The sequence below is a fragment of the Streptomyces sp. V1I1 genome (assembly GCF_030817355.1).
Lineage (GTDB): Bacteria > Actinomycetota > Actinomycetes > Streptomycetales > Streptomycetaceae > Streptomyces.
In genome coordinates this window covers 2332092-2562777 of sequence record NZ_JAUSZH010000001.1, presented here as the reverse complement: position 1 = coordinate 2562777, position 230686 = coordinate 2332092, and the positions used below count along the sequence as shown (strand labels likewise).

At 69.5% G+C, this 230686-nt stretch carries 194 protein-coding genes, 1 tRNA gene, 12 pseudogenes and 1 riboswitch (1 of these 208 running past the window's edge); of the genes and pseudogenes, 134 read left to right on the top strand and 73 right to left on the bottom strand.

What is annotated here, in order from left to right:
- Positions 1-36: 36 nt before the first annotated feature.
- The gene (locus tag QFZ67_RS12130) at positions 37-507 is read right to left on the bottom strand and encodes an NUDIX hydrolase (protein ID WP_307661092.1); all 471 of its coding nucleotides are present in this window, start codon (positions 505-507) and stop codon (positions 37-39) included.
- A gap of 34 nt (positions 508-541) precedes the next feature.
- Positions 542-1273 carry an XRE family transcriptional regulator gene (locus tag QFZ67_RS12125; protein ID WP_307661091.1) on the bottom strand — a complete coding sequence of 244 codons (732 nt, stop codon included), beginning with the start codon at positions 1271-1273 and terminating at the stop codon, positions 542-544.
- A gap of 162 nt (positions 1274-1435) precedes the next feature.
- Here QFZ67_RS12125 and QFZ67_RS12120 point away from each other — a divergent pair, with 162 nt between their 5' ends.
- The 10 genes and pseudogenes from QFZ67_RS12120 to QFZ67_RS12075 all read left to right on the top strand — a co-directional run.
- Complete coding sequence (locus QFZ67_RS12120) at positions 1436-1780, top strand: hypothetical protein (RefSeq protein WP_307661090.1); 345 nt, start codon at positions 1436-1438, stop codon at positions 1778-1780.
- A 5-nt stretch (positions 1781-1785) separates the two neighbouring features.
- Positions 1786-3144, top strand: a complete 1359-nt coding sequence (locus tag QFZ67_RS12115) for an FtsK/SpoIIIE domain-containing protein (protein WP_307661089.1) — start codon at positions 1786-1788, stop codon at positions 3142-3144.
- A gap of 77 nt (positions 3145-3221) precedes the next feature.
- Positions 3222-3401 (top strand): hypothetical protein, encoded by a 180-nt coding sequence (locus QFZ67_RS12110; protein WP_307661088.1) that lies wholly within the window; start codon positions 3222-3224, stop codon positions 3399-3401.
- Positions 3402-3485: 84 nt separating this feature from the next.
- Positions 3486-4139, top strand: coding sequence for a DUF2637 domain-containing protein (locus QFZ67_RS12105; protein ID WP_307661087.1), 654 nt, complete (start codon positions 3486-3488; stop codon positions 4137-4139).
- 6 nt (positions 4140-4145) lie between these two features.
- Entirely contained in the window at positions 4146-4340 is a 195-nt protein-coding gene (locus QFZ67_RS12100) for a hypothetical protein (RefSeq protein WP_307661086.1), read from the top strand.
- 23 nt (positions 4341-4363) lie between these two features.
- Positions 4364-4672: a hypothetical protein gene (locus QFZ67_RS12095; RefSeq protein WP_307661085.1), complete on the top strand. Its 309-nt coding sequence runs from the start codon at positions 4364-4366 to the stop codon at positions 4670-4672.
- A gap of 88 nt (positions 4673-4760) precedes the next feature.
- Entirely contained in the window at positions 4761-4967 is a 207-nt protein-coding gene (locus QFZ67_RS12090; RefSeq protein WP_373429991.1) for a hypothetical protein, read from the top strand.
- On the top strand, positions 4964-5281 hold the full coding sequence (locus QFZ67_RS12085) for a hypothetical protein (RefSeq protein WP_307661084.1): 318 nt from the start codon (positions 4964-4966) through the stop codon (positions 5279-5281). Before QFZ67_RS12090 ends, QFZ67_RS12085 begins: the two co-directional genes overlap by 4 nt.
- On the top strand, positions 5278-5709 hold the full coding sequence (locus tag QFZ67_RS12080) for an ASCH domain-containing protein (RefSeq protein WP_307661083.1): 432 nt from the start codon (positions 5278-5280) through the stop codon (positions 5707-5709). Before QFZ67_RS12085 ends, QFZ67_RS12080 begins: the two co-directional genes overlap by 4 nt.
- Positions 5684-6694, top strand: a pseudogene (locus tag QFZ67_RS12075) (replication initiator); the annotation flags it as partial. The gene QFZ67_RS12080 and the pseudogene QFZ67_RS12075, both read left to right, overlap by 26 nt.
- A 26-nt stretch (positions 6695-6720) precedes the next feature.
- Here QFZ67_RS12075 and QFZ67_RS12070 read toward each other — a convergent pair.
- Positions 6721-7967 (bottom strand): IS3 family transposase gene (locus QFZ67_RS12070; RefSeq protein ID WP_307659156.1). Its coding sequence is split into 2 segments (ribosomal slippage): positions 6721-7685 and positions 7685-7967, totalling 1248 coding nucleotides; the frame shifts between segments, so codons are not numbered across the junction.
- Between the two features lie 51 nt (positions 7968-8018).
- Here QFZ67_RS12070 and QFZ67_RS12065 point away from each other — a divergent pair.
- The 3 genes and pseudogenes from QFZ67_RS12065 to QFZ67_RS12055 all read left to right on the top strand — a co-directional run.
- Positions 8019-8396, top strand: a pseudogene (locus QFZ67_RS12065) (replication initiator); the annotation flags it as partial.
- 11 nt (positions 8397-8407) lie between these two features.
- Complete coding sequence (locus QFZ67_RS12060; RefSeq protein WP_307665817.1) at positions 8408-8578, top strand: AlpA family transcriptional regulator; 171 nt, start codon at positions 8408-8410, stop codon at positions 8576-8578.
- Positions 8575-9948: a tyrosine-type recombinase/integrase gene (locus tag QFZ67_RS12055; protein ID WP_307661082.1), complete on the top strand. Its 1374-nt coding sequence runs from the start codon at positions 8575-8577 to the stop codon at positions 9946-9948. The genes QFZ67_RS12060 and QFZ67_RS12055 overlap by 4 nt, the downstream gene beginning before the upstream one ends.
- Before the next feature lie 99 nt (positions 9949-10047).
- Here the strand turns inward: QFZ67_RS12055 and QFZ67_RS12050 are convergent, their stop codons facing one another.
- Both QFZ67_RS12050 and QFZ67_RS12045 read right to left on the bottom strand, forming a co-directional pair.
- Positions 10048-10518, bottom strand: a complete 471-nt coding sequence (locus QFZ67_RS12050; RefSeq protein ID WP_251017293.1) for a GNAT family N-acetyltransferase — start codon at positions 10516-10518, stop codon at positions 10048-10050.
- Positions 10519-10894: 376 nt separating this feature from the next.
- Positions 10895-10966, bottom strand: a tRNA-Arg gene (locus tag QFZ67_RS12045).
- 173 nt (positions 10967-11139) lie between these two features.
- Between QFZ67_RS12045 and QFZ67_RS12040 the strand changes: the two genes are divergently transcribed.
- The 25 genes from QFZ67_RS12040 to QFZ67_RS11920 all read left to right on the top strand — a co-directional run bounded on the left by QFZ67_RS12040 (position 11140) and on the right by QFZ67_RS11920 (position 37120).
- Complete coding sequence (locus tag QFZ67_RS12040; protein ID WP_373429990.1) at positions 11140-11622, top strand: response regulator; 483 nt, start codon at positions 11140-11142, stop codon at positions 11620-11622.
- A 55-nt stretch (positions 11623-11677) separates the two neighbouring features.
- A complete protein-coding gene (gene nrtL / locus QFZ67_RS12035; RefSeq protein WP_307661080.1) occupies positions 11678-12661 on the top strand; it encodes an ArgS-related anticodon-binding protein NrtL in 984 nt (327 codons plus the stop codon).
- Positions 12662-12668: 7 nt separating this feature from the next.
- Positions 12669-14060, top strand: coding sequence for a diaminopimelate decarboxylase (lysA, locus tag QFZ67_RS12030; protein WP_307661079.1), 1392 nt, complete (start codon positions 12669-12671; stop codon positions 14058-14060).
- 108 nt (positions 14061-14168) lie between these two features.
- The gene (locus QFZ67_RS12025) at positions 14169-15458 is read left to right on the top strand and encodes a homoserine dehydrogenase (RefSeq protein WP_307665816.1); all 1290 of its coding nucleotides are present in this window, start codon (positions 14169-14171) and stop codon (positions 15456-15458) included.
- A gap of 7 nt (positions 15459-15465) precedes the next feature.
- Entirely contained in the window at positions 15466-16536 is a 1071-nt protein-coding gene (gene thrC, locus QFZ67_RS12020) for a threonine synthase (protein ID WP_307661078.1), read from the top strand.
- A gap of 270 nt (positions 16537-16806) precedes the next feature.
- Positions 16807-17724, top strand: a complete 918-nt coding sequence (gene thrB / locus QFZ67_RS12015) for a homoserine kinase (RefSeq protein ID WP_307661077.1) — start codon at positions 16807-16809, stop codon at positions 17722-17724.
- A gap of 383 nt (positions 17725-18107) precedes the next feature.
- Entirely contained in the window at positions 18108-20153 is a 2046-nt protein-coding gene (rho, locus tag QFZ67_RS12010) for a transcription termination factor Rho (protein WP_307661076.1), read from the top strand.
- A gap of 289 nt (positions 20154-20442) precedes the next feature.
- Positions 20443-21549 (top strand): LCP family protein, encoded by a 1107-nt coding sequence (locus tag QFZ67_RS12005; protein ID WP_307661075.1) that lies wholly within the window; start codon positions 20443-20445, stop codon positions 21547-21549.
- Positions 21550-21697: 148 nt separating this feature from the next.
- The gene (gene rpmE, locus QFZ67_RS12000) at positions 21698-21922 is read left to right on the top strand and encodes a 50S ribosomal protein L31 (protein WP_307661074.1); all 225 of its coding nucleotides are present in this window, start codon (positions 21698-21700) and stop codon (positions 21920-21922) included.
- A gap of 107 nt (positions 21923-22029) precedes the next feature.
- Positions 22030-23109, top strand: a complete 1080-nt coding sequence (gene prfA / locus QFZ67_RS11995; protein ID WP_307661073.1) for a peptide chain release factor 1 — start codon at positions 22030-22032, stop codon at positions 23107-23109.
- 54 nt (positions 23110-23163) lie between these two features.
- Positions 23164-24009: a peptide chain release factor N(5)-glutamine methyltransferase gene (gene prmC, locus QFZ67_RS11990; RefSeq protein ID WP_307661072.1), complete on the top strand. Its 846-nt coding sequence runs from the start codon at positions 23164-23166 to the stop codon at positions 24007-24009.
- A 40-nt stretch (positions 24010-24049) separates the two neighbouring features.
- Positions 24050-24697 (top strand): L-threonylcarbamoyladenylate synthase, encoded by a 648-nt coding sequence (locus tag QFZ67_RS11985; RefSeq protein ID WP_307661071.1) that lies wholly within the window; start codon positions 24050-24052, stop codon positions 24695-24697.
- Positions 24694-25368 carry a protein-tyrosine-phosphatase gene (locus QFZ67_RS11980; RefSeq protein WP_373429989.1) on the top strand — a complete coding sequence of 225 codons (675 nt, stop codon included), beginning with the start codon at positions 24694-24696 and terminating at the stop codon, positions 25366-25368. The genes QFZ67_RS11985 and QFZ67_RS11980 overlap by 4 nt, the downstream gene beginning before the upstream one ends.
- A 375-nt stretch (positions 25369-25743) precedes the next feature.
- Positions 25744-27009, top strand: coding sequence for a serine hydroxymethyltransferase (gene glyA, locus QFZ67_RS11975; protein ID WP_307661070.1), 1266 nt, complete (start codon positions 25744-25746; stop codon positions 27007-27009).
- Positions 27010-27115: 106 nt separating this feature from the next.
- Positions 27116-28447 carry an MraY family glycosyltransferase gene (locus tag QFZ67_RS11970; protein WP_307661069.1) on the top strand — a complete coding sequence of 444 codons (1332 nt, stop codon included), beginning with the start codon at positions 27116-27118 and terminating at the stop codon, positions 28445-28447.
- A gap of 263 nt (positions 28448-28710) precedes the next feature.
- Positions 28711-29148: a hypothetical protein gene (locus tag QFZ67_RS11965; RefSeq protein WP_307661068.1), complete on the top strand. Its 438-nt coding sequence runs from the start codon at positions 28711-28713 to the stop codon at positions 29146-29148.
- 210 nt (positions 29149-29358) lie between these two features.
- Positions 29359-30198: a F0F1 ATP synthase subunit A gene (gene atpB / locus QFZ67_RS11960; protein ID WP_307665814.1), complete on the top strand. Its 840-nt coding sequence runs from the start codon at positions 29359-29361 to the stop codon at positions 30196-30198.
- A 73-nt stretch (positions 30199-30271) separates the two neighbouring features.
- Positions 30272-30496 (top strand): F0F1 ATP synthase subunit C, encoded by a 225-nt coding sequence (locus QFZ67_RS11955; protein ID WP_307661067.1) that lies wholly within the window; start codon positions 30272-30274, stop codon positions 30494-30496.
- A 55-nt stretch (positions 30497-30551) separates the two neighbouring features.
- On the top strand, positions 30552-31097 hold the full coding sequence (locus QFZ67_RS11950) for a F0F1 ATP synthase subunit B (RefSeq protein WP_307665813.1): 546 nt from the start codon (positions 30552-30554) through the stop codon (positions 31095-31097).
- Positions 31094-31909, top strand: a complete 816-nt coding sequence (locus QFZ67_RS11945; protein ID WP_307661066.1) for a F0F1 ATP synthase subunit delta — start codon at positions 31094-31096, stop codon at positions 31907-31909. The genes QFZ67_RS11950 and QFZ67_RS11945 overlap by 4 nt, the downstream gene beginning before the upstream one ends.
- 131 nt (positions 31910-32040) lie before the next feature.
- Positions 32041-33633, top strand: coding sequence for a F0F1 ATP synthase subunit alpha (atpA, locus tag QFZ67_RS11940; protein ID WP_307661065.1), 1593 nt, complete (start codon positions 32041-32043; stop codon positions 33631-33633).
- A 20-nt stretch (positions 33634-33653) separates the two neighbouring features.
- Positions 33654-34571, top strand: coding sequence for a F0F1 ATP synthase subunit gamma (locus QFZ67_RS11935; protein ID WP_307661064.1), 918 nt, complete (start codon positions 33654-33656; stop codon positions 34569-34571).
- Complete coding sequence (atpD, locus tag QFZ67_RS11930; protein ID WP_307661063.1) at positions 34571-36013, top strand: F0F1 ATP synthase subunit beta; 1443 nt, start codon at positions 34571-34573, stop codon at positions 36011-36013. The genes QFZ67_RS11935 and atpD overlap by 1 nt, the downstream gene beginning before the upstream one ends.
- Positions 36014-36123: 110 nt before the next feature.
- Positions 36124-36498, top strand: coding sequence for a F0F1 ATP synthase subunit epsilon (locus QFZ67_RS11925; RefSeq protein WP_307661062.1), 375 nt, complete (start codon positions 36124-36126; stop codon positions 36496-36498).
- A 172-nt stretch (positions 36499-36670) separates the two neighbouring features.
- Positions 36671-37120 carry a DUF2550 domain-containing protein gene (locus QFZ67_RS11920; RefSeq protein WP_307661061.1) on the top strand — a complete coding sequence of 150 codons (450 nt, stop codon included), beginning with the start codon at positions 36671-36673 and terminating at the stop codon, positions 37118-37120.
- A 67-nt stretch (positions 37121-37187) separates the two neighbouring features.
- Here the strand turns inward: QFZ67_RS11920 and QFZ67_RS11915 are convergent, their stop codons facing one another.
- The 3 genes from QFZ67_RS11915 to QFZ67_RS11905 form a co-directional block, all read right to left on the bottom strand.
- The gene (locus tag QFZ67_RS11915) at positions 37188-39035 is read right to left on the bottom strand and encodes a glycosyl hydrolase family 18 protein (RefSeq protein WP_373429988.1); all 1848 of its coding nucleotides are present in this window, start codon (positions 39033-39035) and stop codon (positions 37188-37190) included.
- A gap of 158 nt (positions 39036-39193) precedes the next feature.
- The gene (locus QFZ67_RS11910; protein WP_307661060.1) at positions 39194-39844 is read right to left on the bottom strand and encodes a response regulator transcription factor; all 651 of its coding nucleotides are present in this window, start codon (positions 39842-39844) and stop codon (positions 39194-39196) included.
- A complete protein-coding gene (locus tag QFZ67_RS11905; RefSeq protein WP_307661059.1) occupies positions 39841-41037 on the bottom strand; it encodes a sensor histidine kinase in 1197 nt (398 codons plus the stop codon). Before QFZ67_RS11905 ends, QFZ67_RS11910 begins: the two co-directional genes overlap by 4 nt.
- Before the next feature lie 162 nt (positions 41038-41199).
- Between QFZ67_RS11905 and QFZ67_RS11900 the strand changes: the two genes are divergently transcribed.
- Positions 41200-41766, top strand: a complete 567-nt coding sequence (locus tag QFZ67_RS11900) for a hypothetical protein (protein ID WP_307661058.1) — start codon at positions 41200-41202, stop codon at positions 41764-41766.
- On the opposite strand, the gene QFZ67_RS11895 is transcribed toward QFZ67_RS11900, so the two are convergent.
- On the bottom strand, positions 41763-42335 hold the full coding sequence (locus QFZ67_RS11895; RefSeq protein WP_307661057.1) for a cob(I)yrinic acid a,c-diamide adenosyltransferase: 573 nt from the start codon (positions 42333-42335) through the stop codon (positions 41763-41765). The two genes, QFZ67_RS11900 and QFZ67_RS11895, sit on opposite strands and share 4 nt — an antisense overlap.
- 236 nt (positions 42336-42571) lie before the next feature.
- Between QFZ67_RS11895 and QFZ67_RS11890 the strand changes: the two genes are divergently transcribed.
- From QFZ67_RS11890 to QFZ67_RS11880, 3 genes and pseudogenes are all read left to right on the top strand, one after another.
- Complete coding sequence (locus QFZ67_RS11890) at positions 42572-43420, top strand: 3-hydroxyacyl-CoA dehydrogenase family protein (RefSeq protein WP_307661056.1); 849 nt, start codon at positions 42572-42574, stop codon at positions 43418-43420.
- A gap of 148 nt (positions 43421-43568) precedes the next feature.
- A complete protein-coding gene (locus QFZ67_RS11885; protein ID WP_100109176.1) occupies positions 43569-43892 on the top strand; it encodes an STAS domain-containing protein in 324 nt (107 codons plus the stop codon).
- A gap of 156 nt (positions 43893-44048) precedes the next feature.
- Positions 44049-46491: pseudogene (locus tag QFZ67_RS11880) on the top strand (ATP-binding protein).
- Between the two features lie 76 nt (positions 46492-46567).
- Here the strand turns inward: QFZ67_RS11880 and nucS are convergent.
- Positions 46568-47230 carry an endonuclease NucS gene (nucS, locus tag QFZ67_RS11875; protein WP_307661055.1) on the bottom strand — a complete coding sequence of 221 codons (663 nt, stop codon included), beginning with the start codon at positions 47228-47230 and terminating at the stop codon, positions 46568-46570.
- 240 nt (positions 47231-47470) lie between these two features.
- Here nucS and QFZ67_RS11870 point away from each other — a divergent pair, with 240 nt between their 5' ends.
- Complete coding sequence (locus tag QFZ67_RS11870) at positions 47471-47863, top strand: SCO5389 family protein (protein WP_307661054.1); 393 nt, start codon at positions 47471-47473, stop codon at positions 47861-47863.
- A 92-nt stretch (positions 47864-47955) separates the two neighbouring features.
- Here QFZ67_RS11870 and QFZ67_RS11865 read toward each other — a convergent pair whose 3' ends face one another.
- Positions 47956-48987 carry an LLM class flavin-dependent oxidoreductase gene (locus QFZ67_RS11865; protein WP_307661053.1) on the bottom strand — a complete coding sequence of 344 codons (1032 nt, stop codon included), beginning with the start codon at positions 48985-48987 and terminating at the stop codon, positions 47956-47958.
- A gap of 212 nt (positions 48988-49199) precedes the next feature.
- Between QFZ67_RS11865 and QFZ67_RS11860 the strand changes: the two genes are divergently transcribed.
- Positions 49200-49529 (top strand): ATP/GTP-binding protein, encoded by a 330-nt coding sequence (locus QFZ67_RS11860; RefSeq protein ID WP_307661052.1) that lies wholly within the window; start codon positions 49200-49202, stop codon positions 49527-49529.
- A gap of 40 nt (positions 49530-49569) precedes the next feature.
- On the opposite strand, the gene QFZ67_RS11855 is transcribed toward QFZ67_RS11860, so the two are convergent.
- From QFZ67_RS11855 to mce, 7 genes are all read right to left on the bottom strand, one after another.
- Positions 49570-50418: an ABC transporter permease subunit gene (locus tag QFZ67_RS11855; protein WP_307661051.1), complete on the bottom strand. Its 849-nt coding sequence runs from the start codon at positions 50416-50418 to the stop codon at positions 49570-49572.
- Entirely contained in the window at positions 50415-51545 is a 1131-nt protein-coding gene (locus QFZ67_RS11850) for an ABC transporter ATP-binding protein (RefSeq protein WP_307661050.1), read from the bottom strand. Before QFZ67_RS11850 ends, QFZ67_RS11855 begins: the two co-directional genes overlap by 4 nt.
- Positions 51546-51690: 145 nt before the next feature.
- Positions 51691-52470 carry an ABC transporter permease gene (locus QFZ67_RS11845; protein WP_307661049.1) on the bottom strand — a complete coding sequence of 260 codons (780 nt, stop codon included), beginning with the start codon at positions 52468-52470 and terminating at the stop codon, positions 51691-51693.
- Between the two features lie 3 nt (positions 52471-52473).
- A complete protein-coding gene (locus QFZ67_RS11840) occupies positions 52474-53469 on the bottom strand; it encodes an ABC transporter ATP-binding protein (protein ID WP_307661047.1) in 996 nt (331 codons plus the stop codon).
- Positions 53470-53569: 100 nt separating this feature from the next.
- Positions 53570-54505 carry a cellulose-binding protein gene (locus QFZ67_RS11835; protein ID WP_307661046.1) on the bottom strand — a complete coding sequence of 312 codons (936 nt, stop codon included), beginning with the start codon at positions 54503-54505 and terminating at the stop codon, positions 53570-53572.
- A gap of 114 nt (positions 54506-54619) precedes the next feature.
- Entirely contained in the window at positions 54620-58567 is a 3948-nt protein-coding gene (scy, locus tag QFZ67_RS11830; RefSeq protein ID WP_307661045.1) for a polarized growth protein Scy, read from the bottom strand.
- Between the two features lie 167 nt (positions 58568-58734).
- On the bottom strand, positions 58735-59163 hold the full coding sequence (gene mce, locus QFZ67_RS11825) for a methylmalonyl-CoA epimerase (protein ID WP_215092821.1): 429 nt from the start codon (positions 59161-59163) through the stop codon (positions 58735-58737).
- Positions 59164-59310: 147 nt separating this feature from the next.
- Between mce and QFZ67_RS11820 the strand changes: the two genes are divergently transcribed.
- The 3 genes and pseudogenes from QFZ67_RS11820 to QFZ67_RS11810 all read left to right on the top strand — a co-directional run.
- Entirely contained in the window at positions 59311-60519 is a 1209-nt protein-coding gene (locus QFZ67_RS11820; protein WP_307661044.1) for an acetyl-CoA C-acetyltransferase, read from the top strand.
- 10 nt (positions 60520-60529) lie between these two features.
- Complete coding sequence (gene meaB / locus QFZ67_RS11815) at positions 60530-61486, top strand: methylmalonyl Co-A mutase-associated GTPase MeaB (protein WP_307661043.1); 957 nt, start codon at positions 60530-60532, stop codon at positions 61484-61486.
- A 109-nt stretch (positions 61487-61595) separates the two neighbouring features.
- Positions 61596-62421, top strand: a pseudogene (locus QFZ67_RS11810) (sensor histidine kinase); the annotation flags it as partial.
- 87 nt (positions 62422-62508) lie between these two features.
- On the opposite strand, the gene QFZ67_RS11805 reads toward QFZ67_RS11810, so the two are convergent.
- The 4 genes from QFZ67_RS11805 to QFZ67_RS11790 all read right to left on the bottom strand — a co-directional run bounded on the left by QFZ67_RS11805 (position 62509) and on the right by QFZ67_RS11790 (position 65194).
- The gene (locus QFZ67_RS11805) at positions 62509-62985 is read right to left on the bottom strand and encodes a MarR family winged helix-turn-helix transcriptional regulator (RefSeq protein ID WP_307661042.1); all 477 of its coding nucleotides are present in this window, start codon (positions 62983-62985) and stop codon (positions 62509-62511) included.
- A 141-nt stretch (positions 62986-63126) separates the two neighbouring features.
- Positions 63127-63909: an AIM24 family protein gene (locus QFZ67_RS11800; RefSeq protein ID WP_307661041.1), complete on the bottom strand. Its 783-nt coding sequence runs from the start codon at positions 63907-63909 to the stop codon at positions 63127-63129.
- On the bottom strand, positions 63906-64556 hold the full coding sequence (locus QFZ67_RS11795; RefSeq protein WP_307661040.1) for an AIM24 family protein: 651 nt from the start codon (positions 64554-64556) through the stop codon (positions 63906-63908). Before QFZ67_RS11795 ends, QFZ67_RS11800 begins: the two co-directional genes overlap by 4 nt.
- Positions 64556-65194 (bottom strand): AIM24 family protein, encoded by a 639-nt coding sequence (locus QFZ67_RS11790; protein WP_307661039.1) that lies wholly within the window; start codon positions 65192-65194, stop codon positions 64556-64558. The genes QFZ67_RS11795 and QFZ67_RS11790 overlap by 1 nt, the downstream gene beginning before the upstream one ends.
- A gap of 191 nt (positions 65195-65385) precedes the next feature.
- Here QFZ67_RS11790 and QFZ67_RS11785 point away from each other — a divergent pair, with 191 nt between their 5' ends.
- Positions 65386-65730 carry a DUF3817 domain-containing protein gene (locus tag QFZ67_RS11785; RefSeq protein ID WP_307661038.1) on the top strand — a complete coding sequence of 115 codons (345 nt, stop codon included), beginning with the start codon at positions 65386-65388 and terminating at the stop codon, positions 65728-65730.
- Positions 65727-66020, top strand: coding sequence for an MTH1187 family thiamine-binding protein (locus QFZ67_RS11780; protein ID WP_307661037.1), 294 nt, complete (start codon positions 65727-65729; stop codon positions 66018-66020). Before QFZ67_RS11785 ends, QFZ67_RS11780 begins: the two co-directional genes overlap by 4 nt.
- Here QFZ67_RS11780 and QFZ67_RS11775 read toward each other — a convergent pair.
- Positions 66017-67012, bottom strand: coding sequence for a DUF5937 family protein (locus tag QFZ67_RS11775; protein WP_307661036.1), 996 nt, complete (start codon positions 67010-67012; stop codon positions 66017-66019). The genes QFZ67_RS11780 and QFZ67_RS11775 overlap by 4 nt on opposite strands.
- A gap of 430 nt (positions 67013-67442) precedes the next feature.
- Here QFZ67_RS11775 and QFZ67_RS11770 point away from each other — a divergent pair.
- The 4 genes and pseudogenes from QFZ67_RS11770 to QFZ67_RS11755 all read left to right on the top strand — a co-directional run bounded on the left by QFZ67_RS11770 (position 67443) and on the right by QFZ67_RS11755 (position 71358).
- Positions 67443-68634 (top strand): annotated as a pseudogene (locus QFZ67_RS11770) (MFS transporter).
- Positions 68635-68644: 10 nt separating this feature from the next.
- The gene (locus QFZ67_RS11765; RefSeq protein WP_307661035.1) at positions 68645-69157 is read left to right on the top strand and encodes a MarR family winged helix-turn-helix transcriptional regulator; all 513 of its coding nucleotides are present in this window, start codon (positions 68645-68647) and stop codon (positions 69155-69157) included.
- 88 nt (positions 69158-69245) lie between these two features.
- Positions 69246-69572, top strand: coding sequence for a DUF3817 domain-containing protein (locus QFZ67_RS11760; RefSeq protein ID WP_307661034.1), 327 nt, complete (start codon positions 69246-69248; stop codon positions 69570-69572).
- 85 nt (positions 69573-69657) lie between these two features.
- Positions 69658-71358: a methylmalonyl-CoA mutase gene (locus QFZ67_RS11755; protein WP_307661033.1), complete on the top strand. Its 1701-nt coding sequence runs from the start codon at positions 69658-69660 to the stop codon at positions 71356-71358.
- A 91-nt stretch (positions 71359-71449) separates the two neighbouring features.
- On the opposite strand, the gene QFZ67_RS11750 is transcribed toward QFZ67_RS11755, so the two are convergent.
- Entirely contained in the window at positions 71450-72097 is a 648-nt protein-coding gene (locus tag QFZ67_RS11750) for a TetR/AcrR family transcriptional regulator (protein WP_373430216.1), read from the bottom strand.
- Between the two features lie 218 nt (positions 72098-72315).
- On the opposite strand from QFZ67_RS11750, the gene QFZ67_RS11745 reads away from it, so the two are divergent.
- From QFZ67_RS11745 to QFZ67_RS11730, 4 genes are all read left to right on the top strand, one after another.
- Complete coding sequence (locus QFZ67_RS11745) at positions 72316-73290, top strand: tetratricopeptide repeat protein (RefSeq protein ID WP_307661031.1); 975 nt, start codon at positions 72316-72318, stop codon at positions 73288-73290.
- A 652-nt stretch (positions 73291-73942) separates the two neighbouring features.
- Positions 73943-74575 carry a DUF6230 family protein gene (locus QFZ67_RS11740; protein WP_307661030.1) on the top strand — a complete coding sequence of 211 codons (633 nt, stop codon included), beginning with the start codon at positions 73943-73945 and terminating at the stop codon, positions 74573-74575.
- Positions 74576-74688: 113 nt separating this feature from the next.
- Entirely contained in the window at positions 74689-75243 is a 555-nt protein-coding gene (locus QFZ67_RS11735; RefSeq protein WP_307661029.1) for a DUF6114 domain-containing protein, read from the top strand.
- Positions 75233-76543 carry a hypothetical protein gene (locus tag QFZ67_RS11730; protein ID WP_307661028.1) on the top strand — a complete coding sequence of 437 codons (1311 nt, stop codon included), beginning with the start codon at positions 75233-75235 and terminating at the stop codon, positions 76541-76543. Before QFZ67_RS11735 ends, QFZ67_RS11730 begins: the two co-directional genes overlap by 11 nt.
- Positions 76544-76695: 152 nt before the next feature.
- Here the strand turns inward: QFZ67_RS11730 and pyk are convergent, their stop codons facing one another.
- The 3 genes from pyk to pta all read right to left on the bottom strand — a co-directional run bounded on the left by pyk (position 76696) and on the right by pta (position 81594).
- On the bottom strand, positions 76696-78126 hold the full coding sequence (pyk, locus tag QFZ67_RS11725; RefSeq protein WP_307661027.1) for a pyruvate kinase: 1431 nt from the start codon (positions 78124-78126) through the stop codon (positions 76696-76698).
- 100 nt (positions 78127-78226) lie between these two features.
- Positions 78227-79477, bottom strand: coding sequence for an acetate kinase (locus QFZ67_RS11720; protein ID WP_307661026.1), 1251 nt, complete (start codon positions 79475-79477; stop codon positions 78227-78229).
- Positions 79474-81594 carry a phosphate acetyltransferase gene (pta, locus tag QFZ67_RS11715; protein WP_307661025.1) on the bottom strand — a complete coding sequence of 707 codons (2121 nt, stop codon included), beginning with the start codon at positions 81592-81594 and terminating at the stop codon, positions 79474-79476. Before pta ends, QFZ67_RS11720 begins: the two co-directional genes overlap by 4 nt.
- Before the next feature lie 300 nt (positions 81595-81894).
- On the opposite strand from pta, the gene QFZ67_RS11710 reads away from it, so the two are divergent.
- Complete coding sequence (locus QFZ67_RS11710; RefSeq protein WP_307661024.1) at positions 81895-82920, top strand: ATP-dependent 6-phosphofructokinase; 1026 nt, start codon at positions 81895-81897, stop codon at positions 82918-82920.
- 197 nt (positions 82921-83117) lie between these two features.
- On the top strand, positions 83118-84209 hold the full coding sequence (locus QFZ67_RS11705) for a hypothetical protein (protein ID WP_307661023.1): 1092 nt from the start codon (positions 83118-83120) through the stop codon (positions 84207-84209).
- On the opposite strand, the gene QFZ67_RS11700 is transcribed toward QFZ67_RS11705, so the two are convergent.
- From QFZ67_RS11700 to QFZ67_RS11675, 6 genes and pseudogenes are all read right to left on the bottom strand, one after another.
- Positions 84206-84889 (bottom strand): helix-turn-helix transcriptional regulator, encoded by a 684-nt coding sequence (locus QFZ67_RS11700; RefSeq protein WP_307661022.1) that lies wholly within the window; start codon positions 84887-84889, stop codon positions 84206-84208. The two genes, QFZ67_RS11705 and QFZ67_RS11700, sit on opposite strands and share 4 nt — an antisense overlap.
- A gap of 120 nt (positions 84890-85009) precedes the next feature.
- Positions 85010-85834 carry a carbohydrate ABC transporter permease gene (locus QFZ67_RS11695; protein ID WP_307661021.1) on the bottom strand — a complete coding sequence of 275 codons (825 nt, stop codon included), beginning with the start codon at positions 85832-85834 and terminating at the stop codon, positions 85010-85012.
- Positions 85834-86700: a carbohydrate ABC transporter permease gene (locus QFZ67_RS11690; RefSeq protein ID WP_307661020.1), complete on the bottom strand. Its 867-nt coding sequence runs from the start codon at positions 86698-86700 to the stop codon at positions 85834-85836. Before QFZ67_RS11690 ends, QFZ67_RS11695 begins: the two co-directional genes overlap by 1 nt.
- Positions 86697-88064 (bottom strand): extracellular solute-binding protein, encoded by a 1368-nt coding sequence (locus tag QFZ67_RS11685; protein WP_373429985.1) that lies wholly within the window; start codon positions 88062-88064, stop codon positions 86697-86699. The genes QFZ67_RS11690 and QFZ67_RS11685 overlap by 4 nt, the downstream gene beginning before the upstream one ends.
- Before the next feature lie 125 nt (positions 88065-88189).
- Positions 88190-88877: pseudogene (locus QFZ67_RS11680) on the bottom strand (response regulator).
- 76 nt (positions 88878-88953) lie between these two features.
- Complete coding sequence (locus QFZ67_RS11675) at positions 88954-90600, bottom strand: sensor histidine kinase (protein ID WP_307661018.1); 1647 nt, start codon at positions 90598-90600, stop codon at positions 88954-88956.
- Between the two features lie 127 nt (positions 90601-90727).
- On the opposite strand from QFZ67_RS11675, the gene QFZ67_RS11670 reads away from it, so the two are divergent.
- A complete protein-coding gene (locus QFZ67_RS11670) occupies positions 90728-92125 on the top strand; it encodes a cation:dicarboxylate symporter family transporter (protein ID WP_307661017.1) in 1398 nt (465 codons plus the stop codon).
- 135 nt (positions 92126-92260) lie between these two features.
- On the opposite strand, the gene QFZ67_RS11665 is transcribed toward QFZ67_RS11670, so the two are convergent.
- Positions 92261-93211, bottom strand: coding sequence for a DUF1996 domain-containing protein (locus tag QFZ67_RS11665; protein WP_307661016.1), 951 nt, complete (start codon positions 93209-93211; stop codon positions 92261-92263).
- A 17-nt stretch (positions 93212-93228) separates the two neighbouring features.
- Entirely contained in the window at positions 93229-94701 is a 1473-nt protein-coding gene (locus QFZ67_RS11660) for a glycoside hydrolase family 16 protein (protein WP_307661015.1), read from the bottom strand.
- A gap of 355 nt (positions 94702-95056) precedes the next feature.
- Here QFZ67_RS11660 and QFZ67_RS11655 point away from each other — a divergent pair, with 355 nt between their 5' ends.
- From QFZ67_RS11655 to trxA, 3 genes are read left to right on the top strand one after another with little or no spacing between them, the layout of a single operon-like run.
- Positions 95057-95959, top strand: coding sequence for an NAD(P)-dependent oxidoreductase (locus tag QFZ67_RS11655; RefSeq protein WP_307661014.1), 903 nt, complete (start codon positions 95057-95059; stop codon positions 95957-95959).
- Between the two features lie 43 nt (positions 95960-96002).
- The gene (locus QFZ67_RS11650; RefSeq protein ID WP_307661013.1) at positions 96003-96395 is read left to right on the top strand and encodes a MerR family transcriptional regulator; all 393 of its coding nucleotides are present in this window, start codon (positions 96003-96005) and stop codon (positions 96393-96395) included.
- Positions 96396-96398: 3 nt separating this feature from the next.
- Positions 96399-96731: a thioredoxin gene (gene trxA, locus QFZ67_RS11645; RefSeq protein WP_307661012.1), complete on the top strand. Its 333-nt coding sequence runs from the start codon at positions 96399-96401 to the stop codon at positions 96729-96731.
- Between the two features lie 325 nt (positions 96732-97056).
- Here the strand turns inward: trxA and QFZ67_RS11640 are convergent.
- Positions 97057-97347 (bottom strand): annotated as a pseudogene (locus QFZ67_RS11640) (Rrf2 family transcriptional regulator); the annotation flags it as partial.
- 153 nt (positions 97348-97500) lie between these two features.
- Here QFZ67_RS11640 and QFZ67_RS11635 point away from each other — a divergent pair.
- Positions 97501-98229: an SDR family oxidoreductase gene (locus QFZ67_RS11635; RefSeq protein WP_307665810.1), complete on the top strand. Its 729-nt coding sequence runs from the start codon at positions 97501-97503 to the stop codon at positions 98227-98229.
- A 30-nt stretch (positions 98230-98259) separates the two neighbouring features.
- Here the strand turns inward: QFZ67_RS11635 and QFZ67_RS11630 are convergent.
- Positions 98260-98574, bottom strand: a pseudogene (locus QFZ67_RS11630) (transposase); the annotation flags it as partial.
- Positions 98575-99758: 1184 nt separating this feature from the next.
- Here QFZ67_RS11630 and QFZ67_RS11620 point away from each other — a divergent pair.
- Entirely contained in the window at positions 99759-102044 is a 2286-nt protein-coding gene (locus QFZ67_RS11620) for an ATP-binding domain-containing protein (RefSeq protein WP_307661011.1), read from the top strand.
- A 38-nt stretch (positions 102045-102082) separates the two neighbouring features.
- Here the strand turns inward: QFZ67_RS11620 and glgB are convergent, their stop codons facing one another.
- The 5 genes from glgB to QFZ67_RS11595 form a co-directional block, all read right to left on the bottom strand.
- Positions 102083-104347 (bottom strand): 1,4-alpha-glucan branching enzyme, encoded by a 2265-nt coding sequence (gene glgB / locus QFZ67_RS11615; protein WP_307665809.1) that lies wholly within the window; start codon positions 104345-104347, stop codon positions 102083-102085.
- Between the two features lie 101 nt (positions 104348-104448).
- Positions 104449-105837: a maltokinase gene (locus tag QFZ67_RS11610; RefSeq protein WP_307661010.1), complete on the bottom strand. Its 1389-nt coding sequence runs from the start codon at positions 105835-105837 to the stop codon at positions 104449-104451.
- A 164-nt stretch (positions 105838-106001) separates the two neighbouring features.
- The gene (treS, locus tag QFZ67_RS11605) at positions 106002-107708 is read right to left on the bottom strand and encodes a maltose alpha-D-glucosyltransferase (RefSeq protein ID WP_307661009.1); all 1707 of its coding nucleotides are present in this window, start codon (positions 107706-107708) and stop codon (positions 106002-106004) included.
- Entirely contained in the window at positions 107705-109714 is a 2010-nt protein-coding gene (locus QFZ67_RS11600) for an alpha-1,4-glucan--maltose-1-phosphate maltosyltransferase (protein WP_307661008.1), read from the bottom strand. Before QFZ67_RS11600 ends, treS begins: the two co-directional genes overlap by 4 nt.
- A 417-nt stretch (positions 109715-110131) precedes the next feature.
- Positions 110132-111061, bottom strand: coding sequence for an SDR family oxidoreductase (locus QFZ67_RS11595; RefSeq protein WP_307661007.1), 930 nt, complete (start codon positions 111059-111061; stop codon positions 110132-110134).
- A 120-nt stretch (positions 111062-111181) separates the two neighbouring features.
- Between QFZ67_RS11595 and QFZ67_RS11590 the strand changes: the two genes are divergently transcribed.
- The 7 genes from QFZ67_RS11590 (at position 111182) to QFZ67_RS11560 (ending at position 121904) form a co-directional block, all read left to right on the top strand.
- A complete protein-coding gene (locus QFZ67_RS11590) occupies positions 111182-112150 on the top strand; it encodes an AraC family transcriptional regulator (RefSeq protein WP_307661006.1) in 969 nt (322 codons plus the stop codon).
- Between the two features lie 97 nt (positions 112151-112247).
- Positions 112248-113696: a 4-hydroxyphenylacetate 3-hydroxylase family protein gene (locus QFZ67_RS11585; protein WP_307661005.1), complete on the top strand. Its 1449-nt coding sequence runs from the start codon at positions 112248-112250 to the stop codon at positions 113694-113696.
- The gene (locus QFZ67_RS11580; RefSeq protein ID WP_307661004.1) at positions 113693-115108 is read left to right on the top strand and encodes an MFS transporter; all 1416 of its coding nucleotides are present in this window, start codon (positions 113693-113695) and stop codon (positions 115106-115108) included. The genes QFZ67_RS11585 and QFZ67_RS11580 overlap by 4 nt, the downstream gene beginning before the upstream one ends.
- Positions 115109-115231: 123 nt before the next feature.
- Positions 115232-116353 (top strand): monodechloroaminopyrrolnitrin synthase PrnB family protein, encoded by a 1122-nt coding sequence (locus QFZ67_RS11575; protein WP_307661003.1) that lies wholly within the window; start codon positions 115232-115234, stop codon positions 116351-116353.
- A 23-nt stretch (positions 116354-116376) separates the two neighbouring features.
- Complete coding sequence (locus QFZ67_RS11570; protein ID WP_307661002.1) at positions 116377-117663, top strand: flavin-dependent oxidoreductase; 1287 nt, start codon at positions 116377-116379, stop codon at positions 117661-117663.
- Positions 117664-117803: 140 nt separating this feature from the next.
- Positions 117804-120479, top strand: coding sequence for an alpha-glucan family phosphorylase (glgP, locus tag QFZ67_RS11565; protein ID WP_307661001.1), 2676 nt, complete (start codon positions 117804-117806; stop codon positions 120477-120479).
- A 201-nt stretch (positions 120480-120680) separates the two neighbouring features.
- On the top strand, positions 120681-121904 hold the full coding sequence (locus QFZ67_RS11560) for an alginate lyase family protein (protein ID WP_307661000.1): 1224 nt from the start codon (positions 120681-120683) through the stop codon (positions 121902-121904).
- Between the two features lie 51 nt (positions 121905-121955).
- Here the strand turns inward: QFZ67_RS11560 and QFZ67_RS11555 are convergent, their stop codons facing one another.
- From QFZ67_RS11555 to QFZ67_RS11540, 4 genes are all read right to left on the bottom strand, one after another.
- Positions 121956-123992, bottom strand: coding sequence for a M4 family metallopeptidase (locus QFZ67_RS11555; protein WP_307660999.1), 2037 nt, complete (start codon positions 123990-123992; stop codon positions 121956-121958).
- A gap of 401 nt (positions 123993-124393) precedes the next feature.
- Positions 124394-125125 (bottom strand): PaaI family thioesterase, encoded by a 732-nt coding sequence (locus QFZ67_RS11550; protein ID WP_307660998.1) that lies wholly within the window; start codon positions 125123-125125, stop codon positions 124394-124396.
- A gap of 39 nt (positions 125126-125164) precedes the next feature.
- Positions 125165-126229 (bottom strand): LLM class flavin-dependent oxidoreductase, encoded by a 1065-nt coding sequence (locus QFZ67_RS11545; protein WP_307660997.1) that lies wholly within the window; start codon positions 126227-126229, stop codon positions 125165-125167.
- Complete coding sequence (locus QFZ67_RS11540; protein WP_307660996.1) at positions 126226-126717, bottom strand: MarR family winged helix-turn-helix transcriptional regulator; 492 nt, start codon at positions 126715-126717, stop codon at positions 126226-126228. The genes QFZ67_RS11545 and QFZ67_RS11540 overlap by 4 nt, the downstream gene beginning before the upstream one ends.
- A 100-nt stretch (positions 126718-126817) precedes the next feature.
- On the opposite strand from QFZ67_RS11540, the gene QFZ67_RS11535 reads away from it, so the two are divergent.
- The gene (locus QFZ67_RS11535; RefSeq protein ID WP_307660995.1) at positions 126818-127378 is read left to right on the top strand and encodes an NADPH-dependent FMN reductase; all 561 of its coding nucleotides are present in this window, start codon (positions 126818-126820) and stop codon (positions 127376-127378) included.
- 212 nt (positions 127379-127590) lie between these two features.
- Positions 127591-129420: a glycoside hydrolase family 15 protein gene (locus QFZ67_RS11530; protein ID WP_307660994.1), complete on the top strand. Its 1830-nt coding sequence runs from the start codon at positions 127591-127593 to the stop codon at positions 129418-129420.
- A 9-nt stretch (positions 129421-129429) separates the two neighbouring features.
- Here QFZ67_RS11530 and QFZ67_RS11525 read toward each other — a convergent pair whose 3' ends face one another.
- The 3 genes from QFZ67_RS11525 to glgX all read right to left on the bottom strand — a co-directional run bounded on the left by QFZ67_RS11525 (position 129430) and on the right by glgX (position 135681).
- Positions 129430-131268: an ABC transporter ATP-binding protein gene (locus QFZ67_RS11525; RefSeq protein ID WP_307660993.1), complete on the bottom strand. Its 1839-nt coding sequence runs from the start codon at positions 131266-131268 to the stop codon at positions 129430-129432.
- The gene (locus QFZ67_RS11520; RefSeq protein WP_307660992.1) at positions 131265-133310 is read right to left on the bottom strand and encodes an ABC transporter ATP-binding protein; all 2046 of its coding nucleotides are present in this window, start codon (positions 133308-133310) and stop codon (positions 131265-131267) included. The genes QFZ67_RS11525 and QFZ67_RS11520 overlap by 4 nt, the downstream gene beginning before the upstream one ends.
- Positions 133311-133413: 103 nt before the next feature.
- Positions 133414-135681 (bottom strand): glycogen debranching protein GlgX, encoded by a 2268-nt coding sequence (gene glgX, locus QFZ67_RS11515; RefSeq protein WP_307660991.1) that lies wholly within the window; start codon positions 135679-135681, stop codon positions 133414-133416.
- Positions 135682-135884: 203 nt separating this feature from the next.
- Here glgX and QFZ67_RS11510 point away from each other — a divergent pair, with 203 nt between their 5' ends.
- The 6 genes from QFZ67_RS11510 (at position 135885) to QFZ67_RS11485 (ending at position 142501) form a co-directional block, all read left to right on the top strand.
- A complete protein-coding gene (locus tag QFZ67_RS11510; RefSeq protein ID WP_307660990.1) occupies positions 135885-137111 on the top strand; it encodes an Ig-like domain-containing protein in 1227 nt (408 codons plus the stop codon).
- Between the two features lie 183 nt (positions 137112-137294).
- A complete protein-coding gene (locus QFZ67_RS11505) occupies positions 137295-138539 on the top strand; it encodes an Ig-like domain-containing protein (RefSeq protein WP_307660989.1) in 1245 nt (414 codons plus the stop codon).
- A gap of 81 nt (positions 138540-138620) precedes the next feature.
- Positions 138621-139388: an enoyl-CoA hydratase/isomerase family protein gene (locus tag QFZ67_RS11500; RefSeq protein WP_307660988.1), complete on the top strand. Its 768-nt coding sequence runs from the start codon at positions 138621-138623 to the stop codon at positions 139386-139388.
- Between the two features lie 262 nt (positions 139389-139650).
- The gene (locus tag QFZ67_RS11495; RefSeq protein WP_307660987.1) at positions 139651-140154 is read left to right on the top strand and encodes an ATP-binding protein; all 504 of its coding nucleotides are present in this window, start codon (positions 139651-139653) and stop codon (positions 140152-140154) included.
- A 398-nt stretch (positions 140155-140552) separates the two neighbouring features.
- Positions 140553-141311, top strand: a complete 759-nt coding sequence (locus QFZ67_RS11490; RefSeq protein WP_307660986.1) for a polysaccharide deacetylase family protein — start codon at positions 140553-140555, stop codon at positions 141309-141311.
- Positions 141311-142501 (top strand): YncE family protein, encoded by a 1191-nt coding sequence (locus QFZ67_RS11485; RefSeq protein ID WP_307660985.1) that lies wholly within the window; start codon positions 141311-141313, stop codon positions 142499-142501. Before QFZ67_RS11490 ends, QFZ67_RS11485 begins: the two co-directional genes overlap by 1 nt.
- Before the next feature lie 332 nt (positions 142502-142833).
- Here the strand turns inward: QFZ67_RS11485 and QFZ67_RS11480 are convergent, their stop codons facing one another.
- From QFZ67_RS11480 to QFZ67_RS11470, 3 genes are all read right to left on the bottom strand, one after another.
- Positions 142834-143565, bottom strand: coding sequence for a cytochrome P450 (locus QFZ67_RS11480; RefSeq protein ID WP_307660984.1), 732 nt, complete (start codon positions 143563-143565; stop codon positions 142834-142836).
- A gap of 5 nt (positions 143566-143570) precedes the next feature.
- Positions 143571-144737, bottom strand: a complete 1167-nt coding sequence (locus QFZ67_RS11475) for a tRNA-dependent cyclodipeptide synthase (RefSeq protein WP_307660983.1) — start codon at positions 144735-144737, stop codon at positions 143571-143573.
- A 194-nt stretch (positions 144738-144931) separates the two neighbouring features.
- Complete coding sequence (locus QFZ67_RS11470) at positions 144932-145570, bottom strand: GNAT family N-acetyltransferase (protein ID WP_307660982.1); 639 nt, start codon at positions 145568-145570, stop codon at positions 144932-144934.
- Positions 145571-145652: 82 nt separating this feature from the next.
- On the opposite strand from QFZ67_RS11470, the gene QFZ67_RS11465 reads away from it, so the two are divergent.
- Positions 145653-145868 (top strand): EF-hand domain-containing protein, encoded by a 216-nt coding sequence (locus QFZ67_RS11465; RefSeq protein ID WP_307660981.1) that lies wholly within the window; start codon positions 145653-145655, stop codon positions 145866-145868.
- Positions 145869-145981: 113 nt separating this feature from the next.
- On the opposite strand, the gene QFZ67_RS11460 is transcribed toward QFZ67_RS11465, so the two are convergent.
- The 5 genes from QFZ67_RS11460 to gcvT form a co-directional block, all read right to left on the bottom strand.
- The gene (locus QFZ67_RS11460; protein WP_307660980.1) at positions 145982-146374 is read right to left on the bottom strand and encodes an STAS domain-containing protein; all 393 of its coding nucleotides are present in this window, start codon (positions 146372-146374) and stop codon (positions 145982-145984) included.
- Positions 146375-146604: 230 nt separating this feature from the next.
- Positions 146605-147972, bottom strand: a complete 1368-nt coding sequence (locus tag QFZ67_RS11455) for an L-serine ammonia-lyase (protein WP_307660979.1) — start codon at positions 147970-147972, stop codon at positions 146605-146607.
- A gap of 162 nt (positions 147973-148134) precedes the next feature.
- Positions 148135-149397: a serine hydroxymethyltransferase gene (gene glyA, locus QFZ67_RS11450; protein ID WP_307660978.1), complete on the bottom strand. Its 1263-nt coding sequence runs from the start codon at positions 149395-149397 to the stop codon at positions 148135-148137.
- Between the two features lie 11 nt (positions 149398-149408).
- Complete coding sequence (gene gcvH / locus QFZ67_RS11445; protein WP_307660977.1) at positions 149409-149786, bottom strand: glycine cleavage system protein GcvH; 378 nt, start codon at positions 149784-149786, stop codon at positions 149409-149411.
- A 61-nt stretch (positions 149787-149847) separates the two neighbouring features.
- On the bottom strand, positions 149848-150972 hold the full coding sequence (gene gcvT, locus QFZ67_RS11440) for a glycine cleavage system aminomethyltransferase GcvT (protein ID WP_307660976.1): 1125 nt from the start codon (positions 150970-150972) through the stop codon (positions 149848-149850).
- Between the two features lie 148 nt (positions 150973-151120).
- A riboswitch (glycine riboswitch) is annotated at positions 151121-151218 on the bottom strand.
- 148 nt (positions 151219-151366) lie between these two features.
- On the opposite strand from gcvT, the gene QFZ67_RS11435 reads away from it, so the two are divergent.
- The 10 genes from QFZ67_RS11435 (at position 151367) to QFZ67_RS11390 (ending at position 162529) form a co-directional block, all read left to right on the top strand.
- Positions 151367-152059 (top strand): AAA family ATPase, encoded by a 693-nt coding sequence (locus tag QFZ67_RS11435; RefSeq protein ID WP_307660975.1) that lies wholly within the window; start codon positions 151367-151369, stop codon positions 152057-152059.
- Positions 152060-152164: 105 nt separating this feature from the next.
- The gene (locus tag QFZ67_RS11430) at positions 152165-152935 is read left to right on the top strand and encodes an enhanced serine sensitivity protein SseB (RefSeq protein ID WP_307660974.1); all 771 of its coding nucleotides are present in this window, start codon (positions 152165-152167) and stop codon (positions 152933-152935) included.
- Positions 152936-153037: 102 nt separating this feature from the next.
- Positions 153038-153850 carry an enhanced serine sensitivity protein SseB C-terminal domain-containing protein gene (locus QFZ67_RS11425; protein ID WP_307660973.1) on the top strand — a complete coding sequence of 271 codons (813 nt, stop codon included), beginning with the start codon at positions 153038-153040 and terminating at the stop codon, positions 153848-153850.
- Positions 153851-154298: 448 nt separating this feature from the next.
- On the top strand, positions 154299-155303 hold the full coding sequence (locus QFZ67_RS11420) for an ABC transporter permease (protein ID WP_307660972.1): 1005 nt from the start codon (positions 154299-154301) through the stop codon (positions 155301-155303).
- A gap of 128 nt (positions 155304-155431) precedes the next feature.
- Entirely contained in the window at positions 155432-157207 is a 1776-nt protein-coding gene (locus QFZ67_RS11415) for an ABC transporter substrate-binding protein (RefSeq protein WP_307660971.1), read from the top strand.
- A 130-nt stretch (positions 157208-157337) separates the two neighbouring features.
- On the top strand, positions 157338-158336 hold the full coding sequence (locus tag QFZ67_RS11410; RefSeq protein ID WP_307660970.1) for an ABC transporter permease: 999 nt from the start codon (positions 157338-157340) through the stop codon (positions 158334-158336).
- A 142-nt stretch (positions 158337-158478) separates the two neighbouring features.
- Positions 158479-159564, top strand: coding sequence for an ABC transporter ATP-binding protein (locus QFZ67_RS11405; RefSeq protein WP_307665808.1), 1086 nt, complete (start codon positions 158479-158481; stop codon positions 159562-159564).
- The gene (locus QFZ67_RS11400; RefSeq protein WP_307660969.1) at positions 159561-160913 is read left to right on the top strand and encodes an ABC transporter ATP-binding protein; all 1353 of its coding nucleotides are present in this window, start codon (positions 159561-159563) and stop codon (positions 160911-160913) included. The genes QFZ67_RS11405 and QFZ67_RS11400 overlap by 4 nt, the downstream gene beginning before the upstream one ends.
- Before the next feature lie 18 nt (positions 160914-160931).
- Positions 160932-161591, top strand: coding sequence for a trimeric intracellular cation channel family protein (locus QFZ67_RS11395; RefSeq protein ID WP_307660968.1), 660 nt, complete (start codon positions 160932-160934; stop codon positions 161589-161591).
- An 89-nt stretch (positions 161592-161680) separates the two neighbouring features.
- The gene (locus tag QFZ67_RS11390) at positions 161681-162529 is read left to right on the top strand and encodes a thioesterase family protein (protein WP_307660967.1); all 849 of its coding nucleotides are present in this window, start codon (positions 161681-161683) and stop codon (positions 162527-162529) included.
- 11 nt (positions 162530-162540) lie between these two features.
- On the opposite strand, the gene QFZ67_RS11385 is transcribed toward QFZ67_RS11390, so the two are convergent.
- Positions 162541-163407, bottom strand: a complete 867-nt coding sequence (locus tag QFZ67_RS11385) for a helix-turn-helix transcriptional regulator (protein WP_307660966.1) — start codon at positions 163405-163407, stop codon at positions 162541-162543.
- A gap of 435 nt (positions 163408-163842) precedes the next feature.
- Between QFZ67_RS11385 and QFZ67_RS11380 the strand changes: the two genes are divergently transcribed.
- A complete protein-coding gene (locus QFZ67_RS11380; RefSeq protein WP_307660965.1) occupies positions 163843-164706 on the top strand; it encodes a helix-turn-helix domain-containing protein in 864 nt (287 codons plus the stop codon).
- 129 nt (positions 164707-164835) lie between these two features.
- Here QFZ67_RS11380 and QFZ67_RS11375 read toward each other — a convergent pair whose 3' ends face one another.
- A complete protein-coding gene (locus tag QFZ67_RS11375) occupies positions 164836-167310 on the bottom strand; it encodes an alpha/beta fold hydrolase (RefSeq protein ID WP_307660964.1) in 2475 nt (824 codons plus the stop codon).
- 47 nt (positions 167311-167357) lie between these two features.
- Positions 167358-167759, bottom strand: coding sequence for a nuclear transport factor 2 family protein (locus tag QFZ67_RS11370; protein WP_307660963.1), 402 nt, complete (start codon positions 167757-167759; stop codon positions 167358-167360).
- Between the two features lie 150 nt (positions 167760-167909).
- On the opposite strand from QFZ67_RS11370, the gene QFZ67_RS11365 reads away from it, so the two are divergent.
- The 6 genes from QFZ67_RS11365 (at position 167910) to QFZ67_RS11340 (ending at position 175124) form a co-directional block, all read left to right on the top strand.
- Positions 167910-169376, top strand: coding sequence for an MFS transporter (locus QFZ67_RS11365; RefSeq protein ID WP_307660962.1), 1467 nt, complete (start codon positions 167910-167912; stop codon positions 169374-169376).
- A gap of 85 nt (positions 169377-169461) precedes the next feature.
- Positions 169462-171114 (top strand): FAD-dependent monooxygenase, encoded by a 1653-nt coding sequence (locus QFZ67_RS11360; RefSeq protein WP_307660961.1) that lies wholly within the window; start codon positions 169462-169464, stop codon positions 171112-171114.
- Complete coding sequence (locus tag QFZ67_RS11355; protein ID WP_307660960.1) at positions 171111-172130, top strand: ketoacyl-ACP synthase III family protein; 1020 nt, start codon at positions 171111-171113, stop codon at positions 172128-172130. The genes QFZ67_RS11360 and QFZ67_RS11355 overlap by 4 nt, the downstream gene beginning before the upstream one ends.
- A 98-nt stretch (positions 172131-172228) precedes the next feature.
- A complete protein-coding gene (locus QFZ67_RS11350) occupies positions 172229-173314 on the top strand; it encodes a ScbA/BarX family gamma-butyrolactone biosynthesis protein (protein WP_307660959.1) in 1086 nt (361 codons plus the stop codon).
- Complete coding sequence (locus QFZ67_RS11345) at positions 173311-174042, top strand: HAD family phosphatase (protein ID WP_307660958.1); 732 nt, start codon at positions 173311-173313, stop codon at positions 174040-174042. The genes QFZ67_RS11350 and QFZ67_RS11345 overlap by 4 nt, the downstream gene beginning before the upstream one ends.
- Positions 174039-175124: a 3-oxoacyl-ACP synthase III family protein gene (locus QFZ67_RS11340; protein ID WP_307660957.1), complete on the top strand. Its 1086-nt coding sequence runs from the start codon at positions 174039-174041 to the stop codon at positions 175122-175124. The genes QFZ67_RS11345 and QFZ67_RS11340 overlap by 4 nt, the downstream gene beginning before the upstream one ends.
- Positions 175125-175316: 192 nt before the next feature.
- Here the strand turns inward: QFZ67_RS11340 and QFZ67_RS11335 are convergent, their stop codons facing one another.
- Positions 175317-176246, bottom strand: coding sequence for a LysR substrate-binding domain-containing protein (locus tag QFZ67_RS11335; RefSeq protein WP_307660956.1), 930 nt, complete (start codon positions 176244-176246; stop codon positions 175317-175319).
- Between the two features lie 182 nt (positions 176247-176428).
- Between QFZ67_RS11335 and QFZ67_RS11330 the strand changes: the two genes are divergently transcribed.
- Genes QFZ67_RS11330 through QFZ67_RS11320 form a run of 3 tightly spaced genes read left to right on the top strand, consistent with a single transcriptional unit; the run spans position 176429 to position 179111 of the window.
- Positions 176429-177379 carry a zinc-binding dehydrogenase gene (locus tag QFZ67_RS11330; RefSeq protein ID WP_307660955.1) on the top strand — a complete coding sequence of 317 codons (951 nt, stop codon included), beginning with the start codon at positions 176429-176431 and terminating at the stop codon, positions 177377-177379.
- Between the two features lie 2 nt (positions 177380-177381).
- Positions 177382-178029, top strand: coding sequence for an NAD(P)H-binding protein (locus QFZ67_RS11325; RefSeq protein ID WP_307660954.1), 648 nt, complete (start codon positions 177382-177384; stop codon positions 178027-178029).
- A complete protein-coding gene (locus QFZ67_RS11320) occupies positions 178026-179111 on the top strand; it encodes a hypothetical protein (protein WP_307660953.1) in 1086 nt (361 codons plus the stop codon). The genes QFZ67_RS11325 and QFZ67_RS11320 overlap by 4 nt, the downstream gene beginning before the upstream one ends.
- 13 nt (positions 179112-179124) lie before the next feature.
- Here QFZ67_RS11320 and QFZ67_RS11315 read toward each other — a convergent pair whose 3' ends face one another.
- Positions 179125-179745: a TetR family transcriptional regulator gene (locus QFZ67_RS11315; RefSeq protein ID WP_307660952.1), complete on the bottom strand. Its 621-nt coding sequence runs from the start codon at positions 179743-179745 to the stop codon at positions 179125-179127.
- A gap of 111 nt (positions 179746-179856) precedes the next feature.
- Between QFZ67_RS11315 and QFZ67_RS11310 the strand changes: the two genes are divergently transcribed.
- The 3 genes from QFZ67_RS11310 to QFZ67_RS11300 all read left to right on the top strand — a co-directional run bounded on the left by QFZ67_RS11310 (position 179857) and on the right by QFZ67_RS11300 (position 181589).
- Positions 179857-180009 carry a hypothetical protein gene (locus QFZ67_RS11310; RefSeq protein WP_307660951.1) on the top strand — a complete coding sequence of 51 codons (153 nt, stop codon included), beginning with the start codon at positions 179857-179859 and terminating at the stop codon, positions 180007-180009.
- A gap of 14 nt (positions 180010-180023) precedes the next feature.
- Complete coding sequence (locus QFZ67_RS11305; protein WP_307660950.1) at positions 180024-180335, top strand: DUF4190 domain-containing protein; 312 nt, start codon at positions 180024-180026, stop codon at positions 180333-180335.
- Positions 180336-180425: 90 nt separating this feature from the next.
- The gene (locus QFZ67_RS11300; RefSeq protein WP_307660949.1) at positions 180426-181589 is read left to right on the top strand and encodes a cysteine desulfurase family protein; all 1164 of its coding nucleotides are present in this window, start codon (positions 180426-180428) and stop codon (positions 181587-181589) included.
- A gap of 13 nt (positions 181590-181602) precedes the next feature.
- Here the strand turns inward: QFZ67_RS11300 and QFZ67_RS11295 are convergent, their stop codons facing one another.
- Positions 181603-182292, bottom strand: a complete 690-nt coding sequence (locus QFZ67_RS11295; protein WP_307660948.1) for an N-acetylmuramoyl-L-alanine amidase — start codon at positions 182290-182292, stop codon at positions 181603-181605.
- Between the two features lie 61 nt (positions 182293-182353).
- Between QFZ67_RS11295 and mnmA the strand changes: the two genes are divergently transcribed.
- Positions 182354-183481 carry a tRNA 2-thiouridine(34) synthase MnmA gene (gene mnmA, locus QFZ67_RS11290; RefSeq protein WP_307660947.1) on the top strand — a complete coding sequence of 376 codons (1128 nt, stop codon included), beginning with the start codon at positions 182354-182356 and terminating at the stop codon, positions 183479-183481.
- A gap of 622 nt (positions 183482-184103) precedes the next feature.
- Here mnmA and QFZ67_RS11285 read toward each other — a convergent pair.
- Positions 184104-184433, bottom strand: a complete 330-nt coding sequence (locus QFZ67_RS11285) for a DUF427 domain-containing protein (protein WP_307665807.1) — start codon at positions 184431-184433, stop codon at positions 184104-184106.
- A gap of 109 nt (positions 184434-184542) precedes the next feature.
- Here QFZ67_RS11285 and QFZ67_RS11280 point away from each other — a divergent pair, with 109 nt between their 5' ends.
- From QFZ67_RS11280 to gatB, 8 genes are all read left to right on the top strand, one after another.
- Complete coding sequence (locus QFZ67_RS11280; protein WP_307660946.1) at positions 184543-185232, top strand: SDR family oxidoreductase; 690 nt, start codon at positions 184543-184545, stop codon at positions 185230-185232.
- Complete coding sequence (locus QFZ67_RS11275; RefSeq protein WP_307660945.1) at positions 185229-186224, top strand: methionine synthase; 996 nt, start codon at positions 185229-185231, stop codon at positions 186222-186224. The genes QFZ67_RS11280 and QFZ67_RS11275 overlap by 4 nt, the downstream gene beginning before the upstream one ends.
- 28 nt (positions 186225-186252) lie before the next feature.
- Positions 186253-188436 (top strand): NAD-dependent DNA ligase LigA, encoded by a 2184-nt coding sequence (gene ligA / locus QFZ67_RS11270; RefSeq protein WP_307660944.1) that lies wholly within the window; start codon positions 186253-186255, stop codon positions 188434-188436.
- Positions 188437-188751: 315 nt separating this feature from the next.
- On the top strand, positions 188752-190872 hold the full coding sequence (locus QFZ67_RS11265) for a bifunctional diguanylate cyclase/phosphodiesterase (protein WP_307660943.1): 2121 nt from the start codon (positions 188752-188754) through the stop codon (positions 190870-190872).
- A gap of 130 nt (positions 190873-191002) precedes the next feature.
- Positions 191003-191299 (top strand): Asp-tRNA(Asn)/Glu-tRNA(Gln) amidotransferase subunit GatC, encoded by a 297-nt coding sequence (gatC, locus tag QFZ67_RS11260; RefSeq protein WP_307660942.1) that lies wholly within the window; start codon positions 191003-191005, stop codon positions 191297-191299.
- A 5-nt stretch (positions 191300-191304) separates the two neighbouring features.
- The gene (gene gatA, locus QFZ67_RS11255) at positions 191305-192798 is read left to right on the top strand and encodes an Asp-tRNA(Asn)/Glu-tRNA(Gln) amidotransferase subunit GatA (RefSeq protein ID WP_307660941.1); all 1494 of its coding nucleotides are present in this window, start codon (positions 191305-191307) and stop codon (positions 192796-192798) included.
- Positions 192795-193034 (top strand): hypothetical protein, encoded by a 240-nt coding sequence (locus QFZ67_RS11250; RefSeq protein ID WP_307660940.1) that lies wholly within the window; start codon positions 192795-192797, stop codon positions 193032-193034. The genes gatA and QFZ67_RS11250 overlap by 4 nt, the downstream gene beginning before the upstream one ends.
- 15 nt (positions 193035-193049) lie before the next feature.
- Positions 193050-194558 carry an Asp-tRNA(Asn)/Glu-tRNA(Gln) amidotransferase subunit GatB gene (gene gatB, locus QFZ67_RS11245; protein WP_307660939.1) on the top strand — a complete coding sequence of 503 codons (1509 nt, stop codon included), beginning with the start codon at positions 193050-193052 and terminating at the stop codon, positions 194556-194558.
- 340 nt (positions 194559-194898) lie between these two features.
- On the opposite strand, the gene QFZ67_RS11240 is transcribed toward gatB, so the two are convergent.
- The gene (locus QFZ67_RS11240) at positions 194899-195807 is read right to left on the bottom strand and encodes a hypothetical protein (RefSeq protein WP_307665806.1); all 909 of its coding nucleotides are present in this window, start codon (positions 195805-195807) and stop codon (positions 194899-194901) included.
- Positions 195808-196159: 352 nt separating this feature from the next.
- Here QFZ67_RS11240 and QFZ67_RS11235 point away from each other — a divergent pair, with 352 nt between their 5' ends.
- The 7 genes and pseudogenes from QFZ67_RS11235 (at position 196160) to QFZ67_RS11205 (ending at position 206179) form a co-directional block, all read left to right on the top strand.
- Positions 196160-198253 carry a phosphocholine-specific phospholipase C gene (locus tag QFZ67_RS11235; RefSeq protein WP_307660938.1) on the top strand — a complete coding sequence of 698 codons (2094 nt, stop codon included), beginning with the start codon at positions 196160-196162 and terminating at the stop codon, positions 198251-198253.
- Positions 198254-198447: 194 nt separating this feature from the next.
- Positions 198448-200699 (top strand): annotated as a pseudogene (locus tag QFZ67_RS11230) (MMPL family transporter).
- Entirely contained in the window at positions 200677-201243 is a 567-nt protein-coding gene (locus QFZ67_RS11225; RefSeq protein ID WP_307660936.1) for a GNAT family N-acetyltransferase, read from the top strand. The pseudogene QFZ67_RS11230 and the gene QFZ67_RS11225 overlap by 23 nt, the downstream one beginning before the upstream one ends.
- 107 nt (positions 201244-201350) lie before the next feature.
- The gene (locus tag QFZ67_RS11220; RefSeq protein WP_307660935.1) at positions 201351-201899 is read left to right on the top strand and encodes a hypothetical protein; all 549 of its coding nucleotides are present in this window, start codon (positions 201351-201353) and stop codon (positions 201897-201899) included.
- 63 nt (positions 201900-201962) lie between these two features.
- Positions 201963-202727 carry a GNAT family N-acetyltransferase gene (locus QFZ67_RS11215; RefSeq protein ID WP_307660934.1) on the top strand — a complete coding sequence of 255 codons (765 nt, stop codon included), beginning with the start codon at positions 201963-201965 and terminating at the stop codon, positions 202725-202727.
- A 166-nt stretch (positions 202728-202893) separates the two neighbouring features.
- A complete protein-coding gene (locus QFZ67_RS11210; protein WP_307660933.1) occupies positions 202894-203064 on the top strand; it encodes a hypothetical protein in 171 nt (56 codons plus the stop codon).
- Between the two features lie 67 nt (positions 203065-203131).
- Positions 203132-206179: a helix-turn-helix transcriptional regulator gene (locus tag QFZ67_RS11205; protein ID WP_307665805.1), complete on the top strand. Its 3048-nt coding sequence runs from the start codon at positions 203132-203134 to the stop codon at positions 206177-206179.
- Positions 206180-206629: 450 nt separating this feature from the next.
- Here the strand turns inward: QFZ67_RS11205 and QFZ67_RS11200 are convergent, their stop codons facing one another.
- The 3 genes and pseudogenes from QFZ67_RS11200 to QFZ67_RS11190 all read right to left on the bottom strand — a co-directional run bounded on the left by QFZ67_RS11200 (position 206630) and on the right by QFZ67_RS11190 (position 209120).
- The gene (locus QFZ67_RS11200; protein WP_307660932.1) at positions 206630-206806 is read right to left on the bottom strand and encodes a DUF6191 domain-containing protein; all 177 of its coding nucleotides are present in this window, start codon (positions 206804-206806) and stop codon (positions 206630-206632) included.
- 38 nt (positions 206807-206844) lie between these two features.
- Positions 206845-207987, bottom strand: coding sequence for a sorbosone dehydrogenase family protein (locus QFZ67_RS11195; RefSeq protein WP_307665804.1), 1143 nt, complete (start codon positions 207985-207987; stop codon positions 206845-206847).
- A gap of 139 nt (positions 207988-208126) precedes the next feature.
- Positions 208127-209120: pseudogene (locus tag QFZ67_RS11190) on the bottom strand (aldo/keto reductase).
- Positions 209121-209195: 75 nt separating this feature from the next.
- Between QFZ67_RS11190 and QFZ67_RS11185 the strand changes: the two are divergent.
- The 7 genes and pseudogenes from QFZ67_RS11185 (at position 209196) to QFZ67_RS11155 (ending at position 219549) form a co-directional block, all read left to right on the top strand.
- Positions 209196-210149 (top strand): 2-hydroxyacid dehydrogenase, encoded by a 954-nt coding sequence (locus QFZ67_RS11185; RefSeq protein WP_307660931.1) that lies wholly within the window; start codon positions 209196-209198, stop codon positions 210147-210149.
- 334 nt (positions 210150-210483) lie between these two features.
- On the top strand, positions 210484-213309 hold the full coding sequence (locus tag QFZ67_RS11180; RefSeq protein WP_307660930.1) for a bifunctional diguanylate cyclase/phosphodiesterase: 2826 nt from the start codon (positions 210484-210486) through the stop codon (positions 213307-213309).
- A gap of 203 nt (positions 213310-213512) precedes the next feature.
- Entirely contained in the window at positions 213513-215396 is a 1884-nt protein-coding gene (locus QFZ67_RS11175) for an acetolactate synthase large subunit (RefSeq protein WP_307660929.1), read from the top strand.
- Between the two features lie 26 nt (positions 215397-215422).
- On the top strand, positions 215423-215947 hold the full coding sequence (gene ilvN / locus QFZ67_RS11170) for an acetolactate synthase small subunit (protein ID WP_005311534.1): 525 nt from the start codon (positions 215423-215425) through the stop codon (positions 215945-215947).
- Between the two features lie 76 nt (positions 215948-216023).
- Positions 216024-217040: pseudogene (gene ilvC / locus QFZ67_RS11165) on the top strand (ketol-acid reductoisomerase); the annotation flags it as partial.
- A gap of 260 nt (positions 217041-217300) precedes the next feature.
- Complete coding sequence (gene serA / locus QFZ67_RS11160) at positions 217301-218893, top strand: phosphoglycerate dehydrogenase (RefSeq protein WP_307660928.1); 1593 nt, start codon at positions 217301-217303, stop codon at positions 218891-218893.
- Positions 218894-218973: 80 nt separating this feature from the next.
- The gene (locus QFZ67_RS11155; protein ID WP_307660927.1) at positions 218974-219549 is read left to right on the top strand and encodes a TetR/AcrR family transcriptional regulator; all 576 of its coding nucleotides are present in this window, start codon (positions 218974-218976) and stop codon (positions 219547-219549) included.
- Positions 219550-219553: 4 nt separating this feature from the next.
- Here the strand turns inward: QFZ67_RS11155 and QFZ67_RS11150 are convergent, their stop codons facing one another.
- The gene (locus tag QFZ67_RS11150) at positions 219554-220897 is read right to left on the bottom strand and encodes a CdaR family transcriptional regulator (RefSeq protein ID WP_307660926.1); all 1344 of its coding nucleotides are present in this window, start codon (positions 220895-220897) and stop codon (positions 219554-219556) included.
- Positions 220898-221074: 177 nt separating this feature from the next.
- Between QFZ67_RS11150 and QFZ67_RS11145 the strand changes: the two genes are divergently transcribed.
- The 3 genes from QFZ67_RS11145 (at position 221075) to QFZ67_RS11135 (ending at position 224070) form a co-directional block, all read left to right on the top strand.
- Positions 221075-222055 carry a proline dehydrogenase family protein gene (locus tag QFZ67_RS11145; protein ID WP_307660925.1) on the top strand — a complete coding sequence of 327 codons (981 nt, stop codon included), beginning with the start codon at positions 221075-221077 and terminating at the stop codon, positions 222053-222055.
- A 35-nt stretch (positions 222056-222090) separates the two neighbouring features.
- Entirely contained in the window at positions 222091-223722 is a 1632-nt protein-coding gene (gene pruA / locus QFZ67_RS11140; RefSeq protein ID WP_307660924.1) for an L-glutamate gamma-semialdehyde dehydrogenase, read from the top strand.
- Positions 223723-223830: 108 nt separating this feature from the next.
- The gene (locus QFZ67_RS11135; protein ID WP_307660923.1) at positions 223831-224070 is read left to right on the top strand and encodes a hypothetical protein; all 240 of its coding nucleotides are present in this window, start codon (positions 223831-223833) and stop codon (positions 224068-224070) included.
- On the opposite strand, the gene QFZ67_RS11130 is transcribed toward QFZ67_RS11135, so the two are convergent.
- The 3 genes from QFZ67_RS11130 to QFZ67_RS11120 all read right to left on the bottom strand — a co-directional run bounded on the left by QFZ67_RS11130 (position 224015) and on the right by QFZ67_RS11120 (position 226906).
- On the bottom strand, positions 224015-224365 hold the full coding sequence (locus tag QFZ67_RS11130) for a helix-turn-helix transcriptional regulator (protein WP_307665803.1): 351 nt from the start codon (positions 224363-224365) through the stop codon (positions 224015-224017). The two genes, QFZ67_RS11135 and QFZ67_RS11130, sit on opposite strands and share 56 nt — an antisense overlap.
- Positions 224366-224463: 98 nt before the next feature.
- A complete protein-coding gene (locus QFZ67_RS11125) occupies positions 224464-224919 on the bottom strand; it encodes an SRPBCC family protein (protein WP_307660922.1) in 456 nt (151 codons plus the stop codon).
- 88 nt (positions 224920-225007) lie between these two features.
- Positions 225008-226906: a glycoside hydrolase family 97 catalytic domain-containing protein gene (locus tag QFZ67_RS11120; RefSeq protein ID WP_373429983.1), complete on the bottom strand. Its 1899-nt coding sequence runs from the start codon at positions 226904-226906 to the stop codon at positions 225008-225010.
- Positions 226907-227062: 156 nt separating this feature from the next.
- Between QFZ67_RS11120 and QFZ67_RS11115 the strand changes: the two genes are divergently transcribed.
- The 3 genes and pseudogenes from QFZ67_RS11115 to QFZ67_RS11105 all read left to right on the top strand — a co-directional run bounded on the left by QFZ67_RS11115 (position 227063) and on the right by QFZ67_RS11105 (position 228364).
- Positions 227063-227605, top strand: a complete 543-nt coding sequence (locus QFZ67_RS11115) for a GNAT family N-acetyltransferase (protein WP_307660920.1) — start codon at positions 227063-227065, stop codon at positions 227603-227605.
- A gap of 6 nt (positions 227606-227611) precedes the next feature.
- Positions 227612-228064 (top strand): annotated as a pseudogene (locus QFZ67_RS11110) (LysR substrate-binding domain-containing protein); the annotation flags it as partial.
- 171 nt (positions 228065-228235) lie between these two features.
- Positions 228236-228364, top strand: a complete 129-nt coding sequence (locus QFZ67_RS11105; RefSeq protein ID WP_307660919.1) for a hypothetical protein — start codon at positions 228236-228238, stop codon at positions 228362-228364.
- Positions 228365-228370: 6 nt separating this feature from the next.
- Here QFZ67_RS11105 and QFZ67_RS11100 read toward each other — a convergent pair whose 3' ends face one another.
- On the bottom strand, positions 228371-229969 hold the full coding sequence (locus tag QFZ67_RS11100) for a metallophosphoesterase family protein (protein ID WP_307660918.1): 1599 nt from the start codon (positions 229967-229969) through the stop codon (positions 228371-228373).
- Positions 229970-230109: 140 nt separating this feature from the next.
- Between QFZ67_RS11100 and QFZ67_RS11095 the strand changes: the two genes are divergently transcribed.
- Positions 230110-230686, top strand: partial view of a 3-isopropylmalate dehydrogenase gene (locus QFZ67_RS11095; protein ID WP_307660917.1) — the 5' portion only. Its footprint extends 467 nt past the window's final position; only the first 577 of its 1044 coding nucleotides appear in the window; it begins with the start codon at positions 230110-230112; its stop codon lies off the right edge, out of view.

Here is a 230686-nt window from a genome sequence, read left to right as displayed (position 1 = left end):
TCGGCCCTTCATGCTGTGCTGGGTCGCCATCACCGGCTAACCGATGTACGGCTTCGTCCTGCCGGCCAAGCCGTGGTCAATCCGCATCCGCATCGACGGATGGATGTTCAGTTCGTCGAGCCTGTCCGGTGACACAAAGGCAACTTCTTTACTCTCGCTGCTGGTGCGCAGCTCCCCGCCGGAGATCGTGGCCGTGAAGCAGATCGAGAACTGCTGCCGTACCTCGCCGTCGTCGTACGCCATCACATGCCCTGGATTCGTGTACAGGCCGACCAGTCCCGTCACCTCGATGTCGAACCCGGTCTCTTCCTTCGTCTCGCGTACTGCGGCGTCCGCGACGGACTCGCCGACGTCGACACCGCCGCCCGGCAACGCCCACAGATCATTGTCCGTCTTGTGGATCAGCAGCACCTCTCCCGCCTCATTGAGGGTCACGGCAGTGACGGATGGGACGATGCTGTTCGCCTTAGGGGCGTTCGGGTCGTTGACGTAGTCGATGCGGGCCATGACTCCAGCGTCGCACGGTGCCCGCCGAGCGGGGTCAGGACGGGGTGCCAAGTTCCCACGCATAGTCGAAGCTCTTCATGTAGTGCCGGAACGTCCGGGCGCCGGGGATGTACCGGAAGTGCAGAACGGGGTTCTGCCCGGCCGGTGCGCCGAGGACGTGCGGGTTCACGAGGATGTCGTCGTCGAACCGGTAGATGGAGTTGTAGAGGATCGTGCCGTGTAGCCGGACCTCGGCGCCCGGCGTCTTGGTGACCGGTTCGAGGTAGCGTCGTGTAATGCGCGCCCGTGCGGCAAGGTCGCCGCCAATACCCTCTTCCTCGCCGCGCTGGCGAACCATCTCCGAGTCCGGGTCACCGAGGAGTACCCGGATCTGAGCCCCCGCCTTGGCCTTGTCTACGAGTTGGTCTGGCAGGTCCGGGTGATTGTCGAACAGGAACAGCCCCGCGTACACCAGGATCTCGATGTGGTCGGCGACCTGGTCAATCAGCGACGCCAAGAGCGCGGACGGGACGGCCCCTCGGTGGGGGTAGTACGTCACCAGCTCCGAAGTGCTCGCAGTTTCGGCCTGCTTGGAAACCGTAGGCCAGAGGTACACCTCATCAATGCCGAGGAAGCTGCATGCCTTCCAACGGTGTCCGCGGTGCGGCGTTCGGTCTGTCGTGATCCAGCGCTCCACGCTCTTCGGGTCAACCCCGACATGCTGGGCTAGCGACTGGATCGTCTCGCCCTTCGCCGAAATCGCTGCGCGCAGACGTTCGTTCGCCATTTCGTACCGTCCTCCCTTGGACGTCAGGGACGTTTTGACGATAACTCAGACGTCCCCAAACGTCCATACGGACCGTGATGCGTCCATCACCTCCTGCGGTCTCCTGATCTCAGCCGCTAGATACGGCGGTTCCAATCGGCCCCAACCACAGGAGACAAGACGATGCGTCAGATCCCCGTAGATACCGCCGCCATGACGGTGATGCTCATTCAGGCCCCTGAGCCGAAGGTCAAGAACCGGGAGACCGGCGAGATCGCGACCGACCGGCAGTCCGGCAAGACGCTGTACAACGTGAACGTGGCTGTGATTGTGGACGGCCGGCCGGACGCGCTGACGATCGTGGTCGCCGAGGACGGCATTCAGCCGGACCTGTTCCCCGGAGTGCCGGTGGCTCTGCCCGGTCTGGTGGCCCGCCCGTGGGAGAACGACTTCGGGCACGGCATCAGCTACCGCGCCACCGCGGTCATGGCTCAGCAGGTTCCGGCCGCCGCCAACGGCCAGGGCTGACCGCCATGTCTGGTGGAACACTCTTGGTCCTGGTGGTGATAGTCACCGCCCTGCTCATGGTGGCCCGCATCAAGGCCCCGGCCGTGTACTGGACGCTGGTCGGTCTTCCGGCCGCCCTGTATCGGGTGTTCTCCTCCTACCGGGCGACGATGGAGGCGTGTGAGCTGACCGTGGCTCCGCCGTGGTGGAAGGTCTTCGCCAAGAAGCTGTCGGTCGGTGACACGGCGGCACGGCCCGGTATCCCGAAGGTTCGTGGGGTACGCCCCACTACTACCGGTCTCCGCCTTCGCCTGCGGCTTGCTGCGGGACTGGCTCCGGACGATGTGGTCAAGTCGGCCGAACGGCTGCGGCACGCCTGGGGCATCTACTCCGTGCATGTCTCCGAGATCAAACCCGGTGTGGTGGATCTGCGGCTGACCGGCTTCGACGTCCTCGACCGCGTGCGGATGCCGCGCCGGCTGCCTACCGGACCGCTCTCCGCGACGGTCGCCCTGCGGGAAGACGGCCTGCCCTACGTCCGCAACTACCAGGACATCCCGCACGCCCTCACGCTCGGTGCGAACAAGTCGGGCAAGTCGATGTACCAACGCTGCCTGATCAAAGGCCTGGCGCCGCTGGATGTCGCCCTGGTGGGCATCGACTGCAAACGGGGCGTGGAACAGAGTCCCTTCGCCCCTCGGCTGTCGGCACTCGCCATCACCCCGGATCAGGCCGACGGTCTGCTGGATGCCCTGGTCGTGGAGATGGAAGAGCGCTTCGACCTGCTGTGTCTGCACCAGGGCATCGCTCCGGGCACCCCGCTTCAGGACATCACCTCGGATATCTGGGGCCTGCCCAGGAAGCTGCGCCCGGTGCCGATCGTGGTGCTGATCGATGAGATCGCCGAACTGTTCCTGATCACCTCCAAGGCGGACACGGCCCGCCGGGACCGCATGGTCACGCAGCTGGTCCGCCTGGCGCAGCTGGCCCGCGCGGTCGGCATCTACCTGGAGGTGTGTGGGCAGCGCTTCGGCTCCGAACTCGGCAAGGGCGCAACCGCCCTGCGTGCCCAGCTCACCGGCCGCGTGGTGCACCGCTGCAACGACCAGCAGACCGCAGAAATGGGCCTGGGCGACATCAACGAACTCGCCGTCTTCGCCGCGACCAACATCGCCCCCGAACGGGCTGGAACCGCCATCGCCGGCGACTCCTCCGGCGGCTGGTCCCGCATCCGCACCCCCAAGACGACGCTCGGTGAAGTCGCCGCGGTATGCCGCGAGTTCGCCCACCTCACCCCGCACATCCCCGCCCTCGACGGGTTCCGTCCGCAGGTCGCGACCGTCGCACCGGCGGCCGTACCGGTGGCGGCTCCCAGCGGTCCGTAGTTCCTCGTTCCACACGGTCGGTGTGACCGCTTCGCGCCAGGTCCCTACCCCTGCCATGCCCGAAAGGAGAAAACCCCGTGACGGCACCCAAGCGCACCGCCCGCCGCCCGGCCAAGCCCAAGCCGTGTCCCGACTGCACCACCGGTCAGGTCTCCGAAGCCTTCAACGTCGGCACCCGCAGCAAGCGCGAGAGCAGCGACCGGCAGGAAGCCCTCTGCCTGACCTGCTTCGGCACCGGCCAAGCCCCGACCGACTAGATCCCCGCCGGTGGCCGGGCGGCAGGACCTGCGAGCCCCGCCCGGCCCCCGGCCCCAACCACCTTGTGAAGGAGGTGAAGACCCGTGACCCGCTCGATCCGACCCGACGCCGTACTAGTGCAAGCCGTGATCGCAGGGGCGCTGTCCTTCGCCCACCTGCACGACATCGCCGAAGCTGCCGGGCAGGACGGCTGGAAGGCCTGGGCCTATCCGATCAGCGTGGACCTGCTCCTGGTCGCTGCCTGGCGACGACTCCGCATTTTGCGCACCGATGGCGGCCCGACCCGTGCCGCGTGGACCTGGTTCACGGTCGCCCTGGCGGCATCCCTCGGAGCGAACGTGGCGACCGCGGGACTGCTCGACCTGCACGACGTGCCCGACTGGCTGCGCATCCTGGTGGCCGGCTGGCCCGCCCTCGCCTTCCTCGGCGGCACCCTCCTCGTCCACACACCCACGCAACCGCGCCCCGAAACAGCCCCCGTCGACGCACCGACCCCGGACATCGCCCTGACCCGCGACGAACCCGCCCCGGTCCCGGCTGACGAGCCCGATCCGGTTCCGGCTCTGCCGCCCGCCATCCCGGTGCCCGCTGCGCTGTTGGCGCACGCCCGCAAGGTCGCCGACGCGCACCAAACCGCCACCGGCTCCCCGATCGACCCCGCCACGCTGCGCGCCCGCCTGGGCGTCGCCCCGCAGCTGGCCGATGCCATCGCCCACCAGCTCACCGGAAAGGACTGACCAGCCGTGAACGTCGAACTGCCCCTGGTCCTCGTGGTCGCCCTCGTCGGCTACTTCGGGATCAAGCTCATGCGCCCGCCCACCTGGCTGATCGTCGTGCTTCTCCTCGGCGGCTTCCTCCTCGCCGACACCTTCCTCGCCCCGGCGATCGAGTCCGGCACCAAGACCGGTGTCGACGTCGTCAACGGCACCACCAAGTAACCAGCCCAGAAGGGAGAACCACCGTGATACGCCCCGACGCACAGCTCCGAAGCGGCCACATCCCGGCCGACCTGATCCCGCCGGGCACCGACCCGCGATCGGTCGTCATCGTCCACACCACGCCCCGCTCATGGACCGGTCCGGTGGTCTTGATCCTCGTGGCTGCCGTCGGCGTCTGCGGCCTGGTCTACATCGCCACCGTGGCCGTGCTGTCCCTGGTGAAGGTGGCCGCCACCACCGCAGTAGCGATCAAGACAGCGGTTCCCACCCTCATCGGCGGTGGCGGACTGATCACCCTCGCCCTGAAGGTGCCCAAAGCCCCGCGCAAATGACCGGCCCTCCGGGCGGCCTCTACCGCCAAGTATCCGCCGCCCGGACGGCCAAGCCCCTACCCGATCACTGAAACCGGAAGGAACTCCCATGATGCCCGACCGCGCTCTTCGCGCTGCCCGGATCTGCCCCGACTGCGACGGCTTCCCCGTCGTCGCCGTCACCACCGGCACCCGCAACCAGGACGGCACCCGCACCACCCTGCCCGTCGCCTGCCCGGCCTGCCACGGCACCGGCACCGCCCCCCACTGGCTCGTCACCACCCGCCGCCCGCTGCAGAGGCAGGTGTCGGCATGAACGAGATCGAAAGGGAAGCCCTCGGCGCTCAAGAGGTGTTGCTCGCAACGCTGGCCCGCTTCGCCCAGACGCACCCCGACCTGCCCGGCGGCTACATCACCACGAGCAGCATCACGCCCACCAAGGCACACGTTCTGCTCGACACCGCCAGCGACCTGGAAGCGTGGCGCGAAGCCCTCCACATCGACACCAACGACGTCACCCTCAGCGCGCTGAACCAGCGCACCAAGCTGGAGTTCACCACGCAACTGGGCCAGTCGACGGTCGGTATCTACGCGGTGTTCTCGCTCGCCACCGAGGCGGTGAGCGCATGAACACTCCCGCCCCCGCTTTTGAGGTCCTGGCGCTGACCGTGTGGCAGCCCTGGGCAAGCGCCATCGCCCACGGAACCAAGCGGATCGAGAACCGCACCTGGCCCACCGAGCACCGAGGTCTGCTGCTCATCCACGCCGGACGCACCACCGACCCGAACGCGAAGGACGCCCCGCTGGCACGCCCGTTCCTGCGCCGCCCCTTCCCTCGAGGCGCTGTGGTCGCCGTCGCCCGCCTGGACAACTGCCACGAAGACGACGGCTGGTGCACGCTCTGGTCCGCCCGCGGTAGTTGGCACTGGCGACTGTCCACCGTCGTCCCGCTCGCCGAGCCCCTGATGTGGCCCGGTGCCCGTGGCCTGTGGACCCCGCCCCCCGGTCTGCTCGCCTCCCCGCTCCTGACGGATGCGCTGGGGGCTGCCCGTGGCTGACACGCTCGATCCGACCACCCTGGGCGACCTGCTCAGGGTGGCTTCGGCCCCCGACTTCGACCGCTGGCAAGACCAGATCAAGAGGACCGGCGGCTGCGCACAACCCATCCACCTCACCGGCTGGAGCCTAACCCGCGACAAGGCTTCGGGCCAGGTCCTGCACACGTACTCGACGCAGGATGAGCCCGGTGGCCGGCTGCGCATCGCCTGCGGCAACCGCCGCGCCTCCCGCTGCCAGCCCTGCGCCTATCTCTACGCGGGCGACGCCTACCGCCTGGTGCGAGCGGGCCTGTCTGGCGACGACGCCATGAACATCCCCACCGGCGTCCGTGAGCGGCCCCGCGTCTTCGCCACCCTGACCGCCCCGTCCTTTGGCCGCGCGCACAACATTCCCGACACCGGCCGCTGCCGCTGCGGCGTGCGCCACCGTGAGGACGATCCCGCGCTCGGCACTCCGCTTGACCCGGCGACGTACGACTACGCGGGCGCAGTGCTGTTCAACAACCACGCAGGAGAGCTGTGGCATCGGTTCATCAACCGACTCCGCCGCGAACTCGCCGCCGCCGCAGGACTCACACAGAAAGCCTTCAAAGAAGCTGCCCGGCTGTCATTCAACAAGGTCGCGGAGTTCCAAAAGCGCGATGCCATCCACTTCCACGCCGTGATCCGCATCGACGGACCCGACGGCCCCGGCACCCTGCCACCGCGGTGGGCCACGCTCGACCTGCTCACCCAAGCGATCCGCGCAGCCAGGAAGCACCCCTACACCACGGTTACCGTGCCCGTTGTCGACGGGCAGCCCGCGCTCACGCTGTGCTGGGGCAAGAAACTCGACGTCCGGCCCATCACGGCGTTCGACAGCGACGACATCACCGAGCAGAAGGTGGCCGCCTACGTTGCCAAGTACGCCACCAAAGCAGCGGAGACCACCGGCGCTCTTGACCGCCGCATCGGCGAACTCGCCGAACTCGACCAACACCACGTTGAACCGTTCCGGGTTTGATCGAGACTCTATGGCGTGACTGTGACCTGGTGTTTTGTGGCTGTCAGGTAGTGGTGGGCTTCGTATTCGGCGGGTGGGACGTGGCCGATCTCACCGTGAAGTCGGCGGTGGTTGTACCAGTCGATCCATTCGGCGGTGGCCAACTCGACCTCGGACAGCGTCTTCCAGGGCCGCTGAGGCTTGATCAACTCGGTCTTGAAAAGACCGATCGTGGACTCCATCAGGGCATTGTCGTAGGCGTCGCCGACTGATCCGATGGACGCCGCTATGCCCTCGCCTTGGAGATGGGTGGCCAGCTTGAACGAGGTGTACTGACTGCCCGCGTCGCTGTGATGGATCAGCTGCCCGGGTTGGTGCGGACTGCCTTCCCGATCGCGCTGCCATAGGCCCATCTCCAGTGCGGCCAGGACCAGTTCGGTGTGTTTGGTCGTGGCCGCCGACCAGCCGACGATGCGGCGGGAGAAGGTGTCCACGACGAACGCGATGTAGACGACCCCGGCCCAGGTGGCGATGTGGGTGAAGTCCGCGACCCAGCAGCGGTTCGGCGCCTGGGCGACGAAGTCCCGGTCGACCAGGTCGGGGGCCCGGCCGGCGGCCGGGTCGGTGACCGTAGTGATGACCTTCTTGCCGCGGACGGCGCCGGCGAGGCCGAGCTCGCGCATCAGGCGCTCGACGGTGCACCGGGCCACCGCATGACCTTGTCGGTTCAGCTCGCGCCAGATCTTCCGGGCCCCGTAGACGCGGTAGTTGGCGTCGAACACCTGCTGGATCAGTGCCTTCAGTTCCGCGTCCCGGGTCGCCCGAAGCGACGGAGGCCGGGCCTTGGCTGCGTAGTAGGTGGAGGGGGAGATACCGACACCGTGCTCGTTGAGAACGGTGCAGATCGGCTCGACGCCGCCGAAGCGGTCCCGGTTCTCGTCGACGAAGGTCACGAGCGCAGATGTGGCCGGTCGAGCTCGGCCGCGAAGAAAGCCGAAGCGGCCTTGAGGATCTCATTCGCCCGCTTGAGCTCGGCGACTTCCTTCTTCAACGCTTTGACCTGGGCAGACTCATCGGTCGTGACGCCAGGCCGGGCCCCGTTGTCGATCTGGTCCTGGCGGACCCACTTGCGCAAAGTCTCGGTCGTCCCGATCCCCAGCTTGGCGGCGACCGCCTTCATCGCGGACCACTCGGTGTCGTACTCCGGCCGCACCTCGGCGACCATGCGGACCGCGCGCTTGCGCAGCTCAAGGGGGTAAGGGGAAGGACGTGCCATGACTCGATCCTCTCAAACGATCGAGTCCCTACCGAACCCGGAACGGTTCACGTACCCGACCACGCCCGACGGCTCATCCGCGCCTGCTGGGACCTTGATCCGCTCTACCCGGACCGCAAGCTCTGGGCCTGGGCACACATGCTCGGCTTCCGCGGCCACTTCCTGACCAAGTCCCGCCGCTACTCCTCGACCTTTGCCGAACGGCGTCAGGTCCGCGCCGACTACCGCGCCACCGAGCAACGCCAAGCCCTCGGCCTGCCCGAACCCGAGACCACGCTCGTGCTCGCCGACTGGCGATACGCCGGCCACGGCCACACCCCCGGCGAATCCGCCCTCGCCGCATCCATCGCCGAAGACATCCGACTCAACCGAGAAACCGCACGCGAAGCCATGCAAGACCAACGCACGCCGGAAGGAGCGATGACGTGAAAGACGAGCTGATGACCGTTCCACAGATCCTGGCCGAACTCGGTGACGTATCTCGACGGACCTTCTACCGGTGGCGCGAGCTCGGGCAGGGGCCGGCTGCTTTCAAGCTGCCCAACGGGGAACTTCGAGTTTGGCGGAGCGATTTTCGGACCTGGCTGCGGCAGTTGGAGGCTGCGGCGTGAAGTCTCTCGACGTGAAAGTCTGGAGCGTCCGTAAGCGAGACACCAAGACACCCTCGTACGGTGTCCGCTGGTCTGTGGCGGGCAATGTCTTCTCGGAGTCCTTTCGCACCAAGGCACTTGCCGACCATTACCGCACGAAGCTAATGCGTGCGATGCGCGACGGCGAGGAGTTCGACACAGAGTCGGGCTACCCGGCGTCGATGGAAGAGAAGAAGTCGGCCGTGTCGTGGTACGCCTTCGCTCTCAAGTACCTCGCCATGAAGTGGCCCCATGCCGCCCCCAATACGCGAGACGGCATCAACGAATCCCTCACCAGCGTGACGCTGGAACTCCTCGACGAGCGTGCCGGGCGGCCGTACGACGAGGCAATCCGCAAAGCACTGCGCAACTGGGCCTTCGTGCTACCGGGGCCTGACGATCGGGCAGTGCCGGACGACGTGCGGAACGTTCTTCACTGGGTATCCAAGGCGTCCCGACCGCTCGCCGATCTCGCTGAGCCCGCCATGGCTCGCGCGGTCCTCGACTCACTGAAACTCAAGCTCGACGGCACGGCAGCAGCGGCAGAGACCGTGAGGCGTAAGCGCCGGACGCTCGTCAACGCCGCGAATTACGCCGTCGACCTGGGGGAGCTGCGCGAGAACCCCATCACGGCTGTCCGCTGGCAGAAGCCGAAGGTGTCCAACCAGGTTGACCTCCGGGTTGTCGCCAACCCGGAGCAGGCGCGCAATCTCCTGGCGGCCGTTTCCTACGTGGGCGGTTACCGGCGTGCCCGTGGTCGTCGCCTTGTGGGTCTGTTTGCCGCCATGTACTTCGGTGGTCTTCGGCCGGCGGAAGGGGTCGGCCTCGTCGAGACGGACCTGAACCTTCCCGAACAAGGCTGGGGCTCGGCGCTGCTCCACCGGACCCGTCCGTCGGTCGGCAAGCAGTGGACCGACTCGGGGGAGACCCACGACGACCGCGGGCTGAAGAACCGTCCGACCGAGGACGTCAGGCGGGTGCCTATCCCGCCACACCTTGTCGCCGTGCTCCGCGAGCACCTGGTCACCTTCGGCACGGCGGACGACGGGCGGCTGTTCTTCAGCGAGAAGGGCTCGGTCGTCCCGTCCTCGACCTACTACCGCGTGTGGCAGGAGGCCCGGCTCCTCGCGCTTCCGCCTGCCGTCGCGGCCTCGCCGCTTGCGGGTCGGCCGTACGACCTCCGGCACTCGGCGTTGTCGACGTGGCTGAACGCGGGCGTCGACCCTACTGAGGTCGCCGAGCGTGCCGGCAACAGCGTTGAGGTCCTGCTGACGCGCTACGCGAAGTGCCTCGACGGACGGCAGGAGATCGCCAACCGCAAGATCGAAGAGTTGTTGCGCGAATACGAGTGATCACGCACGTAGGCCGTTAGCCCCCAGCCACAGGCCGGGGGCTTCGTCGTCTCTCGGCCGTGTGCCATCGGTTGTTTGTCCGCGGCTTCCCGTATGAGCTCACCGAGCGGGGAAGGTGAGCCGCAGAACGATCTCGCCGTCGTCGATCTCCCCGGTGGGCTCGAACCCGAACTTCTGGTAGAAGGGCCACGGTTCGCCGTCGCCGGGCTCGTAGCTGGTCAGCAGCTCGGTGGCGCCGTCCGCGCGAACCAGGGCGGCGATCTGCGTGAGCGCCTCTCGGCCGATCCCTCGCCTCTGGTACCGCTTGTCGATGAGGAGGCGCCAGAGGAAGTGCCGCCCTTTGAAAGGACCAGCCGGCGGTTTCCACGACAGCATCACGAAGCCGACTGGCTCGTCGCCACGGTACAGGGCGCGGTACCAGGGGTTGGCCTCCGGCGTCTTCGCCGCCTTCTTGAGCGACTTGGACACGGAGGCGACGAACTGCTTCTGGTCACGTCGGACGCGGAGGGCACGAACGGCATCCCGGTTGTCGTCGGTGATCTCCCGTAGGTGCACGCCTGGGGACCTCATGCCACACCCCTTCAGGCATCCGGCAGCTGCGCCATCCGGGCCGACGTGAAGAGCCGCCACCGGGCCGCATTCCCTTGTGTACGCGTTATCCAGGACGCCAGGCTGGACGTCTTCGCAGCGTATTCGACACAGACGATCTAGAGCGGCACTGGCACGCCAGCCTGTGACCGCATCCGAGGCAGCTCCTGGTGAAGGGCAACTCGGCTTGACGTGGCGATGCTCGGCTGACCTGGGCAGATGCTCGAAGATCCCGTCCACGCCTCGTCCACGGACCCCGACATACGGCCGCTCCGAGCCGCATACAGCTGCACATACGCCAAGACCCCGTCCTCAGCGAAAGCGCTGATGGCGGGGTCTTTGGGCACCTCATACAGGGTGCCCCCGGCAGGATTCGAACCTGCGCACACGGCTCCGGAGGCCGTTGCTCTATCCCCTGAGCTACGGGGGCGTACGCCCCGCTACTGCGTGGCGACGGGTAGAACCCTACCAGCTCCCACACGGTCCCCGTGAACAGGTATTTCCGCCTCCCAAGCCCTACCTCGAGCGCCTCCCCAAGCCCCCGCCCCGCGCCCCGCCCCGCGCCCGCCAACGGCCAGCTCAGGTCGCCCGCACAGGGTGGAAGTGGGCAAAACCCGGACGCAGCCCTGCCCGCCGACCTACTCTCGAGTTGTGTCAGGCGCATCCGGCCGAGTGCTCGTTGTCGACGACAACCGGGTCATCCGGCAGTTGATCAGGGTCAACCTCGAGCTGGAGGGCTTCGAGGTCGTGACCGCGGCCGATGGTGCCGAGTGCCTGGAGGTCGTGCATCGGGTCTGTCCCGATGTCGTCACCCTCGATGTCGTGATGCCCCGCCTCGACGGGCTCCGGACCGCCGCGCTGCTGCGGGACGATCCGCGGACCAGGCATCTGCCGGTCGCGATCATCAGTGCCTGTACGCAGTACGAGGTGGAGACCGGCCTCGGCGCCGGTGTGGACGCCTTTCTCGCCAAACCCTTCGAGCCGGCCGAGCTGGTCCGGCTCGTACGGCAGTTGATGCACCGGGAGGGCCCGCCGTCCGTCGACGGCATGCATGGTGCCGGGCGGGCGGAAAGCGCACGGGGCTGACCGCATCGCGAAACCGGTTCGCGAAGGGCCCCCCTCCCTCCCATACGCTTGTCCCGTGACTCCCGCTGAGCTCTCCCGTACCGTGCTGCACGCTGTGTGCCGCGCGGTGGAGGACGGTGTGCTGCGCGCGCCCGTGCCCGAGAGCGTCAGCGTCGAGCGGCCGCGGCCCGGGGGGTCCGGGGACTACGCCACCAATGTCGCCCTCCGCCTGGCGGGGCCCGCGGGCCAGCAGCCACGCGCCGTCGCCGAAGTCCTGCGGCCCCGTATCGCCCAGGCCCCCGGGATTGCCGGGATCGAGATCACCGGGCCGGGCTTCCTCAACATCACCCTGGATGACGGCGCGCAGCAAGATCTCGTACGGCGGGTGCTGGAGCAGGGGTCCCGATACGGGTATGGGGACTCAGCCGCCGGCGTCTCCGTCCGCTTCCACGCCGTCGACGAGCTCCGTGCCCGCATCTGGGCCGAGACCGTCCACCAGCTCCTTGGCTCTCAGGGGGCCGACGTCACGCACGGTGCCCGCGAAGCCCTGCATGTCGTCCCCGCCCCCGGCCCGGACCTCTTCGAGAGGCTCGGCCCCGACGCCGCCCGCTGGGCCCTCCTCCGGCCCGCCGCCCATGACCACCCCTCCGCCGGGGACGAACTCCTCGTACAGCACGAGAGCAATCCCCTCTTCCGGGTCCGGTACGCCTACTCCCGCACCCGCGCCCTCACCCGCAACGCCGAGCAGCTCGGCTTCGACAGCGCCTCCCGGACGCACGTCGACGCCCCCGCCCTCACTACCGCCATAGGCGACTACCCCGCCGTCCTCGCCTCCGCGGCCCGCCTTCGCGCGCCCGACCGGCTCGCCCGGCATCTGGAAAGCACCGCCGACGCCCTTCTCGCCTTCCAGCACACCGTGCTTCCGCTCGGCGAGCTGCCCGTTGGCGACGAGAAACCCATGGCCGCCCACCGTTCCCGGCTCGCGCTCGCCGAAGCCGCCGGGGTGGTGCTCGCCGGTGGCCTGTCCCTGCTCGGCATCACCGCCCCTGACTACCTGTGAGAGAAGAATGAGCCGTTCCGCACACCCCGCCGGGCCCCGCCACGCAGACGTCCTGCCCGAAGGGCACTACAGCGCCCCGCCCACCGACCTCAACGTCCTCGACGAGAAGGTCTGGGCGAGGACCGTCGCCAGAAACGACGACGGCGCCGTCACCGTCGGCGGGATCGAAGTGACGCGGCTCGCCGAGGAGTTCGGCACCCCCGCCTACTTCCTCGACGAGGCCGACTTCCGCGCCCGCTGCCGCGCCTGGGCCGACGCCTTCGGCAAGGACGCCGACGTGTTCTATGCCGGGAAGGCGTTCCTCTCGCGGGCAGTGGTGAAGTGGCTCTACGAAGAAGGGCTCAACCTCGACGTCTGCTCCGGCGGCGAGCTCACCACCGCCCTTGACGCCGGCATGCCCGCCGACCGCATCGCCTTCCACGGCAACAACAAGTCCGAGGAAGAGATCGAACGAGCCGTGAGCGTCGGCGTCGGGCGCATCGTCCTCGACTCCTTCCAGGAGATCGTCCGCGTCGCGCACACCGCCCAGCGCCTGGGCAAGCGCCAGCGTGTCCAGATCCGCGTGACGGTGGGAGTGGAAGCGCACACCCATGAATTCATCGCCACCGCCCACGAAGATCAGAAGTTCGGGATTCCGCTCGCGGGCGGGCAGGCCGCCGAAGCCGTACGACGCACCCTCAGGCTCGACGGGGTCGAGCTCATCGGCATCCACTCCCACATCGGTTCGCAGATCTTCGACACTTCCGGCTTCGAGGTCGCCGCCCATCGCGTCGTCCGTCTTCTCGCCGAGATCCGGGACGAGCACGGGATCGAGCTGCCTGAGATCGACCTCGGTGGCGGTCTCGGTATCGCGTACACCTCCGACGACGACCCGCGTGAGCCGCACGACATCGCCAAGGCTCTCAACGAGATCGTCACCCGCGAGTGCGAGGCCGCGAAGCTGCGTACGCCCCGGATCTCCGTCGAGCCCGGCCGCGCGATCGTCGGGCCCACGGCCTTCACCCTGTACGAGGTCGGCACCATCAAGCCGCTCGACGGCCTGCGCACATACGTCAGCGTCGACGGCGGTATGTCGGACAACATCCGTACCGCGCTGTACGACGCCGAGTACAGCGTCGCCCTCGTGTCGAGGACGTCCGACGCCGCGCCGATGCTCGCCCGCGTCGTCGGCAAGCACTGCGAGAGCGGCGACATCGTGGTCAAGGACGCGTTCCTGCCCGCCGACCTCGCGCCCGGCGATTTGATCGCCGTGCCCGCCACCGGCGCGTACTGCCGCTCCATGGCGAGCAATTACAACCACGCACTCCGCCCGCCCGTCGTCGCGGTCAAGGACGGCGAGGCGCGCGTGATCGTCCGGCGTGAGACGGAGGAAGATCTCCTGCGTCTCGATGTCGGCTGATGAAATAGACGTCTCGTAATCTGGACAAGGGATAGAAACTTCCGTCCGGTGCGTGAGACTGGGTCGCACTCAAGCTGTGAAGCTGAAGCAAGGAAACGAGGTCGGATGATGCGTACGCGTCCGCTGAAGGTGGCGCTGCTGGGCTGTGGAGTGGTCGGCTCAGAGGTGGCGCGCATCATGACGACGCACGCCGAAGACCTCGCCGCACGTATCGGCGCCCCGGTGGAGCTCGCCGGGGTCGCCGTCCGCCGGCCCTCCAAGGTGCGGGAGGGCATCGACCCCGCGCTCATCACCACCGACGCGACAGCCCTCGTCAAACGCGGTGACATCGACGTCGTCATCGAGGTGATCGGCGGCATCGAGCCTGCCCGCACCCTCATCACCTCCGCCTTCGAGCACGGCGCGTCCGTCGTCTCCGCCAACAAGGCGCTGCTCGCCGAGGACGGCGCGACCCTCTACGCCGCCGCCGAGGAGCATGAGAAGGATCTCTACTTCGAGGCAGCGGTCGCCGGCGCGATTCCGCTGATCAGGCCGCTGCGCGAGTCGCTCGCCGGTGACAAGGTCAACCGGGTGCTGGGAATCGTCAATGGGACGACGAACTTCATCCTGGACAAGATGGACAGCTCCGGTGCGGGCTACTCCGAGGCGCTCGACGAGGCCACCGCCCTCGGATACGCCGAGGCCGACCCGACCGCCGACGTCGAGGGCTTCGACGCCGCCGCCAAGGCCGCCATCCTCGCCGGGATCGCCTTCCACACCCGCGTACGCCTCGACGACGTCTACCGCGAGGGCCTGACCGACGTCAGCGCCGCCGACATCGCCTCCGCCAAGCGCATGGGCTGCACCGTCAAGCTCCTCGCCATCTGCGAGCGCGCGGCCGACGGGAAGTCCGTCACCGCCCGCGTCCACCCGGCGATGATTCCGCTCAGTCACCCGCTCGCCTCCGTCCGCGAGGCGTACAACGCCGTCTTCGTCGAGGCCGAGGCCGCCGGGCAGCTGATGTTCTACGGTCCGGGCGCGGGCGGTTCGCCCACCGCGTCCGCGGTCCTCGGCGATCTCGTCGCCGTATGCCGCAACAAGCTCGCCGAGGCCACCGGGCCCGGCGAGTCCGCGTACACCCAGCTGCCCGTGAGCCCCATGGGCGACGTGGTGACGCGGTACCACATCAGCCTCGACGTGGCCGACAAGCCGGGCGTGCTCGCCCAGGTCGCGACGGTCTTCGCCGAGCACGGCGTATCGATCGATACGGTTCGCCAGCAGGGCAAGGACGGCGAGGCATCCCTCGTCGTCGTCACCCACCGCGCGTCCGACGCCGCCCTCTCCGGGACCGTCGAGGCGCTGCGCAAGCTCGACACCGTGCGCGGTGTCGCCAGCATCATGCGTGTTGAAGGGGAGTAAGGGACCCATGACGACCAACGGCACCCACCAGTGGCGCGGCATCATCGAGGAGTACCGGGACCGTCTCCCGGTGACGGACACGACGCCGGTCGTCACGCTGCGCGAGGGTGGCACGCCGCTCGTCCCGGCGCAGGTCCTCTCCGAGCGCACGGGCTGCGAGGTGCACCTCAAGGTCGAGGGCGCCAACCCCACCGGATCCTTCAAGGACCGTGGCATGACCATGGCCATCACCAAGGCCAAGGAGGAGGGCGCGAAGGCGGTCATCTGCGCCTCCACCGGCAACACGTCCGCCTCGGCCGCCGCCTATGCCGTACGGGCCGGAATGGTCTGCGCGGTCCTGGTCCCCCAGGGCAAGATCGCCCTCGGCAAGATGGGGCAGGCGCTGGTGTACGGCTCGCGCATCCTCCAGGTCGACGGGAACTTCGACGACTGCCTGAACCTCGCCCGCCGGCTCTCGGAGAACTACCCGGTGGCACTGGTCAATTCGGTCAATCCGTTCCGCATCGACGGGCAGAAGACCGCCGCGTTCGAAATCGTCGACGCGCTCGGCGACGCCCCCGACATCCATGTGCTGCCCGTCGGCAACGCCGGCAACATCACGGCGTACTGGAAGGGGTACAAGGAGTACGCCGCAGACAAGATGTCGACGCAGGCTCCCCGGATGTGGGGCTTCCAGGCCTCCGGCTCGGCCCCGATCGTCCGCGGCGAGGTCGTCAAGGACCCCTCCACCATCGCCACCGCGATCCGGATCGGCAACCCGGCCTCCTGGCAGTACGCCCTCGCCGCGCGCGACGAGTCGGGCGGTCTCATCGACGAGGTGACGGACCGTGAGATTCTGCGCGCGTACCGGCTGTTGGCCTCGCAGGAGGGCGTCTTCGTGGAGCCCGCGTCGGCAGCGTCCGTCGCGGGTCTGCTGAAGGCCGCAGAGGCCGGCAAGGTCGACCCGGGCCAGCGGATCGTCTGCACGGTCACCGGCAACGGACTGAAGGACCCGGACTGGGCGGTCGCCGGAGCGCCGCAGCCGGTCACCGTGCCGGTGGACGCCGCCGCGGCCGCCCAGCACCTCGGTCTGGCGTAACCTCGCCGCTTCTGCTTTCCCCGGGTTCCGGGGGGCCCGCCCCGGGGAAAGCAAGGCAAGCCGGACAACGGCGTACGTAGGGGCACAGGAGGCTTCCGACACGCATCGTGCGCCTACCGTGCGCCCTATGTCGCCACTGAACCTTCCTTCGATAAGCTGTACCGAACCCGCCCCGCCGCATATGCCGCGGTGTTGTTGCCATTACGGCCCACGGGTGTTCGTACCTCTCGAAAAAATCTCGCAGTCAGAACCAAGGAGAGTCATCGAGCGATGGCCGGTCCAGCGTTCCGCGCCGCCGCCGTCCGGGTGCGCGTCCCCGCCACCAGCGCCAATCTCGGCCCGGGCTTCGACGCCCTCGGGCTGTCCCTGGGGCTGTACGACGACGTCGTCGTCAGGGTCGCGGACTCCGGTCTGCACATCGACATCGCGGGCGAGGGCGCCACGACGCTGCCCCGCGATGAGAGCCATCTGCTCGTACGTTCCCTGCGTACGGCATTCGACCTGCTCGGAGGGCAGCCGCGCGGCCTCGAAGTGGTCTGCGCCAACCGCATCCCGCACGGGCGGGGCCTGGGATCGTCGTCCGCGGCCATCTGCGCCGGCATCGTCGCCGCCCGCGCCGTGACCATAGGGGGCGACGCCAAGCTCGACGACGCGGCGCTGCTGGAGCTCGCCACCGAGATCGAGGGGCACCCCGACAATGTCGCCGCCTGTCTGCTGGGCGGCTTCACGCTTGCCTGGACCGACGGGGGAGCGGCGCGCGCCATCAGGATGGACCCTGTCGATTCCGTCGTTCCGGTGGTTTTCGTGCCCGGTAAGCCGGTGCTCACCGAGACGGCACGCGGACTGCTTCCGCGCACCGTCCCCCATGTGGACGCCGCGGCCAACGCTGGCCGGGCCGCCCTGCTCGTCGAGGCGCTGACCAGGCGTCCTGAGCTGCTGCTGCCGGCCACCGAGGACCGGCTCCACCAGGAGTACCGCGCCCCGGCGATGCCGGAGAGCGTGGCCCTGGTCAACCGACTGCGCGCCGACGGCGTCGCCGCAGTCATCTCCGGCGCGGGCCCCACGGTGCTCGCGCTGACCGAGGACGGTGTGGCCGACAAGGTCGCACGACTGGCGGGCGAGGGATGGGCGGCCAACCGGCTCACCTTCGACGCCGCGGGAGCGAGTGTTCTGCCGCTCGCCCCGTAGTGACACGAGATTGCCGGTGATGGAGAGGGGGAATGTTTGTTGGAGCCGGTAGTGTTAACCTCAAGTCTGCAGCCGACGTCTTTGTGGCGCAGTGCTTCGTGTCCCCATTCGGGACCAACATTCTTCCGGGAGCCTCCCCAACTGCCTGAGCAGCCTGCCTGAGCAGTTTCGAGCACGCTCCGGAACCGGCACGACCACCCCTCGCTTTTCCAGGAGTGGGCCGAGCAGGGGGACCTCGGGCCGGGCCTTGCATGTTTATCTCTCCGCCGTTAATTCCCGGCGGGACCACCGCCCCGGCACGGTCCACAACCAGGACCGACGTCGGACAGCACAACCGGTCGCCGAGCCAGAAGGCCGACGTCCGCTCCAGGGAAGGACCCTTCGTGAGCGACACCACCGATCTGATGGGCGTGAGCGCCGACAGCAGTGTCGACACCTCCGCGCCCGCCGCAGGTGCTGCCTCTGGCACCACCTCACGGCGCCGCCGCTCCGGCACCGGCCTCGAGGGCATGGTCCTGGCCGAGCTGCAGCAGGTCGCGTCCGGCCTCGGGATCAGGGGCACCGCGCGGATGCGCAAGAGCCAGCTGATCGAGGTCATCAAGGAGGCGCAGGCCGGAGGCTCCGCCGCTCCGGCCAAGAGTGCCGAGGCGGGCACCGGCAGCGCCGAGACCAAGCCGAAGCGGCGCGCCACCTCCAAGGCGCGTACGGGCGACGATGCAGCCGTCGCGGAGAAGGCCGACAAGGCCGACAAGGCCGAGAAGGCCGTGGCCCAGCAGCAGATCGACATTCCCGGCCAGCCGGCCAGCGACGACCAGCCGGCCGGTGAGCGCCGCCGTCGTCGGGCCACCGCGCAGGCGGGCAGCCCGGACGCCAAGACCGACGTCAAGGCCGAGGGTGCCGTCGACGTGAAGACGGAGGCGCAGCCGGAGGCCGAGGCCGCCACCGCCGTGTCCCAGGACGGCGCCGAGGGCCGTCGCGACCGCCAGGAGCGGGGCCAGCGCGGAGAGCGCGGCGACCGTGGTGAGCGCGGCGGCGAGCGCGGCGAACGCCGTGACCGTCAGCGTGACCGCCGCGGCGGCAAGGGCGACGAGCAGCAGGGCGGCCAGCGCCAGCAGCGTCAGGGCGGCCAGCAGGGCCAGCAGGGCCCGCAGGGCGCCGGTCCGCAGGACGACTTCGACGACGAGGCGGGCGGCCGTCGTGGCCGTCGTGGCCGCTACCGCGACCGTCGTGGCCGTCGTGGCCGCGACGACTTCGCCACCGGCGAGCCGCAGGTCTCCGAGGACGACGTCCTGATCCCCGTCGCGGGCATCCTGGACATCCTCGACAACTACGCCTTCATTCGTACGTCCGGCTACCTGCCGGGTCCGAACGACGTGTACGTCTCGCTCGCCCAGGTCCGCAAGAACGGTCTGCGCAAGGGTGACCACGTCACCGGCGCTGTGCGCCAGCCGAAGGAGGGCGAGCGCCGCGAGAAGTTCAACGCGCTGGTCCGCCTCGACTCGGCGAACGGCATGGCGGCCGAATCCGGCCGCGGGCGCCCGGAGTTCCAGAAGCTGACCCCGCTGTACCCGCAGGACCGGCTGCGCCTCGAGACCGACCCGGGCGTCCTGACGACCCGGATCGTCGACCTCGTCGCGCCGATCGGAAAGGGCCAGCGAGGCCTGATCGTGGCCCCGCCGAAGACCGGCAAGACCATGATCCTGCAGGCGATCGCCAACGCGATCACCGTCAACAGCCCCGAGTGCCACCTGATGGTCGTCCTGGTCGACGAGCGTCCGGAAGAGGTCACCGACATGCAGCGGTCGGTGAAGGGCGAGGTCATCTCCTCGACCTTCGACCGCCCGGCCGAGGACCACACCACCGTCGCCGAGCTGGCCATCGAGCGCGCCAAGCGTCTCGTCGAGCTGGGTCACGACGTGGTCGTCCTGCTGGACTCGATCACCCGCCTGGGCCGTGCGTACAACCTGGCGGCGCCGGCCTCCGGCCGCATCCTGTCCGGTGGTGTCGACTCGACCGCGCTCTATCCGCCGAAGCGCTTCTTCGGTGCGGCGCGCAACATCGAGGACGGCGGCTCGCTGACCATCCTGGCCACCGCGCTGGTCGAGACCGGCTCGCGCATGGACGAGGTGATCTTCGAGGAGTTCAAGGGCACCGGCAACATGGAGCTCAAGCTCGACCGCAAGCTCTCCGACAAGCGCATCTTCCCGGCGGTGGACGTGGACGCGTCCAGCACCCGTAAGGAAGAGATCCTGCTCGGCAGCGACGAGCTCGCCGTCGTCTGGAAGCTGCGCCGGGTGCTGCACGCGCTCGACCAGCAGCAGGCCATCGAGCTGCTGCTGGACAAGATGAAGCAGACGAAGTCGAACGCAGAGTTCCTGCTGCAGATCCAGAAGACGACCCCGTCCGCCGGAGGCAACGGCAACGACTGAGGTTCACCGAGGCCGCGGCCGGGAGACCTTCGCCACAGCCGTCAGGCGTGACGCAGCTCCCGCGCCCGGACTCACCGACCGCCGAACTCGCAGGTGAGAACGGCCAGTCGGGCCCCACAAGCAGTACGTCGCGCCCACCGTGCACCGCACGGTGGGCGCGACGCGTTCTTAAGGAGTTCTCAGGCTGCTGTGCAACCCTTCATGCTCCCTCGCCGTCTGGACAAGTGCGACAGACCGCGCCTGATCAAGACGGCAGGGGGTAGCGGGAACAGCGAGAGCCGAGGAGACCATGGCCGACCAGAGCAGCAGCGGCAGCCGAATACGCCGCCGCGGCAAACGCCGTAAAGCGCCCACCAAGAGCCGCAGAGCCATGACCGTGGCCGGATGGTCCCTCGCAGGGCTGGTGCTGATCGGTGGATCCGGTCTCGGTTACGCCTACTTCAAGCTCAACGGCAACCTCCAGGGCGTCGACATCAACGCCGCACTCGGCGACGACCGCCCCCAGAACGTCGACAACGGCTCCATGGACATTCTGGTCCTGGGCTCCGACTCCCGCTCCGGCGCCAACGGCGAATACGGCGTGGACGAAGGTGTTGCGCGCTCCGACACCGCGATGGTCGTGCACGTCTACGAGGGCCACAAGAAGGCCAGCGTCGTCTCCATCCCGCGTGACACCCTCGTCGACCGCCCCCAGTGCGCGGACGGGGAGGGCAAGACCGTCTCCGGCGAGAAGCGCGCCATGTTCAACACGGCGTACGAGGTCGGTGGCCCCGCCTGCGCGGTGAAGACCATCGAAAAGATGTCCGGCATCCGCATGGACCACTACATAGAGGTCGACTTCACCGGCTTCAAGAAGCTCATCGACGAGCTGGGCGGCGTGGAGATCACCACCACCAAGCCCATCAACGACAGCAAGAGCCATCTGGACCTGCCGCCCGGCACGCACACCCTCGACGGGGAGCAGTCGCTCGGTCTCGTACGCACCCGCAAGAGCGTCGGCGATGGCAGCGACCTGGGCCGAATACAGCTCCAGCAGGCCTTCATGAAGGCCTTCATCAACCAGGTCAAGGACGTCGGCGTCTTCACCAACCCGAAGAAGCTCCTCGACATCGCCGACACCGCGACCAAGGCGATCAAGCCCGACTCCGAGCTCGACACCGTCAACGAGCTGATGAGCTTTGCCAGGGGGCTGAGCGGCCTCGGTGCGCAGGACGTGCACATGATCACGATGCCGGTGGAGTACGACCCGGCGGACCCCAACCGCGTGGTCCCGCTCAAGGCCGCGTCGCAGCAGGTCTGGACGGCGCTGGCGCAGGACAAACCGATCCCCGCATCCGCCGTCAAGGACTCCGCGGGCGACAAGGGCGACGCAGGCACGGTCGTCCGGAGCCGGTAGGGCGCCCCGCCCCTGCGGGGAATAGATCCGGCGGTACCCCGGTTTTGGGAGTTACGGCCGGTCCTGGCAGACTGGTACGTCGGCCCCGGTTCACGTACGAGCAATCCGCACGTACGACCCGGTGCCCTCCCGAAACTAGGAGACACCCTTGAAGCGCGACATCCACCCCGAGTACGTCGAGACGCAGGTCAGCTGCACCTGTGGCGCGTCGTTCACCACCCGTAGCACCATCGCGTCCGGCACCGTCCGGGCCGAGGTCTGCTCCGAGTGCCACCCGTTCTACACGGGCAAGCAGAAGATCCTCGACACCGGTGGCCGTGTGGCCCGCTTCGAGGCCCGCTTCGGCAAGGCTGCCGGCTCCGCCAAGAAGTAGCGAGCCACTGCGCCGGCCCTCGGCCGCCCCTGACCGGGGGTGGCCGAGGCCGGCGCTTTGTCCGTTCTGAGCAGCCCCATTTCGCGTACCAAACCCAGGAGCCCCCGATGTTCGAGGCGGTCGAGGAACTGATCGGCGAACACGCCGATCTCGAGAAGAAGCTCGCCGACCCTTCGGTCCACGCGGACCAGGCGAACGCGCGCAAGCTGGGCAAGCGCTACGCCGAGCTGACCCCGATCGTCGGCACGTACCGCTCCTGGAAGCAGACCGGGGACGACATCCAGACCGCGCGTGAACTCGCCGTCGACGACCCGGACTTCGCCGCCGAGGTCAAGGAGCTCGAGAAGCAGCGCGAGGAGCTCACCGAGAAGCTGCGGCTGCTGCTCGTACCGCGCGACCCCAGCGACGACAAGGACGTCATCCTCGAGGTCAAGGCGGGCGCGGGCGGCGACGAGTCGGCCCTGTTCGCCGGTGATCTGCTGCGGATGTATCTGCGCTACGCCGAGCGCGTCGGCTGGAAGACCGAGATCATCGACGCCACCGAGTCCGAGCTCGGCGGCTACAAGGATGTCCAGGTCGCGGTGAAGACCAAGGGCGGCAACGGCGCGACCGAGCCCGGGCAGGGCGTCTGGGCGCGGATGAAGTACGAGGGCGGAGTGCACCGCGTGCAGCGCGTGCCCGCCACCGAGTCCCAGGGCCGCATCCACACCTCGGCGGCCGGCGTGCTGGTCACGCCCGAGGCGGAGGAGATCGACGTCGAGATCCACGCCAACGATCTGCGGATCGACGTCTACCGCTCGTCGGGTCCCGGCGGCCAGTCCGTCAACACCACCGACTCCGCGGTGCGCATCACGCACCTGCCGACCGGCATCGTCGCCTCCTGCCAGAACGAGAAGAGCCAGCTCCAGAACAAGGAGCAGGCGATGCGTATCCTGCGCTCCAGGCTGCTTGCCGCGGCCCAGGAGGAGGCCGAGAAGGAAGCCGCGAGTGCCCGGCGCAGCCAGGTCCGCACAGTTGACCGCTCGGAGAAGATCCGTACGTACAACTTCCCGGAAAACCGCATCTCGGACCACCGTGTCGGCTTCAAGGCGTACAACTTGGACCAGGTGCTCGACGGTGATCTGGACGCGGTAATCCAGGCCTGTGTCGACGCCGACTCCGCCGCCAAGCTCGCCGACGCCCAGTAACAACCCCCAGTAACAACCCCCTGCATCAACCCCCTGCAGTCCCGGAGGACCAAGGTGAACCTGCTGCTTGCCGAGGTGGCCCAGGCCACCCAGCGGCTGGCCGACGCCGGCGTGCCCTCACCGCGCTTCGACGCGGAGGAGCTCGCCGCGTTCGTGCACGGCGTCAAGCGGGGAGAGCTGCACAACGTCCCGGACGGCGACTTCGACGCCCGCTACTGGGAGGCGGTCGCCCGCCGCGAGGCCCGCGAACCGCTCCAGCACATCACCGGGCGCGCTTTCTTCCGCTTTCTGGAGCTGCAGGTCGGGCCCGGCGTATTCGTGCCCCGCCCGGAGACCGAGTCGGTCGTCGGCTGGGCCATAGACGCCGTACGGGCCATGGACGTCGTCGAGCCGCTCATCGTCGATCTGTGTACGGGGTCCGGGGCCATCGCGCTCGCCATGGCGCAGGAGGTGCCGCGCTCGCGGGTGCACGGCGTGGAGCTCTCCGAGGACGCGCTGAGGTGGACCCGTAAGAACGCCGAGGGCTCGCGCGTCACCATTCACCAGGGCGACGCCCTGTCCGCGCTTCCCGAGCTGGACGGGCAGGTCGACCTGGTCATCTCGAATCCGCCGTACATCCCGCTCACGGAGTGGGAGTATGTCGCCCCCGAGGCTCGCGACCACGACCCGGACATGGCTCTGTTCTCCGGCGAGGACGGCCTGGACACGATTCGCGGCATCGAGCGCACCGCCCACCGGCTGCTGCGGCCCGGCGGCCTCGTCGTCGTCGAGCACGCCGACACGCAGGGCGGCCAAGTGCCGTGGATCTTCAGCGAAGAGGCGGGCTGGGCGGACGCGGCCGACCACCCCGACCTGAACAAGCGGCCGCGCTTCGCGACCGCGCGCAAGGCAACGCCATGACCAAGCTTGTGTACGTGTCCATGTACGAGGAGGCCCGCTGATGGCTCGGCGATACGACTGCAACGACGCGACGGATCGCACCACCGGTCTGCGTGAAGCCGCATCGGCCGTCCGCCGCGGCGAGCTGGTCGTGCTGCCCACCGACACCGTGTACGGGATCGGTGCGGACGCCTTCGGTTCCGAGGCCGTCGCCGACCTGCTGGAAGCCAAGGGGCGCGGCCGCAACATGCCCACGCCTGTCCTCATCGGATCCCCGAACACCCTGCACGGCCTGGTCACCGACTTCTCCGAGCAGGCCTGGGAGCTTGTCGACGCCTTCTGGCCGGGTGCGCTGACGCTGGTCGCCAAGCACCAGCCGTCACTGCAGTGGGACCTGGGCGACACCCGGGGCACCGTCGCGATCCGGATGCCGCTGCACCCGGTCGCGATCGAACTGCTCACCGAGGTCGGCCCGATGGCGGTCTCCAGCGCCAACCTCACCGGGCACCCGGCGCCCGAGGACTGCGACGCCGCGCAGGAGATGCTCGGCGACTCGGTCTCGGTCTACCTGGACGGCGGCCCGACCCCGGGCAACGTGCCGTCCTCGATCGTCGACGTCACGGGCAAGGTCCCGGTGCTGCTGCGCGAGGGAGCGCTCTCACCGGACGAGCTGCGCAAAGTCGTACCCGACCTCGAGGTGGCCAATTGACCGCCCCTGAGGGGCGTGGCATAGCGGAATCCTGGGGGTCCCCCCGGACGGAGTCTGGAGGGAGCACCTCCACCTTCCGCATCCTCCACGTCAGCACCGGCAACGTCTGCCGCTCGCCGATCACCGAGCGGCTGACCCGCCATGCCCTGAGCGACCGCCTCGGCGATGGGCTCACGGGCGGCCTGATTGTGGAGAGCGCGGGCACCTGGGGCCACGAGGGCGCCCCGATGGAGGCCAATGCCGAGATCGTCCTGGCCGACTTCGGCGCGGACGCGACGGGTTTCGTGGGCCGTGAGCTGCTCGACGAGCATGTGATCCGCGCGGACCTGGTCCTCACGGCGACCCGTGACCACCGGGCGCAGGTGATCTCTATGGGCCATTCGGCGGGCCTGCGCACCTTCACGCTCAAGGAGTTCACCCGGCTGGTGCGGGCCATAGACCCGGCGACGCTGCCCGATCCGCGCGACGAGGGCGTCGTCGAACGCGCCCGCGCGCTGGTGCGCGCGGCGGCGGCGCTGCGGGGGTGGCTGCTTGCGCCGAGCCCGGATGCGGATGAGGTGTACGACCCGTACGGTGCGCCGATCACGTTCTTCCGATCGATCGGGGACGAGATCAACCAGGCGCTGGATCCTGTGGTGACGGCGCTGACGGGGGTCCGGGCCCGCCACTGAGCCGCTGCGGGGGCTTGCCCCCACCCCGCCCCTTCCCGTAACTGGGGCTCCGCCCCGGACCCCGCGCCTCAAGCGCCGGCGGGGCTTGATTTGGGGGCTCCGCCCCAAAGCCCGTGCCTCAAACGCCGGCGAGGCTGAACATTCGGCCCTGACCGGGGCTCCGCCCCGGACCCCGCTCCTCGGTCGCCGGAGGGGCTCCATTGGAGCCCGTGGGGGGGACCGCCAGAAGGGCGTACGGGGGGCTGGGGGCGAAGCCCACAGTTACGGGAAGGGGCGGGGTGGGGAAAGAGAGATCCCCCGGACACCGGGCAGGCCGCCAGACCCCGGCCTACATTGGAGGGGCTGCAACCCCACGCGCGAGGCCCGGAGCCCACCATGCCGGTCAGCACTGCACCTGCCGCCGCCCCCGCGGCCTACGCGGACTTCGACGCCCTGCGTCGCCAGGACCCCGAGATCGCCGAGGTGATCCTGGGGGAGTTGGGACGGCAGAGCGACAGCCTTCAGCTCATCGCCGCCGAGAACTTCACCTCGCCCGCGGTCCTCGCCGCCCTCGGCTCCCCGCTCGCCAACAAGTACGCCGAGGGCTATCCCGGCGCCCGGCACCACGGCGGCTGTGAGCTCGTCGACGCCGCCGAGCGGATCGCCGTCGAGCGCGCCACCGTCCTGTTCGGCGCCGACCACGCCAACGTGCAGTCGCACTCCGGCTCCTCCGCAGTCCTCGCGGCATACGCTGCGCTGCTCAAGCCCGGTGACACCGTGCTCGCCATGGGCCTGACGTACGGCGGTCATCTCACCCACGGCTCGCCCGCCAATTTCTCCGGCCGCTGGTTCGACTTCGTCGGATACGGCGTCGAGGCGGAGTCCGGTCTCATCGACTACGACCAGGTGAGCACCCTCGCCCGGCAGCACCGGCCCAAGGCCATCGTCTGCGGCTCGATCTCCTACCCCCGCCACCCCGACTACGGCACCTTCCGCGAGATCGCGGACGATGTCGGCGCGTATCTCATCGCGGATGCCGCCCACCCGATGGGCCTGATCGCCGGCGGCGCGGCCCCCAGTCCCGTCCCGTACGCCGATGTGGTGTGTGCCACCACACACAAGGTTCTGCGCGGGCCGCGCGGCGGGATGATCCTTTGCGGGTCGGAGCTGGCCGAGCGCATCGACCGGGCGGTCTTTCCGTTCACTCAGGGCGGCGCCCAGATGCACACGATCGCCGCCAAGGCCGTCGCCTTCGGTGAGGCGGCGACCCCCGCGTTCACGGCGTACGCCCATCAGGTGGTCGCCAATGCCCGGGTGCTCGCCGACGAGCTCGAGGCGGAAGGCTTCGCGGTGGCGACCGGCGGCACCGACACCCATCTGATCTGCGCGGATCCGGCCCCGCTCGGCGTGGACGGCAGGGCGGCACGCGGCCGTCTCGCCGCCGCCGGACTGGTCCTCGACACCTGCGCCCTGCCGTACGGCGACGGCCGCGGCATCCGTCTCGGCACCGCGGCCATCACCACGCAGGGCATGGGCGAGGCCGAGATGAGACGGATCGCCGCGCTGTTCACGGCGGCGATGCGTGAAGAGGGCGAGGAGGCGCTGAAGGTACGTACGGAAGTACGCGCGCTGGCCGGTAGATTTCCCCCTTATCCGGGGTAGTCGCGAACTCTTGCAACCATCGCCGCCACCCGTATGTCCTCAAGCATGTGGCTACCAGAGCTAGGGTGTGGGGCTGAGATGGCCAGCGATTCCTGTGGGGCAGCCCGTGCGTGATTACCTGCTGACGCTCTGTGTCACGGCTGCGGTGACCTATCTGCTGACCGGTCCGGTGCGGAAGTTCGCCATCGCGACCGGAGCGATGCCGGAGATCCGCGCCCGCGACGTACACCGAGAGCCGACACCGCGACTCGGCGGCATTGCCATGTTCTTCGGGCTGTGCGCTGGACTTCTGGTCGCCGACCATCTGCAGAATCTGAACAGCGTCTTCGAGCTGTCGAACGAACCGCGCGCGCTGCTCTCCGGCGCCGCCCTGATCTGGATCATCGGCGTCCTGGACGACAAGTTCGAGATCGACGCCCTGATCAAGCTAGGCGGCCAGATGATCGCCGCGGGTGTGATGGTGATGCAGGGTCTGACGATCCTGTGGATCCCCGTCCCCGGCGTCGGCACGGTCTCGCTGACCTCCTGGCAGGGCACCCTGCTGACTGTCGCGCTCGTCGTCATCACCATCAACGCGGTGAACTTCGTGGACGGCCTGGACGGCCTGGCCGCCGGCATGGTCTGCATCGCCGCCGCGGCCTTCTTCCTCTACTCGTACCGGATCTGGTTCGGGTACATGATCGAGGCGGCCGCTCCCGCGACTCTTTTCACCGCGATCCTGATGGGTATGTGCCTGGGCTTCCTGCCGCACAACATGCACCCCGCCCGGATCTTCATGGGCGACTCGGGCTCGATGCTGATCGGCCTGGTGCTCGCGGCGGCGGCGATCTCGGTGACCGGCCAGGTGGACCCGGACGCTCTGAAGATCTTCGAGGGCAGCACCCGCCAGGCCACGCACGCGGCGCTGCCGGTCTTCATCCCGCTGCTGCTGCCGCTGACCATCATCGCGATCCCGGTCGCCGACCTGGTGCTCGCCATCGTGCGCCGTACCTGGAACGGACAGTCGCCGTTCGCCGCCGACCGCGGCCATCTCCACCACCGGCTCCTGGAGATCGGACACTCGCACAGCCGCGCGGTCCTGATCATGTACTTCTGGTCGGCGCTGATCGCCTTCGGCGTCGTCGCGTACTCCGTGCATTCGGCGTCGATGTGGATCGTGATGCTCATCGTCGCGCTGAGCGCGGTGGGCCTGGTGCTTCTGCTGCTGCCGCGCTTCACCCCGCGCGCCCCGCGCTGGGCGGAGGCCTTCGTGCCGCCGCGCTACCGGCGCCGCAAGACGCTGCCCCAGACGGTGCCCCCGCTCTCGTACAGCGTGGGGGAGCAGGCCGACGAGGTGCCCGAGGAGCGCACCCCGGTCCCGGCGGGCGTCAACGGGGCGACCGCCATCGGCCCCCGTTCGCGGTTCCCGGACCGAAGGAAGGCCGGGACGCGCGGCTGACGAGTCACCATATGGCCGCCTAATAGCAGACATGGCGGCGGCTTGTCCTGCACACACGCGCGCGGTAACTCTCATGTGTGACGGTTGGCACACTCTCTGGGTAAAGACCTATTCAAATAGTTTGTGATACGGTTCACGAGACCCGGAGACAGCGCCGAAGGACCGTAGTGCGACGGTCCCTTGGCCCCGAGGCACAACTCGGACCGGGATTACGCTCGTCCATGACGACACCACTGCCCCCACCAGCAAGCGGAGCTGCCGCCATGCCGTCCAACGACGTCCGGACTCTCCTTCACACCGTTGTACCCACCACTGCCGCAGGCGTTGTCGCCATTGCGGTCAGCGCGGGGGTCGCCGGTGGCAAGGGAGCGATCGGAGCGGCGGTCGGCACTCTGGTGGTCATCCTGTGCATGGGAACGGGGATGGTCGTGCTCCAGCGGACGGCCAAGTCGCTTCCGCAGCTGTTCCAGGCCATGGGACTGATGCTCTACACGGCTCAGCTGTTGCTGCTCTTCATCTTCGTGGCGGTCTTCAAGGACACCACCCTGTTCAACCCCAAGGCCTTCGCTTTCACGCTGCTCGCGTCGACCCTCGTCTGGGTTGCCGCACAGGCCCGCGCGTACATGAAAGCCAAGATCCTCTACGTGGAACCTGACTCGGCCAAGAGCGAAAAGGCCGAGAAGACGGGGTCGTCGAGGTGAAGGGTAGGGCCGGGATAAATGCCCGTTCGAGATCCTGCTATCGTCCGGTTCCAACTGCGGCACTGCGGGCGCGGGCTTCTGAGCTGACGCCTGCTTATTCGCGAGGCTCTCTGCCTGCCAGCCGCCCCCACATCCGTAACACCAGTCCAGTGCCGAACAGCGGCTGCGTGCCGCGCCGACACAACGAGGTTGCCGTACCTATGCGCCACGCTGAAGGAGCCCGCGGTGAGTGCTGACCCGACTCAGGTGCTCGCTTTCGAGACCGACTGCCACATCTTCGACGGTTGTGGCTTTCCGGGCCCCGGCCTGCACTCGTTCATGTTCGAGCCACTCTGGGGCAACGCCGACGGTAGCGGCTTCTACTTCAACAAGGTGATGCTGCTGGCGCTGCTCGGCACCATCATCATCGTGGGCTTCTTCTGGGCCGCTTTCAACAAGCCGAAGGTCGTACCCGGCAAGCTGCAGATGGTCGCCGAGGCCGGCTACGACTTCGTGCGCCGTGGCATCGTTTACGAGACCCTCGGAAGGAAGGAGGGTGAGAAGTACATCCCCTTGATGGTCTCGATCTTCTTCTTCGTCTGGATGATGAACCTCTGGTCGATCATTCCGATCGCCCAGTTCCCGGTCACGTCGATCATCGCCTACCCGGCCGCACTTGCTGCGATCGTCTACGTCATCTGGATGAGCGTCACCTTCAAGCGCCACGGTTTCGTCGGCGGCCTCAAGAACATCACCGGCTACGACAAGTCGCTCGGCGCGATCTTGCCGCTGGTCATGCTCATCGAGGTCTTCTCGAATGTCCTGCTCCGGCCGTTCACCCACGCCGTCCGACTCTTCGCGAACATGTTCGCCGGTCACACCCTGCTGCTGCTGTTCACCATCGCCAGCTGGTACCTGCTGAACGGCATCGGCATTGCCTACGCGGGTGTGTCGTTCGTGATGGTCGTCGTGATGACCGGCTTCGAGCTCTTCATCCAGGCTGTCCAGGCGTACGTCTTCGTCCTCCTGGCCTGCACTTTCATCCAGGGCGCGGTCGCCGAGCACCACTGAGCGCCCCACCCGTAGCTGCAATTCGTCCGGTGGCCAACCCCCATCGGTCCGTGAAAGAGAAGGAAGAACTGGCATGTCCCAGACCCTTGCTGCCGTCGAAGGTTCCCTCAGCTCGGTCGGTTACGGCCTGGCCGCAATCGGCCCCGGCGTCGGCGTCGGCATCATCTTCGGTAACGGCACGCAGGCCCTGGCCCGTCAGCCCGAGGCTGCCGGTCTGATCCGCGCCAACCAGATCCTCGGCTTCGCCTTCTGTGAAGCGCTCGCCCTCATCGGCATGGTCATGCCGTTCGTCTACTAGGACGAACAGCGACGACTAGCCTCTTTCGACGAAAGGCACTGATGTGAACCTCGCCATGATCTTGGCGCAAGAGGGTGAGAAGGAGAATCCCCTCATTCCGCCGTGGCCTGAGGTGGCCATCGGTCTGATCGCCTTTGCCATCGTTTTCGGCTTCCTCGCCAAGAAGCTCCTCCCGAACATCAACAAGGTTCTGGAAGAGCGTCGCGAGGCCATCGAGGGTGGCATCGAGAAGGCCGATGCGGCCAAGATCGAGGCCGAGAGCGTGCTCGAGCAGTACAAGGCTCAGCTCGCCGAGGCCCGCCACGAGGCCGCTCGGATGCGCCAGGAGGCGACCGAGCAGGGCACCGCGATCATCCAGGAGATGAAGGCGGAAGGTCAGCGGCAGCGTGAGGAAATCATCGCGGCCGGCCACGCCCAGCTCGAGGCCGACCGCAAGGCAGCGGCTGCGACGCTGCGTCAGGACGTGGGCAAGCTCGCCGTCGCCCTGGCCGGCAAGCTCGTCGGTGAGTCCCTCGAGGACCACGCCCGGCAGAGCCGCACCATCGACCGCTTCCTCGATGAGCTCGAGGACAGCACTTCGAAGGCCGAGGCCGCGCGATGAACGGAGCGAGCCGCGAGGCGCTGGCTGCCGCACGCGAGTCCCTTGACGCGCTGACCGACAACACGTCGGTCGACGTCGCCAAGCTCGCGGAGGAGCTCGCCGCCGTCACCACGCTGCTCCACCGTGAGGTGTCGCTGCGTCGGGTCCTGACCGACCCGGCGCAGGCCGGTGAGGCCAAGGCCGAGCTGGTGGGACGCCTGCTGGCCGGTCAGGTGGGCGGCGAGACCGTCGACCTGATCTCCGGCATGGTGCGTTCTCGCTGGTCGCAGTCGCGCGACCTGGTCGACTCGGTCGAGGAGCTGGCGGCCACCGCCGACCTCACCGTCGCCCAGCGGGCCGACGCGCTCGACAACGTCGAGGACGAGCTGTTCCGGTTCGGCCGGATCATCGACTCCAGCCCCGAGCTGCGGTCCGCGCTGACCGACAAGTCGGCCCCGGCGTCCGCCAAGGGCGAGCTGCTGCGCAGCCTGCTCGGCGGGAAGGCCAATCCGGTCACCGAGCGTCTGGTTGTCCGTCTTGTTACCCAGCCCCGGGGACGTAGCCTGGAAGCTGGACTCGAGTCCCTGTCCAAGCTCGCCGCGGCGCGCCGGGACCGGATGGTCGCGGTCGTCACCTCGGCGGTGCCGCTGAGCGATCAGCAGAAGCAGCGCCTCGGCGCGAGCCTTGCGCGGATCTACGGCCGCGAGATGCACCTCAACCTCGACGTGGACCCCGAGGTCCTCGGCGGGATCGCGGTGCGCGTCGGCGACGAGATGATCAACGGCACCATCGCGGACCGTTTCGACGAGGCGACTCGTCGCATCGCCGGCTGACCAGCCACCAACTGAACACAGCAGTACGAGCGGCCCGGTTGGGCCGTGCAGAGATTGCAGAAGATTCCTGGGGGTCGGCCCCCAGACCCCTTAAGAAACTTCGGGCCCAACAAGGAGAGCAGGGAACCCAGATGGCGGAGCTCACGATCCGGCCGGAGGAGATCCGGGACGCGCTGGAGAACTTTGTCCAGTCGTACCAGCCGGACGCGGCCTCGCGCGAGGAGGTCGGTACGGTCAGCGTTGCCGGCGACGGCATTGCGAAGGTCGAGGGTCTTCCCTCGGCCATGGCGAACGAGCTGCTGAAGTTCGAGGACGGCACCCTCGGTCTCGCCCTCAACCTCGAGGAGCGCGAGATCGGTGCGGTCGTCCTCGGCGAGTTCAGCGGTATCGAGGAGGGCCAGCCGGTGCAGCGCACCGGTGAGGTTCTCTCCGTCGCTGTCGGCGAGGGCTACCTGGGTCGCGTCGTCGACCCGCTCGGCAACCCGATCGACGGCCTCGGCGAGATCGAGTCCGACGGCCGCCGCGCCCTCGAGCTGCAGGCCCCGGGCGTCATGGTCCGTAAGTCGGTGCACGAGCCGATGCAGACCGGCTACAAGGCCGTCGACGCAATGGTGCCGATCGGCCGTGGCCAGCGTCAGCTGATCATTGGCGACCGTCAGACCGGCAAGACCGCTCTGGCCGTCGACACGATCATCAACCAGCGCGACAACTGGCGCTCGGGCGACGTGAAGAAGCAGGTCCGCTGCATCTACGTCGCCATCGGCCAGAAGGGCTCCACCATCGCGTCCGTGCGCGGTGCGCTGGAGGAGGCGGGCGCGCTCGAGTACACGACGATCGTCGCCGCCCCGGCGTCCGACCCGGCCGGCTTCAAGTACCTGGCGCCGTACACCGGCTCGGCCATCGGCCAGCACTGGATGTACCAGGGCAAGCACGTCCTGATCATCTTCGACGACCTGTCGAAGCAGGCCGACGCCTACCGCGCCGTGTCGCTGCTGCTGCGCCGTCCGCCGGGCCGCGAGGCTTACCCCGGTGACGTCTTCTACCTGCACTCTCGTCTCCTCGAGCGTTGCGCGAAGCTGTCGGACGAGATGGGCGCCGGTTCGATGACGGGACTCCCGATCGTCGAGACCAAGGCGAACGACGTGTCGGCGTTCATCCCGACCAACGTCATCTCCATCACCGACGGCCAGTGCTTCCTGGAGTCCGACCTGTTCAACGCCGGCCAGCGTCCGGCCCTGAACGTCGGTATCTCGGTCTCCCGCGTCGGTGGCTCCGCCCAGCACAAGGCCATGAAGCAGGTCTCCGGCCGTCTTCGTGTGGACCTCGCCCAGTACCGCGAGCTGGAGGCGTTCGCCGCCTTCGGTTCCGACCTGGACGCGGCTTCCAAGGCGCAGATGGAGCGCGGCAAGCGCATGGTCGAGCTCCTCAAGCAGGCTCAGTACCAGCCGATGCCCGTCGAGGAGCAGGTCGTCTCCGTCTGGGCCGGCACCACCGGCAAGATGGACGACGTCCCGGTCCAGGACATCCGCCGCTTCGAGACCGAGCTGCTCGAGCACCTGCGCCGCGAGCGCAAGGAGCTGCTGACCAGCATCGCCGAGGGCGGCAAGATGTCCGACGACACCCTCCAGGCCATCGGCGACGCGATCGCCGCCTTCAAGCGTCAGTTCGAGACCTCGGACGGCAAGCTTCTGGGCGAAGACGCGCCGGTCAGCACGGCCAAGTGACGACGGAAGGGACCTGACTCATGGGAGCCCAGCTCCGGGTCTACAAGCGTCGCATCAAATCCGTCACCGCGACCAAGAAGATCACCAAGGCGATGGAGATGATCGCCGCCTCGCGCATCGTCAAGGCGCAGCGCCAGGTGGCGGCCTCCACGCCGTACGCGACCGAGCTCACCCGCGCGGTGACCGCGGTGGCGACGGGGTCGAACACCAAGCACCCGCTGACCACCGAGGTGGACGCTCCGGTCCGTGCCGCGATCCTGCTCATCACGAGCGACCGCGGTCTGGCCGGCGGCTACTCCGCCAACGCCATCAAGGCGGCGGAGCAGCTCACCGAGCGGCTCCGCGGCGAGGGCAAGGAGGTCGACGCGTACATCGTCGGCCGCAAGGGTGTCGCGTACTACGGCTTCCGTGAGCGCAAGGTCACGGAGTCGTGGACCGGCTTCACCGACAACCCGACCTACGCCGACGCCAAGAAGGTCGCAGGACCGCTGATCGCGGCCGTCCAGCAGGACACGGCCGAGGGCGGCGTGGACGAGCTCCACATCGTCTTCACCGAGTTCGTCTCGATGCTGACGCAGACGCCGGTGCAGAACCGGTTGCTGCCGCTCAGCCTCGAGGAGGCCGCGGAAGAGTCCGGCACCAAGGGCGAGATCCTTCCGCTGTTCGACTTCGAGCCGTCGGCGGAGGACGTCCTCGACGCCCTGCTGCCGCGCTACGTCGAGAGCCGGATCTACAACGCGCTGCTCCAGGCCGCTGCTTCCAAGCACGCTGCCACCCGCCGCGCGATGAAGTCGGCGACCGACAACGCCGGGGAGCTCATCAAGAGCCTCTCCCGGCTTGCCAACGCGGCCCGCCAGGCCGAAATCACCCAGGAAATCAGCGAGATCGTCGGTGGCGCCAGCGCCCTGGCCGACGCGACCGCGGGGAGTGACAAGTAATGACGACGACAGTTGAGACGGCCGCCGCCACGGGCCGCGTCGCCCGGGTGATCGGCCCGGTCGTCGACGTGGAGTTCCCCGTCGACGCGATGCCGGAGATCTACAACGCGCTGACCGTTCAGGTCGCCGACCCTGCTCAGGACGGCCAGCTCAAGATGCTGACGCTCGAGGTTGCCCAGCACCTCGGCGAGGGCATCGTGCGCGCCATCTCGATGCAGCCCACCGACGGTCTGGTCCGCCAGGCCGCGGTGACCAACACGGGTGCGGGCATCACCGTGCCGGTCGGTGACTTCACCAAGGGCAAGGTGTTCAACACCCTCGGTGAGGTGCTGAACGTGCCCGAGGCCAACAGCGAGACCACCGAGCGCTGGCCCATTCACCGCAAGGCCCCCAGCTTCGATCAGCTCGAGTCGAAGACCGAGATGTTCGAGACCGGCGTCAAGGTCATCGACCTTCTCACCCCGTACGTCAAGGGTGGAAAGATCGGTCTGTTCGGTGGTGCCGGTGTCGGCAAGACCGTTCTGATCCAGGAAATGATCTACCGCGTCGCCAACCTGCACGAGGGTGTGTCGGTGTTCGCGGGCGTCGGTGAGCGTACCCGTGAGGGCAACGACCTCATCGAGGAGATGAGCGAGTCCGGCGTCATCGACAAGACCGCCCTGGTCTTCGGTCAGATGGACGAGCCGCCGGGCACCCGTCTGCGCGTCGCCCTGGCCGGTCTGACCATGGCGGAGTACTTCCGCGATGTGCAGAAGCAGGACGTGCTCTTCTTCATCGACAACATCTTCCGGTACACCCAGGCCGGCTCCGAGGTGTCCACCCTGCTCGGCCGTATGCCGTCCGCGGTGGGTTACCAGCCGAACCTGGCCGACGAGATGGGTACGCTGCAGGAGCGCATCACCTCGACGCGTGGTCACTCGATCACCTCGATGCAGGCGATCTACGTCCCCGCGGACGACCTGACCGACCCGGCCCCGGCCACCACCTTCGCCCACCTCGACGCGACGACGGTTCTGTCCCGTCCGATCTCCGAGAAGGGCATCTACCCGGCCGTGGACCCGCTGGACTCCACGTCCCGGATCCTGGACCCGCGCTACATCGCGCAGGACCACTACGACGCCGCCACGCGCGTCAAGGGAATCCTGCAGAAGTACAAGGACCTCCAGGACATCATCGCGATCCTCGGTATCGACGAGCTGGGCGAGGAGGACAAGCTTGTTGTCCACCGTGCCCGTCGCGTCGAGCGCTTCCTGTCGCAGAACACCCACGTCGCCAAGCAGTTCACCGGCGTGGACGGTTCGGACGTGCCGCTCGAGGAGTCGATCGCCGCGTTCAACTCGATCTGTGACGGTGAGTACGACCACTTCCCCGAGCAGGCGTTCTTCATGTGCGGTGGCATTGAGGACCTCAAGGCCAACGCCAAGGAGCTCGGCGTCTCCTGAGTCCGCTGACTCGTGAAGGGGGGCGGGTGCGTCCCGCCCCCCTTCGTACGCCTACTAGAATTGACCCAACACCCGGCAGAAGTGCCGGGTGGTGACCCGAGGAGCCACCCTTGGCTGCTGAGCTGCATGTCGAGCTGGTCGCCGCGGACCGCAGCGTCTGGTCCGGCGAGGCCACCATGGTCGTCGCGCGCACCACGTCCGGCGACATCGGCGTCATGCCCGGTCACCAGCCGCTGCTCGGTGTGCTGGAGTCGGGCCCGGTGACCATCCGTACGAGCGAGGGCGGGACCGTCGTCGCCGCTGTGCACGGCGGTTTCATCTCGTTCGCCGACAACAAACTGTCCCTGCTGGCGGAGATCGCCGAGCTGGCGGACGAGATCGATGCCCAGCGCGCGGAGCGTGCGCTGGAGCGCGCAAAGTCGGACGACGACGACGCCGCCGAGCGGCGCGCCGATGTCCGGCTGCGTGCGGTGGCGGTGCACTGAGCACCCCGCCGACAGTCCCTTCGGGGGTCTGGGGGTCGTTCCCCGGACAGACTCAGTCTCAGCCGCGGCCCGGGCTGGATTTCTCCAGACCGTGCCGCGGCTGAGGCAATGCAGGTGCACGTGGGATTGCGTGTGCGACTAGGACGAAAACGATGCGAGGAGGTCGGTGGAGATGTTCCTCGCTCTGCTTGTGAGCGGCCTGGTTGTCGTCACACTGGTTGCGGTCGGGCTGTTCGTCTTCGGACTGCGACGGCGGCTGATCCAGCGCTCGGGCGGCACCTTTGACTGCAGTCTGCGCTGGAATGTCCCGGAGGAGACCGACCTCTCCGGCAAGGGCTGGGTGTATGGCGTCGCCCGCTACAGCGGTGACCGGATCATGTGGTTCCGGGTCTTCTCGTACGCCCCCCGCCCGCGGCGTGTCCTGGAGCGCTCGGCGATCGAGGTCATCGCGCGCCGCACTCCCGAGGGTGAGGAGGAGCTGGCGCTGCTCTCCGACGCGGTGGTGCTCGGCTGTCTGCACCGGGGGACGCGGCTGGAGCTGGCGATGAGCGAGGACGCGCTCACCGGCTTCCTCGCCTGGCTGGAGGCGGCGCCGCCCGGCCAGAGAGTCAATGTGGCCTAGACGCAAGACGCAAGACGCACAGCGAAGCCCGGGAGTCAGGCTCTCCCGGGCTTCGCCGTTCGTACGGCTACTGAAGACCGCTGCTGATCGCGTTCGCCAGTTCTCCGTTGCTGGTGTCGCCGCTGAACTCCCAGAAGAACGCGCCCTTGAGGCCCTGGCTCTTCACGTAGTTCATCTTCCCGCTGATGGTGGCCGGGGTGTCATAGCTCCACCACTGGGTGCCGCAGTGTGCGTAGGCGGTCCCGGCGACGGTGCCGGTGGTGGGGCACTTGGTCTTGAGCTCCTTGTAGTCGTCGATGCCCTGCTCGTACTTTCCGGGGGCCGGTCCGGTGGCCGAGCCGCCGGGCGCCGCCTGGGTGACGCCGGTCCAGCCGCGGCCGTAGAAACCGATGCCCAGGTTCAGCTTGCTGCCCGCGATCCCCTTGCCCTTGAGCTTCTGGATCGCCGCGTCGGAGTTGAAGCCCTGCTGCGGGATGCCGGAGTACGAGGTGAGAGGGGAGTGCGGGGCGGTGGGGCCCTGTGCGGCCCAGGCGCCGAAGAAGTCGTACGTCATCACGTTGTAGAAGTCGACGTACTGGGCGGCGCCGGCGTAGTCGGCCGCGTCGATCTTGCCGCCGGATGACGCGTCCGCGGTGATGGCCGCGGTGACGAGCTTGCTGCCGAACTTGGCGCGCATCGCCTGCATCATGTTCTTGAAGGACGCGGCGCCGCTGGTGTCGCAGGACAGACCGCAGGCGTTCGGGTACTCCCAGTCCAGGTCGATGCCGTCGAAGAGCCCGGCCCAGCGTGGGTCGTTGAGCAGGTCGTAGCAGGACTGGGCGAAGGCCGTCGGGTTCGCCGCGGCCTGGCCGAAGCCGCCGGACCAGGTCCAGCCGCCGAACGACCACAGCACCTTGATGTTCGGGTACTGCGCCTTGAGCTTCTTCAGCTGGTTGAAGTTGCCGCGCAGCGGCTGGTCCCAGGTGTCGGCGACGCCGTCGACGCTCTGGTCGGCGGTGTACGACTTCTCGTACGCCGGGAAGGCCTCGCCGACTGTGCACTTACCGCCTTGGACGTTGCCGAAGGCGTAGTTGATGTGCGTGATCTTCGAGGCGGAGCCGCTGGTGACCAGATTCTTGACGTGGTAGTTGCGGTCGTAGACGCCCCACTCGGTGAAGTAGCCGAGCTTGACCTTGCTGCCAGGGTCGGGGTTGCTGCCGCCGGTGGTGCGCACCGCGCGGGCGCCGCTGACCGGTCCTGTCTGGTCGGCGGTGTCACGGGCCTGGACGGTGTACGAGTAGTCGGTACCGGCGGTCAGCCCGGTGTTCGTGTACGTCGTGCCGGTCACCGTCGCGATCTTGGCGCCGTCACGCAGCACGTCGTAGTTCTTGATGCCCTTGTCGTCGGTGGCGGCGGTCCAGGTCAGCTTCACCGAGGTGTTGGTGATGTCGGACGCGCTCGGGGTGCCGGGGGCGGACGGCGGGTTGTCGCCGGGGACGCTGCCGCCGTCGCAGGAGGCGCCGTTGAGCTTGCAGCCGGAGGGGGCGCCGGAGCCGGTGCCATTGAAGCCGAAGGAGATGGATGCGCCCGCGGCGAGAGTGCCGTTGTACGACTTGTTCTTGGCGGTCCAGTGGGTGCCGGAGCTGGTGACGTCCGCGTCCCAGGCGGAGGTGACCGCGGTGCCCGAGGGGAAGTCCCACTCGACGGTCCAGGAACTGAGCGATGTGGTGCCGGTGTTCTTCACCGTCCACTTGCCTTCGAAGCCGGTGCCCCAGTCGGAGACCTTGGCGTAGGTGGCGGTCGCCGAGGGAGCGGCCTCGGCGGGGGAGGCGAGGCCGACCATGGCGGCGAGGGGGAGGAGCAGCGCGGTCAGTCCCGCGACGGCTCTGGATCTGAGTCTGAATCTGGTGCTGTGCAGTGGGGGTTGCGTGTTCACGGGTGCTCCTCGAGAGGTCCGGACGATCCGGGGTGGTCCGTGCACTGCGCACCCTGCGTGGCTCACCGCAGCGTGTCTTTGCGGTGAGAGTAGGAAGGTCTGGACCAATCGTCAATAGGTCCAGACCAAAGGTGTGAGAGGTGGGGAAGGGAGCAGAGCTAGATGCCCAACTCCTGTACCAGAACCGCCGCTTGGACCCGGCTGCGCATCTCCAGCTTGCCCAGCAGCCGGCTCACATGGGTCTTCACCGTGGCCTCCGCCATGTCGAGGTGTCCCGCGATCTCGGCGTTCGACATGCCCTTGCCGAGACACGACAGCACCTCGCGCTCGCGCCGGGTCAGCACATCGAGGATCGCGGCGTCGGGCGCGTCCGGGGATCGCGGGGGAGTCGGCGCAGCGAACTCCGCGATCAGCCGGCGGGTCACAGCAGGCGCGATCAGCCCCTCGCCGCGCGCCACCGTGCGCACCGCCTCCAGCAGATCCTTGGCATCGGTGTTCTTCAGCAGGAAGCCCGCGGCCCCCGCCCGCAGCGCCCCGAAGACGTACTCGTCCAGATCGAACGTGGTCAGTACGAGTACGTCGGCGAGCTGTTCGGCGACGACCTGCCGGGTCGCCGACACCCCGTCGAGCCGCGGCATCTGAACATCCATCAGCACCAGGTCCGGGCGCAGCTCGCGGGCCAGCCGCACGGCTTCCTCGCCGTCCGCCGCCTCGCCGGCCACCTCGATGTCCGGCGCGCTGCGCAGGATGAGGACCAGACCGGCGCGTACGGCACTCTGGTCCTCCGCGACCAGTACCCGGATCGTCATGCCTTCCGGTTCCCTTCCTCGACGGGCAGTTCCGCCCGCACCTGCCAGATCTTGCGGCCGTCGCCATTGGTCACCGGTCCCGACTCGAACTGCCCGTCCAGCAGCGCCACACGCTCGCGCATGCCGACCAGACCGGCCCCCGAGCCGGGGGCGCGCGGCCCGGGCCGGTCGCCGTACGGGCTGGTGACCCGTACCGTCAGCGTCCGCTCGTCCTGCGCCAGGGCCACCCTGATCCGGCCCGGCGACGCGTGCTTGAGGGCGTTGGTCAGCGACTCCTGGATGATGCGGTACGCAGCGAGCTCGACCGGCGCGGGCAGCGCCAGGCCCGCCTCGCGGGTGTCTTCGAGCGTGCACTCCAGGCCGCTGGAGGCGCCGTTCGTCCGCGACTGATCGAGGAGCGCGTCGACACCGGCGAGTGTCGGCGCGGCGGCCGGCTCCGCGTCGCCGCCGCTGTCCCGCAGCAGCCCGATCAGCCGACGCATCTCGGCGAGCCCGTCGACGCTGTTCTCGCGGATGACGCCGAGCGCCTCGCGGGACGTCTTCGGGTCGTCGAGGGAGAGCGCGGCCGTGGAGTGGATCGCGATCGCCGAGAGATGGCCCGCGACCAGGTCGTGCAGCTCTCGGGCCATCCGGGCGCGCTCGGCGGTGACCGCCTGGGTGCGGTCGATCTCGGCGAGCAGGGCGGTTTGCTCGGCGCGCAGCTGGGCGGCTTCGGCAGCGTCGCGATGGGTGCGTACGCTCACGCCGGTCCAGGCCGGGACCACCGTCAATACGGCGAAGAGGAGGCCGGGCAGAATGGCCTGTGCATCCTGGTAGATGACGAGTGCGGTGACCGTGACGGCGGCGGTGGCCACCATGGACACGGCGGGGATACGGCGTGCGGCCGCGGGTGTGCCGTACAGAACGGCCGCGTAGACCAGATCCGTGAACATCGCGATGGTGGCGACATTCCCGACGGTGAACTGGTCGGCCAGCATCGTCAGACAGCCGATCGCCAGCGAGGTGTTCGGCATCGTCCGGCGCAGCAGCTCCGCCCCGCTCATCACGGCCAGCGGCACCAGCGCGAGCGAGCGCGGTTCGAAGCCCTGGTCGCTGTGGGTGTCCAGACCGAGCGACCACATCAGCAGGCCGCCGAGGAATCCGGCCACGGCGATGAGCACGTCGTCGCGGTGCGGGCGGGGGAAGGCGGTCACAGACCCATCAAACACGGCGGGCGGCGCGCGGGCCTCCACGTCCAGGGTGAAGGCCCGCCACATCCGGCTACATCGAAGGATGCAGTGCCACTTCGTCACTGGCGACGACGATCGGCGGCCGGGCGGACGGGAGGCTGGAATCCAGAACGAAGGGAGAGTGCTGTGATCGTCACGCTGATCGTGATCTGCGAGGTCGGCTTCTGGGTGCTGCTGGTCGCTGGACTGGCCTTGCGCTACCTGGCGAAGATGCCGCGTCTCGGGGCGGCCGTCCTGCTCTGCGAGCCGCTGCTGGAGGTCGTCCTGCTGGCCGTGACGGCGATCGACCTCAAGAACGGCGCCGAGCCGGACTGGAAGCACGGGCTCGCGGCCGTCTACATCGGCTTCACCGTGGCCCTGGGGCACCACACGATCAAGTGGGTCGACGCGAAGTTCGCGCACCGCTTCGCGGGCGGCCCGCCGCCCGTCAAGCGGCCGAAATACGGCGCGGCCCGCACAATCCACGAGTGGAAGACGACCATCCGCTGGATCACCGCCGCGGTGATCGCCATGGGCCTGCTCCAGGCCGCGATCTGGTACGTCGGAGGCGACGGCGACGTCGGCTCGCTGCGCAGTTGGCAGGAGACGATGCTCTTCCTCATCGGCATCAACGTGATCATCGCGGGGAGCTACACGCTCTTCCCGAAGCAGGCCGCGAAGTCCAAGCGCGAGCCCGTGCGCACTGAGCGTTAGCGCTCGCCTCCCGGCACCCAGAGCACGTCTCCGACCTCCTTGTTGGCCGTACGGGCCAGGATGAACAGGAGGTCGGAGAGGCGGTTGAGATACGTCGCGGTGAGCGGGTTCATGATCTCGCCGTGCACCTCGAGCGCCGCCCACGTCGAGCGCTCCGCGCGCCGTACGACCGTGCAGGACTGGTGCAGCAGCGCCGCGCCCGGTGTACCGCCGGGCAGGATGAAGCTGCGGAGCTTGTCCAGCTCCTCGTTGAAGCGGTCACAGTCCGCCTCCAGCTTGTCGATGTAGAACTGCTCGACCCGCAGTGGCGGATACTCCGGGTTCTCGACGACCGGGGTGGCGAGGTCCGCGCCCACGTCGAACAGGTCGTTCTGGACGCGGACGAGGACCTTCACGACCTCCTGCGGGAGCTGCCCGAGGGCGATGGCCGTGCCGATAACGGCATTGGCCTCATTGGCGTCGGCGTACGCCGCGATCCGCAGATCGGTCTTGGCCGTGCGGCTCATGTCGCCGAGGGCCGTCGTGCCCTGGTCGCCGGTACGGGTATAGATGCGCGTCAGATTGACCATGCACCCAGCCTAGGTTCTGTCCGGTCCGTCAGGCCGGATCAGGGAGCGCGGGGTGATCGGCCGCGAAGTGGGGAGAAGGTGCTCAAGTACGCGGTATGTGAACCTTGATGGGCCGTGCCGGTGTGATGTCCGTCATCTGAGACGTGACGCGCATCTCTTCACCGCCACACGGCTGCTCACGGGCGCTAACCTCCGCCGGAGAGCGGAAATGTAAACAGCTGTTAAGGGGTGCCGCAGTGGCCAGGAAGCTCGCCGTCATCGGGGCCGGACTCATGGGGTCCGGTATCGCGCAGGTCTCGGCCCAGGCGGGCTGGGAAGTCGTGCTGCGCGATGTCACCGACGCGGCCCTGACCCGCGGCACGGACGGCATCAAGGCCTCGTACGACAAGTTCGTCTCCAAGGGCAAGCTCGAAGCGGCCGACGCCGAGGCGGCATTGGCGCGCATCACCACCACCACCGACCTGGACGCCGCCGCCGACGCGGACATCGTCGTCGAGGCGGTCTTCGAGAAGCTCGAGGTCAAGCACGAGATCTTCCGTACGCTCGACAAGCTCGTACGGGACGACGCCGTCCTCGCCTCCAACACCTCCGCCATCCCGATCACGAAGATCGCGGCGGTGACGGAGCGTCCGGACCGCGTCGTCGGTGCGCACTTCTTCTCGCCCGTCCCGATGATGCAGCTGTGCGAGCTGGTGCGCGGCTACAAGACGAGCGACGAAACCCTCGCCACCACGCGGGAGTTCGCCGAGTCCGTCGGCAAGACCTGCATCGTCGTCAACCGCGATGTCGCCGGTTTTGTCACCACCCGCCTCATTTCGGCGCTGGTCGTCGAGGCCGCCAAGCTCTACGAATCGGGCGTCGCGACCGTCGAGGACATCGACATCGCCTGCAAGCTGGGCTTCGGTCACGCCATGGGGCCGCTCGCCACCGCCGACCTGACGGGCGTGGACATCCTGCTGCACGCCACGAGCAACATCTACACCGAGTCCCAGGACGAGAAGTTCGCGCCGCCGGAGCTGATGCGCCGGATGGTGGATGCGGGTGACATCGGTCGCAAGAGCGGGCAGGGCTTCTACAAGCACTGACCCTCATTGACCGGTTTGGTATCACCCTCTGGGGTGAATTCGGTATCGGTTCGCTTACAGACGGCAACTTCCTCGCCCGCACGGCAGTCAGTTGTTGCAAGACAGAAGAGACAGACACAGGGCACTGAAGCACTCACGGGGAGCGCATATGCACATCAGGGGCGACCACGCCGAGCTGGTCGTCGGGGGCCGCCTCGACGTCCGCAGCGCGGCGGACGCCCGTACGGTCCTGCACTCGGCCGTCGACGACGGAGTCGGCGACCTCGTGCTCGACCTGACCGACCTCGATTCCTGGGATGCCACCGGGCTCGGGGTCATCATGGGCGCGCACCGGCGGGCCGGCCGGTGCGGCCGCCGGCTGGTGCTGCGCGGTGTGCCGCCACAGATGCAGAGACTGCTCGTCGCCACCCGGCTGCACCGCATTCTCGCCATCGAAGGCGGCCTCGCGGCCGAATCGCTTCCTCGGGTCTGAACCGTACGACGCTCGCAATCCTCACGAGACTGTGACGTCACGGGCGGGGTGGCACCCCGGCCGTTCGTAGATACTGAGCGAACGTCTAGGGTTCGGTCGCCTGCCGAATTGACGGAACCGTGTGACAGGCACAGAGCATCCTGGGGGGCTTGGACCATGGACAACGACAGTTTCGGCGAGGGCGCGGGACAGGCGCGGCCCCCGCGCGACACCGGCACGCCCGACTTCGTACAGTCCGCGCCGGCGCTCGCCCGTACCGTCCAGCTCGTCGCGGGCGACTTCCTGCTCACGGTCAACCCCGTCGACGGCAGCGAGATAGAGCCCTGCCCGCCCGGCGGCCCCTCCCAGGCCGAAGGCCATGGGGGAGAACAGCCCGCGCGGCCCGACCCGGTACAGCGCCGAGGAGCGCACCGAGCGGCAGCGCGCGGCGCAGCCGCCCGTGCCGGCGGGCCCGCCCGCGCCGCGGCTCCCGCTGCTCGAGCGCGACGAGGAGCGCGAGCGGCTGGTACGACTGCTGGGCCGCGGTCGCTCGGTGCGGCTCACCGGGCCCGCGGGATCCGGGCGCAGCACCCTGCTCGACATCGTCGCCGAAGACTGCGCGAACCTCGCACCCGACGGAGTCGTACGCCTCAGCGGCTACCACCGCACGCCCACCGAGCTGCTGTACGAACTCTTCGCCGTCGTCCACAACGCGCCGCGGCACCGGCCCGACCGGGCGGGGCTGCTCGAGCACGTAAGGAACATCGGCGCGATCGTCGTACTCGACGACCTGGAGTTCGGCGGCGCCGCCCTCGGCGAGCTGCTGGACGCCGCGCCCGAGTGCGCCTTCCTGGTCGCCGCCACACCCGACATCGCGGCGCCCGCCGCCGACTCGCACCTCGAAGAGGTCTTCCTCGCGGGCCTCGGCCGCAGCGCCTCGCTGGAACTGCTGAAGCGCACCGTGGAGCGGCCGCTCACCGAGGACGAGGCGAACTGGGCCGGCGACCTCTGGTTCGAGTCCGAGGGCCTGCCGCTGCGCTTCGTGCAGGCGGGCGCGCTGCTGCGGCAGGCCGACAGCCGGCGTCCCGACCCGGAGGACTCCGACGGGTTCGGCGTTTTCGACGCGGTCGACGGTGTCGAGATCCCGCTGCCGACACTGGGCGAGGGGGCCGCGCCGGCGGCGCTGCTCGCCTCCCGGCTCAGCGAGTCCGCCCGCGACACCCTGCGCTTCGCCGTCGCGCTCGGCGGCGAGGTCCCGCACCAGGCGCATCTGCCGGCGCTCGTCGGTGACACGCACGCGGACGCCGCGCTCGGCGAGCTGATGAACTGCGGGCTGCTCTCACCGGTCGGCCCGCGCTACCGGCTGGCGGCCGGCGTGATCGCGCAGCTCACGGAGAAGGGTTACGCCGACGACGCGGCCGCCCACGCCCACACCGCCGCCCAGCACTACGCCTGGTGGGCCGGACACCCCTCGGTCACCCCCGAGCGGGCGGTGGCCGAGGCGGACGCCGTCCTCGCCGCGCTGACCGCGCTGGTCCCGGGGCAGGAGGCCGGACACCCCAGCGCGGCCGTACTGCTGGCCCACAGCGCCGCACCCGCTTTCGCGGCGGGGCTGCACTGGGCTGCCTGGGAGCGGGCCCTGCGCATCGGGTCCGAGGCGGCCCGTATATCGGGCGAAGTGGCCGAAGAGGCGTACTTCCACCATGAGTTGGGCGTACTGGCGCTCTGCACCGGCAGCCTGGAGCGGGCGCGCGCCGAGCTGGAGGCCTCGATCGGCATGCGCGGGGCGCTCGCCGACAAGCGCGGCACCGTCGCGGGACGCAGGGCGCTGGCGCTCGTCGCGGACCGCGCGGGCGGCCTCGTACTCGGCGGACGCACCCCGGCGGGCGAGGAGGTGCCGACCGCGCGCTACGAGGAGTCGGCGTCGCCGCCCGGAGGCGTACCGGCGGCCGTGCTGCCGCTGGGGGCCTCGGGGAAGTCGAAGCCGCCGGAGGAGCCCGCCACGCTGGTGGCGCGGCCGAAGTCGGCCGCGGGCGGCGCGAAGCTGCGCGGCCCCCTCTCCATCATCGGCGGCGCACGCCGCAACCTGGTCGCCGCGGGCGCGGGCGCGCTGCTGGCCGCGGTGCTCGGCACGGTGGTTACGCTCGGGGCGACCTCGGACCAGCAGGACCCGCCCGGCGGCAAGGTCAGGAACGGCCAGTCCGCGAACGAGGACGACGCGGACAACGGCCTGGATGCGGACGAGCCGACCGACGGCTCGACCCGCCGCCCGGGTGGCCCCGCGGACCCGACGGGGGCGGTGACGCCGGGCTCCAGCTCGTCGGCGAGTGAATCGTCGAAGCCGGGGGCCGAGCCGTCGTCGAATCCGTCGAAGCCGGGCGGGAAGCCGACGTCGTCAGGCAGGCCCCCGACGAATCCGGAGACCAAGCCGCCGACGACCCCGCCGACGAAGCCCCCGACGACTCCACCCTCTACGCCGCCGCCCTCTACGCCGCCTCCCACGTCGACCAGCCCGTCGCCGTCGAGCACGCCCGAAGGGTCAACCTCCGCCAGCGCTCCGATCACAACCAGCAGCGCCCCCGCGTCCTCCGCGAGCTCCAGCAGCTCGCCCGTCATCTGACGGCCACGAGAACGCAGTACGGCCCCGAGCGGCATCGCCGTCCGGGGCCGTCTCCGTACCCGTATCAGTACCGTCTTCAGAACAGCCTGAGCTTGTCGTCCTCGATGCCCCGCAGCGCGTCGTAGTCGAGCACCACACACCCGATCCCGCGGTCCGTCGCCAGCACCCGCGCCTGCGGCTTGATCTCCTGCGCCGCGAACACGCCCTTGACCGGCGCCAGATGGGGGTCGCGGTTCAGCAGCTCCAGATAGCGCGTGAGCTGCTCGACCCCGTCGATCTCACCGCGCCGCTTGATCTCCACAGCCACCGTCGCGCCGTCGGAGTCCCGGCACAGGATGTCCACCGGGCCGATGGCCGTGGGGTATTCGCGCCGGATCAGGCTGTATCCCTCGCCCAGCGTCTCGATGCGGTCGGCGAGCAGTTCCTGAAGGTGTGCCTCCACGCCGTCCTTGATCAGGCCGGGGTCCACGCCCAGTTCGTGCGAGGAGTCGTGGAGGATTTCCTCCATCGTAATGATCAGTTTCTCGCCCGCTTTGTTGATGACGGTCCAGACGCTGTCGTCACCCTCTTTGAGTGTGCAGGGAGGAGACATCCAGTTCAGTGGTTTGTACGCCCTGTCGTCCGCGTGGATGGAGACGCTTCCGTCTGCCTTGACCAGGATCAGACGGGGAGCGGAGGGCAGGTGGGCGGTGAGCCGGCCCGCGTAGTCGACGGAGCAGCGGGCGATGACAAGACGCATGGTCGGCAACGCTACTCGACACACGGCGCTGCGCGCGATTCGCCCCGGAAGCCCCGTTCGTAATTGGCCGGTTGTGTTCCCAATCTCCTGGTGCGCTCCGGACAGCGCACTTACCGTGGAAGCAGGAGGTTGTCGGTCGTGCACTCTGAGTCGTCATGCGTCGTTCGTATGCCGTCGCGCCCGTCATCCTCCTTCCCTGCCCGTAAGACCCCGTCCACCGGGGTCGCGAGAGGAGAACCCATGTCGCTCGACGTCTCACCGGCGCTGTTGGAACAGGCCGAGCGAGGCGAGGTCGACGAAGATGCCTTCGTCGACTGCGTCCGGACCTCCCTGCCCTTCGCATGGGAGATGATCAGTTCTCTGGTGGCTCAGCTGAAGGTGGACGGCGGCGACTTCGCCGACAACCAGACGCCTCCGCCGGACGAGCAGGCACGTGGTCAGCTGCTGCGCGCGCTCGCGAGTGACGCGATTCGCGGTGCGCTCCAGCGGCACTTCGGGGTGCGTCTGGCATTCCAGAACTGCCACCGCGTCGCGGTGTTCCCGCTGGACTCTTCGGTGGATGAGCGGCTCGCCCGCTTTACTTCCGTGCGAGCCCAGTTGCTCAACCAGTCGCCCGAACTGCGCGACTGCTGAAGTCTTTTGCTGCCGCTCCACACCGCGGGAGGTGCAACTGGTGTCGGAGCGGCAGCACCTCCGGTACGGCTCGGGCCGCAACGATCCCGGACTCAGCTCAGCAGCGGCAGGACCTCTGTGCCGAGGCGCCGCACATTCTCCTCGGTGGCGGCGAGATCGCCCGAGCCCTCGGCGAGCAGGGCGAAGCGTGTGATGCCAGTACGTTCCGCGGTGGCCGCGATGCGGTCCGCGGCGAGCCGCGGCGGGCCCACCGGGTGCAATTCGCAGAGCAGTTCTGTGTACGCCACGGGGTCCCGCATCGCGCGGCGCCGCCCGTCGACCGTCACATGGGCGTCCAGGCCCTGCTTGAGCCAGCCCGGCATCGCCTTGAGCAGCGTCTCGGAGGCATCGGCCCTGCGGTCCGCGATCTGGGCCACGCCGGCCGACACATGGCCCGCGCGCTCGACCTCCTCGGGCGGGCGGCCCGCGGCGAGCGCGTCCGTACGCCACCGGGCGACCATCTCCGCCTTCTCCTCGTCGTCGCAGTGCATCCCGAGCAGCATCGGCAGCCCGCGCTCGGCGGCGAGCTTCACGCTCTTCGGGGACGTACACGCGACGATCACCTCGGGGCCCTCGGGGGGACCGCCGATCAGCTCGTCCGGCCTTGGCACGACCGGGACTTCACGGAAGGTGAATCGGTCGCCCCGGGTGGCGACGCGGGGCTCGCGCAGCCAGCGCAGCAGCAGGTCCAGGGACTCCGGAAAGTCCTTTTCGTACGCATCGAGGCCCGTGCCGAAGACCTCCAGATCGACCCAGGGGCCGCCCCGCCCCACACCGAGGGAGAACCGCCCTCCGCTTGTGAGATGCAGCAGCGCCGTCTGCTCGCCCAGCGAGACGGGATGGGCGTTCGGCAGCACGCTCACGGCTGTGCCCACCCGGATCCGCCGGGTGCGGCCGAGCAGTAGCGCGGCGAGTGTCACGGCCGACGGGCACACGCCGTACGGTACGAAATGGTGCTCGGCGAGCCAGACCGAATCCAGCCCGGACTCCTCCGCGACCTCGGCGGACCGCACCGCACGGTGCAGCGCCTCCCCCTGCCCCTGGCCCGGGAATTGGGCCGCCAGTACGAAAGTTCCCACGCGCATCGCCTATTGCCTCCTTGCGGCCGACGCGTCACTCCCCCTACGGCAACAACGTCTGACACGTGCCAAAGGCACGGCCATTCGTGAAGTTGTTGCGATTTTCCGGTAACTGGCCCCTATGGGTGCCACGGTCTCACGCTGTGCGGTACGTGTACCCCGGACTGCGGCCCGTAGGCTGGATGGGAACTGTCCGGACTTGCCCCGTGAGGTGTCACGTGTCCCCGCGCCGCAACCGCCCCCGAGGCGGCGAGAAGCCCACCGAGCAGCCCGGCGAGCCGGGCGACAGGTACGGCGGCTTCGGCCGGAGCGAGTCCTGGCAGGGCGAGGAGTGGTCGGTCCGCCATGTCGCCGGCGCAAGTGCCGCCGGCAAGCGGTACCGCTGCCCCGGCTGCGACCAGGAGATCCCCTCGGGCGTCCCGCATGTGGTGGCCTGGCCGGAGCACGGCGGCATCGAGGACCGGCGGCACTGGCACAAGGCGTGCTGGAACGCGAAGGACCGCCGCACCACGCGGGTGCAGCGGTCCCGTAACGCGCCGAAGTACTGAGGCTCCAGGAGCCTCGCGTGCCTTTGGACGTCGCGTGCCTTTAGACGTCGCGCGCCTTGAGCGAGGCGTACGCGCCGGCCAGTGCCGCCGCCGTCACGCCCAGCATGATCCACAGCGGGTCCCAGCCGGCCGGACCCGACTCGGTCACGGCGGTGTCGTACAGCACGCCGATCTGGTTGGGGATCGAGTACTCGAAAAGGGCCTGCTGCAGATCCCGCAGCGACTCCGAGAACATGAACATGGCCAGCACCAGCGGCAGCAGCACGACGCCGATCATGACCGTGATCGCGCCCGCCGAGTGGCGGATCAGGGTGCCGACGGCGAGCGAGAGCAGGCCGAGGGTCGCGACGTAGAGGGCGATGCCGATCGTCGCGCGGAACCAGTCCTCGCCGGTGGACGAGCCCTGGTCCACGATCGCGGTCTGCAGGGCGCCCACGATCGCGGTGATCACCGTGGTGAGGATGAAGACGAGCAGGAAGAAGACGATCGCCTTGGCGGTCAGCACGCGGGCGCGGCTGGGGCAGGCGGTCAGCGTGGTCCTGATCATCCCCGTGCCGTACTCGGAGGCGATGGTCAGCACGCCCAGCGTGATCACGCAGATGGAGCCGAGCAGTACGCCGAAGAAGCCGAGGGAGAGGACCGACTGATCCTGGAGATCGGCGTCGGCGGCGGAGACGGCGACCGCGGAGAGAGCGCCGATGCCGACCATCAGCACGATCATGACGCCGAGCGTCCACATCGTGGAGCGTACGGAACGGATCTTGGTCCACTCGGAGGCGAGGGCGTCGCCAAGGTGGGCGTCGCGCACCGGGATCGGCGAGGAGTACACGGCGCCGGGCGCGCCCTGCTGCTGGTAGGGCGCCTGCTGCTGCTGGTAGGGGGTGGTCATCGGGCGTCCTCGGGCTTGGTCAGGTCGGCGGCGGCCGGGGGCACGGGCGGAGCGTCGGCGGGCGCGACAGGAGCCGCGCCGGCGTACGGGTTCTGGCCGGGCTGGGGCGGCGGTGGGGCGTACCAGCCCTGCTGCGGCACCTCGGGGATCTGCTGCTGCGGCGGGAGATAGCCCATCGGCGGCTGCTGCATCAGGCCCGACTTCTGGTCGGCGGTCGAGCGGTAGTCGACCGCGCCCTGCGTCATCCGCATGTACGCCTCCTCCAGCGAGGCCTGGTGCGGCGACAGCTCCCACAGCCGGACGTCCGCGGAGTGCGCCAGATCGCTGATCTGCGGCAGCGGCAGCCCGGTGACCCGCAGCGCGCCGTCCGGCTCCGGCATGACCTGACCGCCGGCCTCGGTGAGCGCGGCGGACAGCTTCTCGCGCTGCTGCGGTTCGGTCTGCGGCGTACGCACCCGGGCGAAGTCCGCGGAGTTGTGCGAGATGAAGTCCTTGACGCTCATGTCCGAGAGCAGCTGGCCACGGCCGATCACGATCAAGTGGTCGGCGGTGAGCGCCATTTCGCTCATCAGGTGCGAGGAGACGAAGACCGTACGGCCTTCGGCGGCAAGCTGCTTCATCAGATTGCGGACCCAGAGGATGCCTTCCGGGTCCAGGCCGTTGACCGGCTCGTCGAACAGCAGCACCTGCGGGTCGCCGAGGAGCGCCGCTGCGATACCGAGCCGCTGCCCCATACCGAGTGAGAAGCCCTTGGAGCGCTTCTTGGCGACTTCCTGAAGCCCGACGACACCGAGCACCTCGTCGACCCGGCGGGCCGGGATACCGGAGAGCTGCGCCAGCGAAAGCAGGTGATTTCGCGCGCTGCGGCCGCCGTGTACCGCCTTGGCGTCGAGCAGGGCACCGACCTGTCGGGGCGCGTTCGGCAACTGCCGGAAGGGGCGGCCGCCGATGGTCACATGACCCTCGGTCGGCTGGTCGAGCCCGAGGATCATCCGCATCGTCGTCGACTTGCCGGCGCCGTTGGGGCCGAGGAACCCGGTGACGGCGCCGGGCCGTACCTGGAAGGAAAGGTTGTACACGGCCGTCTTCGCGCCATAGCGCTTCGTCAGGCCGACTGCCTCGATCATTCTCCAGCCCCATCGACATTCGGGTCGTCGGGGCCCAGGCCGTCCGGCCGTACGCCCCCGTAAGAGTTAGGAGGATATCCGGGCCTTGACGGTTCCGGCCAAGCCGTAACGCTACGGTTTCGGCCGCGTCGAGTCGCCGCCGTCCCTAGGCGTCCCGCTTCTTGAGCACCAGATAGCCGCCGAGTAGCGCAACCGCCACCCAGATCACCATGATCCCGAGCCCGCCCCACGGCCCGTACGGCGCCTTGTCGCTGCCCATCGCGTCCGGGACCACCTGCATGATCTTGGATCCGGCCTGGTCGGGGAAGTAACGCGCGACCGTCTTCGCCTTCGGTACGGACGCGAGGATCTGCGAGACCAGGAAGAAGAACGGCATCAGGATGCCGAGCGAGAGCATCGAGCTGCGCAGCATCGTCGCCACGCCCATCGAGAACAGCGCAATCAGGCCCATGTACAGGCCGCCGCCGACCACCGCGCGCAGGACGTTGTCCGCGCCGATCGTCGTACGGTGCTCGCCCAGCAGCGCCTGGCCGAGGAAGAAGGCGAGAAAGCTGGTCGCCATCCCGACGACCAGCGCCAGCACCGCGGCCACCGCGATCTTGCTGAAGATGAAGGTGGCGCGCTGGGGTACGGCGGCGAGCGAGGTACGGATCATGCCCGAGCTGTACTCCGTGCCGACCACCAGCACCCCGAAGACCACCATCGCCAGCTGGCCCAGGATCATCCCGGAGAAGCTGATGAAGGTCGGGTCGAAGGTGAGCTGCTCCTGGGGCGACAGATCGTCGAACGTCGCCTTCAGCAGCGCGCTGAGCGCTGCGCCCATAGCGACGGTGACGACCAGCGCGCTCACCAGCGTCCAGGTGGTCGAGGAAACGGTACGGATCTTGGTCCACTCGGACTGGAGGACGGCGGGTACCGAGGCCATGGGTCAGGCTCCCTTGCTGCGCTGGTAGCTCTGGCCCCACTGGGGACCCGGTGGGGCCGCCGGCGGGGGCCCCACCGGGGGCGCCGCCTCACCCGTCGAATGCGCGTGGTACTCCACCGCTCCCGCCGTCATCTGCATGAACGCCTCCTCCAGCGAGGCGCGCTGCGCGCTCAGTTCATGCAGGACGAGCTGGTGCCGGGCGGCCAGCTCACCGATCGCCTCGGTGGTGGCACCGTCGATCTCCAGCGTGCCGTTGCCCGACTCGACCGCCGTGAAGCCCGATTCGTGCAGCACATCGCGCAGGCGCTCCGGCTGCGGGGAGCGCAGCCGTACATAACTCCGGGAGTTCTCGTGGATGAAGTCGGCCATCGATGTATCGGCCAGAAGTCGCCCCTGTCCGATCACGATCAAGTGGTCGGCTGTGAGCGCCATTTCACTCATCAGATGCGAGGAGACGAAGATCGTGCGTCCTTCCGATGCAAGAGTCTTCATCAAATTGCGGATCCAGTGAATTCCTTCGGGATCAAGACCGTTGACCGGCTCGTCGAACATCAGGATCTCCGGATCGCCCAGCAGAGCCGACGCGATGCCCAGCCGCTGTCCCATACCGAGCGAGAAGCCCTTGGGCTTCTTCCTCGCCACCGACGTCAGCCCGACGACGTCCAGGACCTCGGCGACCCGCGAGGCGGGGATGCGGTTCGACTGGGCGAGACAGAGCAGGTTGTTGTACGCGCTCCGCCCGCCGTGCATCGCCTTCGCGTCCAGCAGCGCGCCGATGTACTTCAGTGGCTCCTCGAGATCGCGGTAGTGCTTGCCGTCGATCCGCACCGTTCCGCTGGTCGGGTTGTCGAGATCGAGCATCATCCGCATCGTCGTGGACTTGCCCGCGCCGTTCGGGCCGAGGAAGCCGGTCACCACACCCGGCCTGACCTGAAACGAGAGATGGTCGACCGCGGTCGTGGTGCCGAAGCGCTTCGTCAGGCCCTCGAGCTCGATCATGCGGCCACGCTAAGTGCGCGCAAAGCCCCCCGCCACTGGAGTGACAGGGGGCTTTGCGCATTCTTGACTTACACGACGGACCCCGCGAACGGGGACATACTCAGCGGGTCTGCTGAGCCGGGACGCCGCGGGAGATCGGCTCGTCGTCGGGGGTGCCGGCCGCGGCCACCGCCGCACCGGTCAGCGTGGCCAGCATCTCGCGGACGTTGGTCAGCTGCGCGTTGATCGAGTCGCGGCGGTTGGTGAGCGCCGCCAGCTCGCGCTCCGATTCGCTGCGGATCCGGTCGGCCTTGGCGTTCGCGTCGGCCACGATGTCCTCGGCCTGGCGCTGCGCGGTCTCCACCGTCTGACGGGCCCGGCGCTCCGCGTCCGTACGCAGCTTCTCGGCCTCCAGGCGCAGCTGCTCGGCGCGGTGCTCGATCTCCGCCAGGCGCTTCTCCGCCTTCGCCTGACGCGAAGCCAGGTCCCGCTCGGACTGCTCGCGGCGCTTGGCGAGGTTCGTCTCGAAGTCCGCGGCGGCCTGGGCGGCCTTGGCGCGGGTCTCCTCGAAGAGCGCGTCGGCCTCCTCGCGCTTGGACTGCGCGTCCTTCTGCGCCTCGCTGCGCAGTGTAGAGGCTTCGCTCTTCGCCTTCTCGACGATACGGACGCCCTCGTCCTCGGCCTTCGCCTTGCGCTCGGCCGCGAACGACTCGGCGTCGTTGCGCACCTGCTGGGCGGCGGACTCGGCGAGCTCACGGTGCTGCTCGGCCGCGCGACGGGCCTCCTCGCGCAGGTCCTTCGCCTCCTCCTCGGCGAGGCGGAGGATTTTCTCGACGCGTGCACCGAGACCGGCGTACGACGGCTCCGCGTCGCTGACCTGGGCCTGGGCGTTCTGCGTCTCGAGGTGGAGTTCCTCGATGCGCTTTTCCAGAGAGGTGATTCGGGCCAGAGCACTATCACGGTCGGCGACGAGTTTGGTAATGCGGTCGTCCACCTGACCGCGGTCGTAACCACGCCGCACGAGCTCGAAGCCGAAGGGGGAGGAAGTGTCGCTCATGGGGTTCCTGTCGAATGAGACCGGTGAGGTGATAGGGGGAATCCTAGGGGCCGAAGCGGCGTGTCATCGAGCGGATGACCGTTTGATCTGGAGAATGTCCAGCCTTTTGAGTGGCTAGCCGTCGGACGACTTGCCACTCGAACGTGTAACCCCTGCTGTCGCGCCCGCTCTGACGGCACCTGCGGCGGAGCCGCTGGTGGATGCAGCCTTGGTGCCCCCTGACGGAGCCTCGAATGACTCCAACGCTTCAAGCACGTCCTGGACACGGGAAATCTCCGCCTGAATGTCCTCGCGCCGGCGCACCAGCACATCCAGCTCGCGCCGGCCCTCGGTGACCAGCCGCTCGGCCTCGGCCTCGGCCTCCGCCTTGACCCGCTCGGCCTCGCGGACCAGCTCGGCCTTCTTCTGCTCGGCCTCCTTGAGGAGCCCCTCCGCCTTGCGCACCGCGGCGATGCGGACCTTACTGGCCTCCGAATTGGCATCGGACACCAGCTCCTTGGCCTTCGCCTCGGCCTCGGCCCGCTGTTCCTCGGCGGCCTTCACCAGATGATCGACCCGCTCGCCGGCCGTCTTCATCTGTTCGGCCGTCTCCCGGCGGGCGCGCTCGTGCAGCTCCTCGATCTCGGCCTCGACACGGGTACGCAGCTCCTCGCCGCGCTCCCTTATGGCGGTGGCGTCCCGGCGCGCGCCGACCAGCAGCTCGTCCGCGTCCGTGCGGGCCTTCTCCACCAGGGAGTTGCCCTCCACGGTGCCCTCGGAGACCAGCCGCTCGGCCTCGTTGCGGGCCGCGCCGACCATGGTGTCGGCCTGCTCCTCGGCCTCGGTGGCCGCGCGCAGCGCCTCCTCCTGGGCCTTGTTGATGAGCTGGTCGGCCTGCTCGGCGGCGTCCGCACGACGCTTGGCCGCCGCCTCGCGCGCCTCGTCGAGCGCACGGTCGGCCTCTTCGCGGGCCTTCGCAAGCATCTGCTCGGCCGCCGCCTCGGCGTCCGCCTTGACCTTCTGCGCCTCGGACTTGATGCGTTCGGCGGCCTGCTGGGCCGAGCCCACCGTCTCCGCCGCCTCGGCGCGCAGCCTCTCGGCCTCGCCGCTCGCCTCGGAGATCAGCTGGTCGGCCTGGGCCGCGGCGTCGGCACGGCGCTTGTCGGCGGCCTGGCGCGCCTCGTCCAGGATCTGCTCGCCGTCCGCGCGGATCGCGGCATGCAGCCGCTCGGCCTCGGCCTCGGCCTCCGCCTTGACCTGCTCGGCGCCGGACAGGGCCTCGGCCGCCTCCCTGCGCAGCCGCTCGTTCTCGCTCGACGCCTCGCCGATGAGCCGGTCGGCCTGGGCGGCGGCGTCCGAGCGGATGCGGTTGGCGTCCTCGCGGGCCTCGGCGCGGGCGCGCGAAGCGTCGTGCTCGGCCGAGGCGAGCGCGTCCGTCGCTTCCGTACGCATCCGCTGCGCGTACTCGGCGGTGTCGGCGCGCAGCCGGTCCGACTCGGTGATCGCCTCCCCGACGGTCCGCTCCGCGAGCGCATTGGCCGCGTCGGTCTCCTCCTGGGCCCTGGCCCGCAGCCGGCTCGCGTCCTCCGCTGCCCGCTCCCGCTCGGCATACGCGTCGGCGCGGACCCGGTCCGCCTCCTCCTGCGCTTCGGTCCTGGTGCGGTCGGCAGCGTGCTCGGCGGCCGAGCGCAGCCCGGCGATCTCCTGCTCGGCCTGCTCCTGGAGGCCGTTGACCGAGTCCCGTACCTGCTGGGCGGTCTGCTCGGCGGCGGAAACCATTTCGGTGGCGCGGCGGTCGGCCTCCTCGACCAGCCGCTGTGCCTCGGTCTGCGCCTCCTCGACCCGCTTGCGGGCGGAGGCCAGCAGCTCCTCGCTCTGCTCGCGGGCCAGCTCGCGTTCCTGATCCGCCTCGCCACGCGCGGAGTCGAGGATCTCCTCGGCCTCCCGGCGGCGGCGGTTCGCCTCCTCCTGCGCGGCGGCCAGCGCCTCGGCGGCCTCGGCGCCCACGCGTTCGGCGGCGGCCGCGGCCTCCGCGCGCAGCCGGTCGGCGCTGTCCTGCGCCTCGTTCTTGAGCCGCTCCGCCTCGTTGGCCGCGTCGCTGCGCAGCCGTACCGCGACGTTCTCCGCCTCGACGCGGGTGGTCGACGCGTCCGACGCGGCCTCGGTACGCAGCCGCTCGGCCTCGTGCTCGGCCTGCGCCTGGAGCGTACGGATCCGCTCGGCGGCCTCGGCGCGCTGCCGCTCGGTCTCCTCGGCGGCCTCGCGGCGGATCCGCTCGGCCTCGCCGCGGGAGTCGGCGAGGTTCTGCTCGGCGGCGGCGAGGCGGGACTCGGCCTCGGTGTGCAGCCGGGTCAGCTCCTCGGCGGCCTCGGCCTGGCGTGCCGCGATGCCGAGCTCGGCCTCCTCGCGCAGTACGGCCGCGGCCTGCTCGGCCGCGGACTTGACGCTCTCCGCCTGCTCCTCGGCATCCGCGCGCAGCCGCTCGGCCTCGGCGCGGGTGCGCTCCAGGGTCTCCTCGGCCTGCTTGCGCAGGGTGGTGGCGCGCTCGATCGCCTCGGTGCGGACCCGCTCGCTGTCGCTGCTCGCCGTGGCGCGCATCTCGTCGGCGTCGGCCCGCGCCTTGGTCAGCAGCTCCTCGGCGGTACTGGCCGCCTCCTCGATCTGCTGGACGGCCTCCCGGCGGGCCTCGCCGCGGATCCGCTCACCCTCGGCGACCGCCTCGGCGCGCAGCTGCTCGGCCTCGCCGCGCAGCCGGCGCGCCTCCTCCTGCAGCTCGACGGTCTTGGCGCGGTACTCCTTGGTGTCGTCCTTGGCCGCGCCCTTGAGCTGATCGGCCTGCTCGGCGGCCTCGCCGCGCAGCCGGTCCGCCTCCGCCTCGGCCTCGCGGCGGATCCGCTCGGCCTCCTCGCTCGCCGCGCGCGTGGTGGCCTGGGCGTCGTCGGAGGCCTTGGTCAGGACCTCCTCGGCGGTACGGGCAGCCTTGGCGAGCTGCGCCGCGGAGTCCTCGGCCGCGACCGTACGGGCCTTCTCCCCCGCGGCCGCGACCAGCTTCTCGGCCTCGGCCCGGGCGTCGGCGACCGCCTGCTCGGCCTCCGCCTTGAGCGCCTCGGACTCCTTGGTGGCCTCGCTGACCAGCCGGGCGATCTCGGCCTTGGCGGTACGGGTGCGCTGCTCGTTGACCGACTCGGCGGACGCCAGCTGCTTGGCCGCCGACTCCTTGGCCTCGGTCAGGAGCTTCTCGGACTCTGCGCGGGCCTCGCGCAGCTTCTCCTCGGCCTCCTGGATCCGCTGCTCGGCGGTGCGGCTCAACTCGGCGGCCTGCTGGCGGGCCTGGTCCGACTCGGCGGTGGTGGAGGAGCGCAGCTGCTCGGCGTGGCTGGTGGCCTCCTGCGCCTGGTTGGAGGCGGCGTTCAGCAGGCGTTCGGCGTCCTTGCGGGCGCGCAGCAGGATTGCCTCGGCCTCCGACCGGGCGGACTCCGCCTCGGAGCCGAGCCGCTGACGGGCCTCCTCGGCGACCCTGGCGGCCTCCGCGCGGGCGGCGGCCAGGGACTGCTCGGCCTCGGCGCGGGACTCGTCGAGGAGCCGGCGGGCCTGTGCCTCGGTGCGGGCACGGAGTTGCTCGGCCCAGGCGACGTTCTCGTTGACGTGCGTCTCGACGGTCTGGCGGCGCTCGGCCAGCTCCTGGTCCAGGCGCTGGCGGCGCTGGACCGCCTCGGAGTGCAGCTCGGCCTGGAGGCGGGCCTGGTGCTCGGCGTGCTCCTGGAGGATGCGCTGGGTCTGTGCGCGGACCTCACGCAGCTCGCGCTCGGCGTCGGAGCGCAGCTGGTCGGCCTGGATCTGGGCGTTACGGAGCAGCTGCTCGGCCTGGTAGCCGATGTCGGCGCTGTCGTAGGCAGGACGGGAGGCGAGGTTGCGGCGCGCCTCGTGGAGCTTGGCGCGCAAGACCTCGACCTGGTAACCGAGGTCCTCGGCGTGCTGGACGGCCTTCTCCCGCTCGGTCTTCAGCCGGTCCATCTCGGCTTCGAACCGCGAGAGGTGGTCGTCGTCAGCTCGGTGGCTCTCCTGGCGTTCGTAGCCCCGCACTGCGCGGTCCCATCCGTCCCCTGGTCGCAACTTTCTCCGTACGAGCACCGTTCGCCGGCGAACGGCCCCCCGGGGAATGGTGACAGATCCAACGGAGGGGACGCGGCGCGGCCCCGACCCGGCCCCGGCCCGGAATCGCCCACTCTACCGGGCCGGGAATCCGGAGGTCAGTGCTCGGTTGCAGAGGTGACGAGTTCGGTGAGAACGCCGTGGCAGTCCTTGGGGTGGAGAAAAGTGATACGGGAGCCCATGGAGCCGATACGTGGCTCGTCGTAGAGAACACGCACACCCTTGTCCCGGATCGACTGTGCGTCACCGTCCACGTCCGCGGTGCCGAAGGCGATGTGGTGGACCCCCTCACCGTTCTTGGCCAGCCACTTTCCGACCGCGGAGTCCTCACGGGTCGGCTCCAGGAGCTGGAGGTAGGAGGCGCCGCCGTCGGACGTCTCATTGATCTTGAGCATGGCTTCGCGTACGCCCTGCTCCTCGTTGATCTCGGTGTGGAACACCTCGAAGCCGTATGTGGCCCGGTAGAACTCGACAGTCTTGTCGAGGTCGAAGCAGGCGATTCCGATGTGGTCGATTCGCGTCAGCATTCCCCCAGTGCAGCGCCCCGGACCGTGGTTACGCAACGTGCGCGCGATCACACTGGCTGCCCGGTGACCGCAGCACGTACCGCTCAGTACATTTGAGGTAAACCCTCGTTCACTCCTCAGCTTCGCGCTGGAAGGGGATCGTGCCTCATGTCAGGAACGACCGGTAACACCTCAGTGATCGTCGCGGGCGCCCGTACGCCCATGGGACGCCTGCTCGGCTCGCTCAAATCCTTCTCCGGCGCCGATCTCGGCGGCTTCGCCATCAAGGCGGCGCTGGACCGGGCGGGCATCGGCGGTGACCAGGTGCAGTACGTGATCATGGGCCAGGTGCTGCAGGCCGGGGCAGGGCAGATCCCGGCGCGCCAGGCCGCGGTCAAGGCGGGCATCCCGATGAGCGTGCCCGCGCTCACCGTCAACAAGGTCTGTCTCTCCGGGCTGGACGCCATCGCGCTGGCCGACCAGCTGATCCGTGCCGGTGAGTTCGACGTGATCGTCGCAGGCGGCCAGGAGTCCATGACCAACGCGCCGCATCTGCTGCCGAAGTCACGCGAAGGGGTCAAGTACGGCGCGATCGAGATGCTCGACTCGATGGCGTACGACGGCCTCACCGACTCCTTCGAGGGCATCGCCATGGGCGAGTCCACCGAGAACCACAACAAGCGCCTCGGCATCGGCCGGCGCGAGCAGGACGAGATCGCGGCGCTCTCGCACCAGCGGGCCGCGGCCGCGCAGAAGAACGGCATCTTCGAGGCCGAGATCACGCCGATCGAGGTCCCCCAGCGCAAGGGCGACCCGGTCGTCTGCACCAAGGACGAGGGCATCCGCCCCGAGACCACGGCCGACACGCTCAGCAAGCTGCGGCCCTCGTTCGCCAAGGACGGCACGATCACGGCGGGTTCGTCGTCGCCGATCTCGGACGGCGCGGCGGCGGTCGTGGTGATGAGCAAGGCGAAGGCGGAGGAGCTCGGCCTTCAGTGGATCGCGGAGGTCGGCGCGCACGGCAATGTGGCGGGCCCGGACAACTCCCTGCACTCGCAGCCGTCGAACGCGATCCGCAACGCGATCGGCAAGGAGGGCATCGGCGTCGAGGACCTCGACCTCATCGAGATCAACGAGGCGTTCGGCTCGGTCCTGGTGCAGTCAATGAAGGACCTCGGGGTGTCCCCGGAAAAGGTGAATGTAAACGGCGGCGCGATCGCACTCGGACACCCGATCGGCATGTCCGGCGCGCGGGTGGTGCTCCACCTGGCGCTGGAGCTGAAGCGGCGCGGCGGCGGCGTGGGTGCGGCGGCGCTGTGCGGTGGCGGCGGGCAGGGCGACGCGCTGATCGTGCGTGTCCCGGGCAACGGCAAGTAGGAGCAGTCACATGGTGGACGTCCCCCAACTGGTTGCCCAGGCGAGGGAGGGCCGGCCGCGGGCCGTGGCCCGGCTGATCTCACTCGTCGAGGGGGCGTCCCCGCAGCTGCGCGAAGTGATGGCGGCGCTGGCTCCGCTGACCGGCGGGGCGTACGTGATCGGCCTGACCGGATCGCCGGGTGTCGGCAAGTCGACATCCACGTCGGCGCTGGTGACGGCGTACCGGCGGGCCGGGAAGCGGGTCGGCGTCCTGGCCGTCGACCCGTCCTCGCCCTTCTCGGGCGGAGCTCTGCTCGGCGACCGGGTGCGGATGTCGGAGCACGCGTCCGACCCGGGCGTCTACATCCGCTCGATGGCCACGCGCGGGCATCTGGGCGGCCTCGCCTGGGCCGCGCCGCAGGCGATCCGCGTCCTGGACGCGGCCGGCTGCGACGTGATCCTGGTGGAGACGGTGGGCGTCGGCCAGTCCGAGGTCGAGATCGCGGCCCAGGCGGACACGTCGGTCGTCCTTCTCGCGCCCGGGATGGGCGACGGCATCCAGGCGGCGAAGGCGGGCATCCTCGAGATCGGCGATGTGTACGTCGTCAACAAGGCGGACCGGGACGGGGCGGACGCGACGGCCCGCGAGCTGAACCACATGCTGGGGCTGGGCGAGTCCCGCGGCCCCGGCGACTGGCGCCCGCCGATCGTCAAGACGGTCGCGGCTCGGGGCGAGGGCATCGACGAGGTGGTCGAGGCGCTGGAGAAGCACCGCGCATGGATGGAGGAGCACGGCGTGCTCCTCGACCGCCGGGCCCGCCGCGCGGCGGGCGAGGTGGAGACGATCGCGGTGACGGCGCTGCGGGAACGGATCGCGGACCTGCACGGGGACCGGCGGCTTGGGTCGCTGGCGGAGCGGATCGTGGCGGGGGAGCTGGATCCGTACACGGCGGCGGACGAGCTGGTGGCGGGCCTGACGGAGGGCTGAGGCGACGGGGTTCGCAGGCCCCCGGTGCCTCCCGAGGCCGGCTGCGAGCCTCGGCCTCGGCGGCAGCTACCCCAGGTCAGTCGTCGGAGCCCTCGTCGTGGTCGTCCTTGTCGGCTCGGTGACGTGGCTGGTGACCCGGCGGGCGCTGAAGCCCGTCGAGGGCATCAGGAGCGAGATGGCGGCGATCACCGCGTCCGAGGACCTCTCCCGGCGCGTCCCGGAGCCCGGCTCGCGCTACGAAGTGGCGCGGCTGGCCCGTACGACCAATGAGACGCCGGCCGCGCTCGAAGCGTCGGTGGAGCGGCAGCGGCGCTTCGTCGCGGACGCCTCGCACGAGCTGCGCAGCCCCATCGCCTCGCTGCGGACCCAGCTCGAAGTGGGCGCGTCCCAACCGGAGTTGTCGGCTGTCCCGGGCGCGGTGGCGGACACCGTACGACTGCAGCAGCTCGCGGGAGATCTGCTGCTGGCCCGCCTCGACGCGGGGGAGCGGCCGGGGCAGTCCCGGCTCGACCTTGCCGCACTGGTCCGCGAGGAGGCCTCACAACGATCCGGGGACCGCATCCCGGTGACGGTCACCGCGGCCGGCGGTCTCGAAGTGACGGGCTCGCGCGGCCAGTTGGCGCGCGTGCCGGGCCATCTGCTGGACAACGCGCAGCGCCACGCCCGTACTTTGGTCACCGCATCGGTGCGCAGGGACGGCGACAGCGTGGTGCTGGCGTTCCGACGACGGCACGGGTGTGCCGGAGCCGGAACGGGAGCCGGTCTTCGAGCGCTTCGTACGCCTCGACGACGCCCGCACCCGGGACGACGGCGGTGCGGGGCTGGGTCTGGCGATCGCCCGAGACGTCGCCCAGCGCCACGGTGGCACGCTCACGGTGAGCCAGGGCCCGCCGGGCGGCGCGCTGTTCGAACTCCGGCTCCCCGCAGTCGTGTGAGCTGCCTCTGGGCGGCGCGCTGTTCGGGCTGCGCGGACCCGCTGCCTGACGGACCCGCTGCCTGACGGACCGGCCTCCTGCCGTCGCCTACTGCTTGCCGCGCCGCCCGCGCAGATGCTCGGCCACCGGCGACAGCGACTCCCGCAGGTCCGCCAGCGCCTCCGGCGTCAGCAGATCGATGAAGTGCTTGCGTACGGACGCGACATGATGCGGCGCGACCTTCTGCATCGTCTCCATGCCCTGCTCGGTCAGCACCGCGTACAGCCCGCGCCGGTCCGACTCGCAGTTCTCTCTGCGGACCAGTCCTGCGTTCTCCATGCGGGTGATCTGGTGGGAGAGCCGGCTCTTGGACTGCAGCGTCGCCGCGGCGAGGTCACTCATCCGCAACCGCCGCTCCGCCGACTCGGAGAGGTTGACCAGGATCTCGTAGTCGTTGTTGGTCAGGCCGAACGGCTGGAGGTCCTTCTCGAGCTGGTGCATCAGCAGTCTGCTGACGTCCAGGTGGGTGCGCCAGGCGCACTGCTCGTCATCGGTCAGCCAGCGGGTGGCCGTCTCGGTCTCCATATATGGATTCTACCTAAGAAGTTGAAAGACGGACGAAGTCGGGGGGTGTGACGCCTGGCACCCAGCGCGCGAGGAGCTGCACGAGAAGCGATCCGCGCACAAGGGTGCAGGCGTTCGACGTCACACTCCGCAGACTACCGCTCACAGGCCGAAGCGACGCTGGAGGTCCCCCAGCTGACCCGGAAGCCGGGGCGTGGACCCGTGTTGACCTGGGGCTCCTGCTCCAGCGTGACCGCCCGGGACGCCCGCCTGCTGCGGCACCGCGCCCGTCGCCGTCTCCGCCATCAGCGCCTCGGTCGACTGCAGCAGCACCGTTCCGGCGCCGACGAACTCGAACTGGTGCTCCTCGCCCGAGGCTCCGCCGATCCCCGTCATCGCCCGGAGGCCGCCCATCACGCCCGTCATATAGCTGTGGTCGTAGTGGTGGCACGGGGAGGGGCAGTCCGCCCAGCCCACCAGCGCCTGCGGATCCACCCGGATCGGCGGCTCCATGAAGACCACCGGACCATTGGACGCGGCCACGAACTTCCCCGTGCCGATCAGCGTCAGGAAGCCCGGCACGATCGACTGCTTCAGCGCCAGGGTCGGCTGGTACGCCAGCAGATTCCCGGACCGGATCGTCAGATTCCCCTCGTCCAGTTCGTACGAGTTCACATCGAAGGCACGGTCGGCGAGCAGCATCTTGCCGCTGCCTTCCGCCACCACCCAGTCGCTCGCGTGCAGCGGCGAGTGGAACGACGTGCGCAGCAGCCGGTCGAGCCGGCCGTGGCCGATGCCGTTGAAGTCGATGCGCCCGTAGTAGGCGATCATCTTCCCCTTCTGCAGGAACCACTGGCTGCTCTTGAGCTCCACGCAGAAGGTGTACGGATTGACGTTGTCGTCGCTCGGCAGCGTCATCGGGTCGAAGACCACAGGACCGGTCACAGCTTCTCCTCCGAGGCCTGTACGTACACCGCGCCACTGCCGCTCAGCTCCAGCTGGAACGCCTCGCCCGAGCCGCGCCCCACCATGTCGCGCCAACCCAGCGCGGTGGAGAGCTTGTTGCGTACGTCACCGTGGTGCGCGACGTACGCCTGCGGGTCCACATGGACCGCGCGCCCCGGCGTGATCGGCAGCTCGATCACACCGCCGTGTGCCATAACCGCCACCGCGCCATGGCCCTTGAGCGTGGTTGTGAAGAGCCCCTGGCCGGTCACCTGGCCGCGCACCATGCCCATGACCCCGCCCTGCGAGCCCATGAACATCGTGCCCTGCTGCAAGGTCCCGTCGAAGGCGAGCAGCCGGTCCGCCTCGACGTACAGGGTGTCGCCGGTCAGCTGGATCACCTGGATGTGATGGCCGCCGTGGCCGAACATCACCGTGCCGCTGCCCTCGACCGTCATCAGCGGCGTCGCCTCATTGGCCACCCGCCGCCCGATCATCGACGCAAGGCCGCCCTGGCCGCCCTGGATGTTCGGCGTGAACGAAACCTCGCCCTTGTACGCGAGCATTGCCCCGCGCTGGCTGAACATCTTCTGGCCGGGCACGACCGTCGCCTCGACCATCCTGGAGTTGATCTCGCGGAACGGCATCAGACGTCGCCCCCGATGGTGTTGCGCTCGCTGGGCTGTACGTAGACGAGTCCGTCGCCCTCGAAGCGGATCTGGAAGGCCTCGCCGCCGCCCTCGCCCAGGATGGTCCTGAAGGTCACGCCGGACTGGAAGTCCTGCCGCAGATTGCCCTGGTGCGCGATGTACGCGCCGGGATCGACGGACAGCGGGTACTGGGGCGTCACCCGCAGCACCACGGCAGCGCCGTCAGACATGATCGCCGCCTGGCCGGTGCCCTCGACGGTGGTGGTGAACAGGCCATTGCCGCTCGCCCCGCCGCGCAGCCCGGTGAAGGTCGTCCCGGTGCGCAGCCCGGCGTCGGTGCAGAGCAGATTGCTCGCCTCGACATAGAGCTTGTCGCCGTGCAGGTTCACCAGATTGATCTCGGACGCGCGATCGGCGAAGTAGCAGGTGCCCTGCCCCTTCACTTCCATCACGGTCATCTGCTCGCCGGTGATGCGGCGGGTCACCATCCCTCGGATGCCCTCACCGCCGCCGGACAACTTCTTGAAGGCCATCTGGCCGTCGTAGGCGACCATCGAGCCGTTTTTCGCTTTGACGGCGTCGCCGGTCATGTCGACGGCGAGCACCTTGCTGCCTTGGAGTCGGAACGTTGCCACGCAGTGACGTTAGCCGGTGGTTCCGCCCCGGAACAGGTCCTCAGGGAGGATCCCGACCCTGACACTGCGTCTCTCCGGGGACACCCCGGACTCCGCCGGGCGATGTGGGCTGCCACAATGGACCGGGCGCTTGTGCATGCGTTCACAAGAACCCCTGCAAGATAAGTCCGACTCCCACCGAAGGTGCCCTCGTGGACATCAAGACCGCCTCGTCCCTCCATCGCCTCCGCCTGGTCTCCGCGCCGGAGGCCGTCTCCTTCCTCCTGCTGCTCGTCTGCTCGGTGCTCAAGCGCACGACGGAGTTCAACGCGGTCCCGGTCATGGGCGCGATCCACGGCGTGCTCTTCATCCTGTACGTGCTCTTCTGGCTGGACGCCTGGAACCGCACCAAGTGGAACGCGAAGACCGCCGCCCTCTACTTCGTGCTCTCCGTCCTCCCCTTCGGCGGCTTCGTCGCCGAGCGCAAGCTGAAGCGCGCGGCCGACGACGAGGTCATCGCCGCCCGCGCCCGCCGCGAGGGCAAGGTCGACGCATGATCGTCGCCTTCTCCGTCACTCCGCTGGGCGTCGGCGAGGACGTCGGCGAGTACGTCGCCGACGCCGTGCGCGTCGTCCGCGAGTCCGGTCTGCCCAACCGTACGGACGCGATGTTCACCTCGATCGAGGGTGACTGGGACGAGGTGATGGACGTGGTCAAACGCGCCGTCGCCGCGGTCGAGGCCCGCGCCCCGCGCGTCTCCGTCGTCCTCAAGGCCGACATCAGACAGGGCGTCACCGACGGTCTCAGCTCCAAGGTCGAGACCGTGGAACGGCATCTCTCCGCCTAAACCGGAACAGTGGGCTGCGACACCGCCAGCGCGATCCCCAGCGGCGTCCGCTCGTACAGCACCTGATGGCCATGGCGGCGCGAGGTCAGCAGGCCCGCATCGCGCAGTACGGACAGATGCGCCGATACGGATGAGGGGGCGAGGCCGAGCCGGTGCGCGAGGGTGGTGGTCGTGCCCGGCTCGTCGAGCACGGCCAGCACGGCGGCGCGCTTGGCGCCGAGCAGCCGGGTGAGCGCCTCGGGGGTGCGGCCGGCGGGCTCGGTCCACAGGACGCCGATGCCGCGGGCCGGGTAGGCGATGGTGGGCTGCCACGGCGGCTCGAAGCCGGTCACCACATCCGGCCAGCAGAAGACGCTGGGCAGCAGCATCAGGCCCTGGCCGCCGAGTTCGCGCACATGCTCGCTCCGGCCGGACAGGGTCAGGGTGCGGTCGGCCCAGCTGAGCCGTGGATGCAGCTCGGCGAACAGCCCCTCCAGGCCGGCCTGCGCCAACCGCCCCGAATGGAACGCCACATCGGCCTCGAGCAGCGCGCGCAGCCGGGGCCACTCGGGCTCGATGAGCGCGTGCCAGGCCTGCTCCATCGCATCGGCCAACTCCCGCACGGCCCGCACGGGATCGGCGAGCAACGCGCGCCCCTGCGGGCTGTCGAGAGCCCCCGGGGTGTCGGAGAGCGCCCACGCCATGTCGTGCCGCGCCGCCTCGGGGTCCACGGCGCGTACGGCGGCGATCTCCTCGTCGAACGAGGCGGTGGGCCCGATCGGCGGCGGCCCGAGAAAGTCAGGGGTGTGCCCGCGGCGCGGCATGAGCAGCCACAGAGAGCTGAGGTCGAGCCCGAGAGCCGCCTGCCGGATCCGCCGCAGCCAGGGGAGGTGGTAGCCGTGCCGTTCGGGGCGCTTGAGGGTGCGTACGGCGTCCTGGGTCTCCCAGAGCGGAGACACGGCGAACCGGATGCGCAGGAGGTCGGCCTCGCCGAAGTGCATGTACGACGGCATGGCCCTGGCGCCCTCCGGAAGATTCGGCGTGTGCCGAAAGTCTACGGCCGGGCGTGACGGGCTCAGCAGGCTGTCGGCCATGCCAGAAGAGAAGTTCACGGGCCCCGCCCGGCCTGGTGTGGACGGCGTGCCGGCGCCTGCTGCGGGCCTGGGCTCCGCCCGGCCGACGGGCGGCGTGACGCCGTCGGGGCCGGGAGCCGGCGCGCCCGACGGGCGCGATGCGCCCGCGCCCGCTGTCGGCCGGGGCTCCGTGCCCGCTGTCGGCCGGGGCTCCGTGCCCGCCGTCGGCCAGGGCCCCGCGCCCGCCCTGACGACGGACGGCCCCCCGCCGAAGCAGCGTCGCGCCGACGAGGGCGGTCGGGCCGGGTCCCGCCGGTACCGGGATGTCTTCGAAGTACGCGAGTTCAGGGCCGTCTTCGGTGCGCACCTCATGTCGTTGCTCGGCGTCGTCGTCAGCGAGATCGCGCTCACCGTGCTCGTCTACCGGCTCACCGGGTCGCCCATGCTCAGCGCGCTCACCTTCGCCCTCGGGTTTCTGCCCTACCTCCTCGGCGGGACCCTGCTCGCCGGCGTCGCCGACAAGTACCCCGCCCGCCGGGTGCTCGTCGTGTGCGATCTCCTCTGTGCCGGGTGCGCCGCCGTCATGGTGCTGCCCGTGACGCCCGTCGCCGCCCTGCTCGTGCTGCGCTGCTTCATCGCCGCCATCTCGCCCGTGTTCAACGGCACCCGCATGGCGACACTCGCCGACATCCTGGGGGAGGGCGACCTGTTCGTCCTCGGCCGGTCGCTGCTGCGCATCGTCTCGCAGAGCGCCGTGCTCACCGGGTTCGGACTCGGCGGGCTGCTGCTCGCCGTCGTCGCCCCGCGCGGCGCGCTCGCCATCACCGTGTGCGCCTTCCTCGGCTCGGCGCTGCTGCTCCGATTCGGCACGAAGCGGCGTCCCGCCCGCAGCCGCGACAGCGGCGCCCTGCTCCGCTCCTCCCTCTCCGGCGCACGGCAGATCCTCGCCAACCGCCGACTCCGCGTGCTGATGCTGCTGTTCTGGGCGCCGCCCATGTTCAGCGTGGCGCCCGAGGCCCTCGCCGCCCCGTACGCGGACGAGATCGGCATCGGCTCCGCGGGCCTCGGCCTCCTGATGTGTGCGCTGCCGGTCGGCACGATCGCCGGAGAGCTGTACGCCGGATCCGCGCTCGGCCCCGCCGCCCGCTCCCGCATCGTCCTGCCGCTCGCCGCCACCACCCTGCTGCCGCTGACCGTCTTCGCCGTCACCCCCGGCCTCGGCTGGGCGCTGCTCGCGCTCACGCTGGCCGGCGCGGGATCCGCGTACACCCTGGGTCTCGACCAGTGGCTCATCGAGGAGATCCCCGAGGAACTGCGCGGCAGGGCGATGACCCTGCTGACCGCCGGGCTGATGACGATCCAGGGCGTCGGCATGGCGCTGGCCGGAGTCGCCGCGGAGTTCCTCCAGGTGAGCACCGTCGTCGCGGGTGCCGGCGCCATCGGCACGCTCTGCTGTCTGCTGCTCGTCGCGGAGACCAGGCGGATAGAAGGGCGGACCCGGGGCGGCAGAAGGGCGGACCGAAGGGCGAGACGGGGCTGACCGCCATATGACCAGTCGGTAGGGTCGGTGCCGTGCCGAAGCCGCTCAGCCTCCCCTTCGACCCCATCGCCCGAGCCGACGAGCTCTGGCAGCAGCGATGGGGACCCGTGCCCTCGATGTCCGCGATCACTTCGATCATGCGCGCGCACCAGATCCTGCTCGCCGAGGTCGACGCCGTCGTCAAACCGTACGGACTGACCTTCGCGCGCTACGAGGCGCTGGTGCTGCTCACCTTCTCCAAGGCCGGCGAGCTGCCGATGTCCAAGATCGGCGAGCGGCTGATGGTCCACCCGACCTCGGTGACGAACACCGTGGACCGGCTGGTGAGGTCCGGTCTGGTCGACAAGCGGCCCAATCCGAACGACGGGCGCGGCACACTCGCCTCCATCACCGAGAAAGGCCGGGAAGTCGTGGAAGCGGCCACCCGCGATCTCATGGAGATGGACTTCGGGCTCGGTGCTTACGACGCCGAGGAGTGCGCGGAGATCTTCGCGATGCTCCGCCCGCTGCGCGTCGCCGTTCGGGATTTCGAGGACGCGGGCTGAGATAGGCCCGTACGGCGTAACCCCAGGTCCGGACGATCGCACGCTCCCCGGGGCCGTGGGGATTATCCGGGCCGTTACGCTCGTATGCATGAAACAAAGCGTGCTGTCCCGTTACCGGGTGATGGCGTACGTCACCGCCGTCTGGCTGCTGGTCTTCACCGCGGCGATCATCCTGAAGTACGCCTTCAAGGTCGGCGACACCATGCTGATCTCGCAGGTCCACGGTGTGCTGTTCATCATCTACGTGATCTTCGCCTTCGATCTCGGCTCCAAGGCGAAGTGGCCGTTCGGCAAGCTGCTCTGGGTGCTGGCCGCCGGCTGCATCCCGGTGGCCTCCTTCTTCGTCGAGCCGAAGATCACCCGCGAGGTCCGTCCGCTGGTCACGGACGGCGACGCGGCGACCGCCGAGGCGTAACCCTCCCGGATCCACCTGAGCCCCGTACGCATGTGCGGGGCTTCAGCCATCGACATTTACTAGGACGTCCTAGTAAATTCAAGGTATGGACGCTGACTCCATCGAGGAAGGCCGCCGACGCTGGCAGGCCCGTTACGACAAGGCCCGCAAGCGGGACGCGGACTTCTCCACGCTCTCCGGGGACCCGGTCGAGCCCGTGTACGGGCCCAGGCCCGGGGACACCTACGACGGCTTCGAGCGGATCGGCTGGCCGGGGGAGTACCCCTTCACCCGCGGCCTGTACCCGACCGGCTACCGCGGCCGCACCTGGACCATCCGCCAGTTCGCGGGCTTCGGCAATGCCGAGCAGACCAACGAGCGCTACAAGATGATCCTGGCCAACGGCGGCGGCGGGCTCTCCGTCGCCTTCGACATGCCGACCCTGATGGGCCGTGACTCCGACGACCCGCGCTCGCTCGGCGAGGTCGGCCACTGCGGCGTGGCCATCGACTCCGCCGCCGACATGGAGGTCCTGTTCAAGGACATCCCGCTCGGTGACGTCACGACGTCCATGACGATCTCCGGGCCCGCTGTCCCGGTCTTCTGCATGTACCTGGTCGCCGCCGAGCGCCAGGGCGTCGACCCGGCCGTGCTCAACGGCACACTGCAGACCGACATCTTCAAGGAGTACATCGCGCAGAAGGAGTGGCTCTTCCAGCCCGAGCCGCATCTGCGTCTGATCGGCGACCTGATGGAGCACTGCGCGCAGGGCATCCCCGCGTACAAGCCGCTCTCGGTCTCCGGCTACCACATCCGCGAGGCGGGCGCGACGGCCGCGCAGGAGCTCGCGTACACGCTCGCTGACGGCTTCGGCTACGTCGAGCTGGGGCTGAGCCGCGGCCTGGACGTGGACACCTTCGCGCCCGGCCTGTCCTTCTTCTTCGACGCGCACCTCGACTTCTTCGAGGAGATCGCCAAGTTCCGCGCGGCACGCCGGATCTGGGCGCGCTGGATGAAGGAGGTGTACGGCGCGAAGACCGACAAGGCGCAGTGGCTGCGCTTCCACACCCAGACCGCGGGTGTCTCGCTCACCGCCCAGCAGCCGTACAACAACGTCGTACGCACCGCGGTCGAGGCGCTCTCCGCGATCCTCGGCGGCACCAACTCCCTGCACACCAACGCCCTGGACGAGACCCTCGCCCTGCCCAGCGAGCAGGCCGCGGAGATCGCGCTGCGTACGCAGCAGGTGCTGATGGAGGAGACCGGCGTCGCCAACGTCGCCGATCCACTGGGCGGCTCCTGGTTCGTCGAGCAGCTCACCGACCGTATCGAGGCCGACGCCGAGAAGATCTTCGACCAGATCAAGGAGCGCGGCCGTCGGGCGCACCCGGACGGGCAGCACCCGATCGGCCCGGTCACCTCCGGCATCCTGCGCGGCATCGAGGACGGCTGGTTCACCGGCGAGATCGCGGAGTCGGCCTTCCGCTACCAGCAGTCCCTGGAGAAGGGCGACAAGCGGGTCGTCGGCGTCAACGTCCACCACGGCTCGGTCACCGGCGACCTGGAGATCCTGCGGGTCAGCCACGAGGTCGAGCGCGAGCAGGTACGCGTCCTGGCGGACCGCAAGACCGGCCGTGACGACGCGCGCGTACGGTCCTCGCTGGACAAGATGCTGGCCGCGGCCCGGGACGGCTCGAACATGATCGAGCCGATGCTGGAGGCGGTCCGCGCCGAGGCCACGCTGGGCGAGATCTGCGATGCGCTGCGGGACGAGTGGGGGACGTACACCGAGCCGCCCGGCTTCTGACGTTCCGTACGGCCTGTACGCCGGCCCGGTCCGCACGCGTGCGGACCGGGCCGGCGGCCCTTCCGACGGCCCTTCTGCCGGCGCTTTGTGTTCAGCCCTGCAGCGAGGCCAGCCCCGACACCAGCAGCGCTGTGAAGCTGCGCGCCCACGCCTCGTCCACCGGCTCCGCGCTGACCAGCGCCCGGTGCACCACCGCTCCCGCGATCACATCGAAGATCAGGTCCGCGCTGCGGGCCGCCGCTTCCGCGTCCTCCTCGTGCGGCAGTTCGCCGCGGGCCTGCGCGCGTGCCCGGCCCTCAAGCACCAGCCGCTTCTGCCGGTCGACGATCGCCGAGCGGATCCGCACGCGCAGGGCGTCGTCCCGCGTCGACTCCGCGACCACCGCCATCAGCGAGGTCTTCGCCTCGGGCCGGGCGAGCAGCGAGGCGAACTGCAGCACCACGCCCTCCACATCGGCGGTCAGGCTTCCGCGGTCGGGGAGTTCGAGCTCGTCGAAGAGGACCGCGACGGCGTCGACGACAAGCTCGTTCTTGTTCGCCCAGCGGCGGTAGAGGGTGGTCTTGGCGACCCCCGCGCGGGTGGCCACGTCCCCCATCGTCAGCTTCGACCAGCCCAGCTCGACCAGCGCAGCTCGAGTCGCCTCGAGGATCGCGGCGTCGGCCTCGACGCTGCGGGGGCGTCCCGTACGACCCGTACGTGTGGTTTTGGGGCGGGCGTGGCTGCACATGACGGCGACCATACCGGCGGGTAGGCGATCCGCTGTGATCCAGTTCACCGGGGAATCTCACACGCGGCGAGGCTTTCGGAGTTACGCTACGACTCGTAGCGAAAGCCTTGACCGGCTCGAGCGACGACCACTGGCGCCGGGTGGGGACCCGGTGCCGAACATTTTCGCCAGTGCGGCGGTCTCTTGGCCGTCCTTTTCACATGCGCGCGCGGAGGGGGGAGGATGTACTCATGCAGCCTAGGAACATGTCCATGAGCGGCGTCGTCGACCTCGCCGCTGTGAAGGCGGCCAGTGAGGCCAAGGTAAAGGCGGAGCAGGCCCGCGCCCAGGCCGCCCGCGAGGGCGGCGGCGGTGCCGTATCCCCTTCGAGTCTTGTGATCGACGTCGATGAGGCGGGCTTCGAGCGCGACGTCCTCCAGCGCTCCACCGAAGTCCCGGTCGTCATCGACTTCTGGGCCGAGTGGTGCGAGCCGTGCAAGCAGCTCAGCCCGCTGCTGGAGCGACTGGCGCAGGAGTACAGCGGCCGGTTCGTACTGGCCAAGATCGACGTCGATGCCAACCAGATGCTGATGCAGCAGTTCGGGATCCAGGGCATCCCGGCCGTCTTCGCGGTGGTGGCCGGCCAGGCCCTTCCGCTCTTCCAGGGCGCGGCCCCGGAGGCCCAGATCCGCCAGACGCTGGACCAGCTGATCCAGGTCGCCGAGGAGCGCTTCGGCCTCACCGGCATCACGGTCAGCCCGGACGAGGCGGGCGTCGAGGCTTCGGCCGCACCCGTCGTGCCCGAGGGTCCGTACGACGCCCTGGTGGAAGCGGCCGTACAGGCGCTGGACGCGGGCGACTTCGGCGGCGCGGTCCAGGCGTACAAGAACGTGCTGTCCGACGACCCCGGCAACACCGAGGCGAAGCTGGGCCTGGCCCAGGCCGAACTGCTCGCCCGCGTACAGGACCTGGACCCGCAGAAGGTGCGCCAGGAAGCGGCCGACAATCCGGCCGATGTACAGGCCCAGATCGCGGCGGCCGACCTGGATCTGGTCGGTGGTCATGTCGAGGACGCCTTCGGCCGACTGGTCGAGACGGTGCGCCGCACGACGGGCGAGGACCGCGACGCGGCACGGGTGCGGCTCCTCGAACTCTTCGAGGTGGTCGGCCCGGAGGACCCGAGGGTGACGGCGGCGCGCTCGGCGCTGGCGCGAGTGCTGTTCTGAGCCATGTTTGAAAGGCCTGTCCTGAACGCTCCATTCCGGCAGGTCTGACGGGTTTGCGGCGGCGGCGCCGGTGAAGCGCCGCCGCCGTTTTGGCGACACAGTGACAAAACGCGACTGCGCTTTACCAAAACTTGGCAAACGCAGGCTCTGTTACTCGCAGTAAATCAAGCCTCTTGTTCTGTCCGCTTATTGGCGGCAATACACCCTTCTGGCGCACCACTGTGTGGCACCCTGTGTGGCCACCCGACGTCAGGCCGTCGTGGCGTGGTTATCAGGCCGTTACTAGTGAGTAACGAACCCCCTTGTGCCCCGGCCTGGAATGGACCAACATCGGCGACGCTCGGTCCAATACCGCACCAGCTCGGCCCCCAGCCGAGCCGCGGAACCTTGGGTCCCCACCGGGTCGGCCGGCGGCAGTGGCGCCGGTCGCGGACAGGGGGGTTCCTGCCGAACGGCAGGGCCTGTCCGGCAGGTTGTGCGTGATGCGTCAGGCGCGACCAGTGGTTGTCGCTCGGGGGTGATCGCCGGTGTTTCGGACGCAGCACGCGCCTGAAGAACGGGCGCTCTCCTTTCCGAGGACGTAGCACTTCTCCCATCCCAGGACGGACCCACGGTCCGGACCGGAGATGTACGTCCGAGAAGGAGGAAAGTCATGGAGTCTGTGGCTCGTGGCGGAACCAGATGGAAGCGGTTCGCCCTAGTCATGGTGCCGAGTGTGGCCGCAACGGCCGCGATAGGCATCGGCCTGGCACAGGGTGCGCTCGCCGCGTCCTTCAGCATTTCCGGCCAGGAATTCAAGGTCAAGGCCAAGAGCCTGACCGGCACCAACTTCGTTCAGTACGGCAGTGTGGCATCCGGTAAGACGCTGGACGGCAAGGACTTCGCGGCTCCGGTCGCGGTGTCCGGCTTCAAGACCGCCACCATCGTCAACATGTGCCAGTCGGTCGTCACTCCCAACGTGCCGTTCATCGGCAGCGTGAGTCTTGAGCTGAGGGCCGGTCAGGACGAGAACCACCCGGTCACGGCCACGGACATCTACCTGGATGTCTCGGAGCTCAAGGCGGACGCCGCGTTCGAGGACATCGACATCGGCGTGGCGGCGGGTCAGCTCAAGGACCCGGGCATTCAGCCCGGGACCAGGGCCAACCCGTACGGCTTCGCACAGCGCGCGAAGGTGGCGAAGCTGACCGGCGTGGAGCAGAAGGCGTGGGCGACCACGGCCGGCACGTTCAAGCTCAGCGGTCTGCAGCTGAAGCTTCACAAGGGCGTCAAGGAGTGCTTCTAGGAGCATCCGCTCCGTCAGCACTTCGGACGGGCCGGGGTCGTCTGTGCGAGGCCCCTGCCCGCTCCACCCATCTCACTTTCTTTGAGTAAGACCGTTCCAGGGAGCTGTTTTCCATGAGCGCCGAGTCCACTGGTTCCCGCGGATTCACCTACTGGCGGCTGCGCTTCCGCGCATGGCGTGGCAACCGGCCGTTCTGGGCAGGCCTGTTCACCCTGCTCGGTGGCATCCCGATCGCCTACTTGCCGTACGCCGACCTCCGGCTCGGCAATCTCACGATCGCCATGGCCACCACGGCGGGAGCGGGCTCGCTGATCATCGGCGTCCTGTTGATGACGCTCGGCCTGACGATGTGGTTCCACGCTGTCGTCCGGGTGTTCGCGGGTGTCGCCACCATCGTTCTCGGGCTGATCTCGATCCCGGTCGCGAACATCGGCGGGTTTCTGATCGGATTCCTGCTCTCCCTGATCGGTGGCGCGATGTCGATCTCTTGGGCACCCGCCAAGCCGGCGGCCGAGCCCGTCAAGGAGGTCGAGCCGGAAGGGACCCCGGGCCCGGACGGCTATGCGGGTGACCTGGACTTTCCCGAGCCGCGAGCTGACGAGGGATACGACCCGAACGTGACCGGAACGACTGCCCACGCCAACGGCGGGAGGAACAGTGCGGGGTGACGAAACGCAGCTGAGCGCGGCTGATGGTGGTGATTCCGCCAGGGCCAAGACCGGGCCGCGGCATGCGGCTCCAAGGAAATCGCTCCTGACCAAGCTGCAGATACCCGCCAGCAAGGCGATAGCTCTGGCCGCGATGCCCACTGCCGTATTCGTGGGCATGGGACTCACCCCCAGGCTGGCAGTTGCGGATGACAAGGAACTCCCCTTCGCCCCGGGTCCGTGTGTGACCCGCTCTGACGAGCCGGCGGAGTCCGAGTCGCCGAAGCCGTCGGAGTCGGAGAAGCCTTCCGAGTCTCCGTCGGAGGAGCCCGACCCGACCCCGAGCGGTTCGGCGGGCGGCAACGACGAGGACGAGCCGACGCCCGGCACGACCCCGTCGGCCGACGCGGGCAAGCCCGCGGACGCGAACGCGCCCTCGACGAGCCCGTCTCCGACGCCGAGCGAGACGCACACCAGGAATCCGCTGGACCCGCTGGGTGTCGGCGACGCGATCAAGGACATCTTGGACGGCCCCGACGAGGAGCCGACCAGCAGCCCGACGCCGAGCGCCACGGCGACGACCGAGCCGACGCCGTCGACAACTCCGTCCACGAAGCCGTCCACCAAGCCGTCCACCAAGCCGTCCGCCAAGCCCTCCACGGAGCCCACCGACACGGTGGACGAGGTGGACGAGACGGTGGACAAGACCAAGGACGCCATCAAGGACGCGGCGGACAAGGCCGGGGCGACGACCGAGGAGCTGGACGAGGCGGTCAAGAGCCTCGACCCCAAATTGGACGTCGACATTCCGGACGGTGCCAAGCCGCCCTTCCCGTGCCCGACCACGGACCCGAAGGCGCTCGCCGCGGCGGACCTGGAGCCGGGCCTCCCGCTGCTCCCGGACGACCCGTGGATCCTGGAGAGCTCGAAGCTCACACTGAACGGCCTGGACTACAAGGGCATCGTCGAGGTGAAGACAGGCAGCGGCAAGATCAAGAAGGTGCTGAAGTTCACGGCTTCGAGCGTGGACATCAAGGACCTCCACCAGCTGGTGGTCGGCCCGAACGGCACGACCGCGCACGTCGAGGCGGACAAGGGTTCCACCTCGACGATCCGCAACGGCACGGTGACGATGTACACGGAGGAGCTGAGGGGCAACCTCTTCGGCATCATCCCGGTCGTCTTCAGCCCGAAGACCCCTCCGCCGCTGAATGTTCCCTTCGCCTTCTTCACCGACGTGAAGGTGACGCAGGCGGGCCAGTTGGGCGGGACGCTGACGGTTCCCGGCCTGCACAACCACTTCACCGGTGGCAGTAACTAAGACCTTCCGGGAGCCGCACAAGGCTGTGGGCCGCACCTCGACTTGAGGTGCGGCCCGCAGTCGTCGCCGCACCAATGTGCGGCAAGAAGCCCGAGGGCGGTGCCCCGGTTCGCACCGGGGTACCGCCCTCGTCATTGCTCGGAAGCCGGACCTCAGCCGCGGTGCTCCCCGCCCAGGTGGTGCACCCGCACCATGTTCGTCGTTCCCGGGACTCCCGGCGGCGAGCCCGCCGTGATGATCATGATGTCGCCCTCGTTGTGCCGCTGGAGCTTCAGCAGCTCCGCGTCCACCAGGTCCACCATCGCGTCCGTGTTGTTCACGTGCGGGACCACATACGACTCCACGCCCCAGCTCAGCGCCAGTTGGCTGCGGGTCGCCGCCTCCGTCGTGAAGGCCAGGATCGGCTGGGTCACGCGGTAGCGGGACAGGCGGCGGGCCGTGTCGCCGGACTTGGTGAAGGCGACCAGGGCCTTGCCGTCCAGGAAGTCCGCGATCTCGCAGGCCGCGCGGGCCACCGAGCCGCCCTGGGTGCGCGGCTTCTTGCCCGGGACCAGGGGCTGGAGGCCCTTGGAGAGCAGCTCCTCCTCCGCCGCGACGACGATCTTCGACATCGTCTTGACCGTCTCGATCGGGTACGCGCCGACCGAGGACTCGGCCGAGAGCATGACCGCGTCCGCGCCGTCCAGGATCGCGTTCGCGACGTCGGACGCCTCGGCGCGGGTCGGGCGGGAGTTGGTGATCATCGACTCCATCATCTGGGTCGCCACGATCACCGGCTTGGCGTTGCGGCGGCACAGCTCGATGAGGCGCTTCTGCACCATCGGGACCTTCTCGAGTGGGTACTCGACGGCCAGGTCACCACGCGCGACCATCACGCCGTCGAACGCCATCACGACGTCCTGCATGTTCTCGACCGCCTGAGGCTTCTCCACCTTGGCGATGACCGGGACCCGGCGGCCCTCCTCGTCCATCACCTTGTGGACGTCCTTGACGTCGCTCGCGTCCCGTACGAAGGAGAGCGCGACCAGGTCGCAGCCCATCCGCAGGGCGAAGCGCAGATCGTCGACGTCCTTCTCGGACAGGGCCGGGACATTGACGGCCGCGCCGGGCAGGTTGATGCCCTTGTGGTCGGAGATCACACCGCCCTCGACGACGATCGTCTTGACCCGGGGACCATCGACCTCGACGACCCGCAGTTCTACATTGCCGTCGTTGATCAGGATCTGGTCGCCCTTGGACACATCGCCGGGCAGGCCCTTGTAGGTCGTGCCGCAGATCGACTTGTTGCCGGCGACATCCTCGGTGGTGATGGTGAATTCGTCGCCGCGGACCAGTTCGACCGGCCCCTCGGCGAAGGTTTCCAGACGGATCTTGGGGCCCTGGAGGTCGGCGAGTACGCCGACCGCGCGGCCGGTGTCGTCCGACGCCTTACGCACGCGGTGATACCGCTCCTCGTGCTCAGCGTGGGTGCCATGGCTCATGTTGAAACGGGCCACGTTCATGCCGGCCTCGATGAGCGCTTTCAGCTGCTCATAGGAGTCGACGGCGGGGCCCAGTGTGCAGACGATTTTGGAACGGCGCATAAGGCGGATCCTATCGGTTTGTTTCGATGCGGAATATTCCGTCTGGTGGAAAGTACAAATGGGCGGGCTGCCGCTCAGGCGAGGGCCATCGGGGCCGTTCTCAGACGCCCTCCGGAGCGACCAGAGCGAAGGTCTGCTGCGCGATCTCCAATTCCTCGTCCGTCGGGACAACGGCCACCGCGACCCGTGCGTAGTTGGGCGAGATCAACCGCGGCTCGGCGCTGCGTACGGCGTTCAGGTCCGCGTCCACCACAAGCCCCAGCTCCTCCAGGCCCGCGACGGCTGCCTCGCGCACCGGCGCCGCGTTCTCACCGACCCCGGCCGTGAACGCGATCGCGTCCACCCGGCCGAGTACCGCGTAATACGCGCCTATGTACTTCTTCAGCCGGTGGATGTAGATGTCGAAGGCGAGCCGCGCGCGCTCGTCCCCCTCATCGATCCTGCGGCGGATCTCCCGCATGTCGTTGTCGCCGCACAGACCCATCAGACCGCTCTTCTTGTTGAGCAGTTCGTCGATCTCGTCTGCCGACATTCCCGCGACCCGCTTGAGGTGGAACGTAACCGCGGGGTCAATGTCACCGGAGCGGGTACCCATCACCAGGCCCTCCAGCGGCGTCAGTCCCATCGAGGTCTCCACGCACCGCCCGCCCGCCACCGCCGATGCGGATGCGCCGTTGCCCAGGTGCAGGACGATGACGTTCACCTCGGACGGCTCCTTGCCCAGCAGGGCCGCGGTCCGGCGCGAGACGTACGCGTGCGACGTGCCGTGGAAGCCGTAGCGGCGGATCCGGTGTGCGTCCGCCGTCTCCACGTCGATCGCGTAGCGGGCCGCGGACTCCGGCATCGTCGTATGGAAGGCCGTGTCGAAGACCGCGACCTGGGGGAGATCCGGGCGCAGCGCCCGGGCGGTGCGGATGCCGGCGATGTTCGCCGGGTTGTGCAGCGGGGCAACCGGGACCAGCCGCTCCACCTCCGCGAGCACCTCCTCGGTGATCACGGTCGGCTCGGTGAATCGCAGCCCGCCGTGGACCACCCGATGGCCGATGGCCGCCAGCTCGGGGGAGTCCAGGCCCAGCCCGTCGTGCGTCAGCTCGTCGGCGACCGCCTTGAGCGCCGCGGCGTGATCGGCGATCGGGCCGGTGCGCTCGCGCTTCTCGGCGCCGCCGGTCAGCGGGGTGTGCACAAGACGGGAGGTCTCCTCGCCGATCCGCTCGACCAGCCCGACCGCCAGGCGCGAACGGTCGCGCATGTCGAGCAGCTGGTACTTCACCGACGAGGAGCCGGAGTTGAGGACGAGGACCCGGGTGGCATTCGCGGTCACGGCGGTCGTGCTTTCTGTAGGCGTGGTCATACGGATTCGGTCTGCACGGGCTGCGACTGGATCGCGGTGATCGCGACCGTGTTCACGATGTCGCTGACGAGCGCGCCGCGCGACAGGTCGTTCACCGGCTTGCGCAGACCCTGCAGCACCGGCCCGACGGCCACGGCGCCGGCCGAGCGCTGCACGGCCTTGTAGGTGTTGTTGCCGGTGTTGAGGTCCGGGAAGATCAGCACCGTCGCCTCGCCCGCCACCTCGGAGTCCGGCAGCTTCGTCGCCGCGACGGACGGCTCGACCGCCGCGTCGTACTGGATCGGGCCCTCGATCCGCAGGTCCGGACGCGACGCCCGGACCAGCTTGGTCGCCTCCCGCACCTTGTCGACGTCCGCGCCGGAGCCGGAGGTGCCGGTGGAGTACGAGAGCATCGCGATCCGCGGCTCCACGCCGAAGCGGGCCGCCGTCACCGCCGACTGGACCGCGATGTCCGCGAGCTCCTCTGCGTCCGGGTCCGGGTTGACCGCGCAGTCGCCGTACACCAGCACCTTGTCGGCCAGGCACATGAAGAAGACCGACGAGACGATCGAAGCTCCCCCAGAGGCTTCGCCCTGGGAGGTGCCCCCAGGCTTCGTCTTGATGATCTCGAAGGCGGGGCGGATCGTCGCGGCCGTCGAGTGCACCGAGCCCGACACCATGCCGTCGGCCAGACCCTCCTGGACCATCAGGGTGCCGAAGTAGTTCACATCCGCCACCACGTCGTACGCCAGCTCCACCGTCACGCCCTTGTGGGCGCGCAGCTGTGCGTACCGCTCGGCGAAGACCTGGCGCAGCTCGGAGGTCTGCGGGTCGATCAGCTGGGTGTCGCCCGCGCTCAGGTCGATGCCCAGGTCCGCGGCCTTCTTGCGGATGACCTCCGTGTCGCCGAGCAGGGTCAGCTCGCAGACATCCCGGCGCAGCAGCACGTCGGCGGCGCGCAGCACCCGCTCCTCGGTGCCCTCGGGCAGCACGACGCGACGGCGGTCGGCGCGGGCCTGCTCCAGCAGATCGTGCTCGAACATCATCGGGGTGACCCGGCCGCTGCGGGCCACCGAGATACGGGCCAGCAGATCGCCGGTGTCGACATGCCGCTCGAACAGGCCCAGCGCGGTCTCCGCCTTGCGCGGCGTCGATGCGCTCAACTTGCCTTCCAGCGCGAAGAGTTCGGCCGCGGTGGGGAAGCTGGTGCCGGGGACGAGGACCACCGGGGTGCCCGGCGCGAGCCGGGAAGCCAGCGTCAGGATCTGCTCGCTCGGCCGCTCGTTCAGCGTCAGCAGTACGCCCGCGATGGGCGGGGTGCCCGCGGAGTGCGCGGCGAGCGCGCCCACCACCAGGTCGGCGCGGTCGCCGGGGGTGACCACCATGCAGCCGGGGGTCAGGGCGTTCAGGACGTTGGGCAGCATCGCCCCGCCGAAGACGAAGTCCAGCGCGTCACGGGACAGGCCCGCGTCGTCGCCGAGGAGCACCGTGCCGCGCAGCGCGTGGGTGATCTGGGCGACCGTGGGGGCCGCGAGCGCCGGCTCGTCGGGCAGCGCGTAGCAGGGCACCGGGAGGCGGGCCGCCAGCCGCTCGGCTATGCTCTCGCGCTCCTCGGGGGCGACCCGGTTGACGACCATGGCGAGGACGTTGCAGCCCAGGACCTCGTACGCGCGGTAGGCGTTACGGGTCTCGGCCCGTACCGACTCGGCGGTCTGGCCCTTGCCGCCGACCACCGGGATGACCGAGGCGCCGAATTCATTGGCCAGCCGGGCATTGAGCGCGAGCTCGTCGGGGAGCTGGGTGCCGTGGTAGTCGGTGCCGAGGACGAGCACGACCTCGTAATCCCGCGCCACCTGGTGGAAGCGCTCGACGAGCCGGGAGACCAGCTCGTCGGTGCCCTTCTCGGCCTGCAGCGCGGCGGCCTCGTGGTAGTCCAGGCCGTAGACGGACGCGGGGTCCTGCGACAGCCGGTAGCGGGCACGCAACAGGTCGAACAACCGGTCGGGGCCGTCGTGGACCAGCGGGCGGAAGACACCCACCCGGTCCACCTGGCGGGTCAGGAGCTCCATGACTCCCAGCTCGACGACCTGTCGGCCGTCTCTGCGGTCGATCCCGGTCACGTACACGCTGCGCGTCACGCATGCTCTCCCGTCATGTCCATGTTTGTGCATACAAAAAAGCCGCTTGGGGCGGCATTGCCCTCTTGACAATACCTCTGCGGGTGGATAGAGCGCCCGCCGGACGGGGCCCGGATCAGGCCGGGATTCAGGCCCGGATTAAGGCCCGGATCGGGGCACGGATGGAGCCGGGTCCAAAGGCCCGCGAGCAAGGGCCTAGTGCAGTACGGCGGAGTAGCTGAAAGCGCGGGTTCCCCGGGGTCCGTGGAACAATCGAACCTGGGCTCACATGTACCAATGACGAGCAGGAGACACAGCACGATGCGCATCGGAGTTCTCACGGCAGGCGGCGACTGCCCGGGCCTGAACGCAGTGATCCGGTCGGTCGTGCACCGTGCCCTGACCGGACACGGCGATGAAGTCATAGGTTTCGAGGACGGGTTCAAGGGGCTGCTCGACGGCCACTACCGCCCGCTCGACCTCAACGCCGTCAGCGGCATACTCGCCCGCGGCGGTACGATCCTGGGCTCCGCGCGCCTCGAGCGCGGCCGGCTGCGCGAAGCCGCAGAGAATTCTGCGGAGTTGGCGAAGCAGTACGGCATCGACGCGCTCATCCCGATCGGCGGCGAGGGCACGCTCACCGCGTCCCGGATGCTCGCCGACGCGGGGATGCCTGTCGTCGGCGTACCGAAGACGATCGACAACGACATCTCCGCCACCGACCGCACCTTCGGCTTCGACACCGCCGTCACCGTCGCCACCGAGGCCATCGACCGCCTCAAGACCACGGCCGAGTCGCACCAGCGCGTGATGGTCGTCGAGGTCATGGGTCGGCACGCGGGCTGGATCGCGCTGGAGTCCGGCATGGCGGGCGGCGCGCACGGCATCTGTCTGCCCGAGCGGCGTTTCCAGGTCGAGGACCTGGTCAAGATGGTCGAGGAGCGATTCTCGCGCGGTAAGAAGTTCGCTGTGGTGTGCGTCGCGGAGGGTGCGCATCCGGCCGAGGGCTCGATGGATTACGCGAAGGGCGAGATCGACCAGTTCGGGCACGAGCGCTTCGAGGGCATCGGCAACCGCCTCGCCGCGGAGCTGGAGCTGCGGCTCGGCAAGGAGGCGCGGCCGGTGATTCTCGGTCATGTGCAGCGCGGTGGCACGCCGACCGCGTACGACCGGGTGCTGGCGACGCGCTTCGGCTGGCACGCGGTTGAGGCGGCGCACCGCGGCGAGTTCGGCATGATGACCGCGCTGCGCGGGACGGACGTTGTCATGGTGCCGCTGGCGGCGGCGGTCGCCCAGCTGAAGACCGTGCCCGAGGACCGGGTGTACGAGGCGGAGTCGGTCTTCTGACCCTGCGGGCTTCGGCTTCGGCTTCGGCTCCCCAGTGGCCTTGATCGCGACCCCCGTGCGCGATCAAGGCCACTCTTTTTCCGCCTTGGATGGCGCAGATCACTCTTGAGTTGACTGGCGCGAATCGCAAGGCTGTTCCGCGTCCGGGACATGTCCCAACCCTGTCCCAGCACGTGAACGTTGAAGGGGAGGGACGCATGGACTCCGACGGACCCGCCGCTCCGGATCCCGAACAGGCCCAGAGCTCCGGCGAATTCGTCGCGCAGATGCAGGCGCTCAAGGACTGGTCCGGCCTGACCTACCGGGAGTTGACCGCGCGGGCGGACGCGGTCGGCGATGTACTGCCGCGCTCGACCGTCGCCAATATGCTCAGCCGTAGCACGGTGCCGCGCGAGGAACTCGTGGTGGCTTTCGTACGCGCCTGCGGCTGCGGCCCCGGGACGACCGAGACCTGGGTGCGCGTACGCAAGGAGCTCAGCCGGCGCGAGCGGCAGTCCTTCGAGGTCCCGGCGTACGCCGTCGGCCAACCGGAACCGGAACTGGGATCGGAAGCGGGATCGGAAGCGGGACCAGAACCGGGACCAGAACCGGGACGCGGGACCGAGGAGTCCGCGCCGCCCGAGCCGCCGCGCAGGCCGTGGCTCGCCCGTGCGGTGCTGCCGACGGTGATCGTGGCGCTTGGCGTGGTCGCGCTGGCGGTGACGCTCGCCTCCCGCGACTCCGATGAGTCGGAGAACAGACAGGTGGAGCACAAACAGGCGGAGAAGAGACAGAGCACGGAGCAGCCCGGCTCTTCTCAGCCGCGCCCTTCTCAGTCCGGCTCTTCTCAGTCCGGCTCCCTTCAGCCCGGGCCCGTACAGATCAAGGCCGTCCACTCGGGCCTGTGTCTGGCCGAGGCCGGCGGGCAGAACGGGCAGCTCTACCAGCAGCCGTGCTCGCCCGACACCACCCCGCGCTTCAGCCTGAAGCCCATCGAACCCGCCTGGCGGATCGTGACCTTCCACAGGCAATTCGGCGAGGGCTGCACCGGTGTCAAGGACAAGTCGCTGGAGGTCGGCGCGCCGCTCGAAGACCAGGAGTGCGGCAAGCGCGGCCCCGCCGAGGCCTTCCTGCTGGAGCCGGTGGGGCAGCCGGTGCGCGGCTACCGGCTGCGGCCACTGCACAGCAACCTGTGCGCCGGGGTGCCTGAGGCCGCGACGAAGCCCGGCGCCAAGCTACGGCAGCTGGCCTGTACCAAGGACGCGAAGGGCCAGTTGTTCGCGTTCGACCGGGATCCCAACGGGGTTTAGCCGCGCGCCAGTTCCCAGAAGTGCTCCACTATCCGGTCCAGGAACTCCCGGCCCGGCTCCCCGGTGTCCTGCGAGGCTGTGCCCCAGTTGAGGGTGGCCACCGTCCGGGACTGGTAGTCGGCGTGCAACTCCTGCAGTACGTCCTCGAGGTGGCCGCGGTCCATCGGCAGCATCTTCCCGACCGGACGGACGTACGCCTGCCAGCGAGCCTTCACCGCGTCCCGCAGCAGGTCGGCGAGGTCCTCGTCCCGGCCGGTCGCGGTCAGCAGCTCGCGGGGGCCCAGCTCAAGCACCTCGGCGAGCGCGGTGGTCTGCCGCTCATTGGCGCGCCAGCGCCCCGACTCCTCCATCCGCACATACGAGGTGGCGTCCACGCCCACCCGCCGCGCCAGGTCGTCGGGGGCGAGGCCGCGTGCCATCCGGTGCTCGCGCAGAGTGCTCGCGGCGGTGAGCAGATCGGTGGGCGCACACCACAACACCCCGGCGAGCGCGGTCAGTTCGTGCGAACCGGGGGCGTCGAGTCCGCGTTCCCAGGCGACCACCGTGTCGGGGGTGATGTGGAGTCCGTACTGGGCACGGAGGCCGTACGCGACATGGCCGGGCGCCATTCCGAGGGCCTCGCGCAGTCGGCGTGCGGCGGGGGCGTTGAAGGGTGGGGAGGGGGTGTGGTGCACGCACACACGCTAGGGGGCCGGAGGGGATGGCGACTACGGTGCGTTCACCCAGAGCGACTTATCGTAGGAACGTCCGAGCTGATCGTTACTGCTTGGTAACGTCACGTGACGGTACACGCCGGACCATCACCCCTTGACGGCGCCGCCGAGTGCGAACCCGCCGCCCAGCCTCCGGGCGATCAGCATGTACAGCACCAGGACCGGCGCCGAGTACAGGATCGAGAACGCCGCGAGCTGCCCGTAGATCACCGAGCCGTAGTTGCCGAAGAAGCTGAAGATCGAGACGGACGCCGGCAGCTGCTCGGGGGAGAGGATCAGCATGAACGGTACGAAGAAGTTCCCCCAGAGCTGGATGAAGGTGTAGATCGTCACCACGGTCAGTCCCGGGCCCATCAGCGGCAGGACGACCCTGGTCAGCGTCTGCAGATTCGATGCGCCGTCCGTCCAGGCCGCCTCCTCCAGGACCACCGGGACGCCGTCCATGAAATTCTTCATCAGCCAGATGGAGAACGGCAGCTGGGACGTGGCGAGGAACAGGCCCGTACCGTACATCGTGTCGATCAGATTGACCTGAACGAACAGTCCGTAGACCGGGACCATGACCGCGGTGATCGGCAGACACGTCGTGAACAGGATCGTCAGCAGATACGGACGGCCCCAGCGCGAGTGATGGCGGGAGAGCGGATACGCGGCGAGCGCCGCGCACACCACCGTCAGCAGGGTCGCGCCGCCGCACAGCAGCAGGCTGTTGAGCATCGGCGTGAAGGTGATCTCGTCGGTGAGTACCGCGTCGAAATTGTCCGCGGTGAACGACGAGGGCGCCCGCACCCGCAGATCCGCCTCCGTGTCCACCGAGGCCAGCAGCAGCCACACCAGCGGAATCGCGAAAGCCGCGGCGGTCAGCAGCAGGGCGGCGTCGGCGGCGAGCCGGGCCCGGGTGGTCCGGCGCATCACGCCTCCACCTTCATCAGACGCAGATAGACGATCGAGAACAGCGAGCCCACCAGCAGAAGCAGCAGCGCCACCGCCGTGCCGTAGCCGATCAGGCTCTTCAGGAACGCCTGGTCGTACATGAACACCGGCAGTGTCTGGCTGCGATTGCCCGGGCCGCCGCGCGTCATCGCCCAGATCAGGCCGAAGACCGACAGCGTCGAGAGCGTGTTCAGCATCAGGTTGGTGCCGATCGAGCGGCGGATCATCGGCAGCGTGATGTGCCAGACCCGGCGCGGACCGCTCGCCCCGTCGACCTCCGCCGCCTCCGTGATGTCGCGCGGGATCTCGGCGAGCGCGGCGGAGTAGATCAGCATCGAGAAGGCGGTGCCGCGCCAGACATTGGCGAACGACACCGCAAGGATCGGCAGTGTGAACAGCCAGTTCTGGGACGGCAGATGGAGCCAGTCCAGCAGGGCGTTCAGCGTTCCCTCGCGGCGGAAGAAGGTGTACAGCAGGAACGCCGCGACGATCTCCGGCAGCACCCAGGCCGTGATGACGAGGGTGCCGGTGAGAGTCCGTACGGGACGGGACGCGGCCCGCATCAGACCGGCCAGCGCCAGGCCCAGCGTGTTCTGGCCGACCACGGCCGAGACGAAGGTGAAGACGAGCGTGAGCCAGACGGCGTTACGGAAATCGTCGTCGGCGAAGGCCCGGCGGAAGTTGTCCAGGCCGACGAAGTCGGAGCCGGACGCACCCGTCAGCTGCGTGTTGGTGAACGCGATCCAGACGCAGTAGCCGATCGGTCCTGCCAGAAAGAGAAGCAGAAGGATGGTGGCGGGGGCGAGCGGTACCCACCGCCACCATCCCGTTCTGGTGGCGCTCACTTGGTGAGGACCGCGCCGTCGACGATCGTCTTCAGCTGGTCGTCGTACGCCTTCGCCGCGTCCGCGGCCGATGCGTCACCCGTCGTCACCTTCTCCATCGCCTCGCCGATGGCCGTCGAGACCTGCGGATAGACGGGCAGCGCCGGCCGGTAGTGGGTGTACTGCACAAGACCGGTGAAGAAGTCGATGCCCGGCATGGACTTCAGATACTTCGGGTCGGCCGCCACATCCTTGCGTACGGCGATCTGCGCGGCGACCACGCACCACCGCGTCGCGTTCTCTGCCGTCTGGACCGTCTTGATGAAGTCGAAGGCGAGATCGGGGTTCTTGGCCTTCTGCGGGATCGACCAGGCCCAGCCGCCGGACATGGACACCTTGCCGGGCGCCTGCCCGGTCTGCGTCGGCATCGGGGTCTGGGCGAGCTCCTTGCTCCAGTCCGGCCACTCCTTGGGGCCCTTATTGATCCAGTTCTGGCCCATCCAGGAGCCGTCCAGGGAGATCGCCAGCTTGCCCTCGGGAAGCCACTCGGTGGCGACGCGTGTGCCGACGTTGGGGTCCAGGGCGTCCGAGACGTCCGGGCCGAGCTTCTCCGCGTACACCGTCCGTACGAAGTCGAGCGAGTCCTTGAAGCCCTTGCCGCCCGTGACCCACTTCTTGGCGGAGGCGTCGTAGAGGGGATCCTCGCCGGTGCCGTACAGCAGCATCTCGAAGCCCTGCATCACGGCCGCCTCGCCGGGGCCCTTGCCGGTGTAGACATTGAGCGGGATGACGCCGGGGACCTTCTGTTTGACGGTACGGGCCGCGGTGAGGATCTCCGCCCAGTTCTTGGGCTGCCAGTCGGCGGGCAGGCCCGCCTTCGCGAAGATCGCCTTGTTGAACCAGAGGCCGCGGGTGTCGGTGCCGTCGGGGATGCCGTACGTCTTGCCGTCCTCCGCCTTGGCCGCGGCCTTCGCCGTGTCGACGAACTGGCTCCACTGGTCCCACTTGGGGAGATAGTCGTCCAGCGGCTTCAAGTACCCGGCCTTGATGTCGGAGTTGATGCGGAAGGTGTCCTCGTAGACCAGATCCGGGGCGGTCTTGGGGGAGCGCATCATCTGCTGTGCCTTGGTGGCGTAGTCGTTGTCCGGGGCCTGGATCGGTATGAGCTTGATCTTCTTGCCCGGGTGTTCCTTCTCGAACTGCTTCTTGGCGGCCTCGAGATGGGCATCCTTGAAGCGGATCTTGTTGTCGGTGGACCGGTTGTAGGCGACCTTGACGGTGTCGGGGTCGCCTCCGGCGTCGCCGCCGCAGGCAGTGAGCGTTGCCGCGGCTAGTGCGGTGACAGTGGTGACGAGGATCAGTGGGGCGGTGGGGCGCACGGGCACGACCTCCTCTGAGCCGGGGGCGTCCGAGCCGGAGGGCTGCGGGCACGGGGGCTGCCCGGTGACCGTAGGACCCCTCCGTTCACAAGGTCAATCCCCGTGCAGGCCAAGGTCGTTGGGGCGGCCACTCAATGTGCGGCGGGCTTCCAGCGGTACTGGAGCTCGGGCCGTCCGATCTGCCCGTACTGCGGGCTGCGCACGGCCCGCCCTTCGGTGACGAGATGCTCGAGATAGCGGCGCGCGGTGATCCGCGAGATGCCGACGGCGGCGCCGGCCTCGGCGGCGGTGAGCCCGGTAGCGGATTCGCGCAGGGTACGGGTGACGGCCGCCAGCGTGGGGGCGCTGAGCCCCTTGGGCAGCCCGCCGCCCTCGGGCGCCCGGAGCGCGGCGAGCGCCCGGTCGACCTCGTCCTGGCCGCTGGCCTCACCGGCGGCGGCGCGGAACTCGGCGTACCGGCAGAGGCGGTCGCGGAGGGTGGCGAAGGTGAAGGGCTTCAGGACGTACTGGACGACCCCGAGGGAGACGCCTTCGCGGACGATCGCGAGGTCGCGGGCGGAGGTGACGGCGATGACGTCGGCCGAGTGCCCGGCGGCGCGCAGCGACCGTACGAGGTGCAGGCCGTGCCCGTCGGGAAGGTACAGGTCGAGGAGGAGCAGATCGACCTCGGCGCGTTCGAGAATCCGTACGGCTTCGGCGCGCGAGTGCGCGACCCCGGGCGACGGTGAACCCGGCGACGCGGCCGACGTAGAGCGCGTGCGCGTCGGCGGCGACGGGGTCGTCCTCGACGACGAGAACTCTGATGGGCTCGCTGCTCACTCGGCCACCTCCGCGGTGCGCGGCTGCCGGGGACTTGGCGCGGCGGGGCGCGGGGGAGGCGCGGGTGGGGCGGTGGTCATGCCGGGACCTCCGCCGTGTGCAGCGGCAGTCGTACGGTGAACTCCGCGCCGCCGTCCGGTCCCCGGGCCAGGGTCACCGTGCCGCGGCTGCGGTGCGCGGCCTGCTTGACCAGCGCGAGGCCAAGCCCGCGCCCCGCGCCGTGCGTGGACCAGCCGCGCCGGAACACCTCGTCCGCGTCGGCCGGGTCGATGCCCGCGCCCGAGTCCGCGACGCGCAGCAGCAGTTCGTCTTGGTCCGCGCGCGCCGTGACCGCGACCCGGGCGCGCAGCGGCCGCCCGGACACGGGCCCGGGTTCGAGCGGGTCGCTGCCCCACCCCGTCGCCGCCTCCGACGCCGCGTCGACCGCGTTGTCGATCAGGTTGCCCAGGATCGTCACCAGGTCACGCGCCGGCAGCGACGGCGGAAGGACCCCGTCGTCGATCCGGCTGTCCTCCGTGATGACCAGCTCAACGCCGCGCTCGTTCGCCTGCGCCGTCTTGCCGAGCAGCAGCGCGGCCAGCACCGGCTCGCCGACCGCGCCGACGACCCGGTCGGTCAGGTCCTGGGCCAGTTCCAGCTCGGCGGTCGCGAAGTCGACCGCCTCGTCCGCACGGCCGAGCTCGATCAGCGAGACGACCGCGTGGAGGCGGTTGGCCGCCTCGTGCGCCTGTGAGCGCAGGGCCTGGGTGAAGCCGCGCTCGGAGTCCAACTCCCCCGAGAGCGCCTGGAGTTCGGTGTGGTCGCGGAGCGTGACCACGGTCCCGCGCTGCTTGGCACCGACGACGGGGCTGGTGTTCACGACGATGACGCGGTCGGCGGTCAGATGCACCTCGTCGACCCGCGGCTCGGACGCCAGCAGCGCGCCCATGAGTGGGGCCGGCAGCCCGAGCTCGGCCACCGGGCGGCCGACCGCGTCGTCGTCCAGTCCGAGGAGCTCGCGCGCGCCGTCGTTGAACAGGGCGATCCGCCGCTGCCCGTCGAGCATCATCAGCCCCTCGCGCACGGCGTGCAGCGCGGCCTGGTGGTAGTCGTGCATATGGCTCAGCTCGGCCGCGTTCATGCCGTGAGTATGCCGCCGCAGCCGCGCGTTGATCACGTATGTGCCGATGCCGCCCAGTGCGAGCGCCGCCCCCGCAACGCCGAGCAGCGCGGTGACCTGCTTGCGCGCCTGCTCGCTGATCTTCTGGACGGTGATGCCCGCGCTGACGAGCCCGGTGATCTTTTTGCCGTCGTATACGGGGACCACCGTCCGCACCGAGGAGCCGAGCGTGCCCACGTATGTCTCGCTGTGCACCTTGCCCCGCAGCGCAGGGCCAATGTGCCCCAGATACGTCTTGCCGATCTGGCCCGGCTCCGGGTGCGTCCAGCGCGTCCCGTCCGGGGCCATGATCACCACGAAGTTGACCCCCGTGGTCTTGCGCAGTGCCTCCGCGTACGGCTGGAGCCGGCGCGACGGGTTGTCGGAGCGCGCGGCCTCGATGACGGAGGGTGAGCGCGCGGCGGCCGCCGCCGTGGCCCTGGACTGCAGGCGCGCGGTCTCCTCGGCCTGCGAGCGGTCGGTGAAGTACGCGAAGAGCGCGCAGCCCGCCACGATCGCGGCGACCAGCACGACCTGCATGGCGAAGAGCTGGCCGGCGAGGCTGCGGGCAACAGGTATGCGCATGTAACAAGTCTGCCTGGCCGTTTTCATGTGAACGAAACGCACGCAACGGTGACCCCTGTCACAGCCTCGTGAATAGTCACGGACATCCATCGGGACATGGACGCCCAAATCAACGAGGAGGCACCCCGTGGCTGCTGGAGCCGTCAGGCGGGATCGTACCCACTATCTCTATATCGCCGTGATCATCGCGGTCGTGCTCGGCATCGCCGTGGGCCTGGTCGCCCCCGAGTTCGCCACTGAGCTCAAGCCGCTCGGTACCGGCTTCGTGAACCTGATCAAGATGATGATCTCGCCGATCATCTTCTGCACGATCGTGCTGGGCATCGGCTCGGTACGAAAGGCCGCAAAGGTCGGCGCGGTCGGCGGCATCGCGCTCGGCTACTTCATGGTCATGTCGCTGGTCGCCCTGACCATCGGCCTGGTCGTCGGCAACATCCTGCACCCGGGTGACGGCCTGGCGGTGACCGACGCGGTCAAGGAGGCGGGCCAGGGCCAGGTGGCGGAGGAGGCCAAGGACACGGTCGAATTCCTGCTCGGGATCATCCCGACCACGATGGTCTCCGCCTTCACCGCGGGCGAGGTCCTGCAGACTCTCCTCGTCGCGCTGCTCGTCGGCTTCGCGCTGCAGGCCATGGGTTCGGTCGGTGAGCCGGTGCTGCGCGGTGTCGAGCACATTCAGCGACTCGTCTTCCGCATCCTCGCCATGGTGATGTGGGCCGCGCCGATCGGTGCCTTCGGCGCGATCGCCGCCGTCACCGGCTCCGCCGGTCTGGACGCCCTCAAGAGCCTCGCCGTGCTCATGATCGGCTTCTACATCACCTGCTTCCTCTTCGTCTTCATCGTGCTCGCCGCGCTGCTGCGCATCGTGGCGGGTCTCAACATCCTCACGCTCTTCAAGTACCTGGGCCGTGAGTTCCTGCTGATCCTTTCCACCTCCTCCTCCGAGTCCGCGCTCCCGCGGCTCATCGCAAAGATGGAGCACTTGGGCGTGAGCAAGCCGGTGGTCGGTATCACCGTCCCGACGGGCTACTCCTTCAACCTCGACGGCACGATGATCTACATGACGATGGCCTCGCTCTTCATCGCGGACTCGATGGGCAACCCGATGTCGCTCGGGGAGCAGATCCCGCTCCTCCTCTTCCTCTTCGTCGCGTCGAAGGGAGCGGCAGGCGTCAGCGGAGCCGGGCTGGCCACGCTTGCGGGCGGTCTGCAGTCGCACCGGCCGGAGCTGGTCGACGGCGTCGGACTGATCGTCGGTATCGACCGCTTCATGAGCGAGGCGCGTGCGCTGACCAACTTCGCGGGCAACGCGGTCGCGACGGTGCTGATCGGAACGTGGACGAAGGAGATCGACAAGGCGCAGGTCGAAGAGGTGCTGGCCGGGCGGCTGCCGTTCGACGAGAAGACGCTGCTCGACGACGGTCACGGGACGCCGGAGACGGTCGAGGACGTGGCTGTGGCCGATGGCGCGGACACGGACGTGCCGGAGCAGCGGGACACGGACGGGGTGCGCGCGAAGGTCTGACGGTTGGCGGCCGAGGCGTGAAGCGGCTGGGCGGTGGGCGGCCTGACGGGCCGGTCCACCGACCAGCCGCCGACCGTTGTCCGGGACGCCCCGACCCGCAGGCCGCTGGGCGTCCCGGACCCGGAAACGGATGAGTCACTGCTGGATCGGATTGCCGTCCGTCCCGCAGATGTAGCCCGCGTTGATGCAGTTGGCCACCCGGCGCTTCAGCTCACCGTCGTCCCAGGCGTTGAAGAAATCGCCGTGGAAGGTGTAGCCGGGCGCGTTGGTGACATTGGCGCCGTTCCTGGTGCCCGCGAGGGTGAGCCCGCCGCCGTTGACCGGCCAGGTGATCAGCAGCTCGAGCCGCGGCACGACCACGGGGTGCGAGGCCGGGCAGGTCTGCCCCGCCGCGTATGTCATGTGGTCCCGGTGGTTCGCGCTGTCCAGGTTCTTCCCGTCCCAGCAGGTGGGGAAGTCCAGATAGTTCTCCAGCTTGGTGCCGGGCGGGCAGTTGATGAAGTCCCGGCTGGACTCCGGCCGGCCCACGCACGACCAGCGTGCGGCCGGATTCTGGTCGGGAGAGGCGGCCAGGGCGTTGCCGACGACGTACCGCAGACCGCGCGGATGGGCGACGGCACGGGTGTGGTCGGTGATGCCCTGGTAGTAGACGGTGACCCGCTCGGGGGCCACCGGGGCTCCGTTCTGGTAGAGGGTGGGGGTCCAGTACGAGGAAAGGTCCGTCTTCGGCGTGCAGTTGGTGGTGCCGGCGGCCAGCGACTGGAGCGTGGAGGCCGCGTTGGCGGTCCTGTTCCCGTAGAACTCATGGATGTGCGAGCGGCCCGCCTGGCCGGGGAAGACGATCGGGTCGTCGCCCTGACGGTGGCTGGAGAAGCAGTCCGCGCGGAATTCGCTGCCGCGCAACGGGGCCGCCGCCTGCGCGACGATCGCGGCCTGCTGGGCCTTGGTGAAGGTGTACGCGTGGCCCGCGTGGCCCGGGTGGCGCGAGGCCGCATTGGGGGCTGGTGAGTCGATCCTCGTGGTCACCCATCCCGCCGTGACCAGGAAGATCACGGCGGCGGTGGTCGCGAGCAGTCGGCGGAGCATGTGTTCCTCCTGATCGGTCAGTCGAAGGGGATGCGTACGACGGACTGGTTGCCGACGCCGACCGTGCTGGGGCCGCCGCCGATGGCGCTCCAGACCTCGATCCGGACCTTGCCGTTCGCCAGATCGCCGAGCGATCCGGTGGACGACTTCAGGCCCTTCGCCTGCGTGTAGTGCTCATAACCCGCCACGGGGTCGGTGGCGAAGTAGTTGTACGTCTCCGTCCGGTCCCAGGTGCCGTCGCCCGTACGGTCGTAACTCACCCTGATCTGCTGGCCGTTGGCGACCGTCGAGCCCGCGTCGACGAACAGATCGAACTGTGTCGACCCGCCGTTGTACTTCCGGGTGATCCCGGAAGAGGTGAAGACCTGCGGGTTGTGCGGGGCGCCGTCGTAGTTGGCGCCGCCCGCCGACGCCAGGCTCACCGTCGAGGCCGATGCCGCGGCGTCGCCCGCGCCGCCTCCCGTCCGCAGATACAGCTGCGAGGAGCCGGACGGCGGCGGGGTGGTGGGCGGGTCGGTGGTGGGCGGGGTCGTCGGGTCGCCGCCACCGCCCCTGGTCCAGACGGCGACGTAGTCGACGAACATGGGGCGGCCGGGGACGGTCGCGGCTGTGGGGGTCTTGCCGGCCAGGGCGTCGGGGAACGCGCCGCCGATCGCGACATTGAGCAGAATGAAGTAGCCCGCGTGATCGGTCATGTTCGCCCAGGTCCCGGCGTCCAACCGGTTCTGGTTGACGCTGTGGAAGAGCTGGCCGTCCACGTACCAGCGCAGCTCATTGGGGGACACGGAGCGGTCCCACTCGAAGCGGTACGTGTGGAAGGCGGACTGGCAACTGGCGCCGGGGCAGGCGCGGTTGTTGGCGATTCCGCTGGTCTCGTTGCAGGGGCCGCCGGGGTTCACCCCGCAGTGCAGCACACCCCAGACGGAGTTGATGCCGTTGACGTTCTCCATGATGTCGAACTCGCCGATGGACGGCCAGTTCCAGAAGTTGCCGCGGTACGGGGCGCCGAGGGCCCAGAACGCGGGCCAGTAGCCGAGCGCGGCCTGGCCGGTCACATTCGGCATCTGGATACGGCTCTCGATACGCAGGGTGCCGCCGGCCGGGGCCTTGAAGTTGGCGCGCTGGGTTTCGATACGGCCGGAGGTCCAGTTTCCCGCGCCGTCCCGGAGCGGGGTGATGCGCAGATTGCCGTTGCCGTCGTGGCTGAGGTTGTCGGGGTTGTTGGTGTAGTTCTGGATTTCACCGGTGCCCCAGTTGCCGGGCCCGCCGGGGTAGGCGTGCCCGAGGTCGATCTGCCAGTTGGCGGACGAGGGCAGGGTTCTGTTGGCGCCGTTGAAGTCGTCGCTCCACTGGAGGTTCCAGCCGGGCGTGGGGGGTACGTCGCCGCGCGCCGACCCGGCGCCGGTGACGGCGATGAAGCCGGCGAGGGCGACGACGAGGGCGACGAGGATGGTGAGGAAGGGGGTGCGTTTGATGCGGCTCGTGCTCAAGGAACACCTCCGGGAGGGTGGTGCCGAGGGTGGTGTCGGGAGGGTTGAGAGCGCTCTCAAACAGTTTTGTAGATGTATACAGTCCGGCCGTCAATGGCTGCACACCGTTAACTTCCTGAAGGCATCGGGTAGTTGTGCTGAATGGCTGGTCAAGAGCGGGTGCGTGCTGGAGCAGATCTCGGCGCTGGGGCGTACGGCGACGTCGATCGTGCTCCCGTCGCCGCTGGAGCGGAAGCCAAACCGCTACTGCCGTCGCAGAGCTGACCGCGCTGACCTTGATGTTTACCTTTCGGTGGGTACCTGACCTATTTGTAGGTACTTGTGGGGGAGTGCGGGGCGAAGAAGCATTGCGGTCATGTCCACCACCGAGAACAGCCCCCGTACTTCTGCCACCGCCATCACTTCTGTCACCGTCATCGGCCTCGGCGCGATGGGCCAGGCGCTCGCCGGCGCCCTCCTCGACGCAGGCCACCCCACCACCGTATGGAACCGCTCTCACGGCAAGGGTGACGAGCTCGTCGCACATGGCGCGGTCCGCGCCGCCACCGCCGAAGAGGCCTTGCGCGCAAGCGAATTGACCATTGTCTGCGTGGTCGACTACGACGCGTCCCACGCGATCCTGGCCCCGCTCGCCGACGCCCTCGCGGGCCGCGTCCTGGTCAACCTCACCTCCGACACCCCCGAGCGCTCCCGCGAGGCGGCGGCCTGGGCGGAGTCCCGCGGCATCAGCTACCTGGACGGCGCGGTGATGGTGCCGACCCCGCTGATCGGCTCGCCCGATGCGCTGCTCTTCTACTCAGGCGCGCAGGGGGCTTTCGAGCGCTACGAGTCCACCCTGAAGTCGCTGGGCGGCAAAGCCGCGTTCGTCGGCACGGATCCCGGGCTCGCCGCGCTCTACGACCTGTCGCTGCTCGACTTCTTCTACGGCAGCATCTCGGGCCTGGTGCACGCGTACGCACTGGCCACGGCAGACGGGGTCAAGGCCGCCGACATCGCCCCGTATCTGAACACCATCGTCCAGATCCTGCCGCCCATCGCGGAGTACACGGCGGCCAACATCGACGCGGGCAGCTATCCGGGGGCGCAGGCCAACCTCGGCATGATGGCCGCGGGCGTCGAGCACATCCTGCACGCCGCGCGCACCCGCGGGCTCGACGTCTCCCAACTGGAGGCCGTCAAGTCCGTCGCGGACCGGGCGATCGCGAAGGGCCACGGCTCCGACGACTGGGCGAGCACGTACGAGGCACTGCGGGACTGAGCCGCTTGCCTTGACGCCGACGTCAAGGATTACTGTCGAAGACATGCGAATCGGCGAGCTGGCGGAGCGAGCGGGCACCACCACACGCACCCTGCGCTACTACGAGTCCCGCGGGCTCCTGCCCGCCCGGCGCGCGGTGAACGGCTACCGCACTTACGACGAGGACGACTTGCGGCTGCTCCAGCAGATCCGGACCTTGCAGGATTTCGGGTTCGACCTGGAGGAGACCAGACCGTTCGTCGACTGCCTGCGCGCCGGGCATCCGGCGGGGGACTCATGCCCCGCCTCGCTCGCCGTGTACCGGGCGAAGCTCGGCGAACTGGACACGCTGATCGAGCAGGTGCAGTCGGTGCGCGCCCAGGTCGGGGCACAGCTCGCGCGGGCCGAGGCGGAGCTGCCGGCCGGCCCGGAACCACGTTGTGAATTCGGAGGCTGACGAATGATTCAGGCAGAGGGCGTCGCCGCGGTGACGGACGCGGACTTCGACGCCGAGGTGCTGGGGGCGGACCGCCCGGTCCTGGTCGAGTTCACGGCGGACTGGTGCGGCCCGTGCCGCCAGCTCGCGCCGGTGCTGAGCGCGCTCGCGAGCGAGGAGACCGGCCGGCTGAAGGTCGTGCAGCTCGATGTGGACACCAACCCGGAGATCACGACGCGGTACGGCGTGCTGTCGATGCCGACGCTGATGGTGTTCCGGGCGGGCGAACCGGTGAAGTCGATGGTGGGCGCGCGTCCGAAGCGGCGGCTGCTGAAGGAACTTGAGGACGTGATTTAGGCCGCTTCGTCCGGAGCATCTGATCGTTGGTCCGGTGCCAACAAGCTGCTGGCTCTCGGCGCCGGGCTCCTGGACCGCGCGCGTGACTTCGTCACCGGCCGCGGCAGGTCTTGACCGAGTTGAGGGAGTGAGGCCGTGGCCGCACCGCCACGGCGCGCGGCCGTGGGCGGCGACGGGCACCCCGACTGTGACGTACGTCCTTTGCCGCTCAGGCGGCCGCCTTACGCTTACCGGCCACACGCGCCCCGGGCGCGCGAGTGTTCGCGACCGGTGCGGTGCCGGCGTTACGTCATGTGGGCAGCCTTCGCGCTTCTACGCCTGCGGCTGGCGCTGTGCCGAGCATGCCCCGGAGCTGGGTTGTAGGCGGAGGTCGACCCGCGCCGGCCCGGACCACATTGAGCACCGTGATCGAGGCGGGTTCCCGGGTGAGCACGTAGCCGCCCGCCTTGCCCTGCACCGAACGCACGAGCCCGGCGCGAGAAAGCGCTTGTAACTGCTTGGCCGGATAGCTCGCCGAGACGTCATGCAACTCCGCCAGCCGGGTCGCGGGGACGGGCTCCTCAACCGACGTGAGCACGACGCAGCAATGCAGGGCCCACTCGACTCCGCCGGACATCTTCACTCGGTCACTCCAACCAGATGCGTTTGACTCGGACTGCGCAAATCCAAGTAAGTCTCGGACAGAACGTGTCCCAGTTCGGTGCATGCAACGCCCGTATGGGGGTCATATGCCATATTTGCGGATATGCCTCCCGACGAAAGGCGTGTCATGAAGTTCGCGGTCATCGGCGGTACTGGGCTGATCGGGTCACAGGTCGTCAAGAATCTGAACGCCGCCGGGCACGAGGCGGTACCGCACTCGCAGTCCACCGGAATCGACGTCATCAGCGGCCAGGGACTGGGCGAGGCGGTGGCGGGCGCCGACGTCATTGTCAACCTGACGAACTCCCCGACCTTCGACGAAGCATCCCTGGCCTTCTTCCAGACCTCGATGGACAACCTTCTGGCCGCGGGCCGGAAGGGTGGCGTCCGTCACTTCGTCATCCTCTCGATCGTCGGCGTGGACCAGGTGCCGGAGCTGGACTACTACCGGGCCAAGATGCTCCAGGAGGACATCCTCGCGGCCGGACCGATCCCCTACTCGATCGTCCGCGCGACGCAGTTCATGGAGTTCATCGACGCGGTCCTGTCCTGGACCGCCGACGGCGACACCGTCCGGCTGCCCGCCACGCCCGTCCAGCCGATCGCCTCCAAGGACGTGGCCGACGCGGTGGCGGAAGTCGCCGCGGGCGCCCCGCTGGGGGGCATTCGCAACATCGCCGGCCCCGAGGTCTTCTCCCTGGACGAGCTGGGCCGGGTCACCCTGTCCCACAAGTCCGACGGCCGCACCGTCGTCACCGACCCCACCGCCGGCATGTTCGCCGTCATCAAGGGTGACGTCCTCACCGACAAGGACGCCCACCTCGCCCCCACCCGCTACGCCGACTGGCTCTCCTGAACCGCTCGTGCCCTCCCCGGCGCGCGGACCTCAGCAGCTAGGACCTGGCCGCCGTGCGTGCCGACAAGAAGCCAGCACGGCGGCCAGGGTCTGTCTCTTTGGCCGGCGTCGGGTCCAGATGAGGATGGCGGCGAGGTGGAGTGCGGCCCGGTAGGCGATGGCGAGTTTGTCGGTCCGCATGGCCAGGCCGCGCCACTGCTTGATCCGATGGATGCACCGTTCGACGGTGTTGCGCTGCTTGTAGGTCTCACTGTCAAAGCCGGGCGGCCTGCCTCCGCGACGGCCGCGCCGTAGGCGGTGGCCAATCTGATCGGCAGGCTGCGGGATGACGACACGGATGTGCCGGGCCGGTTTACCGATCACCGGAACCGAGGCCCTGTCCAACCGATGGCCTTCGACGACCGGGATGGGGTCGGCAAGTCGGTCTGGGCCGCGTCCTCGACCGCGTTGATGCCCCAATTGGCCAGCGCGAGGGCATCCCCGTGATCACGATGCCCTGCGTTCAACGCCGCGTACGTACAGCACACGCAGTTCAATCAGAGCATTGCCACCCTCCGCGCCATGGGCGTTCACGTGCTCATTGGGGAAGGCGGGTTCGTTCCCAATGAGCCGGGTAAAGGCCGACCCGACGCGTACCCTTGGCGCCTCGCGCTGGCCGCCGCAGAGTCAGCCGACGCGATACCCCGTGACGTGGCGATCGACCCGGATGCACCCGATCTGTGGGAGGCCTTCCACCGCGCGGACCTCAGGAGCGGTCTACTCCTCCTCGATCTGTTGTCGTTAACGAGCTCCCCCAAGCCGCCCGTCAGCCCCTTGGCGGCACGGTCCGCGATCGCGAGGTTGTTGCGGCACGGTCCGGGGACACCGGGGAAGACCGCTGGGGACTTCGGCACGGGCGGTTGTGTATCGGTCACGTTCCAGGTGTCGGACGAGTCGTGGAACCCGGATTCCAGAACGACCGTGGGGCTCCCGCTTCCTTTGCAGTGCAGATAGATTTTCCGACCGCCGCCTACATCGACCTGACCGGAGAACTCCTTGGCCGCCGGCGTAGGGGCGCGGGCGGCTGCGGTGTTGGTTTCGAGCGGTGTGCTGTCACACCCCGACAATGCGATCAGTGCTGCCGAAGCCAGCACAATGCTGAAGACCGGAAGGCATTTGCGCATCAAACACTCCCGCGTGACGTTGCCGCCGAGCCTAGCGTCAGTCTTGATCAATCACGCTCGCTCAGCACGCGGATGCCACGCAGGAGTCGGCGCGGTGTAGCGAGCGGGCCGGGGCATGGCAGCGGCTGGCACCCACCAGGTCGTGCACGGGCCGGAACGCATGGCACGGGCCCGCCGGCCGCAGCTCCGGCCGCGCGCCCCAGACCGTCAGTGGCTTGTGCACCGGACTTCTCGGCGCACAAAAACACCCCGGTACCGAATTGACGGCCGGGGTATTCCTCTGCGAATATTGAGTGTTTCACGTCCATGCACAACTAAGCGCATGGAGAGGTTGATTGATGACACCATATCGCGTCAGGAGCTGAATTGTCAACCGAGGAATTGCATAATGAACAGCAATTCGTCTCTCTGCTCTACGAGCGCCTCGACGCACTCCGCGAGCAGGCCGAAGCCGCAGTCCGGACCACGATCGGGCAGGTCAGCACCGGTTTGCAGGCCCGGGTCGAGCGGGATGTGCTCGTCGCCGAGCAGTCCGGGCTGCTCTCGGGGCTGAATGCAGTGGACTCCGGGCTGTGTTTCGGACGTATCGATCTCAAGGACGGCGTGCACCACCACATCGGGCGTATCGGAATGCGGGAGGGCGATACGGAACGTACCCCGCTGCTCATCGACTGGCGCGCACCCGTTGCCCGGCCCTTTTACCTCGCCACCGGGCATGAGCCGATGGGGCTGCGCCGGCGGCGCCACATCACCACCAAGGGGCGCACCGTCACCGCCCTCCACGACGAGATTCTCGACCTCGCCGACACCACCCGTACCGGTTACGAGGAGCATGACGCGGACGCCGTGCTGCTCGCCGCGCTCGGGGCCGCGCGCACCGGGCGGATGGCCGACATCGTGCAGACCATCCAGGCCGAGCAGGACCGCATCATCCGGGCACCGCGGCACGGCGTCCTCGTCGTCGAGGGCGGGCCCGGCACCGGTAAGACCGCGGTCGCGCTGCACCGGGCGGCGTATCTGCTCTACGCGCACCGCGAGCAGCTGGCCAGGCGCGCCGTGCTGATCGTGGGGCCCAACCCCGCGTTCCTCGGCTACATCGGCCAGGTGCTGCCTTCGCTCGGTGAGACGGGCGTGCTGCTGTCGACGATGGCCGAGCTCTTCCCCGGTGTACGGGCCACCGGCGCCGACACCCCCGAGGCCGCCGAGGTGAAGGGCCGCGCCGAGATGGCCGATGTGCTGGCCCGTGTCGTACGCGACCGGCAGGCGCTGCCCGAGTCCGCGCCGGAGTCCGACCGCGAGATTGACCAGGAGGACCCGGACCACCTGCCCGGGCCCGCGCTGGAGATCGACCACGAGGAGTACGGAATCCTGCGGCTCGACCGTGAGATGGCGTACGACGCCCGCGACCGTGCCCGTGCCACCGGGCTGCCGCACAATCTCGCCCGGCCGCACTTCGCCTTCCGGATCATCGACGCGCTGACCGCCCAGCTCACCGACCGGCTCGGCGCGGATCCCCTCGGAGGGCCGAACCTCCTCGGCCCCGACGACATCGCCCAGCTCGGCAAGGAGATCGCCACCAGTGCCGAGGTGCACGCGGCGATCGACGAGCTGTGGCCCCCGCTCACCCCGGAGCAGCTCGTCGCGGACTTCCTCGCCGTGCCAGAGGCGCAACTGGCTGAGAAGGACGCCGAGTTGGTCCGGCGTATCGCCGGGCCCTGGACACCCGCCGATGTGCCGCTGCTCGACGAGGCCGCCGAACTCCTCGGCGTCGACGACAGCGCCGAGCGCGCCGCCGAAGAGGCCGAGCGGCAGGAGCGGATCGCCTACGCGCAGGGCGTGCTGGAGCTGTCCGAGGGCTCGAAGACGTTCGAGTTCGAGGACCAGGAGTCCGAAGTGCTCGCCGCGCACGACATCATCGACGCCGAGCGGATGGCGGAGCGCCAGGAGGAGGCCGACCACCGCAGCGCCGCCGAACGCGCCGCCGCCGACCGGACCTGGGCCTTCGGGCACATCATCGTGGACGAGGCGCAGGAGCTGTCCGCGATGGCGTGGCGGCTGCTGATGCGCCGCTGCCCCACCCGCTCCATGACCCTGGTCGGCGACCCTGCCCAGACCGGCGACGCGGCGGGCTGCGGCTCGTGGCAGCGCATTCTCGAGCCGTACGTCGGCGACCGCTGGCAGCACACCCGCCTCGAGGTCAACTACCGTACGCCCGCCGAGATCATGGAGCTGGCGGCGGACGTGCGGCGGAGCGAGGACCCGGCCTTCGAGCCGCCGCGCTCCGTGCGCTCGACGGGCGTGAAGCCGTGGGAGGCGTCCGTGTCCCCGGACGAAGTGGCCCGTACGGTCGCCGAGCGGGTGGCCGGGGCGCCCCACGAGGGACGGCTCGCGGTGATCGCCCCGGGCGGGCTCCACGCCGCCCTCGCGGCAGAGTTGCCCGATGCCGGCCAAGGGGCCGAACCGGACCTCACCCGGCCCGTCGTGCTGCTCGACCCGCGGCAGGCGAAGGGCCTGGAGTTCGACACGGTGATCGTCGTCGAACCGGAGCTGATCCGCTCCGGCTCGGAACACGGGACGAACGACCTCTATGTGGCGCTCACCCGGGCCACCCAGCGTCTGGGGGTGGTGTCCTCAGTCACCCGACGGGCTTGAGTCTCAGGCGCTCCGGCAAGGCCGGCCGGGCGCGGCGCTCACGCCGGTCGCAGCCACAACGTCGCCAGCGGCGGCAGCGTCAGCTGAATGCTCGCCGGGCGGCCGTGCGACGGTACCGACTCCGGCTTCAGCGGGTCCGGGTTGAGCACATCGCTGCCGCCGTACCGCGCCCCGTCCGTGTTGAGTGCCTCCGTCCACGCCTGGACCGCGTCCGGCACACCCAGCCGGTACTCGTGCCGCACCACCGGCGAGAAGTGGCAGACGGCGAGCAGCGGCGAGCCCGATGCGTCGTAGCGCAGGAACGCGAAGACATTGTCCTCGGCGGCGTCGCCGTCCACCCAGGCGAAGCCCCCGGGGTCGGTGTCCCGCTGCCAGAGCGCGGGGGTGGCGCCGTACACCGTGTTCAGATCGCGCACCAGATGCCGCACCCCGCGGTGGTCCGCCTCCGCCGCGTACGACGGGTCGAGCAGCCACCAGTCCGGGCCGTGGCCCTCCGACCACTCCGCGCCCTGCGCGAACTCCTGGCCCATGAAGAGGAGTTGCTTGCCCGGGTGGGCCCACATGAAGCCCAGATAGGCGCGGTGGTTGGCGCGCTGCTGCCACCAGTCGCCGGGCATCTTGCTCACCAGCGACCGCTTGCCGTGCACGACCTCGTCGTGCGAGATCGGCAGCACATAGTTCTCGCTGTACGCGTACACCATCGAGAACGTCATCTCGTTGTGGTGGAACTTGCGGTGCACCGGCTCGTGCGAGACATAGCCCAGTGAGTCGTGCATCCAGCCCATGTTCCACTTCAGGCCGAAGCCGAGGCCGCCGAAGCCGCCCGGGCCGACATGGTGGGTGGCGCGGGTGACCCCGTCCCAGGCCGTGGACTCCTCGGCGATCGTCACGACACCGGGGCAGCGCCGGTAGACGGTGGCGTTCATCTCCTGCAGGAAGCCGACCGCGTCCAGGTTCTCCCGGCCGCCGTGCACATTCGGCGTCCATTCGCCCTGCTCGCGGGAGTAGTCGAGGTAGAGCATCGAGGCGACGGCGTCCACCCGCAGCCCGTCGATGTGGAACTCCTCGCACCAGTACGTCGCGTTGGCGACCAGGAAGTTACGCACCTCCTTGCGGCCGTAGTCGAACTCGAGGGTGCCCCAGTCGGGGTGCGCGGCACGCGCCGGGTCCTCGTGCTCGTACAGCGGGCGGCCGTCGAACTCCGCGAGTGCCCAGTCGTCCTTCGGGAAGTGCGCCGGCACCCAGTCGACGATCACGCCGATGCCCGCCCGGTGCAGGGCGTCGACGAGATGGCGGAAGTCGTCGGGGGTGCCCATCCGGGAGGTCGGGGCGTAGAAGCCGGTGACCTGATAGCCCCACGAGCCGCCGAAGGGGTGCTCGGCGACCGGCATGAACTCCACATGCGTGAAGCCCAAATCCTTTACGTACGCCGGGAGTTGGACGGCCAGCTGTCGGTAGGTCAGGCCCGGTCGCCAGGAGGACAGATGCACCTCGTAGACGGAGAACGGCGACTCGTGCACCGGCCGCTCGGCGCGCTGCGCCATCCACTCCTCGTCGTGCCACACATGGTGTGACTCGGTCACGATCGAGGCGTTGGCGGGCGGCACCTCGGCGCGCCGCGCCATCGGGTCGGCCCGCAGGGTGTGAGAACCGTCCGGGCGAGTGATGTCGAACTTGTAGAGCGCCCCCTCGCCGGCGCCGGGAACGAACAGTTCCCAGATGCCCGTGGAGCCGAGCGAACGCATCGGATGGCCGGTGCCGTCCCAGTAGTTGAAGTCGCCGACGACCCGCACCCCGCGGGCATTGGGTGCCCACAGCGTGAACCGGGTGCCGGTGACGCCCTGGTGCGCCATCGGATGCGCGCCCAGCGCCCGCCACAGCTCCTCGTGCCGCCCCTCGCCGATCAGATGCAGATCGAGCTCGCCGAGCGAGGGCAGGAAGCGGTACGGATCCTGCACCTCGATCTCGATCTCGGTCCCGGCGTCGGTGCCGTCGTCGTACGCGACCAGCAGCTGGTACTCCGGGGCCGCGCGCAGCGGCAGCACACCCGAGAAGAACCCGCCGCCGTCCTCGTGCAGCTCGGCCCGCAGCCCCTTGGCGAGCACGGTCACCGACCGTGCGAACGGACGCAGTACGCGCAGCTCCACACCGCCCCGCATCTCGTGCGCGCCGAGCAGCGCGTGCGGATCGTGATGCGCGCCGGCCAGCAGCCGCTCCCGGTCACCGTCATCGAGCGGCCGGGCGGCCCGCACGCCATGGCTGGCGCCGGCACGCGGCTTCGGCGCTGCCGTCTTCTTCCCCAGGGGCGCGGTGTCGGCCACCTGTTTGGGTACATCGGGGTCGGAGGAATTGCGGGACGGGGGGCGGGCGCTCACGGGGGTCGGCCTCCTTGGGCAGTGGGGGATCAGGTTGTTGCGGCCAGGCGGTCGATCGCCGCCATCGGCACCGGAAGCCAGTCGGGGCGGTGCCGGGCCTCGTAGACGACCTCGTACACGGCCTTGTCCGTCTCGTACGCGCGCAGCAGTTCGGCCTCGGCGCGCGGATCGTCGCCGCCGGCCTCGGCGTAGCCCTCGCAGTACGCCGTACGGCACAGCTCCGCCCAGTCGGGGTTCCACGGGCGGTGCGTGCGGGCCGCGTAGTCGAACGAGCGGAGCATGCCGGCGACATCGCGCACCGGGGGCTGCGGCCTGCGGCGTTCACCGAGCGGCCGGGCGGGCTCGCCCTCGAAGTCGATGACCGACCAGTGGCCGTCGCCGTGCGGGCCGCCGCCGCGCAGGGTCTGCCCCAGATGGAGATCGCCGTGGACACGCTGGGCCCGCCAGGCGCGGCCGCGACTGCCCAGCGCGGCCAGTGCGTCGAAGGCGGCCCGCAGCTGTGGCACGTACGGCAGCAGCGCGGGCACCGCCTGCGCGGCCGCTTCAAGACGCTGGGCCATCGCGTCCGCCAGGTGCTCGGTCTGCGGCCGGCGCAGCATCACGGTGGGCAGCTCGCCCGCCAGTGCGGTGTGCACTTCGGCGGTGACGCGGCCGAGCGCGCGGGCCTCGTCCGTGAAGGAGTGCCCGGCGGCCAGCGAGTCCAGCGCGAGCAGCCAGCCGTCCTGCGAGCCGCGCAGGAACGGCTGCAGCACGCCGAGGGTGTACGGCTCGGGCGAGGTGGCCTCGTACCAGGCGACCGGAACCGGCACCCGGTCGCACCCTGCGCGGGCCAGCGCCAGTGGCAGCTCCAGATCGGGGTTGGGGCCGGGGTGAACGCGGCGGAAGAACTTGAGGATGTACGCATCGCCGTACACCAGCGAGGAGTTGGACTGCTCGGCGTTCAGCGGGCGCGCGGCGAGAGAGGCGGGGATGGCGGGGGCGCGGTCGAACCGGTCGAAGCGGAGCGGCCCGAGAGCGCCCGGCGTACGCAGCCGCTCCAGGATCAGCTCCGCGAGCCGCGGATCGTGCAGGCCCTCGTAGATCGTCCGCCCGGCCAGCGGGCCCTCGGCCAGATGGCCGATCAGCGCGGGTGCGAGATGCGGCGGCAGTGTCTCGCGTACGCCGAGGAGGAGTTGGTAGCAGTCCTGCGAGGAGGGGGCCGGAAGCCCCGGCTGCTTCACCCGTACGAGCATATGCAGCAGCCCGGGACCCGACCCGCCGTCCAGCGGCAGCAGCTCGGTCGCCGAGACGAGCGAGAAGCCGGTGACCGGGTGCCCCTTGCCGGCGAACCATCGCTGGTGGGGCAGCCAGGCGTGCAGCAGAGGGGCGAGCGACGGGAGAAGAGCGACGGGAGTCCGGGTGGATGCAGCCTCCGACATGGCATCGCGTCCTTTCCCCGAGATGCACTCCAATGGCGCTGTATGCGCAGAGTGTCCCGGATTACAGCTGTGGCTGTCCGGCGGCGCGCGGGGATGAAGGGGAGAGTGCCCGGTGCGGGGCGGCGGAAACCGCCCCGCGGGAGGTACCTCTCGTTACTTGTGGGTCAGCCGGCCGCGGTGTCCTTCCTGATCCGGAACCAGTAGAAGCCGTGGCCCGCGAGAGTGAGCAGATAGGGCCACTGGCCGATGGCCGGGAACCGCACCCCGCCGATCAGCTCGACCGGATGCCGTCCGTTGAACGCCCGCAGATCGAGCTCGGTGGGCTGCGCGAACCGGGAGAAGTTGTGCACGCAGAGCACGAGATCGTCCTTGTACTCGCGGGTGAAGGCGAGCACGGCCGGGTTCGACGACGGTAGTTCGGTGTACGAGCCGAGCCCGAAGGCGCGGTTCTGCTTACGGATCTCGATCATCCGCCGGGTCCAGTGCAGCAGCGAGGACGGCGAGGCCATCGACGCCTCGACATTGGTGACCTGGTAGCCGTAGACCGGATCCATGATGGTGGGCAGATAGAGCCGGCCGGGGTCGCAGGAGGAGAATCCGGCGTTCCGGTCGGGCGTCCACTGCATAGGGGTCCGCACGGCGTCCCGGTCGCCCAGCCAGATGTTGTCGCCCATCCCGATCTCGTCGCCGTAATACAGAATCGGCGATCCGGGCAGCGACAGCAGCAGAGCCGTGAACAGCTCGATCTGATTGCGGTCGTTGTCCAGCAGCGGGGCGAGCCTGCGGCGGATGCCGATGTTGGCGCGCATCCGCGGGTCCTTGGCGTACTCCGCGTACATGTAGTCGCGCTCTTCGTCCGTGACCATCTCGAGGGTGAGCTCGTCGTGGTTGCGCAGGAAGATGCCCCACTGGCAGTTCTGCGGGATCGCCGGGGTCTTGGAGAGAATTTCGGAGACCGGATAGCGGGACTCGCGCCGTACGGCCATGAAGATCCGCGGCATCACCGGGAAGTGGAATGCCATGTGGCATTCGTCGCCGCCGGCCGTGAAGTCGCCGAAGTAGTCGACGACGTCCTCCGGCCACTGGTTGGCCTCGGCGAGGAGCACGGTGTCCGGGTAGTGCGCGTCGATCTCCTTGCGCACCCGCCTGAGGAAGGAGTGGGTGGCGGGGAGGTTCTCGCAGTTGGTGCCCTCCTCCTGGTACAGGTACGGCACGGCGTCAAGACGGAAGCCGTCGATGCCCAGGTCCAGCCAGAAGCGCAGCGCCGAGACGATCTCCTCCTGCACCGCGGGGTTCTCGTAGTTGAGATCCGGCTGGTGGGAGAAGAAGCGGTGCCAGTAGTACTGCTTGCGCACCGGGTCGAAGGTCCAGTTGGACGTCTCGGTGTCGACGAAGATGATCCGGGCGTCCTGGTACTGCTTGTCGTCGTCCGCCCAGACGTAGTAGTCGCCGTAGGGTCCCTCAGGGTTGCTGCGGGACTCCTGGAACCACGGGTGCTGATCGCTGGTGTGGTTCATGACGAAGTCGATGATGACGCGCATGCCGCGCTGGTGCGCGGCGTCCACGAACTCCACGAAGTCGGCCAGGTCGCCGAAGTCGGGAAGGACGGCGGTGTAGTCGGAGACGTCGTAACCGCCGTCCCGCAGAGGGGACTTGAAGAAAGGTGGCAGCCAAAGGCAGTCGACGCCCAGCCACTGCAGATAGTCCAGCTTGGCCGTGATGCCCTTGAGGTCGCCGATGCCGTCGCCGTTGCTGTCCTGGAAGGATCGGACCAGGACTTCGTAGAACACGGCCCGCTTGAACCAGTCGGGGTCGCGGTCCTTGGCGGGGGTGTCCTCGAACAGGTCGTGGACGGGTTCATTGACGATCATGATGTGGGTGACCCTCCGATCGGCGGGGACGGTCGCAGAACGACGATGTGCGCGGGCGTGATGCCCGGCTCGAGGCGCACATAGTTGGCCCTGCCCCAGTGATAGGTCTCGCCGGTGAGCTCGTCGCGCACCGGTGCGCTCTCGTGCCAGTCGAGGCCGAGGTGCGGCATGTCCAACGAGACCGTGGCCTCCTGGGTGTGGTGGGGGTCGAGGTTGGCGATCACAATGACGGTGTCGCCGGTGTTCGGTCCCGAAGGGCCCTCGGCGGATTTCGAGTAGGCGATCACCGCGTCGTTGTCGGTGTGGTGGAAGTGGATGTCGCGCAGCTGCTGCAGCGCGGGGTGACGGCGCCGGATCCGGTTGAGGGCGGTGATCAGGGGTGTGATGGTGCGACCCTCCCGCTCCGCCGACTCCCAGTCGCGCGGCCGTAGTTGGTATTTTTCGGAGTCCAGATACTCCTCGCTTCCGGCTCGCAGGGGGGCGTTTTCGCACAGTTCGTAGCCGGCGTACACACCCCAGGAAGGCGACAGCGTCGCGGCGAGCACCGCCCGCACCTCGAACGCCGGGCGGCCGCCGTGCTGGAGGTAGGCGTGCAGGATGTCCGGGGTGTTCACAAAGAAGTTGGGGCGCATGTACGAGGCGGCGTCGCCGGAGAGCTCGGTGAGGTACTCGGTCAGCTCCTGCTTGGTGTTGCGCCAGGTGAAGTACGTGTACGACTGCTGGAAGCCGATGGCGGCGAGGGTGTGCATCATCGCCGGGCGGGTGAACGCCTCGGCCAGGAAGACCACGTCCGGGTCCGAGCGGTTGATGTCCGTGATCACCTTCTCCCAGAAGACGACGGGCTTGGTGTGCGGGTTGTCGACGCGGAAGATCCGTACGCCGTGGTCCATCCAGAAGCGCAGGATGCGCACGGTCTCGTTGACCAGCCCGCGCAAGTCCTGGTCGAAGGCGACCGGGTAGATGTCCTGGTACTTCTTGGGCGGGTTCTCGGCGTAGGCGATGGAGCCGTCGGCGCGGTGGTGGAACCACTCGGGGTGCTTCTCCACCCAGGGGTGGTCGGGCGAGCACTGGAGCGCGAAGTCCAGGGCGACCTCCATGCGCAGGCCGCGCGCGGTCTCGACGAAGTGGTCGAAGTCGTCGAACGTGCCGAGGTCGGGGTGGAGCGCGTCGTGGCCGCCGTCTGCGGAGCCGATGGCCCAGGGGACGCCGACATCGTGGGCGCCGGGGGAGAGGGTGTTGTTGGCGCCCTTGCGGTGGGTGGTGCCGATGGGGTGGACGGGCGGCAGATAGACGACGTCGAATCCCATCGCGGCGACCGCGGGCAGCCGCTCGGCGGCGGTGCGGAAGGTGCCGGACACGGGCGGCTCGCCCTCGGTGACGACGGCGCCCTCGGAGCGCGGGAACAGCTCGTACCAGGAGCCGAAGAGTGCGCGCCGGCGCTCGACGATGAGCGTCAACGGGCGGGAGGCGGTGACCAGTTCGCGCAACGGGTTGCGGGTGAGCGCGGCGCGGGCGTCGGGGGCGAGGGCCGCGGCGAGCCGGGCGGCGGCGGGCCGCGCCTCGTCACGCAGCGCGTCGACGGCGGCGAGCACGGCCTCCCGGCCGTCGCGCTTGGGCACCCCGGCGGCGGCGCGCTCGTACAGCGCGGCGCCCTCGGCGAGCACCAGCGCGGTGTCGATGCCTGCGGGGATCTTGATCTGTGCGTCGTGCCGCCAGGTGGCGACCGGGTCGCTCCAGGCCTCGACGGCGTACGTCCAGCGCCCTTCGGAGTCGGGCGTGACATCGGCGCCCCACCGGTCGGTGCCGGGCGCGAGTTCGCGCATGGGGCTCCAGGGTCCGGGGCGTCCGCTCGGGTCGCGCAGGACGACGTTGGCGGCCACCGCGTCATGGCCCTCGCGGAACACGGTGGCGGTGACCTGGAAGGTCTCACCGGTCACGGCTTTTGCGGGCCTTCTTCCGCAGTCGACTTGGGGGCGGACGTCCAGGACGGGGATGCGACCGATCATGAGATCACCTGAGGGCTGTGCGAGCAGGGTGGATTGGGCGGGATGTGCCGTTTTAGGGATACGGGTGCTTCTTTGTAGCTGCTCGGTCGACGACTGGCGTGCTGCGGGCATGGCCGCTCCTGTCCGCGTTCACTCGGGTGGGCGGAAAGAATGTTGAGAGGGGTGCGGTGGCCTGCGTACCGGATGAGCCTTCCCATGGGGTTCGGGTGGGCAATCCGGTGGATTGTTAACTACTAGGGCGTAGGTGGGTGCACAAGGACTTCGCGATGCACGATCGGGTTTCTGCTGACCCGGACAGCACGCGAGCCCCGACGCATTTCGCGCCGAGGCCCGCACCCGTACCTCCCGTACCGCCTCAGAACACCGTGCCCCAGCTGGGCTCCGTGCCCCAGCTCGGCTCGGGCCTCCTCGTCGCCCTCATGACTGCTCCCCCGACCACATCTGCCACGGCTGGCGCGCCACCCACTCGTCCACCGGCGCCGGCTTCACCGACAGCGCTCCCGCCGACGCACCCGTGTCGCCCGCCATCAGACGCGGCTCCAGGCCCGTCGCCATGTAGTGGTAGATCCCCGCAATCCCGGCCGCCGGCTCCGCGCCCAGGATCTGCGTGAGACCCTGCTCGAAGACGAGTGGCTCCAGCGGTACGTAGCGGATCTCGCGCCCGAGGCCCTGGCCGAACGCCGTCGCCAGTTCATGGCCCGTCAGCGTCTGTGCGCCGCCGATGTCGAAGGTGCGGCCCGCCACGCCGTCCACCGTGAGCGCCGCGTAGACCGCCTCGGCCAGGTCCCGGTGGGAGATCCACGCGGTCGGCGTGTCAGCCGGCAGCGGGTAGGCGAGCACGCCCTCGTTCACCAGGGCCGGTCCGTTCCACGGGCTGAAGAGGTTGTCCAGATAGACCGGCGGGCGTACGACCACCACCTCCACGCCGCTCTGCGCGAGGCTCTCGCGGAACACCGTCTCGGCGAGCCGCCGGGTCTCGAAGGCCGCGACATTCGTGGTCCGGTCCGGGATGCGGGTGTTCGCGTTGTAGACCAGCCGGCGTACCCCGGACTCGCGCGCCGCCTTCGCGATGTACTGGGCGTACCGCATCACCTTCTCCGCCTGGTACACCAGCGGCAGCATCACCGCCGCGTGTGTGGCCCCTTCGAAGAGCTGGCGTACGTCCTCGTACCGCCCGAGGTCGCCGCCGGCGACAGAGACACCGGGGAGCTCCGGGCGGTCCGCCGCGGGCTTGCGGCTCAGCGTGCGGACCCGGTGTTTCCGTTCGGCCAGCAGGCGGGCCGTCGCACCGCCCTGGAAGCCGGTCGCCCCCACGACCGCTACGCGCATGGGAATGTGATCGGACATGTGTCTTAAGGGCCCCTTCGATAGGGTGTGGCTGCCTGCCGTGAACGGCTCTTCCAGGCTCGCGTCGGTGAGTTCGGCCGATCAATTAACAAACCGGGGCGGAGGTTGAAGGATCGTCCAATGGAAGCGACGGACAGCGAAAGCGACGACCTCCTCAGCGAGCTGCTGAAACCCCTGCGTCTGACCGGGGTCTTCGACAGCCGATGGCACGTCAGCGCTCCCTGGGCCATCGAGGGCGACGCTGAACAGAGCTGCGCCGTCCTCCACTTCATCACCGAGGGCGGCTGCTGGATCACCGGCGAGGACCAGAACCCGCTCGAACTTCACGCAGGCGACCTCGCCGTCTTCCCGACCGGCACGGCCCACCGGCTCTCCGACCGGCCCGACCGGCGGGGCGTCGCGCTCGGCGCCGTACTCCCCGAGCGGGAGCCCGGCACTTCCGGCGAGATCAGGATCGAGGGGGAGGGGCCGGAGAGCCGGCTGCTCTGCGCCGGGCTGCACTACGACGCGTCCGCCGCCACCGGCCTCTACCAGGCGCTGCCCTGGGCGCTGGTGCTCGACGGCTCCCAGGTGGACAAGGAGCCGCTGCTGCGCGACACGCTGCGGCTGCTCGCCGCCACCGACCGCCCGGTGGGCCCCGGCGACCGGCTGGTCACACTGCGCGCCTTCGAGATGGCGCTGGTGCTCGCACTGCGCCCGCTGCTGCGCGAACTCGCCGACAACCCCTCCGCGCTGCCCGTGCTGCGCCATCCCGGCATCAGCAAGGCGATGGTGATCATCGCGACCCGGTTCGCGGAGCCCTGGACCATCGAGTCACTCGCCCGAGAGGTCGGCATGTCCCGCTCCGCGTTCACCGCCGCCTTCCGGGAGCTCGTCGGCGAGGCGCCCGCCCGGCATCTGACCGGGCGTCGGATGCAGGAGGCCGCCCGGCTGCTCGGCGAGACCTCGCTGCCCCAGTCGGCCGTGCCGGAGCGCGTCGGCTACCAGAGCGCCGTCGGCTTCCACCTCGCCTTCCGCAAGTGGTACGGGATGACGCCGGGCGAGTACCGATCGGGAAGCCCCTCAGCTGCACGACTGGCCGGTTCTTAATCACCGCTGGACGGTCGTTCATTGCCCTGCGTCCTTGGCGGGAGCCAGGCTCGACCGAGTCGAGAGCCATTCCGCTTGCGCCGTTTGAGGAGAGACGTTGACCAGGTCCGGCCAGGAATACCTCGAATCGCTGTGTGACGGGCGCGAGGTGTGGCTCGACGGCGAACGGGTCAAGGACGTCACCCGGCACCACGCCTTCCGCAACACCGCGGCGTCGATCGCGCACCTCTACGACCTGGCACACGACTCCGAGCACCGCGATGTGCTCACCTCCGGCGGGGTACACCGCGCCTTCGTCGTGCCCCGCAGTTACGAAGACCTGGTCGCGCGGCGCAGGGCGTACAAAGTGTGGGCCGAGTCGAGCTTCGGCTTCCTGGGCCGTACGCCCGACTACATGGCGGGCGGCGCCGCGGGCTTCGCCGCCGTGCCCCAGCTGTTCACCACCGACTCCTTCGACGGCGCCGAGAATGCTCTCGCGTACCACCGCAGGCTCGCCGAGGGTGGCCTGTACTCGGCCTTCACCATCAGCAACCCGCAGTCCGGCGAGGGGGACGACGACCTCGTGGTGCGGGTCGTCGCGGAGAAGGACGGCGGCATCGTGGTGCGCGGCGCCAAGATGATCGGCACCGGCGCGGTCTTCGCCGACGAGGTGATCGTCGGCACGATCGAGCCGCTGGCCCTGGAGGACGTGGAGCACGCGCTGTGCTTCTCGGTGCCCGTCGACACTCCCGGCCTGAAGTTCGTCTCGCGTACGTCGTACGAGGCACAGGCCCGCAGCGTCTTCGACAACCCGCTCTCCTCCCGCTTCGACGAGAACGACGCGCTGCTGGTGTGCGACGACGTCTTCGTACCGTGGGAGCGGGTGCTGACCTACCGCAACGTCGAGGCGACGGCCGCGATGTGGTGGCAGACCCCTGCCTACCTCAACTTCGGGCACCAGGCGGCCACCCGTTTCTGGACCAAGCTCGAATTCCTCACCGGTCTCGCCATCCTGCTGACCCGCACCAACAAGACGTACCAACTGCCGTCCGTCACCCAGGCGGTCGGTCGGCTGCTCGGCATGGTCGCCCAGGCCAAGGCCTTCGTGCTGGCCGCCGAGGCCGACTGCGAACAGGTCGACGGCGGCCGCGGCGGCGTCATGCCCGGCCAGGAGATCTCCTTCGCCCAGCGCATCATGGCCGGCGAGCTCTACCCGCGCGCGGTCCAGGAGATCAAGCTGCTGGCGGGCGGCGGGGTCATCCAGCTGCCCGCGTCCGGCGGGGATCTGCGCCACCCCGAGCTCGGGCCCGTCGTGAGGAAGTATCTGCGCGCGCCCGGAACCCCGGCCGAGGACCGGATCAAGCTGCTCAAACTGGTCTGGGACGCGCTCGGTTCGGAGTTCGCCGGACGCCATGAGCAGTACGAGCGCTTCTACCACGGCGCCCCGCACGTCTATCTGACGATGCAGACGTGGGCGGGCGGCGCCGAGAGCTGCGAGCAGCTGGCCCAGGAGTGTCTCGACGGCTACGGCCTGGGGACCGGACAGGACCTGGGGACCGACAAGTGACCTCGGCCCGCCCGGGCGCCGCGCTCGCGCTGCTCGCCTCCACCCAGCTGCTGCTGATCATGGACACCGCGATCATCAACGTCGCGCTGCCGTCGGTCGGCGAGGACCTCGGCTCCGGCTCGGCCGGGCTCTCCTGGGTCGCCAACGCCTATCTGATCACCTTCGGCGGGCTGTTGCTGCTCGGCGGCCGCACGGCCGATCTCCTCGGCCACCGGCGGCTCTACCTCACCGGACTCGGCCTGCTCGCCGCCGCCTCCGCGGCCGGCGGCCTCGCCGGGACGGCGGGCACGCTGATCGCCGCGCGGGCCGCGCAGGGCGTGGGGGCAGCCCTCGCCGCGGCGGCCGCCTTCGCGCTGCTCCTGGGCCTCTTCCCGGACGGGCCAGGGCGGCACAAGGCCCTCGGCGCGTTCGCCGCGATGGGCGGACTCGGCGGCGTGCTGGGCACCGTCCTCGGCGGCGTACTCACCGATCTGCTCGGCTGGCGTTCCACGTTCTGGCTCAATGTGCTCGTCGGGCTGGCGCTCGGGCTGCTCGCACTGCGCCTTCTCGACGGGGGGACGCGCAGCACACAGCCCGGCTTCGACCTCGGTGGCGCGCTCACGGCCACCGGCGGCCTCGGGCTCGTCGCCTACGCACTCGTAGGCGCGGGCGAGTCGGGCTGGACCAGTGCCCGCACCCTCGTAGCGGGCGGCGCCGGCCTCGTGCTGCTGGCCGCTTTCGCCGTACTGGAATCGAGGATCGCCCACCCGCTCGTGCCGCCCGCCGTGCTGCGGCGGCCCGCGCTGCGCGACGCCAACATCCTCAGCGCGCTCGCCCAGATGGCGCTCTTCCCGATGTTCTTCCTGGTCAGCCTCTATCTGCAGAGCGTGCTCGGACAGTCCCCGCTGACCGGCGGCCTCGGACTGCTGCCGCTGTCACTCGTCGTCGTCGCCGTCGCGCCGCAGACCGGCCGCCTCATCTTCCGGTTCGGGCTCAGATCCACCATGACGCTCGGCTTCGCGCTGCTCTTCGCCGGCATGGTGTGGCTGGCGCTCGCGCTCACCGCCGACGGCACCTTCGCCGGCACCGTCCTCGCGCCCAGCCTTGTCCTCGGCGTCGCCCTGCCGCTCGTCATGGTCACCACCAATGTGGCCGCCACCGCCGAGGCCGCGCCCAAGGAGACCGGGCTCGCCTCCGGACTCATCAACACCAGCCAGCAGTTCGGCTCGGTGCTGGGACTCGCCGTCCTGGTGGCTGTCGCCACCGCCTCAGGCGGATCGTCGGCCGCCGCCCAGACCTCCGGTTTCCGCTCCGCGCTGCTGGCCGGGGCCGCCTTCGCGGCCCTGGCCGCCCTGCTTTCCGTACGGCTACGGCTGCCCGTGCCCGCCATGGCGCCACGGCGCCAGGACCCTGTGGGCGGCACCGTGGAGTGACCGTGTGCGGCGAGAGCGTGCGATGTACGCATACGCATGCGGCGAAAGCGTCCGGTGACCGTGTGACGCGACCAGGCCCGCATCCCAGCCAATCAACCGATGTTGCCCGAGGGGGGCATTCCGTTGACCTTGTACGACCTTGTCGCGCCCGGTCTCGATCTGCACGGCGAACCGCGCTACCGGATAGCCGAGATACGCGCGGCCGACCCGCTCGGCGCCGATGCCCTGCTCGCCGCGCTGCCCGGTATGAACGCCGACGCCGATGCGCCCGCGCTCACTGTCGCCCTGCGCACCCTGGTGCCCGACCCGGACCGGGTCGCCGCCCTCGCCATCACCGACGCGCTCGCCGCCATGCGAGACATCGGGATCCTCCTCGGCTCGCTCAAACGGCACGGCGTCGAGCCCGTCGCCGCAGTGCCCGAAGTCCTGCCGGTGCTCGAAGAGCTGGGCCGGCGCACCGACATGGTGCCGCGCGACACCGTGCACCACTACACGACGTGGAACCCCCTCGGCGGCCGGCGGCGGATGTACACCGGCGACCGGATGGAGAGCAATCTCCAGGACGCCGTCCGGATGGTCTTCCCCAGCCTGGTCGCCTCGCTCGACACCTGCGCGGAGCTCGCCCGCCTCGAACCGTACGACCCGGGCTTCGCCCTCGCTCTCGACCGCACCGCCCAGCATGTGCAGTCCATGGTCGACTCCATCGACTTCACCGTCGCCAATGTCTCCCCGGTCTTCTTCGCGCGGGAGATGCGCTCTTACTTCGAGGAGATCGACATCGCGGGCGTCGACTACCTCGGCCCGGCCGCCGCCCAGGTGCCCCTCTGGCTGGTCGATCTGACGCTGTGGCAGTGCGACCGCAGCAATCCCGCCTACGACGCCTTCCTCGACGATTCGGTGCAGTACAGCCTCCCGTCCTGGCGCGACCACTACGCCAAGCACAAGGGCGGCACCTCCGCGGTCTACAAGCTGTCCGCCGCCGTCAGCTGGGAGGCGACCGACCGGCTGCCCCCGCAGCTCGCCGCGTCCGCACTCTCCCTCGCCCGCGTGCTGCGCATCCTCAAGACCTTCCGCGCCCGCCACATGACCATCGCCCGCAAGGCGTACAGCGACGAGGTACGGCTGTACGACGTGGGCAGCGGCGGCGCCCCGATCGCGCTGCTGCGCTCGGTGCTCGACCTGACCCGGGACAACGAGACCCTCGTACGCCGCTCCGTCGAGCGGCCGCGCACCCCCGCTGCCTGACTGTCCCAGGAGGTCCGACACCCATGACCCACATCATGATCGCCGGCGGTGGAATAGCCGGGCTCACCGCCGCACTCGCACTGCACACCGCCGGATTCGAGCGCATCACCGTCGTCGAGACGGCCTGCGAGATCCAGCCGGTCGGCGCCGGGCTGAACATCATGCCCAACGCGGTACGCGAACTCGACGCGCTCGGGCTCCTCGACCGCCTCGAAGAACGCGCCGTACGCACCCGCGAGCTGCGCTACTACCACCGCAGCGGCGGCCTGATCTCCTGCGAGCCGCGCGGCCTCGGCGCCGGATACCACTGGCCGCAGCTCTCCATCCAGCGCGGCGAACTCCAGCTCGCGCTGGCCGAAGTGGTACGCACCCGGCTCGGCCCCAGCGCGCTGGTGGGCGGCGTCAAGGTCACCGGCGTCGAACCGCTCCCCGACGGCCGCCCCCGCGTCCAGCTGGAGCACCGCGACGGCGCCCGCCGCGGCAAGGCGTCCCTCGAACCGGACGTCCTCATCGGCGCCGACGGCATCCGCTCGACGGTCCGCGCGGCCCTCAACCCGGGCGAGGGCGAGCCGCCGTGGAACGGCATGCTCGTGTGGCGCGGAGTGTCCTCGCTGCCCGCCCACCGGATCGGCACCTTCATGTTCATCGCGGGCGACGACCGCCAAAAGGCCGTCGTCTACCCGCTGAGCGAGCCCGCCACGGACACCGGCGAGGTGCTGGTCAACTGGGCGCTCGCAATGCCCGCCGAATCCGTCGACGACGCTACGCGCGGAGACTGGAACCGGCCGGTGCCGGTCGCCAAATTCCTGCACCACTACGAGGGCTGGGTTTTCGACGGCGTCAGCGTCCCCGAAGTGCTCCAGGCCGCCGAGAGTGCCTTCGAGTACCCGATGGTGGACCGTGAGCCGCTGCCGCGCTGGTCCCTCGGCCGTACGACGCTGATCGGCGACGCCGCCCACGCCATGTACCCGATCGGCTCCAACGGCGCGACCCAGTCCATCGTCGACGCCCGCGCCCTCGCGCACGCCATGGCCCTGCACGCCGACCCGGCCGACGCACTCGCCGCGTACGAGGCCTGGCGCAGGCCCGCCATGACAGAGCTTCAGCGGGCCAATCGGCAGCTGGGCCCCGAGGTCGTCATCAACCTCGCCCACGAGCGGGCCCCCGGCGGCTTCACCGACATCCACGAGGTGATCCCGCAGGCGGAACTGGACGAGATTGCCGCCCGGTACGCGGCCACCGGGGCGTTCGACCCGCAGAGCGTCAACCAGGGCTCTCCCTACGGTCCGACGGTGCGCGCGCCACGCTGAATGCCCCGGCGGGAATCCGCCGGACGGCCGTGCGCCGTGGTTGCGGGGGCATGGCCGGCACTACCGTCTGTGGGTGACGGAGAGGCGCACACCGTCGTGCGTCCCCTCGGATGTGTACCTCCCCTGCAAAGGTGGGACCCGTGAAGGCCATTCGTCGATTCACCGTCCGCCCCGTCCTCCCCGAACCGCTCCGACCGCTCAGCGACCTAGCGCGCAATCTGCGCTGGTCCTGGCACACCGAGACCCGTGACCTCTTCCAGGCTGTCGACCCCGAGGGGTGGCAGGCGGCAGGAGGTGACCCCGTGCGGCTGCTCGGGTCCGCGTCCGCCGTCCGGCTGGCAGAACTGGCCGGAGACCGCCGCTTTCTGCGCAGACTGGCCGCCGTCGCCGATGACCTGGACGACTACCTGCACGGGCGCAGGTGGTACCAGGCACACAGCGGCTCCGCCGGGAACAGCGGGCCCACCGGGCCCGAATTCCCGGCAGCGGTCGCCTACTTCTCGCCCGAGTTCGGCGTCACCGCCGCACTGCCCCAGTACTCCGGCGGCCTCGGCATCCTCGCCGGCGACCACCTCAAGGCCGCCAGCGACCTCGGCGTACCGCTGATCGGCGTCGGGCTGCTCTACCGCCACGGCTACTTCCGCCAGTCGCTGTCCCGCGACGGCTGGCAGCAGGAGCACTACCCCCTCCTCGACCCCAACGAGCTGCCGGTCAGCCTGCTGCGGGAGCCCGAAGGGACACCCGCCCGGGTGTCTCTCGCGCTCCCCGGCGGGCGCTCGCTGCACGCCCACATCTGGGTGGCGCAGGTCGGCCGCGTACCACTGCTGATGCTCGACTCGGACGTCGAGGAGAACGGCCCCGGCGAGCGCGACGTCACCGACCGGCTCTACGGCGGCGGCAGCGAACACCGGCTGTTGCAGGAGATGCTGCTGGGGATCGGGGGCGTACGGGCGGTGCGGACGTACTGCCGCCTGACCGGCCATCTGGCCCCCGAGGTGTTCCACACCAACGAGGGACACGCCGGCTTCCTCGGCCTTGAACGCATCCGCGAACTGGGGGAACCCCCGGAAAGCGGCGGCCAGGGCCTGGACTTCGACTCCGCGCTGGAGGCCGTGCGCGCCGGGACCGTGTTCACCACCCACACCCCGGTCCCCGCCGGGATCGACCGCTTCGACCGCGAGCTCGTCGCCCGGCACTTCGGGGACCGCGGGGAACTGCCCGGAGTGCCGGTCGAGAAGGTGCTCCAGCTCGGCATGGAGACCTATCCGGGCGGCGAGGCCAACCTGTTCAACATGGCGGTGATGGGGCTGCGGCTCGCCCAGCGTGCCAACGGCGTCTCCACCCTGCACGGTGCCGTCAGCCGCGGCATGTTCGCCGGACTGTGGCCCGGCTTCGACGCCGAGGAGGTGCCCATCACCTCCGTCACCAACGGTGTTCACGCACCGACCTGGGTGGCCCCCGAGGTGTTCCGGCTCGGCGCGCGCCAGATCGGCACGAGCCGGACCGAGGACGCCCTGTCCGTCGGCGGCTCCGAACGCTGGGACTCCGTCGCCGACATCCCGGACAACGACATCTGGGAGCTCCGCCGCGATCTGCGCGAACAGCTGGTCATGGAGGTACGGGACCGGCTGCGGGCCTCCTGGCGGCAGCGCGGCGCGGGCGCCGCGGAACTGGGCTGGATCGACGGGGTGCTGGACCCCGACGTGCTCACCATCGGCTTCGCCCGCCGGGTCCCCTCGTACAAGCGGCTCACCCTGATGCTGCGCGACCGCGACCGGCTGATGGAACTGCTGCTGCATCCGACCAGGCCGATCCAGATCGTCGTCGCGGGCAAGGCGCACCCGGCGGACGACGGCGGCAAGCGTCTCGTGCAGGAGCTGGTGCGATTCGCGGACGATCCGCGGGTGCGGCACCGGATCGTCTTCCTGCCGGACTACGGCATGGCGATGGCGCAGAAGCTGTATCCCGGCTGCGACGTCTGGCTCAACAACCCTCTCCGACCCCTGGAGGCGTGCGGGACGAGCGGGATGAAGGCCGCGCTCAACGGCTGCCTCAATCTGTCCGTGCTGGACGGCTGGTGGGACGAGTGGTTCGAGCCGGACTTCGGCTGGGCGATTCCGACCGCCGACGGCTCGGCGACCGACGAGGACCGCCGTGACGATCTGGAGGCGGGCGCGCTGTACGAGCTGATCGAGAACCGGGTGGCGCCCCGCTTCTACGACCGGGGCGCCGGCGGGCTGCCGCAGCGCTGGATCGAGATGGTCCGCCGCACGCTGACCACACTCGGCCCCAAGGTGCTCGCGGGCCGCATGGTGCGGGAGTACGTGGAGCGGTTGTACGCCCCCGCCGCCCGGGCCCACCGGTCCATGGACGCGGACGCGGCACGGGAACTCGCGGCCTGGAAGGCACGGGTGCGGGTGGCCTGGCCACAGGTGGCCGTCGACCATGTGGAGGCCCTGGAGGAGGCCGCGGCGGAGGGCACGGCGGAGCTGGGCGCGACGCTCGCGCTGCGGGTGCGGGTCGCCCTCGGCGAACTCCAGCCGGACGACGTGGAGGTGCAGGCGGTGGCCGGCCGCGTCGACTCCGACGACGCGATCGCCGACGCCCAGACCTCCCCGCTGAAGCCGGCGGGCGGCCCGGACCTGGAGGGCCGCTGGGTCTACGAGGGGCCGCTCTGTCTGGACCGCACGGGCCCATTCGGCTACACGGTGCGCATCCTGCCGGCTCACCCGCTGCTTGCGGCCAGCGCGGACCTGGGTCTGGTGGCGCTGCCGACGGAGGCGACGGGGGAGGGCGCGGGAGTGCTGATGCGCTGAGGAGGGGAGGGCGGCGTGGTGGTGCGGGTGCACCACCACGCCGCCCTTTTGCATTGGCTTTTTTCACGCCTTGAACTCAGAGTCTTGACGTGCCCATGGGATGCCTTTAGCTTCCTGACTCACTGCGGGGTTCACTCCCACGCCCAATGTTCATATGGGTGAACCCAGTTGGAGAGCAACCCCCCACCGGAAGGCCCCCCCATGCGTACCGGATCTCGCGCACTGCGCAGACCAAAAGCGCTTCTGCTCGCCCTCGGCACCGTCCTGGCCGCAGTCCTGGCCGCGGTGCTCATAGCCCCGGCCTCGGCCGTGAAAGACACCGCCCAACAGGCCGCCGCGCCCGCGAACTTCACCCACCCCGGCGTGCTCATCAGCCGCCCCCAGCTCGACTTTGTGAAGGCCAAGGTCAACGCGGGCGCCCAGCCATGGAAGTCCGCCCACGACCAGATGCTCGCGAGCAAGTACGGCTCACTGTCGCGCACCGCCAAACCGCGCGCCGTCGTCGAGTGCGGTTCGTACTCCAACCCCAACTACGGCTGCACGGACGAGCGCGAGGACGCAATCGCCGCGTACACCCTGGCGCTTGCCTGGTACATCGGCGGAGACAGCCGCTACGCCAAGAAGTCGATCGAGATCATGGACGCCTGGTCCGCGGTGATCAAGGATCACACCAACAGCAACGCCCCGCTGCAGACCGGTTGGGCGGGCTCCTCCTGGCCGCGGGCCGCCGAGATCGTCAAGTACACGTACAGCTCCTGGCCGAACTCCGGCCGCTTCGGCACGATGCTGCGCAATGTGTACCTCCCCAAGGTGATCAACGGCTCGCACTCCAACGGAAATTGGGAGCTGAGCATGATGGAGGCGGCGATCGGTATCGCGGTCTTCCTCGAGGACCGCGGGGCGTACGACAAGGCCGTCGCCAAGGTCCGCGGCCGGGTCCCGGCGTACATCTATCTCACCTCGGACGGCTCTCTGCCGAAGACCGCGCCCGGCTCGGGCCTCGACACCCGCGACGAGATCATCAAGTACTGGCAGGGCCAGTCGACCTTCATGAACGGGCTCAGCCAGGAGACCTGCCGCGACCTCACTCACACGGGATACGGTCTCTCCGCCATCTCGCACATCGCCGAGACCAGCCGCATCCAGGGCCAGGACCTCTACCCGGAGATCGCAGACCGGCTGCGCCACGCGCTGGGCCTGCACGCCAGGTACCAGCTGGGCGAGCCCGTGCCGGGGAACCTCTGCAACGGCAGCCTCAAGGACAAGCTCGGCCCGGTCACCGAGGTCGGATTCAACGCGCTGCACAACCGCATGGGCTTCGGCATGAGCAACACCCAGCGCCTCACGGAGCAGCAGCGGCCGGCGGGTTCCAACAACCTGTTTGTGGCATGGGAGACGCTGACGCACGCGAACAACCCCGCTTGACGCGGAAGCTGCCCGGGGGCTCGGCCCCCGGGCAGCTCCTTGCGACAAGGCTCAGAAGGTGAGCTTGACGCTGTTGATGTAGCCGGTGTCGTACGCCGCCTTGTCCTGGACGCGCAGCTTCCAGGCGCCGTTGGCGACCTCGGAGGAGGCGTTGACCGTGTAGGTCGCCTGGACGTTGTCCGCCGAGTCGGAGGAGCTGAACGGCTTCAGGTTGTACACCGTTCCGTCCGGGGCGAGCAGGTCGACGACCAGGTCGCCGCGCCAGGTGTGGATGATGTCCACGCCGACCTTGAGGGTGGCCGGGGCGTTGCCCGTGCGGCCGGTGACGCTGACCGACGAGGTGACCGCGGCGCCGTTGTCCGGGATGGAGACGTCAGCGGTGTTCTCGAAGACGGTGCCCGGGTCGGGGTCGCCGCCGCCGGGGCGGGCGCCGACGTTGATGCCGGCCCACGCGTCGGTCACGGCCTTGACCTCGGCGCTGGTCGCTCCGTACAGCTCCGTCGCGACCGCGATGGTGCCGGTGCGGGCAGCCGCGTAGTTCGTCGTGGAGTTGAACTTCGTGGTGAGCGCCTTGAACCAGATCAGCGAGGCCTTGTCCCGGCCGACGCCGGTCACGGGCAGACCGTCGGAGGTCGGCGAGTCGTAGTTGACGCCGTTGATGGTCTTGGCGCCGCTGCCCTCGGAGAGCAGGTAGTACCAGTGGTTCGCCGGGCCCGAGGAGTAGTGGACGTCGATATTGCCGATGCCCGAGTACCAGGCGTCCTTGGACGCGCCGTCCTTGCTCGGCTTGTCCATGTAGCGCAGCGGGGTGCCGTCGCCGTTGATGTCGATCTTCTCGCCGACCAGGTAGTCACCCTTGTCCTGGGCGCTGTTGGCGTAGAACTCGACCGCGGCGGCGAAGATGTCAGAGGTCGCCTCGTTGAGACCGCCGGACTCGCCGCTGTAGACGAGCTTCGCGGTGGCGGAGGTGACGCCGTGGGTCATCTCGTGCGCCGCCACGTCGATCGAGGTGAGCGGCTTGGCGTTGCCCGAGCCATCCCCGTACGTCATGCAGAAGCAGCTGTCCTGCCAGAACGCGTTGACGTAGTTGTTGCCGTAGTGCACGCGGGAGTACGCGCCGACGCCGTCACCGCGGATGCCGGAGCGGCCGTGCACGTTCTTGTAGTAGTCCCAGGTGATCCCGGCGCCGTACGCGGCATCGGCACCCGCGGTCTCCAGGTCGGAGGCCTGGCCGTTGCCCCAGACGTCGTCGGGGCCCGAGAACAGCGTGCCGGTGCCCGAGGTGCCGCGGTTGAGGTTGTACGTCTTGGTGTTGCCGCGGCCGCCGTCGGTCAGGTTGTACGTCGATCCCGACTGCGTGGATCCGAGCGTCACCTGGCCGCTGTACTGCGTGTTGCCGGTGCCGTTCTCGACGGCCTGCCACTCGAAGAGCTTCTTGCCCGTCGTCGCGTCGGTGACGACGTGCAGCTCGTTCGGGGTGCCGTCGTGCTGGATGCCGCCGATGACCGTCTCGTACGCGAGAGTCGGCGCGCCCTGCGCCAGCCAGACCACCTTGCGCGGTGCGCGGTCGGCCTTGGTCTTCGCCGAGCCCTCAGCCTTGGCCGCGCCCAGCGCCTGCTTCTCGGCGGTGGCCGGGGCGATGTCGGCGCTGGTGTCGATGTTCCCCAGGGCCGACCTGGACGCCTTGGTGACCGACTCGGTCGCGCCCGCCTTGGTCTCGGCGACCACCAAGTCGCCGCCCAGCACCGGGAGTCCGGCGTAGGTGCGCTCGTAACGGGTGTGCGTGGTGCCGTCGCGGTCCTGGGTGACGTCCCGGACGACGAGCTTCTCCTGGGCGGTGAGGCCCAGTTCCCTGGCGGTGGCCGCCGTGGTGGCGCTCTGCTTGCGGATCAGCTCGGCGCGCTGGGCGGGGGTCAGGTTCAGCGGCAGGGCGCCGGGGTCGGCCTTCCCCGCTTTCGCCGCCGCCGGCGCGGCGGTTCGCGCCGGGTCGGCTGAGGAGGTGCCTGTCTGGAATCCGACCGCGAGGAGGGCAGCGGTGGCTATAAGAGCTCCGGTCGCGGTGGTGCGCCGGCGATGCGTGGGTCTCACGCGAACTCCTTCTGCGAGGGGGGTACCGGGCGACTGGGTGAGGTCGGCCGGGCAGAGCAAGCGGAGCGTGTCGGGCGTGTGGAGCGTGGATCGGAGGAAGAGTGACAGCCCTGAACGGTTTATGTCAGGGGCGCGTCAAGAAGTTGGCCGGAAATCGTTCGCTGCCCGATTGGTCATGTTCGTTAAGCGGACGTTTCGTCGATCATTGCCGCGATGCCGGCGAGGGTTCACCGGAGCCCGAAATAGAACGGGTTTCAAGGTGCAGCTCGAACTCGACTGTGTGAACGGGGTGTTGAGCAGTGGACGGATCCCCGTCGCGGCGATCACATCGAACTGTGGCTAGTTCCGTGCCATCCGTCGTCCGGCGTACCGGTGTCCTCGCGCGTGCGCGTCGGGATGAGTCAGGCCGCGGGCCTCGGGTCCAGCCACAGGGCCTCGGCCACGGCGCACAACTCGCCGTCGGCCGTTGCCAGTGCCACGCCCAGCGTGTGCTTGCGGCCCGACTCGGCAAGGACCCACGCGTACGAGATGTGCGGTGCCGCCGCGGCGACCGGGCGCAGGAGCGTGGCCGTGAGGGAAGCCGTCACCGCGCCCTGGCGCTGGGTGCCGAGCAGTCGGCCCGCCCAGTTGCCCGGGCAGTCAAGTGCGCCCCAGACCAGCTCGGGCGGGAGCAGGCCGTCCGGGTCCGCGAGCGCCGGATCCGGGGTCCAGTCGCAGGCCACCACGTTCCGCCCTGGCACCGGGGTGCAGTGCTGGCGCAGTCCGCGGTCGGGCGTACGGTCCAGGCCGCAGCCGAAGCAGTCGACGAGCCCGGCGGGCGGCGCGGCCCGGAACGCCTCGGCAGCGGCGACCGACTCGTCCCAGCTCGGCGCGGCCGGAGGGTCGAGGTCCAGTTCGGCAGGGGCAGCCATCGCGAGCGGCCGCCCGGTGTCGCCCAACTCGCAGCCACCGTCCGCTGTTCCGGCGATCCGCACGGGCACCCCGACAGGCACAGGGCCGCGGAATTCCACTCGTACGGTCTTCGCCCCGGACCGCTCAGCCAGCACGCCTGCGACAAAGCCGCCGAAAGCCACCTCGGGATAGCCGGTATACAGCTCCGGCACCAGGATCACGTCAGGCGTCGAGTCAGTCATGAACTCCACGGTAAGCGGCCGCGGCCGGCGCTCGTGGTGTCAGGAGCCCATCATCTCGCGTACCAGCGGTGCCACCTTGGTGCCGAACAGCTCGATGTTGGTCATGAGTGCGCTGTGAGGCATTCCGTTCATCCCGTACTTCAGATCGAAGCGGGTCGCGTTGAGGTCCTTGAGCGTCGCCGTGATCCTGCTGGCTACGGTTTCGGGCGATCCGACGTGCAGCGCGCCGCCGGGGCCGACATCGCGCATGAGGCTCTCGCGGGTGGGGGTGCGGAAGCCGCGCTGCTTGGACACGCTTCGTATCACGGCTTCGAAGGCGGGCAGGAACTCCTCCACCGCCTGTTCGTCGGTGGCGGCGACATGGCCGGGCGCATGGACGCCGACGGGCCGCGGGGGTTGTCCGAACTTCTCCAGCGCCTGCTGGAACAGCTGTGAGAACGGCGCGAAGCGGGCTGTCTCGCCCCCGATGATCGCGAGCATCAGCGAGAACCCGTACCGGGCGGTCCGGATGACCGACTGGGGGCTGCCGCCGACGCCGATCCAGGTCGGGATCGATCCCGACTCGCTGTGCGGGTAGATGGAGAGACCGTCGAGGGACGCGCGGGTGTTGCCGGACCAGGTGACGGGCTTCTCCCGGAGCAGCTCGGCGAAGAGGCCGACCTTCTCCTCGAACAGTTCCTCGTAGTCGCTCAGGTCATAGCCGAAGATCGGGAAGGACTCGGTGCTCGATCCCCTGCCGAGGATCACCTCGGCGCGACCGCCGGAAACGGCGTCGAGAGTGGCGTAGCGCTGGAAGACGCGGACGGGATCGTCGGAGCTGATCACTGTCACTGCCGAACCGAGGCGGATGCGCGATGTGCGCGAAGCGATGGCCGCGAGCACCACGTCGGCAGCCGAGAGCGGCATCGAATCGGTGTGGTGCTCGCCGATGCCGAAATAGTCCAGGCCGACCCGGTCGGCAAGGACGCCTTCCTCGACCAGATGGCGGATGGTCTGGCCGTGCGACAGCGACTTGCCTTCGGCGTCGTTCGTCACATCACCGAACGTGTCCAGCCCAAGCGTGATGTCTCCCCCACCGGTCTGGCCGGTCGAAGGGCTGTTCATGACGTACTCCTCGGATGCGCGTCACCGGGTGTGTCAGTCGCGATGCGCCTCAATGCGCGGATGAGCTGGGTCAGGTCGGTGCCTTCGACGTGGTCGAGGACGTGGCGCCGGACGCTGGCCAGGTGGGCGGGCCATGCCTGTTGCAGCCGGGCGAGGCCCGCATCGGTGAGGACGGCGTTCCACCCGCGGCCGTCCTCGCCGCACCTGACCCGTTCGACCAGTCCCTGCTTCTCCAGGCGGGTGACGATGCGGGTCATCCCGCTCAGTGAGAGGTTGCTGACGGCGGCGAGCTCGCTCATGCGCATCAGCCGGTGCGGGGCCTCGGACAGATACATGAGTGTCGTGTACTCGGAGAGCGGCAGGTGCTGCTCGCGCATCATGTCGGCGTCGACGACGCGGGGCAGGACGATCATCACCCGGCCGAGCTCGCGCACCAGCGCTTCCTCGTCCGTGCTCATGGGTTGCAGTGGCTGCTCGGCGGTGGACATCCGTCCATCTTAGTTGCTTGACGCAGCAAGCGCCACATGATTGATTGACGGAGCAATTACTTTCGTAGATCGATCAACAGAAAGTCATAGAGGAACACTCATGACCAAGATCGGGATCATCCTTGGCAGCACCCGCCCCGGACGCAACGGGGAGGCCGTCGCCCGCTGGGTGCACGAGGTCGCCGCGCGGCGCACCGACGCGGAGTTCGAGCTTGTCGACCTGCTCGACTACAAGCTCCCCCACCTCGACGAGGCGTACCCGCCGTCACTGGGCCAGTACACGCAGCCGCACACCCTGCGCTGGGCCAACAAGATCGCCTCGTTCGACGGCTACGTGATGGTGACGCCGGAGTACAACCACTCCACCTCCGGCGCGCTGAAGAACGCCATCGACTACCTCTACGCCGAGTGGAACAACAAGGCCGTCGGGTTCGTCAGCTACGGCTCGGCCGGCGGCACCCGTGCCGTGGAGCACCTGCGCCTGATCGCCGGCGAACTCCAGATGGCCGACGTACGCGCCCAGGTTGCGCTGTCCCTGTTCACCGACTTCGAGAACTTCAGTGTTTTCAAGCCCGGCGACTTCCAGCGCGAGTCGCTCACCGCCACGCTCGACCAGGTCGTGTCGTGGAGCCTGGCGCTGGCCCCGCTGCGCGCCGCCTGAGACCACGCTCAGGGATTTCGTCGGCAAGGTCGCTCCCCGGGACGGGAGGTAGCCGCCGACCTTGCCGCAGCCCCAGTCCTGAGTAACGTCATGCCAGGTCAGACCCTGTGATGTCATTCAGGAGCGCCACTGGGCCGCGATGGCATCCGCGGCCGTGAAGATCTAGTATCACGTGTACGCACTATGCGCCCTGCGGTCGTAGGGAGGCCGATATGGCGAACGCCGGATTCGGACGAGAGGGCCTCTCGCCCTATCTGCCGATCGCCGAGCACGGCCTTATCGGTGATCTTCACACCGCGGCACTCGTGGGCACCAACGGCACCATCGATTGGTACTGCTGCCCGCGCTTTGACTCGCCGAGCGTGTTCGCCTCCATTCTGGACACGAACCGGGGCGGATCCTTCGAGCTGGCCGCCGAAGTGCCGACGCGAACTCGGCAGTTCTACTTTCCCGACACCAACGTCCTCATCACCCGGTTCTTCGCCTCCGACGGGGTGGCCGAGATCCAGGACTTCATGCCGGTCAAGGACGACTCGGGCGCGGCGGCCCGGCACCGGCTGATCCGGCGGGTGATCTGCGTTCGGGGATCGCTTCCGTTCACAGCGCGGGTGGCTCCCCGCTTCGGCTACGGGGCCGAACCGCATTCCGCGGAGCTGCAGGGCAACTATGCAATGTTCCGGTCCGAGAGTCTGTCGTTGGGGCTGACCGCCACCGCGCCGCTGGAGTGCGACGGCCTGGACGTGCGGTCGCGCTTCAAGCTCCTCGAAGGCGAGTCCGCGGTGTTCGCCCTTGACCAGATCAGTGATGACGTCATCCCGCGGGCCTGTCCCGAGGCCGAGGCGGAGGACCAGTTCGAGACGACAGTCAGGTTCTGGCGCAACTGGCTGGCCGGCTCCCGCTACCAGGGACGGTGGCGGGAGATGGTGCACCGCTCCGCGCTCGTGCTGAAGCTGCTCACCTACGCGCCCACCGGTGCGATCGTGGCTGCCCCGACGACCAGCCTGCCCGAGCTGGTCGGCGGCGAGCGCAACTGGGACTACCGGTTCGTGTGGGTCCGTGACGCCGCCTTCTGTGTCTACGCCATGCTCAGGCTGGGGTTCACCGGAGAGGCCGAGGCGTTCATGCGCTTCCTGTCCGAGCGGGGCATCATGCGGGGCAGCGGTCCCGCGGGTCCGCTGCAGATCATGTACGGAATCGACGGGCGCGGCGAGCTGCCCGAGCGCGAGCTGCCCCACCTCGAGGGCTACATGGGGTCCGCCCCGGTGCGGGTGGGAAACGCCGCCACCGGCCAGCTCCAGCTGGACATCTACGGAGCGCTCATCGACTCCGTGTATCTGTACGACAAGTGGGGACAACCCATCAGCAGCGACCGGTGGGAGGAGATCGGTGTACTGGTGGACTGGCTCTGCGACCACTGGGACCAACCCGACGACGGCGTGTGGGAAACGCGCGGGGGACGCAGGAACTATCTGTATTCGCGGCTGATGAGCTGGGTGGCGATAGAACGAGCCATCCGGATGGCGAACCGGCGCGGCCTGCCCGCAGACCTCCCCCGGTGGCGGCAGAGCCGTGATGCGATCTACCGGCAGATCATGCAACGCGGCTGGAGCCCTGAACGAGGGGCGTTCGTTCAGCACCTCGACGCCCACGTACTCGACGCCTCTGTGCTGATGATGCCGATGGCCAAATTCATCTCACCAACCGACCCCAAATGGCTCGCGACCCTGGACGCGCTCACCGCGGACCTGGTCTCAGACTCGTTGGTCTACCGCTACGACCCCGAAGCCAGCCCGGACGGCCTCCGGGGGGCCGAGGGCACCTTCTCGATCTGCTCCTTCTGGTACGTCGAGGCGCTCGCCCGCGCCGGACGGCTGGAGGAGGCCCGGCTGGCCTTCGAGAAGATGCTTACCTACGCCAACCACGTCGGCCTGTACGCCGAGGAAATCGGACTGACCGGCGAACAGCTCGGCAACTTCCCACAGGCGTTCACCCACCTCTCACTGATCAGCGCCGCGTTCAACCTCGACCGCGCCCTTGGCTGACAGGCCACGTCAGACCAGGCTGTCCCGCCAGGCCCGGTGCAGATCCGCGAACCGCCCCTCTCCGCCTATGAGTTCGGCCGGTGACCCGTCCTCCACGATCCGCCCATGCTCCATCACCAGCACCCGGTCCGCGATCTCCACCGTCGACAGCCGGTGCGCGATCACGACAGCCGTACGCCCGTGCAGCACCGTGTCCATCGCCCGCTGCACCGCCCGTTCGCCCGGGATGTCGAGCGAGCTCGTCGCTTCGTCGAGGATCAGCACCGCCGGGTCGGCGAGCAGCGCGCGGGCGAATGCGACCAGTTGGCGCTGGCCGGCCGAGATCCGGCCGCCCCGTTTGCGCACGTCGGTGTCGTAGCCGTCCGGCAGGCCGCTGATGAAATCGTGTGCGCCGATCGCCTTCGCGGCGCGCTCGATCTCAGCCCGCGAAGCGTCCGGTCGTCCGATCGCGATGTTCTCCGCGACCGTCCCGGAGAACAGGAACGCCTCCTGCGTCACCATCACGACCCCGCGCCGCAGTTCGGGCGTGGCCAGATCGCGCAGCTCGACGCCGTCGAGGAGGACCCGGCCCTCGGTGGGGTCGTAGAAGCGGGCCAGCAGCTTGGCCAGCGTGGACTTGCCCGCGCCGGTCGAGCCGACGACGGCGACCGTCTGGCCGGCCGGGATCATCAGGTCGAAGCGGGGCAGCACCTCGCCGCCGGTGCCGTAGGCGAAGCGGACGCCCTCGAAGACGACCTCGCGGCCCGGATGGTCGCTGTGCCGGGCGGGCAGCTTCTTGGGGTCCCGCGCCTCCGGTACGGACGGCGTCTGGGCCAGCAGACCAGCGATCTTCTCGAGCGAGGCGGCCGCGGACTGGTAGGAGTTGAGGAACATCCCGAGTCGGTCGATCGGGTCGTACAGCCGGCGCAGATACAGCACGGCGGCGGCCAGCACGCCGAGCGCGAGGGTGCCGGAGGCGACGCGGTACGCGCCCCAGAGGACGATCCCGGCGACGGCGGTGTTGGCGACGAGCCGGGAGCCGATGACATAGCGCGCCATCTCCAGCAGGCCGTCGCCGTTGCTGCGCTCATGGCTGTGGTTGAGGCGCCGGAACTCCACGTCGTTGGAGTGCTCGCGCCGGAACGCGCGCACCGGGCGGATGCCGTTCATCGTCTCCGCGAACTTCACGATGACCGTGGCGATCAGGGTGGAGCGGGTGCGGAAGACGACGGCGACGCGGCGCCGGTAGCGGCGTACCAGCAGATACAGCGGTACGAAGGAGAGCACGGCGAGCGCGCCGAGCCCGAGGTCCAGCCAGAGCAGCATGGCCGAGATGTAGACGAAGGCGAGGACGACCGTGATCAGCTCCTGGAGCCCTTCGCTGAGCAGCTCCCGCAGGGACTCCACGTCGGTGGTCGAGCGGGAGATCAACCGGCCGGAGGTGTAGCGCTCGTGGAAGTCGACGCTCAGGGCCTGGGCTTGGCGGAAGATCCGGCCGCGCATGTCGAGGAGGACGTCCTGATTGACGCGGGCGGAGGTGCGGATGAAGGAGTACTGGAGAAGTCCGGCGCCGAGCGCGGATACGGCGTACCCGGTGGCGACGGCGATGAGCGGCCCGTAGTCGTGCCGCCGGAAGGCGGGTACGCCGCGGTCGATGGCGTACGCGACGAGGAGGGGCCCGGCCTGGACGGCGGCCTGCTGGAGCAGCAGGAGGAGCGCGGCCAGGACGACGCGTGCGCGTCGGGCGGCGAGGAGAGACCGCAGCAGCGCACCGGTCGCTCCCTGGGACGCGGGCAGGGCATCCCGGTCGAAGGGATCGTCCCCGCCCTGGACGCCACCGGGGCCGGTCGAGGTGGTGGTCGTGGTCATCGGGGACTCCCTTCAGCGTGGCCGGACGAGGTGGCCGGGGGCAGTTGGGCCGCACCATGGGAAGGCACGTCCCGGGGCCCCCGGCCACCGAGTGCCCCGTCGGCCACGTCCCGCCCGGCGAGGGCTGCGGCTTCGCCGCACGCCGGCCCGGCAGCGTCCTCCCCGGTGGCAGCCGCTGCCGCCAGGACTGCCGTCCCGCCGCTCTCTGGCGCGGGCCGGCCGGCCTCGGCGCCTGTCGACCCACCGGCCCCCACCTCGGGTCGGGCCTCGCGCGGCAGCGACTCCGCTCCCGACATCAGCCACGCGTACTCCGCATTCGTACGCAGCAGTTCCCGATGCGTGCCCACCGCCGCGATCCGGCCCCCCGACAGCAGCGCCACCCGGTCCGCCAGCATCACCGTCGACGGGCGGTGCGCCACCACCAGGGCCGTCGTGCCTTCCAGCACTCTGCGCAGGGCCGCCTCCACCAGGGTCTCCGTGTGCACGTCCAGCGCCGACAGCGGGTCGTCGAGGACCAGGAAGCGCGGACGGCCGACCACCGCCCGGGCCAGGGCGAGGCGTTGACGCTGGCCGCCGGAGAGGCTGAGGCCCTGTTCGCCGACCTGGGTGTCCGCGCCGTACGGCAGCGCACGCACGAAACCGGCCTGCGCGATGTCCAGCGCCCGGCCCAACTCTCCCTCGCCCGCGCCCTCCGCGCCCATCAGGACGTTCTCGCCGACGCTCGCCGAGAAAAGCGTCGGCTCCTCGAACGCCACCGACACCAGCCGCCGCAGCCGCTCCCGTGGCATCGCGGCGATGTTCTCCCCGTCCAGCGTGATCCGCCCGGCACTCACTTCGTGCAGCCGCGGTACGAGCGCGGTGAGCGTCGTCTTCCCGGAGCCCGTGCCCCCCACCAGGGCCATGGTCTCCCCGGGCCGCACCCGTAGATCGATACGGGCGAGCACAGGCGGTGCGTCGGCGGGCGCGTCCGGGTAGCGGAATTCGACGGCCTCGAACCGTAGCCCGTCCGCACCCTCGGCCGTCGCCTCGGCCGGGAGTACCGTGTCCGACTCCTCCGCCGCGTCCATCACCTCGAAATACCGTTCCGTAGCCGTCGCCGCCTCCTGGCTCATCGCCAGCAGAAAGCCGATCGACTCCACCGGCCACCGCAGCGCCAGCGCCGTCGACAGGAACGCCACCAGCGTGCCCGCCGACAGGCCGCCGTCCGCGACCTGGACGGTGCCGAGCACCAGAGCCGCGCCGATCGTCACCTCGGGGATCGTCGTGATCAGCGCCCAGATCCCCGCCAGCAGCCGCGCCTTGCCCAGCTCCGTGCCCCGCAGCCGTTCCGACAGCTCGCGGAAGGCCAGCGTCTGGCTGCGGTGGCGGCCGAAGCCCTTGATGATGCGGATGCCGAGCACGCTCTCCTCGACAACCGTCGTCAGATCGCCGACCTGGTCCTGCGCCTGCCGCGCGACGACCGCGTACCGCGACTCGAACAGCGAGCAGAGAATCACCAGCGGCACGATCGGCGAGAGCAGCACCAGACCCAGCGTCCACTCCTGGCCGAGCAGAATCACAAACCCGGCCAGAATCGTCACCGCGTTGACCAGCAGAAAGGTCAATGGGAACGCCAAGAACATCCGCAGCAGCATCAGATCCGTCGTGCCGCGCGACAGTAACTGGCCCGACGGCCACCGGTCGTGGAAGGCCACCGGCAGCCGCTGCAGATGCCGGTAGAGGTCCGCCCGCATCGCCGACTCGACCCCGGCCAGCGGCCGGGCCACCAGCCACCGCCTCAATCCGAAGAGCCCCGCCTCGGCGACCCCCAGCAACAGCAGGGCCAGCGCTCCGAGCCAGACCCCGCCGGGGTCCCGGCCCGCCACCGGGCCGTCCACGAGCCACTTCAGCACCAGGGGAATGACCAGGCCCAGACAGGAGGCCACGACGGCGACAAATGCCGCACTGAACAGGCGAGTTCGGACGGGGCGTACATACGGCCACAGCCGTAGCAGCGATCGTACGGCGGACCGGTCCTTGGCAGCTGCATGTGTTTCGGGCATCAGTCGCGAGCCTACGGTTCACCACTGACAGCGCTCATCCGATTTTGGCCGCACCGCAGCCCCGCCTGCCGCAGCCGCCGCGCCGAGCCCGCCGGTGCCAGGCCTACGTCCTGACCCGCAGCAGCAGCACCGACCGCGCCGGCACCGTCACCGTCTCCCCGCCCGCGTGCACCGTTCCCGGCGCCGTTTCCTGGTCCTCCCGCGAGGTGTCCACCACCAGCTCGTACGACTGCGCCCACGGCGGGCCCGGCAGCTGGAAGCTCGTCGGCCGGTCCGCCGAGTGCAGGACCGTCAGGAAGCTGTCGTCTGTCACCTCCGCTCCACGCGCGTCACGCCCCGGGATGTCACGGCCCGAGAGATAGAGCGCCAGCGTCGACGCCGGGGCGTACCAGTCCCGTTCCGTCATCTCCGTGCCGTGCGGGGTGAACCAGGCGAGGTCCCGCAGTCCGTCCGCCGCCCGGGCGCGGCCCGAGAAGAAGGCGCGGCGGCGCAGCACCGGGTGGCTGTGGCGCAGGGCCAGCAGCCGGGTGGTCAGCTCCAGCAGGCCACGCGGTCCTGGAGTCTCCAGCAGCGACCAGTCCAGCCAGCCGACCTCGTTGTCCTGGCAGTAGGCGTTGTTGTTGCCACCCTGCGTACGGCCCATCTCGTCGCCCGCGACCAGCATCGGCACACCCGTCGACACCAGCAGGGTGGTCAGCAGATTCCGCAGCTGGCGCCGCCGCAGCGCGTTGATGCGCGGATCGTCACTCTCGCCCTCCGCGCCGCAGTTCCAGGACCGGTTGCCGTTTGTGCCGTCCCGATTGCCCTCCCCGTTGGCCTCGTTGTGCTTCTGTTCGTAACTGACCAGGTCGCGCAGGGTGTACCCGTCGTGCGCTGTGACGAAGTTGATGGAGGCGTACGGCCGCCGCCCTCCCCACGCGTACAGATCGCTGGATCCGGAAAGCCGGTATCCCAGATCTCGTACGTCGGGCAGCGCGCCGCGCCAGAAGTCCCGTACGGCGTCGCGGTACCGGTCGTTCCACTCGGTCCACAGCGGCGGGAACGCGCCCACCTGGTAGCCGCCGTTGCCGACGTCCCACGGCTCGGCGATCAGCTTCACCCGCCGCAGCACCGGGTCCTGGGCGATCACCGCGAGGAAGGGGGAGAGCATGTCGACGTCGTGCATGGAGCGTGCCAGCGCCGCCGCCAGGTCGAAGCGGAAGCCGTCGACGCCCATCTCGGTCACCCAGTAGCGCAGCGAATCGGTGATCAGCCGCAGCACATGTGGCTGCACCACATGCAACGTATTGCCGCACCCGGTGTAATCGGCGTACGTCCGGGCGTCCGACTGGAGGCGGTAGTAGCCGCGGTTGTCGATCCCGCGCAGCGACAGCGTCGGACCCAGCTCACCCGCCTCCGCGGTGTGGTTGTAGACCACATCGAGGATGACCTCGATGCCTGCGGTGTGCAGCGCGCGCACCATCCGTTTGAACTCGCCGACCTGCTCCCCCCGCGTTCCGCTCGCCGAGTACCCGGCATGCGGCGCGAAGTAGCCGATGGAGTTGTAGCCCCAGTAGTTGCGCAGCCCCCGCTTCAGCAGATGGTCCTCGTGCGCGTACTGGTGCACCGGCAGCAGTTCGACCGCCGTCACCCCGAGCCGCACCAGATGCTCGATCGCCGCCGGATGCGCGAGCCCCGCGTAGGTGCCCCGCAGCTCTTCGGGGATCCCCGGATGGAGCTTGGTGAAGCCACGCACATGAAGTTCGTATATGACCGAGTCCGCCCACGGGGTCTTGGGCCTGCGGTCGTCCGCCCAGTCGTCGTCATCGTGGACGACGACGCCCTTGGGCACATGGGGCGCCGAGTCCCGGTCGTCGCGCACGGTGTCCGCGACATGCTGCTGCGGCCAGTCGCGTACGTGTCCGTACACCTCCGCGGGCAGGCCGAAGTCCCCGTCCACCGCCCGTGCGTACGGATCGAGCAGCAGCTTCGCCGGATTCCAGCGGGCACCCGTCCACGGGTCCCAGCGGCCGTGCACCCGGTAGCCGTACCGCTGACCCGGCCGGATCCCGGGCACGAAGCCGTGCCAGATCTCATGCGTCAGCTCGGTCAGCGGCAGCCGCGTCTCCGTGGCCGAATCGCCCCCGTCGTCGAAGAGGCACAGCTCGACCGCCTCCGCACCGCCCGCCCAGAGCGCGAAGTTGGTCCCCGCCACCCCGTCCGGACCGACCCGGAAACGGGCCCCGAGAGGCGTCGGCGCCCCCGGCCACACCGATGGCCTGCGGGCTCCGGGCTCCCGGTGGAGGCCGTTGACCCCGGCCGCCGGAAGTGGGCCGGGCAGGTCGTCCCGCACCCCCTCCTGCACTGTCTCCTGCTCGGCTGCGCTCGACACCTGCCGGCCTCCCGCGGCTCGTCGGGCCACGCTGGGGATACCTCCCCAGGCGCCGGAAGGCTCTGGGGGAGTACGGCTGCTCACGGCGTCCCGGCCGCGGCAGCCCACGCGTGGCCTCCCACCTGTTCTGCCCGCGCTGCTCTTGTCCCAACATGGCCCTGCTCTCACGTTTCCCCTGGAGGGGCGTGGTCGTTGGGCGGTACGTGAGACACGTAATGAAGCGGGCAGGGCAGGGCGTGGCCATCGCCCTGACATGGGCAGGACTCATGGCCGGGCTGACCGGCTGCACCAGCGAGAAGCTGGACATCGGCAGCAAGCCGCGGTCGATCGAGGACACGATCCGAGTTGTCCCCGAGGACGGCGCGAAGGGGGTCGGCCCCGACGGCCCCCTCGAGGTGCGGTTGCCCAGCGGGCGGCTCGAGCGGGTCAAGGTGACGCAGGTCGAGGACGCCCAGCCCACCGAGATCCACGGCGAGATCTCCGAGGACGGCCTGAGCTGGAAGCCGGACGAGGGCACCCGCCTCGACCTGGCCGCCAAGTACAGCGTCGACGTGGTCGCGCTGGACGGGCACGGCCGCCGCTCGGCGCGCCATACGACCTTCACCACGCAGGTCCCCGAGCGCCGCTTCATCGGCTACTTCAAGCCCGAGAACCGCTCGACCGTCGGCACCGGCATGATCGTCTCCTTCGACTTCAACCGGGAGATCGAGGACCGCGAGGCCGTCGAGCGCGCCATCCGCATCAGCTCGGACCCGCCGGTCGAGATCGCAGGCCACTGGTTCGGTAGCGAGCGCCTCGACTTCCGTCCGCGCGACTACTGGAAGCCGGGCACCAAGGTCACCGTCGAGCTGCGGCTGCGCGACGTCGAGGGCGCGCCGGGGGTGTACGGCATCCAGCAGAAGACCGTCGCCTTCACCATCGGCCGTTCGCAGGTCTCGCTCGTCGACGCGGCGAAGCACACCATGGAGGTACGGCGCGACGGCGGGGTTCTGGCGACCCTGCCGATCACGGCCGGAGCACCGAAGTCGACGACGTACAACGGAAAGATGGTGGTCATGGAGATGTTCGACGTGACCCGGATGAACGGTGCGACGGTCGGCTTCAAGAGGCGGAACGGCAGGGGCGAGTACGACATCAAGGATGTGCCGCACGCGCTGCGGCTGACCAAATCCGGCACCTTCCTGCACGGCAACTACTGGGCCGCGCCGGAGACGTTCGGCTCGGCGAATGTGTCCCATGGCTGTGTCGGACTGCGTGATGTGAAGGGCGGCAGCGGGGACACCCCGGCCGGCTGGTTCTTCGACCGGACGCTGATCGGCGATGTGGTCGAGGTCTTCAATTCGCGTGACAAGAAGGTCGACCCCAGTAACGGCCTCGGCGGCTGGAACCTGGACTGGAAGACGTGGAAGGCCGGTTCCGCGCTGGGCTGACCCTCGCCTGACCTGCAAGGCCCGCACCGTTCAGATGAGCCCACCGGACAAGTTGGGACTGAACGGTGACATTCGCGGGGAGGATCAACTACCCGCGGTGTGATTATCTATCGCCGTGCGTGCGTGAGGCGCGCGGGGGTGCGGGCTTTGGCGGGGCCAGGCCGTGCGAGGGGAGAGACCATTTTGAACGGGCAGCCGATATCGGGGGCGTCGGCCGGGGCGGGACGCGGGCGTGGGGGCGCCCCGCTGCGGGCTCTGGCGCTGGGGGCATTGCTGGTGCTGGTCACGGCCTGCGGGGGCGGTGACTCCGACAAGGACAGCGACGGCAAGGGCAATAAGGACGGCGGGAAGGTCGGGAACGCGGCCTCCCAGGCGGTGGTGACCATAGCGCCCAAGGACGGCGCCGACTCGGTCGCCACCAGTGGCGCGCTGAAGGTCACCGCGGCCAAGGGCAAGCTGACCACGGTCACGGTCCAGGACGACAAGGGCGCCCCGGTCGAGGGCAAGCTCGCCGCGGACGGCGCCAGTTGGCAGCCGCTGCAGCATCTGGCCGGTTCCACCAAGTACAAGGTGCACGCCGTCGCCAAGGACGCGGACGGCCGTGAGTCGGCGAAGGACACCAGCTTCACCACGCTCGTCCCGAAGAACACCTTCATCGGGCACTACAACCCCGAGGACGGTTCGACGGTCGGCGTCGGCATGCCGGTCTCGATCAACTTCACCCGTGGCATCACCGACCCCGCCGCCGTCGAGCGGGCCATCAAGGTGACGGCCGAGCCGTCGGTGCCGGTCGAGGGCCACTGGTTCGGCAACGACCGCCTCGACTTCCGCCCGGAGAAGTACTGGGCCGCGGGCACCAAGGTGACCGTGAAGCTGAACCTGGACGGCGTCGAGGGCCGCCCGGGTGTGTACGGCAAGCAGTCCAAGACGGTGAAGTTCACCATCGGCCGCAGCCAGGTCTCCACCGTGGACGCCAAGTCGCACCGGATGAAGGTCGTACGCGACGGCAAGCAGATCAAGAACATCCCGATAACCGCCGGCGCGCCGTCGACCACGACGTACAACGGCCAGATGGTCATCAGCGAGAAGTACAAGGTGACCCGGATGAACGGCGCCACCGTCGGCTTCGGCGGCGAGTACGACATCAAGGACGTGCCGCACGCGATGCGCCTGTCCAACTCGGGCACCTTCGTCCACGGCAACTACTGGGCCTCGTCCGGGACCTTCGGATCGGCGAATGTCAGCCACGGCTGCGTGGGCCTGCGCGACGCCCGCGGCGCCGGTGACGGCTCCACTCCGGCGGCCTGGTTCTTCGACAGCTCGATCATCGGCGACGTGGTGATCGTGAAGAACTCCAAGGACAAGCAGATATCCCCGGAGAACGGCCTGAACGGCTGGAACATGTCCTGGGCGGAGTGGACCAAGTAGTTCCTGTACGACGAGAACGGACCCGGTGCTGTGACGGAGAGCACCGGGTCCGTTGCCGTTAACGCGGGCTAACCTCGGTCCATGACAGTCAATCTTGAGGTCTCCGAAGGTGTCGGCACCATCCGTCTCGACCGCCCGCCGATGAACGCGCTGGACATCGCAGTCCAGGACCGGCTGCGCGAGCTCGCCGATGAGGCGGCCCGCCGGGACGACGTACGGGCCGTGATCCTGTACGGCGGCGAGAAGGTGTTCGCGGCCGGCGCCGACATCAAGGAGATGCAGGCGATGGACCACACGGCGATGGTCGTGCGGTCCCGGGCACTCCAGGAATCCTTCACCGCCGTCGCCCGCATCCCCAAGCCCGTCGTCGCGGCCGTCACCGGCTATGCGCTGGGCGGTGGCTGCGAGCTGGCGCTCTGCGCCGACTTCCGGATCGCCGCGGACAACGCCAAGCTCGGTCAGCCGGAGATCCTGCTGGGCCTGATCCCGGGCGCCGGCGGCACCCAGCGGCTGTCGCGGCTGATCGGCCCGTCCAAAGCCAAGGACCTGATCTTCACCGGCCGCATGGTGAAGGCGGACGAGGCGCTCCAACTGGGCCTGGTGGACCGTGTCGTACCGGCCGCCGAGGTGTACGAGCAGGCCCACGCCTGGGCCGCGAAGCTCGCCCAGGGACCTGCGCTGGCACTGCGCGCCGCCAAGGAGTCCATCGACGCGGGTCTTGAGACGGACATCGAGACGGGCCTCGCCATTGAACGCAACTGGTTCGCGGGCCTGTTCGCGACAGAGGACCGCGAGCGCGGGATGCGCAGCTTTGTGGAAGAGGGCCCGGGCAAGGCCAAGTTCCTCTGAGTTCAAGTCAGTTGGATACATCGGCTGTCCGCGTCAACCCTGTGTGCAGCTTAGCTGGGCCTTAAAGCAGCCTTAAGTCCTATCGGTCCGCAGCGCTTGGCGATCATTCATAAGCAAGGCGTCAGGGCAGCTCAGGACGGGCGTGAGGGCCTGCATACGGCCATAGTCATATGCCGTCAGATCCCCCCGGAGCAGCCGATTCCGGGGGCCCTATTCCGCCGGAACGGCCCCGGAATTCGCTCGTTGCGGCCATGATGGGGGCATGGCGGGCCTCGAAGGTGTGGAACAGCCGCGGCAGCGCGGCAACGCGGCCGCGGCGCGGTGGTTGCCTGCCGTCGAGGACGAACAGGCGCTCAGGGCACTGGAGTTGTTCGGCGATCCCACGGACGAGGAAATAAAGCTCCCCTCCCGCCCCGAGTCCGCCGCCACCGCGCGCCGGCTGACCCAGTGCGTGGTGCTGCGCCAGTGGGCACTCTCCCCGCAGACCGCCGAGCACGCGGTGTTACTGGTCTCGGAGCTCGTCGGCAACGCCGTACGGCACACCGGGGCACGGGTCTTCGGGCTGCGGATGCTGCGCCGCCGCGGCTGGATCAGGATCGAGGTCCGCGATCCCTCGCGGGGTCTGCCCTGTCTGATGCCGGTCCAGGAGATGGACATCAGCGGCCGTGGGCTCTTCCTCGTCGACAAACTCTCCGACCGGTGGGGCGTGGATCTGCTGCCGCGCGGCAAGACCACGTGGTTCGAGATGCGGGTCTCAGACCGCTGACACGACCCGGACGGCTTGCCCCGGACAGTGCGACCCGGACACACAGAAGCCCCCTGAGCGGGGGCTTCTGCGGAGCGCCGTGGATTGGGGGGTGTATCCACGGCAGCTTGCGACGACCTGGCCCGGGTCAATGGGGGTCGTGTCATCGACTATGGCAGACGGGAAACCGCACTGCCAAAAGTCCTTACTCGGGCATACGTGAGCAAAGCGAAGCAACTTGGAAGTGAATCGTAGGTGAGATGGGCCACCTGCCTAGTAAATGCTGAATAAATATAGGGTTTGGCGAGTGTTTCATTGCCTCGCCGATTGAAGACCGGGCTCCGGCGGTCCGACCTGCGAATATCCCGAATTGGCTCAATCGTTATTTTTTGCCTGGTTCGCCCCTACTGTGCTTTCCCGTGAGCTCGATCGACCGCCGCAGCGCACTGCGCGCAGGGGTGGGGGCCGCCGCCGCCACAGGCTGCACCGACGGCGGTCCCGCCCCGGCGCCGCCCGTCGCGTCTGCCCGGCCGTCCCGCGGTCCCCGTCCCGCACCTGCCCCGCGCCGTTCCCCCGGGCAGCCCGCCGAGATCGCGCACGGCCCACGCGACCGCGACAGGGTGGCCCTCACCTTCCACGGCCAGGGCGGCCCGGACATCGCCAAGGCCGTGCTCGCCGAGGCCGAGCGGGCCGGCGCCCGCATCACCGTGCTCGTCGTCGGCGACTGGCTCGACCAGCACCCCGAGCTTGCCCGCCGGATCCTCGACGGCAGCCACGACCTCGGCAACCACACCCAGCGCCATCTGGGCATCTCATCGATGTCCGAGACCGAGGCGTACGCCGAGATCACCGACTGCGCCGAGCGGCTGCGCCGGCTCACCGGTTCCATCGGCAGCTGGTTCCGCCCCTCCCGTACGCAGTACGCGACCCCCCTCGTCGCCGGACTGGCCCACCGGGCCGGCTACCCGCACGTCCTCTCGTACGACGTCGACTCCCTCGACTTCACCTCGCCCGGCGCCACGGCCGTCACCCGCAACGTCACCCGGCAGATCCAGCGCGGATCCGTGGTGAGCCTGCACTTCGGCTATGCGGACACCGTCGCCGCACTACCCGGCCTCCTCGACGACCTCGACCGCCGCGGACTGCGCGCGGTGACGACCACGGAGCTGCTGACCTGATGCACCCGCTCATTCCGCTCACCAAGAGAACCACCGCGCTCCTCGCCGGCGCGCTGTTCGCCCTGTTCGCCCTGTTCGTGGGCTGCAGCTCACACGGCGACGAGGAGCGCCGCACCAAGTCCGCCGCGCTGCCCGCCAGGCCCAAGGCCGTTGCCCCGGCCGGACTGCCCGGCATGCCGCCGGTGCTCGACCCGGACGACATCTACTCCGCGGACCGGCCGGGCAGGCTCTCGCCGGTGGTCAGGGGCTTCCCGTCCCGGGTGTACGTCCCCAACACCAGCTCCAACACCGTCTCGGTCATCGACCCCACCACGTACAAGGTCATCGGGACGATCCCGGTCGGCGTCCAGCCGCAGCACGTCGTCCCGTCCTGGGACATGAAGACGCTCTGGGTCAACAACAACCGTGGCCACACGCTCACCCCGATCGACCCGGCCACCGGCATCGCGGGCCAGGCGGTGGAGGTGCACGACCCCTACAACCTCTACTTCACGCCCAACGGCAAGTACGCCATCGTGATGGCCTCCCTGGACCGCGAACTCGTCTTCCGTGACCCGCACACCATGAAGAAGGTCAAGTCGACCCCGGTCTCCTGCTACGGCGTCAACCACGCGGACTTCTCCGCCGACGGCAGGTACTTCGTCGTCTCCTGCGAGTTCTCCGGCCAGCTGCTGAAGGTCGACACGGAGAAGATGGAGGTCATCGGCCGGCTGAAGCTGCCCTTCCAGGGCGCGATGCCGCAGGACGTGAAGCTCTCCCCGGACGGCAAGACCTTCTACATCGCCGACATGATGGCGCACGGCATCTGGGTGCTCGACGGCGACAGCTTCCTGACGCCCGGGCTGCTGCCCACCGGGAAGGGCTGCCACGGCCTCTACATCAGCCGTGACTCCAAGGAGATGTACATCCCCAACCGGGGCGAGGGCTCCATCTCGATCTTCGACTTCAAGCAGAACAGGCTCACCAAGAAGTGGTGGCTGCCGGACGGCGGCAGCCCCGACATGGGCGGTGTCTCGGCGGACGGCAAGGTGCTGTGGCTGTCCGGGCGTTACGACTCCGAGGTGTACGCGATCGACACCACCACCGGCAAGCAGCTGGCCCGTATCGCGGTGGGCGGCGGCCCGCACGGACTCGCGGTCTACCCGCAGCCCGGCCGCTACTCGCTCGGCCACACGGGTGTCTTCCGCTAGGACGAGTGCGGTGCGAGTCCCCGGCCCCCGTACGGCCTCCGGCCGTGTCCTCAATCTCCCCCCCCAGACTTCGTCCGGGGGACCCCAACGGGCTTGATTTCCGCCGGTCGGCCTGGAGTTTCAGGCCGACCGGCGGGAAATTCAAGCCCCGCCGGCGATTGAGTCGCGGTTCCGGACGGGCTGAAATCAAGCCCCTCCGGCGGAGGAGCGGGGCCCGGGGCGGAGCCCCGAAAATCAGCCTCGTGGGGGTCCCCCCGGACGAAGTCTGGGGGAGTTTGAGGCGCGGGGTCTGGGGCGGAGCCCCGGTTAACGGCTCACCGCAGGGCCCCGCCTCACCACAGCACCGGCAGCCGCTCCGGCAGCCGTTTGATGAAGCCCGTACGCCACACCAACTGCTCATCCGGTACGGCGAGCCGCAGCCGCGGCAGCCGCTCCACGATCGCCGCCAGCGCGGTCTCGGCGTGCAGCCGCCCCAGGCCGGACGCCGGACAGAAGTGGCGGCCGCCCCCGAACGAGAGATGCGGATTGTGCGCCCGCTCCAGGTCGAGGCGCTCGGGGTTCTCGAAGACCTCCGGGTCGAAGTTCGCCCCCTCCACCAGGACCAGCACCAACTCGCCCTTGCGGACGAGGACTTCACCGAGCCGGACATCGGCGAGGGCGAGCCGCGGCAGTCCGTCGCCGATCGAGAGATTCCAGCGCAGCAGCTCGTCGACGGCGGGCCCCATGCGCTCCGGGTGGTCCCGCAGGTACCCGATCAGCTCGGGGCGCTGGAGCAGCGCCAGCACGGCCAGGACCAGGAAGGCGGAGGTGGAGACCGCGCCCGCGCCGAACAGCGACACGGCGACGGTCGCCAGCATCTCGTCCGTAAGATGCGCGGATTCCGCGTCCTCGCGCAGCGCCGCCAGCGCGGCCAGTAGACCGGTGCGCTCGGGGGAGTTGAGCCGGTCGACCATATGGCCGAGGTCCTTGTACCAGTTGAGGCTCGCCCCGTCGAAAGGCCGGACGCTGGTCATGAAGGCGATGTCGAGCCCCGACATCAGCCGCCGCCAGTCGGCGAACGGCACCCCGATCACCTTGCAGTGCAGGGCAGCCGAGAACGGGTCTGCGAACCCCGCCCGGAAGTCGACCGGGGTCCCTCGGCCAGCAGGCCGTCGACGAGTTCGTCGGCCTTGGCGCGCAGCCACTCCTGCAGGCCGTCGGCCCGTGGGCTGAGCGCCTTCATCACCGCGCCGCGCAGCCCCGTGCTGCTGATGTTCCCCATGTTGTTGACGACCTCGGGCGGGATCGTCAGCGCGTACTGCCGGGGCACTCCGGGAGCGGCCGTGTCCTTGAGGCTGAACCGCTCGTCATCCAGAATTTGCTTGGCCAGCGCGTAACTGCTCACCAGCCAGGCGCTGTCGCCGGTGAGCGTACGCACCCTGGCCACCGGCTGTTTCTCGCGCAGCCAGGAGCACTCGGCGGGGAGCACATCACCGCGCCGGGAGAGCGGGAAATCAAGCTGCTCGGGATTGGGGGTCATGGTCCGCGCGCTCCTTTCGGGTGCTTCGGGTGCTTCGGGCCGTACGACGGCATAGGCCTGATTGCGGGCGACTCGTAGCCCGCCGCCCTTCGAGAAGAGAAGTTCCGTCAGCGGCATCAGCGCGTTATAGCAGGAGACGGAGGAAGGGACGCCGAGAATCCCCGGAGTGTCGAGGAAGAAGGGGAGTTCGGCGGCTATGTAGTCGAGACAGGCGGACCGCTGCTCGGGGGAGATGGATTCACCGGCTGCCAGTTTGGGCGCCAGGAACTGCTGAACCATGAGGTCGCAGCTCTTGCGGAATTCATCGTCGGTGGCGAGGAAGTGCTGGACCCGCCGGTGCAGCAGCGCGTAGACCCGATCGTCGGAGAACTCCGACAGCGCCCGCACACCGATCCGGCGGCCCGGCGGCCCGGCCGCCGCCACTCCGCCGACAATTCGCCTGCGTACCGCCTTGAGCTCCTTGGCCGCGCGCCGGGCGGCTTGTTCGGGAGCGTGGCCCAATGAAGCGAAGACGGCTGCCACATGCAGATCGGCGTAGACGATGTCCACCGCGGTGGAACGCGGGGCCGCCCAGCGTGTGAGTTCCGTGATCCGGCGGGCGGAGAAATAGCTGTTCCCCGGGGAAACCTCGATCAGGACATGGTCGCCCTCGTCCCAAATGATGTGACAGTTACGGGTGAAGGGCCGGACCGAGAAGGAGTCGGTTGTGATCGTCACGATGACATCACCTTTGCGCCGCTTGTCCCTGGGAGCCCTGTGCTCCTGGTGTGGCGGCGACGGCATGAAGTTATCTCCCGTCGGCGGAGAGTGACGAATTCTCCTCGGGGATTTGGCCAGAACTGCATCCAGTAGGGCGGAAAATCATCTTCCGCCCTACGGAAAAGGTAGTTGAAGCCTTTTCTGTCGTCTGTTCAGCCGGCCACGAACAGCGCCTCGGAGCCCACCGGTCTGAAGCCCGCGGCCTGGAACGTCCGCACGCTGCGGGCGTTCCCCGGCGACTGCTGGGCCCACACCACGGAGTCCGGCACCAGATGGCGTGCCGCCAGAGCGAGCGCCACGCCCAGACCGAGGCCGCGTGCCCGTTCGTCCACCTCGATCGCGGTCTCCCAGCGGCCGGCCACACCCCGGCCGAGCACCACCACTCCGCCTGCGGCGGCCCAGACCCGTACGCCGTCACGGAACTTCAGGGCCCGCGCCACTCGCGGGTGGTCCGGGTCCTCGATCTCACGCAGCTCGAGATCGGGCCTGCCCGGCAGCGCCGCGGCGACCGTCAGCATGTCGATGGTGTTCATCGAGCGGCCGGTGCGGGCCAGCATGGCGGCCAGGAACGCCGGGTTCATCGCGGCGGCAAGCCGGTCGGAGTCGGTCGCGGCGAGCTCGGCCCGTACCCACTCCGGATCCTCGTCCGTGAAGATCACCGAGTGCGCGGTGAACGCCACCACGCCCGCGTCGCGCGCGTTCGGCTGCCCGACCACGGTTGTGGAACCGTCCGGTGGCGGGAACTCCCCGGCCGCCGCGGCTGCCAGGATCCTCGCCAGTGCGTCGCTCATCCCGCGTACCTCCTCGCCCCAAGTCTCCACCAGGCCGTTAATCTGACCTCCGTCAGTAATGCACCAAGAAGGGGCGGAAGCAGTGGCCGACATCGAAGAGGCGCGCCGGGCGTTCGAGCGGTACGACGTGAACGGCGACGGCCTGATCACGGCGGCGGAGTACAAGAGCGTGATGGCGCAGCTGGGGGACTTCAATGTCACCGAGACGGTCGCCGAGGCAGTGATCAAGACCAAGGACACGAACGGCGACGGTCAGTTGACGTTCGAGGAGTTCTGGGCCTCGCTCAGCAAGGGCTGACAAGGGCTGACAAGGGCTGACAAGGGCTGAGCAAGGCATGATCCACCGGGGGGCACCTCCCAGGCCGAAGGCTCTGGGGGAGGCTCCCCGGCCAGGCCCCGGACCGCCGGAGTTCACCAGTCCTCGGCCGCCAGGGCCCCGTCCAGCGTCGGCAGCGTACGGAGCACTTCGAGCACCGCGCCCGCCCGGAACACGCGCAGAATCGCCGGGCGGTCGCACACCACCCACATCCGCCCGCCGTTCTCGGCGGTACGCCGCCGCGCGCGGCACAGCAGGGCCAGTCCCGAGCAGTCGAAGAACGCCACATGCGTCAGATCGACCACCACATGGTGGCCGCGGACGGCGGTGACCACGTCCAGATAGGCCCCGATGGGCTTCGCCGCGGCGATGTCGACCTCCCCGTGCAGCTCGACGACGGTACGGCCCCGGGTGCGGTAGGCCCGGCCGTACGGTCCGGGGAGGGGTGCGTGTAAGCCGGACGACGTGGAAGTCAGCCCCTCGGCCATGGCTGTTTCTCCTTGCTGCGGCGAGCCCGATGTGGCCACCTGGGGTTGGGCGTACTGGCTGGGAGGCTAGTGCGAGGTTTCGGGCGCACGGGGGTGAAAAAACGTTCGGAGCTCAGAAAACTCCCCCGTGCGGGTGAATTCGCGTGAACCGACTTGACCCGCCGAGGTCTTCGCACCGGCTCAGCAGCGGATGATGCTCAGCACTCGATGAAGCTCAGCACCGACGATGCTCAGCATTCGATGATGTTCACCGCGAGGCCGCCGCGCGCGGTCTCCTTGTACTTCACCGACATGTCCGCGCCGGTGTCCTTCATCGTCTTGATGACCTTGTCCAGCGAGACCTTGTGGCTGCCGTCGCCGCGCATCGCCATTCTCGCCGCCGTCACGGCCTTCACCGCAGCCATGCCGTTGCGCTCGATGCACGGAATCTGGACCAGGCCGCCGACCGGGTCGCAGGTCAGGCCGAGGTTGTGCTCCATGCCGATCTCCGCGGCGTTCTCGACCTGCTCAGGGGTCCCGCCCAGCACCTCGGCGAGCGCGCCCGCAGCCATCGAGCAGGCGGAACCGACCTCGCCCTGGCAGCCGACCTCGGCGCCGGAGATGGAGGCGTTCTCCTTGAAGAGCATGCCGATCGCGCTCGCGGCCAGCAGGAAGCGGACCACGCCCTCCTCGTCGGCGCCGGGCACGAAGTTCATGTAGTAGTGCAGCACGGCCGGGATGATGCCCGCGGCGCCGTTGGTGGGGGCGGTGACCACCCGGCCGCCCGCGGCGTTCTCCTCGTTCACGGCCATCGCGTACAGCGTGATCCACTCCATGGAGCGGGCCAGCGCGTCGCCCTCGGCGCGCAGCTGGCGGGCCGAGTTGGCCGCACGGCGGCGGACCTTGAGACCGCCGGGCAGGATGCCCTCGCGGGACATGCCGCGCGAGACACAGGCCTGCATGACCCGCCAGATCTCCAGCAGGCCCTCGCGGATCTCCTCCTCGGAGCGCCAGGCCTTCTCGTTCTCCAGCATCAGCGCGGAGATGGACAGACCGTTCTCCTGGGCGAGCCGCAGCAGCTCGTCACCGGTGCGGAAGGGGTACTTCAGCACGGTGTCGTCGAGCTTGATCCGGTCCTCGCCGACAGCGTCCTCGTCAACGACGAAGCCGCCGCCCACCGAGTAGTACGTCTTTTCCAGCACCGTCGCGCCCTCGGCGTCGTACGCGAAGATCGTCATGCCGTTGGCGTGGTACGGCAGCGCCTTGCGGCGGTGCAGGACCAGATCCTTGTCGAAGTCGAAGCCGATCTCGTGGCTGCCGAGCAGACTGATCCGGCCGCTGGTACGGATGCGCTCGACCTGCGCGTCCGCGGTCTCGACGTCGACGGTACGGGGAGAATTGCCCTCCAGGCCGAGCAGGACCGCCTTGGGAGTGCCGTGGCCGTGGCCGGTCGCGCCCAGGGAGCCGAAGAGCTCTGCGCGTATGGCGGCGGTGTGGGCCAGCATGCCCTCGTTCTTGAGCCGCCGGGCGAACATGGCGGCGGCGCGCATCGGGCCGACCGTGTGGGAGCTGGACGGGCCGATGCCGATCGAGAACAGGTCGAAGACCGAGATGGCCACGGAGAACTCCTAGATGGTTGGTAGACGCCGTTGTCTGCCGGGGTGGTGCAGAAGCGAGCGGGGTACAGCGGGGCACACGGTGCGGGGCACCGCGCGCACTGTCCAGTGTGCGCGGTGCCCCACGGGTTCGTACAAAAGCGTTTCGTACAAAAGCGTACGGAACTACTTCAGGCCGGGGTAAAGCGGGTGCTTCGCGGCCAGCGCCGAGACCCGGGCGCTCAGCGCCTGAGTGTCGTACGACGGCTTCAGCGCCTCGGCGATGATGTCGGCAACCTCACGGAAGTCCTCGTCCTGGAAACCGCGGGTGGCCAGCGCCGGGGTGCCGATCCGCAGACCCGAGGTGACCATCGGCGGCCGCGGGTCGTTCGGAATGGCGTTCCGGTTGACGGTGATGCCCACCTCGTGGAGCCGGTCCTCGGCCTGCTGGCCGTCCAGCTCGGAGTTGCGCAGGTCGACCAGGACCAGGTGCACATCGGTGCCGCCCGACAGGACGGAGACGCCGTGCTCGGTCACATCGTCCCGGACGAGACGCGCGGCGAGGATCCGGGCGCCGTCGATGGTGCGCTGCTGGCGCTCCTGGAACTCCTCGGACGCCGCGACCTTGAACGCGACCGCCTTCGCCGCGATGACGTGCTCCAGCGGACCGCCCTGCTGGCCCGGGAAGACTGCTGAGTTGATCTTCTTGGCGAGCTCCTGCGTGGACAGGATCACACCGCCGCGCGGACCGCCGAGGGTCTTGTGCGTGGTCGTGGTGACGACATGGGCGTGCGGCACCGGGTTGGGGTGCAGTCCGGCGGCGACGAGACCCGCGAAGTGGGCCATGTCGACCATCAGATACGCGCCGACCTCGTCGGCGATCCGGCGGAAGGCCGCGAAGTCCAGGTGACGCGGGTACGCGGACCAGCCGGCCACGATCAGCTTCGGCTTCGACTCCTTGGCGAGCCGTTCGACCTCGGCCATGTCGACCTGACCGGTGGCGTCGTCGACGTGGTACGCGACCACGTTGTAAAGCTTGCCGGAGAAGTTGATCTTCATGCCGTGGGTCAGGTGCCCGCCGTGGGCGAGGTTCAGACCCATGATCGTGTCGCCCGGCTTGAGTAGCGCGAACATCGCGGCCGCGTTCGCCTGGGCGCCCGAGTGCGGCTGGACGTTGGCGTGCTCGGCGCCGAAGAGCTCCTTGATGCGGTCGATGGCGATCTGCTCGACGACATCGACGTGCTCGCAGCCGCCGTAGTAGCGGCGGCCGGGGTAGCCCTCGGCGTACTTGTTGGTGAGGACGGAGCCCTGCGCCTCCATGACCGCGACCGGAGCGAAGTTCTCCGAGGCGATCATCTCGAGGGTGGACTGCTGACGGTGGAGCTCGGCGTCGACAGCGGCGGCGACGTCGGGGTCCAGTTCATGGAGAGGGGTGTTGAGAACAGACATGCCATACGTCCTTAGGAGCCGGAGAACTCGGTGTACTCGTCGGCGGAGAGCAGGTCCTTCGGCTCCTCCGCGACGCGAACCTTGAAGAGCCAGCCGCCCTCGAAGGGGGCGGAGTTCACCAGCGAAGGGTCGTCCACCACGTCCTGGTTGGCCTCGACGACCTCACCGCTGATCGGCGAGTACAGGTCGCTGACCGACTTGGTCGACTCCAGCTCGCCGCAGGTCTCGCCCGCGGTCACCGTGTCACCGACCTCCGGGAGCTGTACGTACACCACATCGCCGAGCGCGTTGGCCGCGTGCTCCGTGATGCCGACCGTCGACACGCCGTCCTCGGCGGGCGACAGCCACTCGTGCTCCTTGCTGTAGCGCAGCTGCTGGGGGTTGCTCATGGCCTGAATTCTCCTGTACGCGGGGGAGTGCTGCTGAACGGGCGTGGTGTGGTGCTGAAGATCACTTCTGGCGCTTGTAGAACGGCAGCGCGACGACCTCGTACGGCTCGTGGGCGCCGCGGATGTCGACGCCGACGCCCTCGGTGCCGGGAGCGGCGTGCGCCGCGTCCACGTACGCGATGGCGATCGGCTTGCCCAGCGTCGGCGACGGGGCGCCCGAGGTGACCTCGCCGATCACCTGACCGCCTACGAGGACCTGGTAACCGGCGCGGGGGACCCGGCGCCCCTCGGCGATCAGGCCGACGAGCTTGCGCGGGGGGTTGCTCCCGGCGCGCTCGGCGGCGGCCTCAAGGGCCTCACGGCCGACGAAGCGCCCGCCATTGGCCGTCTTCTCGAACTTCACGACCCGGCCCAGGCCCGCGTCGAACGGGGTCAGCGCGGTCGTCAGCTCGTGCCCGTACAGCGGCATGCCCGCCTCCAGGCGCAGCGTGTCGCGACAGGAGAGGCCGCAGGGGATCAGACCGGCCGGCGCTCCGGCGTCGGTCAGCGCCTGCCAGAGCTTCTCGGCGTGCTGCGGCTCGACGAAGAGCTCGAAGCCGTCCTCGCCGGTGTAACCGGTGCGGGCGATCAGCGCCGGGACGCCGGCGACCGTGCCGGGCAGGCCCGCGTAGTACTTCAGCCCGTCCAGGTCGGCGTCGGTCAGCGACTTCAGAATGCCCGGGGACTCGGGGCCCTGGACGGCGATCAGGGCATACGCGTCACGGTCGTCGCGCACCTCGGCGTCGAAGCCCTCCGAGCGCTCGGTCAGAGCGTCCAGGACGATCTGCGCATTGCTCGCGTTGGCGACGACCATGTATTCGGTATCGCCGAGGCGGTAGACGATCAGGTCGTCGAGGATCCCGCCGTCCTCCTGGCAGATCATGGTGTAGCGGGCGCGGCCGACGGCGACGCCGCCGATGTTGCCGACCAGTGCGTAGTCGAGGAGGTCGGCGGCCTGCGGCCCGGTGACGGTGATCTCGCCCATGTGGGAGAGGTCGAAGAGGCCGGCCTTGGTGCGGACGGCGTTGTGTTCGTCGCGCTCACTGCCGTACCGCAGCGGCATGTCCCAGCCCGCGAAGTCGGTCATGGTCGCGCCCAGCGCACGGTGCAGGGCGTCGAGGGCGGTCAGACGGGGGGCGTTGCTCATAGATGTGGCTCCCAGGGCATGCTGGCGAGGACAATCCTCCCCATCTGTCATCGGAACCTGAGAGGTTCGTCGCGACCGCACGTATTGGTGGTCGTGACTTGCACCTTGGGTGGAGCCACTCGACAGCGGCTCGCTTTTCAGATCTGCCTCATCACACGCGGTACGGGGCCTGAGAGATTCAAGGGAGGGACTTGCTCCTTCGGCGCCCGGCGCACACAGTGGCCAGGACTCTCCCGCGTGGATTCAAGCGGCCGGTATGCAGTTGGCGCGCACATCATTGCACGCATCGTGGCGGAGTGGGGCGACAGGCCCTCGGCTGCAATATGGTTGTGCCGCATTACCGTTTCTTTACACTTCATGGGCAAGGGTGGGTAACCCGACATGGGGGAGGGTGATGACGTTGCAGCGCTCCGAGGCGTACGCGACGACCGCGGGGGTGCCCGCCCCGCCGGGCGCGGCCGCTCGGCGGCGACTGGCCGAGGTGCCCGCGCCCGTGCTGCGTGACCTGAGAGACCGCTCGGGTCACAGCCCGCGCAGTCTGGTCTTCGCCGCCGGTGACGTGGTGGTCGTCTCCGGCCTGCCCGGCAGCGGAAAGTCCACGCTGATCCAGCGCGCGGCGCGCGGCCGCGGCATCGACTCCCAGGACACCCGGGACCGGTGGGAGGCGCGGATGCCCAAGCTCCTGCCGTACGCCGTCTACCGCCCGCTGGTCCGGATCGCGCACTACGCCGGACTTCGGCGCGCGCTGCGCTCCGGCGAGAGCGTCGTCGTACACGACTGCGGCACCCAGGCCTGGGTGCGGCGCTGGCTGGCCCGCGAGGCGCGCCGCCGCGGCCGCGGCCTGCATCTGGTGCTCCTCGACGTCACGCCCGCGGTGGCCAGGGAGGGCCAGCGCGAGCGCGGCCGCGGAGTGTCGGGGTACGCGTTCGCCCGGCACCGGCGGGCGGTGGGCCGTCTGGTCGGCGACGCGGAGGCCGGGCGGCTGCCCGCGGGCTGCGCGTCGGCGGTGCTGCTGGACCGGGACTCGGCGGGGGTGCTCTGCCGGGTCGGTTTCGAGGAGTCAAAAGCAGGCCCGTCCGGCGATTGAGGACAATGGGGGCCGAAGGCCGCGCCCCCACCCGCCCCGGCGGACCCCCACGGCGTTAGGGTCGTGGCGCGCAACCGTGGGAACGCAGGGGGAGAAGGACAGCACATGCAGACACCGGAGCATCCGCATCCGCATCCATACGGCGGCTGGCCGGCGAACGAGCTCGAAGAGGTGCTCGCCGCATCCCTCGGCAACCCCTCCGCCGGAGGCCGCCTCGTCGAGGTGCTCGGCCGCAGCCAGATCTGGGTGCCGCTGCCCAACGGCGGTGGTCCGGACAGCCCCGACCTCGATCTGCCCACCATGGAGATCGACGGGGCCGCGTACGTCCCGGTCTTCAGCTCCGAGCAGCAGTTCCTGCATTGCGTCGGCAGCCATATGCCCTTCACCGTCGCCCCCGCCCGCGAATTCGCCCGCGGACTGCCCCCGCAGCTCGGCATCGCCGTGAACCCGGGCGGCACGGTCGGCGCCCCGCTGCCGCCGCCCGCCGTCGCCGAGCTGTGCCGGGTGGGACGCACGCCCCTCGACGGTCCGGCGACCGGCGGCCGGGTGCGGCTCTTCGAGCCCGACTGGCAGGAGGAGCCGGTGGACTTCCTCGCCGCCGCGGCCGGTGAGTTCGAGAGCTCCGGCGTCGTCGTCACCGCCCGCCGCGCGCTCGCCTCCATCGAGGGCGAGTCGCCGACCCTGTTCATCGGCGTCCAGCTCTCCTCCTGGGAGGCCGCCGAGCGCAACGCCCCGATGGATGCGCTCGGCCGGGCGCTGGGCCGGGTCCAGGTGGGCTGGCCGGTCAATCTCGTACTGCTGGATGTGGCGCAGGACCCGGTCGGTATATGGATGCTGGAACGGGTGCGGCCCTTCTACCAACGACAGCACGTGTAGTCGTCAAGTCGGCGTCAGGACTCCCGATTAAGCTGGTTTGATGGCCAGGCCGGACCCGCCGCACTTGTGTGCCGGGTGGATCGAAGAGGGGCGGAACCCAGGGTGAGTGCGTCAGGCACCGCGGCGGCCGGGCAGGTCGAGCACATGCTGCGCCAGGTGACTCCTGGACGCTACGACGCGTACGAGGCGCTGCTGCAGGCGATCGCCGACCCGGCGAGCGGCCGGCTCTGGATGCTGCTCTGGCACGGCCAGGCGGGCTCGCCCGACGCCCAGTACGGGAACATGGAGGTCGACGGCGTCGGTTACGCCCCTTGCGTCACCTCCGCCCAAGAGCTCTCCGCCTGCGGCTGGAACCGCGCCCACGAAGTGGTCAGCGGCCCGGACGTCGCCCGCGCCCTGTTCCCCGACCGCTGGGGGATCTGGCTCAACCCGCACGCTCCCGGCGGCGGCGTCGGCATCCCCTGGCTCGATCTGCGCCGGATCGCCACCGGACTCGACCGGATGCCCGCCGGACCCCTGCGGATGTCCGAGCCCGCCATCGACATCCCGCACTTCTACGGCCTGCTCTCACAGATCGCCCACCGCACGGCCGCGGTCCGCTCGTTGCGCCGCGCCTGGGTACAGCCCGCGCTCGGCGCTCCGTATCTCGCCATCGGGCTCGATCTGTACGACACCGGCAGGCAGTCCGTGGACGCGGTGCGGGCCATGATGCAGCAGTCGATCGGCGCGGTTCCGGACGGGCTGCCGGTCTCCACCGTCGCGATGTCCGACGAGTACGACCCGGTGACGATGTGGCTGCGGGCCAACGCCCGTCCGTTCTACGACCGTGACGCCCATGGCGGCGCACCGGTCGTGGGAGTCGCCCCGGCGGAGCCGGGGGGTGGCTACGGCTACCCTCCGCCGCACGGCCGCTGAACCTTTACACAACGGCACCATTGCCGTCCCCGCCTAACACATTCCGTGCCCTGTAGTGGCAGTCAGGGTGGGATGTGTGCGTCTTGGGCTTCAAAGGCCTTTCAATCCAATGAGTCAACGGATGCGGCGGATGAGTCCGCATAGCGGTACCTCACTCAACTTTCGCCCCATACGCGGTAGATGGCGATCCGCTCAGTCAGAGCCGTCGTCCGTATAACGGAACCCCCCTCCCCTCATCACGTTTGAGCAAACATTCCCCGGGGGGGCTGGCGGGTGATCGCGAGACCGTTGAAGACTCCCGCAGCAAGGGGATATTCGCCCCTGTGTACGGCGTGCTTCACGCGTACTTCTCGCACCAAAGCTCCACGTGCACCACAAGTTGTGAAAAATGCCGCTACAGCGGCGGGTACGGGCCGGTCACCTCCGGCCGAGAGGGGTCCCCACCACGATGACGGCACCATTGCACGACACGAGCGCGGACGCGGACAAGGCCGCAGCCGTCGATGTCGCGGCGGATGTAGTCAAGAAGTCGGTAGAAGGGCGGTCGCTGCGACAGATCGCCTGGACCCGCCTCAAGCGGGACAAGCTGGCGCTGGCCGGCGGTGTCGTCGTCATCTTCCTGGTGCTCGTGGCGATCTTCGCGCCGCTGATCGTGAGTCTGCTCGGCCACCCGCCCAACGAGTTCCACCAGGACGCGATCGACCCGCTGTTCGGTACCCCCAAGGGCGCCTTCGGCGGCATCAGTTCGGACTTCCTGCTGGGCCTCGAGCCGCAGAACGGCCGCGACGTGTTCAGTCGCATCGTCTACGGCGCCCGCATCTCGCTGCTCGTGGCCTTCCTCGCGGCGCTGGTCGCCGTTCTGCTCGGCACCATCTTCGGCATCGTGGCCGGTTACTTCGGCGGCTGGGTCGACGCGATCATCAGCCGGGTGATGGACATGCTGCTGGCCTTCCCGCAGCTGCTCTTCATCATCTCGCTGGTCTCCGTCCTCCCCAGCGATCTGTTCGGCCTCACCGGTACCAGCGTCCGCATCGCCGTCCTGGTCATGGTGATCGGCTTCTTCGGCTGGCCGTATGTGGGACGCATCGTGCGCGGCCAGACCCTCTCGCTGCGCGAGAAGGAGTACGTCGAGGCAGCCCGGAGCCTGGGCGCCGGTCAGCGGTACGTCCTCTTCAAGGAGTTGCTGCCCAACCTGGTCGCCCCGATCACCGTCTACACCACCCTGATGATCCCCACGAACATCCTCACCGAGGCGGCGCTGAGCTTCCTCGGGGCAGGTGTGAGGCCGCCGACGGCCTCCTGGGGGCAGATGCTCTCCAAGGCCGTGGAGTACTACCAGGAAGACCCGATGTTCATGGTCGTCCCGGGTGTGGCGATCTTTGTGACGGTGCTGGCCTTCAACCTCTTCGGTGACGGAGTGCGGGACGCACTCGACCCCAAGGGCACCCGGTGACGGCACCCCCCGCGGCGCCGTCCGGCCGCAGACAACTGAACGTGCCCCTGCCACATATGTCAGGCGGCTCCCCGATGGTTCCCCGGCATCAAGCCAAGGACCGCGCTACTCCGGAGGTTGCAGAAACAATGAAACCCCTACGTTCGTCGAGGAGCAGGCAGATCGCCGGTGCGGCGGTTGTCGTGGCAGCCCTCATGTCCACCGCGGCGTGCGGTGGCGGCGGTTCCAAGGACGAGGACGGCGGCGGCAAGGCCGCCGGATACAACGCCGGTACGAAGGGCGTCGCCAACGCCTCCGCCAAGAAGGGCGGCACGCTCAAGTTCATCGGCAAGCAGGACTTCGACTCCACCGACCCGCAGCGCCAGTACTACGGCATGGCCTGGGACTTCTCCCGGTTCTACGCGCGCCAGCTGGTCTCCTACGCGCCCAAGCCGGGTGCCGGCGGCGCCGAGCTCGTCCCCGACCTCGCCAAGGCGAACGGTGTGGTCTCCAACGGCGGCAAGACGTACACGTACGAGCTGCGCGACGGGATCACCTGGGAGGACGGCACGCCGATCACCTCCAAGGACATCAAGTACGGCATAGAGCGCATCTGGGCCACGGACGTCATCACCGGCGGTCCCGCCTACCTGCGCCAGGTCCTCGACCCCAAGAACGAGTACAAGGGTCCCTACAAGGACACCACGCCGGACAAGCTCGGTCTGAAGGCGATCCAGACGCCGAACGACAAGACCATCGTCTTCAACCTGGTGACGCCCAACGGTGACTTCGAGCAGATGCTCGCGATGCCGGCCGGCTCCCCGGTGAAGAAGGAGAAGGACACGCAGGCCAAGTACCAGCTGAAGCCGTTCTCCTCGGGCCCGTACAAGTTCGAGTCGTACGCGCCGAAGAAGAGCGCTGTCCTCGTCCGCAACGACAAGTGGCAGAAGGCTTCCGACCCGATCCGCGCCGCGCTGCCGGACAAGATCACGGTCACGATCAACTCCAACATCGAGGCGATCGACCAGCTGCTGATCAAGGGCGACTACGACCTCGACCTGAACGCCACGGGCATGTCCCAGTCGGGTCGCACCTCGGCGCTCAAGCAGCACAAGGACAACGTCGACAACATCGAGACCAGCTTCATCCGGTACGTCGACATCGCCACCAAGGTCCCGCCGTTCGACAACGTCGAGTGCCGCAAGGCCGTGATCTACGCAGCCGACTACAAGTCGATGCAGACGGTCCGCGGTGGCCCGGACGCCGGTGGCGAGATCGCCACGAACATGCTGCCCAAGTCCATCAAGGGCTCGGACGACTACGACCCGTACGGCATCCTGGCGCGCGACGGCAAGCCGGACGTCGCCAAGGCGAAGGCGGCTCTGAAGGCGTGTGGCAAGCCCGAGGGCTTCACCACCAACATCAGCGCCCGCAGCAACAACCCGGGTGAGGTCCAGGTCGCCGAGGCGCTGCAGCAGTCGCTGCAGGCCGTCGGCATCAAGGCCCAGGTCGAGTCGATCGACGGCGCCGAGTCCTCCAGCATCACCGGTGCTCCCGCGGTGGTGAAGAAGCGCGGTCTCGGTCTGGTCATGACCGGCTGGGGCCCGGACTTCCCGACCGGCCAGGGCTTCTCGCAGCCGCTGGTCGACGGTCGCTTCATCGTGGCCAACGGCAACTACAACGTCTCCGAGACGAACAACCCGAAGATCAACAAGCTCTTCGACGACGCTCTCAAGGAGACCGACCCGGAGAAGGCCGGTGAGATCTACAAGCAGATGAACCACGCTGTCGCGGACCTCGCCGTCCAGATGCCGTTCATCTACGAGAAGAACTTCACCTGGCGCAGCTCGCGGCTGACCAACGCCTACTCCACCGCGGCGTACAACGGCCGTTACGACTACGTCTCCCTCGGCGTCGTCAAGTAACCGTCCCTCGTGACGAGTCACACCCCACCATCGCCCAACCCGCCAGTCCCGAAGGGCAGGTGATGGCCTCGGGCGGCGGTCCGGGGAACCCGTAATCCGGGATCTCCGGGCCGCCGCCGGGCCGCGCACAGTGCTTGCTTACGTCATCCGGCGCTTGTTCGCCGTCGCCATGATGCTGTTGGTCGTTACCCTGACGACCTTCGTCATCTTCTTCGTGCTGCCGAAGTGGGCCGGAATGGACCCCGCCTACTTGTTCGCCGGCAAGCAGACCGACCCGGCCTCCATCGAAGGAATCCGGCAGAAGCTGGGGCTCGCCGATCCGGTCCTGGTGCAGTTCTGGCACTTCGTCCAGGGGCTGTTCGTCGGTCGTGACTACATCAGCGGCACGGATGTCACTCACTGTCCGGCCCCCTGCTTCGGCTACTCCTTCCGCACCGAGCAGGAGGTGTGGCCGCAGCTCACCGAGGCGATTCCGGTCACCCTGTCGCTCGCCGCGGGCGCCTGCGTGCTCTGGGTCGTCGGCGGTGTCGCCACCGGCGTCGTCTCCGCGCTGCGCCGGGGCACCCTGTGGGACCGGGCCGCGATGACCGTCGCACTGGCCGGCGTCTCGCTCCCCATCTACTTCACCGGCCTGCTGTCGCTGGCCATCTTCAGCTACCAGCTGGACTGGGTCAGCGGGGAGTTCGCGCCGTTCAGCGAGGACCCGGCCCAGTGGTTCCAGACGCTGATCCTGCCGTGGATCACCCTCGCCTTCCTCTACGCGGCGATGTACGCCCGGCTCACCCGGGCCACCATGCTGGAGATCATGGGTGAGGACTACATCCGTACGGCCCGCGCCAAGGGCCTCACGGAGAAGGTCGTCATCGGGCGGCACGCGATGCGCTCGACCTGGACGCCGGTGCTGACGCTGCTCGGCCTGGACCTGGGCGCGCTGCTGGGCGGTGCGGTGCTCACGGAGTCCACGTACAACCTGCCCGGCCTCGGTCACCTCGCGATCGATTCGATCGAGACCAAGGACCTTCCGCTCATCCTCGGTGTCACCCTCATCGCGGCCCTGTTCATCTGCGTGGCCAACCTCTTCGTGGACCTTCTGTACGCAGTCATCGACCCGCGAGTGAGGATCGGATGACGCTGTGTCTTCCCGGGGGCGACCCCCGGACCCCCAGCCCGAAAGACCGGCTGTTCAGCGCCACCAGTACGACATCGCGAGGTGAATCGCAGTGAAGGAGTCCGGCGCCAGCCTGGACAAGGAGCCCGGCGGTCAGCTTCCGGTGACCGGTACCGCGCTCGGTGAGCCCGCAGCGGTCGGCTCGCCCGCCCCCACCGCCTTCCTGGAAGTACGCGACCTCAAGGTCCACTTCCCGACCGACGACGGCCTGGTCAAGTCCGTCGACGGCCTCAGCTTCCAGCTGGAGAAGGGCAAGACCCTCGGCATCGTCGGCGAGTCCGGCTCCGGCAAGTCCGTCACCTCGCTCGGCATCATGGGTCTGCACACCGCGGGCCAGTACGGCCGCCGCAAGGCACAGATCTCCGGCGAGGTCTGGCTGGACGGCCAGGAGCTGCTCGGCGCCGACCCGGACACGGTGCGCAAGCTGCGCGGCCGCGAGATGGCGATGATCTTCCAGGATCCGCTCTCCGCGCTGCACCCGTACTACACGATCGGCCGCCAGATCACCGAGGCGTACCGGGTCCACCACGACGTCGACAAGAAGACCGCGCGCAAGCGCGCGATCGAGATGCTCGACCGGGTGGGCATCCCGCAGCCCGACAAGCGCGTGGACGGTTATCCGCACGAGTTCTCCGGCGGTATGCGCCAGCGCGCGATGATCGCCATGGCGCTCGTCAACAACCCCGAGCTGCTGATCGCCGACGAGCCGACGACCGCCCTGGACGTGACCGTCCAGGCGCAGATCCTCGACCTCATCCGGGATCTGCAGAAGGAGTTCGGCTCCGCGGTCATCGTCATCACCCACGACCTGGGCGTCGTCGCCGAGCTGGCCGACGACATCCTGGTGATGTACGGCGGCCGGAGCGTCGAACGCGGCCCCGCCGAGAAGGTCTTCTACGAGCCGCAGCACCCGTACACCTGGGGCCTGCTGGGCTCGATGCCGCGCATCGACCGGGACCAGACCGAGCGCCTCATCCCGGTCAAGGGCTCCCCGCCCAGCCTCATCAACATCCCCGACGGCTGTGCCTTCAACCCGCGGTGCCCGTACGCCGATGTGCCGAAGGACAACCTGACGCGCACCGTCCGCCCCGAACTCCACGAGGTCGGCAGCCGGCACTTCTCCGCCTGCCACATGTCGCAGGACGAGCGGACGCGGATCTGGACCGAAGAGATTGCGCCCAAGCTGTGAGTGAGAACGACGTGAAGATCCCGGAGCAGCAGAGTGCCGCGGCCGCCTCCTCGCCCGAGGCGCTGCTGAAGGTCGAGGGCCTGGTCAAGCACTTCCCCATCAGGAAGGGGCTGCTGCAGCGGCAGGCCGGGGCCGTGCAGGCGGTCGACGGGCTGACCTTCGACGTCCGCCCGGGCGAGACCCTGGGCGTGGTGGGCGAGTCCGGCTGCGGCAAGTCGACGATGGGCCGGCTGATCACGCGGCTGCTCGAACCGACCGGCGGGAAGATCGAGTTCGAGGGCCACGACATCACGCACCTGGGCGTCGGCAAGATGCGCCCGCTGCGTCGTGACGTCCAGATGATCTTCCAGGACCCGTACTCCTCGCTGAACCCGCGGCACACGATCGGCACGATCGTCTCCGCGCCGTTCAAGCTGCAGGGGGTGCGGCCCGAGGGCGGGATCAAGAAAGAGGTCCAGCGCCTCCTCGAGCTGGTGGGCCTCAACCCCGAGCACTACAACCGCTATCCGCACGAGTTCTCCGGCGGCCAGCGCCAGCGCATCGGCATCGCGCGTGCGCTCGCACTCAAGCCGAAGCTGGTCGTTGCGGACGAGCCGGTCTCCGCGCTGGACGTCTCCATCCAGGCGCAGGTGGTCAACCTGCTGGACGACCTCCAGGAAGAGCTGGGCCTGACATACGTGATCATCGCGCACGACCTGTCGGTGATCCGGCATGTGTCGGACCGGATCGCGGTGATGTACCTCGGCAAGATCGTGGAGCTGGCGGACCGCAAGTCGCTGTACGAGGCGCCGATGCACCCGTACACGAAGGCGCTGATGTCAGCGGTGCCGGTGCCGGACCCGCGGCGTCGCGGCGGCAAGAGCGAGCGCATCCTGCTGAAGGGCGACGTGCCGTCGCCGATCGCTCCGCCGACGGGTTGCCGGTTCCACACGCGGTGCTGGAAGGCCACGGAGATCTGCAAGAAGCAGGAGCCGCCGCTGATCGCGCTGCGACCGGGCCAGCAGGTGGCCTGCCACCACCCGGAGAACGCGCAGGACCAGGCACCGGAGGATGTGGCGCTGGCGTCGGCGCGGGAGGCGATCGAGATCGTGACGGCGACGCCGAAGTCGGAGGAGTCGGCGAAGGCCGTGGCCGACGCGGAGTCCGGGGCGAGCCTTACGAAGGCCGGCACGGCCGGGGCGGAGCCCAAGACGGGCCTCGCCAAGGCCGACGCCGACGCCGACGCGGAGGGTGACGCCGACGCTGAGGGCGACGTCGGCGACAGCCAGGACCGGCCCGCCGAAGGAGAAGGCGCCGACGGCACGGACGCCGGCCGTTCCGAGGACTCGGGGGACATCTCCAAGGAGTAGAACCGGCACAATCGTCCGGTGCTCCAAGAACTGTTCACGCCCTCCGTCCAGCACGCGCTCGACCTCGTCGGGATCTTCGTCTTCGCGATCTCCGGCGCACTGCTCGCCGTACGCAAGAACTTCGACGTATTCGGCATCGCAGTGCTCGCAGAGGTCACCGCGCTGGGCGGAGGGCTTCTCCGTGACCTGATCATCGGCGCCGTCCCGCCGGCCGCCTTCACCGATCTCGGGTACTTCCTCACGCCGCTCGTGGCGACCGGCCTCGTGTTCTTCCTGCACCCGCAGGTCGAGCGCATCCAGGTCGGCGTCAATGTCTTCGACGCCGCCGGCCTCGGGCTGTTCTGCGTCACCGGCACCACCAAGGCGTACGAGTACGGGCTCGGCCTGACCGCCTCCGCCGCGCTCGGCCTCGCCACCGCCGTCGGCGGCGGTGTGCTGCGCGACATACTGGCCAACGAGGTGCCCTCGCTGCTGCGCTGGGACCGTGATCTCTACGCCGTCCCCGCCATCGTCGGCGCGACCATGATCGTGCTCTGCATCCGCTTCGACGTGCTGAACGCGGCCACCAGCGGACTCGCCGTGGTGACCGCGTTCGTCCTGCGCCTGCTGGCGATGCGTTTCCACTGGCGGGCACCGCGCGCCTGGAACCGGCGCTCGGCGGCCGCCGAAGAGACCTAGGGCGCCTCCAGGGCGCCGCGTTCCGCCTGCCGCCGCCGGGCGATCGGAAAAAGCTACCGCTCAGTAATTGTCTGTTGTACGGTGCTGCCATGGCACAGGCTGTACAGGCATCCATCGGGGACAGCGAGTTCGACCGCGACACCGCTGTCACCCTGCGCGCACCCGGCATCTACGACGCGGAGCTCTCGGCGGGCTGGACGATCATCAGCGCCGTCAACGGCGGCTATCTGCTGGCCCTGCTTGGCCGCGCGCTGGGCGAGGCGCTGCCGCACCGCGACCCCTTCACGGTCTCGGCGCACTATCTGAGCGCGTCCCAGCCGGGCCCCGCGGTGATCCGCACCGACGTCGTACGTACCGGGCGCACGCTCTCCACCGGCCAGGCGTCGCTGTTCCAGTACGCGGAGGACGGCGCCGAGATCGAGCGGATCCGTGTCCTCGCGACGTACGGAGACCTGGACGCGCTGCCCGACGATGTACGGACGTCGGCGAAGCCTCCCGCCATGCCGCCGCTTCAGGACTGCCTCGGTCCGTCCGACGGCCCCGCGCCGAAGATCCCCGGCAGTTCGGCGATCACGGACCGCCTGAACATCAAGCTGGACCCGGCGACCGTCGGCTGGGCCGTTGGTGCGCCGTCGGGCAAGGGCGAGATGCGCGGCTGGTTCTCCCTCGCGGACGGCCGTGACGCCGACCCCTTCTCGCTGCTGCTCACGGTCGACGCGCTGCCGCCGACGTCGTTCGAGCTGGGCCTGAAGGGCTGGACGCCCACGGTCGAACTCACCACGCACATCCGGTGCCGCCCGGCGCCGGGCCCGTTGCGGGTCTCGATCACGACCCGCAACCTGGCTGGCGGCTTCCTGGAGGAGGACGCGGAGGTCTGGGACAGCGCGGACCGGCTGGTGGCCCAGTCGCGTCAGCTGGCGATGGCGCCGCGCGGCTGACTCGTACCCTCTCATCGGTCGGGCGGCTGCGACAGGGGCTCCTCCGGCCATGCCGACCGGGCGGTGAGGCGGCTGAGGGCCTTCTCCGACGCGGTGTCCGGTTCCGCGCTGAAGACAAGCACCTGCTGCCCCGGCTCGTCCGGGGGCTCCACGTTCTCGAAGGCCAGCTCCATGCACCCCACCAGGGGGTGCCGGAAGAGCCGGGTGCCGAAGGCCCTGGTACGCACGGGCGGCTGGGACCACAGCGCGGCGAACCCGGCGTCGGATTCGGCGAGTTCACCGATCAGGGCGGCCAGTCTGCCGTCCTGGGGATGGTCGTTCGAGGCGAGGCGGAGGCAGGAGGCCATCCGGCGGGCCTCGTCCGCCCACTGCGGATACAGCTCGCGGGTGCGCCGATCGAGGAACAGCATCCTCGACAGGTTCGGGCGGTGGCGTGCGCTGAGAGGGCTGTCCCTGTCGAGGTGACAGGCGAGCAGCGCATGCCCCAGCGGATTCCAGTAGAGGACGTCGTGGCGGTGGTTCAGGGCGACGGCGGGCATGCCCTTCAGACCCCCCATCAGGTGCCGGACGCCTTTCCCGGTGCATTCGTCGGGTACCGGTTCGTCAGGCTGCGCGAGCCGGTACAGGTGGGCCCGCTCGCCGTCGTCGAGCCGTAACACCCGGGCGATAGCTTCGAGTACGGCGGGCGGGGCATCACGGTGCCGGCCCTCTTCGAGGCAGATGTAGTGGGTCAGGCCCAGCCCGGCGCGTCTCGCCACCTCTTCGCGCCGCAGGCCCGGACTGTGGCGGCTCGAACCACCGGCGGGAATGGTCTCGTCCGGGGGCATGCGGGCACGCCGCGTGCGCAGAAACTCCCCCAGGTCGGCAGGTCTGTCCATGTGAACAAGTCTCCAACAGCCGGGGAGGTTGGGGGAGGGGCCCAGCCTGCCCCTGTCAGCCCCACCCCTCGAATGGGCACTCACCCCGCGCTATCACCAAATTTGACTGATGGTTCAACAATATCCAGAAACTTACGGGATCTTGGCCTATTTCACTCTCTCAATAAACCGAACAGTGCGAGACTTTGAGCGTCAACTGGCCGATTGTCATCTGACTGTGCGTAGCTGATCCGGTGACCCGTGAGCAGGGCATTTTCATCGACACCAAGCGGAATCACCATTCGCGACACACAGATTTAACTCCACCACAGACAGGAAAGCGCATGCACCGCATGCAGGAGTGACCTACGTCACTCTGGCTTCTTTCCGATGTCTGCCCGCCCGCGGGGCATGACACAAGTCGCCCCTGTATCACCATGCGGAAGGAGATCAACCTTGCAGAGGTCCACGGGGGATCGAAGAACCGAGTTGGGGAGATTCCTCCAGTCAGTGCGCAGCCGGCTGCGCCCGGAAGACCTCGGCCTTACCGGTGACGGTAAGCGCCGCCGGGTGGCCGGACTGAGGCGTGAGGAAGTCGCCCTTCTCGCCGGAGTGAGCGTCAACTACTACACACGGCTGGAGCAGGGACAGAACCGGAACGCTTCACCGGAGGTGCTGGACGCACTCGCCACCGCACTGAGACTGAGGCCGGACGAACGGGCCCATCTGCACGACCTCGTCCGGCCGACCCATGCCGCCAAGGCGCCGCGGACGACCGAGCAGGTGCGCCCGGGCCTGGAGCGAATGATCGGCTCCTTCGAGAGCGGGCCCGCCGTGCTACTCGGGAGACAGACCAAGGTGCTCGCCTGGAATCACCTGGCCCGCATCCTCTTCACCGGATACATCGATCTCACCGGCCAGGACGGCGACTTCGAGCCGCCCAACCTGGCCCGGTTACTCTTCTGCGCCCCCGGCGCGCGGCAGCTCTACACCGACTGGGAGTACGAGGCCCAGGACCTGGTCGGCTATCTGCGACTGATGCACGGCCGCTACTCCGGCGATCACGAACTGACCGATCTGATCGCCGAACTCTCATCGAAAAGCCCGGAGTTCGCCGCGATGTGGTCTGAGCACCGGGTCTGGGACAAGTCCCACGGAACCCGCCGGCTCAACCACCCCGACGTCGGTGCGCTTACGCTCATTTATGAGACGTTCAGGCTTCCCGAGGCTCCTGATCAGGCCATCGTGCTGTACCAGGCCGAGCCCGGATCGCCTTCCGAAGCCACACTTCGCAGGCTTCTGGAGAAGCGGGAGTCCTGAGCGCGCCGGTCTTCCCCGGACGCCGGATATTCGCCGTCCTTTATTCGCTGTCCTTCTTCAAACGCCGACACGGCGGATACCCGGCCACCGACAGGAGGGCCATCAGGTATCCGCCGTGAGTTCTCGGCACTACGCGGCGAGGAACTTCTCCAGCGCAGTGGCCAGCGCGATGGGGGTCTCCACCATCGGGTAATGGCCCGAGTTGCCCATGACCAGCAGCTCGGCGTTCGGGTAGTGCTTCATCCAGGTCTCGTTCATGGCGTCGGGGTTGACCGCCGGATCGTTCTCGCCGACGACCGCCAGCGCGGGCACCTCGGCCCCGGCGATACGGGCCGAGAAGTCCGTGGAGCGGAACGAGTCGAGGTAGCCGCGGAAGGCCACCGGGCCGACCTCCTTCATCGACTGCTGTGCCCAGGCGTCCACCCAGGTTGCGGAGAGCCGGTTGCCGGTGGTCATGTCGATGATGATCCGCCGGTTCTCCACCTGGTGGGCGGCGTCGGCGAAGAGCGGGAAGTCCGAGTCGGGTATGGGCATTCCGGTTGCCGGCACCGGGCTCAGGCCGATCAGCTTGCGCACCCGCTGAGGCGCCTTGAGGAGCACCTGCTGGATCGGCATGCCGCCCAGCGAGTGGCCGATGAGCGAGAACTCCTGCCAGCCGAGGCTGTCCGCCAGCGCGAGTGCGTCCGACGCGATCTCGTCCGTGCTGTACGTGCCCGTCACATCGAGCGCCTTGCCGAAGCCCCGGGCGTCCATGAACGCGTACGTGAACCGGGTCCCGTCCAGATAGGGCCACCAGGCGCGGAACGATTCGAGCCCGCCGAAGATCGAGTGCAGCACGATGACCCGGTGCGGGCCATTGCCGACGACATGGCTGTTGGGGACGTAGCGGCCGTTGCCGGACATGGTTTCCTCCGTGGAGTCGGTCGGACGGGCGGTGGCTTCCTGAATGTCGGGAGCCAAGTCGGGGGATGGATCGGGATCCGTGAAGATCCGGTTCAACTCGTCGTACAGAGCGTCGAGTTCGTCGTGATGGCCGTGCATGACGATGTGCCCGTCGGGGCGCACCAGGTGGAATCCCGCACGCCGGCAGTGCAGTTCCCGGTGCGCGCGGCGCAGCAGTTCGGTGCCGCGCCGCCCGCCGCCCGAACGGCCCGCCCCGGCGTCGATCACCCGGACCTGGCGTTGCCACGGCCGGGCGAGGTGGCGTACCGCCTCGGCGAGCCGGCCGTCACCGCCCTTGGCGGCCGGGACGACCACGACGGCGAACCGCGTGGGGTCGGCTTCGGGTCCCGCGGCGCCCAGGCCGAGGGCGAGGTCCCTCGGGAGCGCGGCGCCCTGCTTGGCGTGCCGGCGCAGCGAGGACCTCATGTCGCACCAGTCCGCGGGTACCGGCCGTCGGGGGCTCTCCGCGGTGGCCGGGACCGTGGGGTAGACCCAGCGGCGGCCGGCCGCGATGGGCACGTAGAACCGCTCGAGGGTCCGGGTGCGGTCCAGTGCGCGCATGGCGGTGTCGCGCAGCGCCACCTGCGTGCTCTTGTTCCACATGGCCGCGCGGGTCTGCAGATCGGTGTCCCGGACGACGGCGTCGGCCACAGCGGCCCGCTCGGGGGTGTAGGTCTCCAGCAGGCCGGTCCGCGCGTCACCACGGATGACGGAGGCCAGTTTCCAGGCCAGGTTCTGGGCGTCCTGGATACCGGTGTTGAGGCCCTGGCCGCCCATCGGACTGTGTGCGTGCGCCGCGTCTCCCGCGATGAACACCCGGCCCATCTGGAAGGAGGCGGCGCGGCGCCGGTGCACCCGGAAGGTGGTGACCCAGTCCGGCTCGATGAGCCGCAGGCCGCCTGGGCCGCGCACGTCCACCAGGCTCTGCATGTCCGCGAGCGTGCCGTTCTCCAGGTCCGCGGGGGCATTGGTGAAGAAGCGGTACAGGCCGTAGGGCTGGGGGACGATCGCCAGTACGCCGATCCGCGACTGGTAGTAGTGGATCTCGTCGGGGTCCAGCGGATTGTTCGCGATCCGGGCGTCGGTGATGAGGAAGCGGTTCTCGTACGTCGCGCCCTCGTACGGGATGCCGAGCTGGTTGCGTACGACGCTCGTCGCCCCGTCCGCGCCGATCACCCAGGGCACGGTGAAGCGCTCGACGGAGCCGTCGGCATGTTCCAGTGTGGCGGTCACCCGGTGGCCGGGTGTGATCCGGCCGCTGAAGTCGAGGCCCTGGAGCCCGAGCAGCCGCACCTCGCGCTCGATCGCGCCACCCAGGCCCTTGAGGCCGGAGATGAGGATCTCCTCGGTGTGCCGCTGCGGAAGGCAGTACGGGGCCATGTCGTCGGGCATCCGCATCCGGGTGACCGGGCGCCGCTCCGAGTAGTACGTCATCTGCCGTAGTTTCACGGCGACTTCGCCCACCGATCCTCCAAGACCCAGGTCCTGCAGGACATCCAGGGTGCGCGGCCATACGAGCATCGCCTTGGAATGCACACTCGCCTGCGCAGCGGCGTCTACAAGACGCACCCTGATGCCGCGCCGCAGGAGTTCGCACGCCGCGGTCAGACCGGTCGGCCCGGCTCCGACGATGAGCACATCGCAGTCATTCTCGGTGTTCATGGAGTGCCTCCTACGCGGTCGGCTACTGGGGCGGGGGAAGGACGGCTTCAGGTGAGGAAGGCCAGCGAAATGGCGTAGCTGTCCTCGTGCATGCGGTAGCGGTCGATCAGCCCGTCGGTCACGCGGAGTTCAAGTGCGAAGTCCGACGCGAAGCTCTTTCCGGTCGCATTCACCTTGTACTGGAAGTGGCCGAGCACGATGGCGAGCTCGCCTTCCACCACGATCCGGTGCACCTGGAATTTCTCCGGCTCCATGTTCTCGCCGGCCTGCCGGAAGAATTCACGTACTTCGTCGTGGCTCGACCGACTGCCCATCCAGGGAATGAGGTCGGTGTCGCCGGGAGTGAACCAGTCGATCGGCTCGGAAAGCAGTTCTGTCGCACGTTCGAGATCACCGCTGCCGAGCAGCCGGAAGTATTCCTCGACGACGCTTCGTGTGGAGTTTGGCATGCGCCGAAGGTATTCAGGTTTCGGCCAGATGAGACAGACCCTGCCAGTGGTAGGAACCTGGGCCATATGAGGACGCGGGTACTGGCTAGGCCTCCGTCGCGACTCGGATGCTCGTTGCCGAATCAGCCGACAGGAATCGAAAGGCCTCCCATGTCAACTGTCAATAGTGCGGACGGGACAAGGTCAGCTCCGGCCGCCGAGCCGGCCGCGCCGCCGAACCGCATGACGCGGCGCCAGACGCTGACCCTTGTGCTACTGCTCGGCGCTCAATTCACGCTCGCGGTGGACTTCTCGATCATGAACGTCGCGGTTCCGGTCATCGGCCGGGAACTCGACGTCGCCCAGGAAAACCTGCAGTGGATCGCCACGTCCTTCGCTCTTGGCGCGGCCGGCTTCAGCCTCCTCTTCGGCCGTATCGCGGACATGATCGGGGCACGCCGGGTGTTCCTGGCGGGCCTGGCGCTGCTCACGGTCGCCTCACTGCTCGGCGGTCTCGTCGACTCCTCGGGGCCGCTGCTGGCCGCCCGCGTCGCCCAGGGTCTCGCCACCGCGATGGTGACCCCCGCGGGCCTGGCTCTGCTCACCACCTCGTTCCCCGAAGGACCACTGCGGGAGCGTGCGCTGGGACTCAACGGAGCCATGCTCTCCGCGGGCTTCACCTGTGGCGCGATCGTCGGCGGTCTGCTCACCGACACGCTGAGCTGGCGCTGGGGCTTCTTCATCAATGTGCCGATCGGCCTGCTGCTGATCGTCGTCACCCCCATGCTCCTCCAGGGCAGCAGCGGCCGGCGCGGCAGCAAGCTGGACATCCCCGGCGCGATCACGGTGAGCGCCGGTCTGATCGCCCTCGTCTACGGCATCTCCGCGGCCGGCCAGTACGGGTGGGCGGACTCCACCACACTGCTCGCCTTCGGGATCGGTGTGGTGCTGCTCGCGGCCTTCGGGTTCATCGAGCTGCGCGCCGCCGAACCGCTCGCGCCGCTACGCGTGTTGAAGCTGCGCAGCGTGACGTGGGGGAACATCGGCGGCTTTGTGACGTTCATCGGCTTCACCGCCATGATCTTCCTGCTCACGCTGTACCTCCAGGAAGTGCTGGGCTACTCGGCGATGACGACCGGTCTCACCTTCGGTGTGCTGGGTGTCGGCGCCTTCCTCGGTGGCGTCACGGCGCCCCGCTGGATCGGGGCCCTCGGCAGCAGCCAGGCGCTTCTGGTGGCCGGCCTGATCGTCCAGGGTGTCACCGTCGGTGTGCTGTTCTTCGCCGGCGCCGAGCGCGGCTGGCTGGTCCCGGTGCTGGTCCTCGCCTTCCTCAGCAGTTATGGCCATGTGGCCGCCATCGTGGGCTTCATGGTCACGGCGACGTCCGGGCTGCCGAACGAGCAGCAGGGCCTGGCCACCGGTATCACCACACTCACCCAGCAGGTCAGCATCACCATCGGAATTCCGATCATGAGCGCCATCGCCACGGCCCGGATCCGCTCTCAGGCGGGCGCACCGATCAGGGACGCGACGCTCAGCGGGATCAATGTGGCGATCCTTGCCAACGGTCTGCTGATCATCGCCGTCGCTCTCCTCGTCGGCTTCTTCCTCAGGAAGCGCAGGGCAGCCCTGAGCTGACCGGCCACGAGCTGAAGGGCCGGCCCTCCCCGGCCCTTCAGCCGCCGAGGTCCGGCCATCGAAGTCCCACCCATGGCCCCCGGTCATGGACACCAGCCCCGCCATGGACTCCAGCCCCGCCATGAACATCAGCCATGGACTCCAGCCCCGCCATGAACACCAGCGCCGCCATGAACACCGCTGTCACCCAGGGGGAATGATGCATCGAGAGACGAACCACGGGTCGGTCACGCACACCGGGACCGACGTCCTGATCATCGGCGCCGGGCCGACCGGCCTCATGATCGGCTGCGAACTGCGGCGCCGGGGCGTCGACTGTGTCGTCGTCGACCGGGAGAGCCGGATCGACCGGCGCACCCGCGCGGTGATGGTGCACGCGGGGGCCCTCGAACAATTCGAAGCGCTGGGCCTGCGAGCGGAGTTGGAGGCGCGGGGCGTCCCCCAGCAGCGGATCTCCTTCCATACGTATCGCGGCGCCACACACACCGTCGGCTTCGCCGGACTGGACACCGCCTACCCGTACTACCTCAATGTGCCCCAGCCCGAGGCCGAGGCGGTACTGGCCGCCGCGTACCGGGACATGGGCGGCCGGCTGATCCGCGGTCTGCGCTACGCGCGGCACACGCAGGACGACGGCGGTGTCCAGGCCGAGCTGACCGGTGAGGCGGGCCCCCACCTCGTCACCGCGCGCTATCTGGTGGGCGCCGACGGCGCCGGCTCCACCGTGCGCGAGCGGCTCGGCGTCGAATTCCCCGGCGTCACCTACCCCATGAGCTACCTCCTTGCCGAGGGCACGCCCGCCGTGCCGGTCGACCGCGACGAGTCCGCCATGTATATCGGCCCGGCGGGGGCGGTCTCCCTCCTCCCGCTCCCCGACGGCCTGGTCCGCATAGCGGGCCCCGTCTCCGCCGCACAGCTCGATCGCGATACGACCGTCACAGTGGCTGAGTTCCAGTCGACGGTGGACCGCCTCGGATTCGGCAGCACGCTACGGCTGGCCGCGGCGCGCCGCGTCGCCCACTACCAGGTGCACGAGCGCCTCGCCGACCGCTTCCGTACGGGCCGGGCAGTACTCGCCGGGGACGCCGCCCATCTCAACTCCCCCGCCGGCGGCCAGGCCATGAACACCGGCTTCGGCGACGCAGCCGCGCTGGCCTGGCGGCTCGGCCACCTCCTCGACGGCGCGGACCCCGGTCCGGCCGGCCCCGGTCCGCTCGACGACTACGCACGCGAGCGGCGGGCCGTCGCCGCGGATGTCGCCCGCACGACCGGAGTGCTCGGGCTCCTCGACGCCATGCGCGACGCGGTGACCCCGGCCGCGCACCAGGCCGTGGAGGACGCGCTTTCGGGACTCGCCGAGGCCTGGAGCCAGTTGTACGTCAGCTACCCGGCCGCCGACTCCGACGGCGTCGGTCCCCAGGAGCGGCCGCACCGCGACACCTACCGGCTGCGGCCGGGCGCCCGGGTACCCGGCCACACCCCGGATCCCCACCACTTCACCCTGCTGCTGCCGCCCGGCGGCGAATCCTCGGCCGCCGCCTGGGCAACCGGCATCCCGGCGGGCACGCTCAGCGCCGGACAGACGCCCCGCCAGGCCGCGCTGTTGCCGGTCCCCGCCGCCGTACTCGTACGGCCCGACGGTCATGTCGCGGCCGTGATCACCCAGCCGCCCGGCGAACACGCGGAGCACACGGAGCAGGCGCACCACCACGACGTCACCAAGGGAGTCGCCGTATGACCACGCCCGTTCTCACGATCACCGGCACCGGCAGCTACCTCCCCGAGACCCGGCTGGATGTCGCCGACGCCGCCGAGCGGTACGCGGGGGAGGCCGACCGTATCCTCTCCACGGGTTACCGGACCGTCTGCGCCGAGGACACCCTCTACCCGGCGGACATGGCGCTCATCGCGGCCCAGCGCGCACTGTCCGCGGCGGGTACCAAACCCGAGGACCTCCAGCTGCTGCTCGTGACCGCCATCCACCGGCACGGCCACAAGCGGCTCTGGTCACCTGCCTCCTGGCTGCAGTCCCAACTCGGCTGTCCCCAGGCGCTGCCCCTCACCGTCAACCAGGGGTGCAACGCCCAGATGCTGGCACTCGACGTGGCGAGCCGGTTTCTGGCGGGAAGCAGCGGCGGGAGCGCGCTGGTCGTCGCGGCCGACCAGTTCGCCTCCTCGGGCTTCGACCGGTTCACCGCCGACTACGGCATCGTCTACGGCGACGCGGCCGCGGCAGCGGTCCTGACATCGGGGCCGTCCGGACCGTCCGGACCGGGATGGCGGGTCCTGAGCACTCGTACGGTCTCCGATCCCGGCCTCGAAGGCCTCCACCGCGCCGACGCGCCCCTGCCCGAACACCCCGAACTCCTCGACGCGGAGCATGACGTGCGCAGCGCCAAGCGGCGGTTCCTGAGCGAGCACGGCGCGGACCGGCTGCAGCGCGCCACCCGGGCGGCCGTCAACGAGATCGGCCGCGCCCTGCTGCCGGACGGCGACGACCCCCGGCTCCGCCGGGTCGTCTACCCCAACCTGGGGCTGCGCCTTCTCGAGGAGAACTACTTTCCCGAGTTCCCGGGCGGCGAGGCGAAGTCGCTGTGGGACTTCGGGCGGACCGTCGGACACCTGGGCAGCGGCGACCAGATCGCCGGTCTCGACCACCTCGCCGACGAGGAGTTCGCCGCCGGCGACCGGGTCCTGCTGCTCGGCGCCGGGGCCGGCTTCACCTGGACAGGAATGCTCCTTGAACACGACTGAACTTCCGGACACGAGCGATCGAACATGACCGAATTCTCATTTCACCGCAGGCGGTCCATGCACAGGGCCGACCCATCTCACAAAGGCAGGCTCTGACCATGACGACCACGACTCTCTCGCTGGACGACCTCACCCCAGAGGACGCCGAGCTGACCTTCACCCGGACTGTCGACCGCGCACTGGTGCACAGGGACTCGCTGGGCGAGGTGTTCCTCACCGACCTGAGGCCGCTCAGCGACACGTGCTACGCGGCGGCCGCTCAACTCCCGCGCTCCCACGCCTATTACGGTGACCACCTGCTGCGCCCCAGCGCCTACGACCCGGTGCTGCTCCTGGAGGCTTGCAGGCAGTCATGCCTGGCCGGCGCCCATGAGTTCTACGAGGTCCCGGCCGACCACAAGTTCATCCTCACCCATCTGCGCATCCAGCTGACGCGCCTGGAACGCATAGCCGTGGGGACTGCCCCCTGCGCACTGTCGATGCGGGTGATGGTCGTCGCCCACCGCCGGCGAGAGGGCCGTACCACCGGACTGGACTACGAGATCGGCCTGTTCGTCGGGCGGACCGAGATCGGCACGGCCGCCGTCGGCCTGCGGTTCAAGTCACCTGCGGACTACATGGAGTTGCGGCTGAAGGGCCGCGGCGGAATGCCGCTGCCGTCGTCGGGTACGCACGAGGACACCAGCCCGGCCAAGGCCGTGGACCCGTACCTCGTCGGCCGGACCAACCCTCGTAATGTGGTGCTCGCCGACGCCGCGGCCAAGGACGACACTGCTCGGGCGGTGCTGCGGATGCCGGGTGACCACCCGAGCATGTTCGACCACCCGCAGGACCACCTGCCCGGCATGGTGATCGCGGAGGCCGCCCGGCAGATCGCGCTGCTGACCGCGCTGGAGGCCCGCGGCATGTCACCCTCCAAGACCCTCCCCACCGCCCTGTCCGTGGTCTTCAGTCAGTTCGGTGAGCTGGAGAAGACGACCGTGATCACCTCCCAAGTGGGCGAGGAGCGGCAGGCCCCGGCCACCGACGAGCACGAGTACTACACACAGGGCGGCACGTTGGAGCTGGACCCCGCCGCGTCCGCGTCCGCCGGCCAGCTGCCGGTGCGGGTCGTGGCCGACCAGGACGGCGAGACACTGTGCGTCTTCTCCCTCACCCTCAGTCGGGTCGGGTTCCGGTCATGAGGTACCTGAATCCGCCTGTACGGGAGACCTCGGCCGCGTTCTTCGACGTGGACGAGACGCTGATCAACGTCAAGAGCATGTTCAGCTTCCTGGAGTTCTATCTGCGCAAGCGGGGCGAGCCCGAGGCCACGTACGGGCGTCTGTCCGCCGAACTGCGCCACTCGGCCGGGCTGGGGGTGCCCCGCAAGGACATCAACCGTCACTATTACCGTTTCTACGCGGGTCACAGCGCACAGCAGCTGGCCCGGGCCGGCCGCGAGTGGTTCACCGCCGAGCAGGAGAAGGGGAGTCTGTTCATCCCCGAAACGCGGACACGGCTCCAACACCATCTTCAGCAGGGCGAGTTCGTCGTCCTGCTGTCCGGTTCCTTCTTCGCCTGCCTGGAGCCGGTCACCGAACATCTTGGCGCCCACTGGGCCATCGGCACCCGGCCGGTGATCCGCCGGGGCAGGCTCACCGGCGAGGTGCTGACCCCCATGATCGGATCGGCCAAGGGGCGCGCCGCGCGGGCCACCGCGGCGGTCCGGGGGTTCGACCTCGCCCAGTGCAGTGCCTACGGGGACCACTCGAGCGATCTCGACCTCCTCGCCTCGGTGGGCCGGCCGGTCGTCGTGGGGGACGACCCCGTCCTCGCGGACCACGCGGCCCGTGCGGGCTGGCAGCGGATCTTCCCCGGCCGCACCCCCGCCCCGGCCATGGCCCCGCCAGAAGTCACCGCGGTCCGATGACCCCGACACCAGGAGGCGATATGTACGGCCCGATCGGGATCGTAAGCACAGGGTCCTACCTCCCCGCCACAGTCGTGGGGAATGAGGAGATCGCCCGGGGCGCCGGGGTGAGCGACGAATGGATCGTCCGCAAGACCGGAATCCGTCAGCGCCGGCGGGCCGCCCCGGGGGAAGCCACCTCGGACCTGGCGGCCGAGGCGGCCCGGCGGGCGCTGGAGCAGGCCGGGCTGCGGCCGGCGGACCTGTCGTACATCGTGGTCGCCACCTCGACGCCGGACCAGCCGCAGCCCGCGACGGCCGGGATCGTCCAGAACCTGCTCGGCGCGCGGAACGCGGCGGGCTTCGACATCAACTCGGTGTGCAGCGGCTTCATTTATGCGCTCACCGTCACCGAACGGCTGCTCCAGGGCGACAACCGGGGGTCATACGGCCTGGTCGTGGGGGCCGACATCTACTCCCGCATCCTCGACTACTCCGACCGCAAAACCGCCGCCCTCTTCGGCGACGGCGCAGGCGCCGCGGTCATCGGCCCGGTCGACCAGGGGCAGGGAGTCATCAGGACCAGCCTGCTCACCCGGGGCGACCAGCACCACCTCATCGGCGTGACGGCGGGCGGCAGCCGGCTCCCCGCCTCCCCGGCGACTCTCGCCGAGGGCGACCACTACTTCCGGATGGAAGGGCGCGAGGTGCGTGGCTTTGTGCAGGAGCAACTGCCGACGGCCGTACGGGATCTGCTCGCCACCGAAGGGGTCACCGGCGACGCCGTCGACCACTTCGTCCCGCATCAGGCCAACGGGGTGATGCTCGCGGAGGTCTGGCCCGACCTGGGGCTCGGATCAGCCGCGCTGCATCTGACGCTGGAGCGGTACGGCAACACCGGCGCCGCCTCTGTCCCCGTCACCCTCGACGAGGCGCACCGGCAGGGCCGGCTGGCCGTCGGCGACCGCGTCCTGCTGGCCGCCTTCGGTGGCGGCATGTCCGTGGGGGCGTCCCTGGTCGACTGGGCACCCACCCGGCACGCACGGCACGGGACGGTGCAGTCCCTGGCGAACCTCGTCCCGGCCCCCAGGAGCTCTGTTTGAGGGGCCGCCCGGTCCAACGCCCCTTGGCGCGGGACCGGGTGGCCCCACTCAGAAGGGAGAAGCCACTGTGTACGAGAGAGCACCCCGCGTGCCGGACGAGGAGGAGAGGGCGGCCGTCATCGCCACACTCCTGGGAGCGACGCGGCACTGGATGGCCGCAGCGGATCCGGTTCACGACGCCGGGGATCCGGTTCAGGACGCCCGGGCCGCCGAGGTGAGCCAGCCCGCCGATTCGGCGACAGCGGCCGCCACTTCCTCGAAGCGTGCGGTCACGGGGGGCAACTCGCCCTCCGGAAAGACGATTTGAGTCACCAGTTCGTCCACAGGGCCGGCCACCGGCGCCCAGCGCAGCCAGTCGGCCAGGCCGTCCGCCATTCCCTCGCCCACCAGACCCACCATGTGCCCGTCGCGCAGCACCCGCTGCGTGGGGTCGAACGCAACCGACCGCTCGATCAGCCGGGGCGTCGCACCGGCCCGGCGGAACATCTCGACCACCTGGTCGTAGTGCGCCGGATTCGCCTCCCGCGCATGCACCACCACCGGGAACTCCGCGACGGCCGCGAGCTTCACACTCGCGGGCGCGTCGGCCGTCAGCGGATGCCCGGCCGCGACGAGCACCCCTTGCCGCTCCCGGCGTACCGGGCGCAGCCGTACCCCCGCGACCGGCTCGGGCGTACGCGCGACGCCCGCGTCCACCTGTCCGTCAAGCACCGCACGCGCGATGTCGGGCGTACGCACCGGCTCGGCGCTCACCTGTACGTCGGGGTGGCGGGCGCGCATGGCCTCGACGAGCTGCGGGACCGTGCCGTAGCCAGTGCTCGTGCTGTAGGCGAGCCGCAGCCGGCCCAGCTCACCGCGGCCCGCTCGCCGCGCGGCGTCCCAGACCTCGTCGAGCGCGGCGAGGGCGGCGGCTCCGCGCTCCTGGACCGCCCGTCCGGCGTCGGTCAGCCGCACCCTGCGCGTCGTGCGCTCCAGCAGCCGCACGCCGAGCTGGGCCTCCAGCTGACGGATCTGGGCGCTCAGGGCGGGCTGCGCGATGTGCAGCCGCTCGGCCGCCCGCGTGAAGTTGGATTCCTCGGCGACGGCCAGGAAGTAGCGGAGCAATCTCGCTTCAGGTGTCATCGCCACCAGCATAGGCATGCGGAAAACGCCGGAATCGGGACCCGCATCCGAATCGGTATCGGTATCGGCAATCGGGAACCGCATCGGCATCGGATCGGCATCGGGATTCAGAAGCGTCGCCTATGAGTCGAGAGCACACCGGTCTTTCCCTCCGGCACTCCCGCGCTCCTAGCGTGAACGTCATGAATCCCACCCTTGGCCCCGCCGACCCCGCGACCATGCGCGCCTACGTCGGCACGCCCGAAGGCCCGGACCTCCGACACGTACCGGCGCCCAGCCCCGAGCCCGGGGAGGCGCTGGTGCGGGTCGGGGCCTTCTCCGTCAACCGCGGGGAACTGGGCCTGTTCGCCCGGCGTGAGGAGGGGTGGCGCCCAGGCCAGGACCTCGCGGGCACCGTGGTCCGCGCCGCGGCCGACGGCAGCGGTCCGGTAGCCGGGACGCGCGTGGCGGCGATGGTCGACTTCGGCGGCTGGGCCGAGTACGTGGCGGTTCCCACCGACCGGATCGCGCCCCTGCCTGACACGGTGAAGGTGCCGCAGGCGGCGACCCTGGGCGTGGCCGGGCTGACAGCTCTGCGCGCGCTGCGCCGCGGCGGGGCGCTGCTGGGGCAGCGGGTGCTGATCACCGGAGCGAGCGGCGGCGTGGGATCGTTCGCGGTCCAGCTCGCGGCGGCCGCGGGTGCCGAGGTGACGGCACTGACCGGCAGTCACAGGTCGCTGGACGTTGCGGCGCTCGGGGCCCGCACGGTCATCGATGAACTCGGAAACTTGGAAGGGGAGTTCGACTTCATCTTCGAGTCCGTCGGCGGCGAGGTGCTGACGACCGCGCTCAAACTGCTCGCCCCGCTGGGGCACATCGTGCTGCTGGGCACGTCGTCACGGCTGCCGGCCGCTCTGACGATCTCCTCCTTCGTCCCGCATGTCCGTCAGACGCTCCACCCGTTCTGGGTGTTCGGCTCCGGAGAGCCGGTTGGCGGGGATCTCTCCGTACTGCTGCGGCTGATGGCCGCCGGGCAGATGGATCCGGTCGTGGGCTGGACGGGCTCATGGGAGCGCCTCCCCGAAGCGATGGAGGCCCTCCGGGAGCGCCGCGTGGCCGGCAAAGCCGCGCTCACCGTCGACGAAGGTGCGTGACCGTGGCCCGGATCGTGGTCGCGGCATCGGGTTATCGCGGGTCCACCGGTCTGCTGGTCGCCGGCGCGGCCCGGGAACGGGGCCATGACGTCGTCGAACTCACCGATCTCGGGGACGATTCCGCCGTCGGCCGGGCACTCGCCGGCGCGGACGCGATCGTCCTCATCCCCCGGCGCGGCAACGCCTGGCACCATACGCACCAGGCCGTACGCAGCCTGATCGCCGCGGCCGCGCCCGTCGGCGCATCGCCGCATCTGGTGCTCCTCAGCTCCTTCGCCGTCGGCCACGGGCCGGCCCACCCCCTCAACCGGATCGACGACGCGCTGCTGCCGGGCCGGGTCGCCGCGGAGGAGGAACTGCGCGCCGGTGGCCTGCCCTACACGATCGTGCGGCCCACCTGGTTCACCGACGATCCCCCCGGTTCACACGCGCTGACCTTCACCCAGCACCCCAGGCCCGACGGCATGGTGGCCCGTGCCGACATCGCCGCCACGCTCGTGGCCGCGGTCGAGATCCCTGCGGCCCGCTCCACCACCTTCGCCCTCTACAACGAGCCGGGGGAGCCCGCCGCCGACTGGGCCGCGGCTTTCGCCCGCCTCCGTCCTGACACAGACGACCAGCCGGGCCCCGACCCCGAGGACCTCTCATGACATCGCTCCCCGAAGCCCAGCACGCCTGGGAGTCGACGTTCCGTACGGATCCCGAGGGCCGGCCCCTGGCACCTCTGTTCCACCGGCTGCTGATGCTCGACGTCGTGGGTACGCCGACGCCGGACGACGCCGCCCGGCTGGAGGGTGCGCTGCGGACTCTCGAGGAGGAGTTCCCGTACGGCCCGGACGGGCTGCTCACCGCTCTGGCCTGGGGGCCCGGCTGGTTCGAGCGGCACACTTCGCTGCGCCGCTCCCCGGTCGGGCGGCCTCTTCCCATGGCCCGTTGGGAGAATCCCGTCCTCGAAGAGATCGATGCCTGCCTTCATCTCGCGAGCGACGACGAGGAGTTGCTGGACGGCGTCAGCGGCCGGCTCTTCGGAGCGGGCCCTCTCGACCAGCGCACCCGGTTGCGGCTGCGCGAGGTACGGACCGGATTCGTGGGCCGTGGTCTGCCGGCCCGGCGGCTGCCCGGCGCGGGCCTGCCTCAGGGCGCGCCGCTGATGCTCGGCTTCCACTCGGGCCTGCGCGGCAACCAGGCCGACGAGGACAGCATCACCATCACCGAAGGGCCGCTCGCCGGTGGGACGACGATGCACGTGAGCTATCTGACGCTCGACATCGACAGCTGGTACGAGCAGGACGCGGACACCCGCAGCGCCCATATGTTCTCCCCCGGCATCAGCGCCGAAGCCGCCGAGAAACTGGTGGACGACGCACGGAGCGACGCGGACGAACTGCCCGCCACGGCAGCGTCCCACGGGCTCGTCGGCCACGCCCAGGCCACCGGACGGGCCCGCCTGAACGGCCGCCCCCGCATCAACCGCAGGGACTTCGCCACCCTCGACCACGGCGCACCCGGCACACACTTCGTGTCCCTGCAGCGCACGATGGAGGACTTCCACGCGACCCGCGCGGTGATGAACGCGGCGGACGCACCGTCCCACCACCCTGCGGTCGGAGTCCGGCGCCGCAACGGCATCAACGGCTTCATCGAGGTCCGCAGCCGCGCGACCTTCGCCATTCCGCCGCGCGGCACGAGGGCATTCCCCTATCTCACGGCACCGGCCCCCGCCACGCTCTGAAGGAGACGCGCCGTCAGTCCAGCCAGTGCCGACGGCCGAGGCTGATCAGCCGCAACTGACGGCGCGCCACCGAACTGACCTGCTCCTCGCCCTCCGGACCGGCCTCCAGGAACGTTGAGGCCGTCATGACCATGTGGTCCACATACACGCCCGCGAGCATCTTCAGATCCGCCTCGCTCCACCCCGCCGCCTCCGGCTCCCGGCCGAACGCCGCCGCCACCTCGTCGGCGAACCGTCGCAGTTGTGCGCCTATGGCCTCCCGCACGGGCTGTACACCGCCGTGCCGCTCGCGGGCGATGAAGCGGACATGCGCGGGGGACGTACGGACCAGTTCCGCGATCAGCGCGACCGTCCGGTCGATGCGTACGTCGTCACCGCTCTCGGCGAGCGCCTCGCCGATCGTGGCGTGCAGGCTGCCGAGCGTCTCCTCGACCAGCGCTACGCCGAGATCCGCCGTGTCCCGGAAGTGCCGGTAGAACGCGGTCGGCGCCACACCCACCGCCCGGGTCACCTCACGCAGGCCGAGGCTGCTCAGACTCTGCTCCTCGAGCAGTTGCAGCGCGGCGTCCAGGAGGGCCTGACGGGTCTTCTGCTTCTGGGCTTGGCGGATCCCCACGGTGTGACTGTGACTCATACCATTCAGTAAACAACCGTTCTCCCAAGAAGGGAAGAGTAGGCTCGCCAGTCAGTGAACAGACGTACCCACAAGTGTTCACCCAAGACTCCGAAATCTGAAAGGAAGACGATGATCGGCCTCGTCGCAGCGCTCCTTCTGCTGGGGATCATGCTGGGCGCCGTGGTCCAACTCCCCTTCTCCGTATCCCTCGTGGCCTGCACCGTCATCGGCTTGTGGCTGCTCGTCTTCGCCGTGCGCGAGCGCCGCGCCCGCCGACACTGACCCGGAGAATCGCCATGCAACTCACTGCCATCGCACGAAACGCTCGCCCCAATAGCGGCACCGGGGACCCCGGCGCCCGGCCCGGCGCCCGGCGGGACGCCGACGGCATGGCCGTCGCCGCCTTCGTACTCGGTCTCGTCGGCCTGCTCGTGATGAACATCGTGCTCGGCCCGATCGCCGTCGTTCTCGCCGGCATCTCCCTCTGGCGCGGCACCGCGCGCCGCGGCCGCGCCCTCCTCGGACTCGCCCTCGGCATCGCCGACCTGGCCGTCCTCGCCGTGCTCGTCACCGCGAACGGAGCCGTCGTCTGGGGCTTCGGCAGCTGACGCCCGCGGCTGGGGGAGCGGCCCCCGCACGGCCGTACACCCCTGCGCCGCGTCCGCGCCCCCGGCAGGCCTCGTAGAATCGTGGCCACCATGGCTTACCTCGACCACGCTGCGACCACTCCCATGCTGCCGGAGGCCGTCGAGGCGATGAGCGCGCAGCTCACCGTCACCGGCAACGCCTCCGCGCTGCACGCCGCCGGGCGCCGCGCCCGTCGCGCCGTCGAGGAGGCCCGCGAGACCCTCGCCGAGGCGCTCGGCGCGCGGCCCAGCGAGGTGGTCTTCACCTCCGGCGGCACCGAGGCCGACAACCTCGCCGTGAAGGGCCTGTACTGGCAGCGGCGCGACGCCGACCCGGCCAGGACCCGGGTGCTGGCCAGCCCCGTCGAGCACCACGCCGTCCTGGACGCCGTCGACTGGCTCGGCGAGCACGAGGGCGCGAACGTCGAGTATCTGCCGGTGGACGCGTACGGACGGGTGCACCCAGAGGCCCTGCGCGAAGCCATCGAGCGCAACCCCGACGATGTCGCGCTCGCCACCGTGATGTGGGCCAACAACGAGATCGGCACCGTCATGCCGGTCAAGGAACTGTCCGCCGTGGCAGGGGAGTTCGACGTCCCGCTGCACGCCGACGCGGTCCAGGCCTTCGGACAGCTCGACGTCGACTTCGCCGCGTCGGGCCTCGCCGCCATGACCGTCTCCGGACACAAGATCGGCGGACCGTACGGCATCGGCGCGCTGCTGCTCGGCCGGGAGTACACCCCCGTCCCCGTCCTGCACGGCGGCGGCCAGGAACGCCATGTCCGCTCCGGCACCCTCGACGCCCCCGCGATCGCCGCCCTCGCCGTGGCCGGCCGCATCGCCGCCGAGCGCCGCGAGGACTTCGCCCGCGACATAGGCGCACTGCGCGACGAACTCGTCCAGGCCGTGCTCAGGGCAGTCCCGGACGCGATCCTCGGCGGCGACCCGGAGGACCGTCTCCCCGCCAACGCGCACTTCACCTTCCCCGGCTGCGAAGGCGACTCCCTGCTCCTCCTCCTCGACGCCCAGGGCATCGAATGCTCCACGGGCTCCGCCTGCACGGCCGGCGTCGCCCAGCCCAGCCATGTGCTGCTCGCCACCGGTACCGACCCGGACCTGGCCCGCGGCACTCTGCGCTTCAGCCTCGGCCACACCTCCACCAAGGCTGATGTCGAGGCGGTCGCCGAGGCCATCGGCCCCGCGGTGGAACGGGCCCGTACCGCAGGGCTCAGCTAGCCCGCCCCGCCGCCTAGGACCCCGCCGCCTCGCGTGCCGTCGGCAGCGCCTTGCGTACGAGCGCGAGATAGCGGTTCCAGTCCCAGTGCGGCCCGGGATCGGTGTGGTCCGTCCCCGGCACCTCCACATGCCCGATGATGTGCTCACGGTCGGCAGGTATGTCGTACCGCACACATATCCCCGCCGTCAGCTGCGCCGAAGCCCGGTACATCGCGTCCGTGAAACCGGCCGGCCGGTCCACGAAACCCTCGTGCTCTATGCCGATGCTGCGTTCGTTGTACGAGCGGTTCCCCGCGTGGAACGCCACGTCCAGCTCGCGGATCATCTGCGCCACATGCCCGTCCTTGCGCACGACATAGTGCGTCGCCGCGCCGTGCCCCGGGTCCTTGAAGACCCTCAGGGCCGTCGGAAAGCTCCCCTGGACGACATGGATGACCACGCGGTCGATGCGGTAGTCGTCGGGCCGGTCCGCCAGCCGCCAGTTCGCCCGCGACGCCGCCGTCCACTCCGCGCCCAGATGGTCGAGCTCACCCTCCTTGCGCGGCTTCGCCATCCCAGGCAGCTTCCACCAGGCACGCCGCAGCTCGTCCTGCGCCAGCGCGCCGACGCCGAGCACCACGGCCCCTCCGCCGATCAGCACGGCCCGCCGACTGACGCCCCGCCCCTTGCGGCGCTTGCCGCCGCGCTTCGATTCGCTCCCCATGCGATGCCCAACGCATACTCGCGAGCTTTCGGTTCCCGGAGCCCCTTACCCTGGTAGAGCTATGACTCCTCAGACTCCCCAGCGCCCCCTCCGAGTACTCGCCGCGATGTCCGGCGGAGTGGACTCCGCCGTCGCCGCCGCGCGCGCCGCCGAGGCCGGGCACGATGTCACCGGTGTGCACCTGGCCCTGTCCGCGAACCCGCAGTCGTTCCGTACGGGCGCGCGCGGCTGTTGCACCATCGAGGACTCGCGCGACGCCCGCCGCGCCGCGGACGTCATCGGCATCCCCTTCTACGTCTGGGATCTCGCCGAGCGCTTCCGCGAGGACGTGGTCGAGGACTTCATCGCGGAGTACGAGGCCGGCCGCACCCCCAATCCCTGCCTGCGCTGCAACGAGAAGATCAAGTTCGCGGCGCTGCTGGACAAGGCGCTGGCCCTCGGCTTCGACGCCGTGTGCACCGGCCACTACGCCACGGTCGTCATGGGCCAGGACGGCAGCCGCGAGCTGCACCGTGCCAGCGACATGGCCAAGGACCAGTCGTACGTCCTCGGAGTGCTCGACGAGCGCCAGCTCGCGCACGCGATGTTCCCGCTCGGCGACACCCTCACCACCAAGGGTGAGATCCGGGCGGAGGCCGAGCGCAGGGGACTCGCGGTCGCCAAGAAGCCCGACAGCCACGACATCTGCTTCATCGCCGACGGCGACACCCAGGGCTTCCTCGCCTCGCGCCTGGGCACGGCGGAGGGCGACATCGTCGACGAGTCGGGGTCGAAGCTGGGCACGCACGACGGGGCCTTCGGCTTCACCATCGGCCAGCGCAAGGGCCTGCGCATCGGCCACCCTGCCCCCGACGGCAAGCCGCGCTATGTCCTGGACATCTCACCGGTGAACAACACGGTGACGGTCGGCCCGGTCGAGGCACTGGACGTCACGGCCCTGACCGCGATCAAGCCCCGCTGGTGCGGGACGGCTCCGGCGGGCCCCGGAACGTACACCGCGCAGCTGCGCGCCCATGGCGGCGAGACGCCGGTGACCGCCGAGCTGGTCGGCGACGAGCTCCAGGTCTCCTTCGCCGAGCCGGTGCGGGGAGTGGCACCCGGCCAGGCGATCGTGCTGTACGACGGCACGCGTGTGGTCGGCTCGGCGACGATCGCGACGACCGAGCGCGCGGCCGCGTCCGTCGCCTGAACCTGAGCCCGGAGGGCCGGCCTGCGAAGATGGTCTGCCGCATTCCCTCGATGGCCTCGGGCGGCGCCCCGACCTCCGTCAGGAAGAGCGCGAGCGCATCCCCACGCCGCCCCTGCGCCACCAGATCGCGCAGCCGGCCGACATGTGCGGCAGGCTCCTGTCTGGCCGTCGGGCTCGTCTCGAACGGCGGCTCGTAGACCGAGAGTTGAGTGATCGGCAGCCCGGCGGCCGCCGCCCTCAGAACCAGCTCGGCGCCCGAGGACATACCGTGCACAGAGGCGCTGCCGCCCGCCTGGGCGATGACGGCAGCGAGATCCTCGATCTCGCGCTCCACGGCGTACGGCGCGGTGTCACCGCTCGCACCCCGGCCGCGCCGGTCGTAGGTGAACACGCTGAAGTGCGGAGCGAGTACTGCGGCCAGCGGCGCGTCGGTCGCCGCCGTGCACAGCGCACCGCCGACCAGAACGACCGGCGGGCCCTCGCCCCGCCGTTCGAACGCGATGAGCGTGCCGTCAGCCGACTCCGTCTTGCTCAGCGTCCTGCTCATGTTGTCCATATGAGCACTGACCGGCGTACGGCGCAGAACTCGTCGCCCGGCCGCAGAATTCTTCCGAGCCGCTGGTCAGTCCTGGACGACCTCGGTGTCGTAGAAGCACAAGTAACCCTTGATCCGGGCCACTTCGTCCTTGGGCTCCGGGTACGCCCACACCAGATCAGGTGCGTCCGGCAGCGACCAGTAGTCGGCGTCACCCTTGAACGGGCAGTGGGTGTGGGTGTCCGAGCGGGTGAGCAGATCGGTGCGTACGTCCTCCGGGGGGAGGTAGTAGCGGACCGGCAGGCCCGTCTCGTGCAGCAGCAAGGGCCGCCGGCTCTCGGCGAGGAGCTGCCCGTCGCGCACTACCCGTACATGGTCCGTGCCCTGCTCGATGGTGATCGTGTGTCCTTTGGCCATACCTGTCACAGCACCGTCCGGGCCGCACTTCTTCCCCCGTACCGCGACCTCATGGAAATCGGCCGCTCCGCAGCGGGCGGCAGCGTGCGGTAGTGCGAGCATGTCCCGTATGGCTACACATCTGATCACCGGAGCAGGCTCCGGCATCGGCGCGGCCGTCGCGCGCCGGCTCCACGAACGCGGCGACGAGCTCATCCTGCTGGCCCGCGACGCCGGCCGCGCCAAGGAGCTCGCCGCCGAGTACGAGGGCGCCCGCACGCTCGTCGCCGACCTGGCCGACCCGGACCGCATCTCCAGATCGCTCGGCATGCAGCAGATGCCGGACCGACTGGACTCCCTGCTGCACATCGCGGGCGTCGTCGACCTCGGCCCGATCGTCGAGCTCAGGCCCAAGACCTGGCACCAGCAGCTCAACGCCAACCTGGTCTCGCCCGCCGAGCTGACCCGGCTGTTCCTGCCCCAACTCCGCGCCGCTCAGGGGCATGTGCTGTTCGTCAACTCGGGCGCGGGCCTCCACGCCCATGCTCAGTGGGGTGCTTACGCCGCCTCCAAGCACGGGCTGAAGGCGCTCGCCGACTCGCTGCGCGAGGAGGAGCACGGCAACGGCGTACGCGTGACATCGGTCTACCCGGGCCGCACGGCCGGCCCCATGCAGGTCAAGGTGCACTCCCAGGAGGGCAAGGAGTACGACGCGTCCCGCTGGATCGCCCCGGAGTCGGTCGCGACGACGATCATGACTGCGCTGGATCTGCCGCGCGACGCGGAGATCAACGACCTGACGGTGCGGCCGGGGCGATGAACGCATTCCCATGGGGTCCCGCCACCGGTGTCGGGTCCATGCCCGGCGGTGACGCGCACGAGGCTGCGAAGACCGTCGCCGGGTCCTTCGAGGACTTCCCGTATCTGCCCGAGCTGCCCGCCCGCGGGCCGGGCGCCGACATGATCGGGCGGACCATCGGGCTGCTCGTCGAGATGTACGCGCATGTGGAGCCCAGCGGCTGGCGGATCAGCGACCGGCCGGGGCGCGAAACCCGCCGCGCCCGCTCCTGGCTCGGCGAGGACCTCGACGCGCTGGAGGAGTTCACCCAGGGCTACGAGGGCCCACTGAAGGTGCAGGCTGTGGGGCCGTGGACGCTCGCCGCCGCGCTGGAACTGCGGGGCGGCGAGGCCGCGCTGGGCGATCCCGGCGCCGTCCGGGACCTCGCGGGCTCGCTCGCGGAAGGGCTGCGGGCGCATCTGGCGGAGGTACGCCGCCGGGTGCCCGGCGCCCGCGTGGTGCTGCAACTCGACGAGCCGTCGCTCACCGCCGTACTGCGTGGACAGATCAGGACCGCCAGCGGGTATCGCACCCACAGGGCGGTGGACCGCCAGGTCGTCGAGAGCACGCTGCGGGATGTGATCGGGGCGAGCGAGGAGCCCGTCACCGTCCACTCCTGCGCGCCGGACGTGCCGTTCGCGCTGCTGCGCCGGGCCGGGGTCACGGGTGTCTCGTTCGATTTCGGTCTGCTCACCGAGCGTGACGAGGAACAGATCGGCGAGGCGGTCGAGGGCGGCACGCAGCTGTTCGCCGGCGTCGTGCCGTCCACTGACGTTCCATTGTCAGACCCTGCCGGTAGCGTCATGGGTGTCAGGACGCTGTGGCGCAGGCTGGGGCTGAATCCGGGGACTCTCACCGAGTCCGTGGTGATCACCCCGTCGTGCGGGCTCGCGGGTGCGTCACCCGCGTACGCACGCGCGGCGCTCGCCCACTGCGTCCGGGCCGCGAGATCGCTCGCGGACAACCCTGAGTAGTGGGCTGAAGTAACGGGAGGACGAGACGGTGGCTGTCGAACAGCAAGGGCAGGTGCCCGCCGAGGCACGGGAGAAGCACGCCCGGCTGGCCGAGCAGGTCGAGGAGCACCGCTTCCGGTACTACGTGAAGGACCAGCCGGTCATCAGCGACGGCGATTTCGACAAACTGCTGCGCTCGCTGGAGGCGCTGGAGGAGGAGTATCCCGAGCTGCGTACACCCGACTCGCCGACCCAGAAGGTCGCCGGTCAGTACGAGACGGAGTTCACCGCGGTCGAGCACCGCGAGCGGATGCTCTCCCTCGACAACGCCTTCGAGGACGAGGAGCTGGCCGCCTGGGCGGAGCGTGTCGCGCGCGAGGTCAACACCTCCGACTACCACCTGCTGTGCGAGCTGAAGGTCGACGGCCTCGCGGTCAACCTCACATACGAGAAGGGCCGGCTGACGCGGGCGGCGACCCGCGGCGACGGCCGCGTCGGCGAGGACATCACCCCCAATGTCCGGACCATCGCGGACATCCCGGACAGGCTCCAGGGCGACCGCATCCCGGATCTCGTCGAGATCCGCGGCGAGGTCTACTTCCCGATGGAGAAGTTCGAGGAGCTCAACGCCCGCCTGGTTCAGGCGGGTGACAAGCCCTTCGCCAACCCGCGCAACGCGGCAGCGGGTTCGCTGCGCCAGAAGGACCCGAAGGTCACGGCGACCCGTCCGCTGCGCATGGTGGTGCACGGCATCGGCGCCCGCCAGGGCTTCGACATCGACCGCCTGTCGCAGGCGTACGGCCTGCTGCGCGAATGGGGCCTGCCCACCGCGCAGCACAACAAGGTGGTCGACTCCCTCGAAGGCGTAAGGGAATTCATCGCGTACTTCGGCGAGCACCGGCACTCCGTGGAGCACGAGATCGACGGCGTGGTCGTCAAGCTCGACGAGATCCCGCTCCAGGGGCGGCTCGGCTCCACCTCACGGGCGCCGCGCTGGGCGATCGCCTGGAAGTACGCGCCGGAGGAGGTCAACACCAAGCTGGTCAACATCAGGGTGGGCGTCGGCCGCACCGGCCGCGTCACGCCGTACGCCCAGGTCGAGCCGGTCACGGTCGCGGGCTCCGAGGTCGAGTTCGCCACGCTGCACAACCAGGACGTGGTCAAGGCCAAGGGCGTGCTCATCGGCGACACGGTGGTGCTGCGCAAGGCGGGCGACGTCATTCCGGAGATCCTCGGTCCGGTCGCGGATCTGCGCGACGGCAGCGAGCGGGAGTTCGTGATGCCGGCGGAGTGCCCGGAGTGCGGCACGGCGCTGCGTCCCATGAAGGAGGGCGACGTCGACCTGCGCTGCCCCAACGCCCGCTCCTGCCCCGCCCAGTTGCGTGAACGTCTCTTCTATCTCGCCGGACGCAAGTCGCTGGACATCGAAAACTTCGGCTATGTGGCCGCGGCCGCGCTCACCAAGCCGCTGGAGCCGCCCACACCGCCGCTGACCGACGAGGGCGACCTCTTCAACCTCACCATCGAGCAGCTGCTGCCGATCAAGGCGTACGTCCTGGACCAGGACAGCGGACTGCCCAAGCGCGACCCGAAGACGGGCGAGGAGAAGGTCGTCACGGTCTTCGCCAACCAGCTCGGCGAGCCGAAGAAGAACGCCCTGGCGATGCTGGAGAACATCGCGGCGGCCAAGGAGCGCCCGCTGGCCCGGATCATCACGGGTCTGTCCATCCGTCATGTCGGCCCGGTGGCGGCCGAGGCGCTGGCCCGGGAGTTCCGGTCGATCGAGCGGATCGAGCAGGCCACCGAGGAGGAGCTGGCGGCCGTCGAGGGCGTCGGGCCGACCATCGCCGCCTCGCTCAAGCAGTGGTTCGAGGAGGACTGGCATCGCGAGATCCTGCGCAAGTGGCGGGCGGCGGGCGTCCGCATGCAGGAAGAGGGCGGGGGAGAGGACGAGGGGCCGCGTCCGCTGGAAGGACTCACCGTGGTCGTCACCGGCACCTTGCAGAACTACACCAGGGATGGCGCAAAAGAAGCCCTCCAGAGCCTCGGCGCGAAAGTGGCCGGTTCTGTTTCGAAGAAAACGGCCTTCGTGGTGGTCGGCGACAACCCCGGTTCCAAGTACGACAAGGCGATGCAGCTGAAGGTGCCGGTCCTGGACGAGGAGGGCTTCGCCGTACTGCTCGAACAGGGCCCTGACGCGGCCCGTGAGGCAGCTGTGCCTGCAGAGGCGTAACGGAGGGGGCGTGCGCGGGGCTTGGAAGGGGCTCGTACGGGAGCCCGGAGGGGGCGCACGGAGCGGGAATCAGACGCCGGAATCCGGGTCCCAACGACCGGTACAGGTCACCCGTTCAGCGCATACCAGACGGATAAGGGTGGCCAGGTCGCATTCGGGCAAGAGCTGTAGAGCGCTGCCCGTCCGAGCCTCCTGCGGCCTACTGTTGAGATGTGCGCCTGTCGTGCACGGCTGCGTGGTGGATTTCAGTCGTGGTGGCATGACAACGGGAGCCATCGCGAGGCATCGGCACCGCCGGCTGTGAGAGGGACGGGAATGAAACCGACCGAGAGCGCCGCCCCGGTCTCACGGCCGCGTGGAATCGCGGCCCTTGCGGGCACGACGCCGGGGCTTCCCGTCGCCGTCGTCGTTTGCGCCGCGGCCCTGCTCACCACCGGCATCGTCAGGGCGGTGCAGGACGGCAACGCACTCTTCCCCAACTCCACGGTGGGCTGGTCGCTTGCCGTCCTCACCGGGATCATCGTGGGCCATCTGGTCGCGCTCGGCCGCGACCGCTGGTGGGGCGGCACCGGATCGGGCGCCGCCCTCACCCTCGCCGCCCTGCTGCTCTTCGGCTGGGTGCCGGCCGGACTTGTCAGCCTCGCCGTCGTCGCCCTGGTCGGCGCCGCCCGCAGGCACCGCTGGCGCCAGGGCCTGCTGCACGGCTCCGTGGACATCCTCGGCATCGCCGCGGCGGCGCTCGTCCTCGCTGTGTTCGGGGTGCAGCCGAGTGTCGAGCAGCCCTGGTCGCCACTCGACTGGGGTATCGCGGCCGCCCCCGAAGTGATGCTCGCGGCCACCGCCTATCTCGCGGTCACCCGGCTGCTGCTGTGGTATGTGCTGGCCCCGCAGGGCGGCGGCCTGCCCACCGTGGCCCGTACGGCCCTGCTGAGGCAGGGTCTTGTCGCGGTCGCCCTGCTCGGCATCGCCCCGCTGATCTGTGTCGTCGCGGTCGCGCTGCCACTGCTGCTGCCGCTGTTCGCCGTACCGCTGATCGCCCTTGACTCCACACTCTGGATCGCCCGGGCCAGGGCGGAGGAGCAGCTCCGCGATCCGCTGACCGGGCTGCCCAACCGGCAGTGGCTGCTGGAGCGGACCTGGGCCGCCCTGGAGGACGCTGAGGGCAACGGTGCCCGTTCCGCTCTCGTACTGATCGATCTCGACCGGTTCCGTTCCGTCAATGACACGCTCGGCCATCTCGCGGGCGACCGGCTGCTCCTGCAGATAGCCGACCGGCTGCGGCTCGCCCTGCCGCGCGGCGCCGAGGCGGCCAGGCTCGGCGGGGACGAATTCGCCGTACTGCTCCCCACCGCCGACTCCACCACCAGCGCCCAGCGCGTCGCCCGCAATCTGGTGGCCGAGCTGTCGTCGCCCCTCGACCTGGACGGCCTGACCCTCGTCCTGGAGGCGAGCGCCGGCGTCGCCGTCTTCCCCGAGCACGCGCACGACGCGGAGGGCCTGCTGCGGCGCGCGGACGTGGCGATGTACCAGGCGAAGCGGGACCGCACGGGCGTGGAGGTGTACGAGTCCAAGCGGGACAGCAACACCCCCGACCGGCTCGGCCTGCTGGGCGATCTGCGCCGGGCGCTGGACGCCGGCGACGTGGAGCTCCACTACCAGCCCAAGGTCCGCTTCGACGGCCATGTCGCGGGCCTGGAAGCCCTGGTCCGCTGGGTCCACCCGGAGCGTGGCCGGGTCTCCCCGGACGAGTTCATCGCCATCGCCGAGTCCTCGGGCCTGATGCCGTATCTGACGGAGTACGTGCTCGATACGGCCCTCGCCCAGGTCGCGAAGTGGCGCGCGCAGGGGCTGAACGTGCCGGTCGCCGTCAATGTCTCTCCGCGCGATGTGCACACCCCCGGCTTCGCCGGATCCGTCGCCGCGCGCCTCGCCCGGCACGGCGTCCCGCCGGGCGCCCTCCAGCTGGAGATCACGGAACACGTCCTCCTCGAGGACCCGCAGCGCGCCGCCGACACCCTGGCCGGGCTGACCGAACACGGCGTCAAGATGTCCCTCGACGACTTCGGCACCGGCTACTCCTCCCTCGTACATCTGCGCCGCCTCCCCGTCAGCGAGCTCAAGATCGACCGCTCGTTCGTCGCCCGGCTCGCCGTCGACAACGAGGACGCGGAGATCGTCCGCTGCACCGTGGACCTGGCTCACTCGCTGGGCCTTCTGGTGGTCGCCGAGGGCGTCGAGGACGACGAGACCTGGGAGCGGCTGCGCGACCTGGGCTGCGACGCCGTACAGGGCTGGCTGGTCGCGGCCGCGATGCCGCCGCAGGAGACCACCGCATGGCTGCGGGCCAGGGGCGAGCGGGGCTGGCACCGCCCGGCCGAGCTGCCCGCCGCCACCCCGACGGACGCGGACGAGCCGTCGGGCCAGGTCGTCCCCTGACTTACCGGCTTGTGCGCGCGGCCCGCCACCGGCCGTGCGGAACCCGGTCCGGATAACCGTTTCGTGGGTTGTGGCCCGCGCCCCATAGGATTGGGCCAAACCACACACACTCACCCCTGAGGATCGCTGCATGCCTGGCATTACGCGCGAGGAGGTCGCCCACCTCGCCCGGCTGGCGCGTCTGGAGCTGAAGGACGAAGAGCTCGTGCACTTCGCCGGACAGCTCGACGACATCATCGGCGCGGTCGCCCGCGTCTCCGAGGTCGCCGACCAAGACGTACCCCCGACCTCCCACCCGCTGCCGCTGACCAATGTCATGCGCCCGGACGAGGTCCGTCCGTCGCTCACCCCCGCGCAGGCGCTCTCCGGCGCCCCGGCCCAGGAGCAGCAGCGTTTCAAGGTGCCGCAGATCCTGGGGGAGGACTAATCACCATGACGGACATCATCAAGCTCACCGCGGCCGAGATCGCCGCGAAGATCGCCGCCGGCGAGCTCACGGCCGTCGAGGTCACCGAGGCTCACCTGGCCCGGATCGACGCCGTCGACGAGAAGGTGCACGCCTTCCTGCACATCGACCGTGAGGGTGCGCTCGCGCAGGCCCGCGCGGTGGACGCAAAGCGCGAGGCGGGCGAGAAGCTCGGTCCGCTGGCCGGCGTTCCGCTCGCGCTGAAGGACATCTTCACCACCGAGGGCATCCCGACCACGGTCGGCTCGAAGATCCTCGAGGGCTGGATCCCGCCGTACGACGCGACGGTGACCAAGAAGCTCAAGGCGGCCGACGTCGTCATCCTCGGCAAGACCAACATGGACGAGTTCGCCATGGGGTCCTCGACCGAGAACAGCGCGTACGGCCCGACGGGCAACCCGTGGGACCTGACCCGTATCCCCGGCGGCTCCGGCGGCGGCTCCTCCGCCGCCCTCGCCTCGTACGAAGCCCCGCTCGCCATCGGCACGGACACCGGCGGCTCCATCCGCCAGCCCGCCGCCGTCACCGGCACGGTCGGCGTGAAGCCCACCTACGGCGGCGTCTCCCGCTACGGCATGGTGGCGTTCTCGTCCTCCCTCGACCAGGGCGGTCCCTGCGCCCGCACGGTCCTGGACGCGGCGCTGCTGCACGAGGTCATCGCCGGTCACGACCCGCTCGACTCGACGTCCATCGACGCCCCGGTCCCGCCGGTCGTCGAGGCCGCGCGCAGCGGCTCGGTCGCCGGAATGCGCGTCGGTGTCGTCAAGCAGTTCTCCGGCGAGGGCTACCAGGCCGGTGTCGTCCAGCGCTTCAACGAGTCTGTCGAGCTGCTGCGGTCGCTCGGCGCGACGATCGTCGAGCTGGACTGCCCGTCCTTCGACCTCGCGCTCTCCGCGTACTACCTGATCGCCCCGTCCGAGTGCTCCTCCAACCTGGCCCGCTTCGACGCCATGCGCTATGGCCTGCGGGTCGGCGACGACGGCACGAGGTCCGCCGAGGATGTCACCGCGCTGACGCGCGAGGCCGGCTTCGGCGACGAGGTCAAGCGCCGCATCATGCTCGGCACGTACGCGCTCAGCTCCGGCTACTACGACGCGTACTACGGTTCCGCGCAGAAGGTCCGTACGCTCATCACCCGGGACTTCGAGAAGGCCTTCGAGCAGGTCGACGTGATCGTCTCGCCGACCACGCCGACCACCGCCTTCCCGATCGGCGAGCGCGCCGACGACCCGATGGCGATGTACCTCGCGGACCTGTGCACCATCCCGACCAACCTGGCCGGCAACGCCGCGATGTCGCTGCCCTGCGGCCTCGCGCCGGAGGACGGACTGCCGGTCGGTCTGCAGATCATCGCCCCCGCCATGAAGGACGACCGGCTGTACAAGGTCGGCGCCGCCGTCGAGGCCGCCTTCGTGGAAAGGTGGGGCCACCCGCTGCTCGAGGAGGCACCGTCGCTGTGAGCACACTTGCCAAGGCCAAGGGCTTCAAGAAGTCCAAGACCGGTACGTACCTGTCCATCGGCACCACCGCGTTCGGCGCGCTGAGTGTGATCAAGCAGGCCAAGAAGGCCCGCACCGAGAACGACACGCTCCGGCTGATCGATGCCGCCGTATCCGCTGCCGCCATCGTCACCGGCCTGGCCCTGCTCTACCGCGAGCTGAAGCGCCTGGGCGACGACGACGTACTGCTGGGCTGAGAGGGAAGTTTCACCGTGACCGTCACTGAACTGGTGTCGTACGAGGACGCTCTCGCGGCGTACGACCCCGTCATGGGCCTCGAAGTCCATGTCGAACTCGGCACCAAGACCAAGATGTTCTGCGGCTGTTCGACCGAGCTGGGCGCCCCGCCCAACTCGCAGACCTGCCCCATCTGCCTCGGCCTGCCCGGCTCGCTCCCGGTCGTCAACGCGATCGGCGTCGAGTCGGCCGTCAAGATCGGCCTCGCGCTCAACTGCGAGATCGCCGAGTGGTGCCGCTTCGCCCGGAAGAACTACTTCTATCCGGACATGCCGAAGAACTTCCAGACCTCGCAGTACGACGAGCCGATCGCCTTCAACGGCTATCTGGACGTCCAGCTGGAGGACGGCGAGGTCTTCCGCGTGGAGATCGAGCGCGCGCACATGGAGGAGGACACCGGCAAGTCGACGCACGTCGGCGGCGCCACCGGCCGTATCCATGGCGCGTCCCACTCGCTGCTGGACTACAACCGCGCCGGCATCCCGCTGATCGAGATCGTCACCAAGCCGATCGAGGGCGCGGGCGAGCGTGCGCCGGAGGTCGCCAAGGCGTACGTCGCGGAGCTGCGCGAGCTCATCAAGGCGCTCGGCGTCTCCGAGGCGCGCATGGAGCAGGGCCAGATGCGGTGCGACGTGAACCTGTCGCTGCGCCCGCACGGCGTGGAGAAGTTCGGCACGCGCTCCGAGACGAAGAACGTCAACTCGCTGCGCAGCGTCGAGCGTGCGGCCCGGTTCGAGATTCAGCGGCACGCCGCGGTGCTCTCGTCCGGCGGCACGATCATCCAGGAGACCCGTCACTTCCACGAGGAGGACGGCTCCACGACGTCCGGCCGGGTGAAGGAAGAGGCCGAGGACTACCGGTACTTCCCGGAGCCCGACCTGGTGCCTGTCGCGCCGCCGCGCGAGTGGGTCGAGGAGCTTCGGGCGACCCTGCCCGAGCTGCCGCGGGTCCGCCGGAACCGGCTGCGCGAGGAGTGGGGCGTCTCCGAGCACGACATGCAGTCGATCCTCAACGCGGGGGCGGTCGACCTGATCGCCGCCACGATCGAGGCGGGCGCGGATGCGGCTTCCGCGCGCAAGTGGTGGATGGGTGAGCTGGCCCGCCGCTCCAACGAGGACGGCGTCGAGCTCGCCTCGCTCCCGATCACGCCGGCCCAGGTGGCCCGGGTGGCCGAGCTGGTCGCTGCCGGCGACCTCAACGACAAGCTGGCCCGCCAGGTCATCGAGGGCGTGCTCGCGGGCGAGGGCGACCCGGACACCGTCGTCGAGAAGCGCGGCCTGAAGGTCGTCTCGGACGAGGGTGCGCTCGGTGCGGCCGTCGACGAGGCGATCGCGGGCAACGCGGCGATCGCCGACAAGATCCGCGGCGGCAAGGTCGCGGCGGTCGGCGCGCTGGTGGGCGCGGTCATGAAGACCACCCGCGGCCAGGCGGACGCGGCGCGCGTGAAGGAACTGATCCTGGAGAAGCTCGGCGTCGAGGCCTGACGACGAGCATCGGCAGGGGAGTGGCGGCCCGCACCGACTGGTGCGGGCCGCCACTTCGTGCTCGGCGGGCGGCTGCGGGGTCCGCGGTCCCGCGCAAGGCCGAGGCCCGGCCGCGGGGCGCGCCTCGGGGCGGCGTATGCGGCACCACAGCGGGCCGCAGGCCAACCCGGGCGGCGGGCTGGTGTCGCAGTCGACCGCAGGCCAACCCGGGCGGCGGGCCGGTGCAGCGGTCGGCAGCGGGGCGACCCGGGCGCCGTTGGCCAGTGCAGCGGTCGGCCGCGGGGCGACCCGGGCGCCGTGCGTAGCCCTGGTCTTCCGTGCCGCGCGACCAAGGCGTGCGTCAGTGGCGTATGCCCAAACCCGGCAGCCACAGCTCGCCGCGGTCCTTGCAGCTGGCGTCCCTCGCTCGCAGTTCCTCCGGCTCTTTCGTGCCGCGTGCCCGCAGTTCCGTGACGGCCAGGCGGGCCACCGCCGCCACCTCCCCGCGCTCCGGGTCCGGGAAGTCCGTCTGCCACCAGCCCCGGTCGCGGGACTTCCAGCCGCGCGAGCGCATCAACCGCGCCCGCTCCGGGCTGTCCTCGCCGTCGCGGTCGTCGACCGAGACATGCAGCCCGTCCTCCAGCCCGTACGAGATGAGCAGCTGCCGTCCGCGGTCCGCGCCGCTGGTCACGCTGAAGCTCGCCCAGTCGTCGCCGACCTGCACCGGAAGCTGCTCCACCCACGCCGTGAGCAGCAACTCGAGCGCGCTCTCGAAGTGTTCGAGACAGGAGGCCTGCCGGCCGCCGGGCCCCTCGGTCGGGCGCTCGCCGGGGCCGCTGCGGTCCAACTGCCAGGTGTACGGCAGGAAGTCGAAGTCGTGCGGCTCGTCCGCCGACCAGGCGCCGCCCCACTCGAAGATGCGCCGTTCCTCCTGCTCCAGGGTGTCCGTGTCGTGGACCGATAGCTGCGCCCGGCTGCGGTTGCCGGCGAGCAGCACCAGCCTTCTGCCGTCCCGCCAGCGGACGTTGGGGCCTTCTGCCGAGCCGCCGTAGAGTGTCGGCTCGCCGATCCTGGCCACTATCGCGTCGTACACCACGCGGAAGGCCTCCCGCCGGTCCCGGAGCGAGGCACCCGGGTTGTACGCCAGCACCTGGACCGGGTCCCGGTCGAGGTACGCGGCGGGCGCGTCATGGAGCGTCAGGGCGAACTCCGCGGCATCGCCGGGTGTCAGGGTCGGCAGGTTGGTCCCCGTGTATTCCATGTCACCCATCGTGCCAGCCGCCACCGACAACACCCGGCGCACGTTTGGGTATTCACCGCTCAGATCGCGCCGAAATCGTCTGTGTTCACAGGCCTGGCACCGGCGCGACATCATCGAGGGCAGCCCCGAGCCTGCCGGCGGCCTTCAGGACGCGGCCGCGATCGCCGCGCGGCGGCATGCCGCCATGGTTGCGATGGGACGGCTGACCCGCCCGCGTAGCCCGGCCCCCCTCCCTTTCCCAAGGCGCTTGGACTCTTCGCGCGGGCACTTGGACGTTCACCGCCGCGCCGTCCATGGGACTTCCCCAAGTCATCCGGCCTCACTACGTTCCGGGCGGTAGCACCGGAATCGGGAGGATCACTTGACCACGGACATGTCACGGCGGCGTCTGTTCGCACTCGGCGGAGGCGTCATCGGCGCGGCGGCGGCCGGGTCGCTGCTCCCGCCCTCCCTGCAGGCGGCGCTGGCCGCCGAGCCGCCGTCTGGCGGGCTGCGGGCGGTCAAGCACGTGGTGATCCTCATGCAGGAGAACCGGTCCTTCGACCACTACTTCGGCACCCTGCGCGGCGTTCGCGGCTTCGGCGACCGCAACGCCGTCGAACTCCCCTCCGGGAAGCTCGTCTACGAGCAGCCGGGCCCGCTGCGCACCGTGCTGCCCTTCCCCGTGCGCGACGCCGCCGAGACGCAGAAGAAGGACCTCCAGTACATCGGCGACCTCGACCACTCCTGGGGCGGCGGCGCCAAGGCCTGGCGTGACGGCTGGATGGACGGCTGGATCTCCGCGAAGACCGCAGCGACCATGGCGTACTACGACCGCCGCGACATACCCCTCCACTACGAACTCGCGGACACCTTCACCATCTGCGACGCGTACCACTCCTCGATCCATACGTCGACGAGCCCCAACCGCAACCATCTGTGGAGCGGCTGGACCGGCTTCGAGGCCGACGGCAGCCGCGCTGTCACCAACGCCGCGTACGCCGAGGGCACCCACCCCGGCTACTCCTGGCCGACGTACGCCGAGCGGCTCGAGACGGCCGGCCGCAGCTGGAAGACGTACCAGGAGTGGGAGAACTTCACCGACAACAACATCGAGTTCTTCACCAGCTTCAAGAAGATCGCGCGCAAGGCGCTGGCCAAGGCCGGCGACTTCACCTTCATGGAGGCCTTCTACGCGAAGGTCCGCGACACCCAGGACACCGCCGAGCGCGCACGGCTGCTCGCCGCGCTCGAAGAGGGCGTGGCGACGCTGACCAACAGCGAGCGGTCGCTCTTCGAGCGCGGGCTCCGGCGCGGCGAGACCGGCTCCCTCGCGGATCAGTTCCGCGCGGACGTGGCGGCCGGCACGCTCCCCGAGGTGTCGTACCTGGTGCCCTCCGCGATCGACTCCGAGCACCCAGGGTCCTCCTCGCCGATCGCGTCGGCCACCCTCGTCTACAAGGTGCTGGACGCCCTCGGCTCCCACCCCGACGTCTGGCGGAACACCGTCGTCCTGATCAACTACGACGAGAACGACGGCTTCTTCGACCACGTACCGCCGCCGGTCCCGCCCGCCGACAACACCGAGGAGCGCTGGCAGGGCAAGCCCACCGGCCTCGGCATCCGCGTCCCGTTGCTCGTCGTCTCACCCTGGTCGGTCGGCGGCTACGTCTGCTCCGAGGTGTTCGACCACACTTCGGTGGTCCGGCTGCTGGAGAAGTGGACGGGCATCGAGGAGCCCAACATCACCAGCTGGCGTCGCGCTGTCACCGGCGATCTGACCTCCGCCTTCGACTTCCGGCGCGGCAGGCCGCAGCCCGATGTGGAGCAGCCGGGCGCGATCCCGCCGTTCACGGGACGCTGGCGGCCCGTGCCGCCGTTGCAGCAGCACATGCCCGTGCAGGAGGAGGGGACCCGGCCCGCGCGGCCGCTGCCGTACCAGCCCGACGCGTACGGCAAGGTCACGGCCGACGCCTTCACCGTGGCGCTCAGCAACAGCGGGCGCGCAAGCGCCCACTTCGCGCTCTATCCGTACGCCGGTGAGTTCACCGTCCCGCAGCACAAGGACGTAAGGGGCAAGGCGCAATGGTCAGTACCCCTTACCGGCGACGCCTACCGCTTCACGATCACCGGGCCGAACGGCTTCCGGCGCGAGTTCGCGGGCAGCGTCGAGGGCACCGCGCAGGTCTCTTCGTCCATTGACCACCACGACCGCGACCTGCACCTCACCCTGCGCAACGACGGCAGCAAGCCGGTCACCTTCACGATCCGTCCGCTGGCTTACGTCGACGAGGCCGACCTCGACGACTGGACCCGCACCGTCACGGTCAAGGCGGGCCGCAGCCGCACCGTCGTGCACTCGGCGGCCGACGCGCACGGCTGGTACGACATCGAGGTGACCGCCGACCGGGACACCGGCTTCCGTCGCCGCCTGATGGGCCACATCGAGAACGGGCGGGCGAGCGTCTCCGGTTGAGAGCTGAGAGCTGAGAGCTGAGAGGCGCGCGGGGGTCCGGGACCCTTTTCCCTGGCTCCCGCACGCCCCTGTGAGTAAGCCCACGAAACGGGCAAAGGATCACTATTGACTGCCAGAATGTCCCTTTGAGGTCAAGAGTTCTTTGCGGGTGGTTCCCGATCAAAGATCCACGAACCACCCAGGGAGCAAGTCCGTTGGCAGCAGTAGCCCGTTGGTGCATCACGCACCGACTCGTAGCCGTCGTGCTCTGGCTCCTGGCTTTCAGCGGCGTCGCATCCGCCGCGGGCGTAACGGGAACCGCGTACTCCAACGACTACGACGTCCCGGGCACCGAGTCCGGCCGGGCAACCGCCCTCCTCCAAGGGGGCTTCCACGGCCAGGGCGGCGACAGCGACACCATCGTGTGGCACACGGACAGCGGCAGCGTGCGCGCCGTCGGCGTCCGCCAGCCCATGTCCGAGATGCTCGACGAGGTCGCGAAACTCGACGGGGTCGCCTCCGTCAGCAGCCCGTACGGCAACGACGGTGCCGACCGGACCAGCCCCGACGGGCACACCGCGTATGCCACCGTTACCTTCGACGAGCGGGCCGACTCCATCCCCAAGTCGCAGATCGAAGCGGTCGTCGCCACGGCGAAGGCAGCCCAGACCGACGCGGTCCAGGTCGAGCTCGGCGGCAGCGCCGTCGCACTCACCGAAGCGCCCACGTCCCATGTGGCCGAGATCGTCGGCGTGGCCGTCGCCGCCGTCGTCCTCTTCCTAGCTTTCGGCTCGCTCGCCGCCAGCGTGCTGCCCATCGCCACCGCGCTGGTCTCGGTCGGCACGGCGTACGCGGGCATCGTGCTCCTCGGGCATGTGATGACCGTCGCCGACTTCGCGCCGATGCTCGGCGTACTGATCGGGCTCGGCGTCGGCATCGACTACGCGCTGTTCATCGTCACCAGACACCGCAAGGGCCTGCGGCGCGGACTGCCGGTGGCCGAAGCGGCCCAGAACGCCGTGGCCACCACCGGCCGGGCCGTCGTCTTCGCGGGCGCCACCGTCTGCATCGCCCTGCTCGGCATGCTCATTCTGCGACTCAGCTTCCTGGGCGGCGTCGCGATCGCCGCCTCCCTGACCGTCGTACTCACCGTGGCGGCGTCGGTGACCCTGCTGCCGGCCCTGCTGTCCTTCATAGGCATGCGGGCGCTCAGCAGACGCGAGCGACGACGGCTCATCGAGCGCGGCCCGCAGCCCGAGCTGCCGACCGGCTTCGCCGCCCGCTGGTCCGCCTTCGTCGAGCGTCATCCGAAGCTGCTCGGAGCGGTCGCAGCGGTGGTCATGCTGGTGCTCACGCTGCCGGCGTTCTCGCTGCACCTCGGCACGTCCGACCAGGGCAACGGCCCCGCCACCTCGACCAGCCGCCAGGCGTACGACCTGCTCGCGGAAGCTTTCGGGCCCGGCGTCAATGGCCCGCTCACCCTCGTCGCCCGTCTCGACGGCGCGGACGACCGCCTCGCCATGGGCAAGCTGCCCGACGCCCTGCGCGGCGTCGGCGGCATCAGATTCGTCGGCCCGGTCACGTACAGCGGCAGCGGAGACACGGCGGTCCTCACCGTCGTGCCGGAGTCGTCCCCCCAGTCGAAGTCGACCAGTGAACTCGTCGACCGGCTGCGCCAGGACGTCCTGCCCACCGCGTCGGACGGCACCTCCCTGGAGGTGCACGTCGGCGGAGTCACGGCGAGCTACGACGACTTCGCCGAGATCATCGTCCGTAAACTGCCCCTCTTCGTGGGCGTCGTGATCGCACTCGGCTGTCTGCTCCTGCTGCTTGCCTTCCGCTCGATCGGCATCCCCCTCAAAGCCGCCGCGATGAATGCGGCCGCCGTCGCCTCCTCCTTCGGGATCGTCGTCGCGATCTTCCAGTGGGGGTGGGGCAGCGAGCTCCTCGGGCTCGGCAGAGCGGGCCCGATCGAGCCGTTCCTACCGGTCATCATGGTCTCGGTGCTCTTCGGGCTCTCCATGGACTACCAGGTGTTCCTGGTCAGCCGGATGTACGAGGAGTGGCTGGAGACCGGCGACAACCGGCGGGCGGTACGGGTCGGCCTCGCCGAGACCAGCCGCGTGATCAACTCCGCGGCCGTGATCATGATTTCGGTCTTTCTCGCCTTCGTCCTCAGCGGCGACCGGGTCATCGCGATGTTCGGTATCGCGCTGGCTGCGGCGGTCGCGCTGGACGCGTTCGTGCTGCGTACGCTGCTGGTGCCCGCGCTCATGCACATGCTGGGCGGAGCGAACTGGTGGCTGCCGCGCTGGCTGGACCGCCGACTGCCGCGTATCAGCATCGAGCCGCCCGAGTGCCGTGTGCATGCGAAGATCCCTGGGCAGCGCGCGAGCGAGGACGGACAGCTCGTGCCGTAACCGGGCCGGGGGACGAGGAAGACGATGTTCGCGATATCGCTGGGTGACGACGGGGCGGAACTGCGGCCGCTGGAGCCCTGGCGGGCCGAGGAGTACCTCGCCCACATGGACCGGGGCCGCGAGTTCATCGGTCAGTACGTCGCACTGGCCACCGTCGCGACCGATGTCGACTCGGCGCGGGCCTTCCTCCAGTCGTACGCCGACAAGCAGGCCCGGGACGCGGGGCGCATCTACGGGATCTGGCTGGACGGGACCCTCGTCGGCGGTGTCCTGTTCCGCATCTGGGACACCGCGAGCGGCGCGTGCGAGGCGGGCTGCTGGCTGGAGCCGTCGGCCGCCGGGCGCGGGCTGGTCACACGGGCCGCGCGCGTGATCTTCGACTGGGCGGTGTACGAGCGTGGAATGCACCGTGTCGAGTGGCAGGTGGCCTCGGGGAACACCGCGAGCATCAATGTCGCCAAGCGGCTGGGGATGATGCGGGAGGGGGTGCTGCGGGAGAGCTACCCGTACAGGGGCGTACGGCACGACATGGAGGTCTGGTCGGTGCTGGCGCCGGAGTGGCGGGAGCTGCGGGAGCAGGAAGGCCGCTGAGGACTCGGTCACTGAAGGGCCGGTCGTTAAGGGCGGTCGTCAGGGGCCGGTCGTCAGGGGGCGGCTCGTTAAGGGGACTCTCAGAATCGGCCCCTAGCGTGCGGCGCATGAACCCCACGGAGACCAAAAAGACCACCCACACGACCGACGTGACCGACGTGACGGACGCGCCCGACGCGGTTGCCACCGAGCCGGTCGAGCCCGCCGAGCCCGCGACCGCCGAGCACGAAGCGGAGGCCGAGACCGAAGCCGAAGGCACCGAGGAGACGCCGCGCGTCTCCTCCGGCCTTGCAACCGCCGCCGCCGGCGTCGTCTCGGCCGGCCTCGGCGTCGTAGCGCTCAGCGGTAGCTGGGTCGGCAAGATCGCCGCCGAGAGGCAGGCGCTGATCGGGCAGATCAAGACCTCGCAGGGCGGCACCCCCGCCCAGCAGATTTCCGCGATCTACGGCGACGCCTGGCACTCCACCGCCATGTTCAACGGCATCTTCGCGCTGCTCGCGCTGATCGTCGGCCTGGCTGTGTTCGCCCTGCCGCAGAAGGCCGGCTGGGTAAGGGCCTTCGCCGTGGCCGGAGTCGCACTGGGCGTCCTGGGGCTGATCGTCTCCGGCGGCATGTACTTCGACCTCTTCCTGTCACTGCCCAGCACAGGCTCGTAGACCCGGCTCGTAGCCCCTCGAAACCCGTTGGTGCGTGTGTCCGTCCGATGCTGCAATGCGCGGATGGATCACGACGAGGTACTCAGCCTGTTCGACCACCAGATTCGGCAGCGTGGTGAAGGAGCCGAGCGGGCCGGTGACGTGGTGCGGCAGGTCGGTGCCGACGGCGACTGGAACGGCGTCCTCTGGGCCGGCCTGGACTCCGCAACGGCCGACGCCGCGATCGCCGAGCAGGTACGGTACTTCACCGACCTGGGGCGGGACTTCGAGTGGAAGCTGTACTCCTACGACCGGCCCGACGACCTCGGCGCACGGCTTCGGGCGGCCGGCTTCACACCTGAGCCCGAAGAAACCCTGATGGTCGCCGAGATCCGCGACCTGCCCACCGACGTCGAACTCCCCGACGGCATCCGGCTGGAACCGGTCACCGACGCGGCGGGCGTGGATCTCCTGGCCGACGTGCACGAGCAGGCCTTCGGCACGAGCGGGGCCCGGCTGCGCGAACAGCTCCTCACCCAGCTGGCCCAGACGCCGGACACCATCGGCATGACCGTCGCGCTGGCCGGCGAACAGCCGGTCTGCGGGGCCCGGATGGAGCTCCACCCGGGCACCGACTTCGCGAGCCTCTGGGGCGGCGGCACCCTGCCCGCCTGGCGCGGCCGTGGCATCTACCGGGCGCTGATCGCCCACCGGGCCCGTATCGCTGCCGCGAGCGGCTACCGCTTCCTGCAGGTCGACGCCTCCAGCCAGAGCCGCCCGATCCTGCAACGGCTCGGCTTCGCCGCGCTGAGCACCACTACTCCGTACGTCTACGAGCAGCGGCCCTAAGGCCGGCGAGCAGGGGCCTTAGGCAGTAGGCGTACGCATCCCCGCCGCGTCTAAGGACCCCCGCCGCTCGAAGATGCGGCACACTCCCGATGTGGCGGACCCCCCTGGGCGACGAGAGTCGAGGCATCGCAAGACGCCGAGAGAACTCACAACCAGGGAGTACGAGATGTTCGAGTACGAGATCCAGCAGCTCCGCCAGGCCGAGCTGATCCGCGAGGCCGAGACCGAGCGGCTGGTCCGGCAGGTGCGCAAGGCCCGCCGTGCCGCCAGGCGGGCCGCCAAGGACGCGGAGGGCCGGGTGAGTCCGGACCGCGACCGCTTCACCCGCGCCGCGTGAGATGGCGTGACCTCGCGTGATGACTGTCATCCCGATCAAGGGTGCCGCGTTGTCAGAGGGCTGTGCGATGCTCGGCGACGTGGAGACCAGGTCCGTCAGCCCGGTGTTCGTCGGCCGCGCCGGCGAACTGACCGCGCTCACCAACGCGCTCTCCCGCGCCGCCGCGGGAGAGCCGCAGGCGTTGCTCGTCGGGGGCGAGGCAGGGGTCGGCAAGACCAGGCTCGTCGAGGAGTTGTTCACCGAGGCGTGCCGCCGCGAGGCCGTCGTCGCGGTCGGCGGATGTGTCGAGATCGGCGCGGACGGGCTGCCGTTCGCGCCTTTCTCGACCGCGCTGCGCACGCTCCACCGCCGGCTGCCCAAGGAACTGGCCGAGGCCTCCGCCGGCCAGGAGGACGAGCTGGCGCGACTGCTGCCCGAGCTGGGGGAGGCGCCTCGCGGACAGCAGGGCAGACACGACGAGGAAGGCATGGCCCGCCTCTTCGAGCTCACCGCACGGCTGCTTGAGCGGATCGCCGCGGACCGCACGATCGTCCTGGTGCTCGAGGACCTGCACTGGGCCGACGCCTCCACCCGCCATCTGCTCGCCTACCTCTTCCGCACACTGCGCCGCGGCCGGCTCGTCGTGATCGCGACGTACCGCTCCGACGACGTCCACCGGCGCCATCCGCTGCGGCCCTTCCTCGCCGAGCTCGACCGGATGCGCACGGTCCAGCGAATCGAGCTCACCCGCTTCAACCGCGCCGAGGTCCACCGCCAGATGGCCGGGATCCTCGCCGCCGAGCCCGAACCGGCCATGGTGGACCGGGTCTTCGAGCGCTCGGACGGCAATGCGTTCTTCGTCGAAGAGCTCGCCTGCAGCCTGGCCAACGGCTGCCGCACGGGGCTGACCGACTCCCTGCGCGACATCCTTCTCGTACGCGTCGAGGCGCTGCCCGAGGACGCCCAGCGGGTGGCACGGATCGTCGCGGAGGGCGGCTCGACCGTGGAGTACGGGCTGCTGCGCGCTGTCGCCCGGCTGTGCGAGGACGATCTCATCGAGGCGCTGCGGGCCGCGGTGGGCGCCAACATCCTGCTCGCCACGCCGGACGGCGACGGCTACCGCTTCCGGCACTCCCTCGCGCGCGAGGCCGTGGGCGACGATCTGCTGCCCGGCGAGCGCTCCCGGCTCAGCCGGCGGTACGCGGAGGCGCTGGAGGCCGACCCGTCGCTCGTACGGTGCGAGGAGCGGGCAATGCGGCTCGCCAGCTACTGGTACCACGCGCACGACGCCGCGAAGGCCCTCCCCGCTGTGCTGAGCGCCTCGGTCGAGGCGCGGCGACGGCATGCGTACGCCGAGCAACTGCGGCTGCTGGGGCGGGCGATGGAGCTCTGGGACAGCGCGCCGGACGAGGTGCGGGCTGCGCTGCGGCCGGTCGACTACGCGGAGGCGTACCCTCCGTGCGGCTGCGATCCGGCCACCACGCCGCTGCGCTTCCTCGACCTGATGGCCGAGGCATCCGTCGCGGGCCGGCTCAGTGGCGAGAAGGAACGCGCGCTGAAGATCACCAAGCGCGGGCAGCGGCTGGCGGAGGCGGAGGATGACGCGCTGCGCGGCGCCTGGTTCTCCGTCCAGCGCTCCCGGCTCGTCTCGTCGCTGGGCCGCGGCGACGGGTGGGCGGAGCTGGCTGCCGCGCAGGAGCTGGTGCGCGGACTGCCGCCGTCCGCCGTCCACGCGGAGGTGCTCGCGGAGGCGGCGAACTGGGGCATGGTGCACGACCCGGGGCCGGGCAGCCTCGCGACCGCCGAGCTCGCCGTGGAGTACGCGCGCATGGTCGGCGAGGAGGACAACGAGCTACGGGCCCGCCTCACCCTCGGCGGCCTCATGGTCGACGCGGGCAACGTCGACGAGGGGCTCGCGGAGATGTACGCGGTAAAGGAGCGGGCCGTCGCCCTCGACCTGCCCGGGCACGTGGGGCGTACGCATGTGAATCTGCCGTCCGCGCTGGAGGGCGTGGGTCGCTCACGGGAAGCGGTCGACATTCTCGCCGAGGGCGTCGAACTCTCCCGGAAATACGGCCTGTTGGACACCCAGGCCTGGGTCCTGGTCAACCTTGCCGAGTCGTACAGCTCGCTCGGGCGCTGGGGCGAGACGACCGAGGCAGCGGAGCGGGCGTTGCGGATCGCTCTGAGCCCGAAGCCCCGGGGGTTCGCAGCGACCCGGTGCGCCTACCTGGCCCTCGACCGGGGCGACGCGGCGAAGGCGGCCGAGCATCTGGAGGCGGCGCGCGGGCACTTCGGAGCCAATGACCCGATGCCCCAGAGCACCATCCCGCTGCACACCGTGGCGCTGAGCATCGCGGCGGCGCAGGGGCGCGTGCTGGACGCCCGGACCGAGTTCGAACGGGCGGCGACGGCGGGCTTCCCGCCCGGCACCCAGCGATACGCCTGGCCGCTGCTGCGCGCGGCGGCCACGCTCGAGGCCGATACGCGCGGGCTGCCCGCCGCGGAGTCCGGCCGCGCCGAGGCGCTGGAACGGATCCGTAAGGCAGCCAGAACGCTCGTCACCGCGGTCCCGGTATGGATGGCCCACGAGCGCTGGGTCCGCGCGGAACTGCTGCGCGCCGGCGGCCAGGACACGGCCGTCGACTGGGCAGAGGCCGGCACGGCCTTCGAGGCGCTGGAGCGCCCGTACGACCTGGCAAGGGTCCGCCACCGCTGGGCGGAGGCGCTTCTCCAGGCGGACCGCGCGCAGGCGACGGAGCTGCTGCGGCAGGCGGCGGCGACGGCCCAGCAACTGTGCGCGCGCCCCCTGTCCGAGGACATCGCGCTGCTCGCCCAGCGAGCCCGCATCTCCCTGACCGACGACCCTGCCCTTGCGACGGCCGCCACTGCGCCGCGGGGTCCGGCGCTCGGCCTGACCCGCCGCGAGGAGGACGTCCTCCGCCTGGTGGCGGTAGGCCGCAGCAACCGTCAGATCGCCGAGGAGCTGTTCATCTCCCCGAAGACGGCGAGCGTCCACGTCTCCAACATCCTGGGGAAACTGGGCGTCTCGGGCCGCGGCGAGGCAGCGGCCCTGGCCCACCGCCTGCGCCTGTTCTCGCCCACGGGCGAGGAGCAGTCGGCGGCATCGGCCTGAGCAGCCAGAGCGACGCGACGCCTGGCGCCTGGAGGCGGGGTCTCGCGGCTGGCGGCGGCCACGATCCACGCCCGGAGGCCGCGCCCCACGCCCGGTGGCAGGTTCCAGCGGTGGGCGCCCGCGCCCGGTGGCTGGTGCCGTGCCTGGCGGCGGCCACGATCCACGCCCGGAGCCGCTCCCGGCGACGGGGCCCGCGGCTGGTGCCCGCCGGGCATGTCCTGAATCGCGGGACGGGCTGGAAAATCCAGCCCCTCCGGCGACGGCGATTGAGGAGCCGCCCGGCCGCGCACCGCACCCGGTGGCTGGTTCCCGCGAGCGGCAGCAGCTGCACCCCCGAGCCCGCCCCGGACGGCCGGTGCCGGCGGCCGGTGCCGGCGGCCGGTGCCGGCGGCCGGTGCCCGCGGCCGGTGCCCGCGCACCGCGCCGCCGCGGCGAGTTCCCGCACCCGCCTCACTCCTGTGGCGGCTTCTCCCGTGTGCGGATCGTCACCTTGCCCGACGCAAGGTCTATCGGGCCGTGGCCCGGGTCGTTGTCGCCCACGTCGACCCTCGTCAGGGCCAGGCGGTTGCGTTCCTCGTCGGTGTGCTTGCGGCCCGGTGCGAAGAACTCCTCGAAGACGTTGAACACAAGCCGTTCACCCCCTGCCTGAGCCCCTGCTTCAGCTCCTACTTCACCTCCAGCTGGAGGATCTTGTCGTCCCCCGGCTCGGGTGATCCCCGGCGGTCCGTCTCGCTCGTGACGAGCCAGACCTTGGCGCCACCCACCGACAGGACCGTGCGAAGGCGGCCGTGCTTCCCAACCAGGAACGACTGGGGCTCCGCCGAGGGTTCCGCGCCTGCCAGAGGGATTCGCCAGAGCCGCTCGCCCTTCAGCGCCGCCATCCAGATCGAGCCCGATGCGTAGGCGATGCCACTCGGCGAGGCCTCCGACGTCCTCCACTGGGCCACCGGGTCGACGAAGCCGGACCCGCCGCCCTTGCCCTCCACATCCGGCCAGCCGTAGTTCTTCCCGGGCTCGATCAGATTGAGCTCGTCCCAAGTGGTCTGGCCGAACTCGGCCGCCCACAGGCGCTTGTCGGAGTCCCAGGCGAGCCCCTGCACATTGCGGTGGCCCCATGAGTAGACGACGGAGCCGGCGTCCGGATTGCCGTGCACCGGCTGCCCGTCAGGGGTCATCCGCAGGATCTTGCCGCCCAGCGACTTCCTGTCCTGCGCGAGCCCCGTGTCACCTGTCTCGCCCGTGCCCGCGTAGAGCATCTTGTCCGGGCCGAACGCGATCCGCCCGCCGTTGTGCACGATGCCCTTGGGGATGCCCCTCAACACCGTGTCCGGCGCGCCCAGTTGCTGGTCGGCTGGCTTCTGCTCGTCGTACAGCATGCGGGCGATGCGGTTGTCCGACTCGGTGGTGAAGTACGCGTACACCTGATGGTCCGAGGCGAACGAGGGGGAGACCGCCAGGCCCAGCAGCCCGCCCTCGCCACCCGGGGAGACCCCCGGCACCGAGCCGATCACGGTCTGCTTGCCGCTCTCCGCGTCGATCCGGCTGATCGTCCCTTCGTCGCGCGAGGCGATCAGCAGATCGCCGTCGGGCAGCGCGGCGACACCCCACGGCGACTTCAGGTTCTGCGTCAGTGTGGACACCACCTTCACCGAGCCCTTCGCGGGCGGGCCCGTCGGACTCGGCGACCCTCCCGAGGCGGATGCGGAGGGGGCTGGGATGGTCGATGTCGGCCCCTTCCGGCCGGCCGGCGCCTTGTCGTCACCGGACGAGCACCCGGCCACGAGCAGAAGCACGGCAGCGGCCAACATGGCTGTCACAGCAGGACGTTGCACAGTTCTGATCCCTTCGACGGCTGCTTGAGCTGCCTGACTACTGTTCTTACACCGCAGCCGCCCCGCAGGTTCCCGATCCTCCCCCAAGAGTTCAGAAGAACGAGCGACAGTTCACTCAGTCCCAGGATCCCCGCGCCGACGGCAGTCCCGCCACTTCCACCAGATCCCGCCCCGTCAGCTCAAGATCCGCCGCCCCCGCGTTCTGCACCGCCCACTCGTCCCGCTTCGTCCCCGGCACCGCCACCACATTCCGCCCCCGCCCCCAGCACCCACGCCAGCGCGACCTGGGCAGGAGACGCGCCATGCCGCTGGGCGATCCGCCGCAGCCCCGCCACCACCGGCTGGTTCGCCGCCATCATGTCGGCCGTGAACCGCGGATGCCGCGCCCGCACGTCGTCAGGCTCGAAGCCCTGCCCGGGCGTGAGCGTCCCCGTCAGAAATCCGTTCCCCAGCGGCATCGCAGCCAGGAACCCCACCCCCCGCGCCTCGCACCACGGCAGCAGCCGCTCCAGCGCCTCCGGCGACCACACCGACAGCTCCGCCTGCACCGCGCTCACCGGGAACACCTGCTGCACCCGCTCCAACTGCCGGATCGTTCCCTCGTGCAGATGCGCCCCGGAGCGCCTGGACGCGCGCGCCCCCACCGCGCACATGCCCAACGCCCGCACCTTCCCCGCGCTCACCAGCTCCGCCATCGCGCCCCAGGTCTCCTCGACCGGAACCTCCGGATCCGCCCGGTGCAGCTGATAGAGATCGATCACATCGGTCTGCAGCCGCCGCAGCGAGGCGTCACAGGCCCGCTTCACATACCCGGGCCGCCCATTGGCGACCACATGCTGATCGCCGACGAGCAGTCCGACCTTCGTCGATACGAACGCGTCTCCGCGCCGCTCCTTGAGCACCCGCCCGATCAGCAGCTCATTGGTGAAGGGCCCGTACATATCGGCCGTGTCCAGCAGGCTGCAGCCGGCGTCCAGCGCGGCGTGCACTGTACGCAGCGATCGCTCCCCGCGCTGCTGGGAGCCGCTGTACGCCCAGCTCATCGGCATACAGCCGAGCCCGATCGCGCCCACTTCGAGAGCCGCCGCACCGATTGTCCTGCGCTCCAACTGCCCGTACCCCTCCTTTGGCCGCTGACCAAACTAACCAATGCGGACCGAGGCCCTTCGCATAGCCTCCTGACCATGACTTCAGACGTGTGGCTCCCGATTCCGGCCGACGAGATCGAAGGGCTTCCCGACCCCTCGGACTCGGGCCTCAACTACCTTTTCTGGGACGGCGGTCCCGACTTTCCCGCCGACCCCGCCGACTGTGCCTTCTACGCCGTCCCGTACATGAAGGGCATGGAGGTCGCGGTCCGCCCACTGGCCGCGATGACGTCCGTACGTGTCGTCCAGACCCTCTCCGCGGGGATCGACCATGTGGAACCGGGACTCGGTTCGCTGCCCGCCGGCGTGCGCCTGTGCAATGCCACAGGAGTCCACGAAGCCTCCACCGCCGAGCTCACGCTGGCCCTGATCCTCGCCTCCCTGCGCGGTGTCCCCGGCTTCGTGCGCGGCCAGGACAAGGAGGAATGGCGGTCCGGCTTCTATCCGGCGCTTGCCGACAAGTCGGTGCTCATCGTGGGATACGGATCGATCGGCGCCGCGATCGAGGACCGGCTCGCGCCGTTTGAATGCGCGCGGGTGGCGCGCGTCGCGCGCTCCGCCCGCGCTGCGGAGCGCGGCGAAGTGCGCGCACTCACCGACCTGCCCGCGCTGCTCCCGGACGCGGACGTCGTGATCTTGTCCACCCCGCTCACCGAGCAGACGAAAGGCCTGGTCAACGCCGGTTTCCTGGCCCGGATGAAGGATGGCGCGCTGCTGGTGAACGTCGCCCGCGGCCCGGTCGTCGACACCAAGGCCCTGCTCGCAGAGGTGGAGAGCGGACGGATCACCGCCGCCCTCGATGTCACAGACCCGGAGCCGCTGCCCCCGGGCCACCCCCTCTGGCACGCTCCCGGTGTCCTCATCAGCCCCCATGTGGGCGGCTCCACCTCGGCTTTCATGCCGCGCGCCAAGCGGCTGCTGGCCGGACAGCTCACCCGTTTCGCCGCGGGCGAGCCGTTGCGCAACGTGGTGCTCACGACTGGGAAGTGAACCCTGAGGGCCCGCGCTTCGTGCACTCTATGAAGTCGTTCGGTTGCGCCACGTGCCGACAACCCCGCTGGTAGTCACGGAGAGTAGAGGGACTATGTCCCTGAGTGACGAGACTGGTGTATCGTCCCGACCTGGGGGCTGCACCAGGCAAGGGGCGGTGCAGTAGCGCGACCTGACTGCCGATCAGACTTCGAGGGGGGCGACGGGCGATGCACAGCCATTGCACGAACGATCCGACGCGGCGAGGCCGCCGCCGACGACCCTCGCACGCTGCGAAGCAAAGACCCGCTCCGATGACTGTCACACCGTCGGCGGCGCTTCCCGGGGCAGCCCCGTGAGCGCCCCCGGGGTACTCCTGGCCCGGCAGGCGTTCTCCGGCGGCGCCACAGGGCTGCGTTCCCAGATCCTCCTCGCCGCCATCTGCTCCGGTTATGGCGTGGGCGCCGCCGTCGGCTGGGGTTCGCGCGAAGTCGCTCTGGTCATGGGCGACTTCGGGCTGAGCGCCGCCGCCCTGGTCGCCGCGGTCTCCTGCTTCGTCTACGCCCGCTCCAGGCACAGTCGCTTTCGGCCCGCCTGGATGCTGTTCGCGGTCTCCTCCGCGATGGCGTCGTGCGGAAACGCCATCTGGGGGTGGTACGAGGTCGTGCTGGACCGCGAGGTACCGAGCCCCTCGATCGCCGACCTGTTCTTCCTCTGCTTCGCGCCGCCCGCAATCGTCGGCCTCCTCGTCCTCGCCAAGCGCCCGGTCACCAGGGCGGGCTGGGTCTGCCTCGCACTGGACGCCTGGCTGATCGGCGGCTCGCTCCTCACCCTCTCCTGGAGCATCGCGCTCGCCCACACCGCGCGCGTGCAGGGCGAGAGCGTGGCTCCCGCCGCCCTCGCCCTCGCGTATCCGCTGCTGGACATCGTGCTGGTCAGCCTGGTGCTCGCGCTGCACTTCCGGCGCTCGGCCACCAACCGCTCCGCCATCAACACCGCCATCGCCGCCCTCGCCCTGACCGTCCTGTGCGACGCCCTGTTCACCTCGCCGCTGCTGCGCGAGAGCTACCGCTCGGGCCAGCTCCTGGACGCGGGCTGGTTCGCCGGTTCGCTGCTACTCGCGTACGCCCCCTGGGGCGCAAGCCGTACGGTCGAGACGGCCAGGCCCCCGCGCGGCACCCGCCACCCCAGCCGCCCCGTCGCCGGCTCGCTGGCCGCCCTCACCCCGTATCTCGCTGCTGCCGTCTGCACCCTTGGCATCCTCCACAACGTCATTGAGGGCCGCCGAGTGGACCGGGTCGTCGTCCTCACCGGCTGCACCGTGGTCCTCGCCCTGGTCGTCCGGCAGGGCATCATGCTCCTCGACAACATCGCCCTCACCCATGAGCTGGCGCAGAAGGAGAACCACTTCCGCTCGCTGGTGCAGGGATCGAGCGACGTCATCATGATCGCCGCCCCCAGCGGGATACTGCGCTATGTCAGCCCCGCGGCCGCCGGTGTCTACGGCCGAGAGGCCGAGGAGCTCATCGGCTCCGAGCTGGCCTGTCTGATCCACCCCGAGGACCTCGGCCGGGTGGTCCATGAAGTGCGCCGGTTTCTGGCCGCCCCGCCGGCCGATGAGCCGACCATGCGGATCGACTGCCGCTTCAGATCGGGCAGCGGCGACTGGCTCAATGTGGAGTCCACGGTCAACCGACACCAGGGTGGCCTGCTCTTCAACAGCCGAGACATCACCGAACGGGTCCGGCTGCAGGCGCAGTTGCAGCACAACGCCGAGCACGACCCGCTCACCGACCTCCCCAACCGCGCCCTGTTCACCGAACGCGTCCGCCAGGCCCTCACCGGCCGCCGCGCGGGCGACTCCGGCACCGCCGTGCTCTTCATCGACCTCGACGGCTTCAAGGGGGTCAACGACCGCCTCGGCCACCTGGCCGGCGACGAGCTGCTGATCCAGGCGGCCCGCCGCCTGCAGGATTCGGTGCGGTCCGGGGACACCGCGGCCCGACTCGGCGGCGACGAGTTCGCGGCCCTCGTCGTCGGCGACGGCTCCCGCAACCAGTCCGCCCGTGAGTACCAGGTGCAGGAGATCGCCGACCGGCTGCGCCTGACCCTCTCCCAGCCGTACCGCGTGGACGGCCGCGAAGTCCGGGTGGCCGCCTCCATCGGGGTGGCCTTCGCCGAGCCGGCCATCACCCCCACCGACCTGATGCGCAACGCCGACCTCGCCATGTACCGCGCCAAGGCCGCGGGCAAGGACCGCGTCGAGCTGTACGCCCCGCAGATGCAGGCCGACGTGGTACGCCGCACCGAGCTGGCCGCACGGCTCCGCAGCGCCCTGCACGAGGGCGAGTTCGCGCTGCTCCACCAGCCCGTGGTGAGCCTCGCCACGGGCCGTATCGTCGCCGTAGCCGCCCAGGCCCGCTGGCGATCCGCCCAGGGCATCCTGTTCACCCCGGCCGAATTCCTGCGGGTCGCCGACAGCGCGGACACTCCAGAGGGCGCCCGCACCGCCGAGCTCGGCCACTGGCTGCTCGAAGAGGCCGTGGAGCAGGCCGCCGAGCGCAGCAGGGTGGGCCACCGGGTGCCCGTATCGGTCCGGCTCTCGGCCGGCCGGCTGCTGGACAAGTCCCTGCCGCTCGGTTCCATCGAAGCCCTCCTCACCCGGCACGGGCTGCCGTCGGGCGCGCTGGTCATCGAGCTCGCCGACAGCGATCCGCGGATCTCCTTCGAAGATCTGGAGCAGCGTCTCGTCGCGCTGCGCAGACTCGGCGTACGGATCGCCCTGGACGGCTTCGGCAGCGGATACGCCGCGATCAACGCACTGCGCAGGCTCCCCGTGGACGTACTGAAACTGGACAGGGGTCTGGTCGAGGGCGTCGTCGAGTCCGCCCGGCTGCACAAGATCACCGCGGGGCTGCTGAGGATCGCCTGCGACCTCGGCATGCAGTCCGTGGCGGACGGCGTGGACATGCCCGAGCAGGTGATCGCACTGCGCGCCATGGGATGTACACACGGCCAGGGCATGGCCTTCTCGGGCCCGCTCGACGAGTACCGGCTGCGCCGCGCCCTGGTCCGCGATGAGTTCCCGGTGCCCGGCGGAATCGCCCTGCCCGTCCTGACAGGCGGCGTCTCCCCTGCTCGTAATGGCTCAAATAATGAGACGCGTGTCCCACCCACTTGACAGTCATGGCGCGCCGGGGGGAGGGTCAATGCCATGCGCACCCGAATTCTCGTACTTGGAAAGCGCGTCGGCTGAGCAGGGCCGCGAAAGCCCTGCAGACCCCTCCCGACGCGCTCCCCTCGCTTGCCTCATTGGCACGAGGGGTTTTTTGTTGCACCGGCACACCCCAAACCCTCGCAAAAACCCTCAGCTTCGAGAAGAGAATGCCGATGACCGAGCAGGCCACCGGGGCCCACCATCCGCAGCCGCGGGCCCGTACCGGCGGACACACCGCTGCAGTTGAGCACGTCACGGGCGCGCAGTCCCTCATCCGTTCTCTCGAGGAAGTGGGGGCCGACACGGTGTTCGGCATCCCCGGCGGCGCCATCCTCCCCGCGTACGACCCGATGATGGACTCCACCAAGGTCCGCCACGTCCTGGTCCGCCACGAGCAGGGCGCCGGCCACGCGGCGACCGGCTACGCCCAGGCCACCGGCAAGGTCGGCGTCTGTATGGCGACCTCGGGCCCCGGCGCCACCAACCTGGTCACCCCGATCGCCGACGCGCACATGGATTCCGTGCCGCTGGTCGCGATCACCGGCCAGGTCTCCTCCAAGGCGATCGGCACGGACGCCTTCCAGGAGGCGGACATCGTCGGCATCACGATGCCGATCACCAAGCACAACTTCCTGGTCACCAAGGCCGACGACATCCCGCGCACCATCGCCGAGGCCTTCCACATCGCCTCCACGGGACGCCCGGGGCCGGTCCTCGTCGACATCGCCAAGGACGCCCTCCAGGCGCAGACCACCTTCAGCTGGCCGCCGCAGCAGGACCTGCCCGGCTACCGCCCGGTGACCAAGCCGCACGCCAAGCAGATCCGCGAGGCCGCCAAGCTGATCGTCCAGGCCCGGCGCCCCGTCCTGTACGTCGGCGGCGGCGTGATCAAGGCCGGCGCCACCGCCGAGCTGAAGGTCCTCGCCGAGCTCACCGGCGCCCCCGTCACCACCACCCTGATGGCGCTGGGCTCGTTCCCCGACAGCCACCCGCTGCACGTGGGAATGCCGGGCATGCACGGTGCGGTCACCGCCGTCACCGCGCTGCAGAAGGCCGACCTGATCGTCGCCCTCGGAGCCCGCTTCGACGACCGCGTCACCGGCAAGCTGGACAGCTTCGCCCCGTACGCCAAGATCGTCCACGCCGACATCGACCCGGCCGAGATCGGCAAGAACCGCACCGCGGACGTGCCGATCGTCGGTGACGCCCGCGAGGTCATCGCCGACTTGGTCCAGGCCGTCCAGGCAGAGCACAGCGAAGGCCACACCGGCGACTACAGCGCCTGGTGGAAGGACCTCAGCCGCTGGCGCGAGACCTACCCGCTCGGCTACGACCAGCCGGACGACGGCAGCCTCTCGCCGCAGCAGGTCATCCAGCGCATCGGCCAGCTCGCCCCCGAGAACACCATCTACGCCGCGGGCGTCGGCCAGCACCAGATGTGGGCCGCCCACTTCATCGACTACGAGAAGCCCGCCACCTGGCTGAACTCCGGCGGCGCCGGAACGATGGGCTACGCGGTCCCGGCCGCGATGGGCGCCAAGGCCGGCATGCCGGACCGCACGGTCTGGGCCATCGACGGCGACGGCTGCTTCCAGATGACCAACCAGGAACTCACCACCTGCGCGCTGAACAACATCCCGATCAAGGTCGCGATCATCAACAACGGCGCGCTCGGGATGGTCCGCCAGTGGCAGACCCTCTTCTACAACCAGCGCTACTCCAGCACCGTCCTGCACGCCGATGACACGGGGCACCACGTGGCCGGTTCCCAGGTCGGCGCGAGCACCACGGCGCGCCAGGGCACCCGCGTCCCCGACTTCGTCAAGCTGTCGGAGGCCATGGGCTGCTACGCGCTGCGCTGTGAGTCCCCGGACGACCTGGACAAGGTCATCGCCGAGGCCAACGCGATCAACGACCGCCCCGTCGTCATCGACTTCATCGTCCATGAGGACGCCCAGGTGTGGCCGATGGTCGCCGCCGGCACTTCCAACGACGAGGTCATGGCAGCGCGCGGCGTCCGCCCCGACTTCGGCGACAACGAAGACGACTGAGAGCCGTAGGAAGAGGAACGACGCACATGTCCAAGCACACGCTCTCCGTCCTGGTGGAGAACACGCCCGGCATCCTCGCCCGGATCGCCGCCCTGTTCTCCCGCCGCGGCTTCAACATCGACTCGCTCGCCGTCGGTGTCACCGAGCACCCCGACATCTCCCGCATCACCATCGTGGTCAATGTCGAGGACCTGCCGCTGGAGCAGGTGACCAAGCAGCTCAACAAGCTGGTCAACGTTCTGAAGATCGTCGAACTCGAGCCCGGCGGCGCGATCCAGCGCGAGCTCGTGCTGGTGAAGGTCCGCGCGGACAACGAGACCCGCTCCCAGATCGTCGAGATCGTCCAGCTCTTCCGCGCCAAGACCGTGGACGTCTCGCCCGAGGCGGTCACCATCGAGGCCACCGGTTCGAGTGACAAGCTCGAAGCGATGCTGAAGATGCTGGAGCAGTTCGGCATCAAGGAGCTTGTCCAGTCGGGCACGATCGCCATAGGGCGCGGCGCCCGGTCCATCACGGACCGGTCCCTGCGGGCCCTCGACCGTTCCGCCTAGCGAGACCCCCCGCCTTCATCACCCCCTCCCGCCGTACGGTGGGACGCAAACAGCGTCATTCCAAAGACGTGCACACCAAGGAGATATCCCAGTGGCCGAGCTGTTCTACGACGACGACGCCGACCTGTCCATCATCCAGAACCGCAAGGTCGCGGTCATCGGCTACGGCAGCCAGGGCCACGCCCACGCGCTGTCGCTCCGTGACTCGGGTGTCGACGTCCGGGTCGGTTTGCACGAGGGCTCCAAGTCCAAGGCCAAGGCCGAGGAGCAGGGCCTGCGCGTGGTGACCCCCGCCGAGGCCGCCGCCGAGGCCGACGTCATCATGATCCTCATCCCGGACCCGATCCAGGCCCAGGTCTACGAGGAGTCCATCAAGGGCAACCTGAAGGACGGCGACGCGCTGTTCTTCGCACATGGCTTCAACGTCCGCTTCGGCTTCATCAAGGCGCCGGCCGGTGTCGACGTGGCCCTGGTCGCCCCGAAGGGCCCCGGCCACCTGGTCCGTCGCCAGTACGAGGAGGGCCGCGGCGTCCCGGCGATCGCCGCCGTCGAGCAGGACGCGACCGGCAGTGCCTTCGCGCTGGCGCTCTCGTACGCCAAGGCCATCGGCGGCACCCGCGCCGGCGTTATCAAGACGACCTTCACCGAGGAGACGGAGACCGACCTCTTCGGCGAGCAGGCCGTCCTCTGTGGTGGTACGTCCGCGCTGGTCAAGGCGGGCTTCGAGACGCTGGTCGAGGCCGGCTACCAGCCGGAGATCGCGTACTTCGAGTGCCTCCACGAGCTGAAGCTGATCGTGGACCTCATGTACGAGGGCGGACTGGAGAAGATGCGCTGGTCGGTCTCCGAGACCGCCGAGTGGGGCGACTACGTCACCGGCCCCCGCATCATCACGGACCAGACCAAGGCCGAGATGAAGAAGGTCCTCGCCGAGATCCAGGACGGCACGTTCGCCAAGAACTGGATGGACGAGTACCACGGCGGTCTGAAGAAGTACAACGAGTACAAGACGCAGGACGAGAACCACCTGCTCGAGACCACCGGCAAGGAGCTGCGCAAGCTCATGAGCTGGGTCGACAACGACGAGGCGTAAGCCCGCGGACGGGGGCCGGGACGAGCCGGTCCCGGCCCCCGTCGTCATACCCCGCCGCGCTCCAGCGCTTCTCCACTCTGTCCAGCCACGGACGGGTGATCCTGCCTTGGAGGCGTTAAGACGCACCGGCTTGCACCACTACACTGCTCAACAGACATACGCGTCAGGCCCACAGTGTCGTGCGTCTTCCACGCGGCTAGCCCCCTCCACCGCCTGCGGCCGTCGGGACGGCCGTCCGCACTGGACTTGTGAGGACTCACGTGAGCTCGAAACCTGTCGTACTCATCGCTGAAGAGCTGTCGCCCGCCACCGTCGACGCGCTCGGCTCGGACTTCGAGATCCGGCACTGCAACGGCGCCGACCGCGGGGAGCTGCTCCCGGCCATCGCCGACGTCGACGCGATCCTCGTCCGCAGCGCCACCAAGGTCGACGCCGAGGCCATTGCAGCCGCGAAGAAGCTGCGCGTCGTCGCCCGCGCGGGCGTCGGTCTCGACAATGTCGACGTCTCCGCCGCCACCAAGGCCGGCGTGATGGTCGTCAACGCCCCCACCTCGAACATCGTGACCGCCGCCGAGCTGGCCTGCGGTCTGCTGGTCGCCACCGCGCGCAATATCCCGCAGGCCAACACCGCCCTGAAGAACGGCGAGTGGAAGCGCTCCAAGTACACCGGCGTCGAGCTGAGCGAGAAGATCCTCGGCGTCGTCGGCCTCGGCCGCATCGGCGTCCTGGTCGCACAGCGGATGTCGGCCTTCGGCATGAAGATCGTCGCGTACGACCCGTATGTGCAGCCCGCGCGCGCCGCGCAGATGGGCGTAAAGCTGCTCTCGCTCGACGAGCTGCTCGAGGTCTCCGACTTCGTCACCGTCCACCTGCCGAAGACCCCCGAGACGCTCGGCCTGATCGGCCACGAAGCGCTGCACAAGGTCAAGCCGTCGGTCCGGATCGTCAACGCCGCGCGCGGCGGGATCGTCGACGAGGAGGCGCTGTACTCGGCGCTCAAGGAGGGACGCGTCGCGGGCGCCGGCCTGGATGTGTACGCGAAGGAGCCGTGCACGGACTCCCCGCTGTTCGAGCTGGACCAGGTCGTGTGCACCCCGCACCTCGGCGCGTCCACCGACGAGGCGCAGGAGAAGGCCGGTATCTCCGTCGCCCGCTCGGTCCGTCTCGCGCTCGCCGGTGAGCTCGTGCCTGACGCGGTCAACGTCCAGGGCGGCGTCATCGCCGAGGATGTGCGCCCGGGTCTGCCGCTCGCCGAGAAGCTCGGCCGGATCTTCACTGCCCTGGCGGGCGAGGTCGCGGTCCGGCTCGACGTCGAGGTGTACGGCGAGATCACCCAGCACGACGTCAAGGTGCTCGAACTGTCCGCGCTCAAGGGCGTGTTCGAGGACGTGGTCGACGAGACCGTTTCGTACGTCAACGCCCCGCTGTTCGCGCAGGAGCGCGGCGTGGAGGTCCGGCTGACGACGAGCTCGGAGTCCCCTGACCACCGCAATGTCGTCACCGTCCGCGGCACGCTCTCAGGCGGCGAGGAGGTCGCGGTCTCCGGCACACTGGCCGGCCCCAAGCACCTCCAGAAGATCGTCGCGATCGGTGACTACGACATCGACCTGGCGCTCGCCGACCACATGGTCGTCCTGCGGTACGAAGACCGTCCCGGCGTCGTCGGCACGGTGGGCCGGATCCTCGGCGAGGCCGGACTGAACATCGCCGGCATGCAGGTCTCGCGCTCGGAGGAGGGCGGCGAGGCGGTGGTCGTGCTGACCGTGGACGACACCGTGCCGCCGGCGGTGCTCACCGAGATCGCGGACGAGATCGGCGCGGCGTCGGCGCGTTCGGTGAACCTCACCGACTGATCCGGCAGCTCCCGCTCCACGTACCCGGTCCATAGACGCGCGTCTTATACAAGCGTCTGTGTGCCGGGTACGCTGCTGTCATGGGACATCGTGAGGATCTGCTCGAAGGCGCGAAGCGCTGCCTGCTGGAAAAGGGCTACGCGCGGACGACCGCGCGGGACATCGTCGCCGCCTCCGGCACCAATCTCGCCTCCATCGGTTACCACTACGGCTCCAAGGAGGCGCTCCTCAACCAGGCCTTCCTCGCGGTGACGGAGGAGTGGGGCAATGCGGTCGGCCCGGCGAACAGGGAAGCGCCCGACGTGACGGCGGATCCCCTGGAGCGCTTCGAGAAGACCTGGGAGCAGATCATCGCCGCGTTCGACGCCAGCCGCGCGGTCTGGAAGCTTCAACTGGAGGTCGTGTCGCGGCTGGACGACGACGAGACGCTGCGCGATGCGATCAAGAAGCCGCAGAAGGAGGGGCGTTCGGGCATGGCTGAGGCGTTCCTCGGCATGGACCCGGAGGCCGACCCGGAGAAGGCCCGGGTGGCCGGGCTCCTCTACCAGGCGCTGGTGGCGGGCGTGATGATCCAGTGGATGGTCGACCCGGAGAGTGCGCCGTCGGCGAAGGACCTGACGCAGGGGCTGCGGGCGATCCTGGAGGACAAGGCGTAAGCAGCTACAGCCGCGCCGCCTTCAGGGTCATGTGCAGCAGCAGCCGGTCCTCGCCCTCCGTCAGGTCAAGTCCGGTGAGCTGCTCGACGCGGGAGAGCCGGTAGTAGAGCGTCTGCCGGTGGATGCCGAGGGCCGCCGCCGCGCGGCCCGCCTGGCCCGCGTTGTCGAGGAACACCTCGGCGGTGCGCGCCAGTTCGGTGTGCGAGCGGTCGAGCAGTTCGCGTACGGCGGGGTCGTGCGCGGTGTCCGCGGGCAGCGCGGTCAGCATGCGGTACGGGCCGATCGCCGCCCACTCCGCGACGGGCCCGAGCCGAGGCTGCGCCCGGGCGGCGCGGGCCGCGGAAGTCGCCTCCAGCCAGGCGGTGTTGAGGTCGGCGAGACCGCGGCGCGGGGCGGCGACTCCGGCGGTTGCCGCGTCTCCGCCCGCCATCGCGCGGAGCCGGTCCGCGGCGGTGACGGCGGGCGCGAGGGCGTCGGCCGAGCGGAGCCGTACGAGTACGGCGAGGGCGTGGCCGGTGTCGCGGGGGTCGTCGGAGCCGTCGTTGCCGCCGCTCCCGGGGCTTGTGGCTCCGCCCACGCCGCCGCCCGGTGTTCCGGTTCGGCCGCTTGTGCCGCTCCCGGGAGCCCCGGCTCCGCCGGTGTCCGCGTCAGGGCTCACCGCCCGGCTGTCCGCGCTCCCGCCGGCGCCGAGCTGCCCGGCCCGGGCACCGCCGCCCGCTCCCCACGACACCGTGCACAGCGCCGCCGCCCCGAGCAGGGAGCGGGACGACGGGGCGTCCGGCGTTGTCCAGGGGGTCACGCACACCACCGCGTGCAGGCCGTCCGCGGACCCGCCGCCCAGAGCCGTGCGCAGTGCCGACACCGCCATGTCGTACTGCCAGCCGCGCTCCGCCGTCAGCACCGCGCGGAACTCCCGGGACAGATCCGCGCCCGCCCGCTCCTCGTCCGCGAGTAGCGTGCCGATCCTCGCCGTGACCTCCATCGCCGCCGCCAGCTGCGCCTCGGTCGGGCCCGGGGACGCGTCGAGCAGCCATACGTAACCCAGCACGATGCCCCGGTGGCGTACGGGAAGACAGATCCGGTCCCGGAAGACCCCCGCGTCAGGGGCGGCGGGGATCCGGACCGGGCCCGTCGCGCGTGCGATGCCGAAGCCCTCGAACCAGGCGCGCACCGCCGGTGTGGACTTGCGGGTCAGGATCGAGCGGGTCCTGACCGGGTCCATCGCGGTGTCGTCGTCGCTGTCGTGCGCGCCGAAGGCGATCAGCCCGAAGTCGCGGTTCTCCAGCGTCGCGGGTTCGGCCAGCAGCGCCGAGATCTCGTCGACCAGGTCTTGGTAATCGCCCTTCATCCGGACATTCTCGCACCCCCTTCAGACATATGTCTGAGATCCGGGCCACGGATGCGTGACAGCTGTCGATGGCACAGGATCGGAGCGATCCTTAGGTTTCACGGTGGTTCTTCGTGCCGTTCCCGATTCGTTCGGTACCGGCCTCCTTCTGCCCCTGTTTCCGTGGAGGTGCCGCCCGTGCTGGGTCCCGTGATCCTCGCCGCGTCCCGCAGCGACAAGATGCGCCGCTTCGTCTCGGCAGCCCCGGGGACCAAGCAGGTCGTCGCCCGGTTCATCGCCGGTGAAACGGTTGAGCAGGTCATTCCGATCGTGAAGGAGACCGTCGCCAAGGGCCTCGAGGTCACCCTGGACGTCGTGGGCGAGGACATCACCACGCGTGATCAGGCCTACGCCGCCCGCGACGCCTACATGGAACTGATCGAGTACCTCGAAGACCTCGGCCTGGGCGCGAAGGCCGAAATGTCGGTCAAGCTGTCGATGTTCGGCCAGTGCCTGGAAACCGAGGGGGGCGAGCCCGCAGGGCTCTCGGCCAAGGGTGGTGGCGGGCGACGGGCGGGACACGAGCTGGCGCTCGCCAACATCCGCCCTGTCGTCGAGGCCGCCGCCTCCATCGGCACCACGGTCACGCTGGACGCGGAGGACCACACCACCCTCGACTCGATGTTCGCCATCCACGAGGAGCTGCGGAAGGACTACCCGCAGACCGGCTGCGTGATCCAGGCGTATCTGTTCCGCACCGAGGACGACGCCCGCCGCCTCGCCGCGGCCGGAAGCCGCGTCCGCATCGTCAAGGGCGCCTACAAGGAGCCCGCGACCGTCGCGTACCAGGACAAGGCCGAGATCGACAAGGCGTACGTCCGCATCCTGAAAATCCTGATGGAGGGTGACGGCTACCCGATGATCGGGTCCCACGATCCGCGCCTCATCGCCGTCACACAGGAGCTCGCCCGCCGCGCCGGGCGCAAACTGGATGAGTACGAGTTCCAGATGCTGTACGGGATCCGCAGCGACGAGCACCTCCGGCTCGCGGCCGAGGGCCACCGGATGCGCGTCTACACGGCGTACGGCACCGACTGGTACGGCTACTTCATGCGCCGTCTCGCGGAGAAGCCGGCCAACCTGCTGTTCTTCCTGCGCTCGATGATCACCAAGGGCTGAGCCCTCCCACCCCTCACGAAGGAGTATCGGAACTCATGGACGCTGTGACCCAGGTCCCCGCCCCGGTCAACGAGCCGGTGCACAGCTACGCTCCCGGCAGCCCCGAGCGCGCCCGCCTGGAGGCCAAGCTCAAGGAACTGTCCGAGAACCCGATCGAGCTGCCGATGACGATCGGCGGCGTGAAGCGGATGGGCGGCGGCGAGCGCTTCGACGTCGTACAGCCGCACAACCACAAGGCCGTCATCGGCACCTTCGGCGGCGCCACGCAGCAGGACGCCCAGGACGCGGTCGACGCCGCGCTGGCCGCCGCGCCCGCGTGGCGCGCGATGTCCTTCGACGACCGCGCCGCGATCATCCTGCGCGCGGCCGAGCTGCTGGCAGGACCGTGGCGCGAGACGCTCGCCGCCTCGACCATGCTGGGCCAGTCGAAGACCGTGCAGCAGGCCGAGATCGACACCCCCTGCGAGCTTGTCGACTTCTGGCGCTTCAACGTCAAGTACGCGCGTGACCTGCTCGCCGAGCAGCCGCCGGCCAACTCGCCGGGCGTGTGGAACCGTCTGGACCACCGCCCGCTCGAGGGCTTCGTCTACGCGATCACGCCGTTCAACTTCACCGCGATCGCGGGCAACCTGCCCACCGCCCCCGCCCTGATGGGCAATGTGGTGGTCTGGAAGCCGTCCCCGACCCAGACCCACGCGGCCGTTCTGCTGATGCAGCTGCTGGAGGAGGCGGGCCTGCCCAAGGGCGTCATCAACCTGGTGACGGGCGACGGCATCGCCGTCTCCGAGGTGGCCCTGAACCACCCTGAGCTGGCAGGCATCCACTTCACCGGCTCGACCAAGACCTTCCAGCACCTGTGGAAGACGGTCGGCAACAACATCGAGAAGTACCGCTCCTACCCGCGCATCGTCGGTGAGTCGGGCGGCAAGGACTTCGTCGTCGCCCACCCGAGCGCCGACCGTGCCGTGCTGAAGACCGCGCTGACCCGCGGCTCCTTCGAATTCCAGGGTCAGAAGTGCTCGGCGTCCTCGCGTGCGTACGTCCCCGCCTCGATCTGGAACTCCGGCTTCAAGGAGGAGTTCGCGGCCGAGGTCGACGGCATCAAGATGGGTGACGTCGCAGACCTGACGAACTTCATCGGCGCCGTGATCGACGAGCGTGCCTTCGCCAAGAACAAGGCCGCGATCGACCGTGCGAAGGAAGACCCGACCTGCACGATCGTCGCGGGCGGAACGTACGACGACTCGGTCGGCTACTTCGTCCGCCCGACGGTCGTCGAGTGCTCGGACCCGGGCAACGAGGTCTTCACGACCGAGTACTTCGGCCCGTTCCTCGCCGTGCATGTGTACGAGGACGACGAGTACGACGCGATGCTGGAGCAGATGGAGTCGGTGTCCGCGTACGCACTGACCGGTGCGGTCATCGCGAACGACCGAGCCGCGGCGGCGTACACGATGGAGAAGCTGCGGTACGCCGCGGGCAACTTCTACATCAACGACAAGTCGACCGGCGCCGTTGTCGGCCAGCAGCCCTTCGGCGGCGGCCGCGCGTCCGGCACGAACGACAAGGCGGGCGCCCCGCAGAACCTGATGCGCTGGACGCTGACCCGCGCGATCAAGGAGACGCTGGTCCCGCCGACGGACTACTCGTACCCGCACATGGGCTGACCTTCAGCTCCCTTGACCCCGCCCCCGTCCCGGCCCCCACGCCGGACGGGGGCGGTCCACGTTCGGCGGGTTTACGCTGCTTCAAGGGGGCGCCGGAAGGAGGGCGTGATGCCTGGTTCCACGACGCTGGGTGGCGGCCACGGGGTCGACTCGATCGAGCACACCGATGCCGTGCGACTGGCTTCCGTGCTACGGGAGATGAGCGGGCTGCTGGCGGTGGACGGGCCGAACCGGCTCACGGATGCGCAGGTCAGCGCCTTGTGCGGCGGACAGGTGCATCACCGCCAGGAGTTCAGCGAGTGGATCGCCCGGGTTGCCCGGGACCTGAGCCAGAAGGTCTCGGCGTAGCCGGGTCCGCCTCGGCGAGGCGCTTGATCGCCGAGAGCCGGTTGTCCCACTCGGAGGCGACACGGTCCATCCAGCGGGCGGTGACGCCCAGCCGCGCGGGCAGGACGGTGTACCGCGCCTCGCGGCCCTGCCGATGGCCGGCCACCAGGCCGGCCCGGGTCAGGACCGCGAGGTGCTTGACGATCGCCTGCCGGCTGACCGGCAGCTCCGTCGCCAGGACTGTCGCCGTCGCCTCGCCGTGCGCGGCGATGGCGTCGAGTATCCGGCGACGGGTCGGGTCTGCCAGCGCGGACAGGACCTCTGTGACGGCGTCCTGGTCCGTACTCCGGTCCGCGTCCTGCTCCGCGCCCCGGTCGGGGTCGCGGCTGTCCGAGTCCCGGCCTGCGTCCTTCGTCATGCCGCGAGCCGCTCCGCGTACTGCTTGATGTTCTCGGCCTGTTCGGTCCAGCCGCGCGAGTGGCTCTCGTACCCAGCCGTGTCGACCCTGTCCGCGGGGATGTCGAGGCCGGCGAAGCCGGTCTCGACAACGCGCAGATGGGTGCCGTCGCCGTCCGGGGTGAGAGTGAACTCCACCAGGGTGGAGTTGCCCTCGGCGGCCTGCTCACCGGGGAAGGCGCTCGCCCAGCGGTACGAGAAGTGGTTCGGCGGGTCCACCTTCACGATCGTCGTCGGGAACTGTCCGTACTTCCCGTGGTCGAAGAGCATCGTGCCGCCCGGGCGCAGGTCGACCGGGGTCGGCTTGCCCTGTCCGAACCACGATCCGACGTGCTCCGGCTCCGTGAGCACCGCCCAAACGCGCTCGACGGGCGCGGCGATGGTGATCTCTCGTTCGATCCGGTCCTCGCTCATGATCTTCAGCTTTCTGCTCGGCTATGACGTGCTGCCCAATGGTTGCACGTCATAGCCGGGAAGTGCAACCCATCGGTTGCGCATTCCTCTAGCGGTCGCAGGCTGTACGGCCCGGATGCCAGGGACAGGCTGTCGCCGCGAAGCCGCCGTCCGTCACCACGCCGATCTCCAGCGTCGCGCCGCCGCGGGCCACCTTCGCCGTCCGGACCAGGCCCGCCGGACCGTCCGTGACCGTCTCGACCAGCCAGCTGCCCCGGCCGATCCGCAGCGGTACGGCGGCGGTGCGGGCCGCGCCCGCGTACGTACCGCCGATGAACCAGCGCGCACCGGCGCGCCGCGCCACCACCGCGCCGCTGCCCGGCTCGCCCGCGAGCAGCCGGGTCTCGTCCCACGCCGCCGGGAGCTGCTCAAGGAAGCGGCGCGCCTCCGGGCGGGCGTCGTACGACTCGGGCGTGCCCGCGAGGTTCTGGATGCCGGACTCGTACAGCACCGACAGGCCCAACTCGCCCGCGTCGGAGGCGGCGTTGGGGCGGGTCGGGCGGTGGAAGGCGCCGGGCGTGAAGTCCATCGAGCCGATGACGTTCCTGGTGAAGGGGAGGATCGTGAGGTGCTCGGCGGTGTTGACGCGCTTCTCCTCGCCGTTGACGCCCTCCAACGTCATCACGTGCGGCCAGGTGCGCTGGATGCCCTTGGGGATCGTGGAGCCGTGGAAGTTGACGAGCAGATGGTGCTCGGCGGTGGCGGGGAGGATCGCGTCGTACCAGCGCAGCCGGTCCTGTGCCTCCGAGTCCATGAAGTCGATCTTCACGCCCTTGACGCCCCACTTCTCCAGCGTGGGCAGCCACTGCTCGCGCTCCTCGGCGGTGTCGAGGTCGCGGTGGTGGATCCAGACCTGGATGTCGACGTCCTTCGCGCGTGCGTAGCGCACCAGCTCCGGAATCCAGCTGTTCTGCTGCCAGTTGGGGTCGGTGACGTCCCACTGCGCCGGGTCGAAGTACCAGCCGGCATCGACGACGGTGTACGGCCAGCCGCGCTCGGCCGCGTAGTCCACGTACCCCTTCTGCATGCTCAGGCTCTGCCCGGCGGGGCGGCCGCCGGCCAGCCAGGTCCACAGGGCGGGTCCCGGCTCGATCCAGGAGGTGTCGCGGACGCGGGAGGCGGGCGCGAGGTCGTCGGTGAAGGTGGACTCGGTGACGGCCGCGAGGCTGCCGGTGACCACCGCGCGCCAGGGGGTGCTGAGACGGCCGCCGGTGACCTGGACCTGCTCGTCCCAGAGCCGCACGCCGTAGGTGGGGGAGTTGGCCGCATGAGTGAGGCGGGCGGCCGAGTAGGAGCCGGTGAGGTCGGACTCGGCGATCAGCGCATAGCCGCCGGGCGTCCTGAAGAGCGCCTGCATCATGTACTCGTCGGCGGGCGCGGAGGTGGCGGCGTGGTGGGCGAAGAGGTTCTCGTTGTCCCGCCGGTACTTCCCGAGCCAGGCGTCGGCGCCGTCGGGCAGCGTGAAGGCGGACGCCTCGCCGAGGACGTTCCCGGTGTCACCGGTGTCGGGAAGGCTGTAGCGGTAGGCGACGCCGTCCCGGGAGGCCCGGACGGCCAGCTCGAGCCGCACGCCGCCGGCGGTACGGAACCGGAAGAGGGCCTCGCGCATCTGGACGTGGCGGGTGCGGTCCTTGCCCGCGGCTGTCCGGTAGTACTCGGAGACCGTGCGGTCGCTGCGCCCTAGGTACGTCAACCTGCTGGAAAGATCGGCTCTTTCGGTACGGATACCGAGGGGAGACGGCTCGATGACGGTCTTGCCGTCACGCTCTACGGCGAGGGTGAGCGTCCCTGTGCCGGGTGCGAGGGCGATCCTGGCGGTCGGTCCGTCGTGATTGCGCACGGTCCAGGTGGGGCTCTTGGCCTGGGCCGGGGTGGATACGAGCAGCGCGGCGGCGAGCGCGCCGCAGAGTACGAGGGCGAGGGTGCGGATCCGGTGCGGCAATGCCACGAGTGCCTCCTGGAGCGTCGTCCGATGCGCAGTCATCCGATGACTGGGAGGATGGGTGCGAGTTGAGTGACCGTCAAGGCTTCTGACGCCCTGGACATCGGATCAATCGCAGGCTCGTGTCGAGCTGATGGGGGCGGCGGTGCCAGAGTGGGGCGTATGACCCAGCCGCTGCGCGCCGCACACACCTACCAGCTCTCCCCGGCCGAACTGGCCGAGATCCGCGCCCTGATGGACGACGCCTTCGAGGGCGACTTCAGTGACGAGGACTGGGACCACTCGCTCGGCGGCCTCCACGCGCTGGTACGCGACGACAAGGGCGTCGCCGCGCACGGCAGCGTGATCATGCGCCGCGTGCTGCACGGAGGCCGCTCGTACCGCATCGGCTACATCGAGGCGATGGCCGTACGTCCCGACCGCCTCAGGCAAGGACTCGGCAGCCGGGTGATGGCCGAGCTGGAACGGGTCGTCGACGGCGCGTACGAGTTCGGCGCGCTGTCCGCCTCCGACGACGGCGCCCAGTTGTACCGGGCGCGCGGCTGGCAGCTGTGGCAGGGCCGGGTCGAGGCACTCGGCCCGGACGGGGTGGTGCACCTCCCGGACGAGGAGGACTCCACATATCTGCGCCCCGCCGCGGGCCGTCCACTGCCGCAGCCCCCCGCCGCGCTGCTCTTCGACTGGCGAGACGGGGACCTGTTGTAGCCGTAGCGCTTCGACCTGGGCATCGCGACGTTCGGGACGACCTCGCCCGTAGAGGAGCTGGTCGGGGGAGTGCTGGTGGAGGAGGGGTACGCCCTGGTCCACCCGGCCGGGCATCCGGCGCCGCGCTCGCTGCCGCTGGTCGACTGGGCCGAGAACTGCACCTCGTACACCCGCGCATGGTGGGCGCAGCAGGAGTGGCTCCCGAAGGCGACGGTCGAGGCGGAGGACGACGGAGCAGTGCTCTCGATGGTGAGCAGTGGTTTCGGGATGGCGGTCATGCCGGAGCTCTCCCTGACCGGAGTACCGGCCACCATCGAGATCACCGATCTCGGACCGGAGCGCCCGACCCGCTCGGTCGGCTATGTCACCACCCCTGAGCAGGCCCGCACCGTCGCTGTCCGTGCGCTGATCCGAGAGCTGCGCACTCTCGCCGTCTCAGATAGTAGGAAGTCCGAGTAATTGTGGAGACAGAAGCGCGTACCTGTCCTAGCTTTGTAGAAGCCGAACGTCTCGCTCGATCCAGCGAATGGCGGTCGTGAGCCAGTGCCCCAAGCAGGCAACCCCTGCGGCCCGGCTCCCCGCCCCTTCCGGCGCCTCGAAATCATTTCTGATCTCAAGGAGTCGATCACCATGCCCGAGACGACCGTCCGCCGCGTCCGTCACACCGCCCGTTCGAGCGAAGCCGAGCGCAAGAATGCCGCCGCCGCCCTGCAGCGAGCCCTCGACCGCAGGGACAACGGCGGCTCCACCGGCCACTGAGCCGGTTTACCGACCCGAGCGCTTCACCTCGAAGTAGTCGATGCGCTTGCCGCTCTCGGCAAGCGCGGAGACCTTCAGCTTCGGCGCCGTGCCGGACTCCGCCTCCACCGCGAGGAACGAGAAGCCGGTGTACCGCACCCGCGACCACTGCACGGTGTCCGGGTCCGGCAGCCGCAGCTTGGTCCAGTGGAAGGTCACGATGGTGTCGTGGTCGTGGACGTTGCCCTCGTAGCTGTCCTGGACCCCGGGCCCGAAGCTGTACAGCTCTTTCCCGGCGCCGCCCGCGGTGACGTACACGGTGCCGTCCCGCGTCGGGTCGGTGGACGCCCCGATCGGCACCGGCCTGCCGACCTCGCCGCCCTTGATCGCGTCCGTGCGCTCGTACACATGGTTGTGGCCGTTGATCACCAGATCGACCTGGTGCTTGGTGAACAGCGGCAGCCATGCGTCGCGCATCCCGCCGTCCGAGGCGTGGGTCGCCGTCGAGTACATGCAGTGGTGGAAGAAGACCACCACGAAGTCGATCCCGGGCTGCGCCCGCAGCTCGCCAAGGCGCTTGTCGAGCCAGGCGGTCTGCTTGCCGTCCGTGTAGCCCTTGTTGGCGGGGATCTCGTACGAGACGTCATTGGCGTCCAGCGCCACGACGCCGACGTTCCCGTAGACGAACGAATAGATGCCCGGGGCGTTCTTGGCGTCCGGTCCGTTCTCGGGCAGCGACCAGCGGGCCGACTGGCCGCCGTAGCCGTTCGGCGAGTACCACGCCTCCATGTCGTGGTTGCCGGTGGTCACCATCCACGGCACCCGCGAGGCCACGCTGTCCGTCTGCGCCAGGAACTGGTCCCACACCCGCGCGTCGTAGGTGTCCGAGTCCTTGCCGTGCCCGCTGCTGTCTGCGTAGCAGATGTCGCCCGCGTGCAGATGGAACGACGGATTCTGACCGAGGATCAACTGGTCGTTGGCCAGGGCGTGATAGCTCACGCCCTGGTCGCCGAAGGCCGTGAAGACGAACTTCTCCGGCGTTGCCGGAGCCGTGCGGAACGAGCCGATCGTGGCCAGCCGCTCCGGCGATGCGGGGTCGAAGCCGTCGTGGCCGACTCCGTAGTAGTACGTGGTCCCCGGCTTCAGCCCGTCCAGGCCCACGTGCAGGTAGAACTGGTCGACGGCCGGCAGCTTCGTGGAGAGGGAGGGCGTGTGCAGATCGCGCACCTCGGCCTCGATCTTCCGGCTCAGCTCCCAGGGCTTGAGGCCGACGCGCAGATACGGCTGCTTCACCGCGAACGGCACCTGCCAGGAGATCCGCATCTGGGTCTTCGGGTCGGCGCCGAAGGCGAGATGCCGGCCGAACGGCGCGACCAGCGAGCCGTCCACCGCGGCCGTCGCCGCAGCCGTGGCGAGTCCGGGGGAGGCCGCGGTGGCGGTGGACGCGCGGCCGAGCAGCAGTCCGCCGCCGCCCGCCACACCCGCCGCGAGCCCGCCGGCCAGCGCGCCGCGGCGGGACAGCTTCGGGCGTGCGTGCTTGGCGCGCAGATACTCGTGCTGCTCCGGCATGCTCATGCGGCTGGCGAGCTGCTCGGGAATCCCGACGTGGGGGGTGTCCTCAGTCATGGCGCAGAACTTGCCAGTAACTTACAACTCCCGGCCAGACATTGAATGAATGAAAATCAAACCAGTGTTGATCGATTCATGGACGTCCAGATGGTGGACATCAAGTGTCATGGGGTGGGACGGAGAGTTAGGGTGCCGATATGTCTCGCAGCATCAATCTCGCAGTGATCCCCGGTGACGGCATCGGCCAGGAGGTCGTGGCCCAGGGCCTGAAGGTCCTCGCGGCCGTCCTCCCGCAAGATGTGAAGCTGGAGACCAAGGAGTACGACCTCGGCGCCCAGCGCTGGCACCGCACAGGAGAGACCCTCCCCGACGCGGAGCTCGACTCCCTCAAGAACCACGACGCGATCCTGCTCGGCGCGATCGGTGACCCGTCCGTGCCGTCCGGCGTGCTGGAGCGGGGGCTGCTGCTCAAGCTGCGGTTCGCCTTCGACCACTACGTCAACCTGCGTCCGTCGAAGCTCTTCCCGAACACCGCCACCCCGCTGGCCGGCCGCCCCGACATCGACTTCGTCGTCGTCCGCGAGGGCACCGAGGGGCCGTACACCGGCAACGGAGGTTCCCTGCGCACCGGTACGCCCGCCGAGGTGGCCACCGAGGTCAGCCTCAATACGGCGTACGGCGTCGAGCGCGTCGTCCGTGACGCGTACGAGCGGGCCAACTCCCGCCCCCGCAAGAAGCTGACGCTGGTCCACAAGAACAACGTCCTCGTCTACG

Coding starts and splice junctions, on each gene's coding strand:
- QFZ67_RS12130 (WP_307661092.1), bottom strand. CDS start 507: ATGGCCCGCATCGACTACGTCAACGACCCGAACGCCCCTAAGGCGAAC.
- QFZ67_RS12125 (WP_307661091.1), bottom strand. CDS start 1,273: ATGGCGAACGAACGTCTGCGCGCAGCGATTTCGGCGAAGGGCGAGACG.
- QFZ67_RS12120 (WP_307661090.1), top strand. CDS start 1,436: ATGCGTCAGATCCCCGTAGATACCGCCGCCATGACGGTGATGCTCATT.
- QFZ67_RS12115 (WP_307661089.1), top strand. CDS start 1,786: ATGTCTGGTGGAACACTCTTGGTCCTGGTGGTGATAGTCACCGCCCTG.
- QFZ67_RS12090 (WP_373429991.1), top strand. CDS start 4,761: ATGATGCCCGACCGCGCTCTTCGCGCTGCCCGGATCTGCCCCGACTGC.
- QFZ67_RS12085 (WP_307661084.1), top strand. CDS start 4,964: ATGAACGAGATCGAAAGGGAAGCCCTCGGCGCTCAAGAGGTGTTGCTC.
- QFZ67_RS12080 (WP_307661083.1), top strand. CDS start 5,278: ATGAACACTCCCGCCCCCGCTTTTGAGGTCCTGGCGCTGACCGTGTGG.
- QFZ67_RS12060 (WP_307665817.1), top strand. CDS start 8,408: ATGACCGTTCCACAGATCCTGGCCGAACTCGGTGACGTATCTCGACGG.
- QFZ67_RS12050 (WP_251017293.1), bottom strand. CDS start 10,518: ATGAGGTCCCCAGGCGTGCACCTACGGGAGATCACCGACGACAACCGG.
- lysA (WP_307661079.1), top strand. CDS start 12,669: ATGAGCCGTTCCGCACACCCCGCCGGGCCCCGCCACGCAGACGTCCTG.
- QFZ67_RS12025 (WP_307665816.1), top strand. CDS start 14,169: ATGCGTACGCGTCCGCTGAAGGTGGCGCTGCTGGGCTGTGGAGTGGTC.
- thrC (WP_307661078.1), top strand. CDS start 15,466: ATGACGACCAACGGCACCCACCAGTGGCGCGGCATCATCGAGGAGTAC.
- thrB (WP_307661077.1), top strand. CDS start 16,807: ATGGCCGGTCCAGCGTTCCGCGCCGCCGCCGTCCGGGTGCGCGTCCCC.
- QFZ67_RS12005 (WP_307661075.1), top strand. CDS start 20,443: ATGGCCGACCAGAGCAGCAGCGGCAGCCGAATACGCCGCCGCGGCAAA.
- prfA (WP_307661073.1), top strand. CDS start 22,030: ATGTTCGAGGCGGTCGAGGAACTGATCGGCGAACACGCCGATCTCGAG.
- QFZ67_RS11985 (WP_307661071.1), top strand. CDS start 24,050: ATGGCTCGGCGATACGACTGCAACGACGCGACGGATCGCACCACCGGT.
- glyA (WP_307661070.1), top strand. CDS start 25,744: ATGCCGGTCAGCACTGCACCTGCCGCCGCCCCCGCGGCCTACGCGGAC.
- QFZ67_RS11965 (WP_307661068.1), top strand. CDS start 28,711: ATGCCGTCCAACGACGTCCGGACTCTCCTTCACACCGTTGTACCCACC.
- QFZ67_RS11955 (WP_307661067.1), top strand. CDS start 30,272: ATGTCCCAGACCCTTGCTGCCGTCGAAGGTTCCCTCAGCTCGGTCGGT.
- QFZ67_RS11950 (WP_307665813.1), top strand. CDS start 30,552: ATGATCTTGGCGCAAGAGGGTGAGAAGGAGAATCCCCTCATTCCGCCG.
- QFZ67_RS11945 (WP_307661066.1), top strand. CDS start 31,094: ATGAACGGAGCGAGCCGCGAGGCGCTGGCTGCCGCACGCGAGTCCCTT.
- atpA (WP_307661065.1), top strand. CDS start 32,041: ATGGCGGAGCTCACGATCCGGCCGGAGGAGATCCGGGACGCGCTGGAG.
- QFZ67_RS11935 (WP_307661064.1), top strand. CDS start 33,654: ATGGGAGCCCAGCTCCGGGTCTACAAGCGTCGCATCAAATCCGTCACC.
- atpD (WP_307661063.1), top strand. CDS start 34,571: ATGACGACGACAGTTGAGACGGCCGCCGCCACGGGCCGCGTCGCCCGG.
- QFZ67_RS11920 (WP_307661061.1), top strand. CDS start 36,671: ATGTTCCTCGCTCTGCTTGTGAGCGGCCTGGTTGTCGTCACACTGGTT.
- QFZ67_RS11910 (WP_307661060.1), bottom strand. CDS start 39,844: ATGACGATCCGGGTACTGGTCGCGGAGGACCAGAGTGCCGTACGCGCC.
- QFZ67_RS11895 (WP_307661057.1), bottom strand. CDS start 42,335: ATGGTCAATCTGACGCGCATCTATACCCGTACCGGCGACCAGGGCACG.
- QFZ67_RS11885 (WP_100109176.1), top strand. CDS start 43,569: ATGCACATCAGGGGCGACCACGCCGAGCTGGTCGTCGGGGGCCGCCTC.
- nucS (WP_307661055.1), bottom strand. CDS start 47,230: ATGCGTCTTGTCATCGCCCGCTGCTCCGTCGACTACGCGGGCCGGCTC.
- QFZ67_RS11870 (WP_307661054.1), top strand. CDS start 47,471: ATGTCGCTCGACGTCTCACCGGCGCTGTTGGAACAGGCCGAGCGAGGC.
- QFZ67_RS11865 (WP_307661053.1), bottom strand. CDS start 48,987: ATGCGCGTGGGAACTTTCGTACTGGCGGCCCAATTCCCGGGCCAGGGG.
- QFZ67_RS11855 (WP_307661051.1), bottom strand. CDS start 50,418: ATGACCACCCCCTACCAGCAGCAGCAGGCGCCCTACCAGCAGCAGGGC.
- QFZ67_RS11850 (WP_307661050.1), bottom strand. CDS start 51,545: ATGATCGAGGCAGTCGGCCTGACGAAGCGCTATGGCGCGAAGACGGCC.
- QFZ67_RS11845 (WP_307661049.1), bottom strand. CDS start 52,470: ATGGCCTCGGTACCCGCCGTCCTCCAGTCCGAGTGGACCAAGATCCGT.
- QFZ67_RS11840 (WP_307661047.1), bottom strand. CDS start 53,469: ATGATCGAGCTCGAGGGCCTGACGAAGCGCTTCGGCACCACGACCGCG.
- QFZ67_RS11835 (WP_307661046.1), bottom strand. CDS start 54,505: ATGAGCGACACTTCCTCCCCCTTCGGCTTCGAGCTCGTGCGGCGTGGT.
- mce (WP_215092821.1), bottom strand. CDS start 59,163: ATGCTGACGCGAATCGACCACATCGGAATCGCCTGCTTCGACCTCGAC.
- QFZ67_RS11820 (WP_307661044.1), top strand. CDS start 59,311: ATGTCAGGAACGACCGGTAACACCTCAGTGATCGTCGCGGGCGCCCGT.
- meaB (WP_307661043.1), top strand. CDS start 60,530: ATGGTGGACGTCCCCCAACTGGTTGCCCAGGCGAGGGAGGGCCGGCCG.
- QFZ67_RS11805 (WP_307661042.1), bottom strand. CDS start 62,985: ATGGAGACCGAGACGGCCACCCGCTGGCTGACCGATGACGAGCAGTGC.
- QFZ67_RS11795 (WP_307661040.1), bottom strand. CDS start 64,556: ATGCCGTTCCGCGAGATCAACTCCAGGATGGTCGAGGCGACGGTCGTG.
- QFZ67_RS11780 (WP_307661037.1), top strand. CDS start 65,727: ATGATCGTCGCCTTCTCCGTCACTCCGCTGGGCGTCGGCGAGGACGTC.
- QFZ67_RS11775 (WP_307661036.1), bottom strand. CDS start 67,012: ATGCCGTCGTACATGCACTTCGGCGAGGCCGACCTCCTGCGCATCCGG.
- QFZ67_RS11760 (WP_307661034.1), top strand. CDS start 69,246: ATGAAACAAAGCGTGCTGTCCCGTTACCGGGTGATGGCGTACGTCACC.
- QFZ67_RS11755 (WP_307661033.1), top strand. CDS start 69,658: ATGGACGCTGACTCCATCGAGGAAGGCCGCCGACGCTGGCAGGCCCGT.
- QFZ67_RS11750 (WP_373430216.1), bottom strand. CDS start 72,097: ATGGTCGCCGTCATGTGCAGCCACGCCCGCCCCAAAACCACACGTACG.
- QFZ67_RS11745 (WP_307661031.1), top strand. CDS start 72,316: ATGCAGCCTAGGAACATGTCCATGAGCGGCGTCGTCGACCTCGCCGCT.
- QFZ67_RS11740 (WP_307661030.1), top strand. CDS start 73,943: ATGGAGTCTGTGGCTCGTGGCGGAACCAGATGGAAGCGGTTCGCCCTA.
- QFZ67_RS11735 (WP_307661029.1), top strand. CDS start 74,689: ATGAGCGCCGAGTCCACTGGTTCCCGCGGATTCACCTACTGGCGGCTG.
- pyk (WP_307661027.1), bottom strand. CDS start 78,126: ATGCGCCGTTCCAAAATCGTCTGCACACTGGGCCCCGCCGTCGACTCC.
- QFZ67_RS11720 (WP_307661026.1), bottom strand. CDS start 79,477: ATGACCACGCCTACAGAAAGCACGACCGCCGTGACCGCGAATGCCACC.
- QFZ67_RS11710 (WP_307661024.1), top strand. CDS start 81,895: ATGCGCATCGGAGTTCTCACGGCAGGCGGCGACTGCCCGGGCCTGAAC.
- QFZ67_RS11705 (WP_307661023.1), top strand. CDS start 83,118: ATGGACTCCGACGGACCCGCCGCTCCGGATCCCGAACAGGCCCAGAGC.
- QFZ67_RS11695 (WP_307661021.1), bottom strand. CDS start 85,834: ATGCGCCGGACCACCCGGGCCCGGCTCGCCGCCGACGCCGCCCTGCTG.
- QFZ67_RS11675 (WP_307661018.1), bottom strand. CDS start 90,600: ATGCGCATACCTGTTGCCCGCAGCCTCGCCGGCCAGCTCTTCGCCATG.
- QFZ67_RS11665 (WP_307661016.1), bottom strand. CDS start 93,211: ATGCTCCGCCGACTGCTCGCGACCACCGCCGCCGTGATCTTCCTGGTC.
- QFZ67_RS11655 (WP_307661014.1), top strand. CDS start 95,057: ATGTCCACCACCGAGAACAGCCCCCGTACTTCTGCCACCGCCATCACT.
- QFZ67_RS11650 (WP_307661013.1), top strand. CDS start 96,003: ATGCGAATCGGCGAGCTGGCGGAGCGAGCGGGCACCACCACACGCACC.
- trxA (WP_307661012.1), top strand. CDS start 96,399: ATGATTCAGGCAGAGGGCGTCGCCGCGGTGACGGACGCGGACTTCGAC.
- QFZ67_RS11635 (WP_307665810.1), top strand. CDS start 97,501: ATGAAGTTCGCGGTCATCGGCGGTACTGGGCTGATCGGGTCACAGGTC.
- QFZ67_RS11610 (WP_307661010.1), bottom strand. CDS start 105,837: ATGTCGGAGGCTGCATCCACCCGGACTCCCGTCGCTCTTCTCCCGTCG.
- treS (WP_307661009.1), bottom strand. CDS start 107,708: ATGATCGTCAATGAACCCGTCCACGACCTGTTCGAGGACACCCCCGCC.
- QFZ67_RS11600 (WP_307661008.1), bottom strand. CDS start 109,714: ATGATCGGTCGCATCCCCGTCCTGGACGTCCGCCCCCAAGTCGACTGC.
- QFZ67_RS11595 (WP_307661007.1), bottom strand. CDS start 111,061: ATGTCCGATCACATTCCCATGCGCGTAGCGGTCGTGGGGGCGACCGGC.
- QFZ67_RS11590 (WP_307661006.1), top strand. CDS start 111,182: ATGGAAGCGACGGACAGCGAAAGCGACGACCTCCTCAGCGAGCTGCTG.
- QFZ67_RS11570 (WP_307661002.1), top strand. CDS start 116,377: ATGACCCACATCATGATCGCCGGCGGTGGAATAGCCGGGCTCACCGCC.
- QFZ67_RS11560 (WP_307661000.1), top strand. CDS start 120,681: ATGCGTACCGGATCTCGCGCACTGCGCAGACCAAAAGCGCTTCTGCTC.
- QFZ67_RS11550 (WP_307660998.1), bottom strand. CDS start 125,125: ATGACTGACTCGACGCCTGACGTGATCCTGGTGCCGGAGCTGTATACC.
- QFZ67_RS11545 (WP_307660997.1), bottom strand. CDS start 126,229: ATGAACAGCCCTTCGACCGGCCAGACCGGTGGGGGAGACATCACGCTT.
- QFZ67_RS11540 (WP_307660996.1), bottom strand. CDS start 126,717: ATGTCCACCGCCGAGCAGCCACTGCAACCCATGAGCACGGACGAGGAA.
- QFZ67_RS11535 (WP_307660995.1), top strand. CDS start 126,818: ATGACCAAGATCGGGATCATCCTTGGCAGCACCCGCCCCGGACGCAAC.
- QFZ67_RS11530 (WP_307660994.1), top strand. CDS start 127,591: ATGGCGAACGCCGGATTCGGACGAGAGGGCCTCTCGCCCTATCTGCCG.
- QFZ67_RS11525 (WP_307660993.1), bottom strand. CDS start 131,268: ATGACCACGACCACCACCTCGACCGGCCCCGGTGGCGTCCAGGGCGGG.
- QFZ67_RS11520 (WP_307660992.1), bottom strand. CDS start 133,310: ATGCCCGAAACACATGCAGCTGCCAAGGACCGGTCCGCCGTACGATCG.
- QFZ67_RS11500 (WP_307660988.1), top strand. CDS start 138,621: ATGACAGTCAATCTTGAGGTCTCCGAAGGTGTCGGCACCATCCGTCTC.
- QFZ67_RS11495 (WP_307660987.1), top strand. CDS start 139,651: ATGGCGGGCCTCGAAGGTGTGGAACAGCCGCGGCAGCGCGGCAACGCG.
- QFZ67_RS11485 (WP_307660985.1), top strand. CDS start 141,311: ATGCACCCGCTCATTCCGCTCACCAAGAGAACCACCGCGCTCCTCGCC.
- QFZ67_RS11470 (WP_307660982.1), bottom strand. CDS start 145,570: ATGAGCGACGCACTGGCGAGGATCCTGGCAGCCGCGGCGGCCGGGGAG.
- QFZ67_RS11460 (WP_307660980.1), bottom strand. CDS start 146,374: ATGGCCGAGGGGCTGACTTCCACGTCGTCCGGCTTACACGCACCCCTC.
- glyA (WP_307660978.1), bottom strand. CDS start 149,397: ATGTCTGTTCTCAACACCCCTCTCCATGAACTGGACCCCGACGTCGCC.
- gcvH (WP_307660977.1), bottom strand. CDS start 149,786: ATGAGCAACCCCCAGCAGCTGCGCTACAGCAAGGAGCACGAGTGGCTG.
- gcvT (WP_307660976.1), bottom strand. CDS start 150,972: ATGAGCAACGCCCCCCGTCTGACCGCCCTCGACGCCCTGCACCGTGCG.
- QFZ67_RS11435 (WP_307660975.1), top strand. CDS start 151,367: ATGACGTTGCAGCGCTCCGAGGCGTACGCGACGACCGCGGGGGTGCCC.
- QFZ67_RS11430 (WP_307660974.1), top strand. CDS start 152,165: ATGCAGACACCGGAGCATCCGCATCCGCATCCATACGGCGGCTGGCCG.
- QFZ67_RS11420 (WP_307660972.1), top strand. CDS start 154,299: ATGACGGCACCATTGCACGACACGAGCGCGGACGCGGACAAGGCCGCA.
- QFZ67_RS11415 (WP_307660971.1), top strand. CDS start 155,432: ATGAAACCCCTACGTTCGTCGAGGAGCAGGCAGATCGCCGGTGCGGCG.
- QFZ67_RS11390 (WP_307660967.1), top strand. CDS start 161,681: ATGGCACAGGCTGTACAGGCATCCATCGGGGACAGCGAGTTCGACCGC.
- QFZ67_RS11385 (WP_307660966.1), bottom strand. CDS start 163,407: ATGGACAGACCTGCCGACCTGGGGGAGTTTCTGCGCACGCGGCGTGCC.
- QFZ67_RS11375 (WP_307660964.1), bottom strand. CDS start 167,310: ATGAACACCGAGAATGACTGCGATGTGCTCATCGTCGGAGCCGGGCCG.
- QFZ67_RS11370 (WP_307660963.1), bottom strand. CDS start 167,759: ATGCCAAACTCCACACGAAGCGTCGTCGAGGAATACTTCCGGCTGCTC.
- QFZ67_RS11365 (WP_307660962.1), top strand. CDS start 167,910: ATGTCAACTGTCAATAGTGCGGACGGGACAAGGTCAGCTCCGGCCGCC.
- QFZ67_RS11360 (WP_307660961.1), top strand. CDS start 169,462: ATGGACACCAGCCCCGCCATGGACTCCAGCCCCGCCATGAACATCAGC.
- QFZ67_RS11355 (WP_307660960.1), top strand. CDS start 171,111: ATGACCACGCCCGTTCTCACGATCACCGGCACCGGCAGCTACCTCCCC.
- QFZ67_RS11350 (WP_307660959.1), top strand. CDS start 172,229: ATGACGACCACGACTCTCTCGCTGGACGACCTCACCCCAGAGGACGCC.
- QFZ67_RS11345 (WP_307660958.1), top strand. CDS start 173,311: ATGAGGTACCTGAATCCGCCTGTACGGGAGACCTCGGCCGCGTTCTTC.
- QFZ67_RS11340 (WP_307660957.1), top strand. CDS start 174,039: ATGACCCCGACACCAGGAGGCGATATGTACGGCCCGATCGGGATCGTA.
- QFZ67_RS11335 (WP_307660956.1), bottom strand. CDS start 176,246: ATGACACCTGAAGCGAGATTGCTCCGCTACTTCCTGGCCGTCGCCGAG.
- QFZ67_RS11330 (WP_307660955.1), top strand. CDS start 176,429: ATGAATCCCACCCTTGGCCCCGCCGACCCCGCGACCATGCGCGCCTAC.
- QFZ67_RS11320 (WP_307660953.1), top strand. CDS start 178,026: ATGACATCGCTCCCCGAAGCCCAGCACGCCTGGGAGTCGACGTTCCGT.
- QFZ67_RS11315 (WP_307660952.1), bottom strand. CDS start 179,745: ATGAGTCACAGTCACACCGTGGGGATCCGCCAAGCCCAGAAGCAGAAG.
- QFZ67_RS11310 (WP_307660951.1), top strand. CDS start 179,857: ATGATCGGCCTCGTCGCAGCGCTCCTTCTGCTGGGGATCATGCTGGGC.
- QFZ67_RS11305 (WP_307660950.1), top strand. CDS start 180,024: ATGCAACTCACTGCCATCGCACGAAACGCTCGCCCCAATAGCGGCACC.
- QFZ67_RS11300 (WP_307660949.1), top strand. CDS start 180,426: ATGGCTTACCTCGACCACGCTGCGACCACTCCCATGCTGCCGGAGGCC.
- QFZ67_RS11295 (WP_307660948.1), bottom strand. CDS start 182,292: ATGGGGAGCGAATCGAAGCGCGGCGGCAAGCGCCGCAAGGGGCGGGGC.
- mnmA (WP_307660947.1), top strand. CDS start 182,354: ATGACTCCTCAGACTCCCCAGCGCCCCCTCCGAGTACTCGCCGCGATG.
- QFZ67_RS11285 (WP_307665807.1), bottom strand. CDS start 184,433: ATGGCCAAAGGACACACGATCACCATCGAGCAGGGCACGGACCATGTA.
- QFZ67_RS11280 (WP_307660946.1), top strand. CDS start 184,543: ATGGCTACACATCTGATCACCGGAGCAGGCTCCGGCATCGGCGCGGCC.
- QFZ67_RS11275 (WP_307660945.1), top strand. CDS start 185,229: ATGAACGCATTCCCATGGGGTCCCGCCACCGGTGTCGGGTCCATGCCC.
- QFZ67_RS11265 (WP_307660943.1), top strand. CDS start 188,752: ATGAAACCGACCGAGAGCGCCGCCCCGGTCTCACGGCCGCGTGGAATC.
- gatC (WP_307660942.1), top strand. CDS start 191,003: ATGCCTGGCATTACGCGCGAGGAGGTCGCCCACCTCGCCCGGCTGGCG.
- gatA (WP_307660941.1), top strand. CDS start 191,305: ATGACGGACATCATCAAGCTCACCGCGGCCGAGATCGCCGCGAAGATC.
- QFZ67_RS11240 (WP_307665806.1), bottom strand. CDS start 195,807: ATGGGTGACATGGAATACACGGGGACCAACCTGCCGACCCTGACACCC.
- QFZ67_RS11225 (WP_307660936.1), top strand. CDS start 200,677: ATGTTCGCGATATCGCTGGGTGACGACGGGGCGGAACTGCGGCCGCTG.
- QFZ67_RS11220 (WP_307660935.1), top strand. CDS start 201,351: ATGAACCCCACGGAGACCAAAAAGACCACCCACACGACCGACGTGACC.
- QFZ67_RS11215 (WP_307660934.1), top strand. CDS start 201,963: ATGGATCACGACGAGGTACTCAGCCTGTTCGACCACCAGATTCGGCAG.
- QFZ67_RS11210 (WP_307660933.1), top strand. CDS start 202,894: ATGTTCGAGTACGAGATCCAGCAGCTCCGCCAGGCCGAGCTGATCCGC.
- QFZ67_RS11205 (WP_307665805.1), top strand. CDS start 203,132: ATGCTCGGCGACGTGGAGACCAGGTCCGTCAGCCCGGTGTTCGTCGGC.
- QFZ67_RS11195 (WP_307665804.1), bottom strand. CDS start 207,987: ATGTTGGCCGCTGCCGTGCTTCTGCTCGTGGCCGGGTGCTCGTCCGGT.
- QFZ67_RS11185 (WP_307660931.1), top strand. CDS start 209,196: ATGACTTCAGACGTGTGGCTCCCGATTCCGGCCGACGAGATCGAAGGG.
- QFZ67_RS11175 (WP_307660929.1), top strand. CDS start 213,513: ATGCCGATGACCGAGCAGGCCACCGGGGCCCACCATCCGCAGCCGCGG.
- ilvN (WP_005311534.1), top strand. CDS start 215,423: ATGTCCAAGCACACGCTCTCCGTCCTGGTGGAGAACACGCCCGGCATC.
- QFZ67_RS11155 (WP_307660927.1), top strand. CDS start 218,974: ATGGGACATCGTGAGGATCTGCTCGAAGGCGCGAAGCGCTGCCTGCTG.
- QFZ67_RS11150 (WP_307660926.1), bottom strand. CDS start 220,897: ATGAAGGGCGATTACCAAGACCTGGTCGACGAGATCTCGGCGCTGCTG.
- pruA (WP_307660924.1), top strand. CDS start 222,091: ATGGACGCTGTGACCCAGGTCCCCGCCCCGGTCAACGAGCCGGTGCAC.
- QFZ67_RS11135 (WP_307660923.1), top strand. CDS start 223,831: ATGCCTGGTTCCACGACGCTGGGTGGCGGCCACGGGGTCGACTCGATC.
- QFZ67_RS11125 (WP_307660922.1), bottom strand. CDS start 224,919: ATGAGCGAGGACCGGATCGAACGAGAGATCACCATCGCCGCGCCCGTC.
- QFZ67_RS11115 (WP_307660920.1), top strand. CDS start 227,063: ATGACCCAGCCGCTGCGCGCCGCACACACCTACCAGCTCTCCCCGGCC.
- QFZ67_RS11105 (WP_307660919.1), top strand. CDS start 228,236: ATGCCCGAGACGACCGTCCGCCGCGTCCGTCACACCGCCCGTTCGAGC.
- QFZ67_RS11100 (WP_307660918.1), bottom strand. CDS start 229,969: ATGACTGAGGACACCCCCCACGTCGGGATTCCCGAGCAGCTCGCCAGC.